Below are 230,686 nucleotides of genomic sequence, written 5' to 3'. Positions count from 1 at the left end.
AAACGGTACGCCAACTTATTTACGAGAACGCGGTCGCCGATCCTCAATCCGGACTCCATGGATCCGCTGGGAATCTCGAACGGCCGTAGCACGAACGTGTTGAGCAGCAGCAGAAAGACCAGGAAGACCAGCAGGGTCAGGCTGATCCGCCCGCCCGGAACCCACTCGGTGATCCGCGACACCAACGCGAAGCGCGACCGGCCCTCCTGTCCCTCGGTGTCCGAGATCGCCTCGGAGTCGGAAGGGCGGGAGGAGCGGTCGCGCTCCGTCGGCTGTGCTTCGGTGTCCATCGGGGCCAGATGTTATCCGGCCCCACTGAGGACCCCGCGGGGGCGAGCCCCCGAAAGCGCTCAGTTCTCGCGCTTCTCCTTGATCTTCGCCGCCTTGCCGCGCAGGTCACGCAGGTAGTACAGCTTGGCGCGACGCACGTCACCGCGGGTCACGAGCTCGATCTTCTCGACGATCGGGGTGTGCACCGGGAAGGTGCGCTCGACGCCGACGGAGAAGGAGACCTTGCGGACCGTGAAGGTCTCGCGAACGCCGGCGCCCTGGCGGCGGATCACAACGCCCTTGAACTGCTGCACACGGGAGCGGTTGCCCTCGATGACGCGGACGTGGACGTTGACGGTGTCGCCCGGGCGGAAGGCCGGGACGTCGCTGCGCAGCGACGCGGAGTCGACGGAGTCGAGCAGGTGAGACATTTCGTCTGCTTTCTTCGCCCATGCCACAGGTCATAGGCGGGAGATAGGTTCTTCGTGAGGATGCTGTTCGCGTCGGGGCGGGCGTCGTGTCCCCCTGTGGCAGGGGCGCATGCCGGACGGCGCACAACAGCGGCCTATTCTTCCATGCCCTCGGTCCTGCGCCAAAATCGGCCGAACCGCTCCCCCTCCGGGTCGGGCATCCAGCCCAGGATGGAGAGCATCTCACGGTCCTTCTTGTCGAAGGCCTTGGGGTCGCAACGCTCGATCAAGTCGGGCCGGTTGGCCGTCGTGCGCCTGAGTGCCTCGTCACGCCGCCAGCGGGCGATCTTGCCGTGGTGGCCGCTGAGCAGCACGTCGGGGATGTCCCGGCCGCGCCACTCGGGCGGCTTGGTGTAGACGGGGCCCTCCAGGAGGCTCGCCATAGCGCCGGGCGCGAAGGAGTCGTCCCGGTGGGACTCGGCGTTGCCCAGGACGCCGGGCAGCAGGCGTGCCACGGCTTCGGTGATGACCAGTACGGCCGCCTCGCCGCCGGCGAGGACGTAGTCCCCGATGGACACCTCGTGGACCGGCATACGGGTCGCGTACTCGTCGATCACCCGGCGGTCGATGCCCTCGTAGCGAGCCGGCGTGAAGATCAGCCAGGGCCGCTCGGAGAGTTCGACGGCGAGTTCCTGGGTGAAGGGGCGGCCGCTGGGGGTGGGGACGATCAGGGTGGGACCGCGGGAGCCCGTCTCGTAGCCGTCGGCCAGGACGGAGTCCAGGGCGTCACCCCAGGGGTCGGTCTTCATGACCATGCCGGGCCCGCCGCCGTACGGGGTGTCGTCGACCGTGTTGTGGCGGTCGTACGTCCAGGTACGCAGGTCGTGCACTTGGACGTTCAGCTGCCCACGCGCGCGTGCCTTGCCGACGAGGGAGACGTTCAGGGGCTCCAGGTACTCGGGGAAGATCGTGACGACGTCGAGCCGCATCAGCCCTCGGCCTCCGCATCGCGGGCCGAGGCGATCTCCGCGTTGTCGTCGATCAGGCCCGGCGGCGGGGTGATGACGGCGCGCTGCTCCTCCAGGTCGATCTCGGTGACGATCGCCTCGACGAAGGGGATCATCACCTCGCTCCCGTCGGGCCGCTCCACGATGAAGAGGTCCTGGGACGGCAAGTGCGAGATCTCGGTGATACGACCGACCTCGATGCCGTCCACGGTCACCACGTCCAGGTCCATGAGCTGGTGGTCGTAGTACTCGTCCTCCTCCTCGGGCAGCTCGTCCGGGTCGACCTCGGCGATGAGGAGGGTGTTGCGCAGCGCCTCGGCGGCGGTGCGGTCCTTGACCCCCTCGAAGCGCAGGAGGAGGCGGCCGCTGTGGACGCGGCCGGTCTCGATGGTGAGCGGCCCGGTGGCGGCCGGGTCGGTGGCCAGGACGGCGCCGGGGGCGAGCCGCAGTTCCGGCTCGTCGGTGCGAACCTCGACGGTGACCTCGCCCTTGATGCCGTGGGCGCGGCCGATCCGTGCGACTACCAGCTGCACTGTGCTTGCTCTCCTGTCATGCGACTGGCCGTACGACGCGTACGACGGCCATGAACCGCCCGTACGACTACGGGCCGGGGACGGCCCAGTGGCCCTCCCCGGCCCGAGCCGGTGCTGCGTTCGGCGTCAGCGGACGTGGTCCACGTCGACTAGGTCGACACGGACACCGCGGCCGCCGATGGCGCCCACGACGGTGCGCAGAGCGCGTGCGGTGCGGCCGTTGCGGCCGATCACCTTACCGAGGTCGTCGGGGTGGACCCGGACCTCCAGCACACGCCCGCGACGCAGGTTGCGCGAGGCGACCTGCACATCGTCCGGGTTGTCGACGATGCCCTTCACGAGGTGCTCGAGAGCCTCCTCGAGCATGCTCAGGCCTCGGCCGACGCGGACTCGGCGGCAGCCTCGTCCTTCTTCTCCGCCTTCTTCTTCTGGGTGATCGCCTCACCCTTGCCCTCGTCCTCGCCACTGAGGGCCTCGAACGTCGGGCGCGCCTTCTTCGGCTCGGCGACGAGCAGCGGAGCCGGGGCGGGCTCGCCCTTGAACTTCTGCCAGTCGCCGGTCTTCTTCAGAATGGCGAGGACGGGCTCGGTCGGCTGGGCGCCGACACCGAGCCAGTACGCCACGCGCTCGGCGTCGACCTCCATCACCGACGGGTTGTACGTCGGGTGGTACTTGCCGATCTCCTCGATCGCACGGCCGTCACGGCGGGTGCGGGAGTCGGCGACGACGATGCGGTAGTGAGGCGAACGGATCTTGCCCAGACGCTTCAGCTTGATCTTGACTGCCACGGGAGTGGGTTCTCCTGGATTTGACGTGGTTGGGCACGGCGAGATGGCCGCGTGGGGTTGCGGTACCCGAGTGCCCGATGGACGCGTCAGCCGGAGGCGAGAGGGTTCCTGTGCGGCTGTCGAGTACAGCTAGCCATTGTGCCACACCCTGCGGGGCGCTTTTGAGCCGAGGGGTGGAGCGGGTGCCCGGGCATGCCTGAAAGACACCCGGCGAAGGGGACTCCGTCGGGCCGGGGGTGCGCAGCCCGGCGCTCAGGGGTGCCGTCGACGCGACTGTGCGACGGCACCCCGGCGGTCGACGCCCCGTACTGAACCGGCAGCCACGAGATGCCGGTGTCCGACGAGACGTCGTTACGCCGCTCCGACCACCTCGGGGATCCGGAACGGCTTCCCGCAGCCGCCGCACACGATCGGTGCCTGCGCCAGCACCGAAGGGACGACCCGGACGTTACGGCCGCAGTCGCACACCGCCTTGACGCGGACGCCGCCCCCGGAGGAGCCGTGACGCGCGGCCGGGCCCCGGAAGGTCCTGCTCGTGTCGGCGGAGGTGGCCATCGTGTGGGCCTTCAGGGCGCGCTGCAGGCGTTCGATGGTCGGGCGGTAGCGGCGCTTGGCCTCGGGGTTGAGCGTGACCAGGGAGAAACCGCTGCTCGGGTGCGGCTCCTCGGGATGGTCCAGGCCCAGCTCCTCGGCGACGGCGAGGAATCTGCGGTTGTGGTAGCGGCCGGCACGGGAGGTGTCGCGGACGCCGCGCGCGGCGGCGATGCCATGGACTGCCTCGTGAAGCAGTCGCTCGAAGGAGAGCTCGTGACCGCAAGCGGACGACGACTCCCCGATCAGGGACTCTGGCGCGGCGAGATCCGGCAGCTCGGGGTGGTACCGCTGAATGTCGGCCCACGCCTGTGCCAGCTCTGCGGCGAGTACAGGTGGTGTCTGTGTCGTGCTCACGTAATGACAACGAGCCGGAGTGCCGCTGTGTTCCGATTCCGGGGCATCCCAAATAATTTGCACGTACCCGTCAGTTGCGAATGATGCGCCCGGACGAGGGCGGGTGCGCTGATCTGCGGAGAAGCCTCACAGCTCATACCAAGCCGGTGCGTAGTCTGACGTACGCCCCGGCGCGTACGCCCCGTCCACGCGCCGGTGCGGCTGTGGTCCGCGCATGCGCAAGAGGCGTTTCGGCCGCTCTCGTTCCACACGGCGTCGGCTCAGTATGCGCGCGCTACGACGGCGACGTTACCGGGTGCCTCATCGGCGTCCGGCACCGACCCGTCCTCGGCGACCAGACACCGTACGGTCACCGCGTGCTCGGCCAGCCTGGCCTCGCCTTCTTCGCCGAGCGTCGCCCAAGGGACGCGCGCCCAGCCGCCGGCGACGGCCGCCTCGACGGCCTCCCCGATCGTCGTCACGTCGGTGGTGCGTGACTCGCGGCGCTCGCGGGCCTGGGTCAGCAGCAGCGCCTGGTCCTCGTCGAGGACGGCGGGGAGCAGTCGTACGAGATCGTCGAGCGCGATCGGCGTCTTGCCGCCGGGGATGCGGCGGGCCAGCATCGCGGTGCCGTTCTCCAGGTCACGGGGCCCGACCTCGATGCGGACGGGCACGCCCTTGAGCTCCCAGTCGACCGCGCGACGGCCGAAGGGGGTGTCGGTTCGGTCGTCGACGTGGACGCGGATGCCGGCCGCCGTCAGCCGGTCGCCGATCTCGCGGACCTTGGCCAGAACCGCCTCGTCGCCCTTGATGGCGAGGACGACGGCCTGGATCTGCGCGAGGCGCGGCGGGACCCGCAGGCCGTTGTCGTCGCCGTGCATCATGACCAGGGCGCCGATCATGCGGGTGGTCGATCCCCAGGAGGTCTGCCAGACCAGTTCCTGGGTGCCGTCCTGCGACAGGTACGAGGTGTTGAAGGCCTTCGCGAAGTTCTGCCCCAGCTCATGGCTGGTGGCCATCTGCAGGGCCTTGCCGTCGCCCATCATGCCTTCGAGCGTGAGGGTGTTGACGGCGCCGGCGAAGCGCTCCTTGACGGTCTTGCGGCCGGGGACGACGTCCATCGCGAGGACGTTCACCATGAAGTCCTCGTAGACCGCGCGGTGGATGTGTGCGGCGAAGTCGCGGGCGTCCTGGTAGGTGGCGTGCGCGGTGTGGCCCTCCTGCCACAGGAACTCGGTCGTGCGCAGGAAGAGGCGCGGCCTGAGTTCCCAACGGACCACGTTCGCCCACTGGTTGATCAGCAGCGGCAGGTCGCGGTAGCTCTGCACCCACTTCGAGAAGTAGTCGTTGATGATCATCTCGGAGGTCGGGCGGACGACCGCCGGCTCCTCCAGCTCCTTGCCGCCGCCGTGCGTGACGACCGCGAGCTCCGGCGCGAAGCCCTCGACGTGGTCCGCCTCACGCGTGAGATACGACTGCGGGATGAGGAGGGGGAAGTACGCGTTCTGCGTGCCCGTCGCCTTGATCCGGGAGTCCATCTCGGCCTGCATCCGCTCCCACAGCCCGTATCCGTACGGGCGGATGACCATCGTGCCGCGCACCGGGCCGTTGTCGGCCAGCTCCGCCTTGGCGATCAGATCCTGGTACCAGCGCGGGAAGTCGTCCGCCCGTGGCGTGAGTACGGGTGCCTTTGCCATGGCGTGATGGTACGGGTCCACATTGCCGGAATGTGAATTCTGGCCACGAACGCTGGGATCTCACAAGCCGGGCTCCGCGACCCCTGGACGGAGCGTCGGGTGCGGAGTTTCCTGGCATACGGGGGGATGTGAGCGCATGTCACGGGGGCCACGAAATCAGGTACAGCGGCAACTCTCGTCGGATTGGGGCGCTTTAGATGACACCTACGCTCGTGCGGCAGCACCCACCTCATGCGGGCGCGACGCCCCGTGTGAACCCGAGTGCACGCGCGCGTGACTGGTCCGAGATCCAGGAGCGGATGCTGGTTCCGCTCTACGAGGCCGTCTACGAGCGAGTGGAAGTGGGCGCAAGGACCCGGCTGCTGGGCCTCGGCTGCGGCAGCGGGCTCGCCCTGCTGATGGCGGCGTCCAGAGGCGCGGCCGTCACCGGTGTCGAGTCCTCCTCCCACGAACGGCTGGCCCTCGCGCGGCAGCGGCTGCTGCCCGAGGCGTGGGGCACGCGCGCGCGTGGCGAGGCCCGGCTCGTGGACGGCTCGCCCGGGGACCTGGCCGACGCGGCGGACGCGCACACGCCCGCGTACACGCTGGTGACCGCGTTCGAGCCCATCGGGTGCCTGGCGGGTGACTCGGAGGGGCTCGGTGAGGCGCTCGCGGCGGTGACGCCGCTCGCCGAGCGGGGGGCGCCCGTGGTGCTCGCCGGCTGGGGCCCGCCGGAGCGCTGCGCCACGTCGTCCGTGCTGCGGGTGGCCACCAAGCTGGCCGATCCCCTGCGCAGTGCGGGCAGTTGGCGCCCTGCCCGGCGCGACGACCTGGAGGAGGTCGCCCAGCGCGCGGGCCTCAGGCCCGACGGTTCCGGCCGGGTGGCCTGCCCGTTCGGGTACGCCGACGTCGACAGTGCCGTACGGGGACTGCTGTCGACGGGACTGTTCGACGCGGCGGTCGCGGCGACCGACCAGGCCCAGGTGGACAAGGAGGTGACGGAGGCGCTGCATCCGCACCTGCGGCAGGACGGCACGGTATGGATGCCGAATGTCTTCCGGTACCTGATCGCCCGCGTGCCGTGAGCCCTACTGGGCGTCGTCCTTCTTCAGCCGCGTGATCCCCGCGATCCGGTACGCCGCGGCCTCCTCCAGCGTCTCGTTCTCCAGCAGCGCCTCGGCCAGGGCGTTCAACTGCCCGCGATGGTCCCGGAGTTTGCGGCAGGCCTCCTCGTAGCACTCGTCGACGATCCGGCGCATCTCGGAGTCGATCACGTCGAGGGTCTGCGGGGCTGCCGCGAGCCCGTACGCCTGCTGGGCGTCGCTGGGCAGGGCGGACAGCCGGCCCACGCGCTCGCTCATGCCCCAGCGGGCGACCATGGCGCGCGCGATGTTGCTGACCTGTTCGAGGTCGTTCTCCGCGCCCGTGGTGACGACCCCGTAGACCACCTGCTCCGCCGCCATGCCGCCCAGGGCGCCGATGATCCGCCCGCGCAGATAGCCCTCCGAGTGCGCGTACCGCTCCACCTCGGGGGTCGACATCGTCACCCCGAGCGCCCGCCCTCGGGGCACGATGGTGATCTTGCGTACGGGGTCGGCGCCCGGCTGCAGCATGCCGAGGAGGGCGTGTCCGCTCTCGTGGTACGCGGTGCGCCGGCGGTCCTCCTCGGGCATCACCAAGGTGCGCTCGGCGCCGAGCTGCACCTTCTCCAGGGCCTCGGACAGGTCCGGCTGGGTCACCTGGTCCTGCTTGCGCTTGACGGCGAGGAGCGCGGCCTCGTTGGCGAGGTTGGCCAGATCCGCGCCTGTCATGCCCGGGGTGGTGCGGGCCAGCTGGGTCAGGTCCACGTCCTCGGCGAGCGGGATCTCGCGGGTGTGGATGCGCAGGATGGCCTCGCGCCCGCCGCGGTCCGGCGGTGCGACGTTGACGACCCGGTCGAAGCGGCCGGGACGGGTCAGCGCGGGGTCCAGGATGTCGGCGCGGTTCGTCGCCGCGATGACGATCACGCCCTCGGAGCCGGAGAAGCCGTCCATCTCCGTGAGGATCTGGTTCAGCGTCTGCTCGCGCTCGTCGTGGCCGCTCACCGAGGCGCCGCCGCCCCGCATCCGTCCGATGGTGTCGATCTCGTCAATGAAGATGATCGACGGTGCGACCTTGCGGGCTTCGGCGAACAGTTCCCGGACGCGGGACGCGCCGACACCGACGATCATCTCGATGAACTCGGACGCGGAGGCGGAGAAGAACGGCACGTCCGCCTCGCCCGCCACCGCGCGCGCCAGCAGGGTCTTGCCGGTGCCGGGCGGGCCCGCGAGCAGCACGCCGCGTGGCATCTTCGCGCCCATCCTGCGGTAGGCGTCGGGGTGCTCAAGGAAGTCGACGACGTCGTCCAGCTCGCCCTTGACCTCGTCGATGCCGGCCACATCGGCGAAGGTCGTGCGCTCCTTGCCGGGCTGGAGCTCCACCGGTTTCGGCGGCGCCTTGCGGCCGAGCATGCCGCCCGCGCCGCCCAGGCCGGCGCCCATCCGCCGGGCGACGAAGATCCAGACCGCGAGCAGCAGGGCGATCGGGATCAAGGAGAACAGCAGGTTGGACAGGACGCCGCGCTCCCGCACTACCGGCTCGGCGGTCACCGTCACGTCGCGGCTGCTCAGGTCCTGCCAGAGGTCGTCGTCCGCGAAGGCAGGGCGCTGTGTCTTGAACTTGGTGTAGTCGCCGTCGCCGTCGGGATTGTCCCGGGCGCTCTTGAGCTCGCCCTGGATCGCGTCGCCCTTGGAGTAGATCTTGGAGACGTTACCGGCGTCGACCTGCCTGCTGAACTCCGTGTACGAGATGGTCGGCTCGTTGCCCCGGTCGAGATAGGTCAGTCCCACATAGGCGAGCAGGAAGACGATCACCGCGGTGAGGAGCAGGCCCCACCAGCGACCGCGCATCCGTCGGCCGCGGGGCCGCCCGGGCGGCTCGTCCGGCGTGCCCTCGGTGCGCCACGGCTGGTCAGGAGCCTTGCGCGGCGGCGTGCTCATATCTGGACGTTACGGCAGATACCGGGCCGTGGCATGCGCTGGGGGCGCCCCCCAAAGCGAGGGGCGCCCCCACTGACGCAAGCGACGGGATCGCCGTACGGGCTGAGACAGCCCTGACGGAACGAACCGTCAGCCCATGAACTTCTTGAACTCGTCCGGCAGCTCGAAGTCCTGCCCGCCCTGCTGGCCCGGCAGCCCGAGGGCGCCGCCGGCCTGAGCGGCGGCGGCCCGGCGGGCGGCCTCCTCCTGCTCCTGCTGCTTGCGCTTCATCGGGTTGCCGGAGCGCTGCTTGCCCTTGGCCTTCTTCGGCGCCTTCTTGGTGCGGCCGGGGCCGCCACCCATGCCCGGCATCCCCGGCATCCCGGGCATGCCGCCGCCCTGGGCCATGCGGGACATCATCTTGCGGGCCTCGAAGAACCGCTCGACGAGGTTCTTGACCGCGCTGACGTCGACACCGGAACCGCGGGCGATACGGGCGCGCCGCGAGCCGTTGATGATCGTCGGCTCCTGGCGCTCGCCCGGCGTCATCGACTTGATGATCGCGGCCGTGCGGTCGACGTCCCGCTCGTCGAGGTTGTTGATCTGGTCCTTGATCTGACCCATGCCCGGGAGCATGCCGAGCAGCTTGGAGATGGAGCCCATCTTCCTGACCTGCTCCATCTGGGCCAGGAAGTCGTCGAGGGTGAAGTCCTGGCCCTTCTTGGAGGCCAGCTTCTCGGCCATCTTCTGGGCTTCGGCCTGGTCGAAGGTCTTCTCCGCCTGCTCGATCAGGGTGAGCAGGTCACCCATGTCGAGGATGCGGGAGGCCATCCGGTCCGGGTGGAAGGCGTCGAACTCGTCGAGCTTCTCGCCGTTCGACGCGAACATGATCGGCTTGCCGGTGATCTGCCGGATCGACAGGGCCGCACCACCGCGGGCGTCACCGTCGAGCTTGGAGAGCACCACGCCGTCAAAGCCGACGCCGTCGCGGAAGGCCTCCGCGGTGTTGACCGCGTCCTGACCGATCATCGCGTCGACGACGAAGAGGATCTCGTCCGGCGACACCGCGTCCCGGATGTCGGCGGCCTGCTGCATCATCTCCTGGTCGATGCCCAGGCGGCCGGCGGTGTCCACGATCACGATGTCGTGGACCTTGGTCCTGGCGTGCTCGATGGAGTCCTTGGCGACCTTGACCGGGTCACCCACGCCGTTGCCCGGCTCGGGCGCGTAGACCGCGATGCCGGCGCGCTCGGCGACGACGCTGAGCTGGTTCACGGCGTTCGGGCGCTGGAGGTCACAGGCCACCAGCAGCGGCGAGTGGCCCTGCTCCTTCAGCCAGCGGCCGAGCTTGCCCGCAAGGGTGGTCTTACCGGCACCCTGCAGACCGGCCAGCATGATCACGGTGGGCGGCTGCTTCGCGAACCGCAGGCGACGGGTCTCCCCGCCCAGGATCGTGACGAGCTCGTCGTTGACGATCTTCAGAACCTGCTGGGCCGGGTTCAGCGCCTTGGAGACCTCGGCGCCGAGCGCACGCTCCTTGACGTTCTTGATGAACGTGCGGACGACGGGCAGCGCCACGTCCGCTTCGAGGAGGGCGATGCGGATCTCGCGCGCGGTCGCGTCGATGTCCGCCTCGGAGAGCCGTCCCTTGCCGCGCAGGTTCTTGAAAGTCGCTGAGAGGCGATCGGAAAGAGTATCGAACACGGCGCTCGCGGTCCTCGGGGTCGGTGGCGGCTGGCAATCGCCCTCCAGGGTATCCCGCCAGTGCAGGTTGCCGGGATCCCCCGTTCAGCCCCGCAACGTCTCCTCCAGCTTGCGGGCCACGGAGGCCGCCTCTTCCCTGGGCAGCGGCGCTCCCTCGGGGCCTGTGACATAGAACGCGTCGACGGCGTTGGCGCCCAGGGTGCTGACATGGGCACTGCGCACCCGCACGCTCGCGTCCTCCAGTGCCCTGCCGATCCGGAACAGCAGCCCGGGGGCGTCCTGGGCCCGTACCTCGATCACCGTGGCCAGCCGGGAGGCAGCCGGGTGCACGGACACCCTCGGTGGCGGCGCCACCACGCCCCGGCGGCGCGGATACGCCGCGTCCCGCTCGGCGAGACGGCCCGCGATGTCCAGTGAGCCGTCCAGGGCACGTACGAGGTCGGCGCGCAGCCGGGTGGCCTGCGGCAGGGAGCCGTACTCGGCGGCGACCCGCCAGTTCAGCAGCAGGACGGAGCCCTCGACGCCGTCCGGGAGATCCAGGGCACGCAGTTCCGCGGTGCGGACGGTCAGCCGGTGCATCGCCAGGACGCCGGCCACCGCGGGCAGCACGCCCGGCTGGTCCGGTACGGCGATCAGGAGCTCCACACCGAGCGGCTCGGGATCGCCGGCAGGCTGCCCCTCGGTCGGCGGCTCGGTCTGGGCGCGCAGCGCCAGCACCGGGCTGCCGGTGGCGATCGCCTCCAGGGAGAGCCGCTCCTGCTCCGCGGTCGGCGCGGCGGCCTCGGGCTCGGCGGGGTCGTCCCCGGCGAGTACGGCCGCGACCCGTTTCACCAGGTCGGCGACGAGGGATCCGCGCCACGACGACCAGGCCGCCGGACCGGTGGCCAGGGCGTCCGCCTCGGTCAGGGCGTGCAGCAGCTCAAGCGTGCCCTGCGAACCCACCGCCTCGGCGACCGAGCGCACGGTGACCGGGTCCTCCAGATCGCGCCGGGTGGCCGTGTCGACGAGGAGCAGGTGATGGCGTACGAGGGTGGAGAGCACGCTCACGTCGTCGCGGTCGAAGCCGATGCGTCCGGCCACGTCCTTGGCGATGATCTCGCCGGCCACCGAGTGGTCGCCGGGCCAGCCCTTGCCGATGTCGTGCAGCAGCGCGGCAACCAGGAGCAGGTCGGGGCGGTGGACGCGGCGGGTGAACTCGGAGGCGCGCACCGCGGTCTCGATCAGATGCCGGTCGACGGTCCAGATGTGCACGGCGTTGCGCTGCGGGCGGCAGCGGACCCGCTCCCAGTCGGGCAGCAGGCGGGTGATCAGCCCCTCGGCCTCCAGCGCCTCCCAGACGTCGACGGTGGGGCTCCCGGAGCCGAGCAGGGTGACCAGCTGCTCGCGCGCCTCGGCGGGCCAGGGCGTGGGCAGCGGGCGGGCGGCGGCCGCCATGCGGCGTACGGCATGCAGGGAGAGCGGGAGTCCGGCCTGCGCGGCGGCGGCCGCGGCGCGCAGCGGGAGCACGGGGTCGCGTTCGGGGCGAGCCGCGCGGGCGAGCACCACCTCGCCGTCCTGCTCGACCACGCCTTCGGCCAGCGGGGAGCGCTCGATGGTCGGCTTCCCGCCACCCAGCATGGCGCGCAGACGCGGCCGCACGGCGCGCGACCGCAAAACGCGCCCCACTTCACGCCAAGTGACATCACTCGCATACGAGATGACCCGCGCCGCCTCGTACACCTGCCGCAGCAGCGTGTCGGCGTCGAGCAGCCCGAGTTCGGCGGCGACCTGGTCCTGCTCCTGCAGGGCGAGCCGGTCGGTCGCGCGCCCGGTGGTCAGGTGCAGGGCGTCCCGCACGTCGAGCAGCCGGCGCCGGGCGTCGTCGAGGCCCTCGCGCGGGGCGTCGGCCAGCCAGGAGGCGGCGACGGCGCGCAGGATGGTGGCGTCCCGCAGGCCGCCGCGGGCTTCCTTGAGGTCGGGTTCCAGGAGGTACTGCAACTCGCCCTGGCGCTCGGCGCGTTCGGCGGAGAGCTCCTGGAGTTCGGGCAGTCGCTTGGGCGCCTGGTTGCGCCAGTCGGCCAGGACCGCCGTCCGCAGTCCGGCCGTGACGCCCAGGTCGCCCGCGATGTGCCGGGCGTCCAGCAGGCCCAGCTGGACCTTGAGGTCCTCGCCGGCCGTCCTGCGTGCCTCGGCCGGCGTGCGCACCGAGTGGTCGAGGGCCAGGCCGAGGTCCCAGACGGGGTACCAGATGCGGTCGGCCAGGGCGGCCACCGCCTTGCTGTCGCCGTCGTCGTGCAGCAGGAGCAGGTCCAGGTCGCTGCGCGGGGACAGCTCGCCGCGGCCGTATCCGCCGACGGCGATCAGGGAGACACCGCGCATCCCCTCGGCGCCGGCGGCGAACAGGCCGGTCAGCCAGTCGTCGGTCAGTTCCGCGAGGGCGGTACGGCGAGGGGGCCCGGACCGCGCCCCCTCGGTGAGGAGGCGCAGCCGGGCCGCCGCGTAGCCGCTGGGTCCCGAGTCCTCTGCATCCTTGCGAACGTCCGTGCCCGTCACCCAGCGACTCCTGTTCTGTTTCCCTGCGTCAGAGCGCGTCCGGGCCGCGCTCGCCGGTGCGGACCCGTACGGCCGTCTCGACCGGGAGGGACCAGACCTTGCCGTCACCGATCTTGCCGGTACGGGCGGCCTTGACGATGACGTCGATCAGCTGCTCGGCGTCGTCGTCCTCGGCCAGGACCTCGATGCGGATCTTCGGGACCAGGTCGACGGTGTACTCGGCACCGCGGTAGACCTCGGTGTGGCCCCGCTGACGACCGTAGCCGCTCGCCTCGGTGACCGTCAGGCCGTGCACGCCGAAGGCCTGGAGGGCTTCCTTGATCTCGTCGAGCCGGTGGGGCTTGACGACGGCGGTGATGAGCTTCATGCGTCCACCTTCTTGCTCGCTGCTGCCGCGACCGGGGCCGGGGAGGCGGTACGGGCGGCACCGCCGCCGGCACCGCTGAAGTCGTATGCAGTCTCGGCGTGCTCGGCCTGGTCGATGCCGGCGACCTCGTCGTCCTCGGGGACCCGCATTCCGATGGTCTTGTCGAGGATGAAGGCGAGGATCGCGGAGACGACCAGCGAGTAGGCCAGGACCGCGAAGACACCGGCGCACTGCTTCCAGAACTGGTCGAGGCCGCCGCCGTAGAAGAGACCCTTGACCTCGGACTGGCCCTTGCCGCTGGCGAAGAAGCCGATCAGCAGGGAGCCGACGACTCCGCCGACCAGGTGGACGCCGACCACGTCGAGCGAGTCGTCGTAGCCGAGCTTGTACTTCAGGCCCACGGCCATGGCGCACAGCAGACCGGCGATGGCGCCGACGGCGATCGCGCCGAGCGGGCTGACCGCGCCGCCGGCGGGAGTGATGGCGACCAGACCGGCGACCGCGCCGGAGGCGGCGCCCAGCGTGGTGAACGCGCCGTGGCGGATCTTCTCGTAGATCAGCCAGGCCAGCATGGCCGCGGCGGTGGCGACCTGCGTGTTGACGAACATCAGCGCGCCGACGCCGTCGTCGTTGCCGAGCCACGAGCCGGCGTTGAAGCCGAACCAGCCGAACCACAGCAGACCGGCGCCGAGCATGACCAGCGGGAGGCTGTGCGGACGCATCGGGTCCTTCTTGAAGCCGACGCGCTTGCCGATGACGAGGATCACGCCGAGTGCCGCGGCACCCGCGTTGATGTGGACCGCCGTACCACCGGCGAAGTCGATCACGCCCAGTTCGAAGGCCCAGCCGCCGGCGCCCCAGACCCAGTGCGCGACCGGGAAGTAGACGACGGTGGCCCACAGGGCGATGAACAGCGCCCACGCGGTGAACTTCACGCGGTCGGCCAGCGCACCGCTGATCAGGGCCGGCGTGATGATCGCGAACATCAGCTGGAAGACCAGGAAGACGAAGATCGGGATGGTGTAGCCGTCCCACAACTGCGTCAGGCCGATGTTGCTGAGGCCGACCCAGTCCGAATTCCAGCCGATGAGGCTGCCGGAGTCGGTGCCGAACGCCATGGAGAAGCCGTACAGCACCCACAGGATGGTGACGATCCCCAGGCTGATGAAGCTCATCATCAGCATGTTCAGGGTGCTCTTGACGCGGACCATGCCTCCGTAGAAGAAGGCCAGGCCGGGGGTCATGAGCATCACCAGGGCGGAACAGATGAGCATGAAGCCTGTGTTGGCGGACGACAGCGTGGGTGCGTCCGCCGCAAGCGTGATGGCGGCTGATGCCATCGGCGTCTCCTCGTCGATTGGTACGGCCCCGTGCGGGCGAAGCCTGAGCGGAATGAGGGGTGGGCCGGTTATGCGCCATGAGATTGGCGCAGCGCCGTTTCGGTGGAAGCCCCTCGTTGTTTCGCCGCCGTGACGAAGGCGCCTTGCGTGTTACGCGTCGATGAACTGCCGGATCTCCGGCTGCCGGATCGTTATCGTGGCGCAACCTTCACTGAAGGAAGAAAAGGCCGGCCGCGGGCGGCCTTCCGATGACCTGGCATGGGGGAGCCGAGTCGGGCAGTTCGGGAGGGCCGGCCGCGGCCGGGGTTCTGGGGTTTGTGCGGGATCGCCCGCGGTCGTCAGACCGCCTCCGCGGTCTCCGGCAGCTCGACCGCGAGCTTGTCCGTCAGGTCCACGACCTCGGCGAGATCCCCGAAGTCGCGTACGGCCGTGTAGACCGTCTTTCGAATACGAGTGTTGACGCGTTCGGAGCGCACCTTCTTGGCGACCTGCATGGCGTGCTCGGCGTAGACCGTGCTCTGCTCGGGCTCGCGCCGCAGCAGATGCACCGTGGCCATGCCGATCAGGTTCAGCGCGTACGACCGCTGGTGCTCACCGTCCTTCGCGAACAGGTCCACGGCCTGCTGCATGACCGGCTCGGCCAGCGAGGCGTACGTCGGGCTGCGCCCGGCGACATAGGCGAGGTCGCGGTAGGAGTGGGAGTTCTCGCCGTACAGCTCGGCCTCGGAGAAGAAGCGGATCCAGTCGGGGTCCGGCTCGTCCCACTCGTCGGCCTCTGAGAAGGTGTCCTCGGCCATCCGGACCGCCCGCTTGCACTTGCCGGGCTGCCCCATGTTGGCGTAGGCGCGGGCCTCCATCGCATACAGCATCGACTGGGTGCGCGGACTGGCGCAGTCCCGGCTGCCGTACTGCGCGAGGTGGACCAGCTCCAGGGCGTCGTCGGGCCGGCCGAGGTGGATCATCTGGCGGCTCATGCTGGAGAGGATGTACGAGCCGAGCGGCCGGTCGCCGGCCTCCTTGGCGGCGTGCAGCGCGAGCACGAAGTACTTCTGCGCGGTGGGCTGGAGCCCCACGTCGTACGACATCCAGCCGGCCAGCTCCGCCAGCTCGGCGGCGACCTTGAACAGCTTCCTGGTGGTGGACTCCGGCTGGGGCTCCTGGAGCAGGTCGGTCACCTCGTGCAGCTGCCCCACGACCGCCTTGCGGCGCAGGCCGCCGCCGCACTGGGCGTCCCACTGGCGAAACATCACGGTGGTGGACTCCAGCAGGTCCAGCTCGGGCTTGGACAGCCGGCCACGCGCGCGTGAGGACGGGACGGGCCGGGACTCCTGGTGCCCGGCGGACGGCGCGGGGACCAGCCAGCGCTGCATCGGCTCGATGAGGGCCGGGCCCGCAGCCAGGGCCAGCGAGCTCCCGAGGAAGCCGCGCCGCGCCAGCATCAGGTCGCTGCGCGAGAACTCGCTGAGCAGGGCCACCGTCTGCGGACCCGTCCAGGGCAGGTCGACACCGGACACGGAGGGTGACTGGCGAGCGGCGCGCAGACCGAGGTCCTCGACGGAGACGACGCAGCCGAACCGCTCGGAGAACAGCTCGGACAGGATCCGCGGGATCGGCTCGCGGGGGTTCTCACCGTCGAGCCAGCGGCGTACGCGCGAGGTGTCGGTCGAGATGTGGTTGGCACCCAACTGGCGTGCGCGGCGGTTCACTTGGCGGGCCAGTTCGCCCTTTGACCAGCCGCTGCGCACGAACCAGGACGCGAGCAGCTCGTTCGGGCGCTTGTCAGCGTGCGCTGCGCCACCGGCGCTCGTACCGCTTCCGCTGTTGCCGCTCACTGGAACGCCCCCATCCCTTGGACCACTTGTCACCGAGTGCGCCAAGCCCTATCAGAATGCCGGTAAATACGGTCTCCCGTCCGGCAGTTGTCACCCTTCGAACGGAAAGCCGACTTGCCCCCGGCATACCCACGAGTGCATGTGCCCCGAGGGTCCGTGCACACACGGTAATCCTACGATCACGCCTCCAGCCATGGCGATCCGGGAAACGCCACCATTCGCCACCCCTTCGAATGAACTAACGGACGCCTCCACGCGATTCACTTGACATAGGACGGCCGGAAGTGGGCGGAGCGAAGCACTGTGAGGCGCGCGTCGCTGAGTCCACAACCCTGACTGCTTCCAAGCGCCGCGTGAGGCGAACGGCGCCGGAGGGTAACCGGCCTCCGAGGAACACACAGGGTCACGTTCCGGTTCCGCGCCGTAACCACCGGCGCACTGGACCCGTTGGAGGGGGCATGGGCTTCACGATCGGCGGCATCCGGGAGATCCGGTCCGGCACGCGTCGACGCGGCCGCGCCTCGGAGTGCACCGCCGTCGCCGAGTTCACCGGGCTGTGGGGCTGGGACGTGGCGCCCGGCGCGCGAGCCGCCGCGGGCGCCTGCTCGTGCGGCCGCTCCGACTGCGACGCGCCCGGCGCACACCCCCTGGACTTCGCGCCGCAGATCCCGGCCGGGGCCACGCTCGACGAGGTCGCCAAGGCGTGGTCGGAGTTCCCGGGTGCCTCGGTGATGCTGCCGGTCGGGCGGGCGTTCGACGTGATCGAGGTGGCCGAGCCGGCCGGGCGTCGTGCGCTGGCCCGGCTCGAGCGGATGGGTCTCCCCCTCGGCCCGGTCACCGCCACGCCCGAGGGCCGCGCGCAGTTCCTCGTCTCCCCCGGCGCCGCCGCCGAGCTCCCCGAGCTCCTCTACCGCATGGGCTGGGACGACCCGACCCACCTCGACCTGCGCGGCCTCGGACCCGGCACGTCCATCACGGCCCCGCCGTCCGACCGGGGCGGGCTGGGGCCGGTGCGCTGGCTGCGGGCGCCACAGCTGGACACGACCACGAAGCCGCCGGCCGCGCGACTGCTGCTCGGGACGCTGGCCTACGTGGCTCATCGGTCGCGGGCGTAGCGCGCACCACCGGGCACAACCGTCACAGCCGTACTCAGCGAAGCGCCCGTCCCCCAACTGCACCTTGGGGGGCGGGCGCTTCTTCGCTTCGAGCAGGTACGAATTTCGTAGGTCACTCTCCGATAAGCGCATCCACGAACGCCTCCGGCTCGAACGGAGCCAGGTCGTCGGCGCCCTCGCCGAGTCCGACCAGCTTCACCGGCACGCCCAGTTCACGCTGGACCGCGATCACGATGCCGCCCTTGGCCGTGCCGTCCAGCTTGGTGAGCACGATGCCGGTGATGTCGACGACCTCGGCGAAGACACGGGCCTGGACCAGGCCGTTCTGCCCCGTCGTCGCGTCCAGCACGAGCAGGACCTCGTCCAGCGGCGCGTGCTTCTCGACGACCCGCTTGACCTTGCCGAGCTCGTCCATGAGGCCGGTCTTGGTGTGCAGGCGCCCGGCGGTGTCGATGAGGACGACGTCCGACCCCATCTCCTTGCCTTCCTTCACCGCGTCGAAGGCGACGGAGGCGGGGTCGCCGCCCTCCGGCCCGCGCACGGTGTAGGCGCCGACCCGCTCGCCCCAGGTCTGCAGCTGGTCGGCGGCGGCGGCACGGAAGGTGTCGGCGGCGCCCAGCACGACGCTGCGGCCGTCGGCCACGAGGACGCGGGCGAGCTTGCCGGTGGTGGTGGTCTTGCCGGTGCCGTTGACGCCGACGACCATCACGATGCCGGGCTTGCTGGCCTCCGGCTCGGTCTTGACCACGCGGTCCATGTCGGTGCCGACCAGCTTCAGCAGTTCCTCGCGCAGCAGGGTGCGCAGCTCGACCGGCGTGCGGGTGCCGAGGACCTTCACGCGCTCGCGCAGCCCGTCGACCAGCTCCTGGGTGGGCTGCACGCCGACGTCGGCGGTGAGCAGCGTGTCTTCGATCTCCTCCCAGGTGTCCTCGTCGAGGTGCTCGCGCGACAGGAGCGTGAGCAGTCCCTTGCCGAGGGCGGTCTGGGAGCGGGAGAGCCGGGCGCGCAGTCGGATCAGGCGGCCCGCGGTGGGCTCCGGGACCTCGATCTCGATCGGCGGGGGCTCTTCGACGACGGGCGGTTCCTCGACGGCGACCCCGGTCGAACCGTCGGGAAGATCCACCTCCTCTATGGTCCGGCGCGGTTCGTCGCGCGGCGTCTCGGCCTCGTCGCCGACGTGCGGCTCGGCCGGAGGGGCGGTGATGTCGGGGGCGGCGGGCGGCGGCGGGGGCAGCTGCTTCTTGCGCCGGCTGCCGATGATGAGCCCGCCGAGCGCGCCGAGCACGACCACGGCGATGACTACAGCAAGGATGACGATGTCCATAACCCGTCCAGTATCGGCCATGGAGCCCGGCGACACCGCTCTGGATGTCTGACACACCGTCAGCTAACGTCCGCCTTCACACCCGCCCGGTGAAGGGGGACCCCCATGCCCGTCACGGTCGTACGTTTCAACCTCGTCGAGCCCGACGCGACCCCCGCCTCACTCGCCGCCCGCTACCGGGCGGCCCTGGAGATGGCCGCGTACGCCGACGAGCACGGCATCACCACCGTGCAGACCGAGGAGCACCACGGCGCCGACAACAACTGGCTGCCGTCGCCGTTCGCCTTCGCGGCCGCGGTCTTCGGCGCGACGCGCCGCATCGCCGTCACGGTTTCGGCGATCATCGGGCCACTGCACGACCCGCTGCGGCTGGCCGAGGAGATCGCCGTACTGGACCTGCTGAGCGGCGGCCGGCTGGTGACGGTCGCCGGGATCGGCTACCGGCCCGAGGAGTACGCCCTGTTCGACGTGGACTGGAAGCGGCGCGGAAGACTCCAGGACGAGCTGCTGGAGACGCTGCTGAAGGCCTGGACCGGCGAGCCCTTCGAGTACCGGGGCCGTACGGTACGGGTCACTCCGCGCCCGTACACCGATCCGCACCCGCTCCTGCTGGTCGGCGGCTCCTCGAAGGCCGCCGCCCGCCGGGCCGCCCGGCTCGGTTTGCCGTTCTTCCCCAGCGCCCATCTGCCGGAGCTGGAGGCGTACTACAAGGAGCGGCTCGTCGAGTACGGCACCGAGGGCTGGACCATGATGCCGGCCGCCGAGACGCCGCTGCTGCACGTGGCCGAGGATCCCGACCGGGCGTGGGCGCAGTACGGGAGGCACTTCCTGCACGAGGCTCGGACGTACGCCTCCTGGCAGTCCGGCGAGATCCGCTCGGCGGTGAAGTCGGGGGCCACGACCGTGGCGGAACTGCGGGCGGAGGGCGTGTACCGGATCGTGACGCCCGAGGAGTGTGCGGCGCTGGGCCACGCCAACTACGTACTGCACCCGTTGTCCGGCGGGATGCCGGTGGAGGAGGGGTGGCGCAGCCTGCGGTTGTTCTGCGAGCGGGTGCTGCCGGGGCTCGGCGACTGATCGCGTCGCATCCGAGGCCGTGTCCCCTCGCACACGACACCGCCGCCCCGGCTCGGGCAGTGGCCGAGCCGGGGCGGCGGCGGGGTTACGGGGAGAGGGGCAGCGGGGACTTGGCCCTTCTCCCCGAGTTCGGGGAGCCCTGGCGGCTCAGCCCATCTCCTCCAGCTTCTTGCCCTTGGTCTCGGGCACGAACTTGAGGATGAAGGGGATGGAGAGGAAGGCGAACACCGCGTACATGACGTAGGTGAGCGACAGGTTCCAGTCCGACAGGTCCGGGAAGGTGATCGTGATGACCCAGTTGGCGATCCACTGGGCCGAGGCGGCCACACCGAGGGCGGCGGCACGGATCTTGTTCGGGAAGACCTCGCCGAGCATGACCCAGACGACCACGCCCCAGGACAGGGCGAAGAAGAGGACGAAGGCGTTGGCGGCGATCAGCGCGACGTAGCCCTGCGCGGTCGGCAGGGGGTCGCTGCCGTTCTGGAAGGAGAAGGCCCAGGCGGCCGCCGCGAGCGAGATGCCCATACCGACGGAGCCGATGAGGGCCAGCGGCTTGCGGCCGAGGCGGTCGACGAAGATCATCGCGATCACGGTGCCGATGATGTTGACGATCGAGGTCTCGAACGAGTAGAAGAACGAGCTCGACGGGTCGACGCCCACCGACTGCCACAGCAGGTTCGAGTAGTAGAAGATGACGTTGATGCCGACCAGCTGCTGGAAGACGGAGAGGCCGATACCGATCCACACGATCGGCAGCAGACCGAACCGGCCGCCCAGCAGGTCCTTGAAGGTCGACCTGTGGTCGCTCTTCATGGCCTGCTCGATCTCGGTGACGCGGCCGTCGAGGTCCACGCCGCCCTCGACGTCGGCGAGCACCTTCTTCGCATCCTCGGTGCGGCCGACGCTGATCAGGTAGCGCGGGGACTCGGGGATGGCGAACGACAGCAGGCCGTAGACCAGGGCGGGCACGAGCATCACGCCGAGCATCCACTGCCAGGCCTCCAGGCCCGCGACCGTCCCGCGCTCCTCGCCGTCGGCCATGTTGAGGATGGCCCAGTTGACGAGCTGCGAGACGGCGATGCCGATGACGATGGCGGCCTGCTGGAAGGAGGCGAGCCTGCCTCGGTACGCGGGCGGGGCGACCTCGGCGATGTAGGCGGGGCCGATGACCGAGGCCATGCCGATGGCGATGCCGCCGAGGACACGCCAGGCCGCGAGGTCCCACGCGGCGAACGGGAGGCCGGAGCCGACGGCGCTCACGGCGAACAGCACCGCCGCGATCTGCATGACGCGGATGCGGCCGATGCGGTCGGCTATGCGGCCGGCGATCGCGGCGCCGAGGGCGCTGCCGAGCAGGGCGCTTGCGGCGACGGTACCGGTGACGCCGGAGCTGAGATCGAACCGGGCCTGGATGCCGCCGTTGGCTCCGTTGATGACGGAGCTGTCATAGCCGAACAGGAAGCCGCCCATGGCAGCCGCCGCGGTGATGAAGACGACGTGCCCGAGATGTTCGGGGTGCGCCGTCCTCGCTCCTGACGTGGGTGCCTGCGCTGTGCTGGTCACGTGTACTCCTCGGGCGCCGGCAACGCTGCCGGGTGGGGGTCAGCCGCTCCAAGTAGTGATACCTGAAGTTAAAAGCAACGTTGCAGAGACTATGCCTTCAAGTATCGAAGTCAATACCCAGGAAGCTGTGACCTTGGAGACGCGACTAAGTGAGTTGTGTTCACTTCTTGAAGTGAAGGTGAAGGCAATGGTGACGGTGAAGGTGATCGCGCCCGATGGTCGACAGCGACCGGCGTCAACGCAGTCGCTGGCTGATGACCTTTGACACCCCGTCACCCTGCATGGAGACGCCGTACAGCGCGTCGGCGACCTCCATCGTGCGCTTCTGGTGGGTGATCACAATCAGCTGCGAGGCCTCCTGCAGCTCCTGCATGATGCGGATCAGCCGCTGGAGGTTGGTGTCGTCGAGGGCGGCCTCGACCTCGTCCATGACGTAGAACGGGCTCGGGCGGGCCTTGAAGATCGACACCAGCATCGCGACCGCGGTGAGTGAACGCTCACCACCCGAGAGCAGCGACAGCCGCTTGACCTTCTTGCCGGGCGGACGCGCCTCGACATCGACACCCGTGGTGAGCATGTTGTCGGGATCGGTCAGGATCAGCCGTCCCTCGCCACCGGGGAACAGCCGGCTGAAGACGCCCTCGAACTCCCGGGCGGTGTCGCGGTAGGCCTCGGTGAAGACCTGCTCGACGCGCTCGTCGACCTCCTTGACGACCTGGAGCAGATCGGCGCGGGTCTTCTTCAGGTCTTCCAGTTGCTCGCTGAGGAACTTGTGCCGCTCCTCCAGTGCCGCGAACTCCTCCAAGGCGAGCGGGTTGACCTTGCCGAGCTGCTGATAGGCGCGCTCGGCGGCCTTGAGCCGCTTCTCCTGTTCGCCCCGGACGAAGGGCTTGGGCTGGTTGCGGGGATGCTCGGGGTCCTCGGGAAGCTGCTCGCCCTCGGCGGCCAGGGAGGGCGGTACGAGCTGGTGGGGGCCGTACTCGGAGACGAGACCGGCGGGCTCCACGCCCAGCTCCTCCAGCGCCTTGGTCTCCAGTTGCTCGATCCGCATCCGCTTCTCGGCGCCGAGGACCTCGCCGCGGTGGACGGAGTCGGTCAGCTTGTCGAGCTCGGCCTTGAGGTCGCGGCCCTGGTTACGGGCGACGGTGAGCTCCTGCTCGCGGCGGGCCTTGGCGGCCTCGGCGGCGGTGCGCTCCTCGTCGGCGCGGGCGAGGGAGACCTCGACGTGCGCGAGGAGTTGCCGGGCACCGGAGGCGACGGCTTCGGCGACGGCCGCCTCGTGGCGCAGCCGGGCCCGCCGCTGCTCGGCACGCGCGCGTGCCTCGCGTTCGGCGCGGGCGGCGCGGTCCAGGGAGTCGGCACGTCCGGCCAGTCCCTTGACGCGCTCCTCGTGGGTACGGACCTGGAGACGGGCCTCCATCTCGGTCTGCCGTGCGTTGGCGCCGTCGGCGGCGAGACGGTCTCGTGCCGACGTGTCGGGCTCCTCCTCGACCGGCATCTCCTCGGCGACGGCGAGCCGCTCGGCAAGCTCCTCGGCCTCCTGGAGGGCCTTGTCGAGCGAGTCCTGCGCGCGCGTGGCTGCGGCGACGGACCGCTCGGCCTCACCGGCGGCACCGCGCGCCTGCCCGGCGAGCCGCCCGAGCTGCTGCGCGACGGCCGACTTCTCCCGGTCGGCCGCCCTGCGCCGCTCCCCCAGCTCCTCGACCAGCGCGGCACACTCCTTGCGCCGCTCGACCGTCGCCTGCTGCGCCTCGGCCAGCTCCTCGCACCGCACGGCCAGCTCTTCCAGCTCGGCAGCGGCCTCGTCCACGGAGGCCTGCACTTCGAGGAGACTGGGCGCCCCGGCGGACCCCCCGTGCGCGAAGTGCGCCCCGAGCAGGTCGCCTTCGGCGGTTACGGCCGTGAGGTGGGGGTGGGTGTAGACGAGGTCTTCGGCGTCTTCGAGCGTGCCGACGACGACGATGCCGTGCAGGAGACGTCGTACTGCCGGCATGAGGTCGGAAGGGCCGCGGACCAGATCTGCCGCGTGTCGCTGCGTGGCGGACGCCGCTTCGTCGTGGCCGGTCGCGTCCCTTCGGGGCGCCTCCGGTGCCCCGGCGAGCAAGAGTGACGCCCTTCCGCCGTCCTGCTTCCGCAGCATGCGGATGGCGTCCGCCGCCGCCGAAGGCGACGTCACCGCCAGCGCGTCCGCCGCCGCACCGAAGGCCGCCGCCAGCGGGATCTCGTAGCCCGGGGTCACCGTCAGCAGTTCGGCGGCGGGGCCCAGCAGTCCCGTGAGCCGGTCCTTCGCTCCGAGCAGCGCGCCCGTGCCGTCCTTTCGCCGCAAGCCGAGCGCCAGCGCCTCGTGGCGGGCCTGCGTCGCGGCGCGGCCGCGTTCCGCCACGGTGGCCGCCTCGCGGGCTGCCGTGAGCGCGGCCTCGGCCTCGGCGAGCTGCTGCTTGGCGGCTTCGTGCTGCTCGGCGAGTTCCGCGTCGCCGGCGTCCAGGCCGTCGACCTCGGCCTTCAGCGCCTCGTACTCCTCCTGCGCGGCGAAGGCCCGCTCCTGGGCCTCGTCCCGTGCGGCGGCGAGGCGGTCGATCTCGGCCTGGGCGGAGGCCGCACGTGAACGGGCGGCGTTGACCTGCCCGTTCAGCCGGGCGAGTCCCTCACGGCGGTCGGCGATGGCCCGGGCGACGTCCTTCAGGCGCCGTTCCTCCTGCGTGAGTTCCCGCTCCAGCTCGGCGCGGTGCGCGACCGTGTCCTCCAGGGCCCGCTCGGCTGCCTCCAGGGCCGCTTCGAGCTCGGCCTCCTGCTCACGGATGCGGGCGGCCTCGCGCTCCATGTCCTCGGGGTCGCGGCCCCGCCGTTCCTCCGGTGGCGCGGAGGTCGCGCTCTTCACGCGCGCGTCGGCCAGCGAGATCGTGCCGCGCACCCGCTCGGCGAGCTGGGACAGTTCGTACCAGGTCTGCTGGGCCCGCTGCAGGCGCGGCGTGAGCTGGCGTACCTCGTCCTCCAGGAGCCCTTCGCGCTGGAGCGCCTTCCTCAGCTCCTGTTCGGCGGCCTCCTTGCGCTCCTTCAGCGCGGCCTCGTCGGCGACCTCGGTCTGGAGCGCCTGACGGAGCCGTACGAGATCGTCGGCGAGGAGGCGGAGCCGGGCGTCGCGCAGATCCGCCTGGATGACGGCGGCCCGGCGCGCAACGGCCGCCTGACGGCCGAGGGGCTTGAGCTGTCGGCGCAGTTCGTCCGTCAGGTCCTGCACGCGCGCGAGGTTGGCCTGCATCGCGTCCAGCTTGCGAAGAGCCTTCTCCTTGCGCTTGCGGTGCTTGAGGACACCGGCCGCCTCCTCGATGAAGGCGCGGCGGCCCATCGGGTCGGCGTGCAGGACGGAGTCGAGCTGGCCCTGGCCGACGATGACGTGCATCTCGCGGCCGATGCCGGAGTCGGAGAGCAGTTCCTGGATGTCGAGGAGGCGACACGTGTCGCCGTTGATCTGGTACTCGCTGCCGCCGTTGCGGAACATGATCCGCGTGATGGTGACCTCGGCGTACTCGATGGGCAGTGCGCCATCCGAGTTGTCGATGGTCAGCGAAACCTCGGCTCGGCCAAGTGGCGGACGGCCGGTCGTGCCGGCGAAGATGACGTCCTCCATCTTGCCGCCGCGCAGCGACTTGGCACCCTGCTCACCCATGACCCAGCTGAGCGCGTCCACCACGTTGGACTTGCCCGAGCCGTTCGGTCCGACGACGCACGTGATGCCCGGCTCGAACCGGAGTGTGGTCGCCGAGGCGAACGACTTGAACCCGCGGAGGGTCAGGGCCTTGAGGTGCACGCCGCTGGACTCTACCTTCCGCCTGTATCTCGCTCCATGAACCCGCGGTTTCACCGATGAACGTGCAGGGCACACCAGACGTTAAAGAGGGTGAAAGGATGCGCGGGGCAGTAAGCCGGGAGGCAAGAAAGAAGGGACGCCGAAGCGTCCCTTGCAACTTCTGACGACTGACTTGCCAGTCGCCTGACAACTACCTAGCGGTTGGATACGAGCCGCCCAAACCACTGCTTGTGCTGTCGTGGAGCGATGCAGTGATCAGGTGAGCGCAGGCTCCGCCTGGTGTGCGTCGATGCTCTCCATGATCCTGTCGTGAGAAGCGGCAGCCGTCAGCGCGTCGTTCTCCGCCTGGATCCGTCCGAGCTCGGATTCCAGGTCCTGGACACGCTGCTGGAGCCGTCGCATCTCGGCGAGGAGTCGAGGGTCGGAGCCGCCGACGTAACCGAGAAGCGCCTTTGCCATGATGGATGGTCCTCCACAATGAGTGACCGACCGAAGCGGTGTGGGTCGTGAGGGATTCGCACCCGCGGTTGGTTGGCAGGCCTGGAGTTGTACTGCCGTTCAGCCACGCCAAACAGCGAAGGTGCGCGGGGCTTTCAGCGTCTCACCAAAAAGTTTGACGGTCAACACGATCACGCCCCGTATTGGCGGGCAAACCCGGGGGCACACGGCCTTGAGACGGCTGCGCGGCGACTCCTGCGGGCCCTGCGGGGCGTGGCGATCATCCTTCAGTGCGGAGCCTGCCACCGTGAGCCGTTCTTGGCAACCACCTGCCCATTTCTGCTCGGGGCAGTTGCCGGTGGCAGATCCGTCCGCTTGTTCCAGGGCCGCTTTACAGAACCGGCTCAACGGATGGCGAAGCCGTCGTAACACCCGCGAGGTGTGTCCCAGATCTCGGTGACACCGTCCACCCGCCCGGGCGTGTCGTCGCCCTGGAGCCAGTCGAGGAGTCCTTCACAACCCTTGCGCGAGCCCTCCGCAACCACTTGGACCCGACCGTCGGCCAAATTGAGAGCAAAACCACTCAGGCCGCCGATCTCGAGGGCCTTGGCCCGCGTGAACCAGCGAAAACCCACACCTTGGACGCTTCCACGCACCCAGGCGACCAGCCGTACATCGTCGCTCATAGGTGCAACCTAACGGGCCAATGTCTCTCCGAGCACTTCCTCCCCTGGCGCCATGCGGTACCGTCCCCACCCAATGAATCTCATATGAAACTCACACGATCGAGTGAGTTCTGTGAGGACGTTGAGACCGCAGGGACGAGGAAGGCCAGAACATGGGACGCCACCGACGCTCCGCCGCCGGACGCGCCGCCACCGGCCGCGCCACGGGGGTCACACATACGGACGGCTCCTACACGGAGGGCCACGACCCGCTCAACTCGCACGACGGTGGCCGGCCCACGATGGGCATCGCGCCCTATCTGAACCCGGAGGCGTACGCCGAGGCCTACGCGAAGAGCGACGCGTACCTCTTCGCCGAGGACGACGACTACGACCGGATCACCAACACCGCGACCTTCCCGAGCGACGCCCACTCCATGAGTGGCTCCGCCTCGGGCGCGGACACCGCGGTCTTCCGCAGTGACGGCTTCACCCCCAGCTCCGGCTCCCGTCGCCCCGGGAACGGCGCGCACCGCCGCCGCAAGAAGAAGGCCGTGGCGCCGGTGAAGACCGGTCTGCTCGGCGTCTCCGCTGCGGTCGCCCTGGGCACGGTCGCGGTCGCCACCGGTGTGGTGCCCGGCATCGACAATTACAGGCTCGGCGGCGGCAACGGCGCGGACAAGGTGCAGGCCGCCGACACCCCGACCAACTCCCCCAACGAGCAGGGCGGCACCTCCGGCAGCGCCGACAGGGACGAGAACGGCTCGGCGACGAGCCGCGACACCGAGCGGCCCACCTCGCCGGCCCCGTCGACCTCCTCGGCCGCGCCGACGAAGACCCCGTCGAAGAAGCCCTCGGCCACGCCCAGCGAGAAGCCGAAGGACACGCCTTCGCGTACGGCCACGAAGACGCCGGAGCAGAAGCCCGAGAAGAAGCCCGAGAAGGAGCAGACCAGCGCTCCCGTGACGGTCTCCGCGCAGGCCGCCGCCGCGGCCGAGGTGCTGAAGCTCGTCAACGAGGAGCGCGCTCAGGTCGGCTGCAGCGCGGTGGCCGCCAACAGCTCGCTCGCCGATCTGGCCCAGGACTTCAGTGCGGACATGGCGGAGCGGGGCTTCTTCGACCACACCGACCCCGACGGCGCATCCCCGTGGGACCGGGCCGCGAAGGCCGGTATCACCGACCTCGGCGGCGAGAACATAGCCCGCGGTCAGTCCGACGCGGCCGCCGTGATGGACGCCTGGATGAACAGCCCGGGCCACAAGGCCAACATCCTGAACTGCGACTTCAAGACCCTCGGCGTCGGCGTGCAGCTCGGCGCCGGCGGCCCTTGGTGGACGCAGGACTTCGGGTACTGAACACGAGGAAGGGCGCGCCCGGTGGACGCGCCCGGATCAGGCCGTCCGGCCGTCGTCGGCCTCCCTGTGCATACCCGCCGAGGCGCTCCCGCCTTGTCGTGGGGCACCTCCGACGACCCCTGACCGGCCCGGGCTGCCGACTCCGGCCCGGGCTGCCGATTCAGTCCTCGGCTAGCCCCAGGGGCCGCAGGGCCGACGTGTAGTCGCCGGTGACCACGAGGTGGTCGATGACCTCGACCATCACGGGGATGCCGGCGTGCCGGACCATCAGGTTGTCCCAGCAATAGAAGTACCGGCCGTCGAGACACTCCCCGGTGTCCTTCCAGCGGTCCATCAGGCGGCGCGCCTCGTCGAGGGTGAAGACGGTCGCGGACCAGCGCTGTCCGTCGGCGAAGGTCACCCACATGTCGACGTTGCAGACCTCGTCGAGGTCCTCCCCCGCGTCCGGTACGAAGCAGATCTCGTATCCGTCCCTGCGCACCCGATAGAACGGGCCGTCCCACACACGTCCCCCCTAGGCGCCGTCCCCCGCGGCCGGCTCGGTCGGCAGGCTACAGCGGGGACGGCGCCTCGTGCGCCTCAATTACGGCGTCGCGTACGGTGTCGCGCTCAGGCGGCCACGCGGCCCCGCACGAACGCCTTCGCCGTCTCCGTCACCCGGCGCCCCAGGTGCTCGGCCGTGGCCACGTCGGCCTTGTGGACGGCCTCCGGCCCCTGGTCGGCGTTGGTCTGGGCGGCGGCGCCCGCGAAGACGCCGAGGCGGTTGAGGTCGTTCTCGGAGCCGGCGCTGCTGTTCCAGCCGGGGAGCAGGCCGAGGTTGATCCAGTGCATGCCGAGCTGGGCGGCCAGGATCTGGAAGAACTGCAGGGTGTGCAGCTTGTCGCCGCTCTTGGAGGCGGAGTTGGTGAAGCCGGCGGCCAGCTTGTCCGTCCAGGCCTGCTCGGCCCAGCGCTTCGAGGTGGCCTCCGCGAAGACGTGGAAGGCGCCGGATGCGGTGCCCATATAGGTCGGAGAACCGAACACGATTGCGTCCGAGGCGTCGAGGGTCGCCCACTGCTCCTCGGTGATCTCGTCCACCTTGATCAGATGCACCTCGGCACCGGCCTCGACGGCACCGGAGCGGACGGCCTCGGCGATGACGGCGGTGTGGCCGTAGCCGGAGTGGTAGGCGATGGAGACGACGGGGGTGGTCACTTAAGTGCTCCTGAACGTAGGCAGCCCAGCGAGAGTCAGCTCGCCGGCGGTAACGAAAGGAAAGCACTAACTTTCAGTTAGTGCAACCTGCCGGTTAGCGCTGCGTTCGAGTACGCTTCAGATATGGACACCACGCAGGAGCGCACGGAGGCGCAGGACCTCCCGTACAACGTGTTCGCCAAGGCCTGCCCCTCGCGCGGCACGCTGGAGCACGTCACGGGCCGCTGGGGCGGGCTCACGCTCGGCGCCCTGTACGAGGGCTCGCTGCGCTTCAACGAGCTGCGCCGCCGCGTCGACGGCGTCAGCGAGAAGATGCTGTCCCAGACGCTGCACGCCCTGGAGCGGGACGGCCTGGTGCGCCGCGATGCCCAGCCGACGAACCCGCCGCGGGTCGACTACGAACTGACTCCCCTGGGGCGCGGCGTGGCGGAGCGGCTGCTGAACCTCATCCACTTCGTGGAGGGGCAGATGGACGACGTGCTCGAAGCACGCGTGCGTTACGACGGGACGCGCGGCGCCCTCTGACACTTCGGGCAGAAGTAGCTGGACCGGTTCATCCAGGCCCGCCTGCGCATGGGCGTACCGCACCTCTTGCACGGCAGCCCTTCACGGCCGTACGCGTCGAGCGACCGGTCGAAGTAGCCCGACTCGCCGTTGACGTTGACGTAGAGGCTGTCGAAGCTCGTGCCGCCGACGGCGAGGGCGGCGTTCATGACGTCCCTTACGTGGCCCAGGAGTTCGAGGCTGCGCGGGCGCGTGAAGGTCGCGGTCGGGCGGTCGTAGTGGAGGCGGGCGCGCCAAAGGGCCTCGTCCGCGTAGATGTTGCCGACGCCGCTGATCAACGACTGGTCGAGCAGGGCCCGTTTGATGGTCGAGCGCTTGCGGCGCAGGGCCTGGTGGAAGGCCTCGTCGTCGAAGAGCGGGTCGAGGGGGTCGCGGGCGATGTGCGCGATGACGTCGGGCAGCCCGTCGGGGGTGTTGTCGTGCAACGACAGTCCGCCGAAGGTGCGTTGGTCGACGAAGCGCAGCTCGGTGTCGACCGCGTCAGCGAACCGCACCCGGATCCTGAGGTGCTTCTCGTCGGGCGCGGTGCTCGGCTGGACCAGCAGCTGGCCGCTCATGCCGAGGTGGGCCAGGACCGACTGGTGCGTGTCCTCCAGGGGCAGCCACAGATACTTGCCGCGGCGGCTCGGCGTGCCGATGCGGTGGCCCCCCAGGCGATGCGCGAAGTCGTCGCCGCCCGCGATGTGCCGGCGTACGGCACGCGGATGCAGCACCTCGGCATCGGCGACCGTGCGGTGGGCGACCCACCGCTCCAGTCCGCGTCGTACGACCTCGACCTCGGGCAACTCGGGCATGGGGTTCCCCCGTAACACCTGCGCGGCCCGGCAGGGCCGCTCAATGGACCGAGCGCCCGCCCCACGGCGGGGTACGGGCGCTCGGATCGCTCTGTTCGGTCAGGCGGAGGCCGACGACGCATCGGCGTCGGGCTCGGCGGCATCAGCCGCCGACTTGCGGGCGCGCTCGTCCGCGGCGGCCTTGATGGCCCGCCATGCGGATTCCGCGGCCTGCTGCTCCGCCTCCTTCTTGCTGCGGCCGGTGCCGGTGCCGTACGAGACGCCTCCGACGCGGGCGGCAGCAGTGAAGGTCTTCTCGTGGTCGGGGCCGGTCTCCGTGACCAGGTACTCGGGCACGCCGAGCCCCTCGGTCGCGGTGAGCTCCTGGAGACTGGTCTTCCAGTCCAGGCCGGCTCCGAGGTTCGAGGACTTCTCGATCAGGGGGTCGAACAGGCGGTGCACCAGCTCCGCCGCCGAGTCCAGGCCCTGGTCGAGATAGACCGCGCCGATCACCGCTTCCAGGGTGTCGGCAAGGATGGACGCCTTGTCCCGGCCGCCCGTGCCCTCTTCACCGCGGCCGAGCCGGATGAAGGAGCCCAGGTCGAGCCCGCGGCTGACCTCCGCCAGCGCACGAGAGTTGACCACCGCGGCCCGCAGCTTGGCCAGTTGGCCTTCAGGCAGGTCGGGGTGGGTGCGGTACAGCGTGTCCGTGACAACGAGGCCGAGAACGGAGTCCCCGAGGAACTCCAGGCGCTCGTTGGTGGGCAGGCCGCCGTTCTCGTACGCGTACGAACGGTGGGTCAGCGCACGCACCAGAAGGGCGGACTCGAGCTTGTACCCGAGCCGCCCTTCCAACAGCGTGTGGGACGAGGCCTGGTTGTCCGCCTTCTTACGGGCGTGTGGGTCCGCCTTGGCGTCTTCCGCCTTCTTGGCAGTGGACACAGTGCCTCTCACCAGCCGCTCAGACCTCGAGGACCTGGCGCTTGTTGTAGGTGCCGCAAGACGGGCACGCAATGTGCTGCTGCTTGGGCTCGTGGCAGCGCTCGCACGCAACCAGGGGGGTGACCGCAGCCTTCCACTGCGACCGGCGGTGGCGCGTGTTGCTGCGCGACATCTTCCGCTTCGGAACAGCCACGGCTACTTCTCCTGCTTCTCGTCGACGCCCGCTTCGGCGCCGCTCATCTCGTCCTTCTCGCCGTCCGTCATGGTCTCGGCGAGTCCCTGCAGTGCCGCCCAACGGATGTCGACGGCGTCATGGTGGTGGTCCGGGTCGTCTGCGAGACGTGCTCCGCACTGGGCGCACAGTCCAGGGCAGTCGTCCTGGCACACCGGCTGCATCGGCAGTGCGAGCACCACCGCATCACGCAGCACTGGTTCGAGGTCGAACAAGCCGTCCTCGAGAAAGAGCCTGTCCTCGTCGTCCTCGGCGTCGTCGCCGGGTTCCGCGCTGTGGCGGCCCCGGTCATCGGCGTCAGGGTACGAGAACATCTCCTGGAATTCCGCTTCGACGTCGAGCTGAAGCGGCTCCAGACACCTTACGCACTCCCCCTCGGCCTGTGCACGGCCGGTGCCTGTGACAAGCACCCCTTCCATGACCGACTCGAGTCGGAGTTCGAGCTCCATCGGGGCGCCTTCCGGCACTCCGATGACCCCCTGGATACCGAGATCCTTGGGGGCGTCGACCGTACGGGTCAGGCGCTGCAGCGCACCGGGCCGCCGACCCAGCTCGTGCGTGTCGAACACGAGAGGGTTGCGGTGGTCGAGGCGGGCTGTCACGCCATTCCTGCTTTCGATCTGCTGAGCTCAGGGGGTCACTGCCCCTGGATGTTCCGGGGCAGGTTTGATCGCGGACGTACACGCGACCGAAGAGCCAGGATACTGGACCTTTCGCTCATGGCCCAATCCGGTGGCTGCTTACTGGCCGCGCCCCTGCTCGTAGGCCCGCAACTGCTCCGCGCTGATCATGCTCGTGTCGAAGAGACTGGTCTCGTCGAGGGCGTAGCCCTGACCGTCCTGTGCGGCCTGCTGCGGGATCTGGTGCTGGGCGTGCTGAGCCTGGTGCGGGTCGTAGGCGCCCTGCTGAGGGTCGTAGCCCTGGTAGGCGTAGGGGTCGGCCTGCTGGTAGCCGTAAGGATCCTGCTGGCCCGCGTACTGCTGCTGATAACCGGCGTACGGGTCCGCCGTCTGCTGCTGGTAGCCGTAGGCCGGCTGTGCGGCCTGCTGGTCGTACTGCTGCTGCGCCGGTACGGCGGGCTGCTCGGCCGGCGCCGTCCGGGCCGCCGCGGCGTCCTGCTCCGCCAGCGCGGCGAGGTCGGCGAGATAGTCGGCGTCGCTGGAGTGCTGGACGGTGCCGGTGTCGTCGGAGAGGGCGCCGAGGTCGTCGCTGGCGATACGGCCGTGCAGCTTCTGCCGACCGCGGCCGACCGCCTCCAGCGTCTTGGCCAGGACCGCCTCGAAGGCGCCGAGCTTGATGTCGACGTAGCCGTCGGCGTTGCGGCGCAGGGTCTCCGGGTCGTGGCTGCGCTCGGGGGCGTCCTCGTCCTCGTAGCCGTGCTCGTCGGTGCCGGGTCCGGTGCCCAGGAGCTTCTCGCGGCCCCGGCCGACGGAGCCGAGGGTCTTGGTGAGGACGACCTCGAAGTTGGCGAGCTTGGAGTCGACGTAGTCGTCAGCCTCCGCGCGGATGTCCTCGGCCTCCTTGCGGGCCTCGGCGAGGATGCGGTCGGCCTCGGCCTGGGAGCGGCGGGCGACCTCGGTGTCGGAGATCAGCGAACCGCGCTCGGCGTGCGCGCCCTGGATGATCCGGTCGGCCTCCTGGCGGGCCTGCTCGACCATCTGCTCACGGCCGCCGATCAGCTCCTGGGCCTGGGCGAGGGAGCCGGGCAGGGCCGCACGGACCTCTTCCAGCATCGAGAGCAGATCGGCGCGGTTGACCACGCACGAGGCCGACATGGGCATCGACCGGGCACCTGAGACCGAGGCGACGATCTCGTCGAGCTTCTTCTGCACGTCCACCGTGTGCTCGCCACTCTCTACTGCTGTGATGGAGACGGACGGGACGACTGTAGCCCCATCAGTCCTTGCGCAGGCGCTTGTTGAGGGCGTCCAGGACCACCGGCGGCACGAGGTGGGAGACGTCGCCGCCCCAGGTCGCCACCTCCTTGACCAGGGAGGAGGACAGGAAGCTGTAGGTGGGGTTGGTCGGGACGAAGAGCGTCTCCACGCCCGACAGACCGATGTTCATCTGGGCCATCTGCAGTTCGTAGTCGAAGTCGCTGACGGCACGCAGGCCCTTGACGATGGCGGGGATGTCACGCTGCTTGCAGAAGTCGACGAGAAGGCCGTGGAAGGCCTCGACGCGGACGTTGCCGTACTCGGCCGTGACCTGGCGGATCAGGTCGAGCCGCTCGTCCACTTCGAGCAGGCCCTTCTTGGCCTTGTTGATCATGACGGCGACGTAGACCTCGTCGTACAGCCGTGAGGCGCGGGAAATGATGTCGAGGTGTCCGTTGGTGATCGGGTCGAACGACCCGGGACATACGGCTCGGCGCACTTGTGATCCCTCGCTCTCGGGTCCGGTCATCGTGCGTCTTCACACGTGGAGGCGGCGCGACCGTACCAAAACGTTCCCTCGCCGTAACGACGGGCCCGGATCCCTTCGAAACCGTCCGGCCACCGGAATTCTCCGCCTCTGGTGCTGCGCTCCACGGTGACGAGCGCTTCGGCCGCGAGCCAGCCCCCCGAGCGGAGTGTGAGGAGAATCTCCCGAAGATCGTCGTCCGAGACGGCGTAGGGGGGATCGAGGAAGACGAGGTCGTACGGCTCGGTCGGCGCCGGGGTCTGGATGATCTGTTCGGCTTTGCCGGATCTCACCTCGGCGCCGGGGAGGCCGAGATTCTTCACGTTCTCGCGGACGACCCTGGCGGCTCGGGCGTCGGCCTCGACCAGGAGGGTGTGACCGGCGCCGCGGGAGAGTGCCTCCAGGCCGACGGCGCCCGAACCGGCGTAGAGGTCGAGGACGCGTTCGCCTTGCAGGGGGCCGCCGAGGAGGGACTGCCAGGTGGAGAAGAGACCTTCGCGCGCGCGGTCGGAGGTGGGGCGGGTGCCGGTCCCTGGCGGGACGGCCAGGCGACGTCCGCCGGCTGTGCCGGCGATCACGCGGGTCATCTTTGGTCCTTGGGTGTGAGCGGCTTTGGGTTCAGTGTCGCTGGTCGCGCCCCCGCGGCGGTAGCCGCATGGTCCATACAGCCCCGCACCCCTGGGTCGGCGGCCCTCACCCCTTTTCCAAGTACTGTTCCCTCTCCTCGTCCAAGAGGGCGTCCAAGGCTGTGCGCAGGCCCGGGAGATGCTCCAGCTCCGGATCCGCCGCCACCAGCGTCGCCGCCTCCTCCCTCGCCTCCGCGATGATCTCCTCGTCCTCGATGACCGCCAGCATCCGCAGGCTGGTGCGGGCCCCGGACTGGGCCTGGCCCAGGACATCGCCCTCACGGCGCTGCTCCAGGTCGATGCGGGAGAGTTCGAAGCCGTCGAGGGTGGAGGCGACGGAGGTGAGGCGCTGGCGGGCCGTGCTGGCCTCCGGCATCTCCGTGACCAGGAGGCACAGGCCGGGTGCCGAGCCACGGCCGACCCGGCCGCGCAGTTGGTGGAGCTGGGAGACGCCGAAGCGGTCGGCGTCCATGATCACCATCGCGGTGGCGTTGGGGACGTTCACGCCGACCTCGATGACCGTCGTGGCGACCAGGACGTCCGTCTCCCCCGCGGCGAAGCGGCGCATGACCGCGTCCTTGTCGTCGGGGTGCATACGGCCGTGCAGGACCTCGACCTTGAGGCCTTGGAGAGGCCCCTTGGCGAGCTGGTCCGCCACCTCCAGGACGGCGAGCGGTGGGCGCTTCTCCGCCTCGTCCTCCGGGGACTTCTTCTTGCCGGCCTTCTTCGGGTCGTCCTCCTCGTCCCCGATCCGGGGGCAGACGACGTACGCCTGGTGGCCGTTGCCCACCTCCTCGCGCACGCGTTCCCAGGCGCGGGCCAGGAAGTGGGGCTTGTCGGCGGCCGGGACGACATGGCTGGCGATCGGTGAGCGGCCGGCCGGGAGCTGGTCGAGGACGGAGGTCTCCAGGTCGCCGAAGACGGTCATGGCGACCGTGCGCGGAATGGGGGTCGCCGTCATGACCAGGAGGTGGGGCGGCTGCTTGCCCTTGCCGCGCAGGGCGTCGCGCTGCTCCACGCCGAACCGGTGCTGTTCGTCCACGACAACCAGGCCGAGGTCGTGGAACTGCACCTTGTCCTCGATCAGCGCGTGCGTGCCGATCACGATCCCGGCCTCACCGGTGACGAGATCGAGCAGCGCCTGCCTGCGGGCGGCAGCGCCCATGGACCCGGTCAGCACGACCACCTTCGTGGCCTGCTCGGCCCCGCCCAGCATGCCGCCCTCGGCGAGCTCGCCCATCATCTCGACGACCGACCGGTGATGCTGCTGGGCGAGGACCTCGGTGGGCGCGAGCATGGCGGCCTGCCCACCCGCGTCGACGACGGCGAGCATGGCGCGCAGCGCCACCATCGTCTTCCCCGATCCGACTTCGCCCTGGAGCAACCGGTGCATCGGATGCTCGGTCGCCAGGTCGTCGAAGATCTCCTTCGAGACCTTCTGCTGGCCCTCAGTGAGGGTGAAGGGGAGGCGGTCGTCGAAGGCGGTCAGGAGGCCGTCGGGCTTGGGTTTGCGGGCGACCGCCGGGAGTTGGGCGTCCGCGTGGCGGCGGCGGGCCAGGGCCACCTGGAGGACGAACGCCTCGTCCCACTTCAGGCGGGAGCGGGCGTCCTCGATGTCCGCCTTGGTGTGGGGGCGGTGGATCTTGAGCAGTGCCTCGGGCAGGGGAACCAGGCCGCGGCCCTCGCGCAGAGTGGCCGGGACAGGGTCGACCGCCTCCTGGGCGCTGGGCAGGACCGTCTGGATGGCCTTGCCGATCTTCCAGGACTCCAGTTTGGCGGTGGCGGGGTAGATCGGGATGAGGGCGCCCGCCCATGTCTCGACCGTTTCCTCCGAGTCGCCGCGCAGCAATTCGTAGGCCGGGTGTGCCAGTTGGAGGCGGCGGTTGAACACGGAGACCTTGCCCGCGAACATCGCGCGGGTGCCCGGCAGGAGCTCCTTGTGGGGCTTGTGAACGCCGTTGCCGAAGAAGACCAGTTGGAGCCGGCCGCTGCCGTCGGTGATCGTGACTTCCAGGCGCTGGCCCTTGCCGCGCGGTGCCTTGCTGGAGGCGAAGGTGTGCAGGCGCGCGTCGGCGACCATCGCGACCACCGTGACGTGCTCGTCCATGGGGAGGTCGGCGAGGTGGGTGAGCTGGCCGCGCTCCTCGTATCTGCGCGGGTAGTGGTGCAGCAGGTCACCGACGGTGTGCAGGCCGAGGTGCTCGGCCATCACCTTCGCGGTGGGAGGGCCGAGCACCTTTTTCAGTGGTTCTTCCAGTGCGGGCACGAGATCCATTCCACACCACGGCACTGACAATGCCGTAGAGGTCAGGGCGGCAGTCCGGGTAAACGTCCCGGAAACCCCTGGTCAGACGGTTCGTTTCGGCTCTAGGATGGCGCGCTCCGGCCATCCTTTCGCGGTCACCGCCTCACCGGGACCGCCCGACCCCGCGCCGTCGCGAAGTCCCCCCACCGGCGCAGCGACGATGGACTCCCAGACCTCACAGTCATCTCAGGCCCCTCAGCCGTCCCAGTCACCTCATACGTTCCAGGTCGACCTGCGCGGTCTGGTGGACCTGCTCTCCCACCACCTGTACTCCAGCCCGAAGGTCTACCTTCGCGAGCTGCTGCAGAACGCGGTCGACGCCATCACCGCCAGACGCGCCGAAGAGCCGGACGCGCCCGCCAAGATCCGCCTGTACGCCGAGTCGGGCGCCCTGCGGATCGAGGATTCCGGGGTCGGACTGACCGAGGCGGACGTGCACAACCTCCTCGCCACCATCGGCCGTAGCTCCAAGCGTGCCGAGGGCCTTCAGGAGGCCCGGTCCGACTTCCTCGGCCAGTTCGGCATCGGTCTGCTGGCCTGTTTCGTGGTTGCCGAGCGGATCCGGGTGGTCAGCCGCAGCGCCCGTACGCCGGACGCGGCGCCCGTGGAGTGGACGGCGACGGACGACGGTTCGTACACCGTGCGGACGCTGCCGAACGACGCCCGCACCGAACCGGGCACCACCGTGCACCTGGTGGCGCGGGCCGGGGCCGGGGAGTGGCTGGCGCAGGACCGGGTTCTCTCGTTGGCGCGGGACTTCGGCTCGCTGCTGCCGTACGACGTCCGGGTCGGCGACGAGGCGGTCACCGACCTCCCCGCGCCCTGGGACCGCCCGTACCCCTCCCCCGCCAACCGCAGGGTCGCCCTGGCCCGGCACTGTCACGACCTGTTCGGCTTCACACCGCTGGACTCGATCGAGCTGGACGTGCCGCTCGCGGGCATCCGTGGCGTGGCGTACGTCCTTCCGTCGGCGGTCAGCCCCGCCCAGCGGGCCGGTCATCGCGTCCACCTCAAGGGCATGCTGCTGACCGAGCACGCCGAACAGCTGCTGCCCGACTGGGCGTTCTTCGTGCGCTGTGTCCTGGACACCGACAGCCTGCGGCCGACGGCCTCCCGGGAGTCGCTGTACGAGGACGAGACGCTGGCGGGCGTACGGGAAGCGCTCGGCGAAAGGATTCGGTCCTGGCTGACGGGGCTGGCGGCCGGTGATCCGGAACGGCTGGCGGCGTTTCTGTCCGTGCACCACCTGGGCGTGAAGTCCCTGGCGCGGCACGACAAGGAGATGCTGCGCACGATGCTGCCGTGGCTGCCCTTCGAGACGACCGACGGGCGGCTGTCCCTGGAGGAGTTCGCGCAGCGGCACCCGGTGGTGCACTTCACGCGGACCGTCGAGGAGTACCGGCAGGTCGCGCCGATCGCGTCCGCACAGGGCGTCGGCGTGATCAACGGCGGTTACACGTACGACAGCGAGCTCATCGAGGCGCTGCCGTCGGTTCGGCCGGGGACGGTCGTCGCCGAGCTGGACGCGGACACCGTGACCGCGCATCTGGACTCGGTCGACCCGGCCGAGGAGCTGGCTCTGGCGGGCTTCCTGGCGGCCGCGCGGGCGAAGCTCGATCCGCTGGGCTGTGACGTCGTACTGCGCGCCTTCCATCCGCTGTCCGTGCCCGCTCTGCATCTCGACGACCGGGCGGCCCGGCACGAGCAGGCGCGCGCGGAGGCCGAGGAGCGGTCCGACGACCTGTGGGCGGGCATCCTGGGCTCGCTGCGCGGCAGCGCGCCACGCGCGCGTCTGGTGCTCAACCACCTCAACCCGCTGATCCGCCGGATCAGTTCACTGGGCGATCCCGAGCTGATCGGCACCGCCACCGAGTCCCTCTACGGGCAGGCCCTGCTGATGGCGCAGCGCCCGCTGAGGCCGGCGGACTCGGCACTGCTGAACAGGGCCTTCATCGGCCTGCTGGAGTGGGCCACGAACGGCGAGGAGGGCCGCCGATGAGCGACGTCACGGACTTCGACTCGCTGCGCCGGGCGATGGCGGAGAACTCCGAGGAGCCGGAGGGCCCCGCCCGCAACGCGCGCGCGGAGCAGCTGCTCGCCGAGGCCGAGAAGCTGGGCATCCCGCTCGCCGTGATCGAGGCGCTCGGCCACCAGCTGAAGGTCTACAACTACAGCTCCGAGAAGGACAAGATGTTCGTCCCCTTCGCGCGTCTGCTGCGCATGTGGGACGAGCGGCCCGAGGACTTCGACGAGTACGAGACGCACTCGCTGCACTGGGTCTTCAAGTGGATGTCGTCCGGCATGCTCGACCAGCCGCACATCCCGCTCGCCTCGATCGAGAAGTGGCTCGGCGAGATGGAGCACCGCTACCGGCTCGCCGGGCACTCCGAACGGGCCGTGCGCAGCGCCGAGTTCAGCGTGGCCGCGCATGTCGGGGACGTCGCGCGGGCCGAGCGCGCCTACGGCTCCTGGCTGGCCGCCGACCGGGACAGCATGGCCGATTGCCACGCGTGCGAGCTGCACGGGCAGGGCTGGTGGCAGGCCGAGCAGGGCCGGGACACGCAGGCGCTCGAACTGTGGGCGCCGGTCCTGGAGGGCGAGTACGCCTGCGCCCACGAGCCGCACACGGTCCTCGCGTCCTCCCTGGCGCCGCTGCTGCGCCTGGGCCGCGTGGACGAGGCCCGCGCCAACCATCTGCGGGGTTTTCGGCTCGTACGGGCCATGGAGAGCATGCGCGGCGCCTACGCGGACCACGTCGAGTTCTGCGTGCTGACCGGCAACGAGGCGCGCGGCCTGGAGCTGCTCGCGGAGCGGCCGGCGTACTTCACGGACACCGGGCATCCGCGCAGCAAGCTGGAGTTCACGGCGGTGGTGGCGCTGCTCATGGAGCGCCTGACCGAGCTGGGGCTGGGCGGGCAGCGGGTGCCGGGTCCGGCGGGCCGTGACTGGACCGCCGGTGAACTGGCCGCACACGCGCGTGCGCAGGCCCTCGCGCTGGCGGCGGGCTTCGACGGGCGCAATGGCACGGAGCACGTCAGCGAGCGGGCACGCGCGCGTATGGAACAGCGGCCACTGGTGGAGCGGCTGCCGCTGGGGGTGCGTACGGCGGCCCGGCCCAAGGCGGTGGCGATGCCCGCGCCTGCTGCGGTCGTCGCACCCGACGGTTCCGCGGCGGCCGACGCGGAGGCCGACCTGCCCGCGCTGCTCGCCGCGGCACGGCGGCTGTCGGACACCCTGCAACCCAACGCCATCGAGGCCTGGGCCGCCGTCTCACGAGCCGCCGAGGGCGTCGAGCTGCACGCCCTCGACCGCGCGGAGATCGCCGACCACCGGGCGATGGACCTGGGCCCCGAGGGCATTCCCCTCTTCGAGGAGGCCGCCGAGCTGTACGCGGCGGCGGGCGACCCCGGCGAGGCGCTGGCGGCACGCGCGCGTGGAGCGTACGTAAACGCTCTCACCGGCGAGGTCTCGCAGGCCCTCACGACGATCGCCGACCTGTACGACCGGGTTCTCGCGCTGTACGCCGAGGACGGCACGGGCGTGCGTCAGACGGCGGCCGTGCTGATGTGCCGGGCGCGGATTCTGATGCGGCGGGTGCACGAGACGCAGGACGCGGCGCCGCAGGCCGCGCTGACCGACGCCGAGACCGCCGCCCGTGAGGTGCTCGCACTCGTCGACGGGCGGGCCGGCGACGACGTACGGCTTGCCTCGCGGGCCGCGGAGGCGCACGCGATTCTCGCGGAGCTGGCGGCGCTCACCGGGGACGTGGAGGGGGCCGCGGAGCTGTTCGCGCGGGCTTCGGCCGAGTTCGTCGGGGCCGGGCTGCCGTGGTTCGCGGTGGAGTACGAGGCCCGGCTGGCCGGGCTCGCGCACCATCTCGGCGACACCGCGGAGGCCGAGCGGGCGCTGCGGGCGGCCCTGGAGCACGGCGGGCCCCACCTGGAGGCGACGGGGCGTGCCCAGCTGCACCTCCAGCTGGCCGAGGTGCTCGGCGGCCGGGGGCTGTCCGAGGAGGCCGCCGAACACGCCCTTCAGGCAGCGCACTGGGCCGACGAGGCGGGCGAGAGCCGCACGCTGGGCGCCTGGGCGCGGCAGCAGCTGGGCGGATTCCTGCTGCGGCAGGGACGGTTCGCCGAGGCCGCCGAGGTGCTGGAGTCGGCGCTGCCCGACCTGAGCGCGGAGGCGCACGGCGACGGCGCGGTCGTCCAGACGCAGTGGTGGCTCGGCGACTGCCTGAGCGAGCTGGGCGAGCACCGCGAGGCAGCCGAACGCCGGTTGCAGGCGGCCGAGATCGCCCGGCACTGGCCCGAGCAGCACGACCACGCCACGCTGGCCCACCTCGCCGCCGAGTCCCTCGGCCACGCGGGCCTGCACACCGAGGCGGACCAGGCGTACGCGCGCGCGAGTGGGCTGTGGCGCACCCTCGGCAACGTGCACGGCCTGGTGCGCTCCCTGCGTGCCCGCGCGTGGCTGGCGCTGCGGGTGGAGGACGTGGAGGGCAGGGCCGACACGGCGTCCGAGTTGATGGCGAGCGCTGTCGAGGAGTGCAGGGCGGCGCTGGAGGCGGTCGACGACGACGAGGCGCGTGAACGCCTGGTCGCCGAACTCGGCCACACGCACCGCCAGTTCGGTGACCTGCTGGCCCGTTCGGCCACCGAGGACGCCGAGGACGAGTCGATCCGGACCGCGCTGGAGGAGGCCCTGTCCCAAGTGACGAAGGCCGTCGCCGTGTTCGCCTCCCTCGGCGAGGACGCCCTGCACAGCCGCACCGGCGCCGAACTCGCCGCGGGCTGGCTGGAGGCCGACCTGAGCCGCCCGGCCGAGGCCGCGGCACGCGCGCGTGCGGTGCTGGTGGCGTACGACGGCCACGACGAGGGCGACGAGGCGGCGCAGGAGCGCCGGGCGGAGGCCGGGCAGATGCTGCAGGTGGTGCAGGAGCAGGCCGACGCGGAGCGGGAGAAGGCGTAGCTCGCGGCAGGGCGGAGCCTTTCGGCAGGGAGCGCTACTCCACGCCGATGAGCAGCAGCGCTCCCTGCCGTCCGCCCCGGTACACCACGGTGTCGACTGCCAGATACGACTCACGCACGCGTGCTTCGAGGTACTCGGCGATCGTCTCGGGTGCCTCGTCGCCGAGGACGAGGGTGACGAGTTCGCCGCCGGCCGAGAGCATGCGGTCGAGGACGGTCCCGGCGGTGGCCGTGACGTCCGTTCCGATCACGGCCACGTCGCCGTCGATGAGGCCGAGGACGTCGCCGGCCTGGCAGATGCCGGCCATGGTCCAGGACTGGCGTTCGGCGACGGCGACCTCGGCGTAGCGGGTGGCGCCGGCCGCCGAGGTCATCGACACGACGTCCTCGTCGAAGCGGCGGTCCGGCTCGTGCACGGCGAGCGCCGCGATGCCCTGGACCGCGGAGCGGGTGGGGATCAGTGCCACGCGGATGCCCTCAGTGCGGGCCTGCTCGGCCGCCGCGGCCGCGGTGTGGCGCAGTTCGGCGTCATTGGGCAGCAGCACGACCTCACGCGCGTGGGCACGCCGTACGGCCTGCACGAGCTCCCCGCTCGCGGGCGGTTCCCCGGGGCGCGCGAGGACGGTGGTCGCGCCGGCCTCGCTGTACAGCCCGGCCAGGCCCTCGCCGGGCACGACGGCGACCACGGCACGCTGGGCACGCTCCCGGGGCGGCCGCTCGGCACCGGTGGTGTGCACGTCACCGGCACCGAAGTGGGTGATCCGGATCCGGTAGGGCCGACCGGCCTCGACCCCGGCCTCCACGGCGGCCCCGGCGTCGTCGACGTGCACATGCACGTTCCACAGCCCGTCACCGCCGACGATCACGAGCGAGTCCCCGAGGGCGTCGAGCCGCCCCCGCAGCCGTGCCACGGCCGCGTCCTCGGCCTCCAGGAGGTAGATCACCTCGAACGCGGGCGCGCCCGCCGCGACGGCGTCGGCGCAGTCCTCGGCGTCGGCGAGGGAGGTGAGGGAGGTGCCGTCTCCGGGTGAACCCCCCGCCACGCGCGCGTGCGCCCCGGAGACCTGGTGAACCAGCGGGGCTGCCGCTTCCCCCGTGAAGGTCTCCACCAGCGCGCCCAGCACCGCCAGCAGCCCCCGTCCGCCGGCGTCGACGACCCCGGCCCGCTCCAGGACCGCCAGCTGCCCCGGCGTCTCGGCCAGCGCCACGCGCGCGCCCTCGTAGGCCGCCCGCGCGACGGCCCCGCAGTCGTCGTGCGCGACCCCGCCGGCCGCGTCGGCGGCTGCTGAGGCGACCGTGAGGACGGTTCCCTCGACGGGGTGGGCCACGGCCTGGCGGGCGGAGTCCGCGGCCTGCCGCAGGGCGAGGCGCAGGCCGGAGCCATCGGTATGAGCCGTCTCACTCTCGGCCGCGAGCACCTGAGCCATGCCGCGCAGCAGCTGGGCGAGGATCGTCCCGGAGTTCCCCCTGGCGCCGATCAGGGCCCCGTGCGCCATCGCGCGGGCGGCGTCCGCCAGGGTGGGCTTGCCCACGTCGTACGCGGCGAACACGGCCTCCACCGCCCCGACCGCCGACTCCACCGTCAGATAAAGGTTCGTGCCGGTGTCCCCGTCGGCCACGGGATAGACGTTGATCGCGTCGATCTCCTCACGCGCCCGGCCCAGTGACTCCAGCGCGAGGCCGCACCAGGTGCGCACCGCGAGAGCATCGAAGAATGTCTGCGGCACCTGCGCCACCTGCGCCTCCTTGAGCTGCCGGCCGTGGCACGCAGCGTAGACCCAGAGAGGGTGCGCGCCGGAAGCGGGCCGGGAGCGGGGCCCTGATCAGGCATGGTAGTTTCGTTGGACTGGCGCAGTCGTTGTATGCTGCTCCGGTTGCCCGATGAAAATCGGGCCGTTCCCCTGGCAACGCCACTCAGATCTCTCATCGTAGATCTCGATCCCGGCATGCCGGGATTATCCGTAAGAGCATCTGAAGTCTTTGGAGTGACCCGTGGCTGCCAACTGCGACGTCTGCGGCAAGGGGCCGGGCTTCGGCAACAACATCTCGCACTCGCACCGCCGTACGTCCCGTCGCTGGAACCCGAACATCCAGCGCGTCCGTACCGTGGTCGGCGGGACGCCGAAGCGCGTGAACGCCTGCACCTCGTGCATCAAGGCCGGCAAGGTCTCGCGCTGACGCACAGCTAAGCGCGCGGCCACAGCTGGTTCGCTGCAGTAAGCCGGTCCACCTCAGGGTGGACCGGCTTTTTGCCATGCCCGTGGACCGGTTCTCGCCGCACCCGACGCAAGTTTCCCGGCGCTGGATTCCCGACACAAGATTCCTCGCGCCGTCAAAGGGCCGTGGTGCCCCGCGTGAAGGCCCAGCCGTGATCCACGGGGCCGATCCCCCCGCCGAGTGCGAAACCGGCGGCGATGGCGCCCGTGACGTACTCCTTGGCGGCCGCCACCGCATCCGGCACGGGCAGCCCCTTCGCGAGGTGTGACGCGATCGCGGAGGCGAGGGTGCAGCCCGTGCCGTGGGTGTGGCGGTTGTCGTGGCGCGGGGCGCGCAGCCAGTGCTCCTCGGAACCGTCGGTGAGGAGGTCCACGGCGTCGCCCGCGAGATGGCCGCCCTTCACCACGACCCACCGGGGCCCGTACTCCAGCACGGCCGCCGCGGCCCGCCTGAGGTCGTCCTCCGTCTCGACGTGCACGCCGGTGAGTTGGGCCACCTCGTCGAGGTTCGGGGTCGCCACGGTCGCCACCGGCAGCAGCTTCGTGCGTACGGAGTCCAGCGCTGACGCCGCGAGCAGCGAGTCGCCGTGCTTGGACACACCCACCGGGTCGATCACGGCGGGCACGTCGGTGCCGCCGATCAATTCGGCCACCGTCTCGACGAGTTCGGCCGACGCGAGCATGCCCGTCTTGACCGCCTGCACGCCGATGTCGTCGACGACGCTGCGGTACTGGGCCCGTACCGCCTCCACCGGCAGCTCCCAAGCGCCTTGCACGCCAAGGGAGTTCTGGGCCGTGACAGCGGTGATCACGCTCATGCCGTGCACGCCGAGCGCGAGCATCGTCTTCAGGTCGGCCTGGATGCCCGCGCCGCCGCCGGAGTCGGAGCCGGCCACCGTCAGGACGTTGGCGATCATGACTCGATGTCCCCTCCGAAGTGGTCCCAGCCGCCCTTGCGGGTCCACGGTGCCCCGTCCACCGTCACCTGGGGCAGCGCCGAGGGGTTGAGGACCTCGCCGATGACCTTCCAGCGGGCCGGCAGCTTCACGTCCGGCGGGAAGGTCGCCACGATCGCGTGGTCCTCTCCCCCGGTCAGCACCCACTGCATGGGGTCGACGCCGACGGCCTGCCCGATGTCGTTCATCTGGGAGGGGATGTCGATCGCGCCGGAGCGGATGTCGATACGGACCTTGCTGGCCTCGGCGATGTGCCCGAGGTCGGCGATCAGCCCGTCGCTCACGTCGCACATCGCGGTCGCGCCGAGCCCGGCGGCGGCCGGACCCGCGTGATACGGCGGCTCGGGGCGCCGGTGCGCCTCGACGAAGGCGCGCGGCGAGCGGAAACCGCGGGCGAGCACGGCGTATCCGGCCGCGGACCACCCCAGCCAGCCCGTCACGGCGACCAGGTCGCCGGGCTGCGCGCCCGCGCGGGTCACGGGCTCCTGGTTGCGCAGATCGCCGAGTGCGGTGATCGACACCATGATCGTGTCGCCCCGTACGACGTCCCCGCCGACCACGGAAGCGCCCGCGACCTGGCATTCGTCGCGCAGGCCGTCCATCATCTCGGTCGGCCAGGTCACCGGGAGTTCGGCGGGCACGACCAGGCCGAGCAGCAGCGCCGTCGGCACCGCGCCCATGGCGGCGATGTCCGCGAGGTTCTGCGCGGCGGCCTTGCGGCCCACGTCGTACGCCGTGGACCAGTCGCGGCGGAAGTGCCGCCCCTCCAGCAGGATGTCGGTGCTGGCGACCACCCTGCGGTCGGGCGCGGCCACCACCGCGGCGTCGTCGCCGGGGCCTACCCGGACCGCCGGGGTGGTGGTGAGACGGGAGGTGAGCTCCCTGATGAGCCCGAACTCGCCGAGCTCACCAACAGTGCCCTTCATTGCCCTTACGCCCCTTCTGTCTCTGTCCGCACCCGGTCGCGCGTCACTACTGTCCTCGCTACGGTCGACGTGTACGTCAACTTCTGTCGTGTCTGCACCCCGGCGCGCAAGCCCCGGCCACCGCAGGTCTCCCCGCGGCGAGCGACGACGCGATACCGTGGCGTTCCTTTTCCCCACATGATCCTCGTGGCCGCCCTGGAGGTTCCGTGGTACAGGCGTACATCCTGATCCAGACGGAGGTCGGCAAGGCGTCGACCGTCGCCGAGACGATCAGCAAGATCCCTGGAGTCATCCAGGCCGAGGACGTCACCGGACCGTATGACGTCATCGTGCGCGCCCAGGCCGACACCGTCGACGCGCTGGGTCGCCTGGTGGTCGCCAAGGTCCAGCAAGTGGACGGCATCACCCGCACCCTGACCTGCCCGGTCGTACATCTGTAGCCCCCGTCTACCCTTGGCCGGTGAACTCTTTGCGTCACCGGCACATTTCTGTCCTCGGGCTGCCCGCGCTCGTCCTGCTGATCACCGCAGCGGGCTGCTCATCAGCAGACGGCAGCGCGTCGGCGGCGGTTCCCAGCCCCGGCGCGAAAGCCAGGCAACTGTGCCGGAACCTCGACAAGGTGCTGCCGGCCAAGGTGGACGGTGAGAGCCGTGAGGACCCCTCGCCCGCGTCCGCGCTGACCGCGGGCTGGGGGGACTCGGCGATCATACTGCGGTGCGGTGTGCCGCAGCCGCCGAAGATGGTCGATCCGAAGGTGGCCGAGGGCCGGGATCCGGACGCGGTGGCCGGTGGCGTGGAAGACGTCAAATGGCTGATGGAGAAGCAGGACGGCGGTGGGTACCGGTTCACGACCGCCGGCCGTCTCGCGTATGTCGAGGTCACCGCGCCGGAGGGCCGGGACAGCTCGAGTGTGCTGATCGACCTGGCTCCGGCCATCAAGAAGGCGATCCCCGAGGGGATCGCCAACTGAACGCCAACTGAATGCCACGGACCGCACGGGAACGGACCCGAACGGGTCCGGCTCCTACCTCAGACCCGTCGACCTGCGCAGCGCCGCCTCGATCAGCCTGTCCACCAGGTCCGGGTAGCTGATCCCGCTCGCCTGCCACATCTGCGGGTACATCGAGATCGGCGTGAAACCGGGCATCGTGTTGATCTCGTTGATCACGAACTCCCCGTCCTCGGTGAGGAAGAAGTCCGCCCGCACGAGCCCCTCGCACGAAGCCGCCTCGAAGGCGTCCACGGCAAGGCGCTGCACCTCCGCCGTCTCCTCCGGCGTCAGGGGCGCCGGCACGATCCCCGGCGTGGAGTCGATGTACTTGGCCTCGAAGTCGTAGTACGCGTGCGCGTCCGGCGGCGGGATCTCCGCGGGGACGGAGGCCCGCGGGCCGTCCTCGAACTCCAGCACCCCGCACTCGATCTCCCGGCCGCGCAGCGCCGCCTCGACGAGGATCTTCGGGTCGTGCCGCTGAGCCTCGGCGATCGCCTCGTCCAGGCCGGACAGGTCCTCGACCTTGGTGATGCCGATCGACGAACCCGCGCGCGCGGGCTTCACGAAGAGCGGCCAGCCGTGGTCGCCGGCGAGGTCGATGATCTTCTTGCGGGCGGCGGACTCGTCCCGCTCCCACTCGCGGGGCCGGATCACCACATACGGGCCCACCTTGAGCCCGAACGAGGTGAACACCCGCTTCATGTACTCCTTGTCCTGGCCGACGGCCGAGGCGAGCACTCCCGCGCCCACGTACGGCACCCCGGAGAGCTCCAGGAGGCCCTGGAGGGTCCCGTCCTCGCCGTAGGGCCCGTGGAGCACCGGGAAGACGACGTCGATCTCGCCCAGCGCCTTGGGCACCGATCCGGGCTCCGTGTAGACGACTTCGCGGTTCGCCGGGTCGACGGGGAGCACCACGCCGCCCTCGCTCGACTCGGCCAGCTCCTCGACGTTGGGCGTACGGCGCTCGGTGATCGCCATGCGTTCCGGTTCGTCGGCGGTGAGCACCCAGCGGCCGCTCTGCGTGATGCCGATCGGCAGGACGTCGTACTTCGTCCGGTCGATCGCGCGCAGCACGGCGCCGGCGGTGACCATGGAGATCCCGTGCTCGGAGCTGCGGCCGCCGAACACGACGGCCACGCGCGGCTTGCGCGGCTGCTGGTCAGGGCTCTGGGAGAGGTTCTCGGTGCTCATATCGCGTTGAGCGTACCCGCCCGTAGGGGCCGAGTCAGCGTTCGGCCCGCGCGGAAGCCGGAGGGCGTGCCGGTGTTCGCTCAGCGTCGTTCCGGCTTCGCGCTGCGCGACATCAGCTCCTTCAGGGCGACCACGGGCGGCTTGCCCTCGTGCACGATGCCGACGACGGTCTCCGTGATGGGCATGTCGACGCCGTGCCGCCGGGCCAGATCCAGCACGGACTCACAGGACTTGACGCCCTCGGCGGTCTGCTTGGTGACCGCGATGGTCTCCTGCAGGGTCATGCCCTTGCCGAGGTTGGTGCCGAACGTGTGGTTGCGCGACAGCGGCGAGGAACAGGTCGCGACCAGGTCGCCGAGGCCGGCGAGTCCCGCGAACGTCATCGGGTCGGCGCCCAGCCGGACCCCGAGCCGCGCGGTCTCGGCGAGGCCGCGCGTGATGAGCGAGCCCTTGGCGTTGTCGCCGAGCCCCATGCCGTCCGCGATGCCGACGGCGAGCCCGATGACGTTCTTCACGGCACCGCCCAGCTCGCAGCCCACCACGTCGGTCTCGGTGTAGGGCCTGAAGTACGGCGTGTGACAGGCGGCCTGGAGGCGCTGGGCGACAGCCTCGTCCGTACAGGCGACCACCGCGGCGGCCGGCATCCGCGCGGCGATCTCACGGGCGAGGTTCGGTCCCGTGACCACGGCGATCCGGTCCGAACCGACCTTGGCGACATCATCGATGACCTCGCTCATCCGCATCGCGGAGCCGAGTTCGACGCCCTTCATCAGCGAGACGAGCACCGTGCCGGGCGCGAGCAGCGGGGTCCACTCGGCGAGGTTGCCGCGCAGCGTCTGCGAGGGGATGGCGAGGACCGTGAAGTCGGCGCCGTGCGCGGCCTCGGCGGGGTCGGGCGTCGCCCGCAGGTTCTCCGGGAGCTCGACGCCGGGGAGGTAGTCGGGGTTCGTGCGGGTGGAGTTGACCGCTTCCGCAAGTTCGGGGCGGCGGGCCCAGAGGGTCACCTCGCAGCCCGCGTCGGCGAGGACCATGCCGAAGGCGGTGCCCCACGATCCGGTGCCCATGACGGCCGCCTTGACGGGCTTGCTCACGTGCCCTGCCCCTCTTCCTGCTCGGCCTTCGGCTGGTCCGGCGTCTGCCGGTTCTGAGCGGAGGTCCGGCGCCGCTGCTCGATGCGCTCCTGACGCGGATCGTACGGCGTCTGCGGCGCCTTCTCGCCGCGGATCTCCTCCAGGTGGCGGGTGACGGCGGCCATGATGACCTCGGTCGCCTCCTTCAGCAACTCCGGGGTCATCTCCTTGTCGTAGAAGCGCGCGAGGTCGACCGGCGGACCCGCAAGCACCCGGTGGGTCTTGCGCGGAAGGACGTTGGCCTTCTTGGCGTACGGCGGCAGCAACTCGTTGGCGCCCCACTGCGCGACGGGGATCACCGGGCACTTGGTCTGCAGGGCGACGCGGGCGGCACCGGTCTTGCCCGTCATGGGCCACTGGTCCGGGTCCCGGGTGATGGTGCCCTCGGGGTAGAACGCGACGCACTCACCGCGCTCCACGGCGTCGATCGCGGCCCGGAAGGCGCTCAGCGCGTCCGTGGTCTCCCGGTAGACGGGGATCTGGCCGGTGCCGCGCATCGCGGCGCCGACGAATCCCTTCTTGAAAAGCCCGCTCTTCGCCAGGAATCGCGGAACCCGGCCGGTGTTGTACTGAAAGTGCGCGTACGCGAAGGGATCGATGTGCGAATTGTGGTTCACCGCGGTGATAAATCCGCCCTCGGCCGGAATGTGCTCCATTCCACGCCAGTCCCGCTTGATCAGAACCACCAGCGGCGGTTTGCAGATCACCGCGGCGAAGCGGTACCAGAAGCCGATTCTGCGGCGGGGCACGCGGAGCACCTTCCTCTAGGAATCAAGGACATCGGGCCTGGGGGCCGCACAAGTGTCGCCCCAGGCCGCCGGTCTGTCGAGAACACCGTACGCCTCGCCGTCGCGGCTTCCTGATGGCCCTGGTGACGGCTGAGTGACAATGGCGGCGACTAGAGAGGGACGGAACGCGCGTGCAGTGGACCTTGGTCATACCCCTGAAACCCTTGGCGCGGGCGAAGAGCAGGCTGTCGGACACCGCCTCGGACGGGCTGCGCCCAGGCCTGGCCCTCGCATTCGCCCAGGACACCGTGGTGGCGGCGCTGGCCTGCCCGGCGGTCAAGGATGTGGCAGTCGTCACGGGCGACGCGCTGGCGGGCCGCGAGCTGGGCGCACTTGGCGCGCACATCGTCCCGGACGAGCCGGGCGGCGGCCTGAACGCGGCACTGGCACACGCGGCGGCAGTCGTACGGTCGTCCCGTCCCGAAAGCGCCCTGGCGGCCCTGAACGCCGATCTCCCGGCCCTGCGCCCGCTGGAATTGGCCCGCGTCCTGGACGCGGCGGCGGAATTCCCCCGCGCTTTCCTCCCCGACGCCGCGGCAATCGGTACCACTCTGCTGGCCGCTGCCCACGGACATGAATTGCGGCCCGCATTCGGCGAGGATTCCCGGGCCCGCCATCGTGCGTCCGGGGCAGTGGAACTGTGCCTCGACGAGGTGGACTCGGTACGCCAGGACGTGGACACCGGCGAGGATCTGCGGGCCGCACTGGCCCTGGGCGTGGGCTCGCGAACGACGGCGGCAGCGGCACGTCTGCTCATCGCCCCGCACCCGAACCACAACCCGTCGTAGGGTTGCAGCCATGCAGGCCACCGCATACACCTACGACGAAGACACCCGCTCCGGCAGTGTCCTCCTGGACGACGGCACCCCCGTCCCCTTCGACGCCCCGGCGTTCGACGCGGGCGGCCTGAGGCTGCTGCGCCCCGGGCAGCGGGTCCGCATCGAGACGGAGGGCGACGGCGCGGCCCTGCGGATCACGCTGGTGACGCTGCAGACCCTCTAGAAACACGCCGCGGGCCGGACTCCACGGGGAGTCCGGCCCGGCGCGTGAGTGCCCTGCGGTGCTACCTGTGACCCGCAGTTCTACCTCTTGCGGGCGGTGGCCTTCTTGGCCGTGGTCTTGCGAGCCGTCGACTTCTTGGCGGGCGCCTTCTTGGCGGTCGCCTTCTTCGCCGGGGCCTTCTTGGCCGTCGCCTTCTTGGCCGTGGTCTTCTTCGCCGCGGTGGTCTTCTTGGCGGCGGCCGTGGTCTTCTTCGCCGGCGCCTTCTTGGCGGTCGTCTTCTTGGCGGCGGCCGTGGTCTTCTTCGCCGTCGTCTTCTTCGTGGTCGTCTTCTTCGCGGCCGCCTTGGTGGTCTTCTTCGCGGCGGCCTTCTTGACCGTCGCCGAGGCGCCACCGGTCAGGCTGCCCTTGGGCGCCTTCTTGACGGCGACCTCGCCGCCCCGGGGGAGCTTCTTCGAGCCGCTCACCAGGTCCTTGAAGCCCTGACCCGCACGGAAGCGCGGAACGGAGGTCTTCTTGACCCGAACCCGCTCGCCCGTCTGGGGGTTACGGGCGTAACGAGCAGGCCGGTCGACCTTCTCGAACGAACCGAAGCCGGTGACGGAGACCCGCTCACCCGAGACGACCGCGCGGACGATGGCGTCCAGTACGTGGTCGACAGCCTCGGCGGCCTGCTGGCGGCCGCCCATCTTGTCGGCAATCGCTTCTACGAGCTGCGCCTTGTTCACGTCTTCCCCTTCGGAGACATCGCCAGAACGAAAGTGTTCAAGCTTTTTCGCACGTTAGGCAGATATATACCGCAAATCAAACACGAAACGGGCTAATCACCCTTGTGCCGCAACAGACTCGACTGTCTCGAAGGTGTTCAGCGTTCCTCTTCGGGGAATCGCCCCGCGTCGAGATCCGCCATGAACCGCTCCAGACGCCTTGTCGCTTCGGCGACGTCGTGCTTGGCCGCGGCCGTAATGACCAGCAGCTTCCGGGTCAGCGCCATCCGTACGCCCTCCGGGACTTGCAGTGCGCGCACCCTTCCATGCGCTTCCTTGAGTTGGTCCGCGACTGCCGCATAGAGCTCGAGTTGGCCGTCGTGTTCCATGCACAGATTGTGCCATCTGGGGCGAGTTGTCGCCTGCCAGGGGTGCAACTCCGGCCTCAAATGGCCTTCCGGGCACTTGCGGAAGCCGCGATGACAACACTCGCGTACCCCTTCAACATCCTTCGTAACGTGGGAAGTTGAGCGCGACGGGTGAGCGGCGCAGGGCCGTTCGGGTGCAGACATGGCAGTACCCCCGATCGGGCTGATCGGGGGTACTGCGGGGGTGTTGTGGTGGCCGAAAGTGGCCTTGTTTCGAAGTCTGGGCTCGCGCCTCGGGGTCAGGCCCTCGGATCAGGACTGGAGGGTGCGCGGCTTGAACGACGGCCGCTTCGTCTCGTAGGCGGCGATGTCGGCCTCGTTCTGCAGGGTGATCGAGATGTCGTCGAGGCCGTTCAGCAGCCGCCAGCGGGAGTTCTCGTCCAGCTCGAAGGAGGCGGTGATGCCCTCGGCGCGCACCTCACGGGCCTGAAGGTCGACCGTGACCTCGGCCTGCGGGTCCTTCTCGGTGAGCTCCCACAGCGCGTCCACGATCTTCTGCTCCAGAACCACCGTGAGCAGGCCGTTCTTGAGCGAGTTGCCTCGGAAGATGTCCGCGAAGCGCGACGAGATGACGGCCTTGAAGCCGTAGTTCTGCAGCGCCCACACGGCGTGCTCACGGGAGGAACCGGTGCCGAAGTCGGGACCGGCGACCAGCACCGTGGCGCCTTCGCGCTCGGGGCGGTTGAGCACGAACTCCGAATCCTTGCGCCAGGCCTCGAACAGCCCGTCCTCGAACCCGTCCCGGGTCACCTTCTTGAGCCAGTGAGCAGGGATGATCTGGTCGGTGTCGACGTTGGAGCGGCGCAGCGGGACGGCCCGGCCGGTGTGCGTGGTGAATGCTTCCATGGCTGATCAGACTCCAGCGGGCGTACGGGTCTCGGCGTCGGACAGGTCGGCCGGGGAGGCCAGGTGGCCCAGGACCGCGGTGGCCGCCGCGACCTGCGGCGACACCAGGTGCGTACGACCGCCCTTGCCCTGCCGGCCCTCGAAGTTGCGGTTGGAGGTGGACGCGGAGCGCTCACCCGGAGCCAGCTGGTCGGGGTTCATGCCCAGACACATCGAGCAGCCCGCGTGCCGCCACTCGGCGCCGGCCTCCTTGAAGACGACGTCCAGGCCCTCGGAAACGGCTTGCAGACCCACCCGAGCGGAGCCGGGGACGACCAGCATCCGTACGCCGTCGGCGACTTTACGGCCCTTCACGAGCTCCGCGGCGGCGCGCAGGTCCTCGATGCGGCCGTTGGTGCACGAGCCTACGAAGACGGTGTCCACCTTGATGGAGCGCAGCGGCTGACCGGCCTCCAACCCCATGTATTCCAGGGCCTTTTCGGCGGCGAAGCGCTCCGAAGCGTCTTCGTACGAAGCAGGATCGGGGACGTCCGCCGAAAGCGGCGCACCCTGGCCGGGGTTGGTGCCCCAGGTGACGAACGGCGACAGTTCGGCGGCCTCGATCACGACCTCGGCGTCGAACTCGGCGCCCTCGTCCGTCCTCAGCGTCTTCCAGTACGCGACGGCCGCGTCCCAGTCCTCGCCCTTGGGGGCGTGCGGACGGCCCTCGAGGTAGTCGAAGGTGGTCTGGTCGGGGGCGATCATGCCCGCGCGGGCGCCGGCCTCGATCGACATGTTGCAGATGGTCATCCGGGCCTCCATCGAGAGCTTCTCGATGGCGGAGCCGCGGTATTCCAGGACGTAGCCCTGGCCGCCGCCGGTGCCGATCCGGGCGATGATCGCCAGGATCAGGTCCTTGGCGGTGACGCCCTCGGGCAGTTCGCCGTTGACCGTGATGGCCATGGTCTTCGGACGGGCCATGGGCAGCGTCTGGGTGGCCAGCACATGCTCGACCTGGGAGGTGCCGATGCCGAACGCCAGACCGCCGAAGGCGCCGTGCGTGGAGGTGTGCGAGTCACCGCAGACGACGGTCATGCCGGGCTGGGTCAGTCCCAGCTGGGGGCCGACGACGTGTACTACGCCCTGCTCGACGTCGCCCAGCGGGTGCAGGCGCACACCGAAGTCGGCGGCGTTCTTGCGCAGCGTCTCCAGCTGGATGCGGGAGACCGGGTCCGCGATGGGCTTGTCGATGTCGAGGGTCGGGGTGTTGTGGTCCTCGGTGGCGATGGTCAGGTCGAGCCGGCGCACCTGGCGACCGCTCTTGCGGAGGCCGTCGAAGGCCTGCGGGCTGGTCACCTCGTGCAGCAGGTGCAGATCGATGAAGAGGAGGTCGGGCTCGCCCTCGGCGCGCCGGACGACATGGTCGTCCCAGACCTTCTCCGCGAGTGTCCTACCCATCGCTTTCCCTCCGGCCGGTATACGGTCCACCGGCCCAACTAGAGATCTTGAGAAGGCGACCTGCGCCCGCGCCCCTGCTTCCGGGCGTCCGCCGCCAGGCCCGCTCTGATTTACGGGCCGCTCTGCCTTCGTTCTTCCAGAGTGGCGTGTTCCACGGAAAATTGAACTTGCGTTTCACAGAGTGAGACGCGAGTATCGTTTCATGGACAACAGTAGCGGCGTCGGCGTTCTGGACAAGGCAGCCCTTGTCCTGAGCGCCCTGGAGTCCGGTCCGGCCACCCTCGCAGGGCTCGTCTCGGCCACCGGACTGGCACGACCCACGGCCCATCGACTGGCCGTGGCTCTGGAACACCACCGCATGGTGGCGCGTGACATGCAGGGCCGTTTCATTCTCGGTCCTCGCCTCTCGGAACTGGCCGCGGCGGCCGGTGAGGACCGCCTGCTCGCCACGGCGGGCCCGGTCCTCACCCACCTCCGTGACGTGACCGGCGAGAGCGCACAGCTCTATCGCCGCCAGGGCGACATGCGCATCTGCGTCGCCGCGGCGGAGCGGCTGTCCGGCCTGCGGGACACGGTCCCGGTCGGCTCGACGCTCACCATGAAGGCGGGCTCCTCGGCGCAGATCCTCATGGCCTGGGAGGAGCCGGAGCGCCTGCACCGCGGTCTGCAGGGCGCCCGCTTCACAGCGACGGCCCTCTCCGGCGTACGACGCCGAGGCTGGGCCCAGTCGATCGGCGAGCGCGAGCCGGGCGTCGCGTCCGTCTCCGCGCCGGTGCGCGGCCCGTCGAACCGCGTGGTGGCCGCCGTATCGGTCTCCGGCCCCATCGAGCGCCTCACCCGCCACCCCGGCCGCATGCACGCACAGGCGGTCATCGACGCGGCGGGCCGCCTCTCCGAAGCGCTGCGTCGCTCGGGCTGATCGAAGGACGTCAGGGCCGCCTCAACGCCGCGGCAGGCCCTGACAGTTCACGGATCAAGGGGGGCGACAAGCCCCCACCACCACCGCGCACCCGCCCGAACAACAGAAACGGCCCCCCACCTCACGCGCATCCGCTGAGGTGGAGAGCCATCGATCTGTACCCCCGACCGGATTCGAACCGGCGCTACCGCCTTGAGAGGGCGGCGTGCTAGGCCGCTACACAACGGGGGCCTGGACACTGCGTTTCCGCAGGTCCGAGCTGGTCTACCTGGACTCGAACCAAGACTAACTGAACCAGAATCAGCCGTGCTGCCAATTACACCATAGACCAATGTGGTTTAGACCAGTCAGTACCCCCGACCGGATTCGAACCGGCGCTACCGCCTTGAGAGGGCGGCGTGCTAGGCCGCTACACAACGGGGGCCCTAGCGATCCTGCATCGAAGTCGGCGGGAGCTACCCGAGCCGTCCTCGCGGGAAGGATCTGTACCCCCGACCGGATTCGAACCGGCGCTACTGCCTTGAGAGGGCAGCGTGCTAGGCCGCTACACAACGGGGGCTTTGCGGATGAGATCCGCGACGCAGATGAGCTCTGCGAGCTGGCCTACCTGGACTCGAACCAAGACTAACTGAACCAGAATCAGTCGTGCTGCCAATTACACCATAGGCCACTGGAACGCAAGCCCCTGAGGGGATCTCGTTCTAGTTTGCTCCCCCGGATTCCGGCCTTTCGGCCCGCTCTCCGGCGGCGCAGGAAGAACATTACCCGAAGGTGGACGGGGCTCCAAAACGGGTATCCGCGCCGAGGAGCGCGGGGAGTTCGGCGAGGGAGGCGATCCGGTGCGGCCCGCCGGGGGCGTCGTCGCTGGTGTACACGCCGTCACGGTTGATCCACACCGACAGCAGTCCGGCGTCGGCGGCACCCCGCCCGTCGATCTCCGGATGATCACCGACGTACGCCACTTGGTGCGGGGCGAGCTCCAGTGCTGTGCAGGCGGCGTGGAAGGCGCCGGCCTCCGGTTTCGAGATGCCCAGCTCGGCGGCGCACAGGATCGCCTCGAACCGGTCGTGGACCCCGAGCACCCGCAGCTTGCGGTCCTGGACGACGAGGCTGGAGTTGGACAGGACGGCGTGTCGGTGACTGGTCGCGAGGGCGTCCAGGACGGGCAGGACGTCCGGGAACAGGGCCCAGGCGGCCTCGTAGTGCGTGATGTACCGCCGGAACCATGCCTCCGCCTCGGCGTCGGTGAGCTCCTTGCCGAGGAAGACCCGTACGCGATCACGCCGCTGGCCCTCGAAGGTCGCCTCCCCCGCCGAGAACCGTGCCCACTGCTGATCGGTGACCTGCCGCCAGCGCACGAGGGCCTGCTCGACAGTGTCGTACCCGTCGAGCAGGCCCTCGGCCAGCAGGTGCGCGCGCATTCCGGCGCGGTCGGCCGCGGTGTAGTCGAAGATGGTGTCGTCCACGTCCCAGACCACGGCCCTGATGCGCATGATCCGACGGTAACGCGGACGCCAGAGGGCTGTCCGTCAGTTGACCGTGGTGGTGCCGGTCACGGTGAGTGCGGGGCCCACCTCGTCGCGCGGCTCGGCGGTCAGCTTCCAGGTGTATGTGCCGGTGACCCGGCGGCCGTCGGCTCCGTAGCCGTCCCAGGCGGCGCGGACTGCGGCGCCCTTGGTGCCGCCGGTGAGGCTGCGCACGACCGTGCCGCTGCCGCTGGTCAGGGTGAGCGTCCAGTCGGCCGGCTTGTTGAGCTGCCACACGGGCTGCCAGGGGTTGGACTTCGTCGGGCCGCCCTGTACCGCGTCCGTCTGGGCCTCCATCTGCGCGAGCGTCGAGGCGGGGACCCCGCTGCGGACGATCGACACCTCGCCGTAGGTGCCGTTGAGGTAGGCGATGTGGCCGCCGAAGCGGTCGACGGCCCAGCGGCCGTTGCTGCCTCCCGTGTTCTGGCCCGTGATGGGCAGCTTGACCAGGCTGCGGGTGGCGGCCGTACCGGTGTGGAAGTCGGTCAGCAGGAGTTCGTGGGTGGTGCGGTTCTCACGGACCAGGAAACCGTCGGCGAGGCGGGCCGGGCCCTGGTCGGCGGGGACCGTGATCTTGCGGTTCGTGGCCCGGTCGTAGACGCCTGCGGTGGAGCCGCAGGACCAGTACAGCCAGGTGTTGACCGCCTGGATGTCGCTCGGGGTGCAGGGCGCGCCGGTGGCCAGGGTGGCGACCGTCTGGCCCGTCTTGAGGCTCTTGCCGACGACCGAGCCCTGGGTGCTGCCGGGGGTCCACATCGTCTGGCCCCAGACGGCCGCCGCGGTGCGGGCGCGGCTGAGAGTGGTCTCGCCGTCGGTCGTGCCGCTCGGGAAGTCGACGACCTTCTGGGTGCCGGAGCCGCCGTTGTAGAGCACATAGCGGCCGGTGCCGCTGGGGATGCGGCCGCCGGCGTCGGCCATGGGCTCGTTGCGGATGGTGGTGGTGTCGAGGCCGATGTTGAGGACCGACTCCTCGCCCTGGGCGTTGGTCGACAGGTAGGAGACACGGCCGTCGCCGAGGGCCTCCAGCTGGGGGCAGGCGGCGTCGCCGGTGAGGCAGGTGCTCTCGCCCAGTGCTGGACTGCGCGGGGTCTGCTGACCGGTGGGCCTGCCCGTCGCGTCCAACTGGAAGCTGTTGAAGCGGGGGTAGCCGCCACCGGTCGTCCTGCCGTACAGGAACAACTCGCCGCCGGCTGTTGCCAGTCCGTCGACGCCGGTCGCGTAGGCGGGGATCCGGGCGACCTTCTCGGTGGTGACTCCGCCGTCCTGGGTGGGCGTGATGCGGTGGATGTTCCAGTCCAGGCTGGAGGGTCCGGCGGTGGCGAGCGCGCCGCCGTCCAGGGTGGGTCCGGTGTCGCCGAAGGACGGGCTGAGCACGGTGCTCGCGATACCGGTCACGAGGGAGCGGGCGTTGAGTGCGGGCTGGGTGCCGCCTTGGATGAAGTCCGGGTTTCCGGCGAGGACTTGGTCGCCTACGACGGCTTGGAGCCGGCCGACCAGGCCGGAGACCGGGTTGGGTTGGGTGCCGGGCTCGGCGTCGACCCGGATCGCCTTCCAGTCGGCGACCAGCCAGCGGTCGTTGAAGACGATCTCGGGATCCGCTCGCACGCCGGTGACGTACGTACGGAAGGCGCCGTCCGCGAGACCGACGAGGCCTACGGAGGTCGTCCCGTCCAGCGTGTAGGCGACCGCGAGCCGGCCGACCGTGCCGCCGGTGACGTAGCGGACGGGTTCGGCGCCCGTGGGGAGCCCGGTGACCGGGAGGTCAGTGGTGGTGCCGTCGGCGGCGGCGCGCAGCACGTGCAGGGCGCCGGCGGTGTCCCGGGTGAGCACGCTCCAGCCGGCGGCGGCCGCGTAGGTCTGGCCGGGCGGGATCGTGACGGTGGCGGTGACGTTCGTGGAGCGGTGCCGCTGTGTGACGGTGGACCCGCTGCGGGTGCTGACGACGTCGGTGCCGGTGGCCAGGTCGTCGGGGCCCGCGTGCGCGGGCGGTACGACGTCCGGGTACTCCACCCAGGTGGTGGTGCTGCCGGCGGTCGGCCGGTAGTGGAATCCGGACGCGCCGGCCCACAGGTACGTGATCTCGATCCGCTTCTCCGTGCTGAGCCGGACCGTCCCCACGGGCGGGTCCGCCGCCTGCGCGGGCGTGATCGGCAGGACACACGTCAGGGCTGCCGCCCCGCTGAGCGCCACCGTGGCAAGCCTTCGTGAACGAGTCACGTTTCCTCCCCGTACGACAAGGTGCACACGGGCATCATGCGCACGGGGAGCATCCAACGGTCCCTCGGCAAGCGGTTGTTGGCCGGAAGGGTGAACTCCGGGTGACGTCTGGGCGGACACACGAAGGGCGGCGTCCGAACCGGACGCCGCCCTGCTGTGAACGCGTTATGCGGCCAGCTTGGCCAGTGCCGCGTCGATGCGGGCCAGCGTCTGCTCCTTGCCCAGGACCTCCAGGGACTCGAAGAGGGGCAGACCGACCGTGCGGCCGGTGACGGCGACGCGGACCGGGGCCTGGGCCTTGCCGAGCTTGAGGCCGTGGGCCTCGCCGGCGGCCAGGACGGCCTCCTTCAGGGACTCGGGGGAGGTCCAGTCGGCCGCCTCCAGCTTCTCGCGGGCGGTCGTCAGGAGCGCGTCGCTGCCCTCCTTCATCGCCTTCGTCCAGCTCGGCTCGTCGAACACCGGCTCCGCGAGGAAGAGGAAGTCGACGTTGTCCGTGATCTCGGAGAGGACCTTCAGGCGCGTCTGGGCGTGCGGGGCGATCGCGTGCCACTTGGTCTCGTCGAAGTCCTCCGGCGCCCAGGGGGCGAACGGCGCCTTCAGCCAGGGGGCGCAGCGCTCCGTGAAGTCCTTCACGTCGAGCAGGCGGATGTGGTCGCCGTTGATCGACTCGCACTTCTTGAGGTCGAAGCGGGCCGGGTTGGGCTGCACGTCCGCGATGTCGAAGGCCGCGACCATCTCGTCCATCGTGAAGATGTCCTGGTCGGCGGAGAGCGACCAGCCGAGCAGGGAGAGGTAGTTGAGCAGGCCCTCGGGGAGGAAGCCGCGCTCGCGGTAGAGGTTCAGCGACGACTGGGGGTCACGCTTGGAGAGCTTCTTGTTGCCCTCGCCCATCACGTACGGCAGGTGGCCGAACTGCGGGGTCTGCTTGGCGATGCCCAGCTCCGTCAGCGCCTTGTACAGGGCGATCTGGCGGGGCGTGGAGGAGAGCAGGTCCTCGCCGCGCAGGACGTGGGTGATCTCCATCAGGGCGTCGTCGACCGGGTTCACCAGCGTGTACAGCGGGGCGCCGTTCGCGCGGACGATGCCGTAGTCCGGGACGTTCTCCGGGGTGAAGGTCAGCTCGCCGCGGACCAGGTCCGTGAAGGTGATCGTCTCGTCGGGCATGCGGAAGCGGACGATGGGCGCGCGGCCCTGGGCCTTGTACTCCTCGACCTGCGCGTCGGTCAGCGCGCGGCAGTGGCCGTCGTAGCCGGACGGCTTGCCGGCGGCGCGGGCGGCCTCGCGGCGGCTGTCCAGCTCCTCCTGGGAGCAGTAGCAGTGGTAGGCGTGACCGCCGTCCAGCAGCTTCTGGCCGACCTCCTTGTAGAGGTCCATGCGCTGCGACTGGCGGTACGGCGCGTGCGGGCCGCCGACCTCGGGGCCCTCGTCCCAGTCGAAGCCCAGCCAGCGCATCGAGTCGAGCAGCTGGTCGTAGGACTCCTCGGAGTCGCGGGCCGCGTCGGTGTCCTCGATGCGGAAGACGAGCGTGCCCTGGTGGTGCTTGGCGAACGCCCAGTTGAACAGGGCGGTGCGGACCAGGCCCACGTGGGGGTTACCGGTGGGCGAGGGGCAGAAACGTACGCGGACGGGTGCGCTAGCCACGCTTGACAACCTTGTTGGTGAGAGTGCCGATGCCTTCGATGGTGACGGCGACCTCGTCGCCGACGTTGAGGGGGCCGACCCCTGCCGGGGTGCCCGTGAGGATCACGTCGCCGGGGAGCAGCGTCATGGCCTCGGAGATGTTGACGATCAGATCCTCGATCCGGTGGATCATCTCGCTGGTACGGCCGAGCTGGCGCTGTTCCCCGTTGACGGTGAGCTGGATCGTCAGGTCGGACGCCTTGTCGAGGTCCAGGTCCGTCTCCACCCAGGGGCCCAGCGGGCAGGAGGTGTCGAAGCCCTTGGCCCGGGCCCACTGCTTCTCGCGCTTCTGGACGTCGCGGGCGGTGATGTCGTTGGCGCAGGTGTAGCCGAAGATCACGTCCTTGACGCGTTCGCGCGGGACCTCGCGGCACATGCGGCCGATGACGACGGCCAGTTCGGCCTCGTGGTGGAGGTCCTCGGTGAAGGACGGGTACTGGATCTCGTCGCCGGGGCCGATCACGGCGGTGGACGGCTTGAAGAAGGCGAACGGGGCGTCGGGCACCTCGTGGCCGAGTTCGCGGGCGTGCTCGGCGTAGTTGCGGCCGAAGGCCACGACCTTGTTCGGGAGCACCGGCGGCAGCAGCCTGACCTTGCTCAGCGGCACCTTCGTACCGGAGAGCTCGAAGTCCGCGAACGGGATGCCCTTGATGATGTCGAGGACGAGCTCGTCAGGCTTGTCGCCCTCGACCGCGCCGAAGGCGACGTTCCCGTCGATGGAGAATCTGGCGATGCGCACGGGATCCCTGCGCCCCTCACTTGAGCCGGCTGGAGTCTGACGCTCCAGGCTAACGCGGCACGGGGCAGGTGCCTCGCGTATTACCTCGGGTGAGGGCGCCTTGAATGATCCGGGGCCGACGCGCGTACTACTGCGCGACGGAGGCCGCGACGGGGACCTCCATGAGGACGGTGCGCCGAGGGTTCGCGGTCTGCGCCGGGAGGTCGACGGAGTGCTCCTGCTCCGGGGTCTGCAGGGCGTCGGCGTCCTTGAGGTGCACCAGCGTCGTGCGCCGCGGGTTGGCTATGTTGTGGAACATCATCGTCGTCTTCACGGTTGTACGTGACCCTGTCGTGTTCGGGCGCCGGTGGAGGCAGGGGGCCTCGCGCGGGCGCGGTTTGTCAAAGTCTTACATCATGTAAAGCGCGGGCTAAACCTGATGTTCCCCTCCGCGGTCGCGCAGACCCTGTCAACCCCATGTGAGTTTGCTCACGACTCTGCGGATAAACCGGGCAATTCAGGCCTGCAATTCACCCCCATGAAACGGACATTGAGCACCTGAAGCCATCATTCCGCTCCTGATCATGGCGACTGGGACACCCCTCGCGCCCGAGCGGATCGCGGGCATAAGTCCGATATAGACCGGATCATTTTCTACGGCAGGTAATCTCGCCCTCACGTGGTGTCACCTATGTCACGGCTCGACCTACGGGCCTTGTTGGAGATCCGGCACTGTGCTGGAATTCCACGGACCGCCGCAGGATCGAGCCGGCGCACAGGGGGCGCATCGAGCGCCGAGCGGCGGCAAGAAGGGGGAGCCAGCGCCGGTCACTCACGACCATCAGGGAGCGTGTTCAGGACGCTCCCCTATACGCCGACACCGTGTCCGTCCGCTCACGCGGAGGGGCGCCTGGTCCAGAGGTTGCGACGCTAGTGCAGGGACGTTTCAAGAGGGATGGCAGCGCTTCGGCGGAGCCGGAGCACGGCGGGACCGACCGAGGTCCCTCGCCCCAGCACGCCCAGAACCCGGGCCCGGCCGTGTCCGTCGACGGCGGTGAGCGCTCCGGGCGCCCCGCCGTGTCGGCTTCCCCGGGGACGGCCAACGCTTCCACGCCACCGCCGCCGAAGAAGGCCCCCAAGTCCGCCACCGGTCCGGGCGCGCGAATAGCCCTGCGCAACTGGCGTATCTCCACGCGTCTGGTGGCGCTGCTGACGCTCCCGGTGGTCGCGGCCACCTCGCTGGGCGCCCTGCGCATCAGCGACAACATGGACGACATCCAGCAGCTCGACAACATGAAGCTGCTGACGGACATGACCAAGCGGGCCACCGAGCTCGCGGCGGCGCTCCAGGAGGAGCGCGACCAGTCCGCCGGCCCGCTCGCGCACGGCGCGAAGGCGACGGACTACACGGTCAAGGGCTACCGGGATAAGACGGACCGGGCCAGGGACAGCTTCATCGAGGCGTCCGAGGAGATCGACGACAGCAGCAAGGACGGCAACCTCAAGGGTGTCCGTGACAACCTCGTCCAGCTCGTCGGCGACCTGAGCGACATCGCGAAGATCCGCAACACCGCCTACCAGGCCAAGCAGAACTCCACGCAGTCCGTGGAGGCCTACCACCGCCTGATCACCAACCTGCTCGGTCTCTCGCAGGACATGGCGGAGGCGACCAGCAACCCGGAGATGATCCAGAGCACGCGTGCCCTGGCGGCCTTCTCCACCGCCAAGGAGTACGCGTCCATCCAGCGCGCCGTCCTCGCCGCCGCGCTGCCCGCGAACAACGACACCGCGGGCAAGCTCTCCGAGAACGACCGGCTGTACGCCGAGTCGGCCCTGACGAGCCAGCGCTCCGAGCTGAAGAGCTTCCGGAGCATCTACGGCATCCAGGGCGCCGCCGACCTGCTGCAGTCGATCGAGAAGGGCAACCCGACGATCACGGCGAGCGACAAGTACGCCACCCGTGCGCTGGGCAACCCGAACGCCCTCGACGACCTGGAGAAGCGCTCCTACAAGGACTGGGTGGACGACAGCACCACCAAGATCCAGCAGATGCGGGCCATCGAGACCACGCTGCTGGAGGACATGGAGCAGAAGGCCCGCGAGCTGCGCAACGAGTCGGAGCGCGAGGCGATCATCTCCGGTGCGCTGATCCTGCTCGTGCTCGGTGTCTCGCTGGTCGGCGCCTTCGTGGTCGCCCGCTCCATGATCCGCTCGCTGCGCCGCCTGGAGGAGACCGCCACCAAGGTCGCCCAGGACCGGCTGCCCGAGCTGGTCAAGCAGCTGTCGGAGTCGGACCCGCAGGACGTCGACACCTCCGTCGAGTCGGTCGGTGTGCACTCCCGGGACGAGATCGGCCAGGTGGCCGCGGCCTTCGACGACGTGCACCGCGAGGCGGTCCGCCTCGCCGCCGAGCAGGCCCTGCTGCGGGGCAACGTCAACGCGATGTTCACCAACCTCTCGCGCCGCTCCCAGGGCCTCATCCAGCGTCAGCTCTCGCTCATCTCCGAACTGGAGTCCCGCGAGGCCGACCCGGACCAGCTGTCCTCCCTGTTCAAGCTCGACCACCTCGCGACCCGCATGCGCCGTAACGGTGAGAACCTCCTCGTTCTCGCCGGTGAAGAGCCCGGCCGCCGCTGGACCCGTCCGGTCCCGCTGGTCGACGTGCTCCGCGCCGCCGCGTCCGAGGTGGAGCAGTACGAGCGCATCGAACTGTCGTCCGTGCCGACCACCGAAGTGGCCGGCCGCGTCGTCAACGACCTCGTGCACCTGCTCGCCGAGCTGCTGGAGAACGCGACCTCGTTCTCCTCCCCGCAGACCAAGGTCAAGGTCACCGGTCACGCGCTGCCCGACGGCCGCGTCCTGATCGAGATCCACGACACCGGCATCGGCCTCTCCCCCGAGGACCTCGCCGCGATCAACGAGCGGCTCGCTTCGCCGCCCACCGTGGACGTCTCCGTCTCCCGCCGCATGGGCCTCTTCGTGGTCGGCCGGCTGTCGCAGCGGCACGGCATCCGCATCCAGCTGCGCCCGTCCGACTCCGGTGGTACGACCGCGCTGGTCATGCTGCCCGTCGATGTCGCCCAGGGCGGCAAGAAGCCCGCTCCGGGCAAGCCCGGCCCCAGCGGTCCCGGTGCCTCCGGTGGCCCGGCCGCAGCGCAGGCCGCCGCCGGTGTGGCTGCCGCCCGTCGCCAGTCCCAGGCCGGCGGCGGCTCCCTCGGCGCGGGCGCGCCGGGTGGCGCCGCGGGTGGTGCGCTCGGGGCCGGTGCGTCCGGCGGTGGCCGGCTCGGTGCCGGTCAGGGACCGCGGGCCGCACTGCCGGGGCGTGACGGTGGCGGACTCCCGGGTGGGCCCGGCGCTCCCCGTGGCCAGCAGGGTCCGGGCGCGCCGTCGCAGGGCCGGCCTGCTCCCGCCGGTGCGGGTGCCGGGTTCGGTGGCCAGGCTCCGGGTGCTCCGCAGGGACTGCAGGCCGCGGGCACGGGTCAGGATCCGTTCGGTGCCGGCCAGGACGCCTTCGGCGGCTCCCGTGGCGGCTCCGGTCGTGACCAGTCCCGTCCGGGCGGTCCTTCGTCGCAGCAGAACCCGCCCGCCGAGAAGGGCCGTCGTGGCCGTCAGCCGCAGCTGCCGCCGCGCGGTGGCCCGCGTGCCGAGCTGCCGGGCGGCAGCCAGCCCTCGCGTCCCAGCTGGAGCGACGAGAACGCGCAGCCACCGGTGCCGCGCGCCTCGCTCGACACCCCGCGCGGGCACGACGAGGACTCCGCACAGACCTCCCGGATGCCGCGGGTCGACGACCGCCAGGGTGCGGGCTCGACCTCCGAGTTCGCCCGCCCGGACTTCGACGCCACGTCGCCGGGTTCGTACAACCCGCAGAGCACGGGTCAGTTCGTCCGCTCGGACGTCTTCGGCTCCACGGGCGCCGGACAGAACAGCTCGTCGCAGACGGGCCAGTTCCCCGCCCCGCAGGCCTACGACAACAGCTCGACCGGCCAGCATTCCCTGCCCGGCCGCCAGAACCCGGACTCCACCGGACAGTTCCAGCGGCCCCAGGGCACCCCGCAGGGCGGGCAGAACAACGCGTCGCAGACGGGTCAGTTCCCCGCTCCGCAGGCCTACGACAACGGCTCCACGGGCCAGCACTCCCTGCCCGGCCGCCAGAACCCGGACTCCACCGGACAGTTCGAGCGGCCGCAGGCCAACGGCACGTACGGCGGCGGTTCCGGCTACGGCGGCGCACAGCCGCCGGCCCCGCAGCGGCCGCAGCAGCGGCCGGCGCGGCAGGAGCCCGAAGCGCTGCCGCCGGCGACGGGTCCCGGTGACGGGCGTACGCCGCTGTACGACACGCTGGAGACCAACTGGTTCCACGGCGGTCCGCAGGGGCAGCAGCCCGAGACGGGCGGCCAGGCTCCGGCCTCCGCTCCGCGGGAACCCCAGGCTCCCGCGGCGCCTCCCCAGCAGTCCTCCGCTCCTCAGCGGGGCGCATCGACCGCCTGGCGCAGCTCGCCGAACGACGACCTCGTCCGGCAGGCGGAACGCGTCCGGCAGCCCGCCGCGGGCGGGGTCACCACCTCCGGCCTGCCGCGTCGGGTCCCCAGGGCCAACCTCGTCCCGGGCACGGCTCAGCAGCAACAGCACCAAGCCGGTCCGCAGATCTCGCGTGCGCCTGATGACGTACGCGGTCGGCTGACCAATCTCCGTCGGGGTATCGCGCAAGGTCGCCAGGTCGGTAACGGCCAGACCGGCAGCTTCCCGAACCCCACTCACCAGCAGGAGCGTTAGTTGAGCCAGATGAGCCAGGCGGCACAGAACCTCAACTGGTTGATCACCAACTTCGTGGACAACACCCCGGGTGTGTCCCACACCGTCGTCGTGTCCGCGGACGGCCTGCTGCTGGCGATGTCGGAGGGCTTCCCGCGCGATCGGGCCGACCAGCTGGCGGCCGTGGCGTCGGGTCTGACGTCGCTGACGGCGGGGGCTTCCCGCATCTTCGACGGCGGCAGCGTGGCCCAGACGGTCGTGGAGATGGAACGGGGGTTCCTCTTCCTCATGTCCGTCTCGGACGGTTCGTCGCTCGCCGTACTGGCACACCCCGAATGCGACATCGGCCTCGTCGGCTACGAGATGGCGCTACTGGTCGACCGCGCGGGCGCGGTGCTCACCCCGGACCTGCGCGCCGAGCTCCAAGGCAGTCTGCTCCACTGATCGCTCCCGGATCCACCCGTCTCACCAAATCACCGTCCGGCCGCCACAATCCCCCCACTGGCCCCTTACCAGACGGCTTGACTGACCGACTTGCTGTCCCAGCCCGGAGGATTCATGACCCCGCCCACCGCCTCTCATGATCCGTACGCGGAGCCGTACGAGGATGAGGGCGACCAGCCGCTGGTTCGTCCGTACGCGATGACCGGCGGCCGGACCCGGCCGCGCTACCAGCTGGCCATCGAGGCTCTGATCAGCACCACGGCCGACCCGGCAGCACTCATGGGACTCCTCCCGGAGCACCAGCGCATCTGCCACCTGTGCCGTGAGGTGAAGTCGGTCGCCGAGGTGTCGGCGCTCCTCTCCATGCCGCTGGGCGTGGCCAGGATCCTCGTCGCGGACCTCGCGGAGGCCGGCCTGGTCGCCATTCACCAGCCGGGTGGCGACGAGAACAACGGCGGCGCTCCGGACGTGACGCTGCTCGAAAGGGTGCTCAGTGGACTTCGCAAGCTCTGAACCAGGCCGGGCGACCACCTCCGCGAAGATCGTGGTGGCGGGTGGCTTCGGCGTGGGCAAGACCACGTTCGTCGGCGCGGTCTCGGAGATCAACCCGCTGCGCACCGAGGCCGTCATGACGTCCGCGAGCGCGGGCATCGACGACCTCACGCACACCGGGGACAAGACCACCACCACGGTGGCGATGGACTTCGGTCGTATCACCCTTGACCAGGACCTGATCCTGTACCTCTTCGGTACGCCCGGCCAGGACCGCTTCTGGTTCATGTGGGACGACCTGGTGCGCGGTGCGATCGGCGCCGTCGTCCTGGTGGACACCCGCCGTCTCGCCGACTGCTTTCCCGCGGTCGACTACTTCGAGAACAGCGGGCTCCCGTTCGTCATCGCCCTCAACGGCTTCGACGGACACCAGCCCTACACACCCGACGAGGTGCGCGAGGCGCTGCAGATCGGCCCGGACGCGCCGATCATCACGACCGACGCCCGGCACCGGGCGGATGCCAAGAGCGCGCTGATCACGCTGGTCGAGCATGCGCTGATGGCCCGGCTGCGGTAACGCAAGTCGGGACCGCCATACGGCAGTTGTCGTAGATGTACCGGAGCCGACTGTGGCCTTTGACACGGTCGGCTTCGTTGTTCATAACGTTTCGGCAGAGGAATCGGGTGGTACGGCCACTCGTCGCGGTCAAGCGGTGTCGCTGCGCGCACAAACGCCCCGTCTTTTGACGGGGCTCGCTCTTTATGACCGTTTTATCTAGGGCTTACATCATCCGGAATCCTCGACTTCCACTGTTTGGAAGAGCGCAGGCCGACGTGCTGGAATGCGAGAACTGCCCAATAGTCAAAGACGTACTCAGCAGTACTGCGTACTCGATGGCGAACTGGGCTCTGAGACACAGCGGCACATACGTAGGTGCCGACCCCGCCGGAAGGTTGTTGGTCGAGTGAGGCGAAGCAAGAGCAGTCCCGAGCCGTCGGCCCGGGGCAACTTCACCCCGCCGCCGCGCGGAGCGGCGCCCGCCCATGTGCCCGGATCGGAACCATCGGCCACGCCGGCCCCGAGCGGCGGCCGTCTCTCCCCGCGCAACTGGCGCGTGCCGACCCGACTGAACGCGATCCTGCTCATACCCGTGATGGTCGGCCTTGTCATGGGCGGCTTCCAGGTGAAGAGCTCGATCGACACCTGGCAGGAGGCCGAGGACGCGGAGAACACCGCGCGTCTGGTCGCCGCCGCTCTGACCTACGGCGACGCTCTGCTGGAGGAGCGCGACCAGACCGCCGCGCCCCTGCTGGCGGGCAAGGGCGAGGACGACCCGACGGTCGTCAAGGCCCGCGACATCACCGACAAGGCCGCCGACGCCTTCGACGAGGCCGCCCAGAACATGCCGGACCGGCCCAACCTGGTCCGCCGCCTGGACCGCTTCCGTGAGGTCGAGCCGGAGCTGACCAAGCTCCGCGCGGCCGCCTACACCAGCAAGCTCAAGGGCGTGGACACCGAAGAGGGCTACGTCGAGGTCGAGCACCGACTGCTGGAGTTCTCCAACGAGCTGGGCCTCGGCACCGGAAACATCACCAGCTACGGCCGTACGGTCTACGCCATCTCGCTCACCAAGGGCGCGCTCTCGCTGCAGCGCTCCATCGGTATGCACATGCTGACCCAGCCGGGTCCCAAGGCCGACGCCCTGGCCAAGCAGCGCGTCGCCCTGTCGTCGTACGCCTACCTGGAGGGCATCGCCATCCAGGAGTACCAGAGCGGTGGCACCGAGGCGGACAACGCCAAGCTGGTGCAGGCCTCGAAGGACATCAAGGCCGAGGGCGCGGCCCTGGCGGCGGCGGCCAAGCAGAAGAACCCGGACTACGTCCCGCCGCCCACCAAGGACAACGCGATGGTCTCGGCCATCGCGCAGCTGTCCTCCACGGATCCCAGTGACCGCCAGGCCCTCGCCGCGCAGGGCATCACCAGGGACAACTGGTGGGCGGTGAACACCCTCAAGTACAACGCGTACCGCGACATCGAGAACGGCCTCGCGAACACCGCGGTGAACGAGGCCTCCGCCATCTCGGACGACGCCAAGCGCGACGCGCTGATCACCGGTGCCGTCGTCGTGGTCGCCCTGCTCGCCGCGTTCATCCTGGCCGGGATGGTCGCCCGCCAGATGAGCCGCGCGATGCGCCAGCTGCGCAACGCCGCCTTCGGTATCGCCGAGCAGCGCCTGCCGATGCTGGTCGACCAGCTCTCGCGCACCGACCCGGGCCGCGTGGACACCCGCGTCCAGCCCATCCCGATCAACACCCGCGACGAGATCGGCGAGGTCGCCCGCGCCTTCGACCAGGTCCACCGCGAGGCCGTCCGGCTCGCCGCCGAGCAGGCCCTGCTGCGGGGCAACATCAACGCGATCTTCACCAACCTGTCGCGCCGCAACCAGTCGCTGATCGAGGGCCAGCTGACCCTGATCACCGACCTGGAGAACAACGAGGCCGACCCGGACCAGCTGGAGAACCTCTTCCGCCTGGACCACCTCGCGACCCGTATGCGCCGCAACGGCGAGAACCTCCTGGTCCTCGCCGGCGAGGAGCCCGGCCGCCGCTGGGACCAGCCGGTCCCCCTCGTCGACGTGCTGCGCGCCGCCTCCTCCGAGGTGGAGCAGTACGAGCGCATCGAGCTGTCGGGCGTCCCGGAGGCCGAGATCCACGGCCGCGCCGTGACCGACCTCGTGCACCTGCTCGCCGAGCTGCTGGAGAACGCGACGACGTTCTCCTCCCCGCAGACCAAGGTTCGCGTGACCGCCACCCGTCTCCCCGACGGTCGGATCATGATCGAGATCCACGACAAGGGCATCGGCCTCACCGCCGAGGACTTCGCGGACATCAACCACAAGCTGGCCAACCCGCCGACCGTCGACGCCGCGATATCCCAGCGCATGGGCCTGTTCGTGGTCGGCCGGCTGTCCGACCGGCACGGCATCCGCGTTCAGCTGCGCCCCTCCGGCGAGCAGGCCGGCACGACCTCGCTGGTCATGCTGCCCGACGCCATCACGCACGGCGGCGGCGGCGAGCAGCAGCCGGCCCAGGACGAGTTCACCGTCTCGCAGATCATCCCGGAGCAGAACTTCCAGGGTGGTGAGAGCTTCGGTCCGCCGATGCGCACGGCCGCGGAGCTGGGCTTCGACGACAGCCGCTACACCGAGGTGCCGGACGACATCCGCGAGCTGGACCCGGTGGGCCGCTCCCTGATGCGCGAGGAGCGCCGCGCGGCCCTGGAAGCCCAGGGCCACGGCCCGGAGAACCCCGAGTCGCCCGGGTACGACGACTTCACCGGTCAGCAGTCCTACGACGGCCGAGGCAACGGCTTCCCCGAGCAGCCGGGCGGGTACGACCCGCAGCCGTCGTACGAGGAGCAGCGGCAGCCGTCGTACGAGGAGCAGCAGCGGTCTTCGTACGAGGAGCCCCAGCGGGCGTCGTACGACGACACGTACTACGCGCCGAACGGCGGCCTGCAGCAGAACGACACCTTCTCGTCCGGCGGCGGCTACCCCGAGCCGTCCTATCCGGAGCCGGTCCGCGAGGAGCCCGCGGCTCCCAGCGCTCCTGCCCCGGAGTCCTTCCCGGCCTTCGAGCAGCGGCGCCACCAGGACGACTGGCCGCAGCAGAACGGCTACGGGAACGGCTATCAGGAGCAGTACGCTCCGGAAACGGAATCTACGCAGGCCGGTGACGCAAACGAGCGCGACCGCGTAGGCTTCGACCGTCCGGGACCGGCCTCCTCCGCCGCCCACGCACTGACCGACGCCGGGCTCCCCCGCCGCGGATCCGGCGCGAGCGGCAGCAACGGCGCACGGCCCGCGCGGCAGGAAACGTCGGCCCCCGCGCCGGAGAGCAACGGCGACAGCAGCTGGCGTTCGGCCAACGACGACCGCTGGCAGCAGGCCTCGCAGCTCCGGAAGCCCAAGGCGGGCGGGGTCACCTCCTCCGGCCTGCCGAGGCGGGTTCCCAAGGCCAACCTGGTCGAGGGAGCCGCTGAGACCACCCCCCAGGGAGGTCCACAGATCTCCCGTGCTCCCGAGGACGTCCGGGGCAGGCTGAGCAACCTGCGCCGCGGTGTCCAGCGGGGACGCAGCGCGGGAAACGAAACGAACGGCCAGGCCACTAGGAATCACCACAGTGGTCCTGACAGCACCTACAACCAGGAGCGTTAGTGTGAGCCCGATGAGCCAGGCGGCACAGAACCTGAACTGGTTGATCACCAACTTCGTGGACAACACCCCCGGGGTGTCGCACACGGTGGTGGTCTCCGCCGACGGACTCCTTCTGGCGATGTCCGAAGGCTTCCCGCGCGACCGCGCCGACCAGCTCGCGGCCGTCGCCTCCGGTCTGACGTCTCTGACGGCAGGCGCCTCCCGCATCTTCGAGGGTGGCAGCGTGAACCAGACGGTTGTGGAGATGGAGCGGGGATTCCTGTTCATCATGTCCGTCTCCGACGGTTCCTCACTCGCAGTTCTCGCACATCCGGAGGCGGACATCGGCCTCATCGGGTACGAGATGGCGCTTCTGGTGGACCGTGCCGGTACGGTCCTGACGCCGGATCTGCGTGCGGAGCTCCAAGGCAGCCTGCTCAACTAACAGACAGTCGGTGCGTTTTGGCGTCCCGTGGCCGTAAGGTTTCGGGACGCGGCTCCACAAGATGGGTGCCAGGCACGGTCGGAGGAGGAGAGAAAGTGGCAACACCCCCAGACGGTTCGTCATCGGGCAACTGGTCGTACGGCCCTGGCCAGGGGCACGGCGACGGTTCCCGGAACCGGTACAACTTCCCCTCCACGCCCAGCCAGCGGCAGCCGTACGCCCCGCAGGGCCCCGGGCCCTCTCCGTACGACCAGCCCCCGGCGCCGCGCATCCAGCCGGTGCAGCCGCAGCGCCGCGCCCCTGAGCCGGCACCCGCCGGGTCGTCGTCCAACCCCTTGGTGCGCCCGTACGCCATGACCGGCGGCCGGACGCGCCCGCGCTACCAGCTCGCCATCGAGGCACTGGTGCACACCACCGCGCAGCCGCACCAGATGCAGGGCCAGTTGCCCGAGCATCAGCGGATCTGCAACCTCTGCCGTGAGATCAAGTCGGTCGCCGAGGTCTCGGCCCTCCTGACGATCCCTCTCGGCGTGGCCAGGATCCTCGTCGCCGACTTGGCGGAGGCGGGCCTGGTCGCCATCCATCAGCCCGGCGGCGACGAGAACGCCGGCGGCCAGCCAGACGTGACACTGCTCGAAAGGGTGCTCAGTGGACTTCGCAAGCTCTAGCGGCGGTCCTTCCCGCTCCACCACCTCGGCGAAGATCGTGGTGGCGGGTGGCTTCGGCGTGGGCAAGACCACGTTCGTCGGGGCCGTCTCGGAGATCAACCCGCTGCGTACCGAGGCCGTCATGACGTCCGCTTCCGCGGGCATCGACGACCTCACCCACACCGGAGACAAGACGACCACGACGGTCGCCATGGACTTCGGTCGTATCACCCTGGACCAGGACCTGATCCTGTACCTCTTCGGTACGCCCGGCCAGGACCGCTTCTGGTTCATGTGGGACGACCTGGTGCGCGGTGCGATCGGCGCGATCGTCCTGGTGGACACCCGACGCCTCGCCGACTGCTTCCCCGCGGTCGACTACTTCGAGAACTCGGGTCTGCCCTTCGTGATCGCCCTCAACGGCTTCGACGGCAACCAGCCGTACAACCCGGACGAGGTCCGTGAGGCCCTCCAGATCGGCCCCGACACCCCGATCATCACGACGGACGCCCGGCACCGGGCGGACGCCAAGTCGGCGCTGATCACCCTGGTCGAGCACGCGCTGATGGCCCGCCTGCGCTAGCACGGCCGCACGCACGTCGCAGAAGGGGCTCTCTCCATCGGAGAGGGCCCCTTCTGCTGTCGCTCGCGTCCCCTCTGCGGGGACGGCGGACGAAAGGGGGCCCACCCGGGCGGGTGGGCCCCCTTTCGAGGTCCTACGGGCCGTCAGCGCCAGCTGTGCGGCGCCCGGAAACCGGGCTCGCGCTCCAGGCGGCGCCAGCCGGCCTTCGCGCGGCCGCGGTGGGCCGGGGCGGTGTCGGCCGGCTGGGCGGCGGCACGCGCGAGCAGGATCGCCGTGATGGCGGCGACTTCCTCGGGCTCGGCGTGGCCCTTCTCGACGCGGATATCAGGGAGGTTCATGGGTGTCAGTCTCCGTGGAAGAGGTTTCCGCAGCGGTACCGGTGGGTTACTGCGGGGGGTTGCCGTGCTTGCGGGACGGCAGGTCGGCGTGCTTGGTGTGGAGCATCGCCAGGGACTTGACGAGTACTTCGCGGGTCTCGGCGGGGTCGATCACGTCGTCGACCAGGCCGCGCTCGGCCGCGTAGTAGGGGTGCATGAGCTCGGACTTGTACTCCTTGACCATGCGGGCCCGCATGACCTCGGGGTCCTCTGCCTCGGCGATCTGGCGGCGGAAGATGACGTTGGCCGCACCCTCCGCGCCCATCACGGCGATCTCGTTCGTCGGCCAGGCATAGGTGAGGTCCGCACCGATGGACTGGCTGTCCATGACGATGTACGCGCCTCCGTACGCCTTGCGCAGGATCAGGGAGATCCGGGGGACCGTCGCGTTGCAGTAGGCGTAGAGCAGCTTCGCGCCGTGGCGGATGATTCCGCCGTGCTCCTGGTCGACCCCAGGAAGGAACCCGGGAACGTCCAGGAAGGTGACGATCGGGATGTTAAAAGCGTCACACATCTGGACAAAGCGCGCAGCTTTTTCCGACGCTTCGATGTCCAGGACGCCGGCGAGGGACTGCGGCTGGTTGGCCACGATGCCGACCACCTGGCCGTCGAGACGGGCCAGCGCGCAGATGATGTTCCGCGCCCAGCGCTCGTGGACCTCCAGGTACTCGCCGTCGTCGACGATCTCCTCGATGACCTTGGCCATGTCGTACGGACGGTTGCCGTCCGCCGGGACCAGGTCGAGGAGCACGTCGCTGCGGCGGTCGGGGGCGTCCGTGGACTCCGCACGAGGCGGGTTCTCACGGTTGTTCTGGGGCAGCAGCGAGAGCAGGTAGCGCACCTCGGCGATGCACGTCTCCTCGTCGTCGTACGCGAAGTGGCACACGCCCGAGGTCTCGGCGTGCACGTCCGCGCCGCCGAGGCCGTTCTGGGTGATCTCCTCGCCCGTCACCGCCTTGACCACGTCCGGGCCGGTGATGAACATCTGGGACGTCTCACGGACCATGAAGACGAAGTCCGTCAGGGCGGGCGAGTAGGCCGCGCCGCCCGCGCACGGGCCGAGCATCACACTGATCTGCGGGATGACGCCGGACGCCTTGGTGTTGCGCTGGAAGATGCCGCCGTAGCCGGCGAGCGCCGAGACGCCCTCCTGGATACGGGCACCCGCGCCGTCGTTCAGCGAGACCAGCGGAGCACCTGCCGCGATGGCCATGTCCATGATCTTGTGGATCTTCGTGGCGTGGGCCTCGCCCAGCGCGCCGCCGAAGATGCGGAAGTCATGGGCGTAGACGAAGACCGTGCGGCCCTCCACCGTGCCCCAGCCGGTGATGACACCGTCGGTGTACGGCTTCTTGGACTCCAGGCCGAAGCCCTGGGCCCGGTGCCGGCGCAGTTGCTCGACCTCCCGGAAGGAACCCGGGTCCAGGAGCAGTTCGATGCGCTCCCGGGCGGTCAGCTTGCCCTTGGCGTGCTGCGCCGTGGTCGCCTTCTCGCTCGGGCCGGCCAGCGCCTGCGCACGGATCTCGTGCAGCTCGGCGGTGCGCCCGCGCGCGTCGATCGGCTCACCCGGTGCCTCATCCAAAACGGTCATGTAGCGACCTTACGAAGGACACCGAGGAAAGCGAGCCGTTGACTCCGTACAGTCTCCGGACCCATTTCCTGGTACCACTGAACAGAACCATCGAGGCATGCAGCCCTTCTGACTGCTCAGGGGGCGTGCGGGTTGTCGGGGTCGCACAAAGCCGTCATGCGAGAGTCACCTCACATCGGTGGGTCGCGCATACCATCCCCGGAGTGACACGGACCCTCAGCCGGCGTCCCGTCGAGAGGATCTCGACCGAGTCGTCCTTGCGCAGGACCCGGCGTACGGGGTGGTCCCAGGTGATCTCCAGCGGCTCACCCGAGCGCGGCGGCTCGCTCACGCAGAGCGTAGCGGTACGGCCCCGGTGCCGGAGCAGCACGCTCGCGCCGGCGGTGGCGGTGAGCGGGCCCACCGAACCCGGCTGCCAGAAGTTGGCGGCCGTGAGGCCCAGGGAGCGGATGCGGACGGCCTGGCACGCGCTGTCGTTGGCGAGGACCGACAGCCAGCGGGTGCCCAGTGCGGCCCGGGCCGCCACCTGGTGCCGGCCGGCGCCGGGCATGAGGACGTAGACGTAGGTCTCGTCCGTCGGGTCCGTGCCGTGGTCCAGCCAGAGGGTCTGCCAGCGGCGGGTGCGGCGCTCCGTCGTGCTGGTGGTGTTGATGTCGGCCCAGGCTCCGGTGCGGTCCTCGCGCAGGGTGCGCAGTTCGCCGTAGGGCACCACCCAGCCGCCGTGGCCCTCCAGGTGCGCCCAGCCGGAACCGCGTACGAAGGTCTGCGTGCCGCCCTCCCCCAGGTTGCGGTTGTCGACGACGGTCTCGACGGCGACCGCGTCGGCGCAGGTGATGCCGGCTCCGAGGCAGATCACGGCGTCCGCGGCGCAGAACCACGACTTGCGGGCCTCCAGGGTCGAGCCGAGGCCTTTCAGATGCTGCCCGATCGCCGCGTACTCACCGTCCGTCGCGCCGCCGGCCCACCGCACGTCGGGCCTGGGCTCGCCCCACTCGCCGCCGGCCTTGTCGGGAAGGCGCTTGGTGGAGACCGTCGTACCGGGGAGGCGGTACCAGTCGACGGTCGGCCAGTACCAGTCCGTGTACTGGTCGCCGAGACCCGGCGCCCACCAGGACAGCATCCCGGCGCCGGTGTGCCAGCCGCGCGGATTCTCACCGTTGCCGCACTCGTAGTGGGCGATGCGGTCACTGGCCATGGCGATGTTCGCCACGAAGCCCGGGCGGCGGTGGACGGCCCGGTCCATGGCGGCGAAGAGGTGGTGGCCGACCGGGCCGGGGGCGGCGGCGGCCGGTGATTCGGCGACGGTGTGCAGCCGCGCGAGGTCGGCCACCCCGAATTGTCGGGCCGTCAGGATCGGCGTGACCGTGTCCCGTTCGATCCAGCCCTTGATCCGGCCGTACCAGCGCTCCCGCTCCGCCGTGCTCGCGCCGCCCGCGAGGAGGGCGATGGCGGCGATGACGCCCTGCCCGTGAAAGTGGTCACTGCGCATCACGTGCCGGTCGTCGCTCTTGAGGTAACCCCGGCTGATGGCGCGGCCGTTGACGCTGTCCATCATCAACCCGTCGTGGATGAGCGGGGCATAGGCGCGCTCGACGCTGTCGAGGACGATCTGCCTGTTCGGGTCGGTCACCTGCCACTCGGAGCCGGCGAGCAGGGCGAAGAGGCGGCCGAGGCCGTCGAGGAGGACCTGGCCGTAGGTGCCGGAGTAGGCGACCCAGGTGTGCTGGACGAAGGAGCCGTCGACGTAGAGGCCGTCGCCCTTCGTGACGTACGGGAAGACCGGGGAGAGCGCGTCACGGGCGAGCGCGATCCTCGCCGGGGCCCGGCCGAGGATGCCGCGCAGGGCGACACTGCGGCACAGGTCGACGCGGTTGGCGCCGGTGGAGGTGCCGGAGTAGTCGGTGAGCATGGCGTCCGGGATGAAGTGGTCGACGGCCGCGCAGGCGGCGGCGATCTGCGCCTCGGTGAGGTGGTCGTACAGGGCGGCCGTGATGTCCGTCAGCAGGCGCGGGCTGCCGATCTGCCATTCCCACCAGTTGCCGTAGCGGGTGGTGGAGGGGTTGTAGACGGTGGCGGAGAGGTGGTCGAGGCCGCGCAGGACGTCGGCGAGGAGGGCGGGGTCGGCGGTGGAGCCGGTGCCCTGCTGGACGTAGGCCTGGGCCATGGTCCACAGACGGCTGTAGCTCTGGGTGATGCCGGCGGGCGGGTCGTAGGGGTGACCGGGCCACAGGGAGGTGGGGGTGGGGGCCATGGTGGCCCGGAAGCCGCGGGCGAGGGTGCCGGTTTCGGCCAGGCGTGCGGCGTACGGCTCCGCCGCGGGGTCGTAGCCCGTGCCGAGGGCGATGTCGAGCCAGCGGAGGCGGAGGGTGTCGTAGGCGTCGGCCGAGGCGGTGCGGGCGGCGGGAGCGGCGGTGGCCAGGAGCGCCGCCGCGAGCAGGACGGCTCGGCGGGTGGGTCTGGTGAGCCCGGTGCGCTGAGAGGTCATGTCATGGGCATCTACCACCTCAGGGTAATCACGCCAACACTTTGCGGATGAAGTTGAATCTCGAACGGAATAGGTCTACGGTCGGTCGCGTTGATGTAGTTCAAGATTCAACATTGGAGCCGCGAGGCCTCCCCACCCCCTAAGGAGCACGTCATGACGAACCCCGACCTGACCACCCTGACCGGCGAGTACACGATCGACGCGGCCCACTCCACCATCGGCTTCACCGTGCGGCACGCCATGGTCACCAACGTCAAGGGCAAGTTCCTCGACTTCAGCGGCTCGCTGCAGCTGGACGGCGCCGACCCGTCCGCGTCCCAGGCGTCGATCGACGTCAAGATGGACAGCATCGACACCGGGTCGGCGGACCGGGACGGGCACCTCAAGAGCGCGGACTTCTTCAAGATCGAGGAGTTCCCCACGATGACCTTCCGCTCCACCAAGGCGGAGTCCCTCGGCGGCGACGACTACCGCATCACCGGTGACCTGGAGATCCTCGGCACCACCAAGCCGATCACGATCGACCTGGAGTTCAACGGCGCCGCGAAGGACCCGTTCGGCAACGAGCGCGTCGGCTTCGAGGGCAAGGCGGAGATCCTGCGCTCGGAGTGGGGGCTCACGTGGAACGCGGCGCTGGAGACGGGCGGTGTGCTGGTCTCCGACAAGATCAAGCTGAACTTCGACATCTCGGCGATCAAGAACGCGTGAGCCTTCTCTGAGAGCGACCCGACGGCACGGCGCCGGTGCGTCCGTCACTCACCGGCGCTGTGTCAATTGCCTGAGGATCGCGGCGACTTGAGCCGCCCGGCTCTGCGGGGTCCGGGCGCGCAGGAGGCCGAGCATGAGCTGGTAGCGGTCGGTCCTGCCCAGCCGCTCGAAGGCCGCCCCGGCCCGGGGATTCTCCGCCAGCGCCGCGGCCAGCGCGTCCGGGACCTCGGCGTTGCGCTGCGACTCGTACGCCGCCTCCCACCGTCCGTCCGCCTTAGCGGCGTCCACCTCGGCGAGGCCCGCGGGGCGCATCCGCCCCTCGGCGGCCAGTTCCGCCACCCGCCGCACATTGACCATCGACCACAGGCTGCCGGGCCGGCGCGGAGTGATGCGCTGTGTGTAGTACGACGCGTCGAGTCCCTTGCGCTGCCCAGTGATCCACCCGTGGCACAGGGCCACGTCATTGACCTCGGCGGCAGTGACGGAGGGGATGCCGGAGTCCTTCTTGGCGACCTTCACCCAGAGGCCGGGGTGCGGGGCCGGATGCTCGGCCAGCCAGGCGTCGAGGGCGTCGGCGGACGCGAAGGCGCGGGGTTCCGGGTCGCGGTGGGGGCTCATGACGGAAGCGTAGGGGGGAAGTAGGTCAGAAACCGTCCTCCATTCGCGGGCGCGGGTCCAGGAGGTTCCAGCGGGCGTGCTGCCGCAGGACGGGCGGGTCGGCGGGCGGGCTCACGGCTGCTTGTCCGGTACCGGCAGGAGCGCCGCCGCCTGGTCGCGGGCGTGCGCGATCGGGTCCGGGAAGGTGTTCAGGCCGTGGGCCACGAGCGCTCCCTCGTGAAGCAGCATCAGGGTCCGACCCATGCGGTCCGCCTCGCCCGCGTCGCCCGAGTCGTCCGGGGTGATGTCCCTGGCGAGGCGGGTGAACAGGGCGAGCATCCACTCCTTCTGCCCGGCGATGACCGGGTAGGCCGGGTGGGCGGGGTCGCTGATCTCGGCGTGCGCGTTGACCATGCTGCATCCCTTGGAGCCGTACTCCGCCGACCACGCGCGTGAGGCGTCGAACACCGCCAGGACGCGCGCCCGCGGTGTCGCGTGCGCCGCGTCGAGGTGGTCGTCCAGGTACTGCGCGAGGAAGGCCCGCCAGCGCTCGTCGCGACCGGCCAGGTACTCCACGACGATCCGCTCCTTGGAACCGAAGCGGTCGTAGAGGGTCTTCTTGGTCACTCCCGCCTCCGCGGCGATGAGATCCACGCCCACGGCGTGAATGCCGCGCTCGTAGAAGAGCCGTTCGGCGGCTTCCAGGATGCGGCGTGCGGCACGCGTCATCGTGACGCGCTGCGGTTGCTGCTCTGCGGTGCCCATGGCATCCGAGTATACCGATCTGTATACTTTCTGGTGCGAGCAAGGTATACCGATCTGTCTACTGGAAGTGGTTGGCGTGAACGCCCTGCTGTCCATCGCCTTCGTCCTCAGCTGGAGTTCCGGGTTCATCGGGGCCAAGCTCGGCGCCGGGAGCGCGTCCGCGGTCACGATCCTGATGTGGCGGTTCCTGCCACTCGCCGTGATCCTGGTCGTCGTGGCCGCGGTCCTGGGCCGCGCGTCGTGGCGGGGTCTCACCGGGCGGGATCTCGCCCGCCAGGCCGTGATCGGCACGCTGTCGCAGAGCGGCTATCTGCTCACCGTCTACTACGCCATCCAGCTGGGCGTCTCCAGTGGCACCACGGCCCTCATCGACGGTGTCCAGCCCCTCGTCGCCGGTGCGCTGGCCGGACCACTGCTGCGGCAGTACGTCTCACGCCGGCAGTGGCTCGGGCTGTTCCTGGGGGTGAGCGGCGTCGTCATCGTCACCACGGCCGACGCCACGGCGGCGACCGGCGTTGCCGCGTGGGCCTATCTCGTCCCGTTCCTCGGCATGCTCTCGCTGGTGGCGGCCACGTTCCTCGAAAGCCGTTCCCGGACGACCGTCCCGCCCTCGGTGGCGCTCACCGTCCACTGCGGCACCAGCGCCGTGCTGTTCACGGCGTTCGCCTTGAGCACCGGAGCGGCGGTGCCGCCCGCCGAGGCCGGTTTCTGGGCCGCGATCGGCTGGCTCGTGGCGCTGTCCACCTTCGGCGGCTACGGGCTGTACTGGATGATCCTGCGGCGCTCCGGCGTCACCAAGGTCAACACGCTGATGTTCCTGATGGCGCCGGTCACGGCGGTGTGGGGAGCGTTCATGTTCGGCGAGCCGTTCGGTGCGCAGACCGCGATCGGCCTGGTCGTCGGCCTGGTCGCCGTCGTCATCGTCCATCGCGGGGGTGGCGCATCCCGCACGCATGCCATCCGGCGTCGCCCGAAAACCGGTGGCTCCCCTCAGCAGGTCCCGCATACCCTGCCCGCGTGTCCAGCCCCGAGGCCTCCAGACTCCGGCCACCGGCTCTCCGGTGGCTGCCCGTGATGTCCCTCTGATCAGCGTTCACTTCCGCTTCCGGGCTCACTCCGCTGCCGGACGGCCGTTCGACGTGCCGTTTCGTCTTCACCTTCGACTTCGGGTTGCGGAGTTTCTTCATGCCGTTCGCTCTTTTTCTGCTGGGCGTCGCTGTGTTCGCGCAGGGGACGTCCGAGTTCATGCTGTCCGGGCTGGTGCCGGACATCGCCCGGGACCTGGGGGTCTCGGTGCCCGCGGCCGGGGCGCTCACCTCGGCCTTCGCCGTGGGGATGGTGGCCGGGGCGCCGCTCATGTCCGCCCTCGCGCGACGGTGGTCGCGGCGCGGGGCCCTGCTGGGGTTTCTGGGGGTCTTCCTCGCCGTCCATGTCGTGGGCGCGGTGACCGGCAGCTTCGCGGTGCTGGTCGTCACCCGCGTCGTCGGGGCGCTCGCCAACGCCGGGTTCCTGGCCGTCGCCCTCGTCACGGCCGTGGCGTTGGCCGAGCCGGAGGCCAAGGGTCGGGCCACGTCGACACTGCTCGGCGGGGTCACGCTGGCCTGTGTGGTGGGAGTCCCGGCGGGGGCGCTGATCGGTCAACTCTGGGGGTGGCGTGCCGCGTTCTGGGCCGTGGCCGTGGTGTCCCTGCCCGCTGTGGCGGCCGTGGCGCGGTCCGTACCCGGCGGCGCGGGCGACTCGGAACGTCCCGCGCTGCGGGGCGAACTGCGGGCGCTGCGGAGCTCGCGGCTCCGGCTGACGCTGCTCCTGGGCGCCCTCGTCAACGGGGCGACCTTCTGCACCTTCACGTATCTCGCGCCCCTGGTCACCGCGGTGACGGGGCTGGCGGACGGGTGGGTGCCCGTGGTGCTCGCACTGTTCGGCGCGGGGTCGTTCGTGGGGGTCGGAGTCGGGGGACGGTACGCCGATCGCCGGCCCCGTGCGGTGCTGGTCGGGGGCGGCAGCGTCCTGTGCCTCGGGTGGGGCGCCCTGGCCCTCGGCGCCGGGACACCGGCCCTGACGCTCGGCCTCGTCTTCGTGCAGGGCGCTCTGTCCTTCGGAGTCGGGTCCACACTCATCTCCCAGGCGCTGTACGCCGCCCCCGGCTCCCCCACCCTGTCCGGCGGCTTCGCAACGGCCGCGTTCAACGTGGGCGCGGCACTGGGACCTTGGCTCGGCGGCACGGCCATCGGGACAGGCCTCGGATACCGGTCGCCGGTGTGGGTCAGTGCCGGGCTGGTCGCGCTGTCGCTGATGGTGGCGGGCGTGTCGGGCAGCCGGGCCGGGCTGCGGAACCGGGGCGCGGAGGGGAGTCGTACGGGGGCGTCCTCGCCGGCATGACCGTCGCGGTGCCCTGCCGTAGGCGGACCGAGACCGAGCACGGGTGCCTCAAGACGTCTGCCGCTACTCGCCCGACCGGGCAAGTGGGGTGTCGGCTGGATGGGGTTCGCGGGGGAGGTCCTGGGGGCGTGTGTGCGCCCCTTGGGACCGACCCCGGATGCCCCCACGCCCCGGCGCCGCGCCGGGCTGGTCGCGCTGCCGCGGGCCTGGCATGCGGCTGGACCGGGCGGCGGAACCGAGGGGCCGACGGGAGTCGTACCGGGACGTCCTCGCCGGCACGACCGCCGTGGCGTCCCGGTGATGGCGTGAGCGGGCATCGACAGCGTCCCGTTCGCCATGGGTGAGGTCCTGGACGTGCGCGTGTGCGCGCCATGGGCCATCGGGGCCGGCCACGGATACCCCCCGAGCCCGTATGGCCAGTGCTGAACCGGTCACGCTGTCGCTGGTGGTGGCGGGCGTGGCGGCCGGCCGGGCCGGGCTGCGGAACCGGGGTGCGGAGGGGTGTCGTACGGGGGCGTCCGCGCCGACATGACCGCCGTGGGGTCCTGCCTTGGTTCCGCAGGAGTCGGAGTAACCGCAGGCGGGCCGAGCACGGGTACCTCCAGGCGTCTGCGCTGCTCGCGTCAGACCGGAACCGGGCAAGCGGGGCGTCGACTGGATGGCATGCGCGGGGGGCCGGTCGTGGAAATTGGGGCGCGGGTGGGAGGCGGGCGCGGGCATCATCGTCGGCATGACCGACACGCCCCGCCCCGCTCGCGCATGGGTCGCCGTCTCCTCGTACGAGATCGGGAAGCCGCTCCTGCACCCCCTGGCCGCTGCGCGCGCCTGACTGCGGGAGCGCGGCATCGACTGGATGCCGTTCGAGGCGAGCGAGGTCCGCTGGGATCGCGTGTGTGGGCCGGGGGCCGACGGGCGCTGGCGGGCGTGGGTCACGGTCCAGGTCGCCGCCGGTGCCCTGTGGCGGCTCGGGTTGCATCCCGATCAGCCGGCCTCCGTCGTCAACGGGCCCTCCCCGCCCGGCTGGTGGCATGCCGCCGGGGAGCGATACGCGTGCGCGACGAGGGTGTCGGGGCCTGAGCAGGCGCGGTGGGAACGGGCCGAGGCGTGAACTCGGCGTGGCTGGAATTGGCCCCTTGTGGGGGCGGTCACAGGATTCCCATAATCCAGCAAAGGAATTGACCGGCGCATGTCAGTAGATGATCACTCCCCCTGCTTGGCATGCCCCCGACATTTCAGTGCTCTCTCCACGTTCGCATGTCCAACCCCCCACGGAAGGCATCACGTTGAAGAAGCTCCTCACCGCCCTCAAGAGATGCGCGGTCCTCGGCGCCGCCGCTCTCGCGATCGTCAGCCTTCAGCCCGTCTCGGCCGCGCAGGCCGCGGACTCACGCGTCGTCGGCGGAACCCGTGCCTCGCAGGGCGAGTTCCCGTTCATGGTCCGCCTCTCCATGGGCTGTGGCGGCGCGCTCTACACCCAGCAGATCGTGCTCACCGCCGCGCACTGTGTGGGCGCGACCGGCCCGAACACCAGCATCACCGCCACCGCCGGCGTCGTGGACCTGCAGTCCACCAGCGGCCGCGTCCAGGTCCGTTCCACGTACGTGTACCGGGCCCCCGGCTACAACGGCGACGGCAAGGACTGGGCGCTCATCAAGCTCGCCGCGCCGATCAACCTGCCGACGCTGAAGATCGCCACCACCTCGCAGTACAACACCGGCACCTTCACCGTGGCCGGCTGGGGCGCGGCCCGTGAGGGCGGTGCCCAGCAGCGGTACATGCTCAAGGCCAACGTGCCGTTCGTCAGCGACGCCCAGTGCCGCTCCTACAGCGGCTACAGCGGCCTCATCGCCAACGAGGAGATCTGCGCAGGCTTCCCGTCCGGCGGCGTCGACACCTGCCAGGGCGACTCCGGCGGCCCGATGTTCCGCCGCGACGCGAGCAACGCCTGGATCCAGGTCGGCATCGTCAGCTGGGGCATAGGCTGCGCCCGCCCGAACGCCCCCGGCGTCTACACCGAGGTCTCCACCTTCGCCTCGGCGATCGCCTCTGCGGCGTCGTCTCTGTGACTTCCCTGCACATCTGAGCTTGCTGCATCGCGGGCCCGGTGTCTTCGGACGCCGGGCCCGCGCCGCGCCGCCCCATGCCGCACACGCTTCACTCACCCGGTTTCGGCCGTCATCCGGCTTCGGCCGTCACCCGGACCGGAGCGCCCCGGAACCTCGCCCGGTACTCGCTCGGCGTCGTGGCGTGCCGGCGGCGGAATGCCCGGATGAGGGTGTCGACGGTGCCGAACCCGCAGAGTGTGGCGACCCGTTCCAGCGTGGCGTCGGTGCTCTCCAGCAGGTTGCCGGCCGACTCGACCCGGGCCGACTCGATGTAGGCGTGCGGCGTCATGCCGAGTTCGGACTTGAAGATCCGGGTCAGCTGGCGGTCGCTGACATGCGCGTACGCGGCCAGGTCCGGGACCGTGAGGCGCTGGTCGAGGTTGTTCAGAATGTGATGCCGGAGGTCCTCGATGCGCCTGCTCGTGGACACCGGCTCCAGCGGCACGCTGAACTGGGACTGCCCGCCGGGCCGCTTCAGGTACATCACGAGTTGGCGGGCGACGCGCAGCGCGACCTGCTCCCCGAAGTCCTCCGCGACCAGGGCCAGGGACAGATCCAGGCAGGCGCTGATCCCCGCGCCGGTCCAGATCTCGCCCTCCTCGCGGATGAAGATGGGATCCGGGTCGACCCGCACCGCCGGATGGTCGGCGGCGAGCCGCTGCGCGGTGGACCAGTGCGTGGTGGCCCGCTTGCCGTCGAGGAGCCCCGCGGCGGCGAGGATGTGCGCGCCGACGCACACCGAGGCCACCCGTCGGGTCCGGCCGGCCAGCGCCTTCACCCGGGCCACCGTGCCGGGGTCGGTGACGGGGTGGATGCGGCGGTCGCCGTCCACCTCGACGGAGCCGGGGACCAGGAGGGTGTCGATGGTCCGTTCGGCGACTTCGGCGAACGTGGTGTCGGGCAGGATCCGCACGCCGGCCGCCGTCGTCACCGGCGCGGTCGTCTCGGCGGCCAGCACGACCTCGTAGCCGACGCCCCCGGTGGTTTCATGCGGGACGAGGGAGAACACCTCCGGCGGGCCGGTGACGTCGAGGAGATCGACGCCCTCGAACAGCACGATCACGACCAACCGGTTCCCGGTCTTCACCCTGTGCCCCCCTGCCTCGCTCGTGCACGTGGGTGTCGGTTTCTGCGAACTGCACGTCATTGCCGACAGCCCGGTGCGGGTCATAGCGTCGCATACCTGTTCAACAGGCTGTTGAGCAGCGGTTTCCATCGTTCAACCAGCCCTCGGAACCTCAAGTCCCCCAACCCCTGGAGAAGTCCTGTGGCCAGCAAGACGCTGCGCGAACTCGGCGCTGCCGACGACACCCCCGCGACCCTCGCATCCTCGACGCTGATCCTCGTCGACTACCAGAACACCTACACCCGCGGTGCGATGGAGCTCGACGGCTGGAAGCCCGCCCTGGAGGCGGCGGCGGAGCTGCTGTCCCGGGCCCGCGAGGCGGGAGCCGAGGTCATCCACGTCCAGCACGACGACGGCGAGGGTTCGCTGTACGACATCCGCACCGAGATCGGCCGGATACACCCCGACGTCGCGCCCGTCGAGGGCGAGTCCGTGGTCGTCAAGCAGACCCCGGACTCCTTCCACGGGACCGACCTCGGCAAGCTCGTGGACGAGGCGGGGAACGAGGCGGTGATCGTCGCCGGGTTCATGACCCACATGTGCGTCGCGTACACGACGGCGTCCGCGGCCCTGCGCGGCAACAAGCCGACCGTGCCCGCGGACGCCTGCGCCACCCGGTCGATCGTGGATGTGTCCGCCGACGAGCTGCACCGCAGTGCGCTGGCGGCCGTCGCCGACGCGTACGGCGTCGTGGTCGCGTCCGCGAGGGAGCTGGTCTGACACGGGGCCGACCGGGCTCGCGTCCGCCCTCTTGATCGCGGCGGAACACAGGGATCCTCAGAACCCTCCGCCGTCGAACCCTCCTCCCCCACCGAAGTCCCCGCCGCCGAACCCGCCCCCGAAGTCCCCGCTGTCGAAGTCGGCGCCGGAGACGTCGCCGCCCTCGTAGCCGCCACCGCCGTAGCCGTCGCCCCCTCCGTAGTCGGCGGCGTAGGCGGGCGTGGCCATCATGCTGCCGAGCAGGGTGCCGATGAGGAGGCCCGGGAGGATGCCGCCGCCGAAGTAGCCGCCTGCCCAGGGGCCGTAGGCCGGGCCGGCATCCCAGTAGGGGCGGCGGCCGTACTCGGTGTCCACCTCGCGGATCACGGGATCGCGGCCCTCGGAGAGGCGGGTTCGGTCGGCCGCGCAGACCGGGACCTCGCGGGCGGTGCCGCCGGGCGGGGTCCAGGTCTCGTCGGCCACCGCCGGGCCGTGCCGCGGGTCGAAGAAGCAGGGCGGCCGGCGTTCGGGCAGGGGCTGGTGTTCCCGGCGGGCGGCCAGCTGGGTGAGGGAGAAGCGGCCGTCCGCCAGGGCCTGGGTGACTGCTTTGACGTCCTCCGGTTTGCGGGCCGAGTCCATCAGCCGTTTCGCCTTTTCGTAGGCGTCCAGGGCGCTCTCGTAGTCCGCGCGCATCGCGTCGTCGGCGCCGGCTTCGCCCGGGTGGAAGTCCAGGCGGTCCAGTTCCTCGCCGAAGGCGGTGATGTCCTCGTCGACGACGACCCGCAGCTTCTCCAGCGCCGCCCGCTGCTCCGCCTCGCGGCGCTGCCGCTTGCGCCTGACCAGCGTGTACGCGCCCGCGCCGCCCGCCGCCAGCACCGCGCCGACGGCGATCAGAGTGCCGGCGTCCACGCCGTTGCCGCCCCCGCCGTCGCTCCAACTGGCCGGGGCCGTGCCGTTCACGTTGCGCAGGGCCGAGTCGACGAAGTCGTTCAGCTGGGCCTTGGGATCGCCGGCGGTCTGGACCGAGGAGACCAGGTTGTCCACGGCCTGGCGGGACATCACCGAGGAGTCGGCCGCCGCGTCGAAGCGATCACCGACGTGGACGCCGTACAGGCCCGTCACACCGGTTTCCGTGCGGAGGTTCAGCAGCAGGTTCCTGGTCGGCTGGTCGGCCGGCAGGACGGCGATGAAGACCGGTTTGTCGGCGTCCTTGATCTTGTCGGCTAGCGCTTCCGCGTCGGCCGACGACAGCTGGTCCGAGGCTGCGGGATCCACGTAGACGGGATCATCGCGCAGCGCCTCGGCAACCCGGGAAAGATCCGTGGCCGCATGTGCGCCGGGCGGGCCGGCCACGAGCACCGCCGCGGTTGCGGCGACCGGCACGATCAGCAAGCGCATGAGTCCCCGGAAGAGCGGAGTCCTCATACTCTCGACGCTACCTGATGGGACGGGCAAAGGCGCCGGTCCAGTGGCTGGATTCCCACCGGGCCCGGCGCCCCCACGGCGGCCGCCGCGTACCGTACGGCGGCTCAGGCCGCGCGGTACGCCGCACTCAGCCTCTCCACCACCGCCCGCACCGGCCCGTCAGCAGCAGATGATCGGCCTCGGCGAAAAGCTCCGCCACCGCCTCGGTGAGCCCCGTGCCGACGGCCCTGTACTGGACGATCAGCCGGGCCTTGCTGACGAGCGCGCGGCCCACCTGCTGCACCCCGGCCCTCACGGCCGCCGCCCGGGCCGCGATGCCGAGCGGCCTCAGGATCGCGGCGCCCTCCAAGGCGCGCTTCCCGTGCAGCACGTCCGCCACGCCGTCGCCCTCGGTACCCGGCAGCCAGGAGGCGACCAGCGCGTCGGTCCCGGCGAGCCGCTCGTCTTCGACCAGCTGCGGACGCCCGGAGACGATCAGCACCGCGCGCTTCATGGCGCCGGACGCGCGGGGTGGCTGCGGTGAGCGTGAGCAGAGTGGTGCTGAGGGCTGCGGAGACGAGCAGGGCGGTTCTTCGCATGGAACGTCCCTCGACTCTCATGGTCCGCTTATGACTTACCTCACGCCTTGAGTTAACTAGGGGCGCCGATTGGCGTCAAGACTTCACGTCAGACCCGGTGCGTGCTCAACTCCTCGCTGGAGCAGTGCCGTTGTCCCTTCACCTCATGAACGCGCGACCCCTTGACGCGTATGCGAACCCGTCATTTACTCACGCCTCGCACGCCCCCATCCCCCACCGCCAGAAGGGCGGCACTCCATGAGGAGATCCACTCGATCCTCGCGTTCCACGCCATCCACTCGGTCCACCCGGACGCTCGGGCTGCTGCTCGCCGGGCTCCTCACCACGGCCGGCTTCACGGCGGCCACACCCGCGCAGGCCGCCGGCGAACAGGTCACCGCCTGGCTCACCACGACGGACGACACCGGCGGACGCCATGTGACCCGCGGGCTCCAGCCGCAGACGCCGTTCGCGTTCGAGGCGGGCTCCGGCGGCAGCGGTGAGAACATCACCGTCGACGAGAACACCCGCTACCAGTCCTTCAGCGGCGGCGGGGCGTCCTTCACGGACACCGCGGCCTGGCTGATGGACGGCAGCGGCGCGTTGTCGCAGGCCACCCGGGACGAGACCATGCGCAAACTGTTCTCCCCCACGGAGGGCATCGGACTGTCGTTCCTGCGCAACCCCATGGGCGGCTCGGACCTCGCCCGCTTCGGCTACACGTACGACGACATGCCCGCCGGGCAGACCGACCCGGACCTCTCCGAGTTCTCGATCGCCCACGATCTCCAGGACGTCGTGCCGCTGACGAAGCAGGCACGTCAGCTCAACCCGGGGCTCACCGTGATGGCCTCGCCGTGGACGGCGCCCGCCTGGATGAAGGACAACGGGCAGCTCAACGGCGGCTGGCTGAAGGCGGAGCACTACGGGGCGTACGCCTCGTACTTCGTGAAGTACGTGCAGGCCTACCAGGCCCAGGGCATCCCGATCTCGTACGTCACCGCGCAGAACGAGCCGACCTGCTGCTCGGGCTATCCGTCGATGAGCTGGCACGCGAGCGGACTCGCCTACTTCACGAAGAACGAGCTGCTGCCGAAGCTCCAGAACGCCGGGCTGTCGACGAAGGTGCTGGCGCACGACTGGAACTGGGACACCTACGACGCCTACGCCGCGCAGACGGTCGACGACGCGGCCGTCCGCAACCACCCGAACTTCGGCGGGATCGCCTGGCACGGCTACGGCGGTGATGTGGCCAAGCAGACGCAGGTGCACAACCAGTATCCGCAGCTGGACGCCTTCGGGACCGAGCACTCCGGTGGCACCTGGATCGCGAACCAGCAGCGCGAGGACATGATGAACATCATCGACTACACCCGGAACTGGGCGAAGTCGGTGACCAAGTGGTCGCTCGCGCTGGACCAGAACCGGGGTCCGCACAACGGCGGCTGCGGGACCTGCGACGGTCTGATCACCGTCCACAACGGGGACTCCCGGCACGGGCAGGTCGACTACACCGTCGAGTACTACACGATGGGCCACCTGACGAAGTTCGTGAAGCCGGGCGCCCAGCGCATCGCGTCCACGGCGTCGCCGTCGGTGCCGAACGTGGCGTGGCGCAACTCCGACGGATCCAAGGCGCTGATCGCCTACAACGACTCTTCGGCCGCCAGGACCGTCACGATCAACTGGGGTTCACAACACGCCACTTACTCGCTGCCCGGCAAGACATCGGCGACGTTCACCTGGTCGGGCACCCAGACTGAGGGCCCGTCGCGGTCGGGGACGTTGGTGGGCCTCGCCGGTAAGTGCCTTGACGTGGCGGGCGGTTCGTCGGCCGACGGTACGCCGGTGCAGCTCTACGACTGCAACGGCTCGACCGCCCAGCGGTGGACCGTACAGGCCGACGGGTCGGTGCGGTCGCTGGGCAAGTGCCTGGACGTCACGTCCGGCGCGACCGCGAACGGCGCGAAGGTCCAGCTGTACGGCTGCAACGGGTCGGGTGCGCAAGCGTGGTCGTACAACGCGACGACGGGCGACCTGGTCAACCGCGCCGCGGACAAGTGCCTCGACGTGACGGACAACTCCTCGGCGAACGGCGCCCGCGCGCAGATCTGGAGCTGCACGGGCGCCGCGAACCAGAAGTGGCGTCTGCAGTAGGGCGCCGGCTCAGACGAACGGCTCGCCGATGCCGAGCAGGTTGCCCTCGCTGTCGTGGAACCAGGCCGCGCGCTCCCCGCGGAAGCCCTTGCTCGGGTAGTGGCCCTGGACCTCGGCGATGCCGTTCGTCGTGCGGAGCCCGGGCACGTCGACGTCCTCGAACTCCACGCCGCGCCGCCCGAGTTCCGCGACGACCGCATCGACGTCCGCGACCTGCCACCCCATCTGGGTGAACGTGCCGGGGGAGGCTCCGGTCGACTGGTACAGGGCGAACTCCGTGCCGCCGCACCGGTACAGCAGCCCGCCCGGCCGTTCGTCGACCGGGTCCAGACCGAGCTTCTCGGAGTAGAAGCGCCGGGCCCGCTCCAGGTCCTGGGCCGGCAGGCGGCTCGCCACCTGCCCCCGGGCCAGGAAGTGCCGGGCGTCCGTGTCCGTGACGTCCTTGTCGTCCATGGCTCCACTGTGCCGTGGACGACGGGCCCGGCGCAGGTGGCGAGGTCCGTTCGGCCTACTCGGCCGGCGTCACCCCGGCCCGCAGCAGCCCGTACGTGTACGCGTCCTCCAGCGCCTGCCAGGAAGCCGCGATGACGTTCTCGGCGACGCCGACCGTGGACCATTCGCCCGCCCCGTCGGACGTGGAGATCAGGACGCGGGTCGTGGACTGGGTGCCGTGCACACCCTCCAGGATGCGGACCTTGTAGTCGACGAGGTCCAGCTTGGCGAGCTGGGGGTAGATCTTCTCCAGGGCCACCCGCAGCGCGCGGTCGAGGGCGTTGACCGGGCCGTTGCCCTCCGCCGTGACGACGATGCGCTCGCCCTTGGCGAAGAGCTTGACCGTGGCCTCGTTCGCATGGCTGCCGTCGGGGCGGTCCTCGACGATCGCGCGCCAGGACTCGACCTGGAAGTACTTCAGGGGCTTGCCCTCGACCTCGGTGCGGAGCAGGAGTTCGAAGCTGGCGTCGGCGGCCTCGTACGTGTAGCCCTCGAGCTCGCGTTCCTTCACCCGCTCGACCACCCGGCCGACCAGTTCCCGGTCGCCGCCGAGTTCGATGCCGAGCTCCTTGCCCTTGAGCTCGATCGAGGCGCGGCCCGCCATGTCGGAGACCAGCATCCGCATGGTGTTGCCGACCTGCTCGGGGTCGATGTGCTGGTACAGGTCCGGGTCGACCTTGATCGCGGAGGCGTGCAGGCCGGCCTTGTGCGCGAAGGCGGAGACGCCGACGTACGGCTGGTGCGTGGACGGCGTGAGGTTCACGACCTCGGCGATGGCATGGGAGATGCGGGTCATCTCACGGAGGTGGCCGTCGGGAAGGACCTTCTTGCCGTACTTCAGCTCCAGGGCCGCCACCACCGGGAAGAGGTTGGCGTTGCCGACCCGCTCGCCGTAGCCGTTGGCCGTGCACTGGACGTGGGTCGCGCCCGCGTCGACGGCCGCGAGGGTGTTGGCGACCGCGCAGCCGGTGTCGTCCTGGGTGTGGATGCCGAGCCGGGCGCCGGTGTCGGCGAGGACCGTCGAGACGACCGCCTGGACCTGGGCGGGGAGCATGCCGCCGTTGGTGTCGCACAGGATGACGACGTCCGCGCCCGCCTCCGAGGCCGTACGGACGACGGCTTTCGCGTACTCGGGGTTGGCGCGGTAGCCGTCGAAGAAGTGCTCGCAGTCGACGAAGACACGGCGGCCCTGCTCGCGCAGGTACGACACCGTGTCGCCGACCATGGCGAGGTTCTCGTCCAGCGTGGTGCGCAGGGCGAGCTCGACGTGCCGGTCGTGGGACTTCGCGACCAGGGTGATCACCGGCGCGCCGGACTCCAGCAGTGCCCTGACCTGCGGGTCCTCGGCCGCCTTGCCGCCCGCGCGGCGGGTGGCGCCGAAGGCGACGAGCTGGGCGTGCCGGAAGGAGATCTCCTGCTGGGCGCGCGCGAAGAACTCGGTGTCGCGGGGGTTGGCACCCGGCCAGCCGCCCTCGATGAAGCCCACGCCGAAGTCGTCCAGGTGACGGGCGATGGCCAGCTTGTCGGCGACGGTGAGGTTGATGCCCTCCCGCTGGGCGCCGTCGCGCAGGGTGGTGTCGAAGACGTGGAACGAGTCGTCGAGCTCGCTGGTTACCGACATGGTCGTAAGGCTCCTGTATTGGATCTCGGTCTACCGGAATGACCGGCTCCACCGTCCCCACCTATGGTCCCTCACGCTCTCCGCCCGGCTGCGGGTGGGCCGGGAAACAGAAAAACCTCTCGCGGGTGCGAGAGGTCTGCGCGCGGGTCGAGGACGACGGTGTCCACCCGTACCTGGTCGTACGTGGTGGTCACTGCGGACCGGCGCGCCTGCTGCCAATAATCATGGCGAACGAGAGCACGGGGGCAGTCTGGCACAAGTCGCCCCCGCGCTCACCGTCCGTCTCAGGATGCGAGCACTGCGCTGATCACCGCACGTGGCGGACGTAGACGTGCGTGGTGTCCTGGGTGTCGTCCGGCACCAGGTCGGCTCCCCGGCTGCTGAAGGCGACCGTGCGGCCGTGCCGGTCGATCACCGGGTACTCCGCGTAGTCGGCGCTCGGGCCGCCCTGTGCCGCGGCGCTGACGAGCACCGTGCGTCCGGTGCGCAGGTCGCGCACGTACACCTGACGTGCGGAGTCCGGGTCGCCCGGGACGGCCGCGCCGAACGCGAGGTACCTGCTGTCCGCGCTGAGCCGGGCGAAGCCGGTGTGGGCGGCCGGGTCGGCGGCGTCGATGCGGCGCAGGTCCCCCGTCCTCAGATCCCGGACGAAGACGTTGTGGGTGCCGTTGGTGTCGCCCGGCGTCAGCTTCGAGTCCAGCGAGTTGAACACCGCGTACCGGCCGTCGGCGCTGACCTGCGGGTACTCGGTGTGCCCGTCGGACGCCGCGCCGTCCGGCGCCTTGTCGACCTGGGTCAGTTCGCCGCTGCGCACGTCACGGACGTAGGCGTCGCTCCAGTCGCCCCGGGTGGGGTACGGCACGAAGAACTGGTAGCCGACCTTGGCGCCGTCCGCGCTGATGGTGGGCTGGGTGGCGGCGGACTTCCAGGCGCCCTCACCGGGGACCTGGCTGATGCGGACCCGCTCGCCGGTGACGCGGTCGACGCGGTAGACCCGGTTCGACCTGTCGCCCGCCGGCCCCGCGTCGCTGGTGTGCAGGGCGACGAAGGCGACATAGCGGCCGTCGGCGCTGAGGGCCGGCATGCTGCCGGCGCTGTAGCCCGTGTCGACGGCGTCGTCGATGCGCTGGAGGGCGCCGGTCCGCAGGTCCTTCACGAAGATGTGGTTGTCGGCCGCGTTGTAGGTGGGGTTGGACGTGAACGCCAGGTACCGGCCGTCGGCGCTCAGCGAGACGTCCAGGACGTTCGCGTCCCCCGGGCTGCCGTCCGCCGCGGTGCTCGCCAGACGGGTGACATCGGTCCGCAGGTCGCGCACGAACGCGTCCGCGACGCCGTTGGAGTCGCCCGCGACGAGGTTGTCGGCGTCGGAGACGAAGGCCAGATAGCGGCCGTCGGCGCTCAGGCTCTGCCCGTCGGAGGCACGGTTGCCGTCCGTGCCGTCCGGCGCCACGCTCGCCTTCTCGGTGTACGGCGCCCTGGGTGCGGCCCCTGCCGACGTGCCCGACAGCGTCGCCGTCGCGGCGGCCAGGGCGATGGCGAGCGCGACAACTCGCTTGGTGCTGTGCATGGTTGTTCCCCCGTTGATGGTCGTTGTCATTGAACTGTCCGCAGGAAGACGTCCGACACCCCGTTCGTGTCCCCCTCCACCAGATCGGGTGACGCCGACTCGAATGCGACGACAGTGCCGTCGGCGTTGACGGAGGGGTGCCGGGCCGCAAGTTCGTTGCGGCCGCCCCAGCGGTCGACGCTGACCAACTGTCTTTTACCAGTGGCGAGTTGGAGCAGGAATACGGCGTCTCGCGAGGTGTACGCGACGTGCGTACCGCTGCCGGAGAGCGAGGGCTCGGTGCCCCTGACCCGAGTCGTCGTCCCCGCGTCGAGGTCACGGACGTGGATCTCGTCGCCCTGCTGGAAGGCGACCCGGCGGCCGTCCTCGCTCAGGGTAGGAGCTGAGGCGCCCTCGGCTCCGGCCTGCTCCAGGGCGCCGGTGTCCAGGTCGCGGACGTGGACGCCGCCGCCCTGCTCGAAGGCGATGTACCGGCCGTCGTAGCTGATGGAGGGCTTGCCCGCCGCCTCGCCCGTGGGCGCGCTGACGACGTCGGTGGTGCCGCCGTTGAAGCGGAAGCGGTAGACGCGGGATTGCGGGTGCTGGTCGGCGGCGGTCGCGGGCAGCGTGGCGGCGTAGGTGATCCACTGGCAGCTGGGGTCCACCGCGGGCTGTCCCATCCAGGTGAAGCGGACGCCCTGGTAGGAGCCCAGACTGGTCAGCTTGCCGACCGAGCGGTTGCGGATGTGGACGCCCGGACCGCCGTCGGGGTCGTAAGGAGCCGCATAGCCGACCATGCGTCCGCTGGAGCACGGCGTGCCCTCGGACGCCGGTTTCTGTGTGCCGGAGTTGACCTGGCCGATGCCGCCGGCCGCGTTGACGAAGACGTTGTCGTCCGACGTGAACGCGACGACCCTGTTCGCACCCATCACCGGGTCGTACGAGGCCTCGGGCCGCTGCTGTCCGTCTCCCGTCATGCTGATCCGCTCGGTGACGGACGGCATCGGGGCCGGGTTCTCACGGAGTGCGCCGGAGAACACGAACACGTCCGACTCCGCGTTGGTGTCGCCCGGCACCAAGTGGGATGCCGTCGAACTGAACGCCACCGCACGCCCCTTGTCGGCCAGCGCGCCCTCCATGACCTGGGCGCTCGGCGGCAGGGCGGCGCCGCGCAGCCCGGTCCGCAGATCGCGCACCCGCGTGCCGTCCGCGCCCGAGACGACGGCGTACCGGCCGTCCGCCGTGACGGAGGACGTCGTCCCCTCGGCCACCCGCCGCGAGGTGCCCGTGCGCAGGTCGTGGACGTACAGGCCGCCCTCCGCTTCGAGGAGGACGCGACGGCCGTCCGCCGTGATGCGGACCAGGTAGGCGGCGCCGAGGTCCGTGTCGACCTGGGTCCGCTCCCCCGTGGACCTGTCCTTGACGAAGACGTCGGCCGGGTCCTCCTCGGAGCCGCTGCGGACGGAGTAGGCGACCCGCTCGCCGTCGCCGCTCACCGAGGCCCCGGGTTTGTCGCCCTCCTCGGCCGGTGAGATCAGTTCGTCGGTGCCGGTGGCCGTGTCGCGGACGTACAACAGCCGGAAGTTCTCCGAGCCGTTGCGGTTGCCGATGGTGTACGCGACGTGCGTGCCGTCCGGGCTGATGGACTGCACGCGCCCCAACTCGTTGGAGCCGGGCGGGTTCTCGGGCCACAGCCGCTCCACGCGGCCGGTGGCGCGGTCGTACAGGTAGGGCGCGAGGAACCGGGTGCCCGCGGAGAAGGCGATACGGCTCCCGTCGGCGCTCGGCATCGGCGAGCCGTACGTGTAGCCGCTGCCGAGGTCGATCCTGGTGACCTCGCCGCCGGTCAGGTCCTTCACGAGCAGGCACGGGGTGAAGTGCGCGCAGCCGAAGCTCGGCGCGGTGGACACGAACGCGGTACGACGGCCGTCCGCGCTGATCGCGGCGCCGTTCGAGGGGCCGTCGGCCTGGGTGCCGTCGGCGGCGGTGCTGACGCGTTCGACGAGCGGCGGGCGGGGCGCCGCGTCGGCACTCGGTGCCGCCGTCCCGGCGAGCGCGAGCAGCAGCGCCGCGCCTAACGCGGCTCTGGACACACGTGCGACTCCGGACATGTTCCCCCCTGGTCCCCGCCGACGCTCCACCACCCGGCCCCCGCCGGGAGTACGCAACGAGGCAAACGCATCACCGGCCACAGGGTCAATCGGTCTTATTGCGTACAACCCGGGCGGGAGGTCAGACGTCCGCGAGGAGGCCCTCGTCCAGGAACTCCCGTACGTGGCCGAGAATCGTCCCCCGGTCCGTGCCCCGCAGCCCGATGGCCACGTGGATGGAGAAGCCGTCCAGCAGGGCTCGCAGGCGGGCGGCGAACCGGTCCGGGTCGACCGCTCGGAACTCGCCCCTCGACACCCCTTCCGCCAGCAGCGCCACCAGGTCGCGATGCCAGGCGCCCTCGATCGCGGCCTGGCGGTCGCGGGCGTCGTCGTCGGCGTTCTGCGAGCGGTTCCAGACCTCCAGCCACAGCGTCCAGTGGGGGTCGCGGTGGCCGTGGGGGATGTACAGGTCGACGTATGCGTCGAGGCGTTCGCGGGCGGAGGCGGTCCGGGTGAGCAGCCGCCCGCGCTCGGCGCCGAGCCGGCCCTCGCTCCACTCCAGGGTCCGCAGCAGCAACTCGTCCTTGGAGTGGAAGTAGTAGAGGAGATGGCCGCTGCTCATGCCGACCTCACGGCCGAGGGCGGCCATGGTGAGCTTCTCAAGGCCGCGTTCGGCGATCATCTCCATGGCCGCGGCGAGGACGTCCTCGCGGGGTGGTGCGGGGCTGCGGCGGCGGGACGACGGGGTCTGGCTCATGCGCCGGTCACCCGCACAGCCTCGGGAAGGAAATGCGTCTCGTACGCCCCGGTGCAGTCCCGGAACTCCGTCGCCGCCACCGCGCCGCACCCGCCGCACACCGCGTTGGGACCCTCGCGTCCGGGGGAACCGCAGCAGCCGAACTCCGTCGTCGCCGGATTGTGCTCCAGCCGCTCGCGAGCGTCGTGGGGATGGACGACCAGGGTGTCACGCGGTCCGGCGGACATCAGGAAGCCCTGGCCGTCGGGGTCGCCCATGCACACGTTCCCCGGGTTGGCGGCGTCGCACCAGTCCGGATCGGGGTGCGGCACATACGGCGCCCCGCACGGCTCCGGGTCCACCGCGTACGTCCCGCGCGGCATGGTCGCCGGGGCGTGCCGCGAGCCGTCGGGGTTCTTGCGCCCCTCGTACTCGGGTCGCGGCGGCACCTCGGGCAGCAGGCGCAGCGGCTCGGTGAGGCGGTGGCCACAGGCCGTGCAGAGCAGCAGTACGTTCACCCGTACGTTCTACCTGACCCCGGCCTTCGGCTGCTGCTGAGTAATGCAGTGGATGCCCCCGCCACCGGCGAAGACCGTCCGGGCGTCGACCAGCGTCACCGTCCGCTCCGGGAAGAGCCGGCGGAAGATGCCGGCCGCGATCTCGTCGCGCGGGTCGTCGAAGCCGCACAGCACCACGCCGCCGTTGCAGAGGTAGTGGTTGATGTAGGAGTAGTCGGCCCAGTGGCCGTCCGCCTCCAGGACGGTCGGCGCGGGCACCTCGACGACCTCCAGACGCCGGCCGCGGGCGTCCGTCTGTGACTTCAGCAGGCCGACGATCTCCTTGGTCACCTCGTGGTCGGGGTGGGCCGGGTCCGGCTGCACATGGGCCACGACCACGCCGGGACGGGCGAACGCGGCGACGATGTCGACATGGCCGAGGGTGCCGAAGACGTTGGGGGTGCCCCCACGCCTTTCGGGCAGTGGGGGAGGGTAGTCGCCGGTCAGGCCGCGCGGCAGCCAGATCGCCTTGCGGGTGCCCAGGTGGGCGTGGATCTCGGCCTCCACCTGCTCGCGCGTCCAGTGCGGGTTGCGCTCCGGGCCGAGTTGGACCGTCTCCGTGAGCAGGACGGTGCCCTCGCCGTCGACGTGGATCGCACCGCCTTCGTTGACGAGCTTCGAGGCGTACGTCCTGGCCGACCCCGCGAGGTCGGAGACGTACGCGGCGATCTTCGCGTCGTGCTCCCAGCGGGCCCAGTCCTGGGCACCCCAGCCGTTGAACGTCCAGTCGACGGCCGCGAGTCGACCCTTGGCGTCGGTGAGGAAGGTCGGGCCGATGTCACGCATCCAGGCGTCGTCGAGGTCCCGCTCGATCGTCTCGACGTCGTGGCCGAGCAACGTGAGGGCGTCGGCCGACTGGCCGGGGCCGCACACCACCGTCACCGGCTCGAAGCGGCGGACCGCGCGGGCGACGGACGCCCAGGCGATCCGGGAGGCCGCGAGGTCGTCCGGGTCCTCGAAGGTCGGGTTCGGTCCCGGCCAGGCCATCCAGGTGCGCTCGTGCGGGGCCCACTCGGCGGGCATGCGGAAGCCGTCGGCGGCGGGGGTCGTCATGGCGGGTCCTTGTCTGAACGTCACAGGAAATAAAGGCGGTTGAGGGAGACAGAGTCGGCCGGCTCGGAGCGCAGCGGCTCGCCGTCGAGGGTGACCAGGCCGGTGCGCTGGTCCACGTCGACGGCGCCGGTACGGGAGTTGAGGCGCAGGTCGGCCGGCCCGATGCCGCGGGTGCCGCGCACGGCGACCCTGCGGCGCCGGGTCGGCATGGTGTCGTTGCCCTGGTCGACGGCGGCCTGCGCGACGAAGGCGACGGAGATGTCGGCGGGCGTGGCGCCGTATGCCCCGAACTGCGGTCCCAGGACGAGGGGTTCGCAGGTGTCGGTGGCCGCGTTGGGGTCGCCGACCACGCCGTAGGCAGGGAAGCCGGACTTCAGCACCAGCTGCGGCTTGGCTCCGAAGTACTCCGGCCGCCACAGCACGATGTCGGCGAGCTTGCCGACCTCGATCGACCCCACCTCGTGCGAGAGGCCGTGCGCGATGGCCGGGTTGATGGTCAGCTTGGCCATGTAGCGCAGGACGCGCTCGTTGTCGTCGCCGTCGTCCGGGGCGCCGAACTCGGCCTTCATCTTCCCGGCCATCGCGAAGGTACGGCGGACCGTCTCGCCGGCGCGCCCCATGCCCTGCGCGTCCGACGAGGTGATGCCGATCGCGCCCAGGTCGTGCAGCACGTCCTCGGCGCCCATCGTCCCGGCGCGGATGCGGTCGCGGGCCATGGCGGCGTCGCCGGGCAGGTCGGTCTTCAGGTCGTGGACGGAGACGATCATGCCGTAGTGCTCAGCGACCGCGTCCCGGCCGAAGGGCAGGGTCGGGTTGGTGGAGGAGCCGATGACGTTCGGGACGCCGGCCATCTTCAGCACGTTCGGGACGTGTCCGCCGCCGCAGCCCTCGATGTGGAAGGCGTGGATGGTGCGGCCCTCCAGCACGCGCAGGGTGTCCTCGACCGAGAGGCACTCGTTCAGGCCGTCGCTGTGCAGGGCGACCTGGACGTCGTACTCCTCGGCGACCCGCAGGGCCGTGTCCAGCGCCCGGGTGTGGGCGCCCATGTCCTCGTGCACCTTGAAGCCGGAGGCGCCGCCCTCGGCGAGGGCCTCGACGAGCGGGGCCCGGTCCGACGAGGAACCGCGCCCCAGGAAGCCGATGTTGACGGGCCAGGCGTCGAAGGCGTTGAACGCGTGCCGCAGCGCCCACGGCGAGTTGACGCCGACGCCCCACACCGGCCCGAACTCCTGCCCGATGATCGTGGTCACGCCGGAGGCGAGCGAGGCCTCCATGATGCGCGGCGACAGCAGGTGCACATGCGTGTCGACGGACCCGGCGGTGGCGATGAGCCCCTCGCCGGACACGATCGACGTGCCCGTGCCGACCACGACGTCGACGCCGTCGAGGGTGTCGGGGTTCCCGGCCCGCCCGATCGAGCAGATCCGGCCCTCCCTGATGCCGATGGAGACCTTGCGGATCCCCAGCGCCGCGTCGATCACGACGACGTTGCTGATCACCACGTCACAGGTCTCCCGGACGGCGGCCGCCTTGAGGTGCAGCCCGTCCCGGGCGGTCTTGCCGAACCCGGCGAGGAACTCGTCGCCGTAGCGCTGGGAGTCCGACTCGACGCGGATGGTCAGGCCGGAGTCGCCGAGGCGGATGCGGTCGCCGGCGCGGGGGCCGTGGGTGGCGGCGTACTCGTGAGGATTCATCGTTGTGCTCCCTGAAACTCGCCCCCCGGAGCCGTGGCTCCCAGATATCCGCAGGCGGCGGCCCTGCGCAGGGCCTCTTCCTTCACCCCCGGCGCGTCCAGCGCCCCGTCGACGAGCCCCGCGAACCCGATCGCGATCCGCTCGCCCCCGATCGGGACCAGCCCGACCTCGACGCTCTCCCCCGGCCCGAAGCGCGTCGACGACCCGGCCGGAACGGCGAGGCGCATGCCGTAGGACGCGCCGCGGTCGAAGTCGAGGCGCGGGTTGGCCTCGAAGAAGTGGAAGTGGGAGGTGACGGAGACCGGCACGGTGGCGGTGTTCGTCACGATCACCCGCAGGACCGCCTCGGGCTCGGCGTGCTCGGGCCCCGGCAGCAGCGCGCCCGGGCCCTGGTCCGAGAGCCCGCCGCCACCGATGGGGTCGGACACGACCGCCAGCCGCGAGCCGTCGTCGAAGACGGCCTCGACATGCACCTCGGTGACGACGTCCGCCACGCCCGGCAGCACGTCGTCCGGCCCGAGCACGGACCGGGCACGCTCGATCGCCTCGGCGAGGCGGGCGCCGTCCCGGGCGGCCTCGCAGACGGTGTCCGCGATGAGTGCGGTCGCCTCGGGCACGTTCAGCCTGAGCCCTCTGGCCCGGCGGGCCCGGGCCAGTTCGGCGGCTCCGAAGAGCAGCAGCCGGTCACGTTCCGTCGGGGTCAGTCTCACGACGCGGCACCTCCTTGTCTTCCTCGCTTTAGAGCATCACTCTAAACACTAGATTGATGCAACCGAAACCTTGACGGCAGAGGTTAGGACACATCACATTGAACGTCGTTCTAACCGAGGGAGACCAATATGCCGATGGAACAGCGCGGAGTCGACACCATCCCCGACGGGGAACGCACGAGCGGGCCCCGGGATCTCGTCTCGATCCTGCTGGGGTCCAACCTCTGCCTCGGCGTGATCGTCTTCGGCTGGCTGCCGCCGTCGTTCGGCCTGGACTGGTGGGCGTCGGTGAGCTCGGTCGTGGTGGGCACGGTGGCCGGCACGGCCCTGACCGCCCCGCTCGCACTGATCTCCCTGCGCACGGCGACGAACCTGTCCACGTCCTCGGGCGCCCAGTTCGGCGTGCGCGGCCGCCTGGTCGGCTCGGTGGTCGGCCTCCTGCTGGCCCTCGGCTACACCGCCCTGACCGTGTGGATCGGCGGCGACGTGATGGTCGGCGTGCTGGGCCGGCTGGTCGGGCTGCCGGCGAGCGGAATCTCGTACGGCGTGGTCTACGGACTGCTGGCCGCGGCGACCGTCGCGGGCGCGGTGTACGGCTACCGCGTGCTGCTCACCATGTCCCGCGTCCTCGCGGTCGGCATGACGGCCCTGCTGGTCCTCGGTGTGATCGCCTACGCCCCGCACTTCACGACCGGCGCGCTGCCGGAGGCGGGCGGCTATCTGCTGGGCGGCTTCTGGCCCACCTGGTTGCTGGCGACGGTGGCCGCGGGCCTGTCCGGGCCGATCGCCTTCATCACGCTGCTCGGCGACTACACCCGCTACATCTCGCCGGCCCGCCACTCCTCACGCCGGGTGCTGCACGCGACCTGGCTCGGCCTCTCCCTCGGCCTGCTGATCCCTCAGCTCTTCGGCACCTTCACGGCGTACGCGGCGGGGGCCGCCCTCGACTACGCCGGACCGCTGGTCTCCGCCGCCCCCGGCTGGTACCTGGTCCCGCTCCTGCTGGCCGCCTCCGCCGGGTCGGTCGGCAACGCGGGCCTGATGCTCTACTCCATGGGCCTCGACCTGGACGCCATCCTGCCGCGCGCGTCCCGGGCGACGGCCACGTACACGGTCGCCGTGATCGCCACCGCCTGCGTCTTCGTCGGCCACTACTACTCGTCCGCGCAGGACGCGATGACGTCCTTCGTCCTGCTGCTGACGGCGATCGGCACCCCGTGGGCGGTCATCACCCTGATCGGCTTCGCCCGCTGCCGTGGCGTGTACGACGCGGAGGCCCTCCAGGTCTTCAACCGCCGGGCGCGGGGCGGGATCTACTGGTACCGGGCGGGCTGGAACATCCCGGCGACGGTGGCGTGGGCCCTGGGCGCGACGGTCGGCCTGCTCGCCGTCTCGCTCCCGTCGTACGAGGGGCCGCTGCTGGCCGCGACCGGCGGGGTGGACTGCAGTTTCCTGCTGTCGGGGCTGGTGGGGGGCGTGACGTACCTGTCGCTCACGCCGGCCGACGCCGCTCCCGTACGCGAAAGGGCCGCCGCGGACTCGGAGGCCACGGCGGCCCTGACGGTCAAGGCCGAGGGTTAACCCAGCTTGTGCATCCAGCCGTGCTTGTCCTCGACCTTGCCCCGCTGCACGTCGAGAAGGGCCTGGCGCAGCTTCATCGTGACCTCGCCGGGCTCCCCGTCGCCCTGCTGCCACTGGGCGCCGGTGCGCTTCACGGTGCCGACCGGCGTGATGACGGCGGCCGTACCGCAGGCGAAGACCTCGGTGAGGGTGCCGTTCCCCGCGTCGCGCTGCCACTGGTCGACGGAGATGCGGCCCTCCTCGGCCTCATAGCCGAGGTCACGGGCGACGGACAGGAGGGAGTCGCGGGTGACACCCTCCAGGATGGAGCCGGTGAGGGACGGGGTGACGATCTTGTCTCCGTACACGAAGTACAGGTTCATGCCGCCGAGTTCCTCGACCCACTTGCGCTCGACCGCGTCCAGGTAGCAGACCTGGGCGCAGCCCTCTGCGGCGGCCTCGGCCTGGGCCAGCAGGGAGGCTGCGTAGTTGCCGCCCGTCTTGGCGTCGCCCATGCCGCCCGGCACCGCGCGGACGTGGTCCTCGGAGACCCAGATGGACACCGGCTTGACGCCGCCCGGGAAGTAGGCCCCGGCCGGGGAGGCGATGACGATGAAGAGGTACTCGCTCGCGGGCTTCACGCCCAGGCCGACCTCCGTCGCGAACATGAACGGCCGCAGGTAGAGGGACTCCTCGCCGCCGTGCGTCGGGACCCAGGCCTGGTCCTGGCCCACCAGCGCGTCACAGGCCTCGATGAACGTCTCGACCGGCAGCTCGGGCATGCCGAGCCGGCGGGCGGAGGACTGGAAACGCAGGGCGTTCTTCTCGGGACGGAACGTGGCGACGGACCCGTCGGGCTGACGGTAGGCCTTGAGACCCTCGAAGATCTCCTGCGCGTAGTGCAGGACCATCGTGGCCGGGTCGAGGGAGAGCGGCGCGTACGGCACGAGCTGGCCGTCGTGCCAGCCTCGGCCCTCGGTCCACTTGATCGTCACCATGTGGTCGGTGAAGTGGCGGCCGAACCCGGGGTTGGCCAGTATCGCCTCGCGGTCTGCGGAGGCGAGCGGGCTGGCGGACGGCTTGAGCTCGATCGTGGGCGTCGTCATGAGTAGATGTCCTTCACCGGTTTCGTTGTGGCGGGCCGCGATCACGCCAGTACTGCCTGTGGCCAGTGCTAGGACGTCCGAGCATTCCTTCGTACCGCGGCTCCGCGTTCGATTATCTCAAGTGGGTGCCGTGGAAGAAATCGGCCTGTTCGACGTGATCGGCGCGAAATCGCGATCCAGGGGTTGATGGTGTCACCCGGCGGCGGACATGGGGAAGCCGCCGGGTGCGAGTGACCCGACGGCTTCGAAAGTTGTTCGAGTAGCGCGACGGGCGTCAGCCGGCTACTCGTACGGCCAGCGCGTCGCCGATCTCCGACGTGCTGCGGGCGGGCTTGCCGGTGCGCTCGGCGAGGTCGGCGGAGACCGCCTCGTCGATGCGGGCGGCCTCGGCGTCGTAGCCGAGGTGGCGCAGGAGCAGGGCGACGGACAGAACCGTGGCGGTGGGGTCGGCCTTGCCCTGGCCGGCGATGTCCGGGGCCGAGCCGTGGACCGGCTCGAACATGGACGGGAACGCGCCGGAGGGGTTGATGTTCCCGGACGCGGCGACGCCGATGCCGCCGGAGACGGCCGCGGCGAGGTCGGTGATGATGTCGCCGAAGAGGTTGTCGGTGACGATGACGTCGAAGCGCTCGGGCTGCGTGACCAGGTAGATGGTCGCCGCGTCGACGTGCATGTACTCGGTGGTGACCTCGGGGAACTCCTCGGCCACCTTGTTGAAGATGTTGGTCCACAGGTGACCGGCGAAGGTCAGCACGTTGTTCTTGTGGATCAGCGCGAGCTTCTTGCGCGGGCGGGACTGCGCGCGGGCGAAGGCGTCGCGGACCACACGCTCGACTCCGAAGGCCGTGTTCACGGAGACCTCGGTGGCGACCTCGTGCTCGGTGCCCTTGCGGATGGTGCCGCCGTTGCCGGTGTACGGGCCCTCGGTGCCCTCGCGGACCACGACGAAATCGATCTCGGGCTGCCCGGCGAGAGGCGTGGCGACACCCGGAAGGAGCTTCGACGGACGCAGGTTGACGTGGTGGTCGAAGGCGAAGCGGAGCTTCAGCAGGAAACCGCGCTCCAGGACGCCCGACGGCACCCCGGGGTCGCCGATCGCGCCGAGCAGGATCGCGTCGTGCTGCTTCAGGGCGTCGAGGTCGGCGTCGGTGAGGGTCTCACCCGTGGCGTGGTAGCGCCGGGCGCCGAAGTCGTACTCCTTGGTCTCCAGCTTCACATCCTGCGGAAGGACGGCGGAGAGGACCTTCAGGCCTTCGGCCACGACCTCCTGGCCGATGCCGTCACCGGGAATCACTGCGAGATTGAGGCTGCGAGACATGTCGGCACCCTACTCCTCGTCCCATGGGATGACACACGATGTCCGCGATACGGACACTCCGACAGGGGACGGCGTTTGCGTGTCGACCGGCGTTCACCCGTACGTACGGCGGGCGTTGGCCTGTGCTGGGAACTTTCCCAGCATGGACCTCCGCGACTTCGGCATCCCGCCCCAGCTCGCCCGCCGTATGAGCATGGCGGAACAGCACGAGTACCTGCGTACGAAACTGACCAGGCGCCGCACGCTGGTGACGGCGGGCGCGGTGGCGGGCGGTCTGCTGACGGGCTGCTCGGGGTCGGGGTCGGGCACGTCCGGCGCGAAGCCCTCCGTATCTGCGCCCGCTTCCGCCCTCACGACGGTGCCGGGCTCCGCGGCCGCCCCGTTCGGCCGCCATCTGGCCTTCGGCGCCGACCCGAAGGCGCAGATGCGGATCTCCTGGCAGGTGCCGGCCGCGGTGAAGAAGCCGTACGTCCGGATCGGACTGCGGCCCGACGACCTGAGCCGCAGGATCGACGCCGAGATCCGCGATCTGTACACCCCCGAACTGCAGGGCATCCGCGCGGCGTTGGAGCAGTACTACGTCCATGCGGCGCTGGACTCCCTGCGCCCCGGCACTACGTACTACTACGGCGTGGGCCATGACGGCTTCGACCCGGCGGCCCCGAAGAACCGCGCGACGATCGCATCTTTCCGCACGGCTCCCGCGAGCCCGGAGACCTTCACCTTCACGGCCTTCGGCGACCAGGGCGTCAGCGAGGCGGCCGCCACCAACGACAAGCTCCTGCTGGGCCAGAACCCGGCCTTCCACCTGCACGCCGGCGACATCTGCTACGCGAACGCCAAGGGCCTCGGCAAGGAGTCGGACGCCTACGACCCCGGCTTCTGGGACGGTTACCTCAAGCAGACCGAGTCGGTGGCCAAGTCGGTGCCGTGGATGGTGACGACCGGCAACCACGACATGGAGGCCTGGTACTCGCCGGACGGCTACGGCGGCCAGCTGGCCCGCTGGTCCCTGCCCGACAGCGGCTTCGACTCCCGTACGTCCCCGGGCGTGTACTCCTTCACCTACGGCAACGTCGGCTTCGTGGCGCTGGACGCCAACGACGTGTCGTACGAGATTCCCGCCAACCGGGGCCACACGGATGGCCGCCAGACGAAGTGGCTGGACGAGCGGCTCGGTGAGCTGCGGGCGGCGAAGGGCGTCGACTTCATCGTCGTCTTCTTCCACCACTGCGCGTACTCGACGTCCTCGCACGCATCCGACGGAGGGGTGCGGGCCGAGTGGGTGCCGCTGTTCGCCCGGCACCAGGTGGACCTGGTGATCAACGGGCACAACCACGTCTACGAGCGGACGGATGCCATCAAGAACGGCGAGGTCGGCAGGCAGGTGCCCATCGGCGCCTCGACGGACCCGACGCGGGACGGCATCGTGTACGTCACGGCGGGCGGCGGCGGAAAGGAGCTGTACGGGTTCCCCGCGGGCGTCGAGGAGAGCTACGAGGGGCATGTGACCGAGCGCGAGTCGGTCGACACCTTCAAGTGGACCAAGTCACGCGACACCAAGACGGAGAGCGTGCAGTGGTCGCGGGTGCGCTACCGGGGCTTCTCCTTCCTCACGGTGGAGGCGGAGAGCGGCGCGAAACCCCGGCTGAAGGTGTCGGCACTGGCTCAGAACGGGGAGCGCATCGACCACTTCGAGGTGCGGCGAGGCGGCTGATCGGCCTGAGGTCGGCGCCCTGCGCGATCAGCCACGACGACGCCGCACTCGAACAACGACACTTCGCGGTACTACCGGCGCAGCGCCTACGCGGCCTGGTGGCCGGTGGCTCCGCCGTTGTCCCTGCGGTCGAGGGCGCGCTGGAGGGCCGCGGCGGCGTTCTTGCGGTCGGACTCGCTCGTGCGGGAGAGGTGACGGACTCGGCGGCGGGCGGTCGTCTCGGCCATGGGAAATCGACTCCTTCGACAATCCGGGAGTGCAGACAGGGGATACGAGACGCCGGATGGGGCGGGGAGCGGTGCCGCAGGGGTTGCCTGCAAGGGGCCCGGCTCACGACCGCCATTCGCTTGATCGAGCGAGACGTTCGGCTTCTACAAAGCTAAGGGAGGACGGCGCGTCTGTCTCCACAATTACTCGGACTTCCTACTATCTGAGACGGCCGACTGGGTCACACCCCACTGACCTGCGCTTTCCTTCTTCGTCCGTCAGAGCACGTCCCCGTCCCGCCAGTCGAAGACCAGCTCGGACGCGGGGTCGAGCACACCGGCGAGCGCGGCCCGTACGAAGGTCGTGCCTTCCTCGTCCGGCAGATGCACGACGCCCTCGGGCCCCAGCGCGCAGACCCGCCCGCGCCACATCTCCCAGCCGCGAGCGGCGTACAGCGCGGCGCCCTCGTCGCTCGCGGACAGCATCCCCGCGTCGTACGCCCGGTCGATCACCCGCTCCAGCTCCGCCATCACCCGGCCCCCGAGCCCGGTCCGCCGCGCATCGCCCCGCACGGCGACGGCCTCGACGTACCCGACCCGCAGCCACCGGTCCCGGTACCGCACCCGTCGCATGATCACCGAGCCGTGCGCGACGACCCGCCCGGTGTCGTCCTGGACGAGGGCGTGCACACCGCCGAGCCCGTGCTCGAAGTCCTCGTCGGAGAAGTCCCCGTCGAAGGCGTCGTCCAACAGGGCGCGGATCGCGCTCAGTTCGGCGGGGGTGAGATCGGCGGTGTGCACGGTGCGCGGGGTGCCGGCGGAGGTGGGTGCGGTCATCGGACCAGTATCGGCAACGAACCGGGCCGGCGGGCGGCTCGCCCACTCGGCTGACCCTGCGGGGCGTACGGGACACAGGGTTGCGCCGAGGGGAACGGTGACGTCATGAACGACATGGCGAAGGTGTTCCTCGAGGGCGGCCCCGACGATCTGTCCGAGCGGATCGTTCCGACCCCGTCCCCGGGCCCCGATGCGAAGATCAGGCTCCGCGGTGGATACGAGCACTTCAGGCCGACGTCACGGCACACGGACACACCGGAGGGCAGGCTACCGGTGTACGAGTGGTGGGAGCGGACGGAGATCGCCGAGTAGCCGCACCGAAGGTGACGGACAGCAAGGGGCCGGGTCAGTCAAGACCCGGCCCCTTCCTGTGAGTTGGGGTGTCAGCCCATGTGCGGGTACGCGTAGTCGGTCGGCGCGACCAGCGTCTCCTTGATGGCGCGGGTCAGCGTCCAGCGCATCAGGTTCTGCGGGGCGCCGGCCTTGTCGTTGGTGCCGGAGGCGCGGCCGCCGCCGAAGGGCTGCTGGCCGACCACGGCGCCGGTCGACTTGTCGTTGATGTAGAAGTTGCCGGCCGCGTAGCGCAGCTTGTCCATCGTGTACGCCGCCGCGGCGCGGTCGCCCGAGATGACCGAGCCGGTCAGCGCGTAGGCGGACACCGACTCCATCTGCTCCAGCATCTCGTCGTACTTGTCGTCCTCGTAGACGTGCACGGCGAGGAACGGGCCGAAGTACTCGGTCGTGAAGACCTCGTGCTCCGGGTCGGTGCACTCGACGACGGTCGGGCGGACGAAGTAGCCGACCGAGTCGTCGTAGGAGCCGCCCGCGACGATCGTGCAGGTCGGGTCCTGCTTCGCCCGGTCGATCGCCGCCTTGTTCTTGGCGAACGCCCGCTCGTCGATGACCGCGCCGATGAAGTTCGACAGGTCCGTCACATCGCCCATGGTGATGTAGTCGACCTCGGCCGCGAACTCCTCCTTGAAGCCGGAGTTCCAGATCGACGCCGGGATGTACGCCCGGGAGGTCGCCGAGCACTTCTGGCCCTGGTACTCGAAGGCACCGCGGGTCAGCGCGGTCTTCAGCACGGCCTTGTCGGCGCTCGGGTGGGCGACGACGAAGTCCTTGCCGCCGGTCTCGCCGACGATGCGCGGGTAGGAGCGGTACTTCTCGATGTTGTTGCCGACCGTCTTCCACAGGTACTGGAAGGTCTTGGTCGAGCCGGTGAAGTGGATCCCGGCGAGGTCGCGGTGCTCCAGAGCGACCTTGGAGACCTCGATGCCGTCACCGGTGACGAGGTTGATGACGCCCTTGGGCAGGCCCGCTTCCTCCAGCAGCTGCAGGAGCAGCACGGCGGCGTGGGTCTGCGTCGGGCTCGGCTTCCACACCACGACGTTGCCCATCAGCGCGGGCGCGGTGGGCAGGTTGCCCGCGATGGCCGTGAAGTTGAACGGCGTGATCGCGTAGACGAAGCCCTCGAGGGGGCGGTGGTCGAGGCGGTTCCAGACGCCCGGGGAGTTCGCCGGGGGCTGCTCGGCGAGCAGGTCACGGGCGTACTTGACGTTGAAGCGCCAGAAGTCGATCAGCTCGCAGGGCGTGTCGATCTCGGCCTGCTGGGCGGTCTTCGACTGGCCGAGCATGGTGGAGGCGGCCAGCGTCTCGCGCCACGGTCCGGACAGCAGCTCGGCGGCGCGCAGGATGATCGCCGCGCGGTCGTCGAAGGACATCGCGCGCCAGGCCGGCGCGGCGGCGAGGGCCGCGTCGATGGCGTCCTGGGCGTCCTGCTGGGTGGCGTTGCCGTAGGTGCCGAGGCGGGCCTTGTGGTTGTGCGGCTGCACGACGTCGACGCGCTCGCCGCCACCCAGCCGCCGCTCGCCGCCGATGGTGCACGGCAGGTCGATCGGGTTCTCGGCCAGCTCCTTGAGCTTGACCTCCAGCCGGGCGCGCTCGGGCGAGCCGGGGGCATAGCCGTGCACCGGCTCGTTGACGGGGGTGGGGACCTGGGTCACAGCGTCCATGGGTTCCGTAACTCCTTACTGAGCGGTGTGTTGCGAGCCGTTGTGCGGGGCTCAGCCCTTGCTGACCATCGAGCGGAGGAAGAAGCGCAGGTTCGCCGGCTTCTCAGCGAGCCTCCGCATGAAGTAGCCGTACCAGTCGGTGCCGTAGGCCGTGTAGACGCGCATGCGGTGGCCCTCCGCGGCCAGCCGCAGGTGCTCGTCGCTGCGGATCCCGTACAGCATCTGGAACTCGTACTCGTCCAGCTTGCGCCCGGCGCGCCGCGCGAGCTCCTGTGCGATGGAGATCAGGCGCGGGTCGTGGGACCCGATCATCGGGTACCCGGCGCCCTCCATCAGAACCTTGAGGATCCGGACGTACGCCTTGTCGATCTCCTGTTTCTGCTGGTAGGCGACCTCGGCGGGCTCCTTGTAGGCACCCTTGACGAGCCGTACGCGGCTGCCGTTCGCGGCGAGCCGGCGGGCGTCGGCCTCGGTGCGGAAGAGGTAGGCCTGGATGACGCAGCCGGTCTGCGGGAAGTCCTTCCGCAGCTCCTCGTGGATGGCGAACATCGAATCGAGGGTGGTGTGGTCCTCCGCGTCCAGCGTGACCGTCGTGCCGATCGCGGCGGCGGCCTCGACGACCGGACGGACGTTGGCGAGGGCGAGCTCGTGGCCGCCCTCCAGCGCCTGGCCGAACATGGAGAGCTTGACGGACATCTCGACGCGCTCGCCGAGCTCCAGGTCCTTGATCCGGTCGACGAGCGCCAGGTAGGCGTCCCGCGCGGCCTCGGCCTGGTCGGGGCGGGTGATGTCCTCGCCGACGACGTCCATCGTCAGCTCCAGGCCGTTGCCGGTGAGCTCCTCGATGATCGGCACGATCTCGTGGACGGTCTCGCCGGGGATGAACCGGTCGACGACCTGTTTCGTCACCGGGGCCGCCGAGATCAGGCGTCGCATCCGGTCGCTGCGCGACGCGGCGAGAATCACGGGACCCAGCACGGGGCACCTCCACAAACACTGCCGAATGACGGCCGACACCCCGATAAGTGATGTTCCGGGGACGGCACGGAGAACCACCGTGAAACCTAAGGATCCCTCCGAACGGCGGCCATCGACAGCTGTCACGCATCCGTGCCACAGATCTCAGACAGATGTATGAAGGCCACGCGAAAATGCGGGAGAATGCCCGAGTGACGCCGAAATTCAAGGACCACAAGGACCACAAGGACGACTACCAGGAGCTGGTCGACGAGATCTCCGAGCTGCTGGGCGCGCCCGCCACGCTGGAGAACCGCGACTTCGAGCTGATCGCCTTCGGCGCGTACGACAGCGAGGGCGATCTCGACGCGTCCGCCCTGGATCCCGTCCGCACCCGCTCGATCCTGACGCGGCGCTCCACGGCGGCGGTGCGGACGTGGTTCGAGGGCTTCGGCATCACCCGGGCGACGGGCCCGGTGCGCATCCCGCCCACCCCGGAGGCGGGCGTCTACCGGGGACGCGTCTGCCTCCCCGTACGCCACCGGGGCGTGGTCCTGGGCTACGTGTGGCTTCTGGACGACGATCCGGGCCCCACGGACCAGCAGCTGTCGGCCGCCATGGAGGTGACCGCCCGTATCGGCGCGCTGCTCGCGGACGAGGCGCAGCACGGGGCGGATCTGAGCCGGGAACTGCGGGCCGCGCTCACCTCGGAGCGGGGCTGGCAGGGGGACCAGGCGCTGGCGGCCCTGCGCACGGCACTCGGCCCACGGGGCGAGGGCACGCACACCGTGGTCTGCGTCGCCCCGTGGCCGTCCGCCGACCCCGACGACGCCCCGTCCGTCCGTACGGTGCCGCACGCGACGGCGCTGTGCACGGTGCCGTGGGGTGGGGGCACCTCCCACGCCCTTAAGGCAGTGGGGGAGAGCGGACAGAGCCTCGCCATCCTGGTCCGGCTGCGCTCGCCGGAGGTACGGACGCCGGCCCAGGCGGCGGCGTCCCGGCTGCTCAAGGAGGGCGCGGTCCAGGCGGCCGCGGGCATCGGCGCACCCCGCTCCGGTCTCGCCGACCTGGCCGCAACCTGGCAGGAGGCGTCGGCCGCGGCCCGCGCCGCCCTGGCCGAACCCCGTCTCGGCCCGGTCGCCGAGTGGGCGCACATCGGCCCGTACCGCCTGCTCACATCCCTCCCTCCGGAGGCCGCCCGGGACCCCGCGATCACCCAGCTCCTCTCCCCCGCCCACCACGAACTCGCCCGCACCGCCGAGGTCTACCTCGACCGCGCGGGCCAGGCCGGCCGCACCGCCGCCGAACTCGGCATCCACCGCCAGACCTTGTACTACCGGCTCTCCCGCGTCGAACAACTCACGGGCCTGGACCTGGACGACGGGGAGGACCGGCTGCTGCTGCACATGGCATTGAAGGGGGCACGGCTCTAGGGCCTGTCCTGGACGAGAGGGCTGGCCGTGGACGAGAGGGCCTGTCCTGGACGAGTCAGGCGGGTCACTTCGGAGTGGCTGCCTCCAGCACCTGGCGCAGGCCCTCGGTGAGCTGGTCCGCGCCGGGCGCGGTCTTCGGGTCGAACATCCACTGCGCGATGAGCCCCGTCATCAGGGTCACGTAGAACCTGCCGAGGGTATCCACGGTCTCTTCCGCGACGTCTTCCTCCCGGCCGCCCATGAGCAGCGGAATCAGTCCGCGACAGGCCTCCCGCTGAGCCACCGCCAGATGGTCGCGGACTTCCGGCAGCTGATCACCCATGACGACGATCTCCATGCTGAGCCGCCACAGGGAGCCGGGCCCGCTCATGGTGCCGATGATGTTCGTCCACACCTCACGGAACCGGTCGAGCGAGCCGGGCTCGGCGGTGACCCCGGTGACCTCGTCGCCGTCGAAGGCGTCGCTCATCCCCTCGACCAGCGACACATAGGCCTGGGCGAGCAGCGCGTCCTTCGAGCCGTAGTGGTAGCCGATCGAGGCCAAGTTGGCCCCCGACTCCTTGACGATGTCCCGCGCCGTCGTCCGCGCGAACCCCTTGTCGAGCAGGCAGCGCTTGGCGCCCTCCAGCAAATCCTCACGGTGTCCCATGCACTCACTCTACCGTCGATCCATACAACCGTCCTATACGGCCGTATTAGACAGTCGTTCTAGACAAGCGTTTAAGACGCGCGTACATTCACCGCCATGACAACGAACCCGACGAGCACCACCACGCCACCTCCCCCCGGCGCCGGACGCCGCGAATGGACCGCTCTCGGCGTGCTGATGCTGCCGCTGCTGCTGGTCTCGATGGACGTATCGGTCCTCTACTTCGCCGTCCCGTCGATCAGCGCGGACCTGGCGCCGAGCGGCACCCAGCAGCTGTGGATCTTCGACATCTACGCCTTCGTGCTGGCCGGCCTGCTGATGACCATGGGCTCGCTCGGCGACCGCATCGGCCACCGCCGGCTCCTGCTGATCGGCGCCGCCGCCTTCGGTGCCGCCTCACTGCTGGCGGCGTACGCGAACAGCGCCGAGATGCTGATCGCGGCCCGCGCGATCCTCGGCATCGGTGGCGCGACCCTGATGCCGTCGACGATGGCCATGCTCCGCACGATGTTCACCGACCCTTCCCAGCGCGCGAAGGCGATCGGCGTGTGGTCGGGCGTGATGACCGCGGGGATCGCGCTCGGCTCGGTGATGAGCGGGGTCCTGGTCGAACACTTCTGGTGGGGCTCGGTCTTCCTGGTCAACCTGCCCGCGATGGCGCTGCTGCTGGTGCTCGGCCCGCTGCTGCTCCCCGAGTCGAGGAACCCTTCCCCCGACCGCTTCGACTGGCTGAGCGTCCCGCTGTCGATGGCGGCCGTGCTCCCCGTGATCTACGGACTGAAGGAGATCCCCTCCGAGGGCTTCAACGTCCGCTACGTCGTCTCGATCACCGTCGGCCTGCTCTTCGCGGCCCTCTTCGTGCACCGCCAGCGCACGGCCGCCTCGCCGATGATCTCGCCGGCCCTGTTCCGTGGCCGGGGCTTCGCGCCGTCGGTCGTCCTGAACCTGGTCTGCATGTTCGGGGTGATGGGCTCGGCCTACTTCACCACGCAGTACCTGCAGTCGGTGCTCGGCAAGGGCGCGCTGGAAGCGGCCCTGTGGGCGCTGCTGCCGTCGGTGCCGATCGGCGCGGCGGGGCCGATCGCGACCCAGCTGGTGCAGCGGGGCGTCAACCGTGCCTACGTCGTCACGGCGGGCTTCGCGATCTCCGCGGCCGGATTCGCGCTGCTCACCCTCGCCGGTACGGACTCTCTGTGGCTGGTCCTGAGCTCGTGCGCGGTCCTCGCCGTCGGCGGCGTCATGGTGATGTCCCAGATCATGGACCTCGCGATGGGCACCGCCCCGGTGGAGCGGGCGGGTTCGGCGTCCTCCCTCATGGAGACCGCCGGCGAGTTCGGCGGCGCCATGGGCATGGCGGTGCTCGGCTCGATCGGTACGGCGGTCTACCGCCACGAGATCCCCGCCTCCGCACCGGACGTGGCCCACGAGACGCTGGGCGGAGCGCTGGCGGTCGCCGACCGGGTGCCGGGTCTGGCCACGCTCGCGCGGGAGGCGTTCACCAGTGGGATGCAGGGGGCGGCGATCGCGGGCGCGGTCCTGCTGGCGGGGGCGGCGGTGCTCGCCGCGGTCACGCTGCGCCGGGTCGAGATCCGGGAGCCGGCATGCGAAACGCCGGACGAACCGAGCAAGCTCAGCGCGTCCGGCGTTCGATAGGCCTCAGCGTCTCAGGCCTCGGCGTGCGACAGGCCTCAGGCCAGGTTCACCGCACGGGCCGACGTCGCCCCGATCTCCTCGGCGACCTCGGTCAGCACCCCGGCGGGCACCGTGTCGTCGACGGTCAGGACGGCCAGCGCCTCACCACCGGCGACGGCACGCGAGACCTGCATGCCGGCGATGTTGATGCCCGCCTCGCCGAAGACACGGCCGACCGTGCCGACGACGCCCGGACGGTCCTCGTACCTCAGGACGACCATGTGGTCGGCGAGCGCGAGGTCCACGTCGTAGTCGCCGACCGCGACGATCTTCTGCAGGTGCTTGGGGCCGGCCAGCGTGCCGGACACCGACACCTCCTCGCCGCCCGCGAGCGTGCCGCGCACGGTGACGACGTTGCGGTGGTCGGTGGCCTCCGAGCTGGTCGTCAGCCGCACCTCCACGCCGCGCTCCTGGGCGAACAGCGGGGCGTTGACGTACGACACCGTCTCGTCGACGACGTCCTCGAAGACACCCTTGAGGGCGCTGAGCTCCAGCACCTTCACATCGTGCTGGGTGATCTCGCCGTAGACCTCGACGTCGAGGCGGACCGCGACCTCACCGGCGAGCGCCGTGAAGATACGGCCGAGGCGCTCGGCGAGCGGCAGACCCGGCTTGACGTCCTCGGCGATGACGCCGCCCTGGACGTTCACCGCGTCGGGCACGAGCTCACCGGCGAGGGCGAGGCGCACCGAGCGGGCCACGGCGATACCGGCCTTCTCCTGCGCCTCGTCGGTGGAGGCGCCGAGGTGCGGGGTGCTGACGACCTGGTCGAACTCGAACAGCGGGGAGTCCGTGCAGGGCTCCTTCGCGTACACGTCGAGACCGGCGCCGGCGACCCGGCCCTCCTTGAGGGCGGAGTACAGCGCCTCCTCGTCGACGATCCCGCCGCGTGCGGCGTTGACGATGCGCACGCTCGGCTTGACCTTGCGCAGCGCCTCGTCGCCGATCAGGCCGAGGGTCTCGGGGGTCTTGGGCAGGTGGACGGTGATGAAGTCGGAGACCTCGAGCAGCTCGTCCAGCGACAGCACCTTGACGCCCATCTGCGCGGCCCGCGCGGGCTGCACGTAGGGGTCGTAGGCGACGACCTTCATGCCGAAGGCCGACATGCGCTGCGCGACGAGGGCGCCGATCCGGCCCAGGCCCACGACACCGAGGGTCTTCTCGGCCAGCTCGACGCCCGTGTACTTGCTGCGCTTCCACTCGCCGTTCTTGAGCGCGGCGTTGGCCTGCGGGATGTTGCGGGCGGTGGCGAGCAGGAGACCGCAGGCGAGTTCGGCGGCGGTCACGATGTTCGAGGTGGGGGCGTTGACGACCATCACGCCGGCCTTGGTGGCGGCGGAGACGTCGACGTTGTCCAGGCCGACGCCGGCTCGCGCGACGACCTTGAGCTTGCGCGCGGCGGCGACCGCCTCGGCGTCGACCTTGGTGGCCGAGCGGATCAGGATCGCGTCCACGTCGGCGATGGCCGGGAGCAGGGCGGCTCGGTCCGCTCCGTTGCAGTGGCGGATCTCGAAGTCGGGGCCAAGCGCGTCAACGGTGGCGGGCGACAGCTCTTCAGCGATGAGTACGACGGGTTTCGAGCTCACGTGAGTCCTCACATGTCCATTGCGGACGGCCGTCCCGACGGCCGCAGGCGGTGGAGGGGTGGTCCGCGTGGAAGACGCACGACGCTGTGGGCCTGACGCGTATGTAGTACGGCAGTGTAGTGGCGCGCCGAGAGGCATCATGCGCCTCTTCGGAAGGATCACCCGTCCGTGATGCGACGGGTTGGACAACGGGGCCGGAGGTGCGCGCTCCGGCCCCGTCGGCCGAGGCTTACGCCTCCTCGTTCACCCAGCTCATGAGCTTGCGCAGCTCCTTGCCGGTGGTCTCCAGCAGGTGCTCGGAGTCCTGCTGCTTGTACTCGTTGTACTTCTTCAGACCGCCGTGGTACTCGTCCATCCAGGCCTGGGCGAAGGTGCCGTCCTGGATCTCGGCGAGGACCTTCTTCATCTCGGCCTTGGTGGCGTCCGTGATGATGCGGGGGCCGGTGACGTAGTCGCCCCACTCGGCGGTCTCGGAGATCGACCAGCGCATCTTCTCCAGGCCGCCCTCGTACATGAGGTCCACGATGAGCTTCAGCTCGTGCAGGCACTCGAAGTACGCGATCTCCGGCTGGTAACCCGCCTCGGTCAGGGTCTCGAAACCGGCCTTGACCAGCGCGGCCGTACCACCGCAGAGGACGGCCTGCTCACCGAACAGGTCGGTCTCGGTCTCCTCGGTGAAGGTGGTCTTGATGACACCGGCACGGGTGCCGCCGATGCCCTTGGCGTACGACAGGGCCAGCGCGAAGGCGTTACCGGAGGCGTCCTGCTCGACGGCCGCGATGCAGGGGACGCCGCGACCCTCCTCGTACTGGCGGCGCACCAGGTGGCCCGGGCCCTTCGGGGCGACCATGCAGACGTCCACGCCGGCCGGGGGCTTGATGAAGCCGAAGCGGATGTTCAGGCCGTGACCGAAGAACAGCGCGTCGCCGTCCTTCAGGTTGTCCTTGATGTGGTCCTCGTACACCTGGGCCTGGATCGGGTCCGGGACGAGGATCATGATGACGTCGGCCTCGGCGGCGGCCTCCGACGGCGTCACCACGCGCAGGCCCTGCTCCTCGGCCTTCGCCTTGGACTTGGAGCCCTCGTGCAGACCGACGCGGACGTCGACACCCGAGTCACGGAGCGACAGCGCGTGGGCGTGGCCCTGGCTGCCGTAACCGATGACCGCGACCTTGCGGCCCTGGATGATGGACAGGTCGGCGTCGGCGTCGTAGAACAGCTCGGCCACTTTGGGTTCTCTCCTTGGTGTGCAGGTGTTGCGTCCCACCGTATGACGGGGGGCGGAAGGGAGGTTTCGGGGTCTCGCCATACGGGCGGAATCCGGACGGCCGGTGTCACCCGGCCGTCCGAATGCGCCTACGCCGAGCGGTCGAGGGCGCGCAGCGAGCGGTCCGTGATGGAGCGGGCGCCGCGGCCGATCGCGATCGTGCCGGACTGGACGAGCTCCTTGATGCCGAAGGGCTCCAGCATCTTCAGCATGGCCTCCAGCTTGTCGCTGGAACCGGTGGCCTCGATGGTGACGGCCTCCGGGGAGACGTCGACGGTCTTGGCGCGGAACAGCTGGACGATCTCGACGATCTGGGAGCGGGTCTCGTTGTCGGCGCGCACCTTCACCAGAACGAGTTCGCGCTGAACGGCCGAGCCCGGCTCCAGCTCGACGATCTTCAGCACGTTGACGAGCTTGTTGAGCTGCTTCGTCACCTGCTCCAGCGGCAGGTCGGCGACGCTCACCACGATGGTGATGCGGGAGATGTCGGGGTGCTCGGTGACGCCGACCGCGAGCGAGTCGATGTTGAAGCCGCGGCGGGAGAACAGGGCGGCGATCCGGGCCAGGATGCCGGGCGTGTTCTCCACCAGGACGGAGAGCGTGTGCTTGGACATGATCTTTTACGTCTCTCTCGCTCAGTCGTCTTCGTTGTCGCCGAAGTCGGGGCGGACGTCCCGGGCGGCCATGATCTCGTCGTTGGAGGTGCCGGCGGCGACCATCGGCCAGACCATCGCGTCCTCGTGGACGATGAAGTCGACGACGACGGGGCGGTCGTTGATGGAGTTCGCCTCCTCGATGACCTTGTCGAGGTCCTCCGGCGACTCGCAGCGGATCGCGTAGCAGCCCATGGCCTCCGACAGCTTCACGAAGTCGGGGACCCGGGTGCCGGCGCTCGGCTGCTTGCCGTCGGCCTCGGGGCCGGAGTGCAGCACCGTGTTGGAGTAGCGCTGGTTGTAGAAGAGGGTCTGCCACTGGCGGACCATCCCGAGGGCGCCGTTGTTGATGATGGCGACCTTGATCGGGATGTTGTTCAGGGCGCAGGTGGTGAGTTCCTGGTTGGTCATCTGGAAGCAGCCGTCACCGTCGATCGCCCAGACCGCCTTCTCCGGCGCGCCGGCCTTGGCGCCCATCGCGGCCGGAACGGCGTAGCCCATCGTCCCCGCGCCGCCGGAGTTGAGCCAGGTGGCCGGCTTCTCGTACTGGATGAAGTGCGCGGCCCACATCTGGTGCTGGCCGACGCCCGCCGCGAAGACCGTGCCCTCCGGCGCGAGTTGACCGATCCGCTCGATGACCTGCTGCGGGGACAGCGAGCCGTCGTCGGGCTGGTCGTAGCCCAGCGGGTAGGTGTCGCGCCAGCGGCTGAGGTCCTTCCACCAGGCGCTGTAGTCGCCCTGGTGGCCCTCGGCGTGCTCCTTCTGCACGGCCTGGACGAGGTCGGCGATGACCTCGCGGGCGTCACCGACGATCGGCACGTCGGCGTCGCGGTTCTTGCCGATCTCGGCCGGGTCGATGTCGGCGTGGACGATCTTGGCGAACGGGGCGAAGCTGTCCAGCTTGCCGGTGACGCGGTCGTCGAAGCGGGCTCCGAGGGCGACGATCAGGTCGGCCTTCTGCAGCGCGGTGACGGCGGTGACCGCACCGTGCATGCCCGGCATTCCCACGTGCAGCGGGTGGCTGTCGGGGAATGCGCCGAGCGCCATCAGGGTGGTGGTGACGGGCGCTCCGGTGAGTTCGGCGAGGACCTTCAGCTCGGCGGTGGCGCCGGCCTTGAGGACGCCGCCGCCGACGTAGAGGACGGGCCGCTTGGCCGCGGTGATCAGCTTGGCGGCCTCGCGGATCTGCTTGGCGTGCGGCTTGGTGACGGGCCGGTAGCCGGGCAGGTCCATGGTGGGCGGCCAGGAGAAGGTCGTCTTCGCCTGGAGGGCGTCCTTGGCGATGTCGACCAGGACCGGGCCGGGACGGCCGGTGGAGGCGATGTGGAACGCCTGCGCGATCACCCGCGGGATGTCCTCGGCCTTGGTGACCAGGAAGTTGTGCTTGGTGATCGGCATGGTGATGCCGACGATGTCCGCCTCCTGGAAGGCGTCCGTACCGATCGCCTTGGAGGCCACCTGCCCGGTGATCGCCACGAGCGGCACCGAGTCCATGTGGGCGTCGGCGATCGGCGTGACCAGGTTGGTGGCGCCCGGCCCCGAGGTGGCCATGCAGACGCCGACCCTGCCGGTGGCCTGGGCGTAGCCGGTGGCGGCGTGACCTGCGCCCTGCTCATGGCGGACCAGGACGTGGCGCACCCTGGTGGAGTCCATCAGCGGGTCGTACGCCGGGAGGATCGCACCACCCGGAATGCCGAATACCGTGTCGGCGCCGACCTCCTCGAGCGAACGGATGAGGGACTGCGCACCCGTGACGTGCTCGGGGGCGGACTGGTGTCCTCCGGATCGGGGCCGGGGCTGCGGGTGATGGGCCCCGGTGGCCTGCTCGGTCATCGGCATTCTCTTCTCGATGCTGAGGGTTTTTGCGAAGTTTGAGCGGAGTTTCGGTGCTGCACGACAGGTGCCTGTGCAACAAAAAACCCCTCGTGCCATAAGGCAAGCGAGGGGAGCGCGCCGGGTGTGGTCGCTGGGAGTTCCGGGACTGTCCGGACGTCACCAGCTTCAGCCGACGCGCTTTCCAAGTACGAGAATTCGGGTGCGCATGGCACAGACCCTCCCCCCGGCACGCACCCACTGTCAAGTGGGTGGGACGGGAGTCTCATTATGTGAGCGCAGGCCACTTCCGCCTCCGAGAACAGCGGGCACACCACCGGTGTACACCCCCGAACCCCTCTCCACGCCTCGTTCACCTCTCACCCCGCACGCGAACGCGGGATCGGCCGGTCCGTGCGGCACCGGATACTGGCCGGAACTGAGCGCCCGACGCAGCCGGTACTCGTCCAGCGGCCCGGAGAACGCCATGCCCTGCCCGTGCGTGCATCCCATCGCGCGCAGGGCGACGACCTGTTCCGGCAAGTCCACGCCGTCGGCCACGGACTGCAGCCCCAGGTCCCCGGCGATCCGCAGCAGCCCACCGGTGATCTTGTGCAGCCGCGCGGACTCGACGACACCCTCGACCAGACCGCGGTCGAGTTTGAGTACGTCGACGGGGAGCCGGCGCAGGGCCGTGATCGCCGCGTATCCGCTCCCGAAGCCGTCCAGGGCGACCCGGACGCCGAGGCGGTGCAGACCGCTCAGGCGGCGCTCCAGTTCGTCCAGTGAGACACGGTGGTCCAGATCCGACAACTCGATGATCAGCGACCCGGACGGCAGCCCGTGCCGGGTCAGGAGCGCCTCGATCGAGCCGAGCGGCATCGACCTGTCCAGCAGCCGGCGCGCGCCCACCCGCACGGCGACGGGTACGGCGAGCCCGGTCGCGGTGCGCTCGGCGGCCTGCTCCACGGCCTCCTCCAGCATCCAGCGGCCCAGTTCGGCGGTCTTGTCGCTGTCCTCGGACACCCGCAGGAACTCGGCGGGCGTGAACAGCACCCCTTGCGAGGACCGCCAGCGCGCCTGGGTGACGACCGATGCGATCCGGCCGCTGTCCAGACACACCACCGGCTGGTGCAGCAGCGCGAACTCGCCGTCGTGCAGCGCGGCCCGCAGACGCGTCGCCAGCTCCGCCTTCCGTACGACGTCCTGCTGCATCTGCGGCTTGTAGAGCTCGACCCGGCCCTTGCCGCCGGCCTTCGCGCGGTACATCGCCAGGTCGGCGTTGCGCAGCAGCTCCCCCGCGCCGAGGCCGGGCTCGGCGAAGGCGACGCCGATGGAGGCGTTGACACGGACATCGTTGCCGTCGATGAGGTACGGCTGCGACAGCGTCACCCTGAGGCGGTCGGCGAGCTCCAGGATGTGCCGTTCGCGGGCGGTGCGGTCGCGGGTGTTGTCCCCGGCGATCAGGGCCGCGAACTCGTCGCCGCCCAGCCGGGATGCCGTGTCCCCGCCCCGGACGGCGTCCTGGAGTCTGCGGGCGGCCTGGACGAGCAGTTCGTCCCCGGCCTGGTGGCCGATGGTGTCGTTGACGCCCTTGAAGCCGTCGAGGTCGATGAAGAGGACGGCGGTGTTGCGCAGGGCGATGCCCCGGTCGGAGGCGCGGCGGCCGGACAGGGCCTGCTGGACCCGCCTGGTGAACAGCGCCCGGTTGGGCAGGTCGGTGAGCGGGTCGTGCTCGGCGTTGTGCTGGAGCTGCGCCTGCAGGCGCACTCTTTCGGTCACGTCCCGGCTGTTGAAGATGAGGCCACCGTGGTGGCGGTTGACGGTCGACTCGACGTTGAGCCAGCCGTCGTCTCCGGACCGGAAGCGGCACTCGATGCGCGTAGTGGGTTCCTCAACTGGGCTGGCGGCGAGGAAGCGGCGCACCTCGTGCACCACGCAGCCCAGGTCCTCCGGGTGGATGAGATGGGCCAGTTCCGTGCCCACCAGCTCCTCCGCGGAGCAGCCGTAGACCCCGGCGGCGGCCGGGGAGACGTACCGGAGGATGCCGTTGGGTGCGGCGATCATGATGACGTCGCTGGAGCCCTGCACCAGGGAGCGGAAGTGGTTCTCCTTCTGCGCCAGTTCCTGGGTGAGGGTGATGTTGTCGAGCAGCATGATGCCCTGGCGCATCACGAGGGCGAGCACGACGGTGCCGCCGGTGATGAGCACGACTCGGTCGACGCTGCGGCCGTTGAGGACGTTGTACAGGATGCCCAGCGTGCAGACGGCGGCCGCGAGGTACGGCGTGAGGGCGGCAAGGGAGCCGGCGATCGGCCGGGTGACCGGGTACCGGCTGTGATCGCCTCCCGGCGCGGGCGTGTGGTGGTGGCTTCCACCGCGCTGTCCGGGCACGTGCTCGTGCACCACGCGCGTGTGCCCCGTGCCTTCCTGCCGCTCACCGTCTCCGTGCCGGGGCGCGGCCCACGGGGCGTACGCCAGCAGCAGTGAGCCGGCGAACCAGCCCGCGTCGAGCAGTTGGCCGGAGCGGTAGCTGTTGTGCATCAGCGGCGAGGTGAACAGGGCGTCGCACATCACGGTCAGGGCGAGCGCGCCGATCGCGGTGTTGACCGCGGTGCGGTTCGCCGACGAGCGACGGAAGTGCAGCGCGAGCACCATGCTGACCAGGGCGATGTCGAGCAGCGGGTAGGCGAGCGAGAGCGCGGTGTGCGCCACGCTGGCCCCGCCGTTCGAGTCGATCTTGGCCGCCTGGGCGAGGGCGAGGCTCCATGCCAGCGTCAGCAGCGAGCCGCCGATCAGCCAGGCGTCCAACGCCAGGCAGACCCAGCCGGCCTTCGTCACCGGGCGTTTGGCTAGCACCAGGAGTCCCACGATGGCGGGCGGCGCGAAGCACAGGAAGAACCCGTCGGCGTAGGAGGGGCTGGGCACGGGGCGCTGCAGGACGACCTCGTACCATCCCCAGACCAGGTTGCCGAGGGCGGCCATCGCCGAGGAGAGGGCGAACAGCAGCCAGGCGGGCCGAAAGCGGATACGGCGGCTACGGGCGTAGCGGAAGCAGGACACGGCGGCGGCGCCCGCCGCCGCGGCCAGCCCGAAGTCGCCCATGATCAGCGCAAGTTGCTCCGAGCCCCAGCCGAGTGCGGAACCGATGGCGTATCCCGCGCACACCAGGGCCAGAACGAGCTGCGGAACCAGCCCGGAGCCGCCGCCGATGAACGACGGACGGGGCAGCAGCGCCGCCGACGAGGGCTGAGCCCGCAGCCCCGCGTCCAACGTCGTCGTGGAGGGCGGTGGCGAGCTCACCGGGCCCTCCCGGTCCGCGCCGCTCGCGGGTCCCGAGGGTCCCGGTGCGCTGGGTGCGCATGCCGCCTGCGGCTGCTGTGCCCGCGGTGGTCGTGGCTGTGACGACAGCCGTGAGTGCCGTGATGGCCGCGTCTGCGCGCGGCCGTTCGCCAGGGTCGCCGCCGACGGCCCCGCCGCGTCGGATTGCTCGTCCATAGGCCGTGCATCGCCCGTCGCCCCCCTCACAAATCTGAAATGTCCATCCCCGGCGCCGAAAGGTGCACGGCGCAGCCCCTGTCGGGACGATACACCAGTCTCGTCACTCAGGGACATAGCACCTCTACGCTCCGTGACGACCAGCGCATATGCGAGTACGGACCGCTTCCGGAAGGTTGCGGACGGTACTCGCAGCGGGTTTCGGACTTGTTGCGCGCAGCGCTCACGGCGCCCGCGGGAAGCTCAGCCCGCGAGCGTCACGCGCCCGCCGCGCCCGTCGTAAGGATCACGTTGCGAAGGGGCTCACGGTTCACGTAACGAGTCAACTGGTCCACCAGCAACCGCTTGGCGCGCGGCAGGAACGCCGACGTCGGTCCGCCCACGTGCGGGCTGATCAGCACGCCCGGCGCACGCCACAGGGGGTGCTCCCGGGGCAGCGGCTCGGGGTCGGTGACGTCCAGGGCCGCGGTGATGCGCCCGGTCTCCAGCTCCGCCAGCAGCGCCTTCGTGTCCACGACGCCGCCACGCGCGACGTTGACCAACAGTGCGCCGTCCTTCATACGGGCGAGGAAGTCGGCGTCGACCAGGTGCCGGGTGGCCGCCGTGAGGGGCGTGGAGAGGATGACGACGTCCGCTTCCGGAAGCACGGCGGACAGTTCGGTGAGCGGAAGCACAGGTCCGCGCGCCGTGGTGCGCTCAGAGCGCGCGACGCGCGCCACCCGCGCGAGTTCAAAGGGCGCGAGCCGGTCCTCGATGGCGGCGCCGATCGAGCCGTATCCCACGATGAGGACGTTCTTGTCCGCCAGCGCGGGCCGGAAACCGCTGAGCCACTCCCCTCTGCCCTGGGCTCGCACGAAGTCGGGGACGCCGCGCAGCGAGGCGAGGATCAGTGTGAGCGTGAGCTCGGCGGTGCTCGCCTCGTGCACCCCGCGCGCGTTGCACAGCCGCACGCCCGGATGCAGGTGCTTCAGGCCTGACTCCACGTGATCGATACCGGCGGAAAGCGTCTGCACGACGTCCACGGAGGTCATTTCCGGCAGGGGACGCTGACCGATTCCCGGCGGCTTCATGTAGGGGACGACGTAGAACGCGCACTCGGCCGGGTCGGCGGGGAAGGTCTCCTCGCCGTTCCAGAAGCGGTAGTGCGGGCCCTCCGGGAGGCCCTCGATCTCTTCCGGTGGGATGGGGAGCCACACGTCAGCAGTCATGCCCTGGAGGCTATGTCAGGCGAACAGGAGTGCAGAGGTTAGGTTGGGGTGCCGAAAGAGGGAGGGTTACGGCCAGGTGGAGCGCAGGACGATCGGCGCGGCGGCGCTCGCGGTGGGAGCCGTCGGACTCGGGTGCATGCCGATGAGCTGGGCCTACAGCACGTCGCGGCAGCGGGGCGAGGAGTCGCTCAGGGCGGTGCACCGGGCGCTCGATCTGGGCTCGACCCTGCTGGACACGGCCGATATGTACGGCCCGTTCACCAACGAGCTGCTGTTGGGGCGGGTGTTGAAGGAGCGCCGCCAGGACGCGTTCGTGTCGACGAAAGTCGGCCTGCTCGTGGGCGAACAGCACATTGTGGCCAACGGCCGCCCCGGCTATGTGAAGCGTGCCTGCGACGCCTCTCTGCGCCGCCTGCAGACGGACGTCATCGACCTCTACCAACTGCATCGCGCGGACCCTGAAATACCGGTCGAGGAGACCTGGGGCGCGATGGCGGAACTCGTTCAGGCCGGAAAGGTACGGTCATTGGGACTGTGCGCGGTGGGCGCGCGCGGTGGCCGCCGCTCGGGAACCCGGCTGCACGACGCGACGATCCGCCAGTTGCAGCGGGTACAGCAGGTCTTTCCGGTGAGCGCCGTGCAGGCGGAGCTGTCGGTGTGGTCGCCGGAGGCCCTGGAGACGCTGCTGCCGTGGTGCGAGGCCCGCGGCATCGGCTTCCTGGCCGCGATGCCACTGGGCAACGGCTTCCTGACCGGCACGCTGACCCCCGGCGAGGGCTTCGAACCGGACGACGTCCGCGCCCGCCACCCGCGCTTCACCGCGGAGATGATGGCGGCCAACCAGCCCATAATCGCCGGCCTGCGCCGCATCGCGTCCCGCCACGGGGAGGGCGTCACGCCGGCGCAGGTGGCACTGGGGTGGGTACTGGCCCAGGGGCGGCACGTGGTCACGGTGCCGGGCGCGAAGCAGGAGCGCTGGGTGAGCGAGAACGCGGCGGCCGGCGAGTTGCGGCTGACGGAGACGGACCTGGCGGACGTGGCGGAGTTGCCGGGAGCGTTGGGGTCGTGGGACTGAGGGTGCGGGTCGGGGGACGGCGGGGCGGCGGGGCAGGCGCATAGCGCCGGGCCCCGAGCGCCGAGCGCCGGGCGCCGGGCGCCACATGATCGCGGCCCCAGGGGCCGGGGCGACGGCGGCTGACGCGGACCGATCTGGCGGAGCTGGCGGACCTGACAGACAAAGCCTCCCGGATGGGCGGCGCAAGCCAGGATCGGCGGCCGAGCCGCGGGCTCCAGCGGACCACAGGAGCGCGGCCCCCAGGCCGGGCCAAGCACGAGCGCTGCGTGAGCGAGGACGCCGGGCCAGGGGATGCGGTTGCCGGAGACGCACCCGGCTGGGTGCCGGGGCCGCCTTCAATCACAGCGGCCCTCGGCCGGAACAGCGCAAGGACCTTGGCCCGAAAATCGCCGGGCTGCGGGCCGAGATCCGGCCGGAGGGCGGGCGGACAGCGGCCATGCAGGCCGGCTAAGGCCCAGCACGCCGAAGGACCGGGCCGCGTCCAGGCCCGCGAAGACCCGGCACGTCAAAGGACCCGGCCGCCATCCAGACCGGCGCGAATCCTTCCGATGGCCCGGACGCCGCCCTGCATCCTGTCCTGTCCTGCCCTGTCCTGTCCTGTCCTGTCCTGCCCTGTCCTGTCCCGTCCCGTCCCGTCCCGTCGGGAAGTCTCGGCGCCCGGAGGCGGCCCCGCCGGCCCCCACAACTGTGCTCGGCCGCAGGTCACAGGCGTCGGCTGCCGACCGAACACGGACGGGACGCCCGCACGGCGGTGGTTCGGGGTTCATGGATCGGGAACCTGTGAGACGCGAGCGGTGTAAGAAAAGTAGAACCCGCCGCGTCGAAGGGACCTTGATCGTGCAACGTCGAGTTGTGACGGCCGTGATGGCCGCGGCCGCGCTCCTGCTGACGGCCGGCTGTTCCTCCGACGACGGGGGATCACCGGGCGAGGACGGAGCCGCGGCGCCCAGCAGCACGGCCGCGGGGTCGTCGCCCTCCGGGCAGGCCGCCGAGGAGACCCCGCCGGCGAAGGGCTCCGTCAAGGTGGTGCGCACCGTCGCCGAAGGCCTGAACACCCCCTGGGGCCTGGCCCCTCTGCCCGACGGCGACCTGCTCGTCTCCTCCCGCGACGAGGCCACGATCACGCGGGTCGACGGGGAGACGGGCAAGAAGACGGAGCTGGGCGAGGTACCGGGGGTGTCCCCGGCGGGCGAGGGCGGTCTCATGGGCCTGGCGCTGTCGCCGGACTACGCCTCGGACCACATGATCTACGCGTACTTCACCTCGGCCTCGGACAACCGCATAGTCCGCGTGCTGTACGACGAGCAGCGGCCGGCCGGCGAGCAACTGGGCGCACCCGACACGATCTTCAAGGGCATCCCCAAGGGCTTCATCCACAACGGCGGCCGGATCGCCTTCGGCCCCGACAAGATGCTGTACGCAGGCACGGGCGAGAGCGGCGACACGGGCCTGTCCCAGGACAAGGAGTCCCTGGGCGGCAAGATCCTGCGCCTGACCCCGGAGGGCGAACCGGCTCCCGGAAACCCCTTCCCCGACTCCCCCGTGTACTCGTACGGCCACCGCAACGTCCAGGGCCTGGCCTGGGATGCCAAACAGCGCCTGTTCGCCGCCGAGTTCGGCCAGGACACCTGGGACGAGCTCAACGCGATCAAGCCGGGCGGCAACTACGGATGGCCAGAAGTCGAGGGCAAGTCGGACAACTCCAAGTTCCGCAATCCCCTCGCCCAGTGGGGCACCGACGACGCCTCCCCCAGCGGTATCGCCTACGCCGAGGGCTCCGTGTGGATGGTGGGCCTGAAGGGCCAGCGTCTGTGGCGGGTCCCTCTGAACGGGACCGAGGCATCGGCCGACCCGCAGGCCTTCCTGGAGGGCGAGTACGGCCGGCTGCGGACCGTCGTTTCAGCGGGCGGCGACAAGCTGTGGGTGACGACGAGCAACACGGACGGACGGGGCGACCCGAAGGACGGGGACGACCGGATTCTGGAGGTGCAGGTGACCTGAGCAGCCGCCCTCACCCCTGCCCGTCGCGCTTCCGGTCACGCTTCCGGTCACGCTTCCCGTCGCCCCCGCCGTCGTCCTCCACGGCCGACGGTTCGGGCGGCCGTACGACGACCTTCCCGGACGCGAGATCTATCGGTCCGCGCCCGGGGTCGGCGTCCCCGACGTCCTCGCGGGTCAGTTCCAGACGGTTCTGTTCGTCGCGGGTGTGCTTGCGGCCGGGTGCGAAGAGTTCCTCGAACGCGTTGAACACGGAACCTCCCTGGGCCGGCGGCGTCCTTTACAGCGTAAACCTCGGGCTCATGTTCCGGACGTGAGCGTTTCGGCCGCGAACATCCCCGTCCGATGCGCCACGGCCGCCGCCTCGCCCCTCCCGGAGACGCCGAGCTTGCCCAGGATGTTCGACACGTGGACGCTGGCCGTCTTCGGGGAGATGAAGAGTTCCTTGGCGATCTGGCGGTTGGTGCGGCCGGCGGAGACCAGGCGCAGGACGTCTCGTTCGCGGGTGGTGAGGCCGAGGGAGTCGGCCGGGTCGGCCGGGGGCGGGGCCGTCGTGAGGGCGAGGCGGGCTCGCTCGGCGAGGTGCGTCGTGGCGTCGACGAGCGGACGGGCGTCCAGGTGAGTGGCGGCGGCCCGGGTCAGCCGGAGCAGTTCCGTTGCGCGGGCGCGCTCGTCCTCGCCGCCGACGGCGAGCAGTGCCTCGGCCAGGCGGTGGCGGACCCGGGCGAGGTCGTAGGGCCGCTCCAGGGCCTCGAAGGCGGTGACCACGTCCGACCAGGTGGCGGTGGCGGTCCGGCCGTCGGCCCGGTCGAGTTCGGCCCGGGTCCACTTCTCGTAGGCCAGCCACAGGGGCGCGCCCGTGGTGAGCGTGCGGACTGCCTCGAAGAGCCGTTGCAGGAAGGCAGCGCGGCCCTCCGCGGCGGTGGGCAGCGACTGGGCGCGGGCGTCGGACTCGGCCACGGCGGCGGCGAGCAGCAGCGGCCAGGCGTAGCGGTGGGTGCCGGGCGGGAAGCCGGCGTCCAGGACCCGGGCGGCCTCCGCACGGGCGTCGAGGAGACGGCCCTCGGCGGCGGCTGTGCCGAGGGCCAGGCAGGACATCGGCAGGTTGTTCTGCGGCATGGGGTCGTGGGTGCCGTAGGAGGCGCGGGCGGCGGCGAGATGGCGGGCGGCCTCGGTGATCTCGCCGCGGGCGAGTGCGAGATGGGCGAGGCTGTTGGAGGCCCCGCCGCGCGGCTTGGCGGACTGCCCCGTGCGCTGGGCGTTCACCGCGGCGTCGGCGGCCTCGTCCCAGCGGCCCAGGGAGACCAGTGACTCGGCGAGGTTCGTCCAGATCCACGCCTCGGAGTCGCGCAGCCCCCACTCCTGAGTGAGGCGCAGTCCCTCGCGCAGGATGCCGACGGCGTCCTGCGAGCGGCCGATGGCTTCGAGCGCGGAGGGCAGGTTCACATGGCTCCGGCCCACCACCGTGGTGATGCCACGGGTCAGCACCTCTTCCTTGACCTCGTACATCTGGGCCAGTCCGGCGTCGATGTGGCCGGCGTCGACCATGAGGCCGCCGAGGGTGAGTCGCGCGTTGAGTTCGATGTCCTCGGCGCCCACCATGCGGGCGTACTCCACGGCCCGCTCGGCGGCCGACATGGCGTCGGGGCCGGGGGCACGCAGCATCGACCAGTTGGCCGCGGTGGCCAGCACCTCGGCGTGCACCTCGGACGGCGGCAGGCCGCGCACCAGCTCCTGGGCGGTGCCGAGCTCCTTCCAACCGTCGCCGCGGGCCAGGGCCTGCGTCAGGCGGGAGCGCTGGACCCAGAACCATGCGGCACGCATCGGATCGCCCTCGTCCTCGAGCAGATGCAGGGCCCGCTTGGTGATCTTCAGTGCGCGTTCGCGTTCGCCGCAGAGACGTCCGGCGACGGCGGCCTCGGCCATCAGGTCGAGGTAGCGCAGGGGTGTGGTGTCGGGGTCGCAGCCGCAGGGAGGGTAGGCCTCGGCGTAGTCGACGGGGCGCAGGGTGGCCCGGATGTCCTCGGGGGCGGTGTCCCACAGCTCCATGGCGCGTTCCAGCAGTCGCAGTTGCTCGGAGTGGGCGTGCCGGCGGCGGGCGGTGACGGAGGCGTCCAGGACGGCGGGCAAGGCCTTGGCCGGGTCGTGGGCGTGGTACCAGTAGCTGGCCAGCCGCATCACGCGCTCGCCGGCGGGGACGAGCGTCGGGTCGCTCTCCAGGGCTTCGGCGTAGCGGCGGTTGAGGCGGGAGCGCTCGCCGGGCAGCAGGTCGTCGCCGACGGCCTCGCGGACCAGGGAGTGCCGGAAGCGGTAGCCGTCGTCGCCGGGCGCAGCGATGAGGATGTTGGCGCCCACGGCGGCCCGCAGCGCCTCGATGAGGTCGTCCTCGGCGAGTTGGGCGACGGCGGCGAGCAGCCGGTACTCGACGGTGGAGCCGCCCTCGGCGACGGTCCGGGCGACCCGCTGGGCGCTGTCCGGCAGGCTCTCGACCCGGACGAGGAGCAGGTCGCGCAGGGAGTCGGTGAGGCCGGTGCAGCTGCCCTCGTGGGTGGCGACGGCGAGTTCCTCGACGAAGAAGGCGTTGCCGTCGGAGCGCTCGAAGATCTCGTCGACCTGGACCGGGTCGGGTTCGGTGGCGAGGATGCCGGCGATCTGACGGCCGACCTCGGCGCGGCTGAAGCGGCCGAGTTCGATGCGGCGGACCGTGCGCAGCCGGTCGAGTTCGGCGAGGAGCGGGCGCAGCGGGTGGCGGCGGTGGATGTCGTCGGAGCGGTAGGTGGCGAGGACGACGAGGCGGCCGGTGCGCAGGGTGCGGAAGAGGTAGGTGAGGAGGTGGCGGGTGGACGCGTCGGCCCAGTGCAGGTCCTCCAGGGCGACGACGACCGTGCGGCCCGCGGCGACGCGCTCCAGGAGCCGGGCCGTGAGCTCGAAGAGACGGGCCATGCCCTCCTCGTCGGAACGGTCCGCACCGCGGGTCGGGACCGTCTCGCCCAACTCGGGCAGCAGCCTGGCCAGTTCCTCCTCCTGGCCGGCGGCCGCGGCGGCCAGCTCGCCGGGCAGTGCGCGGCGCAGGGCGCGCAGCGCGGTGGAGAACGGGGCGAACGGCAGCCCGTCGGCGCCGATCTCGACGCAGCCGCCGAGCGCGACGACGGCTCCCCGGCCGGCGGCGGTGGTGAACTCCTCGACGAGGCGGGTCTTGCCGACCCCGGCCTCGCCGCCGATCACCAACGCCTGCGGCTCGCCCGCGGCGGCTCGGGCGAGGGCGTCGTTCAGTATCTCCAACTCGGCCGCGCGACCGACGAACACGGGACTGACGGACCGACTCTCCACGGGCTCGAGCATCGCATGCGCCACTGCGGGTCCGGCAGCGGTTTTCCGGGGGCTGTCGCCCCCGGACTCCCGCTTCGGCCCTGAACGGCCCTCGTCCTTGAGCGCCGGACGGACTGAGACGGCCGCGACCCGCGCCGGGAAGCGGCCGTCGGCATCCGTGATCCCCGACTTCACGCCGCGCGCGGATGCCGGAGCCTCCGGAGGCGGGACGTATGCGATTCCGCCGCCGCGCCCTTGGTGGAGCGCCTCGCGGCACGGCGGACGCGGATGGCCTCGCGGACCATGCGCTCGTGCTCGGCCTCGCGGATCAGTTCGGCGGAGCGGATGTGGTGGAGCTCGTACTCGAACATGGCAGGACCCTCGTTTTCCCTGGTGAGACGCGATTTCCGACATCGCTTTGTGCGATGGGTCAACCTTCGTCTCCCAGGCGGGTCCGCCACATCGGGAGAGTTCCGCATCTTCGGTGGCCGAGGGGGCCTTAGACGCGCGCGAGGGGCCTCAGGGCGCCGTCTAAGGTCCCTACGGCGGTCCTGAGGCCCCTCGGGGCCTGCGGTGATTCAGGTGGCTCAGCCCGCCGAGGGCAGGCCGAGCAGGGCGTCGGTGTACTTGAGCACCGCCAGCAGCAGGCCGATGACGCCGAGCGCGACACCGCCCCAGGCGACCGACTTGATCCACGGCGCCTGCGGCTTGCCGGGCGTCCCGAACGCGGGACGGGCGAGCACGACGACGCCGACGATCAGCGCGGCCAGCGCGAACACGCCGGCCCACAGGGCGGAGGTCTGCCAGGCGTCGCCGTAGACCTCCTTGATCTGGGTGGCGACGCCCGCGTTGGACGCGGTCTGCAGCTGGCCGATGAGGGTCTCGCGCGCGGCGGCGACCGTGCCGATCCAGCCTCCGGTCAGGGAGACGAGGCCGAGCGCCGCGGAGACGACCGCGGCCGCGCCCTGGCCGACAGCGGAGGGGCTCGCTTCCGTGGCCTGAGCGGTCACCTCGTCCTCGGCCTCGATGTCGTCGTTCTCCTCGGCCTCGTCGGAGCCGGTGGCGTCAGTGGCGTCGGTCGCCTTGACGACGTCCACCTTCTCCTCGTCGGTCTTCGCCTCAGTGCCTCGGTCGGCGCCGGTCTCGTCCACTGTCTTCGTTCCCATGCCTCGCACCGTACGGACGCTGTATGAGAGGTCTCTTAATGATCGTTGAGGCCTCTTACTGATCAGTGTGGACGGCACGCGTGCGTGCCTCACGCCACTCGGGGGCCAGGATCGACCACACCTCGACGTCGTGCCGCACCCCACGATAGGGGTAGCTCTCCCTCCGCACGCCCTCGTGGGTCATGCCGAGGCGGCGCGCCACATTCAGGCTGGGCGTGTTCCCGGCGGAGGCGATCCACTCGACGCGGTGCATGCCGCGCTGCTCGACGGCGAAGTCGATGAGGATGCGCATCGCGCGCGTGACCAGCCCCCGCCCGGTGCCGGCGGGCTCCAGCCAGCAGCCGACCTCGCAGTTGGCGTTCTCGGCGTCGAAGTTGAGGAAGAGCACCCCGCCGACCAGCTTGCCCTCCAGCCACAGGCCGTGCAGGAACCCGGTGTCGGCGGCGCGCATGTCGGCGTACCGCTGGAGCACCGCCCGCGCGGCGTCCACGTCCGTGGCCTTCGAGCCGAAGGGGACGTATTCGTTGATGAACTCCCGCCCGCGCTCCAGATGGGCCAGGAACTCCTCGGCGTGCCACGGCTCCAGTGGCCGCAACTCGGCTCCGTCGTCACCCAGCGATATCGCGTACATCGCCCCGCTGCTCCTTCTCCAGTTCCGCCACGACGTCGGTGAGCCTCTCATGGGCGGCGCGGGACTCGGGCGGCTCGATGCTGATGCGGGGCATGCGCTTGTCGAGCCAGCGGGGCAGCCACCAGTTGGCGCCGCCGAGCATGTGCATCAGGGCGGGGACGAGGAGGGTGCGCAGGACGAAGGCGTCCAGGGCGACGGCGGCGGCCAGCGCGATGCCGAACATGGCGATCACGCGGTCGCCGCTGAGGACGAAGGCGAGGAAGACCGAGATCATGATGACCGCGGCGGAGTTGATCACCCGGCCGGTCTCGGCGAGGCCGATGCGCACGGCCCGCCGGTTGTCACCGGTCTCCAGCCATTCCTCGTACATCCGGCTGACCAGGAAGACCTGGTAGTCCATGGAGAGGCCGAAGAGCACCGACACCATGATCACGGGGAGGAAGGGCTCGATCGGCCCCGCGCGGCCCAGCCCCAGCAGCTCGCTCCCCCAGCCCCACTGGAAGATCGCGACGACGACGCCGAAGGCGGCGGCGACCGCGGCGACGTTCATCGCGGCGGCCTTCAGGGGTATGCCGACGGACCGGAAGGCGAGCAGGAGCAGCAGACAGCCCAGGCCGATGACGGCGCCGACGAAGAGCGGGAGCTTGCCGACGATCACGTCGGCGAAGTCGTCGTAGCCGGCCGTCATGCCGCCGACCTGCACATCGAGCGAGGTGCCGGTCTCGGCGCGCGGCAGGACCTCGGAACGCAGCCGGTCGACGAGGTCGCTGGTCTGCCGCGACTGCGGCGAGGATTCCGGTACGACGGTGAGGTAGGCGGTGTCGCCGCCGCTGTTGTACGTCACCGGGGTCACCGCCGCGACGCCCTCGGTGGTGCGCAGGGTGGCGTCGAGGTTGTCGAGGGCGAGCTTGTCGTCGCCGCCGTCGACCCGGGTGACGAGGGTGAGCGGGCCGTTCACGCCGGGTCCGAAGCCGTCGGCGAGGAGGTCGTAGGCCTGGCGGGTGGTGGCGGACTCGGGGTTGTTGCCCTGGTCGGAGGTGCCCAGGCGCAGGCCGAGGGTGGGCAGCGCGAGGACCGTGATGACGGCCAGGGCGATCGCGCCGAGCGCCTTGGGGTGGCGCTCCACGAACGCGGACCAGCGGGCGGCGAACCCGGTCGGCAGCTCGGGCTGGGGTCCGTGCTCCGTCAGCCGGCGCCGCTCGCGACGGCTCAGGGCGCGCATGCCGATGAAGGACAGCAGAGCGGGCAGCAGGGTCACGGAGGCGGCGACCGTCAGGACCACGGTCAGCGAGGCGGCTATCGCGACGCCGTTGAGGAAGCTCAGCCGGAGGATCAGCATGCCGAGCAGGGCGATGCACACCGTGGCACCCGCGAACACGACGGCCCGTCCGGTGGTCGCGACGGCGTTCGTGATCGACTCGGTGACGGGCAGGCCGCGTTTCAGCCCGCGCCGGTGCCGGGTGACGATGAACAGCGCGTAGTCGATGCCGACGCCGAGCCCGATGAGCATGCCGAGCATGGGCGCGAAGTCGGCGACGGTCATGACGTGCCCGAGCAGCGCGATCCCGGCGTACGCGGTGCCGACGCTGACCAGCGCGGTGGCGATGGGCAGCAGCGAGGCGGCGAGCGATCCGAAGGCGAGGAAGAGCACGACGGCCGCCACGGCCACCCCGACGACCTCGGCGATGTGCCCGCCCGGCGACTCGGTGAGCCCGGCGGCGCTGCCGCCCAGCTCTACCTGGAGCCCGTCGGTCTCGGCGCCCTTGGCCGCGCTCACGACCGCCTGCGCGTCGCCCTCGTCGAGGCTCTCGGCTCCGGCGTCGAAGGTGACGGTGGCGTACGCCGTGTGCCCGTCCTCGCTGATCTGCGTGGCGCCCTGCTTGTCGTACGGGCTGCTCACGGCCGCGACTCCGGGCAGTTCCGCGATCTCGTCCAGGGTGCGTGTCATGGTCTGCTCAACGTCGACGGCGCGCACGGTGCCGGAGGTGGTGTGCCAGACGACGGTGCCGCTGTCGCCGCCGAGGCCGGGGAAGCCCTCTTCCAACAGCTGGGTGGCGCGGCCCGATTCGGTGCCGGGGACCTGGTAGTCGTTCGAGTACGCGGAGCCGGTCACGGCGGCGGCCGCGGCCACCCCTCCGAAGGCAAGCAGCCAGAGCAGTACGGCGACGAGGCGGCGCTGGACACACCAGCGTGCGAGGGCTGCCACGAACGTGCTCCCAGGACTATTTATGGATCTTTGACCGGGAACAGACGTTCATGTGAAGTGAACAGCCCGCAAAGAACGCGTGAGCGATGTGAAGCAAACTCTCGCAGGCGGAAATGATCGTTTGCCCCGTTCGTGCGCTTATTCACACGAGTGGGAGGCAGATCACAGGACAGTAACGGTCACTCTGTCGCTCAGGAGTGACGGCTTTCACATCAGTCGAACTGATCCCCCAGCGCCATCACCATCACTCCGGCGATGAGCAGCCACAGCGCCCGCCGGGTGCGACCCCGCGAGCCGAGGAACGCGCCGAGCGCGCAGACGGCGGCGCCGAAGGCGTAGGCGGCCGGGACGAGGGCCGGTGCGGAACCGGTGGCGCGCAGCATCGAGGCGGCCAGCCCGGCGAGGGCTAGCAGCGCCCCGGCCCCGGCCGCCGTCCAGCGGGCCCGCCTCGCCACCTGCGCCGGATCCTCGACGTCCTCCGAGTCTTCGACGTCCTCCAAGCCTTCGACGCCCTCCAGGTCTTCGACACCCTCCAAGTCCCTGCCGTCGTCCAGTTCCTCGGGCGTCTCGATCCGGTCCTCCCCCGACTCGGATATCTCGGAATCACCTCGTCCACTCATGGCGGGCGAGCGTAGCTGGTCGCGCTGGAAAACCGGACGCCGGGCCGTACCTGCACTGCTGGTTTCCGGAGGTCAGCCATGCTGCGGCACACCGCCGCCGACCTGAGCAGGTGCATTGTTCGAGCGTCCGGCCGAGCTCCTCCGTATCCCTCTCCGCCTTCCCGGACTCAAGGAGCCCGTTCACCGATGCAGGACATCACCCCGAGGACCTCGAATGAGGACCTCACCCAGCGGCTGACCCACCCCCGCCACCCCGCGCAGCAACAGCTACGACCCCCGCTGGGTCGTGGAGAACCAGATGGGCCCGAACGCACTCTGGCTGCTGGAGTGGCTGGCCCCAAGCCTCGGCCTGGAGGCCCTGCGCCCCGGCGCGCGCGTCCTCGATCTGGGCTGCGGGCGGGCCATGACCTCCGTCTTCCTGGCCAGGGAGTACGACGCCCAGGTCACCGCGGCCGACTTGTGGATCAAGCCCGACGACAACGCGGGGCGCATCGCCGAGGCCGGTTTCGCCGACCGTGTGCAGCCCGTGCACGCCGAGGCGCACGACCTGCCGTTCGCCGAGGGCAGCGTCGACGCGATCGTGAGCGTCGACGCGTACCAGTACTTCGGCACCGACGACCTCTATCTGCCCACCCTGACGCGGCTGTTGCGGCCCGGCGGGCGGATCGGCGTCGTCGTGCCCGCGCTGCGGGAGGAACCGGAAGGGCTCGAGCCGCCGGAGCATCTCGAGCCGTGGTGGGAGCCGGGCTACTGGTGCTTCCACTCCGCCAACTGGTGGCGACGCCAGTGGACCCGCAGCGGCGCCGTCGAGGTCGAGGCCGCCGACTGGCTGGACGACGGTTGGCGCGACTGGCTGCTGTGGTGCGAGGCGATCGCCGAGGAGAGCCCGGAGGAGTGGCATCGCACGATGGCACGCCAGGTCGGCGAGATGCTGCGCCATGACGAGGGCCGCGCGCTGGGCTTCGTACGGCTCGTAGGGCGCCGTAAGCCATAGCGCCGGGCAAGGCGACGGCCCCGGAGGACTTGCCTCCGGGGCCGTACGCGCTTCGGCTCAGCCCTCGCTGACGCCCAGCTGCTGAAGGATCAGCTCCTTGACGCGTGCCGCGTCGGCCTGGCCGCGGGTGGCCTTCATGACCGCGCCGACCAGGGCGCCGGCCGCGGCCACCTTGCCGCCGCGGATCTTGTCCGCGATGGCCGGGTTGCCGGCGATGGCCTCCTCGACGGCCGTGGTGAGCGCACCCTCGTCGGAGACGACCTTCAGACCGCGCTTGTCGACGACCTCGTCCGGGGTGCCCTCGCCCGCGAGAACGCCCTCGATGACCTGGCGGGCCAGCTTGTCGTTCAGGTCGCCCTTCGAGACCAGCTCGGTCACGCGGGCCACCTGCGCCGGCGTGATGGCCAGCTCGTCGAGCGCCTTGCCCGACTCGTTGGCGCTGCGGGCGAGTTCGCCCATCCACCACTTGCGGGCGGAGGCCGCGTCGGCACCGGCGTCGATCGTGGCGACGATCGGGTCCAGCGCGCCCGCGTTGAGGATCGCCTGCATCTCGACGGCCGAGATGCTCCACTCCGCGAGGAGTCGGGTGCGGCGGACCAGCGGCAGCTCCGGGAGGCCCACCCGGATCTCCTCGACCCACTCGCGCGAGGGGGCCACCGGCACCAGGTCCGGCTCGGGGAAGTACCGGTAGTCCTCGGCCTCTTCCTTCACGCGGCCCGAGGTCGTCGACCCGGTGTCCTCGTGGAAGTGCCGCGTCTCCTGGATGATCGTCCCGCCACCGCTCAGCACGGCGGCGTGCCGCTGGATCTCGTAGCGCGCCGCACGCTCCACGGACCGCAGCGAGTTGACGTTCTTCGTCTCGGACCGCGTGCCGAACTTCTCGGTGCCGTTCGGGCGCAGCGAGAGGTTCACGTCGCAGCGCATCTGGCCCATCTCCATACGGGCCTCGGAGACGCCGAGCGCCTTGATGAGCTCGCGCAGCTCACGGACGTATGCCTTGGCGACCTCGGGAGCACGCTCACCGGCGCCCTCGATCGGCTTGGTGACGATCTCGATGAGCGGGATGCCGGCGCGGTTGTAGTCGAGGAGCGAGTGCGAGGCGCCGTGGATACGACCCGTGGCACCGCCGACGTGCGTCGACTTGCCGGTGTCCTCCTCCATGTGGGCACGCTCGATGTCCACACGGAACGTCTCGCCGTCCTCCAGCTGCACGTCGAGGTAGCCGTTGAAGGCGATCGGCTCGTCGTACTGGGAGGTCTGGAAGTTCTTCGGCATGTCCGGATAGAAGTAGTTCTTCCGGGCGAAGCGGCACCACTCGGCGATCTCGCAGTTCAGCGCGAGACCGATCTTGATCGCCGACTCCACACCGATCGCGTTGACGACCGGGAGCGCGCCGGGCATGCCGAGGCACGTGGGGCAGGTCTGCGTGTTGGCGTCCTGACCGAGTTCGGTCGAACAGCCGCAGAACATCTTGGTCTTGGTGCCGAGTTCGACATGGACCTCAAGGCCCATGACGGGGTCGTACGACGCCAGAGCGTCCTCGTACGACACCAGGTCGGTCGTGGTGGTCACGGTGAAACTTCCCTCTCAGCCCAGCAGGACGTCGTCGTCGCCCAGCCGCTTCAGCTCGCGGTAGAGGATGGCGAGGCCGGTGACGATGGCGGCGGCGGACACGGTGGCGTCGATCAGGACCAGCGTGTCCTTCTCGGCGCGGGCCGTCTTGAGCCGCTTTGCGACGCCGAACGCGCCGAACGCGGTGGCGGCCATGGACAGGTACGTACCGGACTTGGACTTCTTGAAGCCCTTGGCCTTGGTCAGTGCACTCACAGCGACGGAGCCTCCTCGATCAGCGGGTGCCCCCACCTTTCCACGAAGGCGGCCTCGACAGCAGCGCCGACCTTGTAGAGCCGGTCGTCCTTCATCGCCGGAGCGATGATCTGCAGGCCGACCGGGAGGTTGTCCTCCGGAGCCAGACCGCAGGGCAGCGACATGGCCGCGTTGCCCGCCAGGTTGGTCGGGATGGTGCACAGGTCGGCGAGGTACATCGCCATCGGGTCGTCGGCACGCTCGCCGATCGCGAAGGCGGTGGTCGGCGTCGTCGGGGAGACGATCACGTCGACCTGCTCGAAGGCCTTCTCGAAGTCGCGCGTGATGAGCGTGCGGACCTTCTGGGCGCTGCCGTAGTAGGCGTCGTAGTACCCGCTCGACAGGGCGTACGTGCCGAGCATGATGCGGCGCTTCACCTCGGGGCCGAAGCCCGCCTCACGGGTGATCGACGTGACCGCCTCGGCGGAGTTGGTGCCGTCGTCGCCGGTCCGCAGGCCGTAGCGCAGGCCGTCGAAGCGGGCGAGGTTGGAGGAGCACTCGGAGGGCGCGATCAGGTAGTACGCCGAGAGCGCCAGGTCGAAGGACGGGCAGTCCAGCTCGACGATCTGCGCGCCCAGCTCCTTGAGGAGCTCGACGGACTCGTCGAAGCGCTGGATGACGCCGGCCTGGTAGCCCTCGCCGCGGAACTGCTTGACGACGCCGACGCGCATGCCCTCGACGCTGCCGTTGCGGGCGGCCTCGACGACCGGCGGGACCGGCGCGTCGATCGAGGTGGAGTCCATCGGGTCGTGCCCGGCGATGACCTCGTGCAGCAGGGCCGCGTCCAGGACCGTACGGGCGCAGGGGCCGCCCTGGTCGAGGGAGCTGGAGAAGGCGACCATGCCGTAGCGGGAGACCGCGCCGTACGTCGGCTTCACGCCGACCGTGCCGGTGACGGAGGCCGGCTGGCGGATGGAGCCGCCGGTGTCGGTGCCGATGGCGAGCGGCGCCTGGAAGGAGGCGAGCGCGGCGGACGAGCCGCCACCCGAGCCGCCGGGGATCTTGGTGAGGTCCCAGGGGTTGCCGGTCGGGCCGTAGGCGCTGTTCTCGGTGGAGGACCCCATGGCGAACTCGTCCATGTTGGTCTTGCCGAGGATGACGACGTCGGCGGCCTTCAGCCGCTTGGTGAGCGTCGCGTCGTACGGCGGGATCCAGCCCTCGAGGATCTTCGAACCGACGGTCGTCGGAATGCCCTCGGTGGTGAAGATGTCCTTCAGCGCGAGCGGGACGCCGGCCAGCGGGCCGAGCTTCTCGCCCTTGGCGCGCTTCTCGTCGACGGCGCGCGCCTGTGCCAGGGCACCCTCGCGGTCGACGTGCAGGAAGGCGTGCACCTTCTCGTCGACGGCTTCGATGCGGGCCAGGTGGGCCTCGGTGACCGACACGGCCGTGAGCTCGCCGGAGGCGATCTTCGCGGCGGTCTCGGCGGCCGTGAGCTTGATGATGTCCGTCATGGCGATTAGTCCTCCCCCAGGATCTGCGGCACCTTGAAACGCTGCTGCTCCTGGGCCGGGGCGCCGGAGAGCGCCTGCTCGGGGGTGAGCGACGGACGGACCTCGTCCGCCCGCATGACGTTCGTCAGCGGGAGCGGGTGCGAGGTCGGCGGTACGTCTTGGTCGGCGACCTCACTGACGCGGGCGACCGCGCCGATGATGTCGTCCAGCTGTCCCGCGAAGTGCTCGAGCTCTTCGGGCTTCAGCTCCAGACGCGCCAGCCGGGCGAGGTGGGCGACCTCCTCGCGCGTGATGCCAGGCATGCAGCGATCCTCTGGGGTGAGTGTGTGTGGTTTGGCCCAATCCTATGGGGCGGGGAGCCGTGCCCGTGAAACGGTTTCCCAGGGCCTCGTCCGTCAGTGACGGCGCCCCTCCCAGACCGCGCTCCTCATGAAGTGGTTGTCGTACAGCTCCTGCACCTCCAGCAGGCTCTCCGGGGTGGCCTCGCCGAGGGCGATGCGCTGGACATGGCGGAAGTACTCGAAGCGCTCGACGCCGGGTGTGATGACGATCAGGAGGTCGGCGTCGGCGCCCGGCACGGCGGCGAAGGCGTGCGGTTTGCCGGGAGGTACGACCACGAGGTCGCCGGGGCCGGCGGTGAGAACGTCCTCGCCGGAGAGGATCTCGGCGGCGCCTTCGAGCAGGAAGAACATCTCGGCGGAGTTGTCGTGCCAGTGCGGTTTGGCGCCGTCGGCGCCGCTCGCGAGCGTGACGCGCTGGGTGGACAGCGCACCGCCCGTCCGGCTGCTGTCGGCCAGCAGACGCATGGTGGTGGGCGCGCGGCCGACGACCTCCGCCTCGGCCTCGCGGACGACCACGGACTCGTCGAACTTCGGAACGAACAGCGACATGTCGAACCCCCAGTGACGGTCTTGACGTACTCGGACGAGGTCATCGGACGAGGTCATCGGACGAGGTCAGACGAGGAAGAGCAGGGCGGCGCTGATCAGGACGACGATCGCCGTGGCGAAGTGGATCCCGAACGCGACGGCCTTCGTACCGCCGTGCCGCAGCACTATCAGTGTGTCGAAAAGCGGCACGATCGCCACGGCGAGCATGAACCAGGCCTCGGCACGGGCGCCGGCGAAGAACAGCAGCGCCAGGCCCGCCACTCCGAAGGTGCCGTCGCGCAGTCCCTTGACGGACAGGTAGGCGCCCGCGTCGCCGTCCGGCCGGGCGGGGACGCCGTAGCCGGTGGCGGCGGAGGCCGGCTGGAACAGGAAGCGGTACCCGAGGAACACGCAGAACAGGTTGAGCACGACGGCCAGGGTGTACGCGGTCACGGTCATGCCTTCACTCCTTGCTAGCAACGCTAGGGACAAGAGCGAAGCTAGCAGAGCATCGACAGTCACGCTAGCGCTGCTAGAATTCCTGGCATGTCGATCCAGACGCGCAAGGAGCGCGAACGAGCGGAACGCGAGCGGCTCATCGTCACGGCAGCGCGGGAACTCGCCGAGGCCGAGGGCTGGGACGCGGTGACGACCCGCCGGCTGGCGGCGGAGATCGAGTACAGCCAGCCGGTCCTCTACAGCCACTTCAAGGGCAAGGACGCGATCATGGCCGCGGTCGCGGTGCAGGGGTGCGCCGACATGGCCGACGAGTTGCGTACGGCCCGTACGGCGGCGCAGGGCAAGCGCGCTGCGCTGGTGGCGGTGGGCGAGACGTACACGGCGTTCGCACGTCGCCGGCCGGCGCTCTACGACGCGATGTTCACGCACCGGGTGGACCTGCCGTTCGCCACCCCCGAGGCCCCCGAGGCGCTACAGCGGGCCTTCGCCGAACTGCTGGCAGCGGTCGAGCCGATCGCGGCCGAGGGAGACGACCCGGGCCTGCTCACGGAGACGTACTGGGCGAGCCTGCACGGCCTGGTCACGCTGATGCGGAGCGGGCGGCTGCCGGAGGGAGCGCACGAGCGACGGCTGGAACTGCTGACGGGTCACTTCACGGCAGGCGCGGACAGCTAGGAACGCCGCGCGAAACGGCCCTTCTTCAGGCGACTCGCACGCAGGGCCTTCATTCGGCGGCCGGCAGCGCCGCACGCGGCCGCTGCCAACCGCGCGACCCCCGCGCCCGCAGCCATGCCGTGGTCTCCTCGGGCGGCATCGCCGCGGCGACCAGCCATCCCTGTACGGCGTCGCAGCCCAGGTCCCGCAGACGTTCCCAGGTCTCGTCGTCCTCGACGCCCTCGGCGACCACGAGCAGGCCCAGCGAGTGCGCGAGGTCCACGGTGCAGCGCACGATCTCCGCGTCCTCGTTGTCCACCGCGAGCCGGGCCACGAACGAGCGGTCGATCTTCAGCTCGCTCACGGGCAGCCGTCTGAGGTGCACGAGGGACGAGTACCCGGTGCCGAAGTCGTCCAGGGACATCTTCACGCCGTGCCCGGTCAGCGCGGCGAGCGTGTCCGCGGCGCGCTGCGGGTCCTCAAGCAGGACGTGTTCCGTTATCTCCAGTTGGAGCGCTCCCGCCGGGACACCGTGCCGGGCGAGCCGCGCGGCGACGGAGCCGGCGAATCCGGGGGTGTGGACGTCCCGCGGGGAGACGTTCACGGCGACGGGCACGAACAGCCCCTGGGCCCGCCACCGGGCCACCTGTGCGAGCGCCGTCTCCAACACGTACTCCGTCAGGTGCGGCATCAGCCCGGACGACTCGGCGATCGCTATGAACTCGTCCGGCGGCACCTTCCCGCGTTCGGGATGCACCCAGCGGACCAGGGCCTCGAGGCCGGCGACCTGTCCGTCGAAGCGGACCTTCGGCTGGTAGTGCAACTCGACCTCGCGCGCGTCGAGCGCCCGGCGCAGATCTCCCAGCAGGCCCAGCCGGTCCGGCGTGTTGGAGTCCCGCTTCGACTCGTAGACCTCCACGCCCGTACGGTCCCGCTTCGCCTGGTACATCGCCACGTCCGCGCGCCGCAGCAGCCCCTCGGCGTCGAGCGCGTGGTCGGGGAAGACGGCGACACCGGCGCTGGCCTCCAGGACCAGGGTGAGGCCGTCGAGGTCGAGCGGGGAACTGAGGGCGGCGACGAGGCTGCGGGCCACTCGGGTCGCGGACGTCGTGGAGTCGGCGACCGGCAGTAAGACGGCGAACTCGTCACCACCGAGCCGCGCGGCCTCCGCTCCGCGCGGCAGGGCGAGCCGCAGCCGGTCGGCTATCTGCAACAGCAACCGGTCACCGGCGAGATGACCGAGCGTGTCGTTGACCGATCGGAAACGGTCGAGGTCGATCAGCATCAGGGCCGACCGGGCGCCGATGCGCTCGGCGTCGTCGAGCGCGGTCCAGATGCGCTCCAGCAGCCACTGCCGGTTGGGCAACCCGGTCAGCGGGTCGCGCAGTTGCTCCTCCGCCCGCGCCCGGGCGATCCACAGAGTGGAGTCGAGGGCGACGAGCGGGATGGAGAACAGCGGCAGCAGCAGGGGCTTGGCGGTGGCGACCACACACACGAGCGGGGCGATGCCGAGCAGCGCGACCGCGACCAGCCCCTGTCTGACCAGGGCGGTGCGAGCGACGGTGGGCAGGCCGCCGCGCGGGGCGTGCAGGTACCAGAGCAGCACCCGCGTGACCGCGAGATAGGCGGCGGCGACGAGCACCACGCCGGGGGCCGTGTAGAGCGTCCAGGTGTCGGGGTCCCAGGGGTTCTCGACGGTCGGTACCCGGCCGAAGGCCGCCAGCACGAGGGCTCCGGCGGCGATACCGAGGATGTCCACCGCGCCGTGCAGCACGCCCTGCAGCCAGCGCCCCCGCCGGGCGATGCCCACCAGGACGACGACAGTGAGGCTGACCATGCCGGCCGGCACCCAGCCGTACAGCATCAGCACGGCGAGGGTGAGGGCGGCGCCGGATCCGGTGCCGCCCCACCAGCGGGCGCGGCCGAGGGCGACAAGATGGCCGACGATGATGCCGGTCAGCACGGCCAGGGACCAGCCGACGGTGCCGGACGGGAAGAGGGCGTGGTCGCCGGAGAACGCCCGGTAGAAACCGGCGCCGAGAACGAACCCGGCTGCCGCGACGACCGCCGCGGGCAGCGTGGGCCAGGACAGGTGCCGTTCGTGATCGGAGCCGGACAGCCCGTCGGCGTGCTCGGCGCCGAACGGCACGGCGGTGCGGCCCTCCGTCACGACCTTCCGCCCGGCGGCGCTCCCCGCACCCTTTTCCGCACCACTTTCCGTCCGCGAACGCTCCGCGGTCCGTGCCGCCCACCCTCGCCACGCGCCGGCGATCCGGCGCAGCCGTGAGTCGGGGGCGGCACTCTCGGTCGGTTCCATTCCCGTCCCTCTCACAGCCGGCGGTGCCCACGCCACGCGGCCCGATGCCCGACAACAACCTTCAACGGCACCGCGTTGGAAAACCCTTCCCCTCGCCCTTCAAAGCCCTGCAGAGCCAAGGGGATGCCCCGACCGCAGCTGGGCACGGCAGGCGCACACCTCAACAGTAGGCCGCAGAAGGCTTCCACGGGCAGCGGTCGTCGACGGTTGCCCGAATGCGCCCCAGCCACCCGTATGCATCTGATATGCGCCGATCGGGGGGCCTTCAACCGCTACTCCTCTGCGGGGAGCGCAACTTCGGCCGCTGCGTCGGGCCCCTGTTCCAGCAGGACGTTGAAGCCGTCCTCGTTCAGAACAGGCACCTTGAGCTGCATTGCCTTGTCGTACTTGGACCCAGGATTGTCACCTACGACAACAAAAGATGTCTTCTTCGAAACGGAACCGGTCACTTTCGCTCCGCGAGTTTGCAGCGCCTCCTTGGCGCCATCGCGTGTGAAGTGCTCCAGCGTGCCGGTGACGACGACGGTAAGCCCTTCCAGCGGACGCGGTCCCTCGTCCTCCCCGGAGCCCTCCTCCTCCGTGCGGACACCGGCCGCCTTCCACTTGCGCAGGATCTCCTGGTGCCACTCCTCGGCGAACCACTCCTTCAGCGAGGCGGCGATGATCGGGCCGACCCCGTCGGTGTTCGCCAACTCCTCCTCGCCGGCCTGCTCGATGCGGTCGATGGAGCGAAACTCGCGGGCCAGCGCCTCGGCGGCGACCGGTCCGACGTGGCGGATCGACAGGCCGGTGAGGATGCGGGCGAGCGGACGCGCCTTCGCGGCGGCGATGTTCTCCAGCATCGCGACCGCGTTCTTCTTGGGCTCGCCCTGCTGGTTGGCGAAGATCGTGACGATCTTCTCCTCGCCGGTCTTCGGGTCGCGCTTGGGCAGGCCGCTGTCCTGGTCGAGGACGTACGCCTTGATGGGCAGCAGCTGCTCCACGGACAGGTCGAAGAGGTCGCCCTCGTCCAGCAGCGGCGGCTCGGACGGCTCCAGCGGCTTGGTGAGCGCGGCGGCGGCCACATAGCCGAAGTGCTCGATGTCCAGCGCCTTGCGGCCCGCGAGATAGAACAGCCGCTCACGCAACTGGGCCGGGCAGCTGCGGGCGTTCGGGCACCGCAGGTCGACGTCGGCCTCCTTCATGGGCCTGAGCGCAGTGCCGCACTCCGGGCACTCGGCGGGCATCACGAACTCGCGCTCGCTGCCGTCACGCAGGTCCACCACGGGCCCGAGGATCTCCGGGATCACGTCACCGGCCTTGCGCAGCACCACCGTGTCGCCGATGAGGACGCCCTTCGCCTTGACGACGTCCTGGTTGTGCAGGGTGGCGAACTCGACCTCCGAGCCCGCGACCGTGACCGGCTCGACCTGGGCGTACGGCGTGACCCGGCCCGTACGGCCGACGCCCACACGGATGTTGAGGAGCTTGGTGTTGACCTCCTCCGGCGCGTACTTGTACGCGATCGCCCAGCGCGGCGCGCGCGAGGTCGAACCGAGACGGCCCTGGAGCGGGATCTCGTCGAGCTTGACGACGACGCCGTCGATCTCGTGCTCAACGGAGTGGCGGTTCTCGCCGTAGTACGCGATGAACTCCCGGACGCCGTCGAGGCCGTCGACCACCCGGGCGTGCGTGGAGGTGGGCAGGCCCCAGCTCTTGAGCAGGTCATAGGCCTCGGAGAGGCGGCCCATGCCCTGGTACCCCTCCAGGGCGCCGATGCCGTGGACCACCATGTGCAGCGGAAGCGTCGCCGTGACCTTCGGGTCCTTCTGCCGCAGCGAACCGGAGGCGGAGTTGCGCGGGTTTGCGTACGGCTTCTCCCCCGCCGCCACACGCCGTGCGTTGAGGTCCGCGAAGGCCTCCATCGGGAAGTAGACCTCGCCGCGGATCTCGACGAGCCGCGGCACACGATCGCCCGTCAGCCGATGCGGGATCTCCGCGATCGTCATGACATTCGGCGTGATGTCCTCGCCGATCCGGCCGGTACCCCGGGTGGCGGCCCGGGTGAGCCGGCCGTCCTCGTACGTCAGGTTCACCGCGAGACCGTCGACCTTGAGCTCGCACAGCAGGTGGTAGTCGGGACCGCCGACGTCCTTGGCCACTCGCTCCGCCCAGGCGGCGAGGCCCGCGTCGTCGAAGACGTTGTCCAGGGAGAGCATGCGCTCGCGGTGCTCCACCTCGGCGAGGTCCGTCTCGTATTCGACGGCGACCTTCTGGGTCGGCGAGTCCGGTGTGCGCAGCTCCGGATACTCGTCCTCCAGCGCTTCGAGGGAGCGCAGGAGGTCGTCGAACTCCGCGTCGCTGATGACCGGAGCGTCCTTCACGTAGTACCGGAAGCGGTGCTCCTCGATCTGCTCAGCGAGCTTCGCGTGCTTCTCCCGTGCCTGTGCGGGCACCGTCGTCTCCGCTTGCTTGTCGCCGGCCACCGTATTGTCCTCCCGTTACTCTGGGTTGTCCGCGAGGGATCTCGCCGCCCGGGCGCAGTGCGCGAGTGCCTTGCGTGCGTACTCCGGGGAGGCCCCCGCGAGTCCGCACGACGGCGTGAGGGTGACCGCCTCCGCGAGAAGCCCCGGTGACAGCCCCAGCCTGCGCCACAACGTCCTGACACCCATGACGCTACCGGCAGGGTCTGACAATGGGCCGTCCGTGCCCGGGACGACACCTGCGAAGAGCCGCGTGCCCCCTTCCACGGCCTCGCCGATCACGTCGTCGTCACGCTCGGTGAGGAGCGAGAAGTCGAAGGAGACCGCCGCCGCACCCGCCCGGCGCAGCAGGGCGAAGGGGACGTCCGGTGCGCATGAGTGGACCACGACGGGGCCGTCGCCGTGAACCCCGACGACGTCGCGCAGCATGGCCTCGATGATCTGCCGGTCCACGGCGCGGTGGGTCCGGTAGCCGCTGGCGGACTTCACCTGTCCGCGCAGTACGGCGACGAGGGAGGGCTCGTCGAGCTGGAGGACGAGCCGGGCGCCGGGTACGCGGCGCCGGACCTCCTCCAGGTGCTGCCGCAGCCCCTCGGCGAGCGAGGCGGCGAGGTCGCGGCAGGCGCCGGCGTCGGAGAGAACGACCTCGCCGTTCTTCAGCTCCAGCGCGGCGGCCAGGGTCCAGGGCCCGACGGCCTGGACCTTCAGCAACCCCTCGTATCCCTGAGTGAACTCCTCCAGCGCGTCGAGGTCCTCCCCCAGCCACGACCTCGCCCGCCTGGTGTCCCGGCCGGGCCGGTCTCCGATCCGCCATCCGCTGGGCTCCACGCGCGCGTACAGCTCGACGAGCATCCCCGCCGTCCGCCCGATCATGTCCGCGCCGGGGCCGCGGGCGGGCAGCTCGGCGAGGAACGGGAAGTCCTCGAAGGACCCGGTGACGGTCTTGGCGGCCTCACGGGCGTCGCCGCCGGGCATGGAGCCGATGCCGGTGGCTCCGCCGAAGCTGAACTGGGTGGTGTCGTTACTCACCCCCGAAGCCTACGTAACCCTCCGGGGTGGGGACCGTCCTGGGGGACGGGCTGAAACACCCGGGAGCTGCCGTCAGTTTCCCGGTCGTACCGTCAGGTCGTTGACCTCGGCGTCCCTCGGGAGGTCCAGGGCCATCAGGATCGTCGTGGCGACCGACTCGGGGTCGATCCACTTCGACTCGTCGTACTCCTTGCCCTCCTGCTGGTGGACCTTCGCCTGCATTGGGCTGGCGGTGCGGCCGGGGTAGACGGACGTGACCCGGACGCCGTTGTCGTGCTCCTCGTTGCGCAGGGAGTCGGCGAGGGCCTTCAGGCCGTGCTTGGACGCGGCGTACGCGGACCACTCGGCGCTCGCGCGCAGGCCCGCGCCCGAGTTCACGAAGATCACGTGACCGCGGTCTGCGCGGAGTTGGGGAAGGAAGTGGCGGGTCATTTCCGCCGGGGCGATCAGGTTCACGTTCAGCTGGTGGCGCCAGGACTTCGGCGTCAGGTCGCCCACCGGGCCGAGGTCGACGACCCCGGCGATGTGGAGCAGCGAGTCCACGCGGTCCGGGAGCGCCTGGTGGGAGAAGGCCCAGGACAGCTTGTCCGGGTCCGCCAGGTCGCCGACCAGCGTCTTCGCGCCGGGAAACTGGGCCGCCAGCTCCTTCGCGCGGCCCGCGTCGCGCGCGTGGAGGACGAGATCGTCCCCGCGCGCGTGCAGACGGCGGGCGACGGCCGCGCCGATGCCGGAGCCCGCTCCGGTGATCACATGAGTAGCCATGACCGCCATGCTCGCATCAGTGGCCGGTCACTCCACTCCCTGGCTCTCCTCCAGGTACGCCAGCGCCCCCACCGGCTCCTCCGCGAAGAACACCAGGTCGGTCAGGGGACGGGGCAGGAAACCCTCGTCGTCCATGCGACGGAACTGCTCCTTCAGGCCGTCGTAGAAGCCCGCGGTGTTGAGCAGCACGACCGGCTTGTCCGTGTGGCCGTGCTTCTTCAGCTCCAGGATCTCCGTCGCCTCGTCCAGGGTGCCGGTGCCGCCGACCATGATCACCACGGCGTCGGCCTTCTCCAGCAGCAGCTTCTTGCGCTCGGCCAGATCCTTCGCGATCACCATCTCGTCGACGCCCGGGCGGACCTTGGATGCCAGGAACTGCACGGAGACCCCGACCAGCCGGCCGCCCGCCTCCTGCACCCCGTCGGCGACCACCTTCATCAGCCCGACGTCGGAGCCGCCCCACACGAGCGTGTGCCCGCCCTTGCCCAGCAGTTTCGCGAACTCGCGCGCGGGTCGGGTGTAACGGTCGTCGAGGTCGGCGGCGGAAAGGAAGACACAGATACGCATGCAGCCACCGTACGCGGGAAGAACCGGCGGCCCGCGAGTGCTTCTCGGATATGGCTCAAGGACACACGATCACGATCGAGCAGGGCACGCAGCGCGTGCGGGTCGTCCGCGGCGAACGGATCCTGGCTGAATCCGACCGCCCGCTCCTCCTGCGGGAGACGGGCTGTCCCGTGCGCTACTACATCCCGCCGGAGGACGTACGCCTGGACCTGCTGACGCCCTCGGAGACGCACTCCTACTGTCCGTTCAAGGGAACGGCCTCCTACTGGTCGCTGCCCGACGCGGCGGACCTCGTCTGGGCCTATCCGGACCCGAAGCCGGACGTCGCCGAGATCAAGGACCACCTGTGCTTCTACGAAGTCGAAGTGTCGTAGACGATTAGGTCCGCCCTGTACGGCAATCTGCACAGGCATGGACAAGAACACCATTTCGCACGACGGCACCTCCATCGCATACGAGAGCAGCGGGCAGGGGCCGGCGGTGATCCTGGTCAGCGGGGCGATGTCCACCGGGGGCACTGTCGCCCCGCTGGCCGTGCCTCTCGCGGATCGCTTCAGGGTTGTCTCGTACGACCGTCGGGGGCGCGGCGAGAGCGGTGACACCCAGCCGTACGCGGTGGAGCGCGAGGTCGAGGATCTTGCCGCGCTGATCGAGGCGGTGGGTGGCGAGGCGGCGCTCTACGGTGTTTCGTCGGGCGGCGCCCTGGTGCTGGAGGCGGCGGCGAGCGGGCTGCCGGTGCGTCAGGTCGCGGTGTACGAGGTGCCGTTCGCCGTCCACGAGGGCGGCGCGAAGGAGCGCGCGGAGTACACGGAGCGGCTGACCGAGGCGCTGGCGGAAGGGCGGCGCGGGGACGCCGTCGAGCTCTTCCTGCGGCTCACGGGCATGGCCGAGCAGATGATCCAGGGTGCCCGCCAGTCGCCCATGTGGCCCGGCCTGGAGACCATCGCGCCGAGCCTGGCGTACGACAACGCCGTGATGGGCGACGGTCTGGTGCCCCGGGACCGGCTGGCCTCGATCGGGGTGCCGGTGCTGGCCGTCGCGGGCAGCTTGAGTCCCGCGTGGATGCGCGAGGCGACGCGTGCGGTCGCGGAGACCGTGCCCGAGGGGACGTACCGGAGCCTGGAGGGGCAGACCCACACGGTGGAGCCGGACGTTCTCGGGCCGGTGCTGGCGGAGTTCTTCGGGGCGTGATCCGGGCGGCGGCGGGCACACGCGTGTGCCGGGAGTGCGGCTCCGCCCGGGCGCCTCGCCTCAGACGGCTGCGGTCGTCGCCCGCACCGTGGACGCGATCGTCGCCGAGCCCACCACGCGCGTGCCGTCGTACAGCACGATCGCCTGGCCGGGGGCCACTCCGCGGACCGGCTCCGTGAAGGTGACCTCCAGAGTGCCGTCGACAAGTTCGGCGGTCACCTCGGTCTCGCCGCCGTGGGCGCGGAGCTGGGCGGTGTAGGTGCCGGGGCCGGTCGGGGCGGTGCCGCACCAGCGGGGCTTGACGGCGGTGAGGGCGCTGACGTCGAGGGAGTCCGCAGGGCCGACCGTCACCGTGTTGTTGACCGGCGAGATGTCGAGGACGTAGCGCGGCTTGCCGTCGGCGGCCGGAGTGCCGATGCGCAGGCCCTTGCGCTGGCCGATGGTGAAGCCGTACGCGCCCTCGTGGGTGCCGAGCTTGGCGCCCGACTCGTCGACGATGTCGCCCTCCGCCTTGCCGAGGCGGTTCGCGAGGAAGCCCTGGGTGTCGCCGTCGGCGATGAAGCAGATGTCGTGCGAGTCGGGCTTCTTCGCCACCGCGAGGCCCCTGCGCTCGGCCTCCGCGCGGATCTCGTCCTTCGTCGTCAGGGTGTCGCCGAGCGGGAACATCGCGTGCGCGAGCTGCTGCTCGTCCAGGACACCGAGGACGTACGACTGGTCCTTGGCCATGTCGGAGGCCCGGTGCAGCTCGCGGCTGCCGTCGTCGTTCAGCACGACGGTCGCGTAGTGGCCGGTGCAGACGGCGTCGAAGCCGAGGGCCAGTGCCTTGTCGAGCAGGGCCGCGAACTTGATCTTCTCGTTGCAGCGCAGGCACGGGTTCGGGGTGCGGCCGGCCTCGTACTCGGCGACGAAGTCCTCGACCACGTCCTCACGGAAGCGGTCGGCGAGGTCCCACACGTAGAACGGGATGCCGATGACATCGGCGGCGCGGCGGGCGTCGCGGGAGTCCTCGATGGTGCAACAGCCCCGCGCGCCCGTGCGGAAGGATTGAGGGTTCGCGGAGAGCGCGAGGTGCACGCCGGTCACGTCATGGCCCGCCTCGGCGGCGCGGGCCGCGGCGACGGCTGAGTCGACCCCGCCGGACATGGCGGCGAGGACACGGAGGGGGCGGGAGGGCTGCGCGGTGTCAGTCATAACCCTTCCAGGGTACGGGGGCCTGGGAACCAGGACCCGCGAGTATCCGTTGACGATCACATGGGACAGCGGAAGGCTCCGAAGGACGGCGACCGGAAGGTCGGCCGGCGCGCGTTGCTGATCGGTGGGGCAGTGGCGGCGGCGGGCTCGGCCGTGCTGGCCCGCGACGAGCTGGCGCGGCTGTGGTGGCGGGTTCCGGGCGTGGAGAAGCCGCGCAAGGAGGGCGAGGTCGACTACACCGGTGCACGGTGGGTCGCGGCGTCGGACGCGAACTGGCGGCGGGCGGACCGGCCCGACGACTACGGCATAGACATGGTGATCATCCATGTCACCCAGGGCAGCTTCGCCAGCGCGGTGAAGGTGTTCCAGGACCCGGAACACGGTGCGGCCGCGCACTACATCGTCCGCAAGGACGGCCATGTCACGCAGATGATCCGCGAGCTGGACGTGGCGTACCACGCGGGCAACCGCGACTACAACGAGCGCAGTGTCGGCATCGAGCACGAGGGTTTCGTGGAGCGGCCGCAGGACCTCACGGACGAGATGTACGAGGCCTCGGCGCGGCTGACGGCCCGGATATGCGCGCGCTATGACATCCCGGTCGACCGCGAGCACATCATCGGGCACGTGGAGGTGCCGGGGACCGACCACACGGATCCCGGGGAGCACTGGGACTGGGACCGGTACATGAAGCTGGTGCGGGCGGCGCGTACGACGAAGGCGTAGCCGCAGGCGCTTATGTCAGCCCTGCCGCCCGCGCCCGCTCCACCGCCGGGCCGATCGCCTTGGCGACCGCCTCGACGTCGGCCTCCGTGGAGGTGTGGCCGAGGGAGAAGCGGAGGGTGCCGCGGGCCAGGTCGGGGTCGGTCCCGGTGGCCAGGAGGACGTGGCTGGGCTGGGCGACGCCCGCGGTGCAGGCGGAGCCGGTGGAGCACTCGATGCCCTGGGCGTCCAGCAGCAGGAGCAGGGAGTCGCCCTCGCAGCCCGGGAAGGTGAAGTGCGCGTTGGCCGGGAGTCGGCCGCCTGGTGCCGGGTCGCCGCCGAGGATCGCGTCCGGGACAGCCTTACGGACCGCTTCGACCAGGGCGTCGCGCAGGGCGCCGATCTCCCGGTCGAACCACTCGCGCTGCTCGGCGGCGAGGCGGCCGGCAACCGCGAAGGAGGCGATGGCGGGGACGTCGAGAGTGCCGGAGCGGACGTGGCGTTCCTGGCCGCCGCCGTGCAGGACGGGGACGGGTGTGTGGTCACGGCCGAGGAGCAGGGCGCCGATGCCGTACGGGCCGCCGATCTTATGACCGGAGACCGTCATCGCGGCGAGGCCCGATGCGGCGAAGTCGACGGGGACCTGACCGAAGGCCTGGACGGCGTCGGCGTGCAGGGGGACGTCGAACTCCCTTGCCACGTCGGCCAGTTCGCGGATCGGCATGACGGTGCCGATCTCGTTGTTGGCCCACATCACGGTGGCCAGGGCGACGTCGTGGGGGTTGCGGGCGATGGCTTCGCGCAGGGCGTCCGGGTGGACGCGGCCCTGGGCGTCGACCGGGAGGTACTCGACCGTGGCACCCTCGTGCTCGCCGAGCCAGTGGACGGCGTCGAGGACGGCGTGGTGTTCGACGGGGCTGGCCAGGATGCGGGTGCGGGTGCCGGCCGGGTCGGCGTCGCGGCGGGACCAGTACAGACCCTTGACCGCGAGGTTGTCGGCCTCAGTGCCGCCGGAGGTGAGGACGACCTCGCTGGGGCGGGCGCCGAGCGCTTCCGCAAGGGTTTCGCGGGCCTCCTCGACGGTACGCCTCGCGCGGCGGCCGGATGCGTGGAGGGAGGAGGCGTTGCCGGTGACGCTCAGGTGGGCGGTCAGGGCCTCTGCCGCCTCCGGGAGCATCGGGGTCGTCGCGGCGTGGTCGAGGTAAGCCATGATGAGCCCGATTCTACGGGCGCCGCCGGGCGGCCTCGTGCCCAGGTTGCCGCGAGGTGTGGCTGGATTGCGCCTTGCCCGCGTTTGCAGTCGACCTCGGCGGCGACCCACCCGGCACTGCACCCCGCGGTACCCGTTCCGCCTTGCGGAACTACTACCCACGGGGTTGATGGTGCGGGCGGCCGCGGCCGGCCGACGACGGGCGCCAACCATCCCACGAGCCACTCCCGCAGTCGCGGCACCTTGCCCCGGGGCGCCGGACACCAGTGGGACGACGGCGGGGGCGGGGGTCAGCTCCCGGCGATCGGCGGGCGATGGGCGGCAGGCGGCGGTTGGCGGGCGGCGGCGGTTGGCGGCAGGCGGCAGGTGACGGGCGGCGAACGGCGGGCGGCAGGCGGCAGGTGACGGGCGGCGAACGGCGGGCGGCAGGCGGCAGGTGACGGGCGGCGGGCGGCGGGCGGCGGGCGGCGGCAGGTGACGGTTGGCGGGCGGCGGGCAGTCGACGGCGGGCGAATCGCCCCCCGCCCCGGCGGCGTGACCACCGGGCACCGGTAGGCCGACGGCGGGCAGCAGGCAGCAGGCAGCAGGCAGCAACGAAGTGCACCCGGCAGCGAGCGAGCCACTCCCGCGGTCCCGGCAGCTTGACCAGCGGGTGCCGGGCGCCACAGACCGGTAGGCGGCGGGCGGAAGGCGGCAGCCGCGGCGGGCGGAAGTCAGCGGGCAGCGCTTGGCGGAAGGCCGACGACAAGCGGCGGTTGACCGACGACCGGCGACAGACAGCAAGCGGCGGGCGGCGGACGTCGCACGAACCGGTCCCCCAGTCCCGACAGCCTGACCAGCGGACTGCGAACGCCGGGCACCGGGCACCGGTAGGCCGATAGCGAGGCGGCGAGCGGCTGCGGCGGTCAGCTGACGGCAGTCGATCAGCAGCGGTTCAGCTGACGGCAGTCAGTCGGCGGCGCCCCCGTGGACCGCCCGCGGCTGCGGCTCGTCCCAAGCCGCTTGCCGTCGGGTCCGGGGCCGGCCTTCCGGAACCCTAGAAGCCCCAGGAAAGGGTGTTGTCCACCTGTACGAAGGCCAGCAGGACCAGCAGGTCGGCGACGCCCAGGCCCATGCCCAGGTAGGCGCGCCCCCTGCGCTTGGTGCCGCGCCACAGGGACGCCGCGGCCAGGACGATCGCGGTCGGGCCGAGGAAGAGGTTGAAGACGAGGAGGCCGAGGAGGCCGAGGATGAAGGACGCCACGGCCATGCCGTCGGCGTCGCGGGTGCGGGTGCCGGGGCGCGTGGTGGCCGGTGCGGTGAGGTGCATGGGGTGTCAGCTCCCGAGAAGTCGGTTCGGATGACGAAGTCGCTTCGGACGATGGCGTCAGTTGCGGCGGGCGTGACGCTCGCGGGCGGCGAAGATGCCCAGCCAGACGGCGATCACGGCGGCGGCCACAGCGGTGAAGGCGAGCGGTGCGTGGGCCACGGTGCCCAGCAGCACACCCAGTAGCAGGAGCGCGGCGACGAGGAACAGCATGGGATGGAGCCCCCTTCGAGATCCCTCTCGCTGGAGATCTCTCTCGTTAAGTTTCGGTGAACAGTTGTAGTAACAGTTGTTCACTGACTCCAAGTCTAGCGCGCCCCGCGGCTTTTCAATTCCAGAGAACAGTTGTTAACTGCATGTTATGAGTCACACCTTCGGTATCCGGCAGGCCCAGAAGCAGAAAACCCGCCAGTCCCTCCTGGACGCGGCGTTGGTACTGCTGGAGGAGCAGAGCCTGAGCAGTCTGGGCCTGCGCGAGGTCACCCGGGCCGTCGGCGTCGCCCCCACCGCCTTCTACCGGCACTTCCGCTCCACCGCCGACCTCGGAGTCGCCCTCGTCGAGGAGGCCCTGGGCAGTCTGCACCCGATGATCCGTACGATCGTCAGCTCCGTCGGCGACAGCGACCAACGCATAGAACGCGCCGTCGACCTGATCTCCCGGCACGTCGAGACCCACCCTGCCCACGTCCGCTTCATCGCCCGCGAGCGGCACGGCGGCGTGCAGTCGGTGCGGGAGGCGATCCAGGACCAACTGGCCCGATTCGCCGAGGAGGTGAAGGTCGCGCTCACCAAGGACCCGGTCTCCAAGGGCTGGAACGACGACGACCTCCTCATGCTCGCCAACCTCTACGTCGACCAGATGCTGATGACGGCCTCCCTGTTCCTGGACGCCCTGGAGGCACCGGAGGAGGAGCGGCGGCGCGTCGCCCAGGTCGCGACCCGCCAGATGCGGTTGATCAGCATCGGCCGGGAGCACTGGCTGGACTGAGGACGGCACAACGCCACAGGGGCGGCACCCCCGTCCACCGGGAGTGCCGCCCCTGTCGTACGGCTGTCGTACGGCTCGTAAGGCGTCCGTACGGCGCACTACGTCAGCTCCTGGTCGCCGTCGCCCCAGCACTCGGCGCCCCGCTCGGCGCCCCGCTGGGAGCCGCCCCGCCTCCCTGGCCACCCCCGCCGGGACCACCACAGCCACCGCCACCCTGCCCCCCGACGGGGCCACCCTGACCGCCGCCCTGCCCTCCACCGGGTGCCCCACTCGGCGCACCCGAGGGCACACCGGAAGGCGCAGAAGTCACCCCCGACGGCTGGGCGGTCGGGGCGCCCGACGGCGCACCGCTTGGCGCCCCCGACGCGGCACCGCTCGGCTGCCGGCACGACGACTGCTGCTGACCGGAGTTGCCGCTGTTCGACGTCGACGACGAGTCGCCGGACCCGCAGGCCGCCAGGGCCAGGGGCGAGAGTGCCAGCAGGGCCACGGCGGCGAGGAGACGTGCACGCTTCATGAGAGACAGCTCCAAGGAGGATGAGGAAACTGAGGAAGTCCTGGGCGGGCACTCAACCAACGCCGCTTAGGGCTCCCTTGAGGCCCCGCTGTCGAGGACCTGTGCGCCGGGCAAAGCGCACCTCAACGCTCGCCGCTGACCTGCGACTTCCCTTGGAGACTCACTCAACTCGCCGGTACAGGGCCGTGACACGGCGGAACTCGATCGCGATACGGCCCTGCGCTCCCGGGGCGCCGCTTCAGCCTAGCCGTACCCTCGCCAGCTGCCTCGACTGCGCCACCAACCGGTCCGCGCTGTCCCAGACTTCGGCGTCCTCCTCCAGGAAGCCGCCGGCGAGGTTGCGGGTGGTGATGGACACACGGAGGGGGCCCGGCGCCGGGCGGCAGCGGATATGGACGGTCAGTTCGACCGTCGGGACCCAGCCGGAGATGCCGATCTCGAAGGCCGTCGGGGGCAGCGCGTCCACGGCCAGGAGGAGGGAGAGGGGGTCGGCGTCGCGGCCGTCCGCGAGGCCGAACCAGGCACGCATCTCACCCTTGCCCGAGGGCTGCCCGAGTGCCCAGCCCAGGGTGGACGGGTCGAGCTTGAGCATCAGGCGGTCGGCGATGGCCGAGCTGCCGTCGACGGGGGCGGGGCCGTCCTCGGGGCCGAAGCAGTGGTCCATCGGCGGGATCGCGGGCGGCTCGGCCGTCGTACGGACGTCGTCGGGGAGGGAGCCGAGGTCGCCGTAGGAGGCGAGGACGCGGATGCGTTCGATCTCGCGGCCCTGCCCGTCGTACTGGAAGAGCGAGGCGGTGCCGGTCGACAGGGTTCGCCCGGTGCGCACCACGTCCGTGCGGACGACCGCCGGGCCCGGCTGGGACGCGGTGAGGTAGTGCGCGGAGATGGTGAACGGGTCGCCGTGCGGGAGCGCGTCCGCGAGGGCGCGGCCGAGGACGGCCAGCAGGTAGCCGCCGTTGACGGCGCTGATGATCGTCCAGCCGGCGGACAGGTCGATGTCGTAGACGCCGGCTTCGCGCAGGGTCAGCGCGGTGTCGCGGTCGAACTCGCTGTCGCCGATCGTGGCCCGTGGGGCCGTCGGGGCAGAGGCTGCTTCTGGCATGGATGAACGGTACAACAGCTAACTACTAAGCGGTAGCTTTTTCCTCTGCCAAGGGTGTACCCCCTCCCGGGGGAGGGCGCACCCCTTTCCGGCGAGGGTGCACAGCCTTTCGAACGAGATGTGCGCAACTTCTCAGCAAGTGCCCCGGCTCGCCCGAAACCCGAAGCCCGCTCTGCTCCTCTATGAGGACATGAGTCTCACCGGGACCCCGTTCCTCTACACGTTGATCGCGTTGTGCGTCGTCGCCGTCGCGCTGCCGCTGGTCCTCTGGGCGCGGGTGCGCGGGCCCAAGGTCGTACGGGGCGCCGCCCGGGTGCTGATGCTGCTGTTCGCCCAGGCCACGGCGGTCGCCCTGGTCTTCACCATGGTCAACAACTCCAACCAGCTGTACGACAGTTGGGGCGATCTGCTCGGCACCAGCGACCATGTGCACGAGGCCGCCGATCTCGGGGCGAGCGGCACCGGCGGGATCGCGCTGGAGAAGCTGCCCAAGGTGCGGCAGACCTTCAAGCCGGCCAAAGGTCCGGGCATGCGCGCCGAGGGCGGGGTGCTCGTCACGCAGCTCAAGGGCCGGGTCTCCGGAGTGCACGCCGAGGTCAACGTCTGGCTGCCGCCGCAGTACCACGAGCCCGCCTACCGCAATCACCGGTTCCCGGTCGTCGAGGTGCTGCCGGGCTTTCCTGGCTCGTCGAAGGCCTGGTACGGCACGATGGACGCGCCCCAGCAGCTGGCGCCGCTGATGCGCAGCGGCCAGGTCGAGCCGTTCATCATCGTCTCGCCGCGCACCTCGCTGCTGCCCGGCGTGGACACCGGCTGCGCGAACATCCCGGGCAAGGTGAACGCCGACAGCTGGCTCAGCGTCGACGTGCCGAGGATGGTCATGGACAACTTCCGCGCACAGGCCGCGCCGGACGGCTGGGCGGTCGCCGGGTACTCGGCGGGCGGACACTGCGCGGCCAAGCTCGCCGTCGCCCACCCCGACCGCTTCCGGGCCGCGATCAGCCTGTCCGGCTACAACGACCCCGTCGCCGTACGCCAGTCGCTCGCCGCCAAGTCCCCGGCGCTGCGGGCCGCGAACAACCCGTACGTCCTCCTCAAGAAGTCCCGTGTCCCGCCCCGCGTGGCGCTCTACCTCTCCGGTCAGCCGAAGGACGGTTACGAGGCGGCCATGGCCGTCCAGCGGGCCGCGAAGGCACCGACGACCGTGAACGTGGTGTTCATCCCGAGCAGCGCGGGCGGTCACACCATGGCGCTGTGGAAGCCGCAGGTGGTCCCGGCGTTCCGCTGGCTGAGCGAGGTGATGGGGCCCCGGCAGCAGACCCGTACGGCGCCGGGGACTAGTCCTCTCGCACCGTCGACCGCCGGTTCCAGGCCCGCGGAGCTCGCCAGTGGAACCGCATCGCCAGCAGACGCAGTACGAAGGCCGTGACGGCCGCGAGCGTGCTGGTGAACGGGGTCAGGGCGTCGTAGTGGATGCACAGGACGGTCATGGTGGCGCCGACGATCGCCGGGACCGCGTACAGGTCGCGGTCCCAGCGCAGCAGTGACGGCACCTCGTTCGCGAGGACGTCGCGCAGCACACCGCCGCCCACTGCGGTCGCGAGGCCCAGGGCGACGGAGGCCGTGAGGTTGAGGCCGTAGTCGTACGCCTTCGTCGTCCCGGCGACGCAGAACAGGCCGAGGCCCGCGGCGTCGAAGACGTTCACACCGGTCTGGATGCGCTCCACGTGCGGGTGGAGGAAGAAGACCAGGAGCGCGGCAAGCAGGGGGGTCAGGAAGTACCCCAGGTCCGTGAACGCGGCTGGGGGCACGGCCCCGATGACCACGTCCCGGAACAGCCCGCCGCCCAGGGCGGTGACCTCGGCGAGGACGGCGATGCCGAAGACGTCGAAGTTCTTGCGGACGGCAAGCAGCGCGCCGGAGATCGCGAAGACGAAGATGCCGATCAGGTCGAGCGTGTGCTGGACGGACGGGCTGAACAGTTGCTGGAGCACCCGCACATTCTCGCTCAGCGCGAGGCCCCCGCCTTGCAAAGGAAGGCGGGGGCCAGGGCTGGGTTACTTCTTTTCGTCCGGAGTTTCCGCGGCGGGCTCCGCCGGGGCCTCAGCCTCGGGGGCCTCGAAAGCCTCGTCCGCCGGTGTCTCCTCGGAAGCCGCAGCCGCAGCGGGCGTCTCCTTGGAAACCGAAGCGTCCGCGGGCGCTCCCTCGGAAACCGAAGCGTCCGCGGGCGCCTCCTCGGCAAGCGGAGCGTCCGGGGCATCCCCCGTCGGCACCAGCTCCGCGGCCTCCTTGGCCACGCTCAGCAGCACCGTGTCCTGCGGCTGCTGGTCCTCGAAGTTCTCCGGGTGGTGGCAGGCCACCCGCTGGCCGGGCCGCAGCTCCAGCAGCGGCGGCTCCGCCGTCCGGCAGATCTCCGTCGCCTTCCAGCACCGCGTGTGGAAACGGCAGCCGCTCGGCGGGGAGATCGGCGAGGGCACGTCGCCGCGCAGCAGGATGCGCTCGCTCTTGACGCCCCGGCGCTTCGGGTCCGGGATCGGCACCGCCGACAGCAGGGCCTTGGTGTACGGGTGCATCGGCGCCTTGTACAGCGACTCACGGTCGGCGAGCTCGACGATCTTGCCGAGGTACATCACCGCGATGCGGTCCGAGACGTGCCGTACGACGGACAGGTCGTGGGCGATGATCACGTACGTGAGGCCGAGTTCCTCCTGGAGGTCGTCCAGCAGGTTCACCACCTGCGCCTGGATCGACACGTCGAGGGCGGAGACGGGCTCGTCGGCCACGACCAGCTTGGGGTTGAGCGCGAGCGCGCGGGCGATGCCGATGCGCTGGCGCTGGCCGCCGGAGAACTCGTGCGGATAGCGGTTGTAGTGCTCGGGGTTGAGGCCGACCACCGACAGCAGCCGCTGGACCTCCTTCTTGATGCCGCCCTCGGGCTCGACGCCCTGGAGCTTGAAGGGGGCGCCGACGATCGTGCCGATGGTGTGCCTGGGGTTCAGGGAGGAGTACGGGTCCTGGAAGATCATCTGCACGTCACGGCGCATCGGGCGCATCTGCCCGACGCCGAGGTGCGTGATGTCCCGGCCCTCGAACTCCACCGTGCCGCCGGTCGGTTCGAGGAGCCGGGTGATCAACCGGCCCATCGTCGACTTGCCGCAGCCCGACTCGCCGACGACGCCGAGCGTCTCGCCCTTGCGCACCTCGAAGTCGATGCCGTCGACCGCGCGCACCGCGCCGGTCTGCCGCTGGAGCAGGCCCTTGCGGATCGGGAAGTGCTTCTGCAGGCCGGTCACCTTCAGCAGGACCTCGCCGTCGGCGGAGGCGTCCTTGGTGAGGGTGCCGCCCTGCTGCGGGATCTTCACCGCTTTTTCGTCGCTCACAGCTTCGGCGCAATCTCTTCGGTCCAGATCCGCTCCCGCTGCTCCTGGCCCATGTGGCAGGCGGCCCAGTGCCGGCTGCCGACCTCGGTCAGCTCGGGGCGGACCGTGCGGGTGACGTCGTCCTTCGGGATGTCGGCGTACGGGCAGCGCGGGTTGAAGGCACAGCCGGACGGGATGTTGATCAGGGAGGGCGGCGCCCCCTTGATCGGGATGAGCCGGTCGGTCTCGTCGCGGTCCAGGCGCGGCATCGAGCCGAGCAGGCCCCAGGTGTAGGGGTGGCGCGGCTCGGAGAAGACGCTGTCGGCGGGGCCGCGTTCCACGGCCCGGCCGCCGTACATGACCAGCAGGTCGTCGGCCATCTCGGCGACGACGCCCAGGTCGTGCGTGATCATGATGACCGCGGAGCCGAACTCCTTCTGCAGATCCCGGATCAGGTCGAGGATCTGCGCCTGCACGGTGACGTCCAGGGCCGTGGTCGGCTCGTCGGCGATGAGCAGCTCGGGGTTGTTCACCAGCGCCATGGCGATCATGGCGCGCTGGCGCATACCGCCGGAGAACTCGTGCGGGTACCCGTCGACGCGCTTGTTCGGCTCGGGGATGCCCACCCGGTCCAGCATCTCGACGGCCCGCTTACGGGCCTCCTTCTTGCTGACCTTGTGGTGGACCCGGTACGCCTCGACGATCTGCTGCCCGACCGAGTAGTACGGGTGCATCGCGGACAGCGGGTCCTGGAAGATCATCGCCATCTTGCGGCCGCGCAGCCGGCGTACCTCGTCGGGGTCGGCGGCGATCAGCTCCTGGCCGTCCAGCCAGACCTCGCCGGAGACCTTGGCGCGCGCCGAGCGGTGCAGACCCATCACGCCGAGCGAGGTGACGGACTTGCCGGAGCCGGACTCGCCCACGATGCCCAGGGTCCGGCCGCGCTGCACGTTGAAGCTGACGCCGTCGACGGACTTGACCAGGCCGTCGTCGGTGTCGAAGTGGATGCGCAGATCGCGCACGGACAGGAACGCGTCGTCCGTGTCGGACGGGGCGGCGACGGCGGGTTCGCCGAGCGCCGCTTTCTCGAGCTTGCTCACGAGTACCTCACCCGGGGGTCGATGGCGGCGTACACCAGGTCGACGATGAGATTGCAGAAGACGATGAAGAAGGCCGCGACCAGGGTGACGCCCATGACGATGGGCAGGTCGTTGTCCTTGATGGACTGCACGGCGTAGGCGCCGATGCCCTGCAAGGAGAAAACAGTCTCGGTGAGCACGGCGGTGCCGACGAGGGTGCCGAAGTCCATGCCGAAGATGGTGACGATCGGGGTCAGCGCGGCGCGCAGGCCGTGCTTGGTGACGACCGTCGTCTCCTTGAGACCCTTGGCTCTGGCCGTGCGGATGTAGTCCTCGCCCATTGTCTCCAGCATGCCCGCCCGGGTGAGTCGGGCGTAGAGCGCGGAGAAGAGGAAGGCGAGGCTGACCCAGGGCAGCACCAGGTGCCAGGCCCATTCGGCCGGGTTCTCGGTGAACGGGACGTAGTCGATGCTGTCCCAGATGGGGATCTCGTACACGAAGAGGGCGAGAAGCACCTGGCCGGTGAAGAAGATCGGCAGGGACACGCCGGCGAGCGCGATGAACATCGAGATGCGGTCGATCGGACGGCCCTTGCGCAGCGCCGAGACGACACCGATCGTGACACCGGAGACCACCCAGATCACTGCCGCACCGACGGCCAGCGAGAAGGAGACCGGGATCCGCTCCTGCAGCTGGGGCCACACCTCGACGTGACTCTTGAAGGAGTAGCCGAAGCAGGGGGCCTCACAACGGGTGGCATCGGGACCGAACTTGTAGTCCGCGCCCACCACGAGGCCCTTGATGTAGTCCCAGTACTGGACGGCGATGGGCTGGTCCAGCCCGAGGTTCTGCTTGATGGCGGCGACGGACTCGGGGTTGGCGTCCTTGCCGACATACTGCGTGGCCAGCTGGTCGGCGGTCTGGCCACCGAGTCGTGGCACAAGGAAGAAGATCGCGAAGGTGACTGCGCTGACCACCAGCAGCAACAGCACCGCGCCGAAGGCGCGTCGGATGATGTACGCAGCCACAGCTGTACGGCTCCGGGTGGCCGGGGCGGGTTGTGTCCGCCCCGGCCACCCGGTGCCTTCACCTGCCTTTCAGGGAATCAGGCCTTGCTGGTTACTACTTGGCGGAGCTCATCAGCACGTAGTCGTACATGCCGAGGTAGGCCTGCGTGACCGTGACGTTCGCCGCGGACTCCGGCCGCAGCAGCAGGTTCTTGCGATAGATGACCGGGACGACCGAGGCGTTGTCGAGGACCATCTTGTCGATGTCGCCCCAGGCCTTGGTGCGGGCCGCGTCGTCGGTGTTGGCGATCGCGTCCGTCAGGGCCTTGTTGATCTTCGGGTCGTCCAGCTCCATCAGGTTGTTGCCGCCGGAGGGCTTGATGGCGGCACCGTTGATGATCTGGTCGAGGAAGCCGAAGCCGGTCGGCCAGTCGGCACCCCACGCCATCGAGAGCATGCCGAGCTTGTTGTCGTGGACGTAGCTCGGGACACCGGCGAAGTTCGAGAAGTACTTGCCGGAGGGGAACTGCTTGATCTCGATGTTGATGCCGATGTTCTTCAGCGACGCCTGGACGGCCGTCGCCTGCGCCACCTCGGCGGGGCGGTCGGAGCGAGCGGTCAGGATCGTGTTGAAGCCGTTGGGCTTGCCACACGCCTTCAGCTCTTCCTTGGCCTTGGCCACGTTGCCCTTGTGGCCCTCGGAGGCGTAGGTGTCGAACTTGGTGTAGCCGTTGACCGACGGCGGCAGCAGCGTGGTCGCCACGTCACCCTTCGGCGAGCCGCCCATCGCGTCGAGCACCGACTGCTTGTCGAGACCCCACTGAACGGCCTTGCGGCAGTGGATGTTGTCGAACGGCGCCACGTTCACGTTCAGCGCGATGTACTGCGTCGCACCGGCGTAGGAGCTGTCCGTCTGGGCGGCGTTCTTGCCCTGGAGGACCTTCGGTTGGGTCTGCGGCTGGACACCGGTGCCCGCCGCGTCGGCCGTGATCTTGTCGGAGAGCAGGTCGTTGTCGACCGTCACCGGGTTGACCTTGAACTTGATCGTGACCTTGTCGGCCAGCGCCTTGCGGATCGGGTCCGTCTTGGCGTCCCAGTTCTTGTTGCGCACGAGGGTGGCGCCGCGGCCCTCCTCGTACGACTGGAACTGGTACGGGCCGGAGGACACGATGTTCTGCACGTACTTCGCGCCGTTGTCCTTGGCCTGCGGCACCGGAGCCGTCTGCGAGAACGTCGCCAGGTAGTCGAAGTCCGCGAACGGCGCCTTCAACTTGAAGACGATCGTGCTGTCGTCCGGCGTCTCGATGGACTTCAGACCGTCGGCGGCCTTGTCCTTGTAGGGACCCTTGTACTTGTCGCCGCCCTCCAGGTACGACTTGAAGTACGTCGGACCGTTGGACAGGGCCTCGGGCGCGAAGTTGGAGCGCTCGATGGCGTACTTCACGTCCTTGGACGTGATCGGCGTTCCGTCCTGGAACTTCACACCCTGGCGCAGCTTGTACGTCCAGGTCTTCGCGTCGGCGCTGGGCTTGCCGAGGGACTCCGCCAGGTCGGGAACGACCTCGAGGCCTTCCTTGCCGGCCGCCGGCTTGAACGTGGTGAGCGCACGTGCGTAGAGCCGGGAGAAGTTCTGCACCCAGCCGTAGTACGTGTTGCCCGGGTCCAGGGAGTCCGGCACGTCCGAGTGCTCGTACGCGACCGTCCCCCCCTTCTTGGTGGACGGGTTGACTATGGAGGTCAGCGCGGCGTCCTTCTTGCCGCTGCCTCCGCCGTTGCCGTCGTTGTCATCCCCGCCACCACATGCGGCAGCACCCAGCGAGAGCGCCACGACCGACGCGATGGCGGCGGTCACCCTTCTCGTCTTCACCTGAGGAAAGCCCCCTCTATCGATGGATCACTTGCTGCGAGGGTCGAGGGCGTCACGCAGCCCGTCACCCAGCAGGTTGAAGGCCAGGACGGTGATGAAGATCGCCAATCCGGGCACGAACATGTACTGCGGATCTGCTGTGTACAGATCGACAGCGTTGCTGAGCATGCCGCCCCAGGAGGCCTGCGGCGGGGCGATGCCGACTCCGAGGAAGCTCAGCGCAGCCTCGAAGAGGATGTTCGTCGGGATGATCAGCGTCGCGTAGACGAGGATCGGCGCGACGAGATTGGGGAGCAGCTCGCGGAACAGGATGTACGGCCCGCGGGCACCCAGACTCGTGGAGGCCTCGATGAACTCCCGCCTGCGCAGGGTCATGGTCTGAGCGCGCACGATGCGCCCGATGTAAGGCCAGCTGAAGAACCCGATCACGAAGATCAGCACGCAGATGCGCAGCGGAAGCCCTTCGAGTCCGAAGAAACCGTCCTGGACGGAGGCGGAGATGGAGATCGCGAACAGCAGCAGCGGGAACGCCAGGAAGGTGTCCATCAACCGGCTGATGACGCTGTCGATCCAGCCGCCGTAGTACCCGGCGATCACGCCGAGCACCGTGCCGATGCACACGGACAGGAGCGTGGCGCCTCCCGCGACCAGCAGCGACACCCAGGAGCCGTCGATGATGCGGGCGAGCATGTCGCGGCCGTACTGGGGGTCGACACCCAGCGGGTGGTCCCAACTCATGCCGCCCCAGCCGCCCTTGGGGGCGAGCAGGGCCGGGTCGATGAGGTCCTGGTTGAACTTGTTGGGGTCGAGGTTGAACACCCACTGGATCGGCTTGGAGAGCACCGCCATCAGCACGAGGCAGATGACGACGATGCCACCGGCCATCGCCACCTTGTCGCGCTTGAAGCGCATCCAGGCGATCTGGGAGAGCGAACGCCCCTCGATCTGGCTCTTCTTGACTCCGGCGAGAACGGCCTCGGGCTGCGCTCCGGCCTCCGCTCCGGTTGTCTCGATCGGTGCGGTCACAGTGAGATTGACCCCTCTCGGCCGGCGGTTGCCGACCCCCCTGGCTGCCGCTGTAGCGGTTGCTTCCACTCGTACACAGGACCGACCGGCCCGTGTCTTGCCGGGAGTCTTCAACGCTTTGGCGATCTGTTGCCAGAGCTGACGGGGAAAGGATGCGCAACCGTGATGCTGTCTGAGGGGTTCCGTTATCCGAACAGTGGGTATCGACCGCCGGACGGGGGCCAGTTGGGGCGTATGAGGGCGGACCGGGACCTTCCGATCGCATCTACGCGCGGAGATCGACCTGGGAAACCGCAGTCGAAGACCCTTTGCACCTACGACATTCGGGTTGCCGACCGATCAGCAGGTTAGCCGATGAATGATCAGTAACGGCCCTGTGCCGGTGGGTAGCCGTAACCGGCCGCCGGTGCCTGCGCGGGGGCGGCGACGTGTGCCTCGCGGTCGTAGAACGGGCGGGCGCTCGCTCTCATCCACATGGCGACCGGGTCGTCCTCGTCGGACATCGCCACGGTCGAGACGGGCAGCCCGTCGGGGACCGCGCCGATCGACTGCGACATCATCGAGCGCACCGAGTCGACCGCGGGCGGGCTGGTGTCGTACACGTCGAGCCCGATGGCGAGATACGGCGCACCGAGCGCCGGCTGCACCCAGGCGCGGCGCAGCGAGCGGACCGCCGGGGTGCGGTGGGCGTTCTGCGCGAGGAGGGCGTAGAACTGCGGGATCTCGATGCCGGGTTCCGACAGGCGCAGCGGGCCGGCGGGCTGGCGGTCCAGGCCGGTGGCGATGCGGCGCAGGTCGAGCCACGGGATGCCGACGCCGCCGCCCGGGGCGTGCGGGTTCAGCCAGAGGCCGTAGTGGTCCGGGTAGAGGGTGCGGGCCACGTCGATGCCGTCGACGACCTCGTAGCTGCGGTTCCAGCCGCTGGCGGACAGCTCCTGGGCGGAGGTCACGCACGGGGCGTAGCCGTAGCCGTCGACGTCCATGTTTCCGTACTGTGCGTCCGGGGAGCCGCCCTGGCCGTGCCACAGCAGCATCCAGACCTGGCCGGAGGACGGGGTGGCGAGGGCGCGCAGGAGGGCCTCGTAGGCGTCGTAGCGCCCGGGCGTCACCTGGCGCAGCATGTGCTCGACCTGTCCGGTCGAGGTGGTGCCGCTCGCGCTCACCTTTTACCGCCCCTTCGGGAAACATGGCTTTGTCCCTCAGCTTAGGCGCTCCGCCGGGAGAGCCGGGGAGAGCTCGGGACCTATTGTGGTCTGCGGACTGCGGGTCACATGTGGCTTGTCGCGCCCGCGCGGCGGAGCCGCACTTCGATACAGCCCCGCGCTCCTGGAGGGGCGCTGCCCCTCAGGGACGCTGCAAGTCACGTTGGTAGAAGGGGCGCACCTGCCCGCGCATCCAGGCGATCACCGGGTCCTCGGCCACGTCCAGCAGGACCAGGTTGACCGGCCACGGGACCGGGGCTCGGCCGAGGGCCCGGGCCAGGGCGTCCATGGGGATGGCGCGCAAGTCGCCCTCCCAGAGGGAGAGTTCCACGCCGATGAACATCACCGGGGTGGCCGTCTCGATCGACGCGAGGCAGCGGCGGGCCGTCGTGACCACGCCGGTTTCGGCGAACTCGGCCGACGCCACCGCGAGGAAGTCGATCGGGTCGTCCTGCCAGTCGGGCTCGTAGAGCTTGACACGGCCCCCGGAGGTGAGGCCGTCCAGCGGGGTGCGGCCCACACGGCAGAGCTCGGCCACCGCAGCCGGGGGCAACGGCACGCCGACCACGCCGTCGGGGTTGACGGCGATGCCCACCTGCGGCGGCAGACCACGGGCGAACTCCACCGCGGGGGCGATGGTGTACGACATGTGGGAGCCGACGACCTGGCGGAACTGTTCCTCGGAGCTGAAGACCGGCACGTACGCCTGGCCCTCGATCTCCACGGTCGGCAGGTCCAGCGGGCCGCTGGACGGGCCGCCGCCGGCCGGCAGGGGTACCCAGACGAAGCTGCGGCCCAGTACCTCGATGATCCGGCCGCCGGCCGAGGGAAGACCGAGGGAGGCCGAGAGCACCTCCTCCAGTTCGTTGCCGGGCCACCCGCCGTGGGAGTGGAGGTGTGCCCCTGCCGGGAAGTCCGCGGGGAGTTCCGCTGGGAAGTCCATCTACTCTCAACCGCCTGCTGTGAACCGCTGCTGTGGCTCAAAAGGCTAGCGGGTGGCCGTCATGTACAGGTCCCCGGCCGGTCAGCCCGTGAACCCGATCCGGCGCAGTACGCCCGCCGCCTCCCGGTCGATCAGCACCGCCGAGCCGCATCCCGGGGGCAGATGACCCTTCTCCACCGAGCGCAGCAGGTGGGCCGCGGCCCTGCGGTGGCGCAGGAAGGCGTACCGCGAGACGCCGCGGCCGCGCTCGCGCTGGCCCTCCAGGGCCGTGTCCGGGTCGACGTCGAGCAGCAGCAGGTGCAGGGTGCCGCCGCGGCGACGGGCCTCGCGGGCCAGCCAGGCGCGCACCCACGCCTGCGTACCGCAGTCGTGCACGACGACGCCCTCGCCGGAGCGCACGGCGCGGCGCAGGCCGGCGTAGTGCGCGAGACGGACCAGGGGGCGGTAGACGGCGTAGGGCAGGAAGCCGGGCATGCGGGCGTCCCAGCGGTCCCGGGTGTCCTGGGAGTCGATGCGGGCGCCCTTCACCGTCCGCCGCATCAGCGTGGACTTGCCGCTGCCGGGCAGTCCCGTGATCACGACGAGGTCCTCGGGGCCGAAGAGCAGCACGTGCGGGCTGTGGCCGGAGCGCTCGCGGAGGTCACGGACCACCGGTGCGACGCGCGTGCCCGGAGCCTCGACGGCCGGGGCCGCGGGCTGCTTGGGCAGCGCGATGCCCGACGTCGTGGCGTACGCCGTGGTGCGCTTCACCGTCATCGTCCTCCTCCGGTTCAGGATTCCCCATCCCCACTGAGCGTAAAGAGAAGGTAATGGATGATCTCTCGCATTTTCGTTCACTTCCTGCCACAACCCCGTTACAGACGTGGCCTGCCGAAGACGAGCCAGGCGTGCAATGATGTCCGCGCCAACTGCATACCGGCCGTTTGAATCCGCGCGGGAGAGTCCCCAGCAGTGCATCGCTGGGGCGCCGAAGGAGCAAGTCCCTCCCTTGAATCTCTCAGGCACCGTTACCGCGCGGGCGAGGCACATCTGAAAAGCGAGTCCCCCTTTTCGTCGAGAAGAGGCGTGACTCCACCCAAGGTGCAAGCCGTGACCTGGCCCTCGCCGGTCATGGCGAACCTCTCAGGTTCCGATGACAGATGGGGAGGAACGACCTCGCCCGTCATGCCTTGGGAGAAAACCGTCCGATGAGCAGTACAGAAGAACTCCGTCACACCGCGCTCGATGCCCTGCATCGCTCGCTCGGCGCGACGATGACCGACTTCGCCGGCTGGGACATGCCCCTGCGCTACGGCTCCGAGCGCGACGAGCACAACGCCGTGCGTACCCAGGCCGGGCTCTTCGATCTCTCCCACATGGGCGAGATCACCGTCACCGGCCCCGCCGCGGCGGCGCTCCTGAACCACGCCCTGGTCGGCAACATCGCCTCCGTCGGCATCGGCCGCGCCCGCTACACCATGATCTGCCGGGCCGACGGCGGCATCCTGGACGACCTGATCGTCTACCGGCTCGCCGAGACCGAGTACATGGTCGTCGCCAACGCCTCCAACGCCCAGGTCGTGCTGGACGCGCTGACCGAGCGGGCCGCCGGCTTCGACGCCGAGGTCCGTGACGACCGGGACGCGTACGCCCTGCTCGCCGTGCAGGGCCCGCAGTCCCCCGGCATCCTCAAGTCCCTCACGGACGCCGACCTGGACGGCCTGAAGTACTACGCCGGTCTGCCCGGCACCGTCGCCGGTGTCCCCGCCCTCATCGCGCGCACCGGCTACACCGGCGAGGACGGCTTCGAGCTGTTCGTGAAGCCGGAGCACGCCGTCGAGGTGTGGCAGGCGCTGACCAAGGCGGGCGAGGGCGTCGGCCTGATCCCGTGCGGCCTGTCCTGCCGTGACACGCTGCGGCTGGAGGCGGGCATGCCGCTGTACGGCCACGAGCTGACCACGTCCCTCACGCCCTTCGACGCCGGGCTCGGCAGGGTGGTGAAGTTCGAGAAGGAGGGCGACTTCGTCGGGCGCGAGGCGCTCGCCGAGGCCGCCGACCGTGCCTCGCAGAACCCGCCGCGCGTCCTGGTCGGCCTGATCGCCGAGGGGCGTCGCGTCCCGCGTGCCGGGTACCCGGTCGTCGCGGGCGGCGAGGTGATCGGCGAGGTCACCTCCGGTGCGCCCTCCCCCACGCTGGGCAAGCCCATCGCGATGGCGTACGTCGACGCGGCGCACTCCGCGCCGGGCACGGCCGGGGTCGGCGTGGACATCCGCGGCAGCCACGAGCCGTACGAGGTCGTGGCGCTGCCCTTCTACAAGCGGCAGAAGTAGCTCCAGAAGTAGAGACTGGCAGCGGCCCATGCGTGAGCCTGCGCACATTTGCGCTGCTCACGCACGTTTCCAGCGGTCCCCCCTTCATCACCACTCCCGCGCGTACAGGAGAATTCAGGCCATGAGCAACCCCCAGCAGCTGCGCTACAGCAAGGAGCACGAGTGGCTGTCGACCGCCGAGGACGGCGTCTCGACGGTCGGCATCACCGAGTTCGCGGCCAACGCGCTCGGCGATGTCGTCTACGCCCAGCTCCCCGAGGTCGGCTCGACCGTGACCGCGGGTGACACCTGCGGCGAGCTGGAGTCGACCAAGTCGGTGTCGGACCTGTACTCCCCGGTCACCGGCGAGGTCACCGAGATCAACGAGGACGTCGTGAACGACCCGGCACTGGTGAACTCGGCCCCCTTCGAGGGCGGCTGGCTGTTCAAGGTGCGCATCACGGAGGAGCCGGCCGACCTGCTCTCCGCCGATGAGTACGTCGCCCACACCGCCGGCTGAGGAGTTACACCCCTTATGTCTGACAAGTCGCTTCTGAACACGCCCCTGCACGAGCTCGACCCGGCGATCGCCGCCGCGCTCGACGCCGAGCTGGAGCGCCAGCAGTCCACCCTGGAGATGATCGCCTCCGAGAACTTCGCGCCGGTCGCGGTCATGGAGGCGCAGGGCTCGGTCGCCACGAACAAGTACGCCGAGGGCTACCCGGGCCGCCGCTACTACGGCGGCTGCGAGCACGTCGACGTCGCCGAGCAGATCGCCATCGACCGGGTCAAGGAGCTGTTCGGCGCCGAGTACGCCAACGTCCAGCCGCACTCGGGCGCCTCCGCCAACCAGGCCGCCCTGTTCGCGCTGGCCCAGCCCGGCGACACCATCCTCGGCCTGGACCTGGCCCACGGCGGCCACCTCACGCACGGGATGCGGCTGAACTTCTCCGGCAAGCAGTTCAAGGTGGTCCCGTACCACGTGGACACCGAGACCGGCCTGGTCGACATGGCCGAGGTCGAGCGGCTCGCCAAGGAGCACCGCCCGAAGGTGATCATCGCCGGCTGGTCGGCGTACCCGCGGAAGCTGGACTTCGCCGAGTTCCGCCGGATCGCCGACCAGGTCGAGGCGTACCTGTGGGTCGACATGGCGCACTTCGCCGGTCTGGTCGCGGCCGGGCTGCACCCGAACCCGGTCGAGCACGCGGACGTGGTCACCTCCACCACGCACAAGACGCTCGGCGGCCCGCGCGGCGGCATCATCCTCGCGAAGAAGGACTTCGCGAAGAAGCTGAACTCGTCCGTCTTCCCGGGCTTCCAGGGCGGCCCCCTGGAGCACGTGATCGCGGCCAAGGCGGTCTCCTTCAAGGTCGCCGCGAGCGAGGACTTCAAGGAGCGCCAGCGCCGTACGGTCGAGGGTGCGCGGATCCTCGCCGACCGTCTGACCGCCGCCGACGCCCGCGAGGCCGGCGTGAACGTGCTGTCCGGCGGCACCGACGTGCACCTGATCCTCGTGGATCTGCGTGAGTCGGAGCTGGACGGGCAGCAGGCCGAGGACCGTCTCCACGAGGTCGGCATCACGGTCAACCGCAACGCCGTCCCGAACGACCCGCGCCCGCCGATGGTGACCTCGGGTCTGCGCATCGGCACGCCCGCCCTGGCCACCCGCGGCTTCACGGCCGAGGACTTCGCCGAGGTCGCGGACGTCATCGCCGCGGCGCTGAAGCCGTCCTACGACGCGGACGCGCTGAAGGCCCGGGTCAAGGCGCTCGCGGACAAGCACCCGCTGTACCCCGGTCTGAACAAGTAGTTCCTTTTTGTGGGGTGTCCCGCACACTCGTAGGTGAGCGGGACGCCCCACGCCCCTGTTCCACCCCGTATTGAGGAGTCCCCCGTGGCCATCTCGGTCTTCGACCTGTTCTCGATCGGCATCGGCCCGTCCAGCTCCCACACGGTCGGTCCGATGCGCGCGGCACGCATGTTCGCCCGCCGGCTGCGCAATGAGGGTCTGGTGGACTCCGTCGCGTCCGTACGGGCCGAGCTGTACGGCTCCCTGGGCGCGACCGGCCATGGACACGGCACCCCGAAGGCGGTGCTGCTCGGCCTGGAGGACGCCTCGCCGCGCACGGTGGACGTGGAGACGGCGGACCAGCGGGTGGAGGCGATCAAGAGCGAGGGCCGGCTGCGGCTGCTCGGTGAGCGCGACATCCCGTTCTCCTTCGACGAGGACCTGGTCCTGCACCGCCGCAAGGCACTGCCCTACCACGCGAACGGCATGACGCTGTGGGCGTACGACGCGTCCGGCGGGGAGCTGCTCGCCAAGACGTACTACTCGGTGGGCGGCGGCTTCGTCGTCGACGAGGAGGCGGTCGGCGCTGACCGCATCAAGCTGGACGACACGGTCCTGAAGTACCCCTTCCGCACAGGCGACGAGCTGCTGCGGCTGACGCAGGAGACGGGCCTGTCGATCTCCGCGCTGATGCTGGAGAACGAGCGGGCCTGGCGCACGGAGGAGGAGATCCGCGCGGGCCTGCTGGAGATCTGGCAGGTGATGCGGGAATGCGTGTCGCGGGGGATGTCGCGGGAGGGCATCCTGCCGGGCGGCCTGAAGGTCCGCCGCCGCGCCGCGAACACCGCCCGCAAGCTGCGCTCCGAGGGCGACCCGAAGGCGCTCGCCATGGAGTGGATCACGCTCTACGCGATGGCCGTGAACGAGGAGAACGCGGCGGGCGGCCGGGTCGTGACCGCCCCGACGAACGGCGCTGCGGGCATCATCCCGGCCGTCCTGCACTACTACATCAACTTCGTGCCCGGCGCGGACGAGGAGGGCGTGGTCCGCTTCATGCTGGCCGCCGGCGCGATCGGCATGCTCTTCAAGGAGAACGCGTCCATCTCCGGCGCCGAGGTCGGCTGCCAGGGCGAGGTCGGCTCCGCCTGCTCGATGGCGGCGGGCGCGCTCGCGGAGGTGCTCGGCGGCTCCCCGGAGCAGGTCGAGAACGCCGCCGAGATCGGCATGGAGCACAACCTCGGCCTGACCTGCGACCCGGTCGGCGGCCTCGTCCAGATCCCGTGCATCGAGCGCAACGGCATGGCCGCCGTGAAGGCGGTCACGGCGGCGCGGATGGCCATGCGCGGGGACGGCTCGCACAAGGTGTCCCTGGACAAGGTCATCAAGACCATGAAGGACACGGGCGCCGACATGTCCGTGAAGTACAAGGAGACGGCCCGGGGCGGGCTGGCGGTCAACATCATCGAGTGCTGATCCCGCACGGATCGCCGGCTAGACGAAGAGCATCAGGGCGACCCCCAGCAGTACGACGATCACGACGAGGCTGCTTCCGATGAAGCAGCCTGGGTTGTTCATCAGGTCGGAGATCCGCACCATGGCGGTGGGCGGCTCCGGCGTGAAGGCGGACGGCTGCGCGGGGGCCGGGATCGCCTGGGGTGCCGGGGGCACGGACATGGGGCGGGGCAGGGCGGGTGCGGGTGGCGGCCCCTCGTTACGGCTCATCGCGTCCCGCAGGAGCTGGCTCCACAGCACCGGCGGCAGGTCGGGGATCCTTCCGTTCGCCGGTTCGATGATGCTCTGCCGGAGCCAGTTGCCCGTGGTGGGGTGAGGGTCCCGGCTCATGCGGTACAGCAGTTCCTGCAGATCGCGCAGATAGCGTTCGTCGCGGGCCAGCGGTGCGACGGCCCAGGTGAAGAGGCCGGCCGAGAGGTCGGTCATGGCCTTCCTCGACGGTTGCTCCCCGTTCGCCGTCTGCGGGGTGAAGTACAGGTTCCTGTGCAGCACCTCGGCGCACAGCTCGTGCCGCACGTCCAGGTCACGCGCCTCGACACGGTCCGGCCGGCCCAGCTCGTTCAGCAGCAGCTCCACCGAGTCCCGCGGCAGTTCGGCGGAACGCAGCTCGCCGAGGAGCACCTCGTCGGGCCGCGTGCGCAGATCCGCCATCAGGAGGCTGCGCCGGCTCCCGTCCCCGCGCCGGTACTCGCGCAGGTCCCGGCGCAGGGCATACAGGGCGTGGGTGTCGTGGCCGTTCGGGCTCCCGTGGGTGTGCGGCGGCCGGAATGGCTGCGGTGGCGTCACGGGGGCAGGGGGCGGCGTCGCCGGAGAGGTCGCGGGTGCGGGGCTCGCATACGGTTCTCCGTACGGCTCCGGGGCGACGGTGGCCCGGGCGGCGGCGGGTGTCGTGGGCCGCTCCGGCTCCCGGTCCCGCGTTCGCCTCGCTTCCCGATCCCGATCCCGATCCCGGTCCTGCTCCCTCTCCTCCCCCAGGATTCTCCAGAGCCGGTCACGGCGTCGCTCCCAGTCCAGGGTCGCGCCGTCGGGGAGTTCCCCGACGAGCTGCGGTACGCCAGGAGCCGCCTCCCGGTGCGCGAGGAGGTAGTCCACCAGCCGGGTCGCCGCCTTGTGCTCGAAGCGTGGTTTGCCGTGCGGGCGGCCCATGACCCTGGCCAGCGGGCCGGAACCGCCCGTATCAGGCTCCCAGCGCGGGACGGCCATCAGCCGCAGGGCGTGGGTGTCGACGGAGTCGCAGGTGGCGAACGTCCACTCCTGCTCCAGCCAGCGCCCGAACAGCAGAAAGAGCCCGAGATACACCAGCGGTACGGCGTCCCGGTCCGGCCAGTCGCGCGGGGTCTCCTCCTCCAGGAGCAGCGACACCCGCTGCGTCGGATCGCGCAGCAGCTCCGCGGTGGTGAGGATCAGCGCGTGCGCGACCTTCGGCAGCCGTTCCAGCATCTCCGGCAGCCGCTTGTGCGCGAGGTCGTCGAGTCTCGCGGAGTCGATCTCGGGCAGCCGCCCCGACGCCTGCTCGGCCCTCTCCTGCTTGCGCCAGCCGGGGTACGCCAGTCCGAGGCACTCACGGACCCTGAGGGTGTCTCGGTCGCCGATCAGGACATGGCTGACCGTGCTGGGCCGGCCGCCCCGGTCGGTGGTGGGCCAGCGCTGGACGAGCAGGACATCACCGTCGCGGGACACGGTGCGCACGACGCTCGGCCGTGCCGCCGCCGCGCCCGACACCCACAGCAACGGGCCCAGTTCCCGGCCGAGTTCCTCGGCCCGCTCGGGCTCGCAGGAGTGCGCGACGGCGTTCATGCCGGTGCCCTGCCGGCCGTGGTTGCCGTCCCAGCGGAAGACGGCCTGGTGGACCGGGCCCCGGTCCTGGAAGTCGCTCACCGATGTTCCCCTCCCTCGGATCCCTCGGGCTCCTCGGGGCCTTCGGACCTCTCGAATCCTGCGGACGTCGCGTCGAATCCCCCGGCTTCGTCCCACGGCACCGCCTCCAGCGCGGGCGCCTCGCCCACGGCGAACGCCTCGGCGCCGCCCGGCACTCGGATCAGCCCGTGCATCGCCAGCAGCGCGACGAGCGGCTCCAGCACCCGCCGGGGCCCCGCGCCCGCCGGATAGCGGCCCTGGTCCTCCTGGCCGCCGGTCGCGGACGCGATGTGCAGGGTGCAGCGGCGGATCGCGTCGAAGGGGCGCAGCCACGCCTGGCCGGCGTGCCGGCGCAGCAGCCCGTGGACGTCCCGGCTCTCCTCGCGCATGAGCGCCGGGTCGAGGGAGCCGCCCGGCGGGCGGGTCAGCCACCGGTCGACGGGCGGCTGGAACCTGAGGAGGTCCGCCTTGCCAAGCACCATCGCGGCCGGCACGTCCACGTACGGGCCGTTCTTGGGCAGCCGGTCCAGGACGGTACCGAAGGCGAGGTCGCCGTCCCGGTTCACCTCGACCCCCCAGCGTTCCCTGGCGTGGTCCAGCTGCGGCAGCGGGAGGGCCAGCGCCGGGTCGACGACGAAGACCAGGGCGTCGACGCCCAGCAGGAACCGCAGCGCCGCGTCGGTGCGTACGAGGTCCTCGCCGCCGAGGTCGAAGAAGGCGACCGGGCGCACCTGCCCGCGGGCGTCGGTGATCAGCAGGGACTCCACGAAGCGGGCGAAGTCGTCCAGACCGAGCGCGGCCGTGTGGTCCAGGACCTTGCCGTTGCGCAGCGGCTGCACCCGTTCCCGAACGAACCGGGCGTGCTGCTCCGGATTGACGGACTGCCACTTCAGGCCGTACGGCTCCAGCCCGCCGTCGGTGATGGCCGCGATCATCTGGGTCAGCAGATGGCTCTTGCCGGTGGAGGACTGGCCGACCATCGCGACGGTCAGCGGGCGGCCGTACGTCAGGTAGGGCACCGGGATGAAGTGCTCGGGGAAGTCCGGGTCCGCCGTGCACTTCTGGACGGCGCCACGCATGATGTCGGTCCGCCGCACGGGGTTGGTGATGCCCGCCAGGTCCAGCGGCTTGTACTGCATGCGGCTGTCCGTGACGAACAGTTTGGTGAGGTCGAGCTGGATGGTCTCCAGGCAGTACGGGCACAGCACCTCGCCGTCGCCGCGGGCCGCTCCGTCGCTCCGCCCGGCCGGTGCCTCGCGCTTGAGGCGCAACGCCTCGTCGAAGGCCTCGTGGTGCGGGCGCGTCTCGTCGGGCGGCACTGCGAGCCGGACGCGGCGGGCGGCGCCCGGCTTCACCAGGTCGAGCACCTCGGCGGGCGTCGGCCGGTCGGCGGCCCGCGGCGCGAAGGCGTCCCGCAACGTCCGGTCGAGCCTGCGGTGTTCGGCGAGGTCGGGAGGTGTCCGGTCGGCCGGTCCGGGCCGTCCGGTCACCAGCTGGTAGAGCACCTGGGCCGCGCTCCACACCGCGTCCCTGGAGTCGGCGTGCCCCTCGCCCCTTCGCTGTTCCGGCGGGCAGAACGGCGTCCGGCCCCACGGGCGCCTCGGCCGGCCGCTCCGGGTTACCGACTCCAGCCCCCACAGCTGCGCCTTGGCGCCGTCCCAGCGCACGGAGTTGGGTGAGATGTCGCGCGGTACCAGCCCCTGGCCCTCCAGCAGGCACAGGGCCAGCATCAGATCCCTGGTGAGGACGTCCTGGTCGGTCGCGGACATCACGTGGATCCGTGCGACGGGTGTGCCGCGCGGCGGGTCGTACAGCAGGAACGGCTCGGCCGCGTCCAGCTCGTAGCCGACGATCCTCGGGAAGAGGGCCGCGAACTCCGTGTCGCCGAGCAGGTGTTGCAGTTGCAGGGCGGTGCCCGCCTCCGTGTCCAGCAGGGCGCGCGCCGCCGGGTTCGCGGCGTCCTTGGCGCTCAGGCGCACCTGCACGCACTGCTGTCCCTCGTCGTCGAGCCTCGCCTTGCGGATCAGCTGGGGCAGCGGCCGGTCGCGACGGACCTCCCGGCCCACGCGCACCGGGGTGACCCGGCGCCGCCCCGAGGGCACGGTGAACGCGAGCTTGTCCGGAGGCGGACCGCCCGGCCCCTGCGGGGGATACGGGATGCTGCTCACCGGCGGTCCTTTCGTTCGTACCTGAGCACCGGGGTGTGCGGGTGCACCCGGGCGGGGTGCGGGAGACGGATCACCAGGGGTCGCCGTCCCCTCGGTCGCCGGCGTCCGGCCGGCCGTCCGTGTCGAGCCAGTCGTACGACTCCGCCGTCCGGTCATGGGAGTTGGTGCGCGCGTGGCGGTTCACCGGCTCGGCACGGTCGTACGGGTTCGTCGTGCCGTACGTGTTCGTCGTGCCGTACGTGTCCAGCGCGTCGTCCATGTCCAGTGCCGCGTCCGCGTCGGTCCCGTCGGGCTCGGCGCCGTGCCGGGGGCGGACGGTGTGCACCACGCCGATCCGGAGCGGGGTGAGCCGTACCAGGCCGGCGTAGCGTCCCGACGACGTCCACAGGACCTCGTCCGGGTGGACCGAGCCGCTGGACCGCCAGGCCTTCTCGACTTCGTCGCGTACGGCCCTGGGGGCGAACCTGAGCCACACCGCGGCCGCCGGATCACGGCTGAGCAGTGCGCCCTGCTCGGGTGAGGACAGCTGTACGACGGCCTGCCTGTCGGCCTCGGCGCCGACCAGGTCGGCCGGTCGGTGCGGGTCGGTGCCGAGGAGGCCGGCCGAGGTGGCGCGGAGGCGGCGGGGGGCGGCGAACGGGGGCGGGGCCAGGACACCGTTGTGCTGGAGGTGATGACGGGCCGTCGACAGCAGTGCGCGGACCCGTTCCTCGGTGCGCCGGACGGCGAGGGTGCCGGCCTGGCCGCGTTCGACGGCACCCCAATAGGACTTCATCGCCTCCAGGGCGGCGTCGGTCAGATCGGCCGACAAGGTGGCGACCAGGTCGGGACCGCCCTCACCGCTCTCCCGGTCCAGCCAGCGCGGAACCCCCCTGGCGCGGTCCCGCGACGGGGCGGCATAAGTCTGCTCCGGACCCGTCTCGTGGCCCTTCTCCTGTGCGGGCTCCTCCCACGACGGACCGTCGTCCCAGGCGTACACGCTCGCCCAGTCGCTGTCACCGTCGTCGGACCCGGCACCGGAGTCGTCCGGGCCGAGGTCCAGGTCGTCGGCGAGCCAGTCGTCCTCGGCAGGCGTGCGGGCGCCGGCTACGTCGAATCCGCCGGGCACCCCGGCCGCCGCGACCCGCGCAGGCTCGGGCACCGCCTCGGCCTCCGCCGCCGCAGCCGTCGCCCGCAGCATGCCGGCGACGGAACGGGCGGCGTCGGCGCAGTACAGGCGCTCCTCGACGGCCCAGTGTTCCCGGACCGCCTCGGCGAGCAGGGCGTCGAGCCCGTCAAGGGCCCGGCGCAGTACGGCAGTTGTGTGGCCCGGCGCCCAGTCCGCGGCGGCTGCCCGCCACAGCCGGCGTACCGTCTCCAGCGCGACGCCGAAGCCGAGCAGCAGCCCGATCGTGCCGAGCCAGACCGGGGGTTCGGTGGCGTATGACACCCCGGCGCCGACCGCCGTGCCGCCGACCGCCGCGACCCTGGGGGCGACGGCCCAGCGGCCGGGGCGTCCCGCACCGCGCAGCCGGGCCGTCCCGAGCATCGCCATGCCGACGAACAGCAGCGGCACGACGACCGCCAGGGCGAGGAACGGCCCCGACCACAGCGCACCGAGCAGGCCCGCGCAGGCCGCCGCCAACGGCCCCGCCACCGGAAGGCCGGCTGCCGCGGCGTCCGCCGTCCCCGTCTGCCGGGCCACCGCCTCGGCGGAGTACGGGGCGAGCCTCGGCAGCAACGCCGTCCCCGGCAGTGGCTCGGCGCGCCCGGCGAGGCCGGTGAAACGCTGGGCCACCGACCGCAGAGCGAGCCCCTGACCGAGCAGCTTCCCGGCGAACTCCCTCAGCCCCTCGCCGATCCGCTCGCCCATGCCCTCGGCCGACGGCACCCGCAGTCCGAGGGCCGCGAGCCGGGTCGCCGACTCGGCGGCGGACGCTGCCGTGCCGCCGCCGCTGCGCAGGGCCGTGGCGACGAGATCCCGGTAGTTGTCCAGCGCCTGACGTGCCTGGTCGACGTCCGCCTCGAACGCCTCACGGCGCGACGCGCGCAGCAGCCCGGGCAGGGTCCGCAGCCCGGCCAGCGCGTCCTCGGCGTGGTCGAGGGCGTCCGCGCAGGCGCGGTGGGCGTCGTCCGCCACTCCGCCGGGCTCCCGGTGTCCCAGGTCCTGGCCGCCCCGGCCCACCACCAGACGGCGCAGCGGCTCCGGCAGATCGGCGCCGGAGGAGGCGGTCAGCAGGACGTCCGGGGCGAGTTCGGTGTCCTCGCCGGCGAACCGGGTGAGCGCGTCGCGCCAGGCCCGGTCGCGCACCTCCGGCGGCAAGTCCTGCTCCAGCAGCCTTACGCCGGGCGCGGCGACGGCCTCGGGCAGCGACTGGATGCCGTGCAGCACGCTGAGGTAGACGTCCGGGACCGACAGCACGTCGACGAGGGCCGCCAGCGCGTCCGGGTCGTCGGGTGCGGGCTGCTCCAGCGCGGTGCGGGCGGAGCGCAGATCGCCGGCCCACAGCAGCGCGCTGCCCGGCGCCCTCAGCACCGAGGGGCGCAGCAGCCGGCGGTCGGGCTGGAAGCCGCCTTCCTCGCCCGCGAACGAGCCCGGCGCGCTGCCGACCAGCAGCACCAGGAGCCTGACCTCGCCCACGGCCCGGTAGCCGGTGATGAGTTCGTACTGCGGCCGGTGATCGGTCAGCCCGGCCGGGGTGTCGACCACCAGGAACAGCGGATCGTCGGGTTCGGGCAGCCCGGCCCGGCCCAACTCCTGGGCGACCCTGGCCCGCAGCGCCGACGGGTTGTGCAGCGCTGCCGCCCCGGCCCGCAGGTCGAGATGGATGACGGCACCGAAGTCCTGCGACACGCTCACAGCACGTCACCGTCCCAGGAGCCGCCGCGCCGGGCGGCGTCGTCGTCCCATGGCGGTGGAGGCACGTCGTCCCGGTCCCGGGCAGAGGTCCGGGTGCCGTACTCCGCACCACGCTCCCGCCGCCGAGCACCCGGTCCGTCGCGATCCCCGTCGTCCCTGCGGTCGTCCTCGCCGGTCTCGTCGAAGTCACCGCGCGCGCCGCGACGACTGTCGCGAGGCTCACCCCAGAAGTCCTGGTCCTCGTCCGGCTCTTCACGCCGGCGCTCGCCGCCGTACGGCCCGTCGTGGTCGCCGTACCGTCCCCCGCTCCGCGAGTCCCGCTCGTCGGCGTTCCCGTCCCGGTCGCCGTCGTCGCGTCGGTAGGTGTCCCGGGAGTCGAAGGAGTCGACCGGGGCGGTGCCGAAGTCGTCGTCCTGGGGGCGGCGGCGGGGTTCCGTGAGGCCGTCCGGGGTGCGGGGGCGGATCGGGGTGCCGCCTCGGACGTGTTCCAGCAGGGTGCGCAGGGTCGGCTGGACGGCGCGCTGGTCGCCGAACTCGGTGTCCAGGGCGGCCGGGAGGGTCTCCGCCCAGAACTCCCACAGCGGCCGCACCCAGCCCTCGACGCGCTCGCCGCCCTGTTCGCGGCGGTCCGCGAGCAGCTCCAGCTGGCGCGGGGCGATCTTCTCGACGAGGTCGGTGAAGAGGGGGTGCGGTTCGCTGCCGGTCCGGGCGAGGCCGGAGGGCTGGGCCCCCATCAGCTCACGGCAGTAGTCCTCGACGGTCCGTTCGTCGTCGAGAACCGTCCAGCGTTCGTACGCACGCAGCAGCTCGGCCCAGCTGGACACCCCGCCGGGGTAGTCCCCAAGGCGCAGCCGCACGCCCGGGACATGGGCGCCCTTCTCGGGGAACAGCCGCAGCCGCACCCGCTCCGGCGACGCGGGATCGCCGTCGACCACGTCGACCTGGCCGTTCCACATGCAGCACAGCAGCCGGTGCATGATGACGCGCCGGTCCTCCTCGCTGCTCACCATCCAGCTGTCACGGAAGCCGAGCCGCTGCCGCCACCGCAGGACGTCCTGGGCCTGCTCGGAGTCCTTCGCGCGGGCCCACTGGCGCAGCACCTTGCGGGCCTCGGGCACCTGGGTGAGGCTCATCTCGCTGCGGAAGAGGACCACGGTGACGGAGTCGCTCTCCACGCCCCGGTACTCCACGGAGTTCTTCGCGTCCGTGGGCAGCCGCAGCGTCTTGCCGAGGTACTCCTGCACCTCCTCCACGGCCTGCACCCGCGGATGGGTCACCAGCACCCGCAGCAGTCCGGTGCCCTCCGGGGTGAACCCGACCGGCAGCAGCCCGGCGAGCTTGCGGCCGAAGAGGTCGAGTGCCTCTTTGCTGACCTGCTCGGTGGCGTCCGCGTCGCCCGCCGCGGCGGCCAGCAACATGCCCATCGACGGCAGCAGCGGCCGTTCCTCCAGGTGCGCGCCGCTCTCGGCGAACAGCCGGGTGATCCGGGCCTCCAGCTGTCCCTTGACCCGCGCCACCGCGCCCTCCGGGTCACGCCGGCTGAGCGTGTGGACCTGGCGCCAGGTGTCGCCGTCGACCAGCTTGAGCAGCAGCGCGGCCTCGTCGTCGTTCTCCCGCAGCCCCTCGCGGCGGATGAGCCGGGTGACGACGTCCTCGTAGAAGTGGTTCAGGGTGCGCTGCGGCGGCAGCAGATACGAGATCCCGGTGCGGTCCTCGTACAGTTCGCGGCCCTTCTGCTCGGCGGTCTTGCGCTCCTGGTCGCTGTGCGTGCGGAAGGCGTTCACCAGGCGCACGATGTCGGCGCCGGCCGCGTCCGCGTGGGGCTGCCAGTGCTGTTGCTGCTCCCGCCAGGCCTCGTGCCACACCGTGCGGCAGCGCCACTGGTACCAGGCGTCCTGCTCCTGGATGGCCGCCTGGACGTCGTCGTCGCCCCAGCGGGCCGGTGCCAGGCCGCCCAACTGGCCCTTGATCCGGGGGATCTTGGGCGGCTGCTCCTTCACGCCCGGCGGGCGCTGCGGGGTGCGGGCGCGGTTGTCCAGCATGCCGAGGAAGCCGAGCCGGGCGATCGGCTCGTCGCTGTCGGGGACGCCTCTGACGACGCGTTCGGCGAGGAAGGGGTCCACGCTCTGGAGCAGTTTGTCGATGGCGGGGCGTGGCGCGAACCGGTCGGCCATGGCGGTGGCCGCGCGCTCGGCCTCGGCCCGCAGGTCGGACAGCAGTCGCTGCATGTCCGCGACGCGCTCGCCCAGCGCCTGCTCGATGTTCTTGCCGCCGCGCGGCAGCGGATCGGGCTCGGGCACCGGCAACTGCCTGCGCTCCCAGAGCTCTTCGAGGTGGGAGTCGGCGAACAGCTCCCGGATCATCGGCACCGCACTGTCCCGCAGCGCGGCGCGCGGCCGGGCCACGAGATCGGTGACCGCGAGGCGCAGCAGCCGCCCGGCCACCAGGTCGGCGAGCTGGTCCATCGGCGCGGTCATGGACGCCACCAGGCTGGTGGAGACGCCCTGCCGGCCGATGCCGGTCGGGGAGACGGCGCTGCGCTGCACGCCCCGGTTGATGAAGCTCGCGGCGAAGGTCGTGAAGTCGTCGTCGGAGGCCTGCTTGCGGCCCTGGACACGGCCGTCGCCCAGTTCGGTGCCGATCAGCGACATCACCAGGGAGACGATGGAGCGGCGCAGGTCGTCGGCGCGGATGCCGGCGGTCGGGCTGAACAGGAACGCCGTGGGCAGGATGCCGGTGCGCAGCCGGATCGGCATCATGCCGGGATAGCGGATGCCGAGGCCGACCTCGTGGTCGAGATCGCCGATCTCCGCGCCCTCCGACGGCGCGTTCTGCGTGTCGACCAGCCGGAACAGGTCGACCAGCGCCCGGGCCGCGTTGAGCTCGGCCTCCCTTCCGCCTCCGGTGGCGGCGGAGAACGACGACGGCATGACGACCAGCGGGTAGATCTTCACGCCGTCGAAGCGGCGCATCTGGAAGGCGTGGTTGATCAGGTGCAGATAGTCCAGGAAGATCCCGGCGCCGGTGCCGCCGGCCACCGAGAAGGCGACGAAGACGTCGCACCCGTTGACCTTGCCGCCGCCGAGCTCGCTCAGCTCGCCCGCCGCCCTGGCCATCGAGTCGATCGCCTGCAGCAGCGGCTCCAGGACGGGGGCGAGGCTGTGCCTCAGGGTGGCGAACAGGGCGGCGCGGCCGACGGTGGGCAGCTGGCCGGCGCCGGCGTGCAGCGGGGTGACCTTCGGTTCGTCGATGCGCGGCGGCAGCCAGTCGGCGACCTCGTCGCGCAGAACGGCCCGGAGCATCTTGGTGACTTCGGGTGAGGCGTCGAAGTTCGGCAGCAGGTTGTGGGTGGCCCGGGAGGTCCGGGCGTACGCCGCCCGCAGGGACGGGTCCACATTGAACTGCGGCAGCCGGTGGAGGTCGGCTTCGCTGTAGTCCGCGTACACGAACTGGAGGCAGTCGGGCAGTTGGAAGGGGGCGTGGCCGCTCTGCCGGCTCAGCGCCATGCCGTCGGGGCCGCACAGTTCGGCGCGCAGTCTGCGTTCCAGTTCGGCACCGACCAGTCCCCCGGTGCCGCCCAGGCCGACGAAGAGCATCGGCTGGAAGATCTTCATGGGTTTCCTCCCCGCTCTACGGCCGACGCGGCCGCAGGTTCGTGCTGGGTACGTCCGTGGATGTGCGGGTCACAGGTACGAGGTGAAGGGGCTGTCGTTGCCGCTGTCGCCGGGGCCGGTCGAGGAGCCGGCGCCGACGGTGGCCCCCGCGGCGGGCGGCCTGCGGCGATTGCCGCGCCCCGGCCGGGTGTCCTCGCCCAGGGCAAGGCTGAGCGTCTCGGTCAGCTGGACCTGGCCGCCGGTGCCCAGCGCGGTACGGCCGGCGCCCTTCGTGCGCAGCACCGCTCCGCCCTCACGGCTGCGCTGCACGGCGTACTGGCCGTGCGGGCGCCGCTCGATGCGTGGGCTGCGATGGGCCTCGACGACGGCGAACTCGTACCAGTGCTTGCTGTTGCCGTGCCCCGCCGGGTGCTCGTTGAGGACCCGGCCGTCCTCCGACACCAGTTGCAGCATCAGGCCGTAGGGGTCCTTGCGCCGGTTGCGCAGCTGCCACCAGGCGACGAGGGCCGCGGCGGCGAGGGCGATCAGGACGGCGGCCGACACGAACGCCCACCAGTACTTCTCCCAGATCCCCGGCTCCGGCACGACCCGCACCGACAGCGGTGCCCGTACGAGGGTGCGGTCGCCGTCGGTGGTGTCGACGGCGGTGACGGTGCCGGCGAGCTTCAGCCCGTCGTCGCCGAGGCGGTCGCCGAAGACGTCCGCGGGGGCGACCTCGACCTGCACCTCGCGGGTGCCGGACTCGCCGGGCTTCAGCGTGATCTCGGCGGGCTTGACGGTGAGCAGCCCGGACCGGAGGTCGGCCACGGACAGCCGCAGGGTGTGCGGGGTGTCGGTGGTGTTGTGGACGGCGAGGGTACCGGTGACGGTGGCGCCGGGGTGGGTGTCGGCGGCGGGCAGTTCGAGGGCGGCGGTGACTGGCAGCTCGCCGGGCGCGACCGTGCCGCCCTCGCTCCGGGTGTCGGCGCTGAGCCCGGAGGCCGTCAGGGTGGCGCTCACCTTCAGCGCGCCGTCGGCGTCCTTCGGGATCGTCACGGTGCCGGTGAAGGAGCCGTCGCTCGCCTTCGGGTCGGTGCCCTTGCCGCCGTCGGCGAGGTCGAGTGCCAGCGGGGAGAAGCCGTCCCCGGTCAACTCGCTGCGCACGCGCAGCCCTTCGTAGTCGCGCGGGTCCTTGATCTCGTAGCCCTCACGCGTCTGCAGCCGCATGGTCACGGTGACCTTCTCGCCGGCCTGCGGCGAGGGCGGGTCCATGGTGATGGCGCCGCGCAGCTCGCCCTGCCACAGCACGCTGACGGCGACGGGCAGCGAGCGATGTCCCTCCGGTGCCTCGGCCTTCACCTTCCACGTGCCGGGCAGCGGGTCGACGATCTTCAGCGCCTCGACGGGTCCGGTGCCGCCGGCCAGCTCGAAGCGGGACTTCTTGTACGTCCCCGAGGTGGGGACCTTGTCGCCGCTGGGGTCGATGTAGCTGATCCTGACCTCGGGGTCGCCCTTGTCGACGACGATGCTGCCCACGGTCGCCAGCGGGGAGATGCCGATCTCCAGGGTGGCCGGGGGCCGCTTGCTGGGGCCTTCCTCGTGGCGCAGGCAATGTGCGGCGGCGAAGATGCGCTCCAGCGTGGGGCCGACATCCTTGGCCCCGTTGACCTTGTGGGCCTTCGGGGTGGCGGAGGGCAGTTCGACACAGCCCTTCTGGTAGCCGCCGGCGGCGATCTGGTCGAGTTGCCCCTTGTCCGGGTCGGGGCCGAAGCCCAGCGGCCAGATCTGGACGTTCTGCGCGGCGGCGTCCTTCAGCGCCTGCTTCAACTGCCGTTCGCCCTCGGCCCGGCGGTGCGCGGGATCGCCGTACTTGGGGCTGTCCGCGACGTCCATCTTCCCGTCGGTCAGCAGGAACAGCACCCGGGGCTCCGAGGTGTCGGAGCCGTCGGTCAGATCGTGCACGCCCTGCCGGATGGCGCTCGGGAGGTCGGTGCCGGTTCCCTCGCTCTCCTTGCGGCTGCGCAGCTTGTCGACGCACTTGCCGACCATTTCGCGGCCCGCCGCGTCCAGCGTGGTACGCGGGCAGACCGGGTCGACCGCGCGCTGGTCGTCGTTCTCGGCGGCGGCGAAGCCGAAGACCGTGACATGCGAGGACGAGGACACGTCGCCCAGCGCGATGCGCGCGGCGGCGGCCTTCTCGGCCTTCATGTCCTCGGGCGCGAGGCTGGCCGACTCGTCCACGGCCACCGCGTAGTTGACCGCGGGGAACGCCGGTTCGGAGTCCGTCGCGGGCACCGGATCCTGACCTGCCGGTGCCAGCAGGGACGCGAACACCGCGGTGCCGCCCAGCACCGAGACCGCGGCGCGGCGCACCCGGCCCCTTCGTGATTGCCGTCTTCCCGTGACTCTTTCCACGGCCGTCCCCTGATTCTCGGAGAGTCTCTGCTCTGCGTGCGTAGGTTGCTTGGGGTGCTTGCGTTGTGCCGGCCGTCGCGCGTCAGCGCGCGGTCAGCCCCCAGACCACGGCCAGTGCCGCGGAGGGGGCCAGCGAGCCCACTCCCCAGCGGATGGCGCGGTACTTGGCGGTGAGGATCGAGCTGGCGTCCACGGCCTGGACGAGCAGCCACGCGGCCGGATCTCGCCCGGCCTCGGCGACCCGGTCGGACAGCTCCGCAAGGTCGCGGGCGGCCACCAGATCGCCGAAGTACGTCACCTCGTCCCGGCCGCGGACCGTGCCGGTGCGCGGCATCAGCGCCCCGACCAGCGCGGACACCGCGACGGCCCAGAGCACCCCGGAGAGGATCAGCGTCACGTCGGCGAACCCGTCCCACCTCGGGGTGCCGTGCCAGCCGACCAGGAACGCGGGCAGCGCGAGCGTCCCCGAGAGCAGCACGGCCGCCTTGGAGTCGGCCCTGCCGAGGTCCTCCCGGACGGAGTTCAGCAGCCGTTCCGCGATGCGCTCCCCCGCCCGGTCGTGGTGGTGCCGACCCCCGTCCGGCACGGGCACGACCGGGTCGGGGGAGGTGCGTGCCGCCCCGTCGGCGCTCATCGGTCCTCTTCCGCCCAGGACCAGCCGTCGTCCTCGCCACGTCGGCGTCGGCGCGGCGGCTCCCGGTCGTCGTCCACCGGGTAGAGCTCGGGCCGGTGGGTCTGACGCCGGTCGGCCCGGGTACGCGGGTCGTCGTATTCGGGTTCGTCCTGCGGGTAGTAGGGCTCCGGCCGGTAGGTCTGCCGGGGCGTGCGGGAGCGCGGGTCGTCGTCCTGGGGGTCCGCCCCCGGGTACGGCTCGGGCCGGTAGGTCCGCTGCCGGGCGGGGACGCGCGGCTCGTCGTAATCGGCGTCGTCGCCCGGGGAGTAGGGCTCGGCCCGGTAGGTCGGACGTCGGGCGGGGACGCGCCGGTCGTCGTGGTCGTGGTCGTCCGCCGGATAGGGGTCGGGCCGGTGAGCCCTGCGCTGGTCCGGGGCACGCCCGTCGTCGTGCACGCGGTCGTCCGCCGAGTAGGGGTCCGGCCGGTGGCTCGCGCGCCGGGTCCGGGTGCCCCGTGGGTCGTACTCGGCGTCGTAGTCGGCGTCGTAACCCGCGTCGTAGTGGGCGTCCCCTCCCCGGTACGGCTCCGTCCGGTCGGGTCCTCGCCTGTCCGGCCCCCGCCGGTCGGCGCCCCGTCCGTCGGACCGCCGGTCGGGCTCGCCCCGGGAGGGCTCTGCCCGCTGAGGGCGCCGTCTGGGCGGCTCGTCCGAGGCCCAGTCCGGGTTGAACGGGCGGCCGGAGGACGCCTCCAGCTCGCGGGGCCGACGAGCGGGCACCGTCCCGATGGGACCCACCATGGGCCGTCCGTCGCCCTGGTTGAGGAGGTTCAGGACCTGCGTCTCCACGTCCACGGTGGCGAGTTCGCCCCGCTGGGCCATGGTGAACAGCCGGGCGACCCGGTCCTTCTCGTCCTGCCTGCCCTCCTGGCGGATCTTCTCCAGGAAGTCCTTGGCCCCCTCGGGGTCGGCCGCGAGCATGAAGCTGAGCTGTTCCAGCTCCCCGCCCTGCAACATGCGCCGGTACGACTCCTGCCGCAGCCGGATCACCCTGGCCTGGGCGTGCGCGTCCCGTTCCTCGTCGGCGTGCTCGATGGTCCGGTCGTCCACCCGCAGCCGGACGTACAGCCGTACCCGCAGACCGAGTTCGGAACCCAGGTCGGCCCAGCGGCCCCCCGCGCACTCGCGTGTGATGGCGCGGTTGGCCTGCTCGGCCTCGGTCACCCGGTAGGTGGTGGTGACCTCACGCAGCCGTTCCAGCACCGGGGAGGTGAGCCGGTTGGCGACGTCGGTGACGACCTCCAGGGCGGCCAGGTGCGGGTCGGTCACGGCCCACTGGATGTCCACCTCGGCCTTGAAGAAGGTGGTGCCGCCGGCGGCCGGGAGCTCCATCTGGAGCGGCGTCACATAGGTGCCGAGCGCGATCTCGCACATGCTGTGCGTCCTGGCCAGCACCGGCCTGTCGACGTGCTGGACCCCGGAGGCCCTCTTCACCGTGTAGCCGCCGTTCCGGTAGAACTGCACCAGCGCCGACCGGGGGCTCACCTTGGGGAACCCGTCCGTCAGCGTGTTGAAGTCCCGTAGGAACGGACCCGCGGGTCCCGCGGGGTCGGCGCCGACCGCCTCGTCCCCGTCGAGCGCCTCGTCCTCGTTCTCAGCCATGCCTCTCCTCCTCGCGGGTCCTCTCCCGGCGCGGCCACTCCTGACGCGGCCTGTCGGGATGCGGCCTGCCGGGATGCGGCCGGTGCGGACCCGGCCACTCCTGACGCCGCCGGTCCTGGCGCGGCCCGTCCTGCCTCGTCCGCTCATCCGGCGCGACGGCGAGCCACCACAGGTCGCGTGCGTCCGCGTCGGGGAGCGGCTTCTCGTGGTCGCTCATCATTCGGCGCAGCAGCCAGTCCAGCCGCCGCCGGTCGTGCTCCTCGGTCGCCAGCGCGGGCAGCAGCTCCGCCAGCCCGGGCCGGGTCCACTCGGTGCCGTCCTTGCGCACGGCCGAGCGCAGCAGTTCCTCCAGCGCGTCCATCGCCACGTCCTTCGACCGCGCCGTGTTCAGCGCGGTCCACATCAAGTCGGCCATCGGCTCGACGAGTTCGGGCCGGATGGCGGCGAGGGCGAGCGCGACCGGCCAGTCCCCGCGGTCCGCCCAGGGGGAATCGCTGTCGTCCCCCAGGGAGTCGGGGTCCATCAGCAACTCGTCCACCGTCGTCAGCGCCAGCCGGACGGTCGCCGCGAGCCCCAGGTCCTGGTACGGCTCGCGCTTGTGGTGGGTCCACTCGGCCATCCGCGCCAGCACCTCGGCGGCGTCCGGCAGCACCAGCAGCCGGACGACGTTGTGGGAGGCGACCGTGACCAGTTCCCCGTCGTCACGGACCCCGATGCGGGCCAGGGCGTCCAGGGTGTCGTCCATGGTGGCCGCGGCGTTGCCGTACCCCAGCGCCCAGGCCGCACTCCAGCGCTGCGACGGGGTGCCCTTCTTGCTCCAGTCGCCGATCAGCCGGTGCACGGCCTTGCGGTGCGAGGCGTGGCCGGCCGCCTGGTCCAGCGTGGTGGCCGCGAAGATCAGCCGGCGGTTCGTCGTCGCCTCGGCGAGGGGGCGGATCAGTTCCGTGTAGCCGTGGTCGAAGTCCCGTACGCACAGCTCCCCGGCGGCGACCGCGGCGCGCATCCACACCTGGTCGCGCGGGTCGTCCGCCAGCTGCCGCAGCCAGCGCACCACCGGCGCCCGGACCGGGAAGTGCCTGTCCCACAGCTCGGTGAGCACCGCGGACGGCAGGGCGGATCCCCGGTACCAGATCAGCCGGGCCGGCACCTCGTGCCCGTCCACCTCGACCTTGCCTTCGGTGAGTTCGGCACGCGAGAGCGCCCGGTCGGCTTCCGGGTCGTCGCAGAACAGCGGGCGGGCCGGCGTACTGTCCGGGTCGGACTGCACGGACAGTTCCCAGGTCAGCAGGTGCGCGGCGGCGGCAACGGCACTGTGCGAGGCCCCGCCGAGTACGGCGAGCGCGATCCGGAACGCCACCGGGTGGAACAGCGTCGCCGTACCCGACCGTCCCGGGTTCCGGTCCCCGCGCTCCGCCTCGGCCGGCCGGACAGTCAGCGCCCGGTCCACTCCGGCGAACCACTCCTGGGCTTGTACGGCGGCCAGGCTCCGGCACCCGTCCAGCAGCGCATCGCGGGAGACGTCCCCCAGCACGTGCCCGGCCAGCAGCGATGCGAACACCTCGGCCTCGGCGGGCCGCAGGTCCTTCAGCCCGACGGCGTCCTTGACCTCCTCCCGGCCCGCGACCCGCTCGGCGCGGGCCAGCAGGTCGGCGGGCGCGGTGTCGTCCTCCCCGGCTCCGGCGGCGTGCTCCTCCAGCCGCTCCCGCAGCCGGGTGGCGAGGAGTTCCTCGGTCGGCGCGGGCGGGCAGATCATGCCGTACCGCCCGGCGAGCAGCGGATTCGCCGCCGACCCGACCGTCACAACGATCACCGCGAAGGCCTCGCAGCGGGCCAGGGCGGCGGCGAGCTCGTCGAGGTCCATCTCGTCCGGAGGCAGCGCTCCGGGCCGGGTGAGGGACAGCTCCAGCAGATACCCGACACCTGCCCGCGCCTCCTCGCCCTCACCGCCCCGCGACTCGTCCAGCGAAGCGGCCAACTGCCGTACCCCGCCGTCCGGATCGACCCTGAGCACCCGGGAGCCGGCCGGGGGCTCCGCGTCCGGGCCGGTGCCGGTGCCGTTCGCCGCCGAGGTGGTGACCTCGTCGAGGAGCGAGAGCGCCGTACTGGTGCGTCCGGTACCGGGCGCGGCACCGAGCACCAGCAGCCGCCGGGCGCGGAGCGCGTTACGCAGCCGGACGTACCCCGCGGGTTCGACGTGGGCCCGGCGGAGCCTGCGCAGTTCGTCCTCGGGCACGGGTCCGCTGCGCATTCCCGCGCCGAACCGGCGGGCGCCGAGCCGCAGGTTGATGTCGCCGATGTGGGCGTTGTTGAAGTACGAGCGGTCGAAGCGGTGCAGGTCCCGGCCGACGTCGAACAGCAGCCGGGTGGCCCGGCGGGTGCGGGCGGCGGCGGCGAGGTCGGTGGGCCCGTCCTCGCCCTGGTCCTCGGCGAGGGGATCGCGGGTGTACGCCTTGAACCGCCCGGCGGCGCGCTCCCGTTCCTTCTCCCGCTCGTCCTCCTCGTCCTCCGCCTCGTCCTCGGCGGACTTCTCGTCGTCGTCCTCGCCCTCGTCGTCCCGGGACTTGTCGTCCCTGGTCTGCTTCTTGCCGTCCTTGGCCTGCTTCTTGTCGTCGCCGGCTTTCCTGTCCCCGGCCTTCCGGTCGCCGGACCTCTTGTCGTCGGCCTTCTTGTCGTCGGCGTCGGACGACCGGCCACCGGCCGGCTTCTCGGGGGCGTCGTCGGCCGCGCCGCCCGCCTGCTCGTCGTCGCTCACTCGGCTCAGCCCCTCCCCGGCTCGGCGTCGCGGCCGGTGTTCCGGCCGATGTGCACGTTGCCCTGGTACTCGTTGTCGTGGTGATGAGACATGTCGCCGATGACGTTGTAATGAATGCCGACGCCACCGGGCCGATGACCGGACATCGCGTCGCCCACGACCTCGAACTCGTCGTTGTCGCCGAACTCCTCGGCGTCGCCGAACTCGTCACCGTTGACGGCGTTCAGGGGGCCGCCGGCGGCAGCGGACGACGACGGTGACGGCGAAGGCGAAGGCGAAGGCGAAGGCGGTGCAGGGTCGGGCTCCGGGATCACCGGAGCGGTCCGCCCGGGCAGATGGAACCAGGCGGTGACCTCGCCCTCCTTCAGCTCCAGCCGGGCCGGCGAGTAGTGGGCGGGCTCGATGAACTTGCCGCCGGCGCCGACCACGTCGTCGTACAGGGACTGGGACGTCACCAGCACCAGGTCGGCCTTCTCGGCGTCGAGCAGCCCGCGGGCGACGGAGGAGTCGGCCAGCCTGCAGGCCAGGTCGACGGCGCGTCCGCTGATGCCCCGGCCGTCGTGCCGTACGGGACCGACATGCATGCCGATGCGCAGCCCGAGGGGCACGGCCAGGCCACGGTTCTCGTCCCGCAGCTTCTCGTGCACCTCGATCAGCCACAGGCCGAGCAGCCGGCTCGCCGCGATCCGCCCCGGCACCGACAGCAGCACCCCGTCGCCGCGGTCCTCCAGGTGTACGGCGTCCCGCGCCACCTTGGCGTGGGTGAACGCCGTCTCCAGCACGCGGTAGATGCGCTCGCGCATCCGCACCTTGTCGACGTCGTCGTAGGCGCCGGAACGCCTGGCGTCGACGCTGATCACCAACTCGTAGTGCGCTTCGGTGATGTCCAGAGCGTCGTGGTTCACCCGTGCCCCCTGCATGTCCCGTCCTTGCCGAAGAGTGGTTCGTCCTGCCGAAGAAGTGCTTCGTGGTGCCGAAGGGAGGTGGTTCGTCGTGCCGAGGAGAGGTCCTTCGTCCCGGCCAAGAGGTCGTTCGTCCCGCCGGGGAAGTGGTTCGTCCCGGCGAAGGCGTGGTCCGTCCTGCCGGAGAAACGCTCCGTCCCTTCAGCGTCGGGCCGGGGAGGAGTGGCGTCTGTAGCCGTTTACACACGGCGGGGCGCGGGTTTACTCCTGATGACCGTCCGCGAGAAGGGCCAGCAGTGCGGGGTCGAGGATCTCCACCATGCGGTTGCCGGTGCGGACGATGTGCTGCGTGCGCAGAAGGCGCAGGGCCTTGGCGACGGCTTCCCGGGTGGCGCCAATCGTGGCGGCCAGCTCGTCCTGGGCGAGGTGCACGACGGGGCCGGAGGCGGACGGGTCACTCGAAGGACCCGCTCCGGAGGGGGTGTACGGGCCGGCGGGTTCGGCTCCCGAGAGTTCGATGAGCCGGCTGGCCAGGCGCTGGAGCACAGTGAGCGAGGCGAGCGCGGACCGCTCCTGGTCGGCGCTGCGGAGGCGGAAGGTGAGCTGACGTATCACCAGGCCGCTGACCCTGGGATGCAGGGCGAGAAAACGACGAAACGCATCCCCGGATATGACCTGGGCCTCTATGGGGCCCAGCGCGCGCACGGTGGCGCTGCGGGGATGGGGGTCCAACGCGGCCATCTCCCCGAGGAGTTCACCCGGGCCGCGCAGGCCGAGTATCAGCCGAGTGGCCCCACGGTCCGTCACCACGGACACCGTCACCCACCCCCGCATGATGATCACGACATGACTGGACCGGTCGCCCTCCGTGAGGAGGTGGGCGTCGGCCTGGAAACGCTTCCGGCTGCCGAGGGCCATGACGCTCTCGCGCTCCTGAGCAGTCAGTGCAGAAGCGAATGCCAGCTCATTGCCGAGCAGTCCCATGGCCGGTCCCCCGCCGCATTCCGGACGCCTGGATTTTCGATGGGTGTAGATGCTGGCAGAGCGATGTTCCGGGTCGAGTGGATTGCGCCACACCGGGGGTACTGACCGGTACTTGAGGAATGCCAGGTAGATCACCCTGTCCTCGACATCCCCGTCGCATCCCGCTCAGGGGGGCGCACATCACAGAGCGTGCGCCCCCTGTCTGCGCCTTTGAGGACGACCTTGAGGTCAAACCCGGCGCACGAACGACCGCGAGCCCTGGAGGCCGATAATCGGCCTACCGGGGATGAGATGGCGCAAACTCGGGTTTGTGGCGTGGATGCTTTGGTGGCGACGTGGGGGCAATGTGAGCGGACAGTGAGTCGACCAATCCCGGGACGCCCACCCAAAAGCCCTTCTAGGCTGGGCACTTCGAGCACGAGGGGGTGAGCGGCATGGCGGGACGGCCGGAGAACGCCGCCGGGGTTGTGGCGGCGGTACAACAGATCTTCCGGGGCGGGCTGCTGAGCGGGCGGTCGGCCATCGCGCCGGACCTGGAGTCGTGGACCGCGGCGACCGCCTCCGACTTGCGGGCCCGCTTCGTGGACCAGCCGGACTCGTCGTCGGACACCTTCCTCGTCAAGCTGCGGCGCCAGCTCGACGGCGCGCCCGCCGCGACGATCGCCCTCGCGGCCGAGCTGCTGTTCGTGAACATGGCCCCGCTGGTGCCCGAGCAGATCGGAATCAGGAAGAAGCTCCAGATCCTCGACGAGGTCCTGTCCTGGGCCGACCTGGATGCGACGACGATCGACGTCGATCTGGGGACCTCTCTGACGGGCTTCCTGCACGGCGGACAGGGCTTTCTGAACTACCGGTGGGCGCAGTTCCAGATCCTGGTCCTGCTGGTGGAGCGGATCGCCGCGAGGCCCCTGCCGGAGCGGGAGGCACTGCTGAAGGACCCATGGGCCCTGCGGGACGAGTGCCTCGACGTGCAGCGGTCGGTGGGACACAAGAAGGGCCGCGCCCAGATCCACGTCCTGCTGTACACGCTCTTCCCGGCAGCCTTCCAGCCGATCGCCAGCGCCTACCACAAGCAGGAGATCGTCAAGGCCTTCGCTGACGAACTCCCGCAGCCCTCCGGCGACGACGACCGCGACCTGCTGGAACTGCGCAGGACACTGGAGGAACAGACCGGCGAACACGTCGACTTCTACGACGAGCCGTGGGTACGCCGATGGCGCGCAGGCACGGTCGAGCACGAGCAGCGCGGCTGGCTGGTGCGCGGCTACAACGTCGACGGACGCAACTTCATCCCGGCCTGGATCGAGCAGGGCTACTGCTCGGTCTCCTGGCGCGAGGTACCCGAGATCCCCTCCGACTCCACCAAGCAGGAGGTCCAGCGGGCGGTCGCCGACGCCATGCCGGAGGCCAGCACCCAGATGCGCGGCCAGGCCGCGTACCAGCTGCACGTCTTCCTCACCGTCATGCAGCCCGGCGACCTCGTGGTCACCGTCACCCCAGACGAGGTCCACGTCGGCACGGTCCAGGGCCCGGCGACGTACGACCCCTCGGACGGCCTCGACAACGCCCGCCGCCGAAGCGTGAGTTGGGCGACGGCCGGGCGGCCCCTCAACCGCGCGGAGCTGCCCGGGACGGTGCAGGCGCGCCTCCCGCTGCCGCCGACGGTGTACGACATCAGCAGCGTGGCCGCCGAGCTGGCGGAACGCGCGGGTCTGGAGGACGTCGTGGCCGAGGAGCTCGTCGACGTCGACGTCACCAAGCCGCTCGAACTGCCCCCCGTCACCGAGGAACTCGCGACGCGGCTGCTGATGCCGCTCGACTGGCTGCGGGAGACGGCCGAACAGCTCCACGATCAGGGCCAGCTCGTCCTGCACGGCCCGCCCGGCACCGGCAAGACCTACCTCGCCCGCGCCCTCGCCCGGCACCTGGCCGGCCCCGACCGGGTGGAACTCGTGCAGTTCCACCCCTCCTACACCTACGAGGACTTCTTCGAGGGGTTCCGGCCGGTGCGGGGCGAGGACGGCTCGGTGGTGTTCGACGTCCTGCCGGGGCCGTTCAGGCTGCTCGCCGAGCGTGCCGGCAAGGACCCGGCGAACCCGTACATCCTGATCATCGACGAGATCAACCGGGCCAACCTGGCCAAGGTCTTCGGCGAGCTGTACTTCCTGCTGGAGTACCGCGAGGAGCCGGTCACCACCCAGTACAGCCCGCACGACCCGTTCCACCTGCCGGGCAACCTCTTCCTGATCGGCACGATGAACACCGCCGACCGCTCGATCGCGCTCGTCGACGCGGCCATGCGACGCCGCTTCGCCTTCCGCCGGCTCTCCCCCGAACAGCCCCCGGTCCACGGCCTCCTGGACCGCTGGCTGCGCGACCGCGGCCTCTCCCGCACCCCCGCCCGGCTGCTGGACGAACTCAACGCGCGACTGGGCGACGCCGACCGTGCCATCGGACCGTCGTACCTGATGAGACGGGGCGTGGAGCGGCCCGAGGTGCTGGACCTCGTCTGGCGCACCCAGATCCTGCCCCTGCTGGAGGACCAGCTGTACGGCACGGGAGTCGACGTGGCGAAGGAGTACGGCCTCGACTCCCTGCGCACGGCGCTCGACTCGTGACCCACCTGAGCCTGGAGGTCCGGGAGACCGGCCCCGGCACCGTCCGGGACCTGACCGCCGACCAGGTCGCCGGTCTCCTCCGGGTGCCGGCGCTGCTACGGCTGACCCCGGCGGCGGGCGGCCGATGGCGGCTGACCGGCAACCAGAAGGTCGGCCTCGTCCGGCTGCGCACCCCGGCCGGCGAGGCGATCCGGCTCCACCTGCCCCCCAAACTGGCCGTCCACGACCTGCTGTTCCTGCTCACCTACTCCCCCACCGACCCCTGGCACCCGGACGACGTCACGGCCGCCGCCTCGAACGACCTGCTGCCGGCCCTGGCGGAACTGCTCGCCCGCACCGCACGCCGCACCCTGGACGCCGGAGTGCTGCACGGCTACCGCACGGTCGAGGAGGAACTGCCCCTGCTGCGCGGCCGGATCCGCACCGCCGACCAACTGCGCCGCGTGGGCATGCCGCTCCCCGTCGCGGTCCGCTACGACGACCACACCCCGGACATCGCCGAGAACCGCATCCTGCTCGCCGCCCTGCACCTCGCCGCCCGACTCCCGGGCATCCCCGTCCGCACCACCCTCACCCTGCGCCACCTCGCCGACCACCTCAGCGGCGTCCAGCCACTGCCCCCCGGCGCACCCCTGCCGCGCTGGACCCCGACCCGCCTCAACTCCCGCTACCGACACGCACTGCGCCTGGCGGAGCTGCTGCTGTCGGCACGTTCCGTACGCCCGGACGGCGAGGCGACCGTGTCGATGGAGGGCTTCCTCCTCGACCTGCCGAAGGTCTTCGAGCGCTTCCTGGAGGACACACTGCGCGCGGCCCTGTCCCCCCGGGGCATCCGATGCGCCGCCCAGGAGGGCCACCACCGCCTCGACGAGGCCGGGCAGGTGCGCTTCCGGCCGGACCTGGTGCTGTACCGCTCCGGCCACCCGGTCTCGGTCGTGGACGCGAAGTACGCCCACCTCGACGCCACGCCCCGCACCGAGCACATGTTCCAACTGCTCGCCTACTGCACGGCACTCGGCCTCCACCAGGGCCACCTGGTGTACGCGGCCGCATCCCAAGGCTCTCCGAGTGCCCCCACCCACCACACCATCCGCCGAGCCGGGATCACGGTCACGACCCACACTGTGGACCTGGCCCAACCCCCCGCGGACCTCCTCGGCACGGTCACGGCGCTGGCGGCACGCATAGCGATGTTCTGCCCCCACGAAGGAGGGGCATACACCAATTCCAACTCCCATCCCCCCACTGACACTGACACTTGAAGGAGCCTCCCCCCCCATGCTCCGCGGCATCGATGTAAGCGCATACCAGTCCTCGTCCTACGACACGGACGGCCTCTCCTTCGTCTTCATCAAAGCGACAGAGGGCCGCTCCTACATCAACCCCAAACTCACCGCCCAGACCAAACGCGCCCGCGACGCCGGCCTGGTCGTCGGCTTCTATCACTTCCTCTGGCCCGGCAACCTCTCCGCCCAGGCCGACTACTTCGTCAGCAAGGCCCCCGAGAAGGCGGGCGACATCCTCGCCGTCGACTGGGAGACGACGAGCGAGGGGACGCATGCGAGCAATGCGGAGAAGGACCTGTTCATCCGGAAGGTGAAGGAGAAGCGGCCGAACAATCCGGTCGTCTTGTACTGTAACCGCAATTACTGGCTCAATATGGACACCACGTCCTACGCCGGCGACGGCCTCTGGATCGCCGACTACGTGAGCGCGGGCAAGCCCCGCATCCAGGCGAAGTGGCGCTTCCACCAGTACACGGACAACCCGCTGGACAAGAACGTGGCGAACTTCGCGAGCAAGGCGGCTCTGCGCGAGTGGGCCGAGAACGCCTGACGGCCGTTCCGGCGCCGGACACGACGAAGGGGTGCCATCCGCCGTGCAGGCGGACGGCACCCCTTCCTCACGTCACTTGTTCAGGTGGGACCAGAACTCGTCGAACGACAGCAGCTTGTCGCCGTTGAGGTCGCGGCTCTTGATGATCGCCTCGGCGACCGCCTCGGTCACGTTCCAGTCGCCGCCCTGAGCGAGGGCGGACTTGAACTCGGCGGCGGTGATGGTGCCGTCCCCGTCCGCATCGATGCGCTCGAACTGCTTGCGTGCTTCCTCGATGTCGATGTGCGCCACCGGTCCGCCCCTTCACTCGCGTTTTGCTCGCGTCTGTCGTGTTGTGCTGGCATGCTGCCGCAGGTCAGATTAACCGCCCGCCGGCGCCTCCAGCGCGGCGACCACCAGGCGAACTCCATGCGTGCGCCGATGCGGGCAGGTCAAGGGGCAGGACGGGGCGGCCGTGGCGGAGACCTTGCAGGAGCTTCTGGAGGCGGCGGCACGGGGTGTCTTCCCAGCCGAGGACGGCCGTACGACGGTCGTGCCCCAGCCCTCGGCCCGGAACGCGGGCGTCCTGGCCTTCACGGCGCACTCCGTCGTGTTCACGGACGAGGATCCGGACTGGGTGTACGCCGCGCTGCGCGACGTCGGCTGCGACGCGCTGGCCGCGCCGATGAACCCGCGCTTCCTGGCGGCACTCATGGAGCGGACGGGGCGTGCGGCGGAGACCATCGACGCGGTCCTGGTCGGCTCCCCGCTGCCCGGTGAGCCGCCGCTCAAGCTGAAGGAGATCGAGGACGCCGAGCACCCCCGGATCGTCTACGCCCGACCCCGACGGGACGACGTACGCGCGTGGGCGGTGGAGGGCGGCGTGCTGGTGACGGGGCGCGGGGTCGCGGGCCGCCTGGAGGTCTCGGTCGAGGTGGACGAGGACGTACGGCACCGGGGGCTGGGGCGGCTGCTGGTGGGCGCGGCCCGGCATGTCGTCACGGAGCCGCTGTGGGCGCAGGTCGCGCCGGGGAACGCCCGCAGTGTGCGGGCGTTCCAGGCGGCCGGCTACCGGCCGGTCGGCGCGGAGCTGTTGCTGCACGCCTGGTAGGCGTCAGTGCCAGGCCTCGAAGTGCGGGTTGCTCCGGCAGTCGCTCATGATCTCGACCTTGGTGGTCTTGTCCACCGGGCAGGCACCGATGACGTACTTCCGGTCGATGCCGCCGGGGAAGGCGACCTCCACCTGGTCGGCCCATTTGTGGGTGTCGCCGATGGTCTTGTTGACGTCGATGCCGCCGGGTGCGTCGATGTAGTAGTTCCAGCCCGACTTCCACCACTTCTTGTAGAGGTCGTGGTCGTAGGTCGTGGAGACGTAGGGGGAGGCCTGGTTGACGAGGACGTACTGCTCCAGGTCGTACTGGCCGTCGATGACGTCCCTGGGCCGGAAGCCCTCCTCGAAGACGATGACCGGGCCGCGGCCGTCGGCCCGGTAGAGGGTGCCGCAGCCGGTGCGCCAGGCCGGTTCGGGGGTGATCCGGTCGACGTCGACGCGGCGGTCGGCGGCGGCCTTGACCGGGTCGTCGTACTGGACGGGACAGGCGGCGGCCGGGCCAGGGGCGGCGACCCTGACGGCGGCCGCGCGGGCCGGTGCGGGGGACTCGGGAGCCGTGGCGGCGGTCGTGGCGAGGACGGCCGAGAGGGACAGGACGGCGGCAGCGGCCCGCCGCCGCAGGCGAGTTGAGATCATGGGAAGCACGATCCCGGGCCCGTGACAGCGGGCCTTGGATCGTCACCCGTACGGCGTCGTGTCCGCTGAACGCCGGTCAACTGGCGTTCCGTCAGCGGAAGATGCCCGTGTGGCCGAGGGAGTAGCGGCCCGGCTGCGGGTAGACGGCGAGGCCGTGCGGGCCGCTGCCGACGGAGACGCGGGCGAGCTGTTCGCCGGTGCGGGTGTCGATGGCGTACACCTCGGAGTCGTAACGCCCCGACAGCCACAGCACCTTGCCGTCCGCGGAGACGCCGCCCATGTCGGGGCTGCCGCCGTCGGGGAGGTGCCACTTCTTGGTGATCTCGTTCTTGGTGAAGTCGAAGACGGAGACGGTGCCCTCGCCGCGGTTGGACACGTACATCTCGCGGGAGTCGCGGCTGACGTAGAGGCCGTGGCAGCCCTTGCCGGTGGGCAGGAGGGTGGGTTCGGTGAACTTGTCGCCGTCCAGGACCCACATGCCGTGGGCCATCATGTCGGCGATGTAGAACCGCTTGCCATCCGGTGAGACCTTGACGTCCTGCGGCATGGCCCCGTCGAAGGGCAGTTTCTGCTGTCCGACGACCTTCATCTTCTCGGTGTCGACCTTCAGCAGCTCACCGCTGAACTCACAGGACACGATGAAGTACCTCCCGTCCAGGGAGAAGTCGGCGTGGTTGACGCCGTAACAGGTGACCGGCTCGGTCCTGAGCCGCTTCATGGTGTGCGGATCGCGGAAGACGAGTTCGCGGTCGAGGGAGGCCATGACGATGGCGTACTTGCCGTTGGGCGTGAAGTAGAGGTTGTACGGGTCGTGGACCTCGACCTCCTTGCCCGCCTTGCCGGTCTTCGGATCGATGGGGGTGAGGGTGTGGCCGCGGTTGTTGTTGACCCAGAGGGTCTTCAGGTCCCAGGACGGGACGACGTGCTGGGGCTGGCGGCCCACGGGGATGGTCTCGACGATCTCGTACGTCTTCGGGTCGATGACGGAGACGGTGTCGGACTCGGTGTTCGGGACGTAGACGCGGGACGGGAAGTCCTTGACGACGGGGGAGAGCTTGTTGGGGCGATCGGCGGCGTACACGTCCTTGGGGTCGAGTACGGGGGGCATGCCGGGCAGTCCCTGGACGGTGTCCTTCTTCGCCGGGGCGGGGATGGCGGCCTGGGTGCCGTGGCGGGGGTCCGTGGCGGGGCGGCTCTTGTCCTTGGGGGACTCTGTGCCGCAGGCGGCGAGGGCCAGGAGGCCGATGCCGGCGAGGAGGGTGCGGTGGGTGAGGTTCATCGGCAGGTCTTCCGGGGGTGGCGGGGAGGGCGGCGACTGCGACTATTTAATGAGCATTGGGTGGGAAAACGTGTTATTTACCCAATGCCGGGGTTACGCGGGTCGCCATCGACCAGTTGATTCCGCCCCGAACGCCGGACGGGCGGGGGCCGCGCCGCCATACCCGGCTGAAGCGCCGGAGGCAAGCGTCAGCGGTCCGCCACTCGCATCTCGAACCACGTCGTCTTGCCGCGCGGCAGCAGGTCCACGCCCCAGCGGTCGGAGAGTTTGTCGACCAGGAACAGGCCCCGGCCGCTGATGTCCATCTCCTGGACCGGCATCAGACAGGGCAGCCCCCGGGACGGGTCGCGGACCTCGATGCGGATCCAGCCGCGGCGGCGGCGCATGCGGAGGCCGAAGACGCGGGCGCCGGTGTGGCGGACGGCGTTGCCGACCAGTTCCGAGACGAGCAGGACGGCGTCCTCCGTCATCTTCGGGGTCAGGCCCCACTGACGCAGGACCACCACCTGCGTCAGTCGTCGCGCCGTGGCGGCCGACTCCGGGCGGGAGGGGAGCGGAACCTCCGCCTCCGTGGGATTGCCGAACAGCTCAAGCGCCTTCGCAGCAGTTTCGTCCTCGACCGCCGGCGACCAGCGCGCCGCAGTCGCACGGCCGTGTCCCCGCGGCTGTTCGATACCCTCCAGCCCCGCCATGCCCCCATCATGGCCGCCCGCGGGGCACTCCGGGGCCGTTCCGGAGGAATACATCCCCCGGAAGCGGTCATTCCGCAGGACCCGGTTGGCATATGACGGGGGCAGTTCGGAGCCGCCCACAGCCCAGCCGACCTGCGACGAAGGGTCGGTTGGCGGCAATCGACAGGCTCCCTCGACAAGGCACGCTTAAGGCTGCCTTAAGGCTGCCATAAACCGCCCCATCGAGGGACCCGGATCAGACGTCCTGTCAATTGCAAGTGGTTCGGCGGAGTTTCAGTCCCGGATTTCCCGACGGTCAGAGGAACTTGGCCTTGCCCGGCCCCTCCTCCACGAAGCTCCGCATACCCCGCTCCCGGTCCTCCGTGGCGAACAGGCCCGCGAACCAGCCCCGTTCGACCGCAAGGCCCGTCTCGATATCCGTCTCCAGGCCCGTGTCGATCGACTCCTTCGCGGCACGCAGCGCGATCGCCGGCCCCTGAGCCAGCTTCGCCGCCCAGGCGTGCGCCTCGGCGTAGACCTGGTCCGGCGCCACCACGCGGTCCACGAGGCCCAACTCCCGGGCCTCGTCAGCCTTCACCATACGGCCCGTGAAGATCAGGTCCTTCGCCTTCGACGGGCCGATCAGCCGGGCCAGCCGCTGGGTGCCGCCCGCGCCCGGGATCAGGCCGAGCAGGATCTCCGGCTGGCCCAGCTTGGCGTTGTCCCCGGCGATCCGGAAGTCCGCGCACAGCGCCAACTCGCAGCCACCGCCGAGTGCGTAGCCCGTCACCGCCGCGACCACCGGCTTCGGGATCCGGGCCACCGCCGTGAACGACTCCTGCAGGGCCCGGGCGCGCAGGACCATCGCCGCATGGTCCATGGCCTGCATCTCCTTGATGTCCGCGCCCGCCGCGAACACCTTCTCCCCGCCGTAGATCACCACGGCCCGTACGTCATCACGTCGGCCCGCTTCCTCGGCGAGTTCCTTGAGCCGGTCCTGGGTGGCGACGTCCAGCGCGTTCATCGGCGGGCGGTCGAGACGCAGGGTGCCGACGCCTTCGGCGACTTCGAGATTCACGGTCATGCCAGCAGGTTAACGGGGACTAACGGCCACTGCTCGGGTGCGGTCGATCACACTCGGCCGGGGGTCTGGGGTTGTCCCCCAGGCAGACGCGGCACGGGGACCAACGAGGTCGGCCCCGGTGCAGGACCTCGCAGCGAGGTCCTGCACCGGGGCCGCACGTCAGCGTCGTGGCCGTAGGCCATCACATCGGCGCTACGCCTTCCACTTCTCCCACGACATGTTCCAGCCGTTGAGGCCGTTCTCCGGGGCCACCGTCCCGTCCGCGGAGTTCTTCACGACCACCACGTCGCCGATCATCGAGTGGTTGTAGAACCACGCCGCCGGGGTGTCCTTGCTCCACGCGCCCTTGACGTCGCGCAGGCCGACGCAGCCGTGGCTGGCGTTGGTGTTGCCGAAGGCGCCGCCGGCCCAGTAGTTGCCGTGGATGAAGGTGCCGGAATCGGTCAGGCGGATGGCGTGCGGCACGTCCTTGATGTCGTACTCGCCCTCGTAGCCGACCGTGTCGCCGTTCATGCGGGTCTGGACGAACTTCTCGGTCATGACCATCTGGCCGTTCCAGGTCTCGTAGCCGGGCGCGCCGGTGGTGACGGGGATGGTCTTCACGACCTTGCCGTCCTGCATGACCTTCATCTTCTTGGCCTTGGCGTCGACGACCGAGACCTGGTTGCGGCCGATGGTGAAGGTGACCTTCTTGTCCTGCTCGCCGTAGACGCCGTCGCGGCCCTCGACGCCGTCGAGGTTGAGGTCGACCGTGACCTTCGTGCCGGCCTTCCAGTACTTCTCGGGCCGGAAGTCGAGGCGGTCGTTGCCGAACCAGTGGCCCTCGACCTCGACGGCCGGCTCGGTCTTGATGGTGATGGCCTTCTCGACGTCCTCGGGGCTGGTGATGCCCCGGTCGAAGCGGATCGAGAACGGCATTCCGACACCGACCTTGGAGCCGTCCTCGGGGGTGAACCGGCCGAGGAAGGTGTTCTTCGGTGTCAGGGTGGTGAAGTCGGCCTCCTTGGCGGCCTTCAGGCCGTCGGAGTCCTTGGCGACCGCGTGCACCGTGTACTTGGTGGCGGCGGCGAGGTGCGTGGACGGCGTCCAGGTGGCGCCGTCGCCGGATATCTTCCCGGCTATCGCGTTGCCCTTGGTGTCCTTGACCTCGACATCCGTCAGCCTGCCCTTGGCCGCGGTCACCTTCAGCGCCCCGCTGGTCTCGACGGACTTGGCGCCGTCCCCCGGGGCTATGGTCACGACGGCGCTGGACTTCTTGGCCTCCGCGGTGGAGGCGTCGCCGCCCTTGCCGTCACCGGCCCCGGAGTCCGATCCGCCGCCCCCGCCGCACGCGGTGACGGCGAGCAGCAGCACTCCGGCCATCGCCGTCAGCCCCTTGCGCCCACGCCTCCCGCGCGCGTCAACCGACGCCCCCGATATCGGCCGCACGTTCAAGTCCTTCTCCCCTCCCCCGGGCCTGGTCAGGCCCGCGCGCCCGCGCATTTGCCACGCGCATCGGCGCATATTAACCACAAGGCCAGGGCGCCGACGCCGCGCGTTTGTCACCGTTCCGTTCCAACATCGACGGACGGTCGGCCGGGCGGCCAACCCACCCCCCTGTCCTGTTACTTCACCGCACTCCCTGTCTTCCACTCCTTCCAGCCCATATTCCATCCTCCGAGGCCATTGTCGGGAGCGACCTTTTTGTCGTTGCTGTGGACGACCTCGACGACGTCCCCGACCAGGCTCCGGTCGAAGAACCAGCCCGCCGGCGTCTCGGAACCGCCGCCCTTGACGTCCCTGAGCCCCACGCATCCGTGACTGACATTGCTCCGTCCGAAGATGGAGGCGTCCGCCCAGTAGTTGCCGTGCAGGAAGGTGCCGGAGTTGGTCAGGCGCATGGCGTGCGGGACGTCCGGGATGTCGTACTCGCCCTTGCCGTCGGCCTTCTTGAAGCCGACCGTGGCGCCGTTCATCCGGGTCAGTTCCAGCATCTCGGTGACCACCATCTTGCCGTTGTAGGTGGTGTTCTTCGGAGCGCCGGCCGTGATCGGCACGGTCGTCAGGAGCTCGCCGTCGCGCCGGACCTCCATGGTGTGCTTGGCCGCGTCGACGACGGAGACCTGGTGGCGGCCGACGGTGAAGGAGAACGTCTTGTACTGCTGCCCGTACACCCCGGGCGCCCCCTCGACGTCCCGCAGCCGCAGCGCGACGGTGACCTGGGTGCCGGGCTTCCAGTAGTGCTCGGGGCGGAAGTCGAGGCGGCCCGGGCCGAACCAGTGCGGGCGGATCTCCACGTCGGGTTCGGCGGTGACCTGGATGGCGCGTTCGACGGCGGCGCGGTTCTCGATCTCGCGGTTGAAGTCCAGGGAGACGATCATCCCGGTACCGACGGTGGAGCGGTTCTCCGGGGCGACGTATCCGATGAACCGCTCCTCGGGGACGTACGTGGTGAATGTCGTGTGCCGTGCGCTGCGGCGTCCGTGGCCGTCGACGGCCACCGCGTCGATCGTGTACTTGGCGGCCAGCGCGAGCGCGGGGTCCTCGGGCTCCCAGCGCCGGCCGTCCGCGGAGATGCGCCCGGGCACCGGGGTGTCCTGGGCGTCCTGGGACTTGACGACCTTCACCGACTCCAGGCGTCCGCTGAGCACGCGGACCAGCAGCGGGTCGTCGGGGCGGGCGCCCTTGGACTCGTCGTCGGGCGTGACCCGGATGACGTCCTCGGGTGCCCGGGGTTTGCCCAGCGTCCGGTCCGTGCCACCGCCGTCCGAAGTGCAGCCGGCAGCACCTGCCAGCAGTCCTGCCCATGTCAGTACGGCGGCCAACACGGCCCTCGCGCGCCGCGCGCGCCCTTGTACGTGCCTCACGAAGACCCCAACGACCGGGGTGGCCCCGGGGAAACGTGAGTGCGAGCCCGGCGGTGGGCAGAACAGTGGGGAGGACGACGCGATGGGGAGCCGCGGACCGGGACACCGTGGGCTCTCTTTCCCTGTGCGTGTGTATGCGTGTGGTCCATGAGCCGTGGGAGGCCGACAGGTGTCGAGCGCAGCCGAGCAGGAGGCGGTGGCCGGGGCGGTCGCCGCTGAGGAGGGGCGCCCGGCCGCCGTCGTGAACGGGGCGCAGCGCAAGACCCCTGCCGTGCCGGTGTGGCCGGGCGCGCCGATGCCGCTCGGTGCTCGCTTCCGGGTCGGCCCGGACGGGGTGGCGGGCACCAACTTCGCGCTGTGGGCGGGGGGCGCGGAGGCCGTCGAGCTGTGTCTGTTCGACGCGCAGGGCAAGGAGACCCGGGCCCGGCTCACCGAGCTGACGCACGAGATCTGGCACGGCTTCGTGCCGGGGATCATGCCGGGCCAGCGCTACGGCTACCGGGTGCACGGCCGCTGGGACCCGTGGACCGGGGGCCGCTGGAACCCGGCGAAACTGCTTCTCGACCCGTACGCGCGCGCGGTGGACGGCGACTTCAGTCTGCCGCCCGAGGTGTACGGGCATGTCCGCGACTGGCCCCAGCAGCATGTCGCCGACACCGTGCGCGACGACCGGGACTCGGCGCCGTACGTCCCGAAGGGCGTGGTCGTCCACGACGACGCCCCCGACGACGAGTGGATGGACGACCGACGGCCGAAGACGCCGTGGGCGGACTCGGTGATCTACGAGGTGCATGTACGGGGCTTCACCGAGCTGCATCCGGGGATACCGCAGGAGCTGCGGGGCACGTACGCCGGGCTCGCGCATCCGGCGGCGATCGAGCACCTGGTGAAGCTGGGGGTGACGGCGGTGGAGCTGCTGCCGGTGCACCAGTTCGCGCACGAGGACCATCTGCTGCGCAAGGGCCTGCGCAACTACTGGGGCTACAACTCCATCGGCTACTTCGCCCCGCACGCGGGCTATGCCGCGTCCGGTACGACCGGTCAGCAGGTCGGCGAGTTCAAGGCGATGGTGCATGCGCTGCACGCGGCCGGGATCGAGGTCATCCTCGACGTGGTCTACAACCACACCGCGGAGGCGGGCGAGCTGGGCCCGATGCTGTCGCTGAAGGGCATCGACAACCGGGGGTACTACCGGTTGCAGTCGGACGCGCGCAGGTACGCCGACTACACGGGCTGCGGCAACACGCTGCACGTCGTGCAGCCGCACGTGCTCCGCCTCATCACCGACTCGCTGCGCTACTGGGTGACCGAGATGGGCGTGGACGGCTTCCGTTTCGACCTGGCGGCGGCGCTGGCCCGTTCCATGCACGACGTCGACATGCTCTCGCCGTTCCTCGCCGTGATCGCGCAGGATCCGGTGCTGCGGCGGGTGAAGCTGATCGCCGAGCCGTGGGACGTGGGTTCGGGCGGCTACCAGGTGGGCGCGTTCCCACCCCTGTGGACGGAATGGAACGACCGCTACCGCAATGCCGTGCGGGACTTCTGGCGGGGCGCGCTGCCGGACGTACGGGACCTGGGGTACCGGCTGTCGGGGTCGAGCGACCTGTACGCGTGGGGCGGACGGCGGCCGTACGCCTCGGTCAACTTCGTGACGGCGCACGACGGATTCACGCTGCGGGACATGGTGTCCTACGAGCGCAAGCACAACGAGGCGAACGGCGAGGGCAACCGGGACGGCTCGAACGACAACCGGTCCTGGAACTGCGGGGCCGAGGGCGAGACGGACGACGAGCGCGTGCGGACGCTGCGGCGCCGGCAGTTGCGGAACCTGCTGACGACCCTGCTGCTGTCGACGGGCGTGCCGATGCTGGTCGCGGGCGACGAGCTGGGGCGGACGCAGCGGGGCAACAACAACGCCTACTGCCAGGACAACGAGATCAGCTGGCTGGACTGGGGGCTGCTGGAGGACCCGGGCTGGAAGGCCCTGTTCGACCTGACGGCCCGGCTGATCGAGCTCCGCCACCGGCATCCCGTGCTGCGCCGCCGCGCCTTCTTCTCCGGGCGGGCCCATTCGGCCGACGGCCTGCGGGACCTGGCCTGGTTCACCCTGCGCGGCTCGGAGATGACGGAACGGGACTGGTACGCCCCCGCCGCCACGCTGGGCATGTACCTCTCCGGCCGGGACATCCCGGGCCGCGACGAGCGGGGGGCGCCGATCCTCGACGACAGCTTCCTGGCCGTCCTGCACGCCGGCGACCGCCCGGTGACCTTCGTCCTGCCGGGGCCGCCGTGGGCGGAGCGGTACGAGGTGGTCGTCGACACGTCAAGGGAGGAGCAGGGGGAGGCGCCGGGGGTGGAGCACCGGGCGGGGGTGGCGATCACGGTGCCGGCGCGGGCCGTGCTGCTGCTGCGGGTGCTCGACTGACTGCGCGCGCGGTTTGCTGAGGTGGCGTTGCAGTCGCATGAACTACGCGCCGGTTTCCTGGTCACGGGGCTCGGCCCGCTGATCGACTGAGAGGCATGCCCGAGATTTCCCGCCGTGCCTTCGGTGGTCTCGTCGGCGGCGGCGCCGTGACCGCCGTCGCCGCCACGGCCACCCCCGCGGCTGCCGCCGAGCCCGTCGAAGCCGCCCCCGCCGAGCGTCCGGCCGACCTGGCGCGCGACAAGCCGGAACTGCTGGCGGAGCTGAAGACGTCCTGGGAGCGGATCGCCTCCGGTCTCCTGCCCCATACGGGCTAGGTCGTGTCCGCAAAGTCCCGTCGTTCGCCCGGAAGGCGGGCCCCGCGGCGTCTGGTGCGTGCTCTCGGCGTGCCGGGCGGAGACCCTCGTACTGGACGTACTCGGGCCTTCGCCGGGTGCGGCGGTGGGGGCCCCTCCCGCTCGAGCGAACCCGAGAGTGGGGGAGCGTGCCAGGCGCCGCGGGGCAGGCGGGACTCTGCGGATACGGCCTAGCCCAGGATCCCCCGCTGGTACGCCGTGGCGACCGCCGCTGCCCGGTCGTTGACGCCCAGCTTGGCGTAGAGGTGGGTGAGGTGGGTCTTCACGGTCGCCTCGCTGATGAAGAGTTCGCGGGCGATCTCGCGGTTGGACGTGCCCTTGGCGACCAGGGCCAGGACCTCGCGCTCGCGGGCTGAGAGGGGCTCGTTGCCGGCGGCCTTCGGGGCGCGGACCGCCGAGACGAGGCGGGAGGCCACGGCCGGGGAGAGAACCGTGCGGCCCTCGGCGGCGGCGCGTACGGCCGTGAACAGGTCGTCGCGCGGGGCGTCCTTGAGGAGGTAGCCGGTGGCGCCCGCCTCGATCGCCGGGAGGGTGTCGGTGTCCGTGTCGTACGTCGTCAGTACGAGGACCTTCGCGCGGGCGCCGCGCCGGGTCAGCTCGGCGATCGCGTCGACCCCGCCGCCGCCCGGCATGCGCAGGTCCATCAGGATCACGTCGGGGTCGAGGGCCCCGGCCTTCTCGACCGCTTCCAGTCCGTCGGCGGCCTCGCCGAGGACGTGGAAGCCGGACGCGGACTCGAACATGCCGCGCAGGCCGTCCCGGACGACGGGATGGTCGTCGACGATCAGCAGGGAGATGGACGCCTCGTCACTACTCATGGCGCACCAACGGTACGCGAGCCGACACGGCCGTGCCGTGCCCCGGCTCGGACTCGACGGTGAGGGAACCGGCCATGCGTTCGGCGCGGGCGCGCATGCCGGCGAGGCCGAAGCCGCCGATGGGGGTCCCCCCGCTCGAGCGAAGTCGAGAGTGGGGGAGGCTGCGCTCGGGCAGGGCGAGCGGATCGAAGCCCCGGCCGTCGTCGCGGATGTCGAGGATCACCTCGTCGCCGAGGAAGGACAGGGTGACGCCCACCCGGGTCGCGCGGGCGTGCCGGGAGGTGTTGGAAAGGGCCTCCTGGGCGATCCTCAGCAGCGTCGCCGAGAGTTCGTCGTGTAGTTGCTCCGCGGTGCCGGTGACCGTGAACTCGACGCGTACGCCGGTCCGTTCGGCCCATTCGGCGACCGTGCCCTTCAGGGCCTCGGGCAGTCCGTCGTGTTCCAGGGCGACGGGGGCGAGATTGTGCACCGAGCGGCGGGCCTCGCCGAGGCTGTGGCGGGCGAGGGCGGACGCGCGGTCGAGGTGGGTGCGGGCGGTGGGCAGGTCGGAGGCGTTCGCGACGACCTGGAGCTGGGCGATGATGCCGGTCAGGCCCTGGGCGATGGTGTCGTGGATCTCGGCGGCCAGCCGCCGGCGCTCGTCGGCGACGCCGGCCTCGCGGGCCTGGACGAGGAGTTGGGCGTGGAGGGCCGCGTTCTCGTCCAGCGCCTGCTGGAGTGCCGTGTTGGCGCGTTCGAGTTCGGCGATGGTCTCGGCGCGGGCGCGGGAGCGTTCCTCCTGCTGCGAGGTGAGGTGGCCGACCACGGTCAGGATGACGTTGTTGACCACCAGGAGCGCGCCGAACACCACCCACTGCACGGGCTCCTTGAACGGGAGCCCCCCGGCCTGGGCGCCCGAGACGGCGATGGAGCAGACGAACGGGCCGATCCACGGCAGGCGCCGCCCGCGCAACAGTTCCTCGGAGTCGAAGTAGCCGGTGACCGCGTAGAAGGCGAAGAACGGATTCAGCCAGGTGAGCGCGAAGCCGAGGGCCCAGCGCACGGTGTAGTACACGGCGCCGGCGGTGGACGGGCCCGGACGGGTGCGGCTCGCGCGGACCCACCACAGCTGGAGTGCGAACCCCGTGGCGACCAGTCCCGCGACCGCGATCCGTTCCGCCCTGTCCGGCGTCAGCTCGGCGGTGGCGACCGACAGCAGCGTGGCGAACGCGAGCAGCCCGTACGGCCCCTTGCTGCGGATCAGCTCCCAGCGCCGCTCGATGTCGGTGTCCACCGCGGTCATGCCACCAGTCTGCACGTCCGGCCCCTACTCCCAGCGGAACCAGCGCGCGGCCGCCACCGACAGCACGACCGTCCAGGCGGCCATGACGCCGAGGTGGCCCCAGCCGGGCCAGTCCCCCGCCGTGGCCTCGTTGAGGGCCTGCGCGGCGGCGCCGAACGGCGTCAGCCCCACCACGTCGGCCATCACGTCGGGCATCGCCTGCACCGGCAGCCACACGCCCGCGCAGAACAGCATCGGGAAGAACACCGCCGTGCCGACGGCACCCGCGATCTTCACGGTCCGGGACACCGCCGAGATCACGGACCCCAGCGCCAGCGCGGCGAGGACCGCCGGCACGAGGGCGAGCAGATAGCCGTACGGCTGTCCGGGCAGTCGTACGTCGTAGGCGAGCCGCCCGACCGCGAGCGCCAGCAGCGCCGAGAGGACGGCGGCCAGGGCGTGCACCAGCATCTGTGCGGACAGCAGCGCCGACGGCCGGGCCGGGGTCGTGGACATGCGGCGCAGGATGCCGTGCTCCCGGTAGCCGGTGAGGCCCGCCGGCATCGACTGCACACCGGCGACGATCATGCCGACCAGCACGGTCACGGGGACATACGTGTCGACGATGCGCAGGCCGTCCAGCCCGTCCTGGGGCTCGCGGAACGCGGGGACGGCGCCCAGGACGGCCAGCAGCGCGGGCGGGAAGACGAGGATCCAGAAGAGGCTGCCCGGTTCGCGGGCGAGCAGGCGGGCCTCGGTGCGCAGTACGGCGGTGTTCATGGCGTGGTCTCCGTGAGGTCGTCCGTCTTCGTCGGGTCCGTCTCCGTCACGTTCGTCTTCGTCAAGTCCGTCTCCGTCAGGTCCAGGAAAGCGTCGTCCAGCGTGGCGTCGCTGACGCGCAGCTGGTGGGCGGTGATGCGGTGGCGGGCGAGCAGGGTGATCACGGCGTTGACCGTGTCGTCGCTGCCGGCCAGGGTGACCCGGCCGTCCTTGTACGCGACGGAGGCCAGCGCGGGCAGGGCGCTCAGCTCCTGCTCGTCCAGCGGCGCGGACGGCGTGAACGTGATCACCGTGGCGCCCGCGGAGCGGCGGATCAGCCCGGCCGGGGTGTCCAGGGCGGCGATCCGCCCCTTGTCGATCACGGCGATCCGGTCGCAGAGCCGCTGCGCCTCCTCCATGAAGTGGGTGACCAGCAGGACGGTCACCCCGCTGCCCCGCACCTCCTCGATGAGCTGCCAGGTGTCCCGGCGGGCCCGCGGGTCGAGGCCGGTGGTCAGCTCGTCGAGGACCACGATCCGAGGGTTGCCGATGAGGGCCAGCGCGATGAACAGCCGTTGTTTCTGGCCGCCGGACAGCTTGCCGAAGCGGGCGCCGAGCCGGTCGGTCAGGCCCAGACGCTCGGCGAGCGGGCGCCAGTCGGCGGGGTTCGGGTAGAAGGCCGCATACAGCTGGAGCGCCTCGCGCACGGTGAGTTTCTCCTGGAGGCGGCTCTCCTGGAGCTGGGCGCCGAGGACGTGCGTGACGCGGTCGTGGTCGGCGACGGGGTCGAGGCCGGTGACCCGGACACGGCCCGCGTCGGGGACGCGCAGGCCCTCGACGCACTCGACGGTGGTGGTCTTGCCGGCGCCGTTCGGGCCGAGGATGCCGAAGATCTCGCCCTCGTCGACGGCGAACGAGACACCGTCGACGACGGTTCGGCCGCCGTAGGACTTGCGCAGATCGGTGACTTCGATGACGGACATGGCCATCAGGGTCGCGGCGGGGCGGGGGCCGGCACATCGGCCGTCGCGCTCGAAGCGGCATCGGCCGATCGGTTGATGCCGCCGTACGACCCCATGCCCTCGGTCTGTACGACCCCTCGAACACGCAGGTCGTAGGACCAGCGGCCGATCGCGGACCGGCCAAAACTCGGTGGGCAGTGTCAGTGCCGATCCGTAGGCTCGCTGCTGATGGTGACGACACGTGCAACCGCCGAGGACAGCCCTGACCGTACCGGCCGATCCGACCGTTCCGCCGTGCGGACGCTGTTGCGTCTGTGGCCGTATGTGCGGCCCGTGCGGGTGCGGTTGTTCACCGCGGCGTTCGTGGCGGTCGTCGCCTCCTGTCTGTCGCTGGTCATTCCGCTCGTCCTGAAGTGGATCGTGGACGGTCCCGTCGCCGACCGGGATCCGGCCGGGGTCTGGCTCGGGGCGCTGTATCTGCTGCTGCTCGGGGTCGCGGAGGCGTTGCTGTTCGGGTTGCGGCGGTGGCTGGTGGCCCGACCGCTGGCCGGCGTCGAGGCGGGGATGCGGGCGGATCTGTACCGGCATCTGCAGCGGCTGCCGGTGGCGTTCCACGACCGGTGGGCGTCGGGCCAGCTGCTGTCGCGGGGCACCACCGACCTGATGCTGCTGCGGATGTTCCTCGCGTTTCCACTGACGTTCCTGCTGGTCAACGCCGTGACGATCCTCGTCGGCGTGATCATCATGCTGCTTCAGGACTGGACGCTCGGGCTGGTGATCCTGATCCCGGCGGTGCCCGTGATGGTCACCTGCGTGATCTTCGAGAAGCGGTACGCCACGGTGGCGCGCCGCGCGCAGGACCAGGTCGGCGATCTGACGACGGTCGTCGAGGAGAGCGTGCTCGGCATCCGGATCATCAAGGGGTTCGGCCGGCACCGCAGCCAGGCCCGGGCGTTCCGCGAGCAGTCACGGACCCTGCGCGGCACGGAACTGCGCAAGGCCCGGCTGCTGGCCGCGATCTGGGGTGTCATCGTGACGCTGCCCGAGGTGGCCATCGGGGCGGCACTGGTGCTGGGCGCGATCCAGGTGGCGGACGGTCAGCTGTCGGCGGGCACGCTGGTGGCGTTCCTGTCGACGGCACTCGCGCTGCGCTGGCCCGTCGACTCGATCGGCTTCCTGCTGGCGATGAGCCAGGAGGCGGCGACGGCCACGGAGCGGTACTTCGAGGTGATGGACGCCGAGCAGGAACAGCCGACCGCGGCAGGTACCACTGCGCCGGCCGCCACCGCTACGGCCACCGCTACCGCTACCGGCTCAGCGGGGCTCAAGGACAAGGGACTCCGCTTCCACGACGTCTCGTTCCGCTACCCCGACGCCCCCACCGACTCGCCTCCCGTCCTCACCCGCATCGACCTCCACATCCGCCCCGGCGAGTCCATGGCCCTGGTCGGCGCAACGGGCAGCGGCAAGACCACCCTCACCGCCCTGGTCCCCCGCCTCCACGAGGTGACAGCCGGCCACATCACCCTGGACGGCAAGGACATCGCCGAGCTCCCCAGAGACACGCTGCGCGAACTCGTCGCCGTAGCCTTCGAGGAGCCCACCCTCTTCTCGGCCAGCGTCGCGGAGAACGTGCTGATGGGGGCCTCGGACGGCGCGGGAGAGCCCGAGTTGGAGCGGGCGCTCGCCGTCGCGCAGGCCGACTTCGCGCACGCCCTGCCGCACGGCACCGGCACCCAGGTCGGCGAGCAGGGCCTCAGCCTCTCCGGCGGCCAGCGGCAGCGACTGGCGCTCGCGCGGGCGGTGGTCGGCAGGCCCCGCTTCCTGGTGCTGGACGACCCCTTGTCCGCCCTAGACGTGCACACCGAGGCGGCCGTCGAGGCCGCCCTGCGGGACGTGCTCGCGGAGACCACCGCGCTGATCGTCGCCCACCGCCCGTCCACCGTGCTCCTGGCGGACCGCGTCGCCCTGCTCTCCGGCGGCCGTATCACCGCCGTCGGCACCCATCACGAACTGCTGCGCACGAACGCCGAATACGCCCACCTCATGGCCGGGACCGAGGAGGCCGACCGATGACGGCGACGACCGCCACCGCACCGGACAGGGAAGAGCCGGACAAGGAGAAGCCGGACAAGGAAGAGCCGGCCGGGAAAGGGCCCCAATCCCCGCGGCCCGACGACCCCTTCGACCACGACGTCCTGCCCACTCCGCCGGGCGCCACCGCCGCCCTGCTGCGCTCCCTGCTCGCCCCGATGAAGGCGCGGGTCGCCGTCACCACGCTGCTCCTGCTGCTCCAGCAGGCGGCGGTGCAGGCGGGCCCGCTGCTGGTGGCGTACGCGATCGACACGGCCGTACCGGCGTTCCGCCGCGACGATCTCGGCCCGCTGGTCGCGGTCGGGGCCGGCTATCTGCTGTGCGCGGTGGCGTCCGGCGTGCTGCAGTACGCGTTCATCCTGCTCTCCGCCCGGGTCAACCAGGACGTGCTGCTCGACCTGCGCGGCCGTATCTTCCGCCACGCCCAGGCCCTGAGCCTCGACTTCCATGAGCGATACACGTCCGGGCGGCTCATCTCCCGCTCCACGACGGACGTGGAGTCCCTGCGGGAGCTGCTCGACGAGGGCCTGCAGGAGCTCGTCACCGTCATCCTCTCCTTCGTCTACATCGCGGCGCTGCTGCTCTGGCTCGACCTCGGCCTAGGTGCGGTGGCCGTGGCCTCCTTCGCGCCGCTGTACCTCCTCGTACGGCGCTACCGGCGGCGCGCCGCGCGCGTGTACACCGTGCGGTCCACCGCGATCGCAGCCGTGATCGTGAAGTTCGTCGAGACGATGAACGGCATCCGCCCGGTGCGCGCCTTCCGCCGCGAGGCCGTCAACGACGCCGACTTCCGGGTCCTCAACACCCGGCACGAGCGGACGAACGGCGACGCGCTGCTGGAGATGGCCCGTTACGTCGTCGGCTCCCGGCTCGTCGCCAACACGGCCGTCGCGGGGATCGTGCTGTGGGGTGCCTACCGGGTCGCGGGCGGCACGCTCGCCCTGGGTGTGCTGGCGGCGGCCGTGCTGTATCTGCGCCGGCTGTACGACCCGATCGACCGGCTCGGCATGTTCCTCAACTCGTACCAGTCGGCGGCGGCCTCCCTGGAGAAGATCGCCGGACTGCTCGCCCAGACCCCGTCCGTGCCCGAGCCGCAGGCACCCCGGCAGCTTCCGGCCCTCGAATCCGAGCACCCCGGCCGCGAGGTCGTCTTCGACGGCGTCCGGTTCGGATACCGCACCGGCGGCGAGGTGCTGCCCCGCTTCGACCTCACGTTCCCGGCCGGACAGACGGTCGCGGTCGTCGGCTCCACGGGCGCGGGCAAGTCGACGCTGGCCAAGCTGCTCGCCCGCTTCTACGACCCCTCGGACGGCCGGGTCCTCCTCGACGGCGTCGACCTGCGCGAGCTCGCCGTGCCCGAGCTGCGGCGCGGGGTGGTGATGGTGACGCAGGAGGCGTTCCTGTTCTCCGGCACGGTCGCCGAGAACATCGCCATCGGCCGCCCCGACGCCACCCGCGAGGAGATCGAGCAGGCGGCGAAGGCCATCGGCGCGCACGACTTCATCAGCTCGCTCCCCGACGGCTACGACACCGACGTACGCAAGCGGGGCGGCCGTATCTCCGCCGGTCAGCGCCAACTGGTCGCGTTCGCCCGGGCGTTGCTCGCCGACCCGGCCGTGCTGATCCTCGACGAGGCGACCAGTTCCCTCGACATCCCCGGCGAGCGGGCCGTGCAGCGTGCGATGTCGACGGTGCTGCAAGGGCGTACCGCAGTCGTCATCGCCCACCGGCTGTCCACGGTCGAGATCGCGGACCGCGTGCTGGTCATGGAGCACGGGCAGATCGTCGAGGACGGCACTCCGGCCGAACTCGTCGCGGGGACCGGCAGGTTCGCGGATCTGCATCGGGCGTGGCGGGACAGTCTGGCGTAGTCGGGCGGCACGAGGAACGACGAACGGGGCACGGGCAACGATGATCGACGCGTACGAGGATCCGGGGACTCCCGACTGTCGTGGCGGATGGCGCTATCTGTGGTGGCTCGTCGTGCGCCAGTCCATGCGGTCCGCCATGGGGGCGCTGATCTCCAGCGTGTGGATGGTGCTGCTGGCGGCGACCCCGTACCTGATGTCCCGTGCCGTCGACGACGGGCTGGCGGCCGGTGATTACGGCGCGTTGGCGGGGTGGACGGGTGCGCTGGTCGCGGTGGGGGCGTTCAACGCCTGGCTGAGCATCATGCGGCACCGCACGATGACGCGGGTGCGGATGGACAGCAACTTCCGCACGGTCAAGGTGCTGATCGGCCACGCGGTACGACTCGGTGCCACGCTGCCACGCCGGATCGGGGCCGGGGAGGTCGTCACGATCGGCGTGGGCGACGTCCAGACCATCAGCCAGTCCCTGACCGTCGTCGGCCCGGGTGTCGGTGCCGTCGTCGCCTATCTGGTGGTCGCCGGTCTGTTGATGTCGGTGTCGGTGCCGATCGCCGTCGTGGTGCTGCTCGGGATGCCGCTGGTCGGCGTGCTCGTCGGGCCGCTGCTGGGCCGGTTGCAGGGCACCGAGACGGAGTACCGGGAGCGGCAGGGCGTACTGACCGCACGGATCGCCGACCTCGCGGGCGGCCTGCGCGTCCTCAACGGCCTCGGCGGCAAGGGCCTGGTCGCCGACGCCTTCCACCGCGACTCGCAGCGACTGCGGGCGCAGGGCTACCGGGTCGGGGCGGTGACCAGCTGGGTGCAGGCGCTCGGCGTGGGGCTGCCCACGCTGTTCCTGGCCGTGGTGACCTGGCTGGCGGCGCGGCTGGCCGCCCAGGGCGCCATCACCGTGGGCGAGTTGGTGGCGGTGTACGGCTATGTCGCCGTGCTGGTGGGGCCGGTGGCGTTCTTCATCGAGTGCGGTTACCAGGTCAGCCGTGGCGTGGTGGCGGCGCGGCGGGTCGTGGGGTTCCTGCGGCTGGAGCCGATGGCGGACACCGGCACACGGGACGCACCGGCGGAGCCGGCGACCCTCCACGACCCCGCGTCCGGGGTGCGGGTGCCGCCTGGCCGGCTCACCGCACTGGCCGCCGCGCTGCCGGCCGACGCCACGGCCGTCGTCGACCGCCTCGGCCGCTACGTCCCGTCGGCGGCGACCTGGGGCGAAGTGCCCCTGAGCGCGATCGCGTTACCGCAAGTGCGGGAGCGCATCCTGGTCGCCGACCACGAGGCCGACCTGTTCGCGGGCACGCTGCGGGAGCTGGTGGCCGGCCACGCGGACCGGGACGAGTCGGCGATCACTCAAGCGGTGTACACGGCGGTCTCCGAGGACATCGTCCGCGGCCTCCCCGACGGCATCGACACCCCGATCGACGCCCAGGGCCGCAACCTCTCCGGCGGCCAACGCCAGCGCGTCCGCCTGGTCCGCACGCTGCTGGCCGACCCGGAGGTGCTGCTGGCCATCGAGCCGACGTCGGCCCTGGACGCCCACACGGAGGCACGGGTCGCCGAACGCCTGCACTCGACGAGACGGGGCCGCACGACGCTGGTGACGACGACCTCCCCCTTGGTCCTGGCCCGAGCGGACACGGTCCACTACCTGGTCGACGGCAAGGTGGCGGCCACGGGCACCCACCACGAGCTGCTGGAAGGGGAGCCGGGCTATCGCGCCCTGGTGGCCCGGGACGAGACCGCCGAGGAGCTTGCCAAGTGACGGAAGCCAAACGCCCCTCAGGGGCGCGGGGAACTGCGCGACCAGCCACGAAGCACCCGCACTCGGCAGACAACCCCAAGTCCCGAGCTCGTAGCCGCAGCACAGCCCTCCCCGTCGCAGAACCGCGAGATGTCCGACGAGCCACCACCCGCCTGATCCGAGCCGACGCCCGCTCCTTCACAGCCGTACTCGGCCTGAACGCCCTCGCCGCGCTCACCGGCCTGGCCGCCCCCTGGCTGGTGGGCCGCATCATCGACGAGGTCAGACGCGGCGCAGGCGTCACGACCGTGGACAAACTCGCCCTCGCCATCCTGATAGCGGCAACAGCCCAGCTGTTGCTGGCCCGCTGGGCCCGCTACGTAGGCCACCGCTTCGGCGAACGCACCCTCGCCCGGGTCCGCGAGGACTTCGTGAACCGCACGCTCGCGCTGCCCGCGTCGGTCGTGGAGCGGGCCGGCACCGGCGACCTGACGGCGCGCGGCACGGCCGACGTGGCGGCCGTCGGCACCACCCTGCGCGACGCCGGGCCCGAGCTGCTCATCAACTCCGTACAGGTCCTGTTCCTGCTGGGCGCGGTCCTCGCGCTGGACCCGCTGCTCGGCGCCTGCGGTCTGCTCGGTCTGGCCGGCCTGTGGCCGGTGCTGCGCTGGTATCTGCGCCGTGCGCGCACCGGCTACCTCGCCGAGGGTGCGGCCACCTCGGACGTCGCGGAGATCCTCGCGGCCACCGCCTCCGGCGCCCGCACGGTGGAGGCGCTGCGGCTGGAGCGGCGGCGGGTGGCGGCGAGCCGGGACGCGCTGGAGGAGTCGCGCCGGACCCGCCTGCACACGCTCTTCCTGCGCACGGTGTTCTTCCCCTCGGTCGAGATCGCCTATCTCGTCCCCGTGGCGACGGTCCTGCTCGTCGGCGGGGCACTGCACGCGCGGGGCACGATCAGCCTGGGCACGGTGGTCGCGGCGGCGCTGTATCTGCAGCAGATGGTCGGTCCGCTGGACGAGATCCTGATGCGGGTCGAGCAACTCCAGAGCGGCGGCGCCTCGTTCGCCCGTGTGGAGGGCCTGGCCCGCGCCCCGCGGGCGACGGACGCCGGCTCCCCCACCCCCACGGACGACCGCATCGACGTGACCGGCGTGCGCTACGCCTACGACCGCGGCGGCGAGGTCCTCAGCGACGTCGACCTGACCGTTCGGCCGGGGGAACGGCTGGCGGTGGTCGGCCCGTCCGGCGCCGGCAAGACGACCCTGAGCCGGCTGCTCGCCGGTGTCGACGCGCCGACCGCCGGCTCGGTGACGGTCGGCGGTGTCCCGGTCGTCGCGCTCGGCCCGGAGCAGCTGCGCCGTCAGGTCGTCCTGGTCACCCAGGAGCACCACGTCTTCCTCGGCTCGGTCCGCGACAACCTCCGTATCGCCGAGCCGTCCGCCACGGACGAGGAGGTGTGGGCCGCGCTCACCGCGGTCGGAGCCGACGCCTGGGTACGGCGGCTGCCCGACGGGCTCGACACGACGCTGGGCGACGGCGGGCACGGCACGGACGGCTCGCAGGCCCAGCAGCTGGCCCTCGCGCGCGTGGTGCTGGCCGACCCGCACACCCTGATCCTCGACGAGGCGACGGCCCTGCTCGACCCGACGACGGCCCGGCACACCGAGCGCGCCCTGGCCGCCGTGCTGAAGGGCCGTACCGTCATCGCCATCGCCCACCGCCTGCACACCGCTCACGACGCCGACCGCGTGGCCGTGATGGAGAACGGCCGCCTCACCGAGCTCGGCACCCACGACGAGCTGGTCACGACGGACGGGGCGTACGCGGCACTGTGGCGGTCCTGGCACGGGGAGCGGCCCGCGTCGCCCGGAACGGCGTAGGCCTGATCAGGCGATCTATGCTCGATGCCAGCACTGTCCGCTTCTCCTGGGGAAGTCCGTTGAACTTCTGGTCGCTCTACCAGCACGGCTTCGCGCGCGTCGCCGCGTGCACCGGCCACACCGTCATCGCCGACCCGCACGCCAACGCGGAAGCGGTTCTGCGGCAGGCGCGCCGGTGCGCGCAGGAGGGCGTCGCCGTCGCCGTCTTCCCCGAGCTGGGCCTGACCGGGTACTCAATCGAGGACCTGCTGCTCCAGGACGCGGTTCTCGACGAGGTGGAGCAGGCGCTCCAGTCGGTCGTGGCGGGGTCGGCGGACCTGCTGCCGGTGCTGGTCGTGGGCGCCCCGCTGCGTCATCGGCACCGGATCTACAACTGCGCGGTGATCGTGCACCGCGGCCGGATCCTCGGCGTCTCGCCCAAGTCGTACCCGCCGAACTACCGGGAGTTCTACGAGCAGCGGCAGATCGCGTCCGGTGAGGACGAGCGCGGCGGGACGATCCGGGTCGGCGGCGCTCAGGTGCCGTTCGGCGTGGATCTGCTCTTCGAGGCGCAGGACGTCCCCGGTCTGGTGCTGCACGCGGAGATCTGCGAGGACATGTGGGTCCCGGTGCCGCCGAGCGCGGAGGCCGCCCTGGCCGGCGCGACCGTGCTGGCCAACCTCTCGGGCAGCCCGATCACGGTCGGCCGGGCCGAGGACCGGCGGCTGCTGTGCCGCTCGGCGTCCTCGCGCTGTCTCGCGGCGTACGTGTACTCGGCGGCCGGTCTGGGCGAGTCGACCACCGACCTGTCCTGGGACGGGCAGACCATGATCTACGAGAACGGCGCCCTGCTGGCCGAGACGGACCGGTTCGCGCTCGGCGAGCAGTACGCGGTCGCCGACGTCGACCTCGACCTGCTGCGACAGGAGCGGCAGCGGATGGGCACGTTCGACGACAACCGGCGCACGCACGCCGGGCGCACCGGTGACTTCCGGCGGGTGGACTTCCGGCTCGACCCGCCGACGGCGGACCTGGGCCTCAAGCGCCGGGTCGAGCGTTTCCCGTTCGTGCCGGCCGACGCCGAGCGTCTGGCCCTGGACTGCTACGAGGCGTACAACATCCAGGTCGCGGGCCTCCAGCAGCGGCTGGGCGCGATCGGCGGCCCGAAGGTGGTCATCGGGGTGTCCGGCGGGCTGGACTCCACGCACGCGCTGATCGTCGCCGCCCGGGCGATGGACCGCGCGGGGCGCCCGCGCAGCGACATCCTGGCGTTCACCCTGCCGGGCTTCGCCACCAGCGACCACACCAAGGGCAACGCCCACAAGCTGATGAACTCGCTCGGCGTCACCGCGGCCGAGCTGGACATCACGCCGACGGCGCGGCTGATGCTTCAGGAGATGGGCCACCCGTTCGCGTCCGGCGAGCCGGTGTACGACGTCACCTTCGAGAACGTGCAGGCCGGCCTGCGCACCGACTACCTGTTCCGGCTCGCCAACCAGCGCGGCGGCATCGTCCTGGGCACCGGCGACCTGTCGGAGCTCGCGCTGGGCTGGTCCACGTACGGCGTGGGCGACCAGATGAGCCACTACAACGTCAACTCCGGTGTGCCGAAGACGCTGATCCAGCATCTGATCCGCTGGGTCATCACCAGCGGCCAGTTCGACGCGGAGACCGGCGAGACGCTGGCCGCGATCCTCGACACGGAGATCAGCCCGGAGCTGGTGCCGGGCGAGGAGATGCAGTCGACGGAGTCGAAGATCGGCCCGTACGCGCTGCACGACTTCACGCTCTTCCAGGTGCTGCGGTACGGCTTCCGGCCGTCGAAGATCGCCTTCCTGGCCTGGCACGCCTGGCACGACCCGGACACCGGCGCCTGGCCGCCCGGCTTCCCCGAGGCCAAGCGGGTGGCGTACGACCTGGCGGAGATCAGGCGCTGGCTGGAGGTCTTCTGCCGTCGCTTCTTCGCATTCGCACAGTTCAAGCGCTCGGCGATGCCGAACGGGCCGAAGGTCTCGGCCGGCGGTTCGCTGTCGCCGCGCGGCGACTGGCGAGCGCCGTCGGACGGCAACGCGGCTGCGTGGCTGCGCGATCTCGCGCGCTTCGACGATTGATGCGTCCGATCCGTTTATCGAACGTGAACTCCCGGACAACGAACGATTTCCGGCCAACTTCCTGACGCGGTCCTGACAGAAACCGCAACCACCTGCCACTCTTCCCACGGCCGCGACACAGCATCCCCACAGCGCCGTCACACTGCGGCGCCCGCGGCTGAACTCCGCACGCGCACGTCGAGTTTCCGCACGCGCACGTCGTTCTGCGTACCACTTGTTCTGCCCGGACGGCCCACCCGCCGGCCGGTCTCCCCTGGCCGCGTGATCCGCGGCCGCGCAGAAGGAGTCAGTGTTGAGAGACAGTTCCTCCCACAGACGCACCTCCCACACCACGCGTCACACCACGCACCGCCGCGCAGCCGCCGTCGCTCTCGTCGGCGTCTCCGCCCTGATCGCGGCGGCCGTCCAGTCGGGCGCAGCCACCGCAGCCCCGGAGAAGGCACCGTCGGCGGCGGGCAAGGTCATACCGGGCGCCGAGTCGGTCAAGCTGTCCCCCGCCCAGCGCGCCGAGCTGATCCGCGAGGCCAACGCCGGCAAGGCGGACACCGCGAAGGACCTGCGCCTGGGCGCCAAGGAGAAGCTGGTCGTCCGTGACGTCCTCAAGGACGGCAACGGCACGGTCCACACCCGCTACGAGCGGACGTACGACGGCCTGCCCGTCCTCGGCGGCGACCTCGTCGTCGAGACGGCGAAGTCGGGCGCGACCGAGGCCGTCGTCAAGGCGACCCGGGCCGCCATCAAGCCGCCCACCACGACCGCCGCCGTTCCCGCCGCCAAGGCGGAGAAGCAGGCGCTGGCCGCGGCGAAGGCGGAGAAGGCCAAGAGCCCGGACGTCAACAAGGCGCCCCGCAAGGTGATCTGGGCCGCCAACGGCAAGCCGACCGTGGCGTACGAGACGGTCGTCGGCGGCTTCCAGCACGACGGCACCCCGCAGGAACTGCACGTCGTCACCGACGCCACCACCGGCGCGAAGCTGTACGAGTGGGAGGCCATCGAGACCGGCACCGGCAACACGGTCTACAGCGGCACGGTCACCCTCGGCACCACCCAGTCCGGGTCGACGTACAACCTCACGGACGGGGCGCGCGGCGGACACAAGACGTACAACCTGAACCGCGGCACCTCCGGCACCGGCACCCTCTTCTCCGGTCCCGACGACGTCTGGGGCAACGGCAGCCCCTCCAACCTGGAGTCGGCCGGCGCGGACGCGCACTACGGTGCCGCTCTGACCTGGGACTACTACAAGAACGTACACGGGCGCAGCGGCATCCGCGGCGACGGTGTGGGCGCGTACTCGCGGGTCCACTACGGCAACAACTACGTCAACGCGTTCTGGTCCGACAGCTGCTTCTGCATGACGTACGGCGACGGCTCGGGCAACGCCAACCCGCTGACGTCGATCGACGTGGCCGCGCACGAGATGACCCACGGGCTCACCTCGAACACGGCCGGCCTCATCTACAGCGGCGAGTCCGGCGGCCTGAACGAGGCCACCTCCGACATCTTCGGTTCGACCGTCGAGTTCTTCGCCAACAACTCCTCCGACGTGGGTGACTACCTCATCGGCGAGGAGATCAACATCAACGGCGACGGCACCCCGCTGCGCTACATGGACAAGCCGAGCAAGGACGGCGCGTCCAAGGACAGCTGGTACTCGGGCATCGGCTCGATCGACGTGCACTACTCGTCGGGCCCGGCGAACCACTTCTTCTACCTCCTGTCGGAGGGCAGCGGCACCAAGACCATCAACGGTGTCACGTACAACTCGGCCACGTCGGACGGCCTTCCGGTCACCGGCATCGGCCGGGACAAGGCGGAGAAGATCTGGTTCCGCGCGCTCACCACGAAGTTCACGTCCACGACCAACTACGCGGGCGCCCGCACCGGCACCCTCGCGGCCACCGCCGACCTCTACGGCACCGCCGGCGCCGAGTACAAGGCGGTCCAGGACGCGTGGGCGGGCATCAACGTGGGCTCCCGGCCCGGCGGAGGCGGCGGCACGTCCTTCGAGAGCGGAACCGACGTGGCGATCCCGGACCGGGGCGCGGCGGTCACCTCTCCGATCACCGTCTCCGGGCGGACCGGGAACGCACCGTCCAACCTCCAGGTCGCCGTGGACATCGTCCACACCTACATCGGTGACCTCAAGGTGGATCTGGTCGCCCCCGACGGCACGGCGTACACGCTGAAGGGCTACGGCACCGGCGGCAGCGCGGACAACCTCAACGCCACCTACACCGTGAACGCGTCCTCCGAGGTCGCCAACGGTGTCTGGCAGTTGCGCGTCCAGGACAACGCGGCCATCGACACCGGTTACATCAACAGCTGGAAGCTGACCTTCCCGTAGGCCAGTTGACGGTCTGACCAAGACAGGGCGTCGTCTCGGTGGGTTCAACTCCCGCCGGGACGGCGCCCGTTCATGTTTCTGAAACATTCACCCAACAGTCAAATCTTGGCCAACATCACCGTCCCCTCCTGACATGTACGCGCCGCAGGTGTCACGCTTCCCCCACCCGCCGCACCAGCACCAATGCACTTCCCCCACAAAAGGAGCTCGTGTGACCCCCCTCTACGCGCGTCGCAAGCGCACGACCCTGGCCATCGCCACCACCGTGGCAGCCGGGGCCCTCCTCACCACCGCGCTGACCACCGGTGGTTCGGCCGCAGCGGCCCCCGCGGGCGCCGGCACCAAGGCCGCCCCGCTCGCCGTACCGGTCGCGCTCGCCCCCGCGGCCCGCACCACCCTCATCAAGGACCAGCAGGCCAAGGCGGCCGGCACCGCCGACGAGATAGGCCTCGGCGCCCAGGAGAAGCTGGTCGTCAAGGACGTCGTCAAGGACGCCGACGGCTCGGTCCACACCCGCTACGAGCGCACCTACGCGGGCCTTCCGGTCCTCGGCGGCGACCTGGTCGTCCACGAGTCGGCGACCGGCGCGAGAAAGGGCGTGACCAAGGCGACGAAGGCCACCGTCAAGGTCGCCTCGCTCAAGCCGGCGGTCACCGCGGACAGGGCCGAGAGCCAGGCCGTGAAGCTCGCCAAGGCGGCCGGCTCGGAGAAGACCGCGGCCGACCAGGCGCCCCGCAAGGTGATCTGGGCCGCGAACGGCAAGCCGGCCCTCGCCTACGAGACGGTCGTCGGCGGCCTCCAGGACGACGGCACCCCGAACGAGCTGCACGTCATCACCGACGCCGCCACCGGCAAGAAGCTGTTCGAGTACCAGGGCATCGAGACCGGCACCGGCAAGAGCCTGTACTCGGGCACCGTCACGCTCGGCACGACCAAATCGGGCTCGACGTACAACCTCACGGACGGCACGCGCGGCGGCCACAAGACGTACAACAAGGCCCGCAGCACCAGTTCCTCCGCCGGAACGCTGTTCACCGACGCGGACGACACATGGGGCACCGGCACCGCCTCCAGCTCCTCCACCGACCAGACCGCCGCCGTCGACGCGGCCTACGGCGCACAGGAGACCTGGGACTTCTACAAGGAGACCTTCGGCCGCAGCGGCATCAAGAACGACGGCAAGGCCGCGTACTCGCGCGTCCACTACGGCAACGCGTACGTCAACGCGTTCTGGGACGACAGCTGCTTCTGCATGACGTACGGCGACGGCGAGGGCAACACCAACCCGCTGACGTCGCTGGACGTGGCCGGCCACGAGATGACCCACGGTGTCACCTCCAACACCGCGGGCCTGAACTACTCCGGCGAGTCGGGCGGCCTGAACGAGGCCACCTCCGACATCTTCGGCACGTCGGTGGAGTTCTTCGCCAACAACTCCGCCGACGTCGGTGACTACCTCATCGGCGAGGAGATCGACATCAACGGCGACGGCACCCCGCTGCGCTACATGGACAAGCCGAGCAAGGACGGCGCGTCCAAGGACAGCTGGTCGTCCTCGCTGGGCGGCCTGGACGTGCACTACTCCTCGGGCCCCGCGAACCACTTCTTCTACCTCCTGTCGGAGGGCAGCGGCGCGAAGACGATCAACGGGGTGAGCTACAACTCCCCGACGTCCAACGGCTCGACGGTCACGGGTATCGGCCGCGCCAAGGCCGCCGCGATCTGGTACAAGGCCCTGACCGAGTACATGACGTCGACGACGAACTACAAGGCCGCCCGCACGGCGACCCTGAGCGCGGCGTCCGCCCTGTACGGCTCCACCAGCACGGAGTACAAGACGGTGGCCGCCGCCTGGTCGGCCATCAACGTCAGCTGACGCAGGCGTAGCCGAAAGGGGCGGCACCCGGGAGGAAGGCATCCCCGGGTGCCGCCCTACGCTTGGGCCCATGTCCTTCACGTACGACGACGTCGGCGCGACCCGGGAGAACGGCTTCTGCCCGCCCGGCTTCCACCCCCTGCATGTGCGCACCCGCATAGGCGAGGGCGAGGATGTCTTCCGCCGAGCCTCCGAAGCGGTCATGACCTGGGAAATGCACCGCTCGATGGGCGTCGGCATAGAGGCGTCCGCCGACCGGGCGGCCCCCGAGGTCGACGTCACGGTCACTCTGGCCGGACTGATCAAGGCCCCGTGCCGGGTGGTCTGGACGGCGGAGGAGCACCGCCGGGTGGGCTGGGCGTACGGCACGCTTTCCGGTCATCCCGAATGCGGCGAGGAGTCCTTCCTCGTGGACCGCACGGGGGACGGGACGGTGTGGCTGACCGTGCAGGCCTTCAGCCGCGCGGCCAAGTGGTACGCGCGGGCGGGAGGACCTGCGACGCGGGGGCTGCAGCACGCGTACGCGCGACGGTGCGGCAATGTGCTGCGGCAGATGTGCGAGACCGAGGGGGACTGAGGGACACCGCAGCCCCCCTGGACGACGTCACCGCAGCAGGACCCCGGCCCCCTCCCCCACGTCCTCGGAGGGCACCGCCACCAACCCCAGCTCCGCACTCGACGCCAGCAGCCGGTGCGACGGCAGAATCCGGACGGTGTATCCGTAGGGTCCCGTCCGGTCGAGGGCCAGCGGGCCCTCGTACACCCACCGGCCCTCCGGGTCCGGACTGCCCGTCGGCTTCAGCGCAACCGTCGAGGCGTCCGCGATGCGGTCCTGGGAGTCGACGCGGCCCGAGACCGCCTGGACCTCGACGTCGTCCGGCCCGAGGTCGCCGAGGCCCACGCGGACCCGGAGGCTGAGCGTGGAGCCGAGTTCCGCGGTGGGTGTCGCCGCCGACGTCTCGAGGTGGTCGACCGTGACGCCGTGCCAGGCCGAACGCACCCGCGCCTTCCAGCCCGCGAGCTCACGCGCCGCGTCCGGCGTCATCGCGCGGTGGGCGTGGGCGGCCGGGGTGTAGAGGCGCTCCACGTACTCGCGGACCATCCTGCCCGCCAGGACCTTCGGGCCGAGCAGGGTCAGGGTCTGGCGGACCATCTCGATCCAGCGGTCCGGCAGGCCGTTCTGGCCCTGCTCGTAGAAGCGCGGGGTCACCCGCTGCTCCAGCAGGTCGTACAGCGCCGCCGCCTCTATGTCGTCGCGGTGGTCCGGGTCCGTGCCGGTGCCGTCCGCGGTGGGGATGGCCCAGCCGAAGTCCGGCTGGAACCACTCGTCCCACCAGCCGTCCAGGACGGAGAGGTTGAGGCAGCCGTTCAGCGCCGCCTTCATGCCGGAGGTGCCGCAGGCCTCCAGGGGGCGCAGCGGGTTGTTGAGCCAGATGTCGCAGCCCGGGTAGAGCTTCTGCGCCATCGCCATGCCGTAGTCCGGGAGGAAGACGATCCGATGCCTGACCCGCGGGTCGTCGGCGAACCTCACCAGCTCCTGGACCAGGCGCTTGCCGCCGTCGTCCGCCGGGTGCGCCTTGCCCGCCACCACGATCTGGATGGGCCGCTCCGGGTGCAGCAGCAGGTCCATCAGCCGGTCGCGGTCCCTCAGCATCAGCGTCAGCCGCTTGTACGAGGGGACCCGTCGGGCGAATCCGATCGTCAGGACGTCGGGGTCGAGGACGCCGTCGATCCAGCCCAGCTCGGCCGTCCCGGCGCCGCGTTGGCGCCAGGAGGTGCGCAGCCGGTCCCGTACCTCCGTCACCAACTGCTCGCGCAGGTTCCGGCGCAGCTCCCAGACGTCCTGGTCGGGGATCTCCGCGACCGCGTCCCAGCGGTCCGAGCCGCCGACGCTCATGGCGTCCTCGGTGCGCTGGGCGCCGATCTGGCGGGCGCCGAGGCGGAAGACCTCGGGGGCGACCCAGGTCGGGGCGTGGACGCCGTTGGTCACGGAGGTGATCGGCACCTCGTCGGGGTCGAACCCCGGCCACAGGCCCGAGAACATCTCGCGGCTGACGTTGCCGTGCAGCAGCGAGACGCCGTTCGCGCGCTGGCCCAGGCGCAGGCCCATCACGGCCATGTTGAACAGGTTGGGCTCGCCGCCCGGGTAGGTCTCCATGCCGAGCTGGAGGATCCGCCCGACCTCAAGGCCCGGGAGTTCGGCGTCGGGGCCGAAGTGGTGGGCGACCAGCTCACGGTCGAAGCGGTCGATGCCGGCCGGGACGGGCGTGTGGGTGGTGAAGACCGTGCCGGCGCGGACGGCTTCCAGTGCCGGGTCGAAGTCCATGCCCGCCGCGCAGAGTTCGGCGATGCGCTCCAGGCCGAGGAAGCCGGCGTGGCCCTCGTTGGTGTGGAAGACCTCGGGTTCGGGGTGGCCGGTCAGACGGCAGTACGTCCGGACCGCCCGCACTCCTCCTATGCCCAGCAGCATCTCCTGCAGCAGCCGGTGCTCGCTGCCGCCGCCGTAGAGCCGGTCGGTCACGCCGCGTTCGCCGAGGTCGTTCTCCTCGACGTCCGAGTCGAGCATCAGCAGGGGGACGCGGCCGACCTGGGCGAGCCAGACGCGGGCGTGCAACTGCCTGCCGCCGGGCAGGGCGATGGAGACCTGCGCGGGGGTGTCGTCGGGTTCCTTCAGGAGCGCGACCGGCAGCTCGTTGGGGTCCAGGACCGGATAGTGCTCCTGCTGCCAGCCGTCGCGGGACAGGGTCTGCCGGAAGTAGCCGTGCCGGTACAGCAGGCCTACCCCGATGAGGGGCACGCCGAGGTCGCTGGCCGCCTTGAGGTGGTCGCCGGCGAGGATGCCGAGGCCGCCGGAGTACTGGGGCAGGGCGGCCGTGATGCCGAACTCGGGTGAGAAGTAGGCGACGGCGGTGGGCAGTTCGGCGGACTGGTCCTGGTACCAGCGCCCGCCCGTGACGTAGTCGTTCAGGTCACCGGCGGCCGCGGCCAGCCGGCGCAGGAAGCGGCGGTCCTCGGCCAGCTCCGCGAGCCGCCCGGGCGACACGCTGCCCAGCAGCCGTACGGGGTCGTTGCCCGAGGCGGCCCAGCACTCGGGGTCGACGGACTGGAAGAGATCGCGGGTCTCCGCATGCCAGGACCAGCGCAGATTACGCGCCAGATCGCTCAGGGGGCGGAGGGGTTCGGGGAGCACTGGACGGACGGTGAATCGACGGATCGCCTTCACATTCCACCTCGGGCAGCGCGTGGCAGGGGACACACGGCGGTGTGGGTCCCGTCATCGCAACCGACAGTATCGGTATGCGGGGGTTCGCAACCACCGTGCGTTTTTGTGGGGTGTCAAGCGCGGAGAACAGAGCACGTACGTCCGGAAAACGCCGCAACCTTTACGGATCACCGATGCCCGGTATGGCCGATTCCGCCCCCGTAGGCCTCCTTGTGGCGACTTCTCACACCACGAGAGGCTGAGCGGTGGCGCGCCGGCCCAGACGGGGTGCACCCCGTGTTCCAGGGCCGTTATGCGCCGAGTTGAGGAGGGGAACCCACACCATGGCACGGACGCGCATACGGCGTCTGCGCCGGGCCGGTGGTCTGACTGCGGTGACCTGTGTCATCGCGCTTTCGGCCACCACGATGCCCGCGCACGCCGCACCGGAGGGACAGATACTCGGCGCCGGGGACCCCGGCTCCGTCAGCGGCAGTTACCTGGTGACGCTCAAGGGGGGAACGAAGGCTCCGTCGGGGGCCGGAAAGAGCCTCGCCGAGAAGTACGGGGCGAAAATAAGCCATACCTACGGCACGGTCCTCAACGGCTACGCAGTCCGGGCCAACGAGAGACAGGCCAAGCGGCTCGCGGCCGACTCCCGGGTCGCGTCGGTCGTCCAGGACACCCGAGTGACGCTGGACCACACCCGGAAGAACCCGCCAACTTGGGGACTGGACCGCATAGACCAGCGGAACCTGCCGCTGGACAGGAGCTACACCTGGCCGGAGTCGGCGGGCGCCGGCGTGACGGTGTACGTGATCGACACCGGCATCCGCATCTCGCACAAGGACTTCGGCGGCCGGGCGAGCTACGGGTGGGACTTCGTCGGCGACGACAGGGCCGCGAGCGACGGCAACGGCCACGGCACCCATGTCGCCGGCACCATCGCGGGCAAGCAGTACGGCGTCGCCAAGAAGGCCAAGGTCGTCGCCGTGCGGGTCCTCGACAACGCCGGCGGCGGCAGCACGGCCGACGTCATCGCCGGAATCGACTGGGTGACCAGGCACGCCAGGAAGCCGGCCGTCGCCAACGTCAGCCTCGGCGGCCACCGCAACTCGCAACTGGACGCCGCCGTACGCAACTCCATCGCGTCCGGCGTGACCTACACGGTCGCGGCGGGCAACGACGGGCTGCCGGCCGGCCGGTACTCCCCCGCCGCCGTGCGGGAGGCGATCACCGTGGGTGCCACCGACAGAAAGGACGCACGGGCGGGCTTCTCCAACTTCGGTTCGGTTCTGGACGTATTCGCCCCGGGCGTGTCCATCACTTCGGCGTCGTATGCAAATGACACCGGCAAGGCGACCTATTCGGGGACGTCGATGGCGTCCCCGCACACCGCGGGTGTGGCCGCGCTCTATCTGGCCGGCCACCCCAAGGCGAAGCCCGCACAGGTGTCCAAGGCGCTGGTGGCGCAGGCTGTCACCGGGAAGGTCTCCGGGCGGGGGCTCGGCTCGCCGGACAAACTCCTCCAGGTACCGGGCTCATAGCGGCCTCTTCACGCCGAATTGCAGGCACCGGCCCCGTTCTTCAGGAACGGGGCCGGTCTTGTGTGTAGACATACGCGTGAGTAGTTAACAAAGTGCCGGATTGCGTACCCGAATAGGGTGGGAAGGCTCCAGCGGTAACCCCACCCGTGCGCCCCCGGGCGCGCGCCGGAACGAACCACGCAGGACCCACCTCCCCACAGCCATCCGCCCACCCAAGATGACGCGGACAGGAGCGGTCATGCCCGCCATGCACCACCAGTCGTCCTCACCCCCGACGTCGCGCACCGAAGCACCCCCAGCCCCCCGCACCGCACGCACCGACCCCGGACCCCCGGCTCCGGAGCGATCCTCCGCGAACGACAAGGCGGCCGGTGTCGGGCGCATACCCGTCCTCGACGTCCGCCCGGTCGTCCAGCACGGGCGCAGGCCCGCGAAGGCCGTGACCGGCGAGACCTTCGAGATCTCGGCGACCGTGTTCCGGGAGGGACACGACGCGGTCGCCGCCAATGCCGTACTGACCGACCCGGACGGCCGGCCCGGCCCCTGGACACCGATGCGCGAACTCGCCCCGGGCACCGACCGCTGGGGCGCCACCGTCACCGCCGGAGAGCCGGGCCACTGGACCTACCGGGTCGAGGCCTGGGGCGATCCGGTGGCCACCTGGCGGCACCACGCACAGATCAAGATCCCGGCCGGGATGGACACGGAACTGGTTCTGGAGGAGGGCGCGCGACTGTACGGGCGTGCGGCCGCCGAGATCCCCGAGAGCGAGGGGCGGTCGGTGATCCTCGCGGCCGTCGAGGCGCTGCGGGACGAGAACCGCCCGGCCGCCTGGCGGCTGGCGGCCGCGTCGACGCCCGAGGTGGACGCGGTGTTGGGGCGGTATCCGCTGCGGGACCTGGTCACCGCCTCGGACCCGCTGCCCCTGCTGGTGGAGCGGGAGCGGGCCCTGTTCGGCTC

The 230,686-nt window shown here is 70.7% G+C and carries 188 protein-coding genes, 5 tRNA genes, 2 pseudogenes and 2 riboswitches (1 of these 197 cut by a window edge); of the genes and pseudogenes, 62 read left to right on the top strand and 133 right to left on the bottom strand.

What is annotated here, in order from left to right; genetic code table 11:
* From lepB to proS, 8 genes are all read right to left on the bottom strand, one after another.
* A protein-coding gene (lepB, locus tag ACZ7L5_RS36285; RefSeq protein WP_362384156.1) for a signal peptidase I crosses the window boundary here: on the bottom strand, positions 1-290 show its 5' end (the start). Its footprint begins 427 nt before the window's first position; 290 of the gene's 717 nt are visible here — the first part of the coding sequence; the start codon lies at positions 288-290; its stop codon lies beyond the left edge, outside the window.
* 60 nt (positions 291-350) lie between these two features.
* The gene (gene rplS, locus ACZ7L5_RS36280) at positions 351-701 is read right to left on the bottom strand and encodes a 50S ribosomal protein L19 (protein WP_328422921.1); all 351 of its coding nucleotides are present in this window, start codon (positions 699-701) and stop codon (positions 351-353) included.
* A 134-nt stretch (positions 702-835) separates the two neighbouring features.
* On the bottom strand, positions 836-1,669 hold the full coding sequence (gene trmD, locus ACZ7L5_RS36275; protein WP_469407050.1) for a tRNA (guanosine(37)-N1)-methyltransferase TrmD: 834 nt from the start codon (positions 1,667-1,669) through the stop codon (positions 836-838).
* Positions 1,669-2,220, bottom strand: coding sequence for a ribosome maturation factor RimM (gene rimM, locus ACZ7L5_RS36270; RefSeq protein ID WP_471522370.1), 552 nt, complete (start codon positions 2,218-2,220; stop codon positions 1,669-1,671). The genes trmD and rimM overlap by 1 nt, the downstream gene beginning before the upstream one ends.
* Positions 2,221-2,346: 126 nt before the next feature.
* Complete coding sequence (locus tag ACZ7L5_RS36265; RefSeq protein WP_003973401.1) at positions 2,347-2,586, bottom strand: RNA-binding protein; 240 nt, start codon at positions 2,584-2,586, stop codon at positions 2,347-2,349.
* 2 nt (positions 2,587-2,588) lie between these two features.
* Complete coding sequence (rpsP, locus tag ACZ7L5_RS36260) at positions 2,589-3,008, bottom strand: 30S ribosomal protein S16 (protein ID WP_328878942.1); 420 nt, start codon at positions 3,006-3,008, stop codon at positions 2,589-2,591.
* A gap of 351 nt (positions 3,009-3,359) precedes the next feature.
* Entirely contained in the window at positions 3,360-3,956 is a 597-nt protein-coding gene (locus ACZ7L5_RS36255; protein ID WP_328878943.1) for a hypothetical protein, read from the bottom strand.
* A gap of 260 nt (positions 3,957-4,216) precedes the next feature.
* The gene (proS, locus tag ACZ7L5_RS36250; protein WP_471522368.1) at positions 4,217-5,632 is read right to left on the bottom strand and encodes a proline--tRNA ligase; all 1,416 of its coding nucleotides are present in this window, start codon (positions 5,630-5,632) and stop codon (positions 4,217-4,219) included.
* 197 nt (positions 5,633-5,829) lie between these two features.
* Between proS and ACZ7L5_RS36245 the strand changes: the two genes are divergently transcribed.
* Positions 5,830-6,696, top strand: coding sequence for a type 1 periplasmic-binding domain-containing protein (locus tag ACZ7L5_RS36245; protein ID WP_363032430.1), 867 nt, complete (start codon positions 5,830-5,832; stop codon positions 6,694-6,696).
* Positions 6,697-6,699: 3 nt separating this feature from the next.
* On the opposite strand, the gene ftsH is transcribed toward ACZ7L5_RS36245, so the two are convergent.
* From ftsH to nsdA, 6 genes are all read right to left on the bottom strand, one after another.
* On the bottom strand, positions 6,700-8,631 hold the full coding sequence (gene ftsH / locus ACZ7L5_RS36240; RefSeq protein ID WP_471522366.1) for an ATP-dependent zinc metalloprotease FtsH: 1,932 nt from the start codon (positions 8,629-8,631) through the stop codon (positions 6,700-6,702).
* Between the two features lie 129 nt (positions 8,632-8,760).
* Complete coding sequence (gene ffh, locus ACZ7L5_RS36235; RefSeq protein ID WP_471522364.1) at positions 8,761-10,314, bottom strand: signal recognition particle protein; 1,554 nt, start codon at positions 10,312-10,314, stop codon at positions 8,761-8,763.
* 84 nt (positions 10,315-10,398) lie between these two features.
* A complete protein-coding gene (locus tag ACZ7L5_RS36230) occupies positions 10,399-12,846 on the bottom strand; it encodes a [protein-PII] uridylyltransferase (RefSeq protein ID WP_471522362.1) in 2,448 nt (815 codons plus the stop codon).
* Between the two features lie 28 nt (positions 12,847-12,874).
* A complete protein-coding gene (locus ACZ7L5_RS36225) occupies positions 12,875-13,213 on the bottom strand; it encodes a P-II family nitrogen regulator (RefSeq protein WP_003997576.1) in 339 nt (112 codons plus the stop codon).
* On the bottom strand, positions 13,210-14,553 hold the full coding sequence (locus ACZ7L5_RS36220; RefSeq protein ID WP_328878949.1) for an ammonium transporter: 1,344 nt from the start codon (positions 14,551-14,553) through the stop codon (positions 13,210-13,212). Before ACZ7L5_RS36220 ends, ACZ7L5_RS36225 begins: the two co-directional genes overlap by 4 nt.
* 338 nt (positions 14,554-14,891) lie before the next feature.
* Complete coding sequence (nsdA, locus tag ACZ7L5_RS36215) at positions 14,892-16,385, bottom strand: transcriptional repressor NsdA (protein ID WP_471522360.1); 1,494 nt, start codon at positions 16,383-16,385, stop codon at positions 14,892-14,894.
* A 458-nt stretch (positions 16,386-16,843) separates the two neighbouring features.
* On the opposite strand from nsdA, the gene ACZ7L5_RS36210 reads away from it, so the two are divergent.
* On the top strand, positions 16,844-17,500 hold the full coding sequence (locus ACZ7L5_RS36210; RefSeq protein WP_471522358.1) for a bifunctional DNA primase/polymerase: 657 nt from the start codon (positions 16,844-16,846) through the stop codon (positions 17,498-17,500).
* Between the two features lie 112 nt (positions 17,501-17,612).
* Here the strand turns inward: ACZ7L5_RS36210 and ftsY are convergent, their stop codons facing one another.
* On the bottom strand, positions 17,613-18,824 hold the full coding sequence (gene ftsY, locus ACZ7L5_RS36205; protein ID WP_365057839.1) for a signal recognition particle-docking protein FtsY: 1,212 nt from the start codon (positions 18,822-18,824) through the stop codon (positions 17,613-17,615).
* Positions 18,825-18,929: 105 nt separating this feature from the next.
* On the opposite strand from ftsY, the gene ACZ7L5_RS36200 reads away from it, so the two are divergent.
* Entirely contained in the window at positions 18,930-19,901 is a 972-nt protein-coding gene (locus tag ACZ7L5_RS36200) for an LLM class flavin-dependent oxidoreductase (RefSeq protein WP_471522356.1), read from the top strand.
* 147 nt (positions 19,902-20,048) lie between these two features.
* Here ACZ7L5_RS36200 and ACZ7L5_RS36195 read toward each other — a convergent pair whose 3' ends face one another.
* The 4 genes from ACZ7L5_RS36195 to ACZ7L5_RS36180 form a co-directional block, all read right to left on the bottom strand.
* Positions 20,049-21,464 (bottom strand): sugar porter family MFS transporter, encoded by a 1,416-nt coding sequence (locus ACZ7L5_RS36195; protein WP_471522354.1) that lies wholly within the window; start codon positions 21,462-21,464, stop codon positions 20,049-20,051.
* Between the two features lie 235 nt (positions 21,465-21,699).
* The gene (smc, locus tag ACZ7L5_RS36190) at positions 21,700-25,272 is read right to left on the bottom strand and encodes a chromosome segregation protein SMC (RefSeq protein ID WP_471522352.1); all 3,573 of its coding nucleotides are present in this window, start codon (positions 25,270-25,272) and stop codon (positions 21,700-21,702) included.
* Between the two features lie 255 nt (positions 25,273-25,527).
* Positions 25,528-25,731 (bottom strand): hypothetical protein, encoded by a 204-nt coding sequence (locus tag ACZ7L5_RS36185; RefSeq protein ID WP_030048901.1) that lies wholly within the window; start codon positions 25,729-25,731, stop codon positions 25,528-25,530.
* Positions 25,732-26,114: 383 nt separating this feature from the next.
* Entirely contained in the window at positions 26,115-26,396 is a 282-nt protein-coding gene (locus ACZ7L5_RS36180; RefSeq protein ID WP_471522349.1) for an acylphosphatase, read from the bottom strand.
* Positions 26,397-26,548: 152 nt separating this feature from the next.
* Here ACZ7L5_RS36180 and ACZ7L5_RS36175 point away from each other — a divergent pair, with 152 nt between their 5' ends.
* Complete coding sequence (locus ACZ7L5_RS36175; RefSeq protein WP_471522347.1) at positions 26,549-27,730, top strand: CAP domain-containing protein; 1,182 nt, start codon at positions 26,549-26,551, stop codon at positions 27,728-27,730.
* 160 nt (positions 27,731-27,890) lie between these two features.
* Here the strand turns inward: ACZ7L5_RS36175 and ACZ7L5_RS36170 are convergent, their stop codons facing one another.
* Both ACZ7L5_RS36170 and ACZ7L5_RS36165 read right to left on the bottom strand, forming a co-directional pair.
* Positions 27,891-28,235, bottom strand: coding sequence for a hypothetical protein (locus ACZ7L5_RS36170; protein WP_471522345.1), 345 nt, complete (start codon positions 28,233-28,235; stop codon positions 27,891-27,893).
* Between the two features lie 104 nt (positions 28,236-28,339).
* Complete coding sequence (locus ACZ7L5_RS36165) at positions 28,340-28,924, bottom strand: flavodoxin family protein (protein ID WP_471522343.1); 585 nt, start codon at positions 28,922-28,924, stop codon at positions 28,340-28,342.
* Positions 28,925-29,047: 123 nt separating this feature from the next.
* On the opposite strand from ACZ7L5_RS36165, the gene ACZ7L5_RS36160 reads away from it, so the two are divergent.
* Positions 29,048-29,449 (top strand): winged helix-turn-helix transcriptional regulator, encoded by a 402-nt coding sequence (locus ACZ7L5_RS36160; RefSeq protein WP_471522341.1) that lies wholly within the window; start codon positions 29,048-29,050, stop codon positions 29,447-29,449.
* Here the strand turns inward: ACZ7L5_RS36160 and mutM are convergent.
* The 8 genes from mutM to recG form a co-directional block, all read right to left on the bottom strand.
* Positions 29,422-30,282 carry a bifunctional DNA-formamidopyrimidine glycosylase/DNA-(apurinic or apyrimidinic site) lyase gene (gene mutM / locus ACZ7L5_RS36155; protein WP_471522339.1) on the bottom strand — a complete coding sequence of 287 codons (861 nt, stop codon included), beginning with the start codon at positions 30,280-30,282 and terminating at the stop codon, positions 29,422-29,424. The two genes, ACZ7L5_RS36160 and mutM, sit on opposite strands and share 28 nt — an antisense overlap.
* 99 nt (positions 30,283-30,381) lie before the next feature.
* Positions 30,382-31,215: a ribonuclease III gene (gene rnc, locus ACZ7L5_RS36150; RefSeq protein WP_328878962.1), complete on the bottom strand. Its 834-nt coding sequence runs from the start codon at positions 31,213-31,215 to the stop codon at positions 30,382-30,384.
* Between the two features lie 7 nt (positions 31,216-31,222).
* Positions 31,223-31,396: a 50S ribosomal protein L32 gene (gene rpmF / locus ACZ7L5_RS36145; RefSeq protein WP_015657589.1), complete on the bottom strand. Its 174-nt coding sequence runs from the start codon at positions 31,394-31,396 to the stop codon at positions 31,223-31,225.
* A gap of 2 nt (positions 31,397-31,398) precedes the next feature.
* Positions 31,399-32,037 carry a YceD family protein gene (locus ACZ7L5_RS36140; protein ID WP_328878963.1) on the bottom strand — a complete coding sequence of 213 codons (639 nt, stop codon included), beginning with the start codon at positions 32,035-32,037 and terminating at the stop codon, positions 31,399-31,401.
* 138 nt (positions 32,038-32,175) lie between these two features.
* Entirely contained in the window at positions 32,176-33,273 is a 1,098-nt protein-coding gene (locus ACZ7L5_RS36135) for an ATP synthase F0 subunit B (RefSeq protein ID WP_471522337.1), read from the bottom strand.
* A gap of 58 nt (positions 33,274-33,331) precedes the next feature.
* Positions 33,332-33,811 (bottom strand): pantetheine-phosphate adenylyltransferase, encoded by a 480-nt coding sequence (gene coaD / locus ACZ7L5_RS36130; RefSeq protein WP_328878965.1) that lies wholly within the window; start codon positions 33,809-33,811, stop codon positions 33,332-33,334.
* A 26-nt stretch (positions 33,812-33,837) separates the two neighbouring features.
* The gene (gene rsmD, locus ACZ7L5_RS36125; protein ID WP_363032456.1) at positions 33,838-34,425 is read right to left on the bottom strand and encodes a 16S rRNA (guanine(966)-N(2))-methyltransferase RsmD; all 588 of its coding nucleotides are present in this window, start codon (positions 34,423-34,425) and stop codon (positions 33,838-33,840) included.
* A gap of 106 nt (positions 34,426-34,531) precedes the next feature.
* The gene (gene recG, locus ACZ7L5_RS36120; protein ID WP_471522335.1) at positions 34,532-36,739 is read right to left on the bottom strand and encodes an ATP-dependent DNA helicase RecG; all 2,208 of its coding nucleotides are present in this window, start codon (positions 36,737-36,739) and stop codon (positions 34,532-34,534) included.
* A 190-nt stretch (positions 36,740-36,929) separates the two neighbouring features.
* Here recG and ACZ7L5_RS36115 point away from each other — a divergent pair, with 190 nt between their 5' ends.
* Complete coding sequence (locus ACZ7L5_RS36115; RefSeq protein ID WP_471522333.1) at positions 36,930-38,768, top strand: HSP90 family protein; 1,839 nt, start codon at positions 36,930-36,932, stop codon at positions 38,766-38,768.
* The gene (locus ACZ7L5_RS36110) at positions 38,765-41,737 is read left to right on the top strand and encodes a tetratricopeptide repeat protein (protein ID WP_471522331.1); all 2,973 of its coding nucleotides are present in this window, start codon (positions 38,765-38,767) and stop codon (positions 41,735-41,737) included. The genes ACZ7L5_RS36115 and ACZ7L5_RS36110 overlap by 4 nt, the downstream gene beginning before the upstream one ends.
* 34 nt (positions 41,738-41,771) lie before the next feature.
* On the opposite strand, the gene ACZ7L5_RS36105 is transcribed toward ACZ7L5_RS36110, so the two are convergent.
* Complete coding sequence (locus ACZ7L5_RS36105; RefSeq protein ID WP_471522329.1) at positions 41,772-43,472, bottom strand: DAK2 domain-containing protein; 1,701 nt, start codon at positions 43,470-43,472, stop codon at positions 41,772-41,774.
* A 256-nt stretch (positions 43,473-43,728) separates the two neighbouring features.
* On the opposite strand from ACZ7L5_RS36105, the gene rpmB reads away from it, so the two are divergent.
* Complete coding sequence (rpmB, locus tag ACZ7L5_RS36100; protein ID WP_003993230.1) at positions 43,729-43,914, top strand: 50S ribosomal protein L28; 186 nt, start codon at positions 43,729-43,731, stop codon at positions 43,912-43,914.
* A 154-nt stretch (positions 43,915-44,068) separates the two neighbouring features.
* Here the strand turns inward: rpmB and thiD are convergent, their stop codons facing one another.
* Entirely contained in the window at positions 44,069-44,869 is an 801-nt protein-coding gene (gene thiD, locus ACZ7L5_RS36095) for a bifunctional hydroxymethylpyrimidine kinase/phosphomethylpyrimidine kinase (protein ID WP_471522328.1), read from the bottom strand.
* Entirely contained in the window at positions 44,866-45,834 is a 969-nt protein-coding gene (locus tag ACZ7L5_RS36090; RefSeq protein WP_328878972.1) for a thiamine-phosphate kinase, read from the bottom strand. The genes thiD and ACZ7L5_RS36090 overlap by 4 nt, the downstream gene beginning before the upstream one ends.
* Positions 45,835-46,040: 206 nt before the next feature.
* Between ACZ7L5_RS36090 and ACZ7L5_RS36085 the strand changes: the two genes are divergently transcribed.
* Both ACZ7L5_RS36085 and ACZ7L5_RS36080 read left to right on the top strand, forming a co-directional pair.
* A complete protein-coding gene (locus ACZ7L5_RS36085) occupies positions 46,041-46,274 on the top strand; it encodes an Lrp/AsnC family transcriptional regulator (RefSeq protein ID WP_328422984.1) in 234 nt (77 codons plus the stop codon).
* Between the two features lie 20 nt (positions 46,275-46,294).
* The gene (locus tag ACZ7L5_RS36080) at positions 46,295-46,804 is read left to right on the top strand and encodes a DUF3515 domain-containing protein (protein ID WP_328878973.1); all 510 of its coding nucleotides are present in this window, start codon (positions 46,295-46,297) and stop codon (positions 46,802-46,804) included.
* Between the two features lie 54 nt (positions 46,805-46,858).
* Here the strand turns inward: ACZ7L5_RS36080 and ACZ7L5_RS36075 are convergent, their stop codons facing one another.
* The 3 genes from ACZ7L5_RS36075 to ACZ7L5_RS36065 all read right to left on the bottom strand — a co-directional run bounded on the left by ACZ7L5_RS36075 (position 46,859) and on the right by ACZ7L5_RS36065 (position 49,895).
* Positions 46,859-48,016, bottom strand: a complete 1,158-nt coding sequence (locus ACZ7L5_RS36075; RefSeq protein WP_328878974.1) for a D-alanine--D-alanine ligase family protein — start codon at positions 48,014-48,016, stop codon at positions 46,859-46,861.
* Between the two features lie 80 nt (positions 48,017-48,096).
* The gene (locus ACZ7L5_RS36070) at positions 48,097-49,107 is read right to left on the bottom strand and encodes an NAD(P)H-dependent glycerol-3-phosphate dehydrogenase (RefSeq protein ID WP_328878975.1); all 1,011 of its coding nucleotides are present in this window, start codon (positions 49,105-49,107) and stop codon (positions 48,097-48,099) included.
* Positions 49,104-49,895: a lysophospholipid acyltransferase family protein gene (locus tag ACZ7L5_RS36065; protein WP_471522325.1), complete on the bottom strand. Its 792-nt coding sequence runs from the start codon at positions 49,893-49,895 to the stop codon at positions 49,104-49,106. The genes ACZ7L5_RS36070 and ACZ7L5_RS36065 overlap by 4 nt, the downstream gene beginning before the upstream one ends.
* Positions 49,896-50,065: 170 nt before the next feature.
* Here ACZ7L5_RS36065 and cofC point away from each other — a divergent pair, with 170 nt between their 5' ends.
* Positions 50,066-50,722 (top strand): 2-phospho-L-lactate guanylyltransferase, encoded by a 657-nt coding sequence (gene cofC, locus ACZ7L5_RS36060; RefSeq protein WP_471522323.1) that lies wholly within the window; start codon positions 50,066-50,068, stop codon positions 50,720-50,722.
* Positions 50,723-50,732: 10 nt separating this feature from the next.
* Positions 50,733-50,936 carry a hypothetical protein gene (locus ACZ7L5_RS36055; RefSeq protein ID WP_328878978.1) on the top strand — a complete coding sequence of 68 codons (204 nt, stop codon included), beginning with the start codon at positions 50,733-50,735 and terminating at the stop codon, positions 50,934-50,936.
* Positions 50,937-51,016: 80 nt separating this feature from the next.
* On the opposite strand, the gene ACZ7L5_RS36050 is transcribed toward ACZ7L5_RS36055, so the two are convergent.
* The 4 genes from ACZ7L5_RS36050 to leuC all read right to left on the bottom strand — a co-directional run bounded on the left by ACZ7L5_RS36050 (position 51,017) and on the right by leuC (position 54,351).
* Complete coding sequence (locus ACZ7L5_RS36050; RefSeq protein WP_471522322.1) at positions 51,017-51,661, bottom strand: HU family DNA-binding protein; 645 nt, start codon at positions 51,659-51,661, stop codon at positions 51,017-51,019.
* Positions 51,662-51,798: 137 nt separating this feature from the next.
* Positions 51,799-52,029: an SCO5555 family protein gene (locus ACZ7L5_RS36045; protein ID WP_328878980.1), complete on the bottom strand. Its 231-nt coding sequence runs from the start codon at positions 52,027-52,029 to the stop codon at positions 51,799-51,801.
* 291 nt (positions 52,030-52,320) lie between these two features.
* On the bottom strand, positions 52,321-52,914 hold the full coding sequence (leuD, locus tag ACZ7L5_RS36040; protein ID WP_362384220.1) for a 3-isopropylmalate dehydratase small subunit: 594 nt from the start codon (positions 52,912-52,914) through the stop codon (positions 52,321-52,323).
* A 6-nt stretch (positions 52,915-52,920) separates the two neighbouring features.
* Positions 52,921-54,351 carry a 3-isopropylmalate dehydratase large subunit gene (leuC, locus tag ACZ7L5_RS36035; RefSeq protein ID WP_471522320.1) on the bottom strand — a complete coding sequence of 477 codons (1,431 nt, stop codon included), beginning with the start codon at positions 54,349-54,351 and terminating at the stop codon, positions 52,921-52,923.
* A 202-nt stretch (positions 54,352-54,553) separates the two neighbouring features.
* On the opposite strand from leuC, the gene ndgR reads away from it, so the two are divergent.
* The gene (gene ndgR, locus ACZ7L5_RS36030; RefSeq protein WP_328423005.1) at positions 54,554-55,270 is read left to right on the top strand and encodes an IclR family transcriptional regulator NdgR; all 717 of its coding nucleotides are present in this window, start codon (positions 54,554-54,556) and stop codon (positions 55,268-55,270) included.
* 158 nt (positions 55,271-55,428) lie between these two features.
* Here ndgR and ACZ7L5_RS36025 read toward each other — a convergent pair.
* The 10 genes from ACZ7L5_RS36025 to ACZ7L5_RS35980 all read right to left on the bottom strand — a co-directional run bounded on the left by ACZ7L5_RS36025 (position 55,429) and on the right by ACZ7L5_RS35980 (position 61,745).
* Positions 55,429-55,501 (bottom strand) — tRNA-Glu (locus ACZ7L5_RS36025).
* A gap of 28 nt (positions 55,502-55,529) precedes the next feature.
* A tRNA-Gln gene (locus tag ACZ7L5_RS36020) sits at positions 55,530-55,601 on the bottom strand.
* Between the two features lie 20 nt (positions 55,602-55,621).
* A tRNA-Glu gene (locus ACZ7L5_RS36015) sits at positions 55,622-55,694 on the bottom strand.
* Positions 55,695-55,756: 62 nt separating this feature from the next.
* Positions 55,757-55,829 (bottom strand) — tRNA-Glu (locus ACZ7L5_RS36010).
* A gap of 39 nt (positions 55,830-55,868) precedes the next feature.
* Positions 55,869-55,940 (bottom strand) — tRNA-Gln (locus ACZ7L5_RS36005).
* A 91-nt stretch (positions 55,941-56,031) separates the two neighbouring features.
* Entirely contained in the window at positions 56,032-56,763 is a 732-nt protein-coding gene (locus tag ACZ7L5_RS36000) for an HAD family hydrolase (RefSeq protein WP_471522318.1), read from the bottom strand.
* Between the two features lie 36 nt (positions 56,764-56,799).
* The gene (locus tag ACZ7L5_RS35995; RefSeq protein ID WP_471522316.1) at positions 56,800-59,013 is read right to left on the bottom strand and encodes a hypothetical protein; all 2,214 of its coding nucleotides are present in this window, start codon (positions 59,011-59,013) and stop codon (positions 56,800-56,802) included.
* A gap of 165 nt (positions 59,014-59,178) precedes the next feature.
* Complete coding sequence (gltX, locus tag ACZ7L5_RS35990) at positions 59,179-60,663, bottom strand: glutamate--tRNA ligase (RefSeq protein ID WP_471522314.1); 1,485 nt, start codon at positions 60,661-60,663, stop codon at positions 59,179-59,181.
* Complete coding sequence (locus tag ACZ7L5_RS35985) at positions 60,647-61,432, bottom strand: fumarylacetoacetate hydrolase family protein (RefSeq protein ID WP_362384229.1); 786 nt, start codon at positions 61,430-61,432, stop codon at positions 60,647-60,649. Before ACZ7L5_RS35985 ends, gltX begins: the two co-directional genes overlap by 17 nt.
* A gap of 127 nt (positions 61,433-61,559) precedes the next feature.
* Positions 61,560-61,745, bottom strand: coding sequence for a hypothetical protein (locus ACZ7L5_RS35980; protein WP_471522312.1), 186 nt, complete (start codon positions 61,743-61,745; stop codon positions 61,560-61,562).
* 599 nt (positions 61,746-62,344) lie between these two features.
* Here ACZ7L5_RS35980 and ACZ7L5_RS35975 point away from each other — a divergent pair.
* The 8 genes from ACZ7L5_RS35975 to ACZ7L5_RS35940 all read left to right on the top strand — a co-directional run bounded on the left by ACZ7L5_RS35975 (position 62,345) and on the right by ACZ7L5_RS35940 (position 72,970).
* A complete protein-coding gene (locus ACZ7L5_RS35975; protein WP_471522310.1) occupies positions 62,345-66,184 on the top strand; it encodes a sensor histidine kinase in 3,840 nt (1,279 codons plus the stop codon).
* 9 nt (positions 66,185-66,193) lie between these two features.
* Positions 66,194-66,607 (top strand): roadblock/LC7 domain-containing protein, encoded by a 414-nt coding sequence (locus ACZ7L5_RS35970; protein ID WP_093910158.1) that lies wholly within the window; start codon positions 66,194-66,196, stop codon positions 66,605-66,607.
* A 114-nt stretch (positions 66,608-66,721) separates the two neighbouring features.
* On the top strand, positions 66,722-67,120 hold the full coding sequence (locus ACZ7L5_RS35965; protein WP_003997626.1) for a DUF742 domain-containing protein: 399 nt from the start codon (positions 66,722-66,724) through the stop codon (positions 67,118-67,120).
* Positions 67,101-67,676 (top strand): GTP-binding protein, encoded by a 576-nt coding sequence (locus ACZ7L5_RS35960; protein ID WP_030051303.1) that lies wholly within the window; start codon positions 67,101-67,103, stop codon positions 67,674-67,676. Before ACZ7L5_RS35965 ends, ACZ7L5_RS35960 begins: the two co-directional genes overlap by 20 nt.
* Before the next feature lie 388 nt (positions 67,677-68,064).
* Positions 68,065-71,316 carry a nitrate- and nitrite sensing domain-containing protein gene (locus ACZ7L5_RS35955; protein ID WP_471522308.1) on the top strand — a complete coding sequence of 1,084 codons (3,252 nt, stop codon included), beginning with the start codon at positions 68,065-68,067 and terminating at the stop codon, positions 71,314-71,316.
* Positions 71,317-71,326: 10 nt separating this feature from the next.
* Positions 71,327-71,740: a roadblock/LC7 domain-containing protein gene (locus ACZ7L5_RS35950; RefSeq protein WP_005479603.1), complete on the top strand. Its 414-nt coding sequence runs from the start codon at positions 71,327-71,329 to the stop codon at positions 71,738-71,740.
* 95 nt (positions 71,741-71,835) lie between these two features.
* The gene (locus tag ACZ7L5_RS35945) at positions 71,836-72,408 is read left to right on the top strand and encodes a DUF742 domain-containing protein (protein WP_328878990.1); all 573 of its coding nucleotides are present in this window, start codon (positions 71,836-71,838) and stop codon (positions 72,406-72,408) included.
* Positions 72,389-72,970 (top strand): GTP-binding protein, encoded by a 582-nt coding sequence (locus tag ACZ7L5_RS35940; protein WP_026248371.1) that lies wholly within the window; start codon positions 72,389-72,391, stop codon positions 72,968-72,970. Before ACZ7L5_RS35945 ends, ACZ7L5_RS35940 begins: the two co-directional genes overlap by 20 nt.
* A 143-nt stretch (positions 72,971-73,113) precedes the next feature.
* Here the strand turns inward: ACZ7L5_RS35940 and ACZ7L5_RS35935 are convergent, their stop codons facing one another.
* The 3 genes from ACZ7L5_RS35935 to ACZ7L5_RS35925 all read right to left on the bottom strand — a co-directional run bounded on the left by ACZ7L5_RS35935 (position 73,114) and on the right by ACZ7L5_RS35925 (position 77,423).
* A complete protein-coding gene (locus ACZ7L5_RS35935) occupies positions 73,114-73,308 on the bottom strand; it encodes an acyl-CoA carboxylase subunit epsilon (protein ID WP_328878991.1) in 195 nt (64 codons plus the stop codon).
* A 46-nt stretch (positions 73,309-73,354) separates the two neighbouring features.
* Positions 73,355-74,938, bottom strand: coding sequence for an acyl-CoA carboxylase subunit beta (locus tag ACZ7L5_RS35930; protein ID WP_362384238.1), 1,584 nt, complete (start codon positions 74,936-74,938; stop codon positions 73,355-73,357).
* 154 nt (positions 74,939-75,092) lie between these two features.
* Complete coding sequence (locus ACZ7L5_RS35925) at positions 75,093-77,423, bottom strand: polysaccharide lyase 8 family protein (RefSeq protein WP_471522305.1); 2,331 nt, start codon at positions 77,421-77,423, stop codon at positions 75,093-75,095.
* A gap of 153 nt (positions 77,424-77,576) precedes the next feature.
* Here ACZ7L5_RS35925 and ACZ7L5_RS35920 point away from each other — a divergent pair, with 153 nt between their 5' ends.
* The gene (locus tag ACZ7L5_RS35920) at positions 77,577-78,131 is read left to right on the top strand and encodes a YceI family protein (protein WP_471522303.1); all 555 of its coding nucleotides are present in this window, start codon (positions 77,577-77,579) and stop codon (positions 78,129-78,131) included.
* A gap of 48 nt (positions 78,132-78,179) precedes the next feature.
* Here the strand turns inward: ACZ7L5_RS35920 and ACZ7L5_RS35915 are convergent, their stop codons facing one another.
* Entirely contained in the window at positions 78,180-78,749 is a 570-nt protein-coding gene (locus tag ACZ7L5_RS35915; protein ID WP_471522301.1) for a YdeI/OmpD-associated family protein, read from the bottom strand.
* Positions 78,750-78,860: 111 nt separating this feature from the next.
* On the bottom strand, positions 78,861-79,493 hold the full coding sequence (locus tag ACZ7L5_RS35910; protein WP_471522299.1) for a TetR/AcrR family transcriptional regulator: 633 nt from the start codon (positions 79,491-79,493) through the stop codon (positions 78,861-78,863).
* Positions 79,494-79,569: 76 nt separating this feature from the next.
* Here ACZ7L5_RS35910 and ACZ7L5_RS35905 point away from each other — a divergent pair, with 76 nt between their 5' ends.
* From ACZ7L5_RS35905 to ACZ7L5_RS35890, 4 genes are all read left to right on the top strand, one after another.
* Positions 79,570-80,568 carry a DMT family transporter gene (locus ACZ7L5_RS35905; protein WP_471522297.1) on the top strand — a complete coding sequence of 333 codons (999 nt, stop codon included), beginning with the start codon at positions 79,570-79,572 and terminating at the stop codon, positions 80,566-80,568.
* 110 nt (positions 80,569-80,678) lie between these two features.
* Complete coding sequence (locus tag ACZ7L5_RS35900) at positions 80,679-81,872, top strand: Cmx/CmrA family chloramphenicol efflux MFS transporter (protein ID WP_471522295.1); 1,194 nt, start codon at positions 80,679-80,681, stop codon at positions 81,870-81,872.
* An 853-nt stretch (positions 81,873-82,725) separates the two neighbouring features.
* On the top strand, positions 82,726-82,980 hold the full coding sequence (locus tag ACZ7L5_RS35895) for a hypothetical protein (protein WP_471522293.1): 255 nt from the start codon (positions 82,726-82,728) through the stop codon (positions 82,978-82,980).
* Positions 82,981-83,155: 175 nt separating this feature from the next.
* Positions 83,156-83,938, top strand: a complete 783-nt coding sequence (locus tag ACZ7L5_RS35890; protein ID WP_328879000.1) for a S1 family peptidase — start codon at positions 83,156-83,158, stop codon at positions 83,936-83,938.
* 109 nt (positions 83,939-84,047) lie between these two features.
* Here ACZ7L5_RS35890 and ACZ7L5_RS35885 read toward each other — a convergent pair whose 3' ends face one another.
* Positions 84,048-85,064 carry a GlxA family transcriptional regulator gene (locus ACZ7L5_RS35885; protein ID WP_471522291.1) on the bottom strand — a complete coding sequence of 339 codons (1,017 nt, stop codon included), beginning with the start codon at positions 85,062-85,064 and terminating at the stop codon, positions 84,048-84,050.
* A 180-nt stretch (positions 85,065-85,244) separates the two neighbouring features.
* Here ACZ7L5_RS35885 and ACZ7L5_RS35880 point away from each other — a divergent pair, with 180 nt between their 5' ends.
* Positions 85,245-85,823, top strand: coding sequence for a cysteine hydrolase family protein (locus ACZ7L5_RS35880; protein ID WP_471522289.1), 579 nt, complete (start codon positions 85,245-85,247; stop codon positions 85,821-85,823).
* Positions 85,824-85,880: 57 nt separating this feature from the next.
* Here ACZ7L5_RS35880 and ACZ7L5_RS35875 read toward each other — a convergent pair whose 3' ends face one another.
* Both ACZ7L5_RS35875 and ACZ7L5_RS35870 read right to left on the bottom strand, forming a co-directional pair.
* Positions 85,881-87,227 (bottom strand): hypothetical protein, encoded by a 1,347-nt coding sequence (locus tag ACZ7L5_RS35875; RefSeq protein ID WP_363032510.1) that lies wholly within the window; start codon positions 87,225-87,227, stop codon positions 85,881-85,883.
* Positions 87,228-87,331: 104 nt separating this feature from the next.
* Positions 87,332-87,735, bottom strand: a pseudogene (locus ACZ7L5_RS35870) (glycosyl hydrolase); the annotation flags it as partial.
* 307 nt (positions 87,736-88,042) lie between these two features.
* Here ACZ7L5_RS35870 and ACZ7L5_RS35865 point away from each other — a divergent pair.
* Positions 88,043-89,941, top strand: coding sequence for a ricin-type beta-trefoil lectin domain protein (locus ACZ7L5_RS35865; RefSeq protein ID WP_471522287.1), 1,899 nt, complete (start codon positions 88,043-88,045; stop codon positions 89,939-89,941).
* Between the two features lie 9 nt (positions 89,942-89,950).
* Here ACZ7L5_RS35865 and ACZ7L5_RS35860 read toward each other — a convergent pair whose 3' ends face one another.
* From ACZ7L5_RS35860 to ureA, 9 genes are all read right to left on the bottom strand, one after another.
* Positions 89,951-90,394 carry a VOC family protein gene (locus ACZ7L5_RS35860; RefSeq protein ID WP_471522285.1) on the bottom strand — a complete coding sequence of 148 codons (444 nt, stop codon included), beginning with the start codon at positions 90,392-90,394 and terminating at the stop codon, positions 89,951-89,953.
* A 55-nt stretch (positions 90,395-90,449) separates the two neighbouring features.
* On the bottom strand, positions 90,450-92,054 hold the full coding sequence (gene cimA / locus ACZ7L5_RS35855; RefSeq protein WP_471522283.1) for a citramalate synthase: 1,605 nt from the start codon (positions 92,052-92,054) through the stop codon (positions 90,450-90,452).
* Between the two features lie 307 nt (positions 92,055-92,361).
* Positions 92,362-93,621, bottom strand: coding sequence for a TolB family protein (locus ACZ7L5_RS35850; RefSeq protein ID WP_471522281.1), 1,260 nt, complete (start codon positions 93,619-93,621; stop codon positions 92,362-92,364).
* 26 nt (positions 93,622-93,647) lie between these two features.
* Positions 93,648-95,711: a TolB family protein gene (locus ACZ7L5_RS35845; protein ID WP_471522279.1), complete on the bottom strand. Its 2,064-nt coding sequence runs from the start codon at positions 95,709-95,711 to the stop codon at positions 93,648-93,650.
* A 121-nt stretch (positions 95,712-95,832) separates the two neighbouring features.
* Positions 95,833-96,447 carry a TetR/AcrR family transcriptional regulator gene (locus ACZ7L5_RS35840; protein WP_471522277.1) on the bottom strand — a complete coding sequence of 205 codons (615 nt, stop codon included), beginning with the start codon at positions 96,445-96,447 and terminating at the stop codon, positions 95,833-95,835.
* Positions 96,444-96,944, bottom strand: a complete 501-nt coding sequence (locus ACZ7L5_RS35835; RefSeq protein ID WP_471522275.1) for a hypothetical protein — start codon at positions 96,942-96,944, stop codon at positions 96,444-96,446. The genes ACZ7L5_RS35840 and ACZ7L5_RS35835 overlap by 4 nt, the downstream gene beginning before the upstream one ends.
* Before the next feature lie 9 nt (positions 96,945-96,953).
* Positions 96,954-98,036 (bottom strand): agmatine deiminase family protein, encoded by a 1,083-nt coding sequence (locus ACZ7L5_RS35830; protein ID WP_471522273.1) that lies wholly within the window; start codon positions 98,034-98,036, stop codon positions 96,954-96,956.
* Between the two features lie 20 nt (positions 98,037-98,056).
* Positions 98,057-99,730, bottom strand: coding sequence for an urease subunit alpha (locus ACZ7L5_RS35825; protein ID WP_328879012.1), 1,674 nt, complete (start codon positions 99,728-99,730; stop codon positions 98,057-98,059).
* Complete coding sequence (gene ureA, locus ACZ7L5_RS35820; protein WP_471522270.1) at positions 99,727-100,440, bottom strand: urease subunit gamma; 714 nt, start codon at positions 100,438-100,440, stop codon at positions 99,727-99,729. The genes ACZ7L5_RS35825 and ureA overlap by 4 nt, the downstream gene beginning before the upstream one ends.
* Positions 100,441-100,569: 129 nt before the next feature.
* Between ureA and ACZ7L5_RS35815 the strand changes: the two genes are divergently transcribed.
* Positions 100,570-102,021: a cytosine permease gene (locus ACZ7L5_RS35815; RefSeq protein WP_471522268.1), complete on the top strand. Its 1,452-nt coding sequence runs from the start codon at positions 100,570-100,572 to the stop codon at positions 102,019-102,021.
* On the opposite strand, the gene ACZ7L5_RS35810 is transcribed toward ACZ7L5_RS35815, so the two are convergent.
* Positions 102,018-103,106, bottom strand: a complete 1,089-nt coding sequence (locus ACZ7L5_RS35810) for a branched-chain amino acid aminotransferase (protein WP_471522266.1) — start codon at positions 103,104-103,106, stop codon at positions 102,018-102,020. The two genes, ACZ7L5_RS35815 and ACZ7L5_RS35810, sit on opposite strands and share 4 nt — an antisense overlap.
* Before the next feature lie 274 nt (positions 103,107-103,380).
* Entirely contained in the window at positions 103,381-104,424 is a 1,044-nt protein-coding gene (locus ACZ7L5_RS35805) for a 3-isopropylmalate dehydrogenase (protein ID WP_471522264.1), read from the bottom strand.
* 142 nt (positions 104,425-104,566) lie between these two features.
* Between ACZ7L5_RS35805 and ACZ7L5_RS35800 the strand changes: the two genes are divergently transcribed.
* Positions 104,567-106,141 carry a purple acid phosphatase family protein gene (locus ACZ7L5_RS35800; protein WP_471522262.1) on the top strand — a complete coding sequence of 525 codons (1,575 nt, stop codon included), beginning with the start codon at positions 104,567-104,569 and terminating at the stop codon, positions 106,139-106,141.
* An 86-nt stretch (positions 106,142-106,227) separates the two neighbouring features.
* Here ACZ7L5_RS35800 and ACZ7L5_RS35795 read toward each other — a convergent pair whose 3' ends face one another.
* Both ACZ7L5_RS35795 and ACZ7L5_RS35790 read right to left on the bottom strand, forming a co-directional pair.
* A complete protein-coding gene (locus tag ACZ7L5_RS35795; protein WP_107083653.1) occupies positions 106,228-106,368 on the bottom strand; it encodes a hypothetical protein in 141 nt (46 codons plus the stop codon).
* A 258-nt stretch (positions 106,369-106,626) separates the two neighbouring features.
* The gene (locus tag ACZ7L5_RS35790) at positions 106,627-107,184 is read right to left on the bottom strand and encodes a GNAT family N-acetyltransferase (RefSeq protein ID WP_471522260.1); all 558 of its coding nucleotides are present in this window, start codon (positions 107,182-107,184) and stop codon (positions 106,627-106,629) included.
* A 105-nt stretch (positions 107,185-107,289) separates the two neighbouring features.
* Here ACZ7L5_RS35790 and ACZ7L5_RS35785 point away from each other — a divergent pair, with 105 nt between their 5' ends.
* The gene (locus ACZ7L5_RS35785; RefSeq protein WP_328879019.1) at positions 107,290-107,496 is read left to right on the top strand and encodes a DUF5988 family protein; all 207 of its coding nucleotides are present in this window, start codon (positions 107,290-107,292) and stop codon (positions 107,494-107,496) included.
* A gap of 71 nt (positions 107,497-107,567) precedes the next feature.
* Here the strand turns inward: ACZ7L5_RS35785 and pruA are convergent, their stop codons facing one another.
* Together pruA and ACZ7L5_RS35775 are read right to left on the bottom strand one after the other, a co-directional pair.
* The gene (pruA, locus tag ACZ7L5_RS35780; RefSeq protein ID WP_471522258.1) at positions 107,568-109,199 is read right to left on the bottom strand and encodes an L-glutamate gamma-semialdehyde dehydrogenase; all 1,632 of its coding nucleotides are present in this window, start codon (positions 109,197-109,199) and stop codon (positions 107,568-107,570) included.
* A 51-nt stretch (positions 109,200-109,250) separates the two neighbouring features.
* Positions 109,251-110,177 (bottom strand): proline dehydrogenase family protein, encoded by a 927-nt coding sequence (locus tag ACZ7L5_RS35775; RefSeq protein WP_363032542.1) that lies wholly within the window; start codon positions 110,175-110,177, stop codon positions 109,251-109,253.
* Positions 110,178-110,350: 173 nt separating this feature from the next.
* On the opposite strand from ACZ7L5_RS35775, the gene ACZ7L5_RS35770 reads away from it, so the two are divergent.
* Positions 110,351-111,589 carry a PucR family transcriptional regulator gene (locus ACZ7L5_RS35770; protein ID WP_471522256.1) on the top strand — a complete coding sequence of 413 codons (1,239 nt, stop codon included), beginning with the start codon at positions 110,351-110,353 and terminating at the stop codon, positions 111,587-111,589.
* A 64-nt stretch (positions 111,590-111,653) separates the two neighbouring features.
* Here ACZ7L5_RS35770 and ACZ7L5_RS35765 read toward each other — a convergent pair whose 3' ends face one another.
* Entirely contained in the window at positions 111,654-112,238 is a 585-nt protein-coding gene (locus tag ACZ7L5_RS35765; RefSeq protein WP_471522254.1) for a TetR/AcrR family transcriptional regulator, read from the bottom strand.
* A gap of 96 nt (positions 112,239-112,334) precedes the next feature.
* On the opposite strand from ACZ7L5_RS35765, the gene ACZ7L5_RS35760 reads away from it, so the two are divergent.
* Positions 112,335-113,891, top strand: coding sequence for an MFS transporter (locus ACZ7L5_RS35760; RefSeq protein WP_471522252.1), 1,557 nt, complete (start codon positions 112,335-112,337; stop codon positions 113,889-113,891).
* 35 nt (positions 113,892-113,926) lie between these two features.
* On the opposite strand, the gene serA is transcribed toward ACZ7L5_RS35760, so the two are convergent.
* From serA to ACZ7L5_RS35730, 6 genes are all read right to left on the bottom strand, one after another.
* The gene (gene serA, locus ACZ7L5_RS35755; protein WP_328879025.1) at positions 113,927-115,516 is read right to left on the bottom strand and encodes a phosphoglycerate dehydrogenase; all 1,590 of its coding nucleotides are present in this window, start codon (positions 115,514-115,516) and stop codon (positions 113,927-113,929) included.
* A 229-nt stretch (positions 115,517-115,745) separates the two neighbouring features.
* Entirely contained in the window at positions 115,746-116,744 is a 999-nt protein-coding gene (ilvC, locus tag ACZ7L5_RS35750) for a ketol-acid reductoisomerase (protein WP_328879026.1), read from the bottom strand.
* 128 nt (positions 116,745-116,872) lie between these two features.
* Positions 116,873-117,397, bottom strand: a complete 525-nt coding sequence (ilvN, locus tag ACZ7L5_RS35745; protein WP_007496172.1) for an acetolactate synthase small subunit — start codon at positions 117,395-117,397, stop codon at positions 116,873-116,875.
* A 21-nt stretch (positions 117,398-117,418) separates the two neighbouring features.
* Positions 117,419-119,275 carry an acetolactate synthase large subunit gene (locus ACZ7L5_RS35740; RefSeq protein ID WP_363032550.1) on the bottom strand — a complete coding sequence of 619 codons (1,857 nt, stop codon included), beginning with the start codon at positions 119,273-119,275 and terminating at the stop codon, positions 117,419-117,421.
* A 237-nt stretch (positions 119,276-119,512) separates the two neighbouring features.
* Positions 119,513-122,551 (bottom strand): putative bifunctional diguanylate cyclase/phosphodiesterase, encoded by a 3,039-nt coding sequence (locus ACZ7L5_RS35735; protein ID WP_471522250.1) that lies wholly within the window; start codon positions 122,549-122,551, stop codon positions 119,513-119,515.
* A 452-nt stretch (positions 122,552-123,003) separates the two neighbouring features.
* Positions 123,004-123,954, bottom strand: coding sequence for a 2-hydroxyacid dehydrogenase (locus ACZ7L5_RS35730; protein WP_471522248.1), 951 nt, complete (start codon positions 123,952-123,954; stop codon positions 123,004-123,006).
* Positions 123,955-124,030: 76 nt separating this feature from the next.
* On the opposite strand from ACZ7L5_RS35730, the gene ACZ7L5_RS35725 reads away from it, so the two are divergent.
* Positions 124,031-125,029: an aldo/keto reductase gene (locus tag ACZ7L5_RS35725; protein WP_471522246.1), complete on the top strand. Its 999-nt coding sequence runs from the start codon at positions 124,031-124,033 to the stop codon at positions 125,027-125,029.
* An 864-nt stretch (positions 125,030-125,893) separates the two neighbouring features.
* Positions 125,894-127,030, top strand: a complete 1,137-nt coding sequence (locus ACZ7L5_RS35720) for a PQQ-dependent sugar dehydrogenase (RefSeq protein ID WP_471522575.1) — start codon at positions 125,894-125,896, stop codon at positions 127,028-127,030.
* A 10-nt stretch (positions 127,031-127,040) separates the two neighbouring features.
* On the opposite strand, the gene ACZ7L5_RS35715 is transcribed toward ACZ7L5_RS35720, so the two are convergent.
* The 7 genes from ACZ7L5_RS35715 to ACZ7L5_RS35685 form a co-directional block, all read right to left on the bottom strand.
* Positions 127,041-127,280, bottom strand: a complete 240-nt coding sequence (locus tag ACZ7L5_RS35715) for a DUF6191 domain-containing protein (RefSeq protein WP_471522244.1) — start codon at positions 127,278-127,280, stop codon at positions 127,041-127,043.
* A gap of 47 nt (positions 127,281-127,327) precedes the next feature.
* Entirely contained in the window at positions 127,328-130,369 is a 3,042-nt protein-coding gene (locus ACZ7L5_RS35710) for a helix-turn-helix transcriptional regulator (protein ID WP_471522242.1), read from the bottom strand.
* Between the two features lie 158 nt (positions 130,370-130,527).
* Positions 130,528-130,707 (bottom strand): hypothetical protein, encoded by a 180-nt coding sequence (locus tag ACZ7L5_RS35705; RefSeq protein WP_471022439.1) that lies wholly within the window; start codon positions 130,705-130,707, stop codon positions 130,528-130,530.
* A 216-nt stretch (positions 130,708-130,923) separates the two neighbouring features.
* On the bottom strand, positions 130,924-131,502 hold the full coding sequence (locus ACZ7L5_RS35700; protein WP_471522240.1) for a hypothetical protein: 579 nt from the start codon (positions 131,500-131,502) through the stop codon (positions 130,924-130,926).
* Between the two features lie 55 nt (positions 131,503-131,557).
* Complete coding sequence (locus ACZ7L5_RS35695; RefSeq protein ID WP_471522238.1) at positions 131,558-132,133, bottom strand: GNAT family N-acetyltransferase; 576 nt, start codon at positions 132,131-132,133, stop codon at positions 131,558-131,560.
* Positions 132,111-134,339 carry an MMPL family transporter gene (locus ACZ7L5_RS35690; RefSeq protein ID WP_471522236.1) on the bottom strand — a complete coding sequence of 743 codons (2,229 nt, stop codon included), beginning with the start codon at positions 134,337-134,339 and terminating at the stop codon, positions 132,111-132,113. The genes ACZ7L5_RS35695 and ACZ7L5_RS35690 overlap by 23 nt, the downstream gene beginning before the upstream one ends.
* A gap of 212 nt (positions 134,340-134,551) precedes the next feature.
* Positions 134,552-134,959 carry a hypothetical protein gene (locus ACZ7L5_RS35685; RefSeq protein WP_471522234.1) on the bottom strand — a complete coding sequence of 136 codons (408 nt, stop codon included), beginning with the start codon at positions 134,957-134,959 and terminating at the stop codon, positions 134,552-134,554.
* Positions 134,960-135,145: 186 nt separating this feature from the next.
* On the opposite strand from ACZ7L5_RS35685, the pseudogene ACZ7L5_RS35680 reads away from it, so the two are divergent.
* Positions 135,146-135,953: pseudogene (locus ACZ7L5_RS35680) on the top strand (SAM-dependent methyltransferase).
* A 57-nt stretch (positions 135,954-136,010) separates the two neighbouring features.
* Here ACZ7L5_RS35680 and gatB read toward each other — a convergent pair.
* From gatB to ACZ7L5_RS35650, 6 genes are all read right to left on the bottom strand, one after another.
* Complete coding sequence (gene gatB / locus ACZ7L5_RS35675) at positions 136,011-137,525, bottom strand: Asp-tRNA(Asn)/Glu-tRNA(Gln) amidotransferase subunit GatB (RefSeq protein ID WP_471522232.1); 1,515 nt, start codon at positions 137,523-137,525, stop codon at positions 136,011-136,013.
* A 15-nt stretch (positions 137,526-137,540) separates the two neighbouring features.
* Positions 137,541-137,780, bottom strand: a complete 240-nt coding sequence (locus tag ACZ7L5_RS35670) for a hypothetical protein (protein ID WP_328423132.1) — start codon at positions 137,778-137,780, stop codon at positions 137,541-137,543.
* Complete coding sequence (gene gatA / locus ACZ7L5_RS35665) at positions 137,777-139,270, bottom strand: Asp-tRNA(Asn)/Glu-tRNA(Gln) amidotransferase subunit GatA (RefSeq protein WP_363032574.1); 1,494 nt, start codon at positions 139,268-139,270, stop codon at positions 137,777-137,779. Before gatA ends, ACZ7L5_RS35670 begins: the two co-directional genes overlap by 4 nt.
* A gap of 5 nt (positions 139,271-139,275) precedes the next feature.
* Positions 139,276-139,572 (bottom strand): Asp-tRNA(Asn)/Glu-tRNA(Gln) amidotransferase subunit GatC, encoded by a 297-nt coding sequence (gene gatC / locus ACZ7L5_RS35660; RefSeq protein WP_007384860.1) that lies wholly within the window; start codon positions 139,570-139,572, stop codon positions 139,276-139,278.
* A gap of 93 nt (positions 139,573-139,665) precedes the next feature.
* A complete protein-coding gene (locus tag ACZ7L5_RS35655) occupies positions 139,666-140,160 on the bottom strand; it encodes a cupin domain-containing protein (protein WP_471522230.1) in 495 nt (164 codons plus the stop codon).
* Between the two features lie 66 nt (positions 140,161-140,226).
* Positions 140,227-140,598 (bottom strand): DUF4267 domain-containing protein, encoded by a 372-nt coding sequence (locus tag ACZ7L5_RS35650; protein WP_471522228.1) that lies wholly within the window; start codon positions 140,596-140,598, stop codon positions 140,227-140,229.
* An 87-nt stretch (positions 140,599-140,685) separates the two neighbouring features.
* On the opposite strand from ACZ7L5_RS35650, the gene ACZ7L5_RS35645 reads away from it, so the two are divergent.
* Positions 140,686-141,273 carry a TetR/AcrR family transcriptional regulator gene (locus tag ACZ7L5_RS35645; RefSeq protein WP_363032580.1) on the top strand — a complete coding sequence of 196 codons (588 nt, stop codon included), beginning with the start codon at positions 140,686-140,688 and terminating at the stop codon, positions 141,271-141,273.
* 49 nt (positions 141,274-141,322) lie between these two features.
* Here the strand turns inward: ACZ7L5_RS35645 and ACZ7L5_RS35640 are convergent, their stop codons facing one another.
* From ACZ7L5_RS35640 to ACZ7L5_RS35620, 5 genes are all read right to left on the bottom strand, one after another.
* A complete protein-coding gene (locus ACZ7L5_RS35640) occupies positions 141,323-143,569 on the bottom strand; it encodes a putative bifunctional diguanylate cyclase/phosphodiesterase (RefSeq protein WP_471522226.1) in 2,247 nt (748 codons plus the stop codon).
* Positions 143,570-143,841: 272 nt separating this feature from the next.
* Positions 143,842-146,034 (bottom strand): NAD-dependent DNA ligase LigA, encoded by a 2,193-nt coding sequence (gene ligA / locus ACZ7L5_RS35635; RefSeq protein ID WP_471522224.1) that lies wholly within the window; start codon positions 146,032-146,034, stop codon positions 143,842-143,844.
* A gap of 15 nt (positions 146,035-146,049) precedes the next feature.
* The gene (locus ACZ7L5_RS35630) at positions 146,050-147,060 is read right to left on the bottom strand and encodes a methionine synthase (protein WP_471522222.1); all 1,011 of its coding nucleotides are present in this window, start codon (positions 147,058-147,060) and stop codon (positions 146,050-146,052) included.
* Between the two features lie 72 nt (positions 147,061-147,132).
* Entirely contained in the window at positions 147,133-147,822 is a 690-nt protein-coding gene (locus tag ACZ7L5_RS35625; protein WP_471522220.1) for an SDR family oxidoreductase, read from the bottom strand.
* A gap of 27 nt (positions 147,823-147,849) precedes the next feature.
* A complete protein-coding gene (locus tag ACZ7L5_RS35620; protein ID WP_328879048.1) occupies positions 147,850-148,389 on the bottom strand; it encodes an LOG family protein in 540 nt (179 codons plus the stop codon).
* Positions 148,390-148,439: 50 nt separating this feature from the next.
* On the opposite strand from ACZ7L5_RS35620, the gene ACZ7L5_RS35615 reads away from it, so the two are divergent.
* The gene (locus ACZ7L5_RS35615) at positions 148,440-148,763 is read left to right on the top strand and encodes a DUF427 domain-containing protein (RefSeq protein WP_471522218.1); all 324 of its coding nucleotides are present in this window, start codon (positions 148,440-148,442) and stop codon (positions 148,761-148,763) included.
* A 37-nt stretch (positions 148,764-148,800) separates the two neighbouring features.
* A complete protein-coding gene (locus ACZ7L5_RS35610; RefSeq protein WP_363032590.1) occupies positions 148,801-149,580 on the top strand; it encodes an alpha/beta fold hydrolase in 780 nt (259 codons plus the stop codon).
* Between the two features lie 60 nt (positions 149,581-149,640).
* On the opposite strand, the gene mnmA is transcribed toward ACZ7L5_RS35610, so the two are convergent.
* Complete coding sequence (gene mnmA / locus ACZ7L5_RS35605) at positions 149,641-150,771, bottom strand: tRNA 2-thiouridine(34) synthase MnmA (protein ID WP_471522216.1); 1,131 nt, start codon at positions 150,769-150,771, stop codon at positions 149,641-149,643.
* 60 nt (positions 150,772-150,831) lie between these two features.
* On the opposite strand from mnmA, the gene ACZ7L5_RS35600 reads away from it, so the two are divergent.
* Complete coding sequence (locus tag ACZ7L5_RS35600; RefSeq protein WP_363032594.1) at positions 150,832-151,497, top strand: N-acetylmuramoyl-L-alanine amidase; 666 nt, start codon at positions 150,832-150,834, stop codon at positions 151,495-151,497.
* A gap of 10 nt (positions 151,498-151,507) precedes the next feature.
* On the opposite strand, the gene ACZ7L5_RS35595 is transcribed toward ACZ7L5_RS35600, so the two are convergent.
* From ACZ7L5_RS35595 to ACZ7L5_RS35585, 3 genes are all read right to left on the bottom strand, one after another.
* The gene (locus tag ACZ7L5_RS35595) at positions 151,508-152,683 is read right to left on the bottom strand and encodes a cysteine desulfurase family protein (protein WP_471522214.1); all 1,176 of its coding nucleotides are present in this window, start codon (positions 152,681-152,683) and stop codon (positions 151,508-151,510) included.
* Positions 152,684-153,719: 1,036 nt separating this feature from the next.
* On the bottom strand, positions 153,720-153,992 hold the full coding sequence (locus tag ACZ7L5_RS35590) for a DUF4190 domain-containing protein (protein ID WP_362384347.1): 273 nt from the start codon (positions 153,990-153,992) through the stop codon (positions 153,720-153,722).
* 57 nt (positions 153,993-154,049) lie between these two features.
* Positions 154,050-154,202: a hypothetical protein gene (locus ACZ7L5_RS35585; RefSeq protein WP_328879055.1), complete on the bottom strand. Its 153-nt coding sequence runs from the start codon at positions 154,200-154,202 to the stop codon at positions 154,050-154,052.
* A gap of 148 nt (positions 154,203-154,350) precedes the next feature.
* Here ACZ7L5_RS35585 and ACZ7L5_RS35580 point away from each other — a divergent pair, with 148 nt between their 5' ends.
* Positions 154,351-154,977, top strand: a complete 627-nt coding sequence (locus ACZ7L5_RS35580; RefSeq protein WP_471522212.1) for a TetR family transcriptional regulator — start codon at positions 154,351-154,353, stop codon at positions 154,975-154,977.
* 755 nt (positions 154,978-155,732) lie between these two features.
* Here the strand turns inward: ACZ7L5_RS35580 and ACZ7L5_RS35575 are convergent.
* Positions 155,733-156,596 (bottom strand): thioesterase family protein, encoded by an 864-nt coding sequence (locus ACZ7L5_RS35575; protein ID WP_471522210.1) that lies wholly within the window; start codon positions 156,594-156,596, stop codon positions 155,733-155,735.
* A 190-nt stretch (positions 156,597-156,786) separates the two neighbouring features.
* Here ACZ7L5_RS35575 and ACZ7L5_RS35570 point away from each other — a divergent pair, with 190 nt between their 5' ends.
* Positions 156,787-158,025 carry an alpha/beta hydrolase gene (locus ACZ7L5_RS35570; protein WP_471522208.1) on the top strand — a complete coding sequence of 413 codons (1,239 nt, stop codon included), beginning with the start codon at positions 156,787-156,789 and terminating at the stop codon, positions 158,023-158,025.
* On the opposite strand, the gene ACZ7L5_RS35565 is transcribed toward ACZ7L5_RS35570, so the two are convergent.
* From ACZ7L5_RS35565 to ACZ7L5_RS35525, 9 genes are all read right to left on the bottom strand, one after another.
* Positions 157,934-158,590, bottom strand: coding sequence for a trimeric intracellular cation channel family protein (locus ACZ7L5_RS35565; protein ID WP_328879060.1), 657 nt, complete (start codon positions 158,588-158,590; stop codon positions 157,934-157,936). The genes ACZ7L5_RS35570 and ACZ7L5_RS35565 overlap by 92 nt on opposite strands.
* A 63-nt stretch (positions 158,591-158,653) precedes the next feature.
* Positions 158,654-159,976, bottom strand: coding sequence for an ABC transporter ATP-binding protein (locus ACZ7L5_RS35560; protein WP_471522206.1), 1,323 nt, complete (start codon positions 159,974-159,976; stop codon positions 158,654-158,656).
* On the bottom strand, positions 159,973-161,055 hold the full coding sequence (locus ACZ7L5_RS35555) for an ABC transporter ATP-binding protein (protein WP_471522204.1): 1,083 nt from the start codon (positions 161,053-161,055) through the stop codon (positions 159,973-159,975). The genes ACZ7L5_RS35560 and ACZ7L5_RS35555 overlap by 4 nt, the downstream gene beginning before the upstream one ends.
* Positions 161,052-162,062 (bottom strand): ABC transporter permease, encoded by a 1,011-nt coding sequence (locus ACZ7L5_RS35550; RefSeq protein WP_362384358.1) that lies wholly within the window; start codon positions 162,060-162,062, stop codon positions 161,052-161,054. The genes ACZ7L5_RS35555 and ACZ7L5_RS35550 overlap by 4 nt, the downstream gene beginning before the upstream one ends.
* Positions 162,063-162,156: 94 nt before the next feature.
* On the bottom strand, positions 162,157-163,908 hold the full coding sequence (locus ACZ7L5_RS35545) for an ABC transporter substrate-binding protein (RefSeq protein ID WP_471522202.1): 1,752 nt from the start codon (positions 163,906-163,908) through the stop codon (positions 162,157-162,159).
* Between the two features lie 27 nt (positions 163,909-163,935).
* Entirely contained in the window at positions 163,936-164,934 is a 999-nt protein-coding gene (locus tag ACZ7L5_RS35540) for an ABC transporter permease (RefSeq protein ID WP_471522200.1), read from the bottom strand.
* A 362-nt stretch (positions 164,935-165,296) separates the two neighbouring features.
* A complete protein-coding gene (locus ACZ7L5_RS35535) occupies positions 165,297-166,097 on the bottom strand; it encodes an enhanced serine sensitivity protein SseB C-terminal domain-containing protein (RefSeq protein WP_471522198.1) in 801 nt (266 codons plus the stop codon).
* A 181-nt stretch (positions 166,098-166,278) separates the two neighbouring features.
* Entirely contained in the window at positions 166,279-167,079 is an 801-nt protein-coding gene (locus ACZ7L5_RS35530) for an enhanced serine sensitivity protein SseB (RefSeq protein ID WP_471522196.1), read from the bottom strand.
* Positions 167,080-167,160: 81 nt separating this feature from the next.
* Positions 167,161-167,835 (bottom strand): AAA family ATPase, encoded by a 675-nt coding sequence (locus ACZ7L5_RS35525; RefSeq protein ID WP_471522194.1) that lies wholly within the window; start codon positions 167,833-167,835, stop codon positions 167,161-167,163.
* Positions 167,836-168,003: 168 nt separating this feature from the next.
* Positions 168,004-168,102, top strand: a riboswitch (glycine riboswitch).
* Positions 168,103-168,228: riboswitch (glycine riboswitch) on the top strand.
* A gap of 38 nt (positions 168,229-168,266) precedes the next feature.
* Between ACZ7L5_RS35525 and gcvT the strand changes: the two genes are divergently transcribed.
* The 4 genes from gcvT to ACZ7L5_RS35505 all read left to right on the top strand — a co-directional run bounded on the left by gcvT (position 168,267) and on the right by ACZ7L5_RS35505 (position 172,629).
* Positions 168,267-169,388, top strand: a complete 1,122-nt coding sequence (gene gcvT, locus ACZ7L5_RS35520) for a glycine cleavage system aminomethyltransferase GcvT (protein ID WP_471522192.1) — start codon at positions 168,267-168,269, stop codon at positions 169,386-169,388.
* 121 nt (positions 169,389-169,509) lie between these two features.
* Positions 169,510-169,887 (top strand): glycine cleavage system protein GcvH, encoded by a 378-nt coding sequence (gcvH, locus tag ACZ7L5_RS35515; protein ID WP_107902594.1) that lies wholly within the window; start codon positions 169,510-169,512, stop codon positions 169,885-169,887.
* Positions 169,888-169,902: 15 nt separating this feature from the next.
* Positions 169,903-171,177 (top strand): serine hydroxymethyltransferase, encoded by a 1,275-nt coding sequence (gene glyA / locus ACZ7L5_RS35510; protein ID WP_328879070.1) that lies wholly within the window; start codon positions 169,903-169,905, stop codon positions 171,175-171,177.
* Between the two features lie 84 nt (positions 171,178-171,261).
* Positions 171,262-172,629, top strand: a complete 1,368-nt coding sequence (locus tag ACZ7L5_RS35505) for an L-serine ammonia-lyase (RefSeq protein ID WP_471522190.1) — start codon at positions 171,262-171,264, stop codon at positions 172,627-172,629.
* Between the two features lie 18 nt (positions 172,630-172,647).
* On the opposite strand, the gene ACZ7L5_RS35500 is transcribed toward ACZ7L5_RS35505, so the two are convergent.
* The 10 genes from ACZ7L5_RS35500 to ACZ7L5_RS35455 form a co-directional block, all read right to left on the bottom strand.
* On the bottom strand, positions 172,648-174,546 hold the full coding sequence (locus ACZ7L5_RS35500; RefSeq protein WP_471522188.1) for a hypothetical protein: 1,899 nt from the start codon (positions 174,544-174,546) through the stop codon (positions 172,648-172,650).
* Entirely contained in the window at positions 174,543-176,693 is a 2,151-nt protein-coding gene (locus tag ACZ7L5_RS35495) for a serine/threonine-protein kinase (protein WP_471522186.1), read from the bottom strand. Before ACZ7L5_RS35495 ends, ACZ7L5_RS35500 begins: the two co-directional genes overlap by 4 nt.
* A gap of 70 nt (positions 176,694-176,763) precedes the next feature.
* The gene (locus tag ACZ7L5_RS35490) at positions 176,764-179,532 is read right to left on the bottom strand and encodes a hypothetical protein (RefSeq protein WP_471522184.1); all 2,769 of its coding nucleotides are present in this window, start codon (positions 179,530-179,532) and stop codon (positions 176,764-176,766) included.
* On the bottom strand, positions 179,529-183,146 hold the full coding sequence (locus ACZ7L5_RS35485) for a tubulin-like doman-containing protein (RefSeq protein WP_471522182.1): 3,618 nt from the start codon (positions 183,144-183,146) through the stop codon (positions 179,529-179,531). The genes ACZ7L5_RS35490 and ACZ7L5_RS35485 overlap by 4 nt, the downstream gene beginning before the upstream one ends.
* Positions 183,147-183,215: 69 nt before the next feature.
* Positions 183,216-185,498: a VWA domain-containing protein gene (locus tag ACZ7L5_RS35480; RefSeq protein ID WP_471522180.1), complete on the bottom strand. Its 2,283-nt coding sequence runs from the start codon at positions 185,496-185,498 to the stop codon at positions 183,216-183,218.
* A 124-nt stretch (positions 185,499-185,622) separates the two neighbouring features.
* The gene (locus ACZ7L5_RS35475; RefSeq protein ID WP_328879195.1) at positions 185,623-186,174 is read right to left on the bottom strand and encodes a Pycsar system effector family protein; all 552 of its coding nucleotides are present in this window, start codon (positions 186,172-186,174) and stop codon (positions 185,623-185,625) included.
* Positions 186,171-187,811 carry a hypothetical protein gene (locus tag ACZ7L5_RS35470; protein WP_471522178.1) on the bottom strand — a complete coding sequence of 547 codons (1,641 nt, stop codon included), beginning with the start codon at positions 187,809-187,811 and terminating at the stop codon, positions 186,171-186,173. The genes ACZ7L5_RS35475 and ACZ7L5_RS35470 overlap by 4 nt, the downstream gene beginning before the upstream one ends.
* On the bottom strand, positions 187,804-190,563 hold the full coding sequence (locus tag ACZ7L5_RS35465; protein ID WP_471522176.1) for a hypothetical protein: 2,760 nt from the start codon (positions 190,561-190,563) through the stop codon (positions 187,804-187,806). The genes ACZ7L5_RS35470 and ACZ7L5_RS35465 overlap by 8 nt, the downstream gene beginning before the upstream one ends.
* Before the next feature lie 5 nt (positions 190,564-190,568).
* Positions 190,569-191,483 (bottom strand): nucleotidyl cyclase domain-containing protein, encoded by a 915-nt coding sequence (locus ACZ7L5_RS35460; protein ID WP_471522174.1) that lies wholly within the window; start codon positions 191,481-191,483, stop codon positions 190,569-190,571.
* Between the two features lie 243 nt (positions 191,484-191,726).
* The gene (locus ACZ7L5_RS35455; RefSeq protein ID WP_328879199.1) at positions 191,727-192,449 is read right to left on the bottom strand and encodes a Crp/Fnr family transcriptional regulator; all 723 of its coding nucleotides are present in this window, start codon (positions 192,447-192,449) and stop codon (positions 191,727-191,729) included.
* Positions 192,450-192,883: 434 nt separating this feature from the next.
* Here ACZ7L5_RS35455 and ACZ7L5_RS35450 point away from each other — a divergent pair, with 434 nt between their 5' ends.
* From ACZ7L5_RS35450 to ACZ7L5_RS35440, 3 genes are read left to right on the top strand one after another with little or no spacing between them, the layout of a single operon-like run.
* On the top strand, positions 192,884-195,067 hold the full coding sequence (locus ACZ7L5_RS35450; RefSeq protein ID WP_471522172.1) for an McrB family protein: 2,184 nt from the start codon (positions 192,884-192,886) through the stop codon (positions 195,065-195,067).
* Positions 195,064-196,329: an McrC family protein gene (locus ACZ7L5_RS35445; protein ID WP_471522170.1), complete on the top strand. Its 1,266-nt coding sequence runs from the start codon at positions 195,064-195,066 to the stop codon at positions 196,327-196,329. Before ACZ7L5_RS35450 ends, ACZ7L5_RS35445 begins: the two co-directional genes overlap by 4 nt.
* A gap of 16 nt (positions 196,330-196,345) precedes the next feature.
* Positions 196,346-196,903 carry a glycoside hydrolase family 25 protein gene (locus ACZ7L5_RS35440; RefSeq protein WP_471522168.1) on the top strand — a complete coding sequence of 186 codons (558 nt, stop codon included), beginning with the start codon at positions 196,346-196,348 and terminating at the stop codon, positions 196,901-196,903.
* 72 nt (positions 196,904-196,975) lie between these two features.
* On the opposite strand, the gene ACZ7L5_RS35435 is transcribed toward ACZ7L5_RS35440, so the two are convergent.
* Positions 196,976-197,194 carry an EF-hand domain-containing protein gene (locus tag ACZ7L5_RS35435; protein ID WP_328879202.1) on the bottom strand — a complete coding sequence of 73 codons (219 nt, stop codon included), beginning with the start codon at positions 197,192-197,194 and terminating at the stop codon, positions 196,976-196,978.
* Between the two features lie 163 nt (positions 197,195-197,357).
* On the opposite strand from ACZ7L5_RS35435, the gene ACZ7L5_RS35430 reads away from it, so the two are divergent.
* Positions 197,358-197,993 carry a GNAT family N-acetyltransferase gene (locus ACZ7L5_RS35430; protein ID WP_471522166.1) on the top strand — a complete coding sequence of 212 codons (636 nt, stop codon included), beginning with the start codon at positions 197,358-197,360 and terminating at the stop codon, positions 197,991-197,993.
* A 3-nt stretch (positions 197,994-197,996) separates the two neighbouring features.
* Here ACZ7L5_RS35430 and ACZ7L5_RS35425 read toward each other — a convergent pair whose 3' ends face one another.
* From ACZ7L5_RS35425 to ACZ7L5_RS35400, 6 genes are all read right to left on the bottom strand, one after another.
* The gene (locus ACZ7L5_RS35425) at positions 197,997-198,629 is read right to left on the bottom strand and encodes an ADP-ribosyltransferase (protein WP_471522164.1); all 633 of its coding nucleotides are present in this window, start codon (positions 198,627-198,629) and stop codon (positions 197,997-197,999) included.
* Positions 198,630-198,720: 91 nt separating this feature from the next.
* Positions 198,721-199,908, bottom strand: coding sequence for a YncE family protein (locus ACZ7L5_RS35420; RefSeq protein ID WP_471522163.1), 1,188 nt, complete (start codon positions 199,906-199,908; stop codon positions 198,721-198,723).
* A gap of 188 nt (positions 199,909-200,096) precedes the next feature.
* Complete coding sequence (locus tag ACZ7L5_RS35415) at positions 200,097-200,600, bottom strand: ATP-binding protein (protein ID WP_328879206.1); 504 nt, start codon at positions 200,598-200,600, stop codon at positions 200,097-200,099.
* Between the two features lie 295 nt (positions 200,601-200,895).
* Positions 200,896-201,663, bottom strand: coding sequence for an enoyl-CoA hydratase/isomerase family protein (locus ACZ7L5_RS35410; protein WP_328879207.1), 768 nt, complete (start codon positions 201,661-201,663; stop codon positions 200,896-200,898).
* 192 nt (positions 201,664-201,855) lie between these two features.
* Positions 201,856-203,097, bottom strand: coding sequence for a L,D-transpeptidase (locus tag ACZ7L5_RS35405; protein WP_471522161.1), 1,242 nt, complete (start codon positions 203,095-203,097; stop codon positions 201,856-201,858).
* 170 nt (positions 203,098-203,267) lie between these two features.
* A complete protein-coding gene (locus tag ACZ7L5_RS35400; RefSeq protein ID WP_471522159.1) occupies positions 203,268-204,509 on the bottom strand; it encodes a L,D-transpeptidase in 1,242 nt (413 codons plus the stop codon).
* A 169-nt stretch (positions 204,510-204,678) separates the two neighbouring features.
* On the opposite strand from ACZ7L5_RS35400, the gene glgX reads away from it, so the two are divergent.
* A complete protein-coding gene (glgX, locus tag ACZ7L5_RS35395; protein WP_471522157.1) occupies positions 204,679-206,934 on the top strand; it encodes a glycogen debranching protein GlgX in 2,256 nt (751 codons plus the stop codon).
* Between the two features lie 95 nt (positions 206,935-207,029).
* On the top strand, positions 207,030-207,248 hold the full coding sequence (locus ACZ7L5_RS35390; protein ID WP_471522155.1) for a hypothetical protein: 219 nt from the start codon (positions 207,030-207,032) through the stop codon (positions 207,246-207,248).
* A 209-nt stretch (positions 207,249-207,457) separates the two neighbouring features.
* Here ACZ7L5_RS35390 and ACZ7L5_RS35385 read toward each other — a convergent pair whose 3' ends face one another.
* The 4 genes from ACZ7L5_RS35385 to ACZ7L5_RS35370 are packed head-to-tail and all read right to left on the bottom strand — an operon-like array spanning position 207,458 to position 211,108.
* Entirely contained in the window at positions 207,458-208,105 is a 648-nt protein-coding gene (locus ACZ7L5_RS35385; RefSeq protein WP_471522153.1) for a response regulator, read from the bottom strand.
* Positions 208,098-209,387, bottom strand: a complete 1,290-nt coding sequence (locus ACZ7L5_RS35380) for a sensor histidine kinase (protein WP_471522151.1) — start codon at positions 209,385-209,387, stop codon at positions 208,098-208,100. Before ACZ7L5_RS35380 ends, ACZ7L5_RS35385 begins: the two co-directional genes overlap by 8 nt.
* A 24-nt stretch (positions 209,388-209,411) precedes the next feature.
* Positions 209,412-210,146, bottom strand: a complete 735-nt coding sequence (locus tag ACZ7L5_RS35375) for an ABC transporter permease (RefSeq protein WP_471522149.1) — start codon at positions 210,144-210,146, stop codon at positions 209,412-209,414.
* Entirely contained in the window at positions 210,143-211,108 is a 966-nt protein-coding gene (locus ACZ7L5_RS35370) for an ABC transporter ATP-binding protein (protein WP_471522147.1), read from the bottom strand. Before ACZ7L5_RS35370 ends, ACZ7L5_RS35375 begins: the two co-directional genes overlap by 4 nt.
* Positions 211,109-211,315: 207 nt before the next feature.
* Between ACZ7L5_RS35370 and ACZ7L5_RS35365 the strand changes: the two genes are divergently transcribed.
* The 8 genes from ACZ7L5_RS35365 to ACZ7L5_RS35330 all read left to right on the top strand — a co-directional run bounded on the left by ACZ7L5_RS35365 (position 211,316) and on the right by ACZ7L5_RS35330 (position 225,554).
* Positions 211,316-213,163, top strand: a complete 1,848-nt coding sequence (locus ACZ7L5_RS35365) for an ABC transporter ATP-binding protein (RefSeq protein WP_471522145.1) — start codon at positions 211,316-211,318, stop codon at positions 213,161-213,163.
* Positions 213,160-215,052, top strand: coding sequence for an ABC transporter ATP-binding protein (locus ACZ7L5_RS35360; RefSeq protein ID WP_471522143.1), 1,893 nt, complete (start codon positions 213,160-213,162; stop codon positions 215,050-215,052). The genes ACZ7L5_RS35365 and ACZ7L5_RS35360 overlap by 4 nt, the downstream gene beginning before the upstream one ends.
* 40 nt (positions 215,053-215,092) lie before the next feature.
* Entirely contained in the window at positions 215,093-216,805 is a 1,713-nt protein-coding gene (locus ACZ7L5_RS35355; protein WP_471522141.1) for an ABC transporter transmembrane domain-containing protein, read from the top strand.
* Between the two features lie 152 nt (positions 216,806-216,957).
* Complete coding sequence (locus ACZ7L5_RS35350) at positions 216,958-218,664, top strand: ABC transporter ATP-binding protein (protein ID WP_471522573.1); 1,707 nt, start codon at positions 216,958-216,960, stop codon at positions 218,662-218,664.
* A gap of 59 nt (positions 218,665-218,723) precedes the next feature.
* A complete protein-coding gene (locus tag ACZ7L5_RS35345; protein ID WP_471522139.1) occupies positions 218,724-220,754 on the top strand; it encodes an NAD(+) synthase in 2,031 nt (676 codons plus the stop codon).
* Between the two features lie 292 nt (positions 220,755-221,046).
* A complete protein-coding gene (locus ACZ7L5_RS35340) occupies positions 221,047-223,101 on the top strand; it encodes a M4 family metallopeptidase (protein WP_471522137.1) in 2,055 nt (684 codons plus the stop codon).
* 211 nt (positions 223,102-223,312) lie between these two features.
* Complete coding sequence (locus ACZ7L5_RS35335; protein ID WP_471522135.1) at positions 223,313-224,977, top strand: M4 family metallopeptidase; 1,665 nt, start codon at positions 223,313-223,315, stop codon at positions 224,975-224,977.
* 70 nt (positions 224,978-225,047) lie between these two features.
* Positions 225,048-225,554 (top strand): DUF1990 family protein, encoded by a 507-nt coding sequence (locus tag ACZ7L5_RS35330; protein ID WP_471522133.1) that lies wholly within the window; start codon positions 225,048-225,050, stop codon positions 225,552-225,554.
* A 27-nt stretch (positions 225,555-225,581) separates the two neighbouring features.
* Here the strand turns inward: ACZ7L5_RS35330 and ACZ7L5_RS35325 are convergent, their stop codons facing one another.
* Positions 225,582-228,200 (bottom strand): glycosyltransferase family 1 protein, encoded by a 2,619-nt coding sequence (locus ACZ7L5_RS35325; RefSeq protein WP_471522131.1) that lies wholly within the window; start codon positions 228,198-228,200, stop codon positions 225,582-225,584.
* Positions 228,201-228,523: 323 nt separating this feature from the next.
* Here ACZ7L5_RS35325 and ACZ7L5_RS35320 point away from each other — a divergent pair, with 323 nt between their 5' ends.
* Positions 228,524-229,726, top strand: coding sequence for a S8 family peptidase (locus ACZ7L5_RS35320; protein WP_471522129.1), 1,203 nt, complete (start codon positions 228,524-228,526; stop codon positions 229,724-229,726).
* A gap of 238 nt (positions 229,727-229,964) precedes the next feature.
* Positions 229,965-230,686: maltotransferase domain-containing protein (locus ACZ7L5_RS35315; protein ID WP_471522127.1), on the top strand; the 722-nt coding region annotated here is incomplete at its 3' end.

The organism is Streptomyces sp. NPDC107528 (genome assembly GCF_055639295.1).
This window is presented reverse-complemented; position numbering and strand designations above follow the sequence as displayed.

What these genes read in the sequence shown, in the direction of transcription:
- cimA (WP_471522283.1), bottom strand. Translation starts at nt 92,054, where the DNA reads ATGTCGGTAACCAGCGAGCTCGACGACTCGTTCCACGTCTTCGACACC.
- thiD (WP_471522328.1), bottom strand. Translation starts at nt 44,869, where the DNA reads ATGATCGCCAACGTCCTGACGGTGGCCGGCTCCGACTCCGGCGGCGGC.
- ACZ7L5_RS35625 (WP_471522220.1), bottom strand. Translation starts at nt 147,822, where the DNA reads ATGGCTACTCATGTGATCACCGGAGCGGGCTCCGGCATCGGCGCGGCC.
- ACZ7L5_RS35450 (WP_471522172.1), top strand. Translation starts at nt 192,884, where the DNA reads ATGGCGGGACGGCCGGAGAACGCCGCCGGGGTTGTGGCGGCGGTACAA.
- ACZ7L5_RS35575 (WP_471522210.1), bottom strand. Translation starts at nt 156,596, where the DNA reads ATGCCAGAAGCAGCCTCTGCCCCGACGGCCCCACGGGCCACGATCGGC.
- ACZ7L5_RS35600 (WP_363032594.1), top strand. Translation starts at nt 150,832, where the DNA reads ATGGGACAGCGGAAGGCTCCGAAGGACGGCGACCGGAAGGTCGGCCGG.
- ACZ7L5_RS35935 (WP_328878991.1), bottom strand. Translation starts at nt 73,308, where the DNA reads ATGAACCTCCCTGATATCCGCGTCGAGAAGGGCCACGCCGAGCCCGAG.
- ACZ7L5_RS35455 (WP_328879199.1), bottom strand. Translation starts at nt 192,449, where the DNA reads ATGGGACTGCTCGGCAATGAGCTGGCATTCGCTTCTGCACTGACTGCT.
- ACZ7L5_RS35375 (WP_471522149.1), bottom strand. Translation starts at nt 210,146, where the DNA reads ATGAACACCGCCGTACTGCGCACCGAGGCCCGCCTGCTCGCCCGCGAA.
- ACZ7L5_RS35390 (WP_471522155.1), top strand. Translation starts at nt 207,030, where the DNA reads ATGCCCGAGATTTCCCGCCGTGCCTTCGGTGGTCTCGTCGGCGGCGGC.
- ilvN (WP_007496172.1), bottom strand. Translation starts at nt 117,397, where the DNA reads ATGTCCAAGCACACGCTCTCCGTCCTGGTGGAGAACACGCCCGGCATC.
- ACZ7L5_RS35570 (WP_471522208.1), top strand. Translation starts at nt 156,787, where the DNA reads ATGAGTCTCACCGGGACCCCGTTCCTCTACACGTTGATCGCGTTGTGC.
- ACZ7L5_RS35875 (WP_363032510.1), bottom strand. Translation starts at nt 87,227, where the DNA reads ATGAGGACTCCGCTCTTCCGGGGACTCATGCGCTTGCTGATCGTGCCG.
- ACZ7L5_RS35425 (WP_471522164.1), bottom strand. Translation starts at nt 198,629, where the DNA reads ATGATCTCAACTCGCCTGCGGCGGCGGGCCGCTGCCGCCGTCCTGTCC.
- ACZ7L5_RS35860 (WP_471522285.1), bottom strand. Translation starts at nt 90,394, where the DNA reads ATGGACGACAAGGACGTCACGGACACGGACGCCCGGCACTTCCTGGCC.
- ACZ7L5_RS35865 (WP_471522287.1), top strand. Translation starts at nt 88,043, where the DNA reads ATGAGGAGATCCACTCGATCCTCGCGTTCCACGCCATCCACTCGGTCC.
- ACZ7L5_RS36185 (WP_030048901.1), bottom strand. Translation starts at nt 25,731, where the DNA reads ATGGCAAAGGCGCTTCTCGGTTACGTCGGCGGCTCCGACCCTCGACTC.
- ACZ7L5_RS36000 (WP_471522318.1), bottom strand. Translation starts at nt 56,763, where the DNA reads ATGCGCATCAGGGCCGTGGTCTGGGACGTGGACGACACCATCTTCGAC.
- ACZ7L5_RS35475 (WP_328879195.1), bottom strand. Translation starts at nt 186,174, where the DNA reads ATGAGCGCCGACGGGGCGGCACGCACCTCCCCCGACCCGGTCGTGCCC.
- ACZ7L5_RS35420 (WP_471522163.1), bottom strand. Translation starts at nt 199,908, where the DNA reads ATGAACCTCACCCACCGCACCCTCCTCGCCGGCATCGGCCTCCTGGCC.
- ACZ7L5_RS35830 (WP_471522273.1), bottom strand. Translation starts at nt 98,036, where the DNA reads ATGACGACCCCCGCCGCCGACGGCTTCCGCATGCCCGCCGAGTGGGCC.
- ACZ7L5_RS35825 (WP_328879012.1), bottom strand. Translation starts at nt 99,730, where the DNA reads ATGAATCCTCACGAGTACGCCGCCACCCACGGCCCCCGCGCCGGCGAC.
- ACZ7L5_RS36110 (WP_471522331.1), top strand. Translation starts at nt 38,765, where the DNA reads ATGAGCGACGTCACGGACTTCGACTCGCTGCGCCGGGCGATGGCGGAG.
- leuD (WP_362384220.1), bottom strand. Translation starts at nt 52,914, where the DNA reads ATGGAAGCATTCACCACGCACACCGGCCGGGCCGTCCCGCTGCGCCGC.
- ACZ7L5_RS35470 (WP_471522178.1), bottom strand. Translation starts at nt 187,811, where the DNA reads ATGGCTGAGAACGAGGACGAGGCGCTCGACGGGGACGAGGCGGTCGGC.
- ACZ7L5_RS36175 (WP_471522347.1), top strand. Translation starts at nt 26,549, where the DNA reads ATGGGACGCCACCGACGCTCCGCCGCCGGACGCGCCGCCACCGGCCGC.
- ACZ7L5_RS35530 (WP_471522196.1), bottom strand. Translation starts at nt 167,079, where the DNA reads ATGGACTTCCCAGCGGAACTCCCCGCGGACTTCCCGGCAGGGGCACAC.
- ACZ7L5_RS35770 (WP_471522256.1), top strand. Translation starts at nt 110,351, where the DNA reads ATGCGGGAGAATGCCCGAGTGACGCCGAAATTCAAGGACCACAAGGAC.
- rsmD (WP_363032456.1), bottom strand. Translation starts at nt 34,425, where the DNA reads ATGACCCGCGTGATCGCCGGCACAGCCGGCGGACGTCGCCTGGCCGTC.
- ACZ7L5_RS35900 (WP_471522295.1), top strand. Translation starts at nt 80,679, where the DNA reads ATGCCGTTCGCTCTTTTTCTGCTGGGCGTCGCTGTGTTCGCGCAGGGG.
- ACZ7L5_RS35740 (WP_363032550.1), bottom strand. Translation starts at nt 119,275, where the DNA reads ATGCCGATGACCGAGCAGGCCACCGGGGCCCATCACCCGCAGCCCCGG.
- ACZ7L5_RS35355 (WP_471522141.1), top strand. Translation starts at nt 215,093, where the DNA reads ATGATCGACGCGTACGAGGATCCGGGGACTCCCGACTGTCGTGGCGGA.
- ACZ7L5_RS36225 (WP_003997576.1), bottom strand. Translation starts at nt 13,213, where the DNA reads ATGAAGCTCATCACCGCCGTCGTCAAGCCCCACCGGCTCGACGAGATC.
- ACZ7L5_RS35610 (WP_363032590.1), top strand. Translation starts at nt 148,801, where the DNA reads ATGGACAAGAACACCATTTCGCACGACGGCACCTCCATCGCATACGAG.
- ACZ7L5_RS35580 (WP_471522212.1), top strand. Translation starts at nt 154,351, where the DNA reads ATGAGTCACACCTTCGGTATCCGGCAGGCCCAGAAGCAGAAAACCCGC.
- ACZ7L5_RS35850 (WP_471522281.1), bottom strand. Translation starts at nt 93,621, where the DNA reads ATGCACAGCACCAAGCGAGTTGTCGCGCTCGCCATCGCCCTGGCCGCC.
- ACZ7L5_RS36090 (WP_328878972.1), bottom strand. Translation starts at nt 45,834, where the DNA reads ATGAAGGGCACTGTTGGTGAGCTCGGCGAGTTCGGGCTCATCAGGGAG.
- ACZ7L5_RS35620 (WP_328879048.1), bottom strand. Translation starts at nt 148,389, where the DNA reads ATGCGTATCTGTGTCTTCCTTTCCGCCGCCGACCTCGACGACCGTTAC.
- ACZ7L5_RS35795 (WP_107083653.1), bottom strand. Translation starts at nt 106,368, where the DNA reads ATGGCCGAGACGACCGCCCGCCGCCGAGTCCGTCACCTCTCCCGCACG.
- ACZ7L5_RS35410 (WP_328879207.1), bottom strand. Translation starts at nt 201,663, where the DNA reads ATGACCGTGAATCTCGAAGTCGCCGAAGGCGTCGGCACCCTGCGTCTC.
- ACZ7L5_RS36180 (WP_471522349.1), bottom strand. Translation starts at nt 26,396, where the DNA reads ATGAGCGACGATGTACGGCTGGTCGCCTGGGTGCGTGGAAGCGTCCAA.
- gatC (WP_007384860.1), bottom strand. Translation starts at nt 139,572, where the DNA reads ATGCCTGGCATCACGCGCGAGGAGGTCGCCCACCTCGCCCGGCTGGCG.
- pruA (WP_471522258.1), bottom strand. Translation starts at nt 109,199, where the DNA reads ATGGACGCTGTGACCCAGGTCCCCACCCCCGTCAACGAGCCGGTGCAC.
- ACZ7L5_RS35915 (WP_471522301.1), bottom strand. Translation starts at nt 78,749, where the DNA reads ATGAGCCCCCACCGCGACCCGGAACCCCGCGCCTTCGCGTCCGCCGAC.
- ACZ7L5_RS35840 (WP_471522277.1), bottom strand. Translation starts at nt 96,447, where the DNA reads ATGAGCCAGACCCCGTCGTCCCGCCGCCGCAGCCCCGCACCACCCCGC.
- ACZ7L5_RS36045 (WP_328878980.1), bottom strand. Translation starts at nt 52,029, where the DNA reads ATGGAACACGACGGCCAACTCGAGCTCTATGCGGCAGTCGCGGACCAA.
- gcvH (WP_107902594.1), top strand. Translation starts at nt 169,510, where the DNA reads ATGAGCAACCCCCAGCAGCTGCGCTACAGCAAGGAGCACGAGTGGCTG.
- ACZ7L5_RS35790 (WP_471522260.1), bottom strand. Translation starts at nt 107,184, where the DNA reads ATGACCGCACCCACCTCCGCCGGCACCCCGCGCACCGTGCACACCGCC.
- ACZ7L5_RS35615 (WP_471522218.1), top strand. Translation starts at nt 148,440, where the DNA reads ATGGCTCAAGGACACACGATCACGATCGAGCAGGGCACGCAGCGCGTG.
- ACZ7L5_RS35730 (WP_471522248.1), bottom strand. Translation starts at nt 123,954, where the DNA reads ATGACTGCTGACGTGTGGCTCCCCATCCCACCGGAAGAGATCGAGGGC.
- ACZ7L5_RS36220 (WP_328878949.1), bottom strand. Translation starts at nt 14,553, where the DNA reads ATGGCATCAGCCGCCATCACGCTTGCGGCGGACGCACCCACGCTGTCG.
- ACZ7L5_RS35810 (WP_471522266.1), bottom strand. Translation starts at nt 103,106, where the DNA reads ATGACGACGCCCACGATCGAGCTCAAGCCGTCCGCCAGCCCGCTCGCC.
- ACZ7L5_RS35910 (WP_471522299.1), bottom strand. Translation starts at nt 79,493, where the DNA reads ATGGGCACCGCAGAGCAGCAACCGCAGCGCGTCACGATGACGCGTGCC.
- mutM (WP_471522339.1), bottom strand. Translation starts at nt 30,282, where the DNA reads ATGCCCGAGTTGCCCGAGGTCGAGGTCGTACGACGCGGACTGGAGCGG.
- ACZ7L5_RS35365 (WP_471522145.1), top strand. Translation starts at nt 211,316, where the DNA reads ATGGTGACGACACGTGCAACCGCCGAGGACAGCCCTGACCGTACCGGC.
- ACZ7L5_RS35415 (WP_328879206.1), bottom strand. Translation starts at nt 200,600, where the DNA reads ATGGCGGGGCTGGAGGGTATCGAACAGCCGCGGGGACACGGCCGTGCG.
- ACZ7L5_RS35695 (WP_471522238.1), bottom strand. Translation starts at nt 132,133, where the DNA reads ATGTACGCGATATCGCTGGGTGACGACGGAGCCGAGTTGCGGCCACTG.
- ACZ7L5_RS35930 (WP_362384238.1), bottom strand. Translation starts at nt 74,938, where the DNA reads ATGACCGTTTTGGATGAGGCACCGGGTGAGCCGATCGACGCGCGCGGG.
- ACZ7L5_RS35485 (WP_471522182.1), bottom strand. Translation starts at nt 183,146, where the DNA reads ATGAAGATCTTCCAGCCGATGCTCTTCGTCGGCCTGGGCGGCACCGGG.
- ACZ7L5_RS36075 (WP_328878974.1), bottom strand. Translation starts at nt 48,016, where the DNA reads ATGAGCACCGAGAACCTCTCCCAGAGCCCTGACCAGCAGCCGCGCAAG.
- ACZ7L5_RS35525 (WP_471522194.1), bottom strand. Translation starts at nt 167,835, where the DNA reads ATGACGGTGAAGCGCACCACGGCGTACGCCACGACGTCGGGCATCGCG.
- ftsY (WP_365057839.1), bottom strand. Translation starts at nt 18,824, where the DNA reads ATGGACATCGTCATCCTTGCTGTAGTCATCGCCGTGGTCGTGCTCGGC.
- ACZ7L5_RS36115 (WP_471522333.1), top strand. Translation starts at nt 36,930, where the DNA reads ATGGACTCCCAGACCTCACAGTCATCTCAGGCCCCTCAGCCGTCCCAG.
- ACZ7L5_RS35385 (WP_471522153.1), bottom strand. Translation starts at nt 208,105, where the DNA reads ATGAGTAGTGACGAGGCGTCCATCTCCCTGCTGATCGTCGACGACCAT.
- ACZ7L5_RS36200 (WP_471522356.1), top strand. Translation starts at nt 18,930, where the DNA reads ATGCCCGTCACGGTCGTACGTTTCAACCTCGTCGAGCCCGACGCGACC.
- ACZ7L5_RS35440 (WP_471522168.1), top strand. Translation starts at nt 196,346, where the DNA reads ATGCTCCGCGGCATCGATGTAAGCGCATACCAGTCCTCGTCCTACGAC.
- ndgR (WP_328423005.1), top strand. Translation starts at nt 54,554, where the DNA reads ATGGACAACAGTAGCGGCGTCGGCGTTCTGGACAAGGCAGCCCTTGTC.
- ACZ7L5_RS35640 (WP_471522226.1), bottom strand. Translation starts at nt 143,569, where the DNA reads ATGGAACCGACCGAGAGTGCCGCCCCCGACTCACGGCTGCGCCGGATC.
- trmD (WP_469407050.1), bottom strand. Translation starts at nt 1,669, where the DNA reads ATGCGGCTCGACGTCGTCACGATCTTCCCCGAGTACCTGGAGCCCCTG.
- ACZ7L5_RS35585 (WP_328879055.1), bottom strand. Translation starts at nt 154,202, where the DNA reads ATGCTGTTCCTCGTCGCCGCGCTCCTGCTACTGGGTGTGCTGCTGGGC.
- ACZ7L5_RS35655 (WP_471522230.1), bottom strand. Translation starts at nt 140,160, where the DNA reads ATGTCGCTGTTCGTTCCGAAGTTCGACGAGTCCGTGGTCGTCCGCGAG.
- gatA (WP_363032574.1), bottom strand. Translation starts at nt 139,270, where the DNA reads ATGACGGACATCATCAAGCTCACGGCCGCCGAGACCGCCGCGAAGATC.
- ACZ7L5_RS36265 (WP_003973401.1), bottom strand. Translation starts at nt 2,586, where the DNA reads ATGCTCGAGGAGGCTCTCGAGCACCTCGTGAAGGGCATCGTCGACAAC.
- ACZ7L5_RS36160 (WP_471522341.1), top strand. Translation starts at nt 29,048, where the DNA reads ATGGACACCACGCAGGAGCGCACGGAGGCGCAGGACCTCCCGTACAAC.
- ACZ7L5_RS35970 (WP_093910158.1), top strand. Translation starts at nt 66,194, where the DNA reads ATGAGCCAGGCGGCACAGAACCTCAACTGGTTGATCACCAACTTCGTG.
- ACZ7L5_RS35320 (WP_471522129.1), top strand. Translation starts at nt 228,524, where the DNA reads ATGGCACGGACGCGCATACGGCGTCTGCGCCGGGCCGGTGGTCTGACT.
- ACZ7L5_RS35710 (WP_471522242.1), bottom strand. Translation starts at nt 130,369, where the DNA reads ATGCTCGAGCCCGTGGAGAGTCGGTCCGTCAGTCCCGTGTTCGTCGGT.
- leuC (WP_471522320.1), bottom strand. Translation starts at nt 54,351, where the DNA reads ATGGGTAGGACACTCGCGGAGAAGGTCTGGGACGACCATGTCGTCCGG.
- ACZ7L5_RS35330 (WP_471522133.1), top strand. Translation starts at nt 225,048, where the DNA reads ATGTCCTTCACGTACGACGACGTCGGCGCGACCCGGGAGAACGGCTTC.
- ACZ7L5_RS35720 (WP_471522575.1), top strand. Translation starts at nt 125,894, where the DNA reads ATGGCCGCGGCCGCGCTCCTGCTGACGGCCGGCTGTTCCTCCGACGAC.
- ACZ7L5_RS35765 (WP_471522254.1), bottom strand. Translation starts at nt 112,238, where the DNA reads ATGGGACACCGTGAGGATTTGCTGGAGGGCGCCAAGCGCTGCCTGCTC.
- ACZ7L5_RS35920 (WP_471522303.1), top strand. Translation starts at nt 77,577, where the DNA reads ATGACGAACCCCGACCTGACCACCCTGACCGGCGAGTACACGATCGAC.
- ACZ7L5_RS35925 (WP_471522305.1), bottom strand. Translation starts at nt 77,423, where the DNA reads ATGACCTCTCAGCGCACCGGGCTCACCAGACCCACCCGCCGAGCCGTC.
- mnmA (WP_471522216.1), bottom strand. Translation starts at nt 150,771, where the DNA reads ATGACTGACACCGCGCAGCCCTCCCGCCCCCTCCGTGTCCTCGCCGCC.
- recG (WP_471522335.1), bottom strand. Translation starts at nt 36,739, where the DNA reads ATGGATCTCGTGCCCGCACTGGAAGAACCACTGAAAAAGGTGCTCGGC.
- rplS (WP_328422921.1), bottom strand. Translation starts at nt 701, where the DNA reads ATGTCTCACCTGCTCGACTCCGTCGACTCCGCGTCGCTGCGCAGCGAC.
- proS (WP_471522368.1), bottom strand. Translation starts at nt 5,632, where the DNA reads ATGGCAAAGGCACCCGTACTCACGCCACGGGCGGACGACTTCCCGCGC.
- ACZ7L5_RS35800 (WP_471522262.1), top strand. Translation starts at nt 104,567, where the DNA reads ATGGACCTCCGCGACTTCGGCATCCCGCCCCAGCTCGCCCGCCGTATG.
- ACZ7L5_RS35595 (WP_471522214.1), bottom strand. Translation starts at nt 152,683, where the DNA reads ATGGCTTACCTCGACCACGCCGCGACGACCCCGATGCTCCCGGAGGCG.
- ACZ7L5_RS35845 (WP_471522279.1), bottom strand. Translation starts at nt 95,711, where the DNA reads ATGTCCGGAGTCGCACGTGTGTCCAGAGCCGCGTTAGGCGCGGCGCTG.
- gcvT (WP_471522192.1), top strand. Translation starts at nt 168,267, where the DNA reads ATGAGCAGTACAGAAGAACTCCGTCACACCGCGCTCGATGCCCTGCAT.
- ACZ7L5_RS35965 (WP_003997626.1), top strand. Translation starts at nt 66,722, where the DNA reads ATGACCCCGCCCACCGCCTCTCATGATCCGTACGCGGAGCCGTACGAG.
- ACZ7L5_RS35685 (WP_471522234.1), bottom strand. Translation starts at nt 134,959, where the DNA reads ATGAGTGGACGAGGTGATTCCGAGATATCCGAGTCGGGGGAGGACCGG.
- glyA (WP_328879070.1), top strand. Translation starts at nt 169,903, where the DNA reads ATGTCTGACAAGTCGCTTCTGAACACGCCCCTGCACGAGCTCGACCCG.
- ACZ7L5_RS36245 (WP_363032430.1), top strand. Translation starts at nt 5,830, where the DNA reads ATGACACCTACGCTCGTGCGGCAGCACCCACCTCATGCGGGCGCGACG.
- ACZ7L5_RS35760 (WP_471522252.1), top strand. Translation starts at nt 112,335, where the DNA reads ATGACAACGAACCCGACGAGCACCACCACGCCACCTCCCCCCGGCGCC.
- ACZ7L5_RS36055 (WP_328878978.1), top strand. Translation starts at nt 50,733, where the DNA reads ATGCAGGCCACCGCATACACCTACGACGAAGACACCCGCTCCGGCAGT.
- ACZ7L5_RS35460 (WP_471522174.1), bottom strand. Translation starts at nt 191,483, where the DNA reads ATGCAGGGGGCACGGGTGAACCACGACGCTCTGGACATCACCGAAGCG.
- ACZ7L5_RS35950 (WP_005479603.1), top strand. Translation starts at nt 71,327, where the DNA reads ATGAGCCAGGCGGCACAGAACCTGAACTGGTTGATCACCAACTTCGTG.
- ACZ7L5_RS35785 (WP_328879019.1), top strand. Translation starts at nt 107,290, where the DNA reads ATGAACGACATGGCGAAGGTGTTCCTCGAGGGCGGCCCCGACGATCTG.
- ACZ7L5_RS35370 (WP_471522147.1), bottom strand. Translation starts at nt 211,108, where the DNA reads ATGTCCGTCATCGAAGTCACCGATCTGCGCAAGTCCTACGGCGGCCGA.
- ACZ7L5_RS35805 (WP_471522264.1), bottom strand. Translation starts at nt 104,424, where the DNA reads ATGTCTCGCAGCCTCAATCTCGCAGTGATTCCCGGTGACGGCATCGGC.
- ACZ7L5_RS35700 (WP_471522240.1), bottom strand. Translation starts at nt 131,502, where the DNA reads ATGGGAACGAAGACAGTGGACGAGACCGGCGCCGACCGAGGCACTGAG.
- ACZ7L5_RS35590 (WP_362384347.1), bottom strand. Translation starts at nt 153,992, where the DNA reads ATGCACCTCACCGCACCGGCCACCACGCGCCCCGGCACCCGCACCCGC.
- ftsH (WP_471522366.1), bottom strand. Translation starts at nt 8,631, where the DNA reads ATGAGCACGCCGCCGCGCAAGGCTCCTGACCAGCCGTGGCGCACCGAG.
- ACZ7L5_RS35645 (WP_363032580.1), top strand. Translation starts at nt 140,686, where the DNA reads ATGTCGATCCAGACGCGCAAGGAGCGCGAACGAGCGGAACGCGAGCGG.
- ACZ7L5_RS35360 (WP_471522143.1), top strand. Translation starts at nt 213,160, where the DNA reads ATGACGGCGACGACCGCCACCGCACCGGACAGGGAAGAGCCGGACAAG.
- ACZ7L5_RS35650 (WP_471522228.1), bottom strand. Translation starts at nt 140,598, where the DNA reads ATGACCGTGACCGCGTACACCCTGGCCGTCGTGCTCAACCTGTTCTGC.
- ACZ7L5_RS35895 (WP_471522293.1), top strand. Translation starts at nt 82,726, where the DNA reads ATGCCGTTCGAGGCGAGCGAGGTCCGCTGGGATCGCGTGTGTGGGCCG.
- ACZ7L5_RS36210 (WP_471522358.1), top strand. Translation starts at nt 16,844, where the DNA reads ATGGGCTTCACGATCGGCGGCATCCGGGAGATCCGGTCCGGCACGCGT.
- ACZ7L5_RS35380 (WP_471522151.1), bottom strand. Translation starts at nt 209,387, where the DNA reads ATGACCGCGGTGGACACCGACATCGAGCGGCGCTGGGAGCTGATCCGC.
- ACZ7L5_RS35705 (WP_471022439.1), bottom strand. Translation starts at nt 130,707, where the DNA reads ATGTTCGAGTACGAGCTCCACCACATCCGCTCCGCCGAACTGATCCGC.
- ACZ7L5_RS35815 (WP_471522268.1), top strand. Translation starts at nt 100,570, where the DNA reads ATGCCGATGGAACAGCGCGGAGTCGACACCATCCCCGACGGGGAACGC.